This window comes from Bacteroides faecis, from assembly GCF_020091505.1.
Lineage (GTDB): Bacteria > Bacteroidota > Bacteroidia > Bacteroidales > Bacteroidaceae > Bacteroides > Bacteroides faecis.
This window is the reverse complement of sequence record NZ_CP081916.1, coordinates 5,593,041-5,823,726: the sequence shown is the minus strand read 5'-3', so window position 1 is coordinate 5,823,726 and position 230,686 is coordinate 5,593,041. Positions and strand designations below refer to the sequence as shown.

Annotated in this window: 176 protein-coding genes, 2 tRNA genes, 3 rRNA genes and 8 pseudogenes (2 of these 189 only partly in view); 91 read left to right on the top strand and 98 right to left on the bottom strand. The window is 44.2% G+C overall.

The window, feature by feature from the left end; genetic code table 11:
* From K6V30_RS23160 to K6V30_RS23120, 9 genes are all read left to right on the top strand, one after another.
* A protein-coding gene (locus K6V30_RS23160) for an RNA polymerase sigma-70 factor (RefSeq protein ID WP_010539084.1) crosses the window boundary here: on the top strand, window positions 1-590 show its 3' portion. 1 nt of this gene lie to the left of the window's left edge; only the last 590 of its 591 coding nucleotides appear in the window; only part of the start codon is in view: it crosses the left edge, with 2 bases visible at window positions 1-2; its stop codon occupies window positions 588-590.
* A gap of 70 nt (window positions 591-660) precedes the next feature.
* On the top strand, window positions 661-1,674 hold the full coding sequence (locus K6V30_RS23155) for a FecR family protein (RefSeq protein ID WP_022301857.1): 1,014 nt from the start codon (window positions 661-663) through the stop codon (window positions 1,672-1,674).
* A gap of 272 nt (window positions 1,675-1,946) precedes the next feature.
* Window positions 1,947-5,306, top strand: a complete 3,360-nt coding sequence (locus K6V30_RS23150) for a SusC/RagA family TonB-linked outer membrane protein (RefSeq protein ID WP_022301858.1) — start codon at window positions 1,947-1,949, stop codon at window positions 5,304-5,306.
* An 11-nt stretch (window positions 5,307-5,317) separates the two neighbouring features.
* Entirely contained in the window at window positions 5,318-7,276 is a 1,959-nt protein-coding gene (locus K6V30_RS23145; RefSeq protein ID WP_022301859.1) for a RagB/SusD family nutrient uptake outer membrane protein, read from the top strand.
* A gap of 152 nt (window positions 7,277-7,428) precedes the next feature.
* The gene (locus K6V30_RS23140) at window positions 7,429-8,412 is read left to right on the top strand and encodes a glycoside hydrolase family 43 protein (RefSeq protein WP_010539080.1); all 984 of its coding nucleotides are present in this window, start codon (window positions 7,429-7,431) and stop codon (window positions 8,410-8,412) included.
* A 191-nt stretch (window positions 8,413-8,603) separates the two neighbouring features.
* The gene (gene bglX, locus K6V30_RS23135; RefSeq protein WP_010539079.1) at window positions 8,604-10,883 is read left to right on the top strand and encodes a beta-glucosidase BglX; all 2,280 of its coding nucleotides are present in this window, start codon (window positions 8,604-8,606) and stop codon (window positions 10,881-10,883) included.
* Between the two features lie 31 nt (window positions 10,884-10,914).
* A complete protein-coding gene (locus tag K6V30_RS23130) occupies window positions 10,915-12,906 on the top strand; it encodes a glycoside hydrolase family 97 protein (protein WP_010539077.1) in 1,992 nt (663 codons plus the stop codon).
* A 230-nt stretch (window positions 12,907-13,136) separates the two neighbouring features.
* Entirely contained in the window at window positions 13,137-13,313 is a 177-nt protein-coding gene (locus K6V30_RS23125) for a hypothetical protein (protein WP_022301860.1), read from the top strand.
* Window positions 13,314-14,188: 875 nt separating this feature from the next.
* Entirely contained in the window at window positions 14,189-15,418 is a 1,230-nt protein-coding gene (locus tag K6V30_RS23120) for a site-specific integrase (RefSeq protein WP_083312299.1), read from the top strand.
* Window positions 15,419-15,493: 75 nt separating this feature from the next.
* On the opposite strand, the gene K6V30_RS23115 is transcribed toward K6V30_RS23120, so the two are convergent.
* From K6V30_RS23115 to K6V30_RS23010, 22 genes and pseudogenes are all read right to left on the bottom strand, one after another.
* Complete coding sequence (locus K6V30_RS23115; protein WP_070612763.1) at window positions 15,494-15,796, bottom strand: helix-turn-helix domain-containing protein; 303 nt, start codon at window positions 15,794-15,796, stop codon at window positions 15,494-15,496.
* A gap of 4 nt (window positions 15,797-15,800) precedes the next feature.
* Window positions 15,801-15,965 (bottom strand): helix-turn-helix domain-containing protein, encoded by a 165-nt coding sequence (locus K6V30_RS23110; RefSeq protein ID WP_070612765.1) that lies wholly within the window; start codon window positions 15,963-15,965, stop codon window positions 15,801-15,803.
* Window positions 15,966-16,172: a hypothetical protein gene (locus K6V30_RS23105; RefSeq protein WP_141758172.1), complete on the bottom strand. Its 207-nt coding sequence runs from the start codon at window positions 16,170-16,172 to the stop codon at window positions 15,966-15,968.
* Window positions 16,173-16,263: 91 nt separating this feature from the next.
* Window positions 16,264-16,974: pseudogene (locus K6V30_RS23100) on the bottom strand (DUF6047 family protein).
* Between the two features lie 57 nt (window positions 16,975-17,031).
* On the bottom strand, window positions 17,032-17,358 hold the full coding sequence (locus K6V30_RS23095) for a hypothetical protein (protein WP_070612769.1): 327 nt from the start codon (window positions 17,356-17,358) through the stop codon (window positions 17,032-17,034).
* Between the two features lie 11 nt (window positions 17,359-17,369).
* Window positions 17,370-18,086 carry a DUF6047 family protein gene (locus tag K6V30_RS23090; protein WP_070612771.1) on the bottom strand — a complete coding sequence of 239 codons (717 nt, stop codon included), beginning with the start codon at window positions 18,084-18,086 and terminating at the stop codon, window positions 17,370-17,372.
* The gene (locus tag K6V30_RS23085; protein ID WP_070612774.1) at window positions 18,087-18,266 is read right to left on the bottom strand and encodes a hypothetical protein; all 180 of its coding nucleotides are present in this window, start codon (window positions 18,264-18,266) and stop codon (window positions 18,087-18,089) included. It lies immediately after the preceding gene.
* A gap of 9 nt (window positions 18,267-18,275) precedes the next feature.
* A complete protein-coding gene (locus K6V30_RS23080) occupies window positions 18,276-19,214 on the bottom strand; it encodes a DUF6047 family protein (protein WP_224207211.1) in 939 nt (312 codons plus the stop codon).
* Window positions 19,215-19,324: 110 nt separating this feature from the next.
* A complete protein-coding gene (locus K6V30_RS23075) occupies window positions 19,325-19,963 on the bottom strand; it encodes an RteC domain-containing protein (protein ID WP_070612778.1) in 639 nt (212 codons plus the stop codon).
* Between the two features lie 185 nt (window positions 19,964-20,148).
* On the bottom strand, window positions 20,149-21,447 hold the full coding sequence (locus K6V30_RS23070; RefSeq protein WP_070612780.1) for a sigma-54-dependent transcriptional regulator: 1,299 nt from the start codon (window positions 21,445-21,447) through the stop codon (window positions 20,149-20,151).
* Window positions 21,419-23,878 carry an ATP-binding response regulator gene (locus K6V30_RS23065; protein ID WP_070612782.1) on the bottom strand — a complete coding sequence of 820 codons (2,460 nt, stop codon included), beginning with the start codon at window positions 23,876-23,878 and terminating at the stop codon, window positions 21,419-21,421. Before K6V30_RS23065 ends, K6V30_RS23070 begins: the two co-directional genes overlap by 29 nt.
* A gap of 134 nt (window positions 23,879-24,012) precedes the next feature.
* Window positions 24,013-24,555 (bottom strand): hypothetical protein, encoded by a 543-nt coding sequence (locus tag K6V30_RS23060; RefSeq protein WP_070612785.1) that lies wholly within the window; start codon window positions 24,553-24,555, stop codon window positions 24,013-24,015.
* Between the two features lie 104 nt (window positions 24,556-24,659).
* Window positions 24,660-25,814 (bottom strand): hypothetical protein, encoded by a 1,155-nt coding sequence (locus tag K6V30_RS23055; RefSeq protein WP_070612787.1) that lies wholly within the window; start codon window positions 25,812-25,814, stop codon window positions 24,660-24,662.
* A gap of 79 nt (window positions 25,815-25,893) precedes the next feature.
* Window positions 25,894-26,988 carry a phosphate ABC transporter substrate-binding protein PstS gene (gene pstS / locus K6V30_RS23050; protein WP_070612789.1) on the bottom strand — a complete coding sequence of 365 codons (1,095 nt, stop codon included), beginning with the start codon at window positions 26,986-26,988 and terminating at the stop codon, window positions 25,894-25,896.
* 24 nt (window positions 26,989-27,012) lie between these two features.
* Window positions 27,013-28,239, bottom strand: coding sequence for a hypothetical protein (locus tag K6V30_RS23045; RefSeq protein ID WP_070612791.1), 1,227 nt, complete (start codon window positions 28,237-28,239; stop codon window positions 27,013-27,015).
* Window positions 28,226-29,260, bottom strand: a complete 1,035-nt coding sequence (locus K6V30_RS23040; RefSeq protein WP_141758173.1) for a hypothetical protein — start codon at window positions 29,258-29,260, stop codon at window positions 28,226-28,228. Before K6V30_RS23040 ends, K6V30_RS23045 begins: the two co-directional genes overlap by 14 nt.
* Window positions 29,199-30,602, bottom strand: a complete 1,404-nt coding sequence (locus K6V30_RS23035) for a hypothetical protein (protein ID WP_070612796.1) — start codon at window positions 30,600-30,602, stop codon at window positions 29,199-29,201. Before K6V30_RS23035 ends, K6V30_RS23040 begins: the two co-directional genes overlap by 62 nt.
* A complete protein-coding gene (locus K6V30_RS23030) occupies window positions 30,599-31,324 on the bottom strand; it encodes a hypothetical protein (protein ID WP_141758174.1) in 726 nt (241 codons plus the stop codon). Before K6V30_RS23030 ends, K6V30_RS23035 begins: the two co-directional genes overlap by 4 nt.
* A gap of 721 nt (window positions 31,325-32,045) precedes the next feature.
* On the bottom strand, window positions 32,046-33,035 hold the full coding sequence (locus K6V30_RS23025) for a hypothetical protein (RefSeq protein WP_070612802.1): 990 nt from the start codon (window positions 33,033-33,035) through the stop codon (window positions 32,046-32,048).
* 75 nt (window positions 33,036-33,110) lie between these two features.
* Window positions 33,111-34,421 (bottom strand): hypothetical protein, encoded by a 1,311-nt coding sequence (locus K6V30_RS23020; protein WP_070612804.1) that lies wholly within the window; start codon window positions 34,419-34,421, stop codon window positions 33,111-33,113.
* Window positions 34,422-34,637: 216 nt separating this feature from the next.
* The gene (locus K6V30_RS23015; RefSeq protein ID WP_224207210.1) at window positions 34,638-37,856 is read right to left on the bottom strand and encodes a TonB-dependent receptor; all 3,219 of its coding nucleotides are present in this window, start codon (window positions 37,854-37,856) and stop codon (window positions 34,638-34,640) included.
* A gap of 243 nt (window positions 37,857-38,099) precedes the next feature.
* Entirely contained in the window at window positions 38,100-39,185 is a 1,086-nt protein-coding gene (locus tag K6V30_RS23010) for a FecR family protein (protein ID WP_070612808.1), read from the bottom strand.
* 630 nt (window positions 39,186-39,815) lie between these two features.
* Between K6V30_RS23010 and K6V30_RS23005 the strand changes: the two genes are divergently transcribed.
* The 3 genes from K6V30_RS23005 to K6V30_RS22995 all read left to right on the top strand — a co-directional run bounded on the left by K6V30_RS23005 (window position 39,816) and on the right by K6V30_RS22995 (window position 41,329).
* A complete protein-coding gene (locus tag K6V30_RS23005; protein ID WP_168166741.1) occupies window positions 39,816-40,502 on the top strand; it encodes an RNA polymerase sigma factor in 687 nt (228 codons plus the stop codon).
* 120 nt (window positions 40,503-40,622) lie between these two features.
* Window positions 40,623-40,781, top strand: coding sequence for a hypothetical protein (locus K6V30_RS23000; protein WP_168166742.1), 159 nt, complete (start codon window positions 40,623-40,625; stop codon window positions 40,779-40,781).
* Window positions 40,782-40,783: 2 nt separating this feature from the next.
* Window positions 40,784-41,329: a GNAT family N-acetyltransferase gene (locus K6V30_RS22995; protein ID WP_070612812.1), complete on the top strand. Its 546-nt coding sequence runs from the start codon at window positions 40,784-40,786 to the stop codon at window positions 41,327-41,329.
* Between the two features lie 10 nt (window positions 41,330-41,339).
* Here the strand turns inward: K6V30_RS22995 and K6V30_RS22990 are convergent, their stop codons facing one another.
* Window positions 41,340-42,419 carry a clostripain-related cysteine peptidase gene (locus K6V30_RS22990; protein ID WP_224207209.1) on the bottom strand — a complete coding sequence of 360 codons (1,080 nt, stop codon included), beginning with the start codon at window positions 42,417-42,419 and terminating at the stop codon, window positions 41,340-41,342.
* On the bottom strand, window positions 42,379-42,564 hold the full coding sequence (locus tag K6V30_RS22985; RefSeq protein ID WP_224207208.1) for a hypothetical protein: 186 nt from the start codon (window positions 42,562-42,564) through the stop codon (window positions 42,379-42,381). The genes K6V30_RS22990 and K6V30_RS22985 overlap by 41 nt, the downstream gene beginning before the upstream one ends.
* Window positions 42,565-43,361: 797 nt before the next feature.
* Between K6V30_RS22985 and K6V30_RS22980 the strand changes: the two genes are divergently transcribed.
* The 6 genes from K6V30_RS22980 to K6V30_RS22955 all read left to right on the top strand — a co-directional run bounded on the left by K6V30_RS22980 (window position 43,362) and on the right by K6V30_RS22955 (window position 48,482).
* Entirely contained in the window at window positions 43,362-43,655 is a 294-nt protein-coding gene (locus K6V30_RS22980; RefSeq protein ID WP_070612817.1) for a hypothetical protein, read from the top strand.
* A 34-nt stretch (window positions 43,656-43,689) separates the two neighbouring features.
* Entirely contained in the window at window positions 43,690-44,703 is a 1,014-nt protein-coding gene (locus tag K6V30_RS22975) for a fusion protein (RefSeq protein WP_070612820.1), read from the top strand.
* A 64-nt stretch (window positions 44,704-44,767) separates the two neighbouring features.
* Complete coding sequence (locus K6V30_RS22970) at window positions 44,768-45,358, top strand: hypothetical protein (RefSeq protein WP_070612822.1); 591 nt, start codon at window positions 44,768-44,770, stop codon at window positions 45,356-45,358.
* Between the two features lie 26 nt (window positions 45,359-45,384).
* Window positions 45,385-47,328: a ParB/RepB/Spo0J family partition protein gene (locus K6V30_RS22965; RefSeq protein WP_070612824.1), complete on the top strand. Its 1,944-nt coding sequence runs from the start codon at window positions 45,385-45,387 to the stop codon at window positions 47,326-47,328.
* A gap of 127 nt (window positions 47,329-47,455) precedes the next feature.
* Window positions 47,456-47,647, top strand: a complete 192-nt coding sequence (locus tag K6V30_RS22960) for a hypothetical protein (protein WP_070612826.1) — start codon at window positions 47,456-47,458, stop codon at window positions 47,645-47,647.
* Between the two features lie 370 nt (window positions 47,648-48,017).
* Window positions 48,018-48,482, top strand: a complete 465-nt coding sequence (locus K6V30_RS22955) for a hypothetical protein (protein WP_070612828.1) — start codon at window positions 48,018-48,020, stop codon at window positions 48,480-48,482.
* Between the two features lie 21 nt (window positions 48,483-48,503).
* Here the strand turns inward: K6V30_RS22955 and K6V30_RS22950 are convergent, their stop codons facing one another.
* The 25 genes and pseudogenes from K6V30_RS22950 to K6V30_RS25245 form a co-directional block, all read right to left on the bottom strand.
* Window positions 48,504-49,415 (bottom strand): M48 family metalloprotease, encoded by a 912-nt coding sequence (locus K6V30_RS22950; protein WP_070612830.1) that lies wholly within the window; start codon window positions 49,413-49,415, stop codon window positions 48,504-48,506.
* Window positions 49,416-49,572: 157 nt separating this feature from the next.
* Window positions 49,573-50,034 carry a TraQ conjugal transfer family protein gene (locus K6V30_RS22945; RefSeq protein WP_070612832.1) on the bottom strand — a complete coding sequence of 154 codons (462 nt, stop codon included), beginning with the start codon at window positions 50,032-50,034 and terminating at the stop codon, window positions 49,573-49,575.
* 26 nt (window positions 50,035-50,060) lie between these two features.
* Complete coding sequence (locus K6V30_RS22940) at window positions 50,061-50,654, bottom strand: conjugal transfer protein TraO (protein ID WP_083312301.1); 594 nt, start codon at window positions 50,652-50,654, stop codon at window positions 50,061-50,063.
* Between the two features lie 18 nt (window positions 50,655-50,672).
* Window positions 50,673-51,572 carry a conjugative transposon protein TraN gene (gene traN, locus K6V30_RS22935; protein WP_070612834.1) on the bottom strand — a complete coding sequence of 300 codons (900 nt, stop codon included), beginning with the start codon at window positions 51,570-51,572 and terminating at the stop codon, window positions 50,673-50,675.
* Between the two features lie 4 nt (window positions 51,573-51,576).
* Window positions 51,577-51,963 carry a conjugative transposon protein TraM gene (gene traM, locus K6V30_RS22930; protein ID WP_246840443.1) on the bottom strand — a complete coding sequence of 129 codons (387 nt, stop codon included), beginning with the start codon at window positions 51,961-51,963 and terminating at the stop codon, window positions 51,577-51,579.
* Window positions 51,964-51,993: 30 nt separating this feature from the next.
* Window positions 51,994-52,839 carry a conjugative transposon protein TraM gene (locus K6V30_RS22925; RefSeq protein ID WP_070612838.1) on the bottom strand — a complete coding sequence of 282 codons (846 nt, stop codon included), beginning with the start codon at window positions 52,837-52,839 and terminating at the stop codon, window positions 51,994-51,996.
* On the bottom strand, window positions 52,823-53,113 hold the full coding sequence (locus K6V30_RS22920) for a hypothetical protein (RefSeq protein WP_070612839.1): 291 nt from the start codon (window positions 53,111-53,113) through the stop codon (window positions 52,823-52,825). Before K6V30_RS22920 ends, K6V30_RS22925 begins: the two co-directional genes overlap by 17 nt.
* Window positions 53,103-53,726: pseudogene (gene traK / locus K6V30_RS22915) on the bottom strand (conjugative transposon protein TraK). The gene K6V30_RS22920 and the pseudogene traK overlap by 11 nt, the downstream one beginning before the upstream one ends.
* Window positions 53,727-53,753: 27 nt before the next feature.
* Window positions 53,754-54,767: a conjugative transposon protein TraJ gene (gene traJ, locus K6V30_RS22910; protein ID WP_070612843.1), complete on the bottom strand. Its 1,014-nt coding sequence runs from the start codon at window positions 54,765-54,767 to the stop codon at window positions 53,754-53,756.
* A 29-nt stretch (window positions 54,768-54,796) separates the two neighbouring features.
* Entirely contained in the window at window positions 54,797-55,426 is a 630-nt protein-coding gene (locus tag K6V30_RS22905; protein WP_070612845.1) for a DUF4141 domain-containing protein, read from the bottom strand.
* 4 nt (window positions 55,427-55,430) lie between these two features.
* Window positions 55,431-55,706: a hypothetical protein gene (locus tag K6V30_RS22900; RefSeq protein ID WP_070612847.1), complete on the bottom strand. Its 276-nt coding sequence runs from the start codon at window positions 55,704-55,706 to the stop codon at window positions 55,431-55,433.
* Window positions 55,707-55,838: a hypothetical protein gene (locus K6V30_RS25250; protein ID WP_256375775.1), complete on the bottom strand. Its 132-nt coding sequence runs from the start codon at window positions 55,836-55,838 to the stop codon at window positions 55,707-55,709. It abuts the gene before it with no gap.
* A gap of 244 nt (window positions 55,839-56,082) precedes the next feature.
* Window positions 56,083-57,906, bottom strand: a complete 1,824-nt coding sequence (locus K6V30_RS22895) for a reverse transcriptase domain-containing protein (protein WP_055270625.1) — start codon at window positions 57,904-57,906, stop codon at window positions 56,083-56,085.
* A 569-nt stretch (window positions 57,907-58,475) separates the two neighbouring features.
* Entirely contained in the window at window positions 58,476-58,829 is a 354-nt protein-coding gene (locus K6V30_RS22890; RefSeq protein ID WP_083312272.1) for a TraG/VirB4 family ATPase, read from the bottom strand.
* Window positions 58,830-58,906: 77 nt separating this feature from the next.
* Window positions 58,907-60,718, bottom strand: coding sequence for a reverse transcriptase/maturase family protein (locus K6V30_RS22885; RefSeq protein ID WP_070612347.1), 1,812 nt, complete (start codon window positions 60,716-60,718; stop codon window positions 58,907-58,909).
* A gap of 547 nt (window positions 60,719-61,265) precedes the next feature.
* A pseudogene (locus K6V30_RS22880) lies at window positions 61,266-63,362 on the bottom strand (TraG family conjugative transposon ATPase).
* A gap of 3 nt (window positions 63,363-63,365) precedes the next feature.
* Window positions 63,366-63,686, bottom strand: a pseudogene (locus K6V30_RS22870) (DUF4133 domain-containing protein).
* A gap of 23 nt (window positions 63,687-63,709) precedes the next feature.
* Window positions 63,710-64,009, bottom strand: coding sequence for a DUF4134 domain-containing protein (locus K6V30_RS22865; protein WP_070612342.1), 300 nt, complete (start codon window positions 64,007-64,009; stop codon window positions 63,710-63,712).
* A 265-nt stretch (window positions 64,010-64,274) separates the two neighbouring features.
* Window positions 64,275-64,655, bottom strand: coding sequence for a hypothetical protein (locus K6V30_RS22860; RefSeq protein ID WP_070612340.1), 381 nt, complete (start codon window positions 64,653-64,655; stop codon window positions 64,275-64,277).
* Window positions 64,656-64,724: 69 nt separating this feature from the next.
* Entirely contained in the window at window positions 64,725-65,003 is a 279-nt protein-coding gene (locus tag K6V30_RS22855) for a hypothetical protein (RefSeq protein WP_070612356.1), read from the bottom strand.
* Window positions 65,004-65,505: 502 nt separating this feature from the next.
* Window positions 65,506-66,462 carry a hypothetical protein gene (locus K6V30_RS22850; RefSeq protein ID WP_070612338.1) on the bottom strand — a complete coding sequence of 319 codons (957 nt, stop codon included), beginning with the start codon at window positions 66,460-66,462 and terminating at the stop codon, window positions 65,506-65,508.
* Between the two features lie 3 nt (window positions 66,463-66,465).
* A complete protein-coding gene (locus K6V30_RS22845) occupies window positions 66,466-66,960 on the bottom strand; it encodes a DUF3408 domain-containing protein (protein ID WP_070612336.1) in 495 nt (164 codons plus the stop codon).
* Window positions 66,961-66,962: 2 nt separating this feature from the next.
* Entirely contained in the window at window positions 66,963-67,373 is a 411-nt protein-coding gene (locus K6V30_RS22840; RefSeq protein WP_070612334.1) for a ParA family protein, read from the bottom strand.
* Window positions 67,374-67,436: 63 nt separating this feature from the next.
* Window positions 67,437-67,616, bottom strand: coding sequence for a conjugal transfer protein TraA (locus K6V30_RS22835; RefSeq protein WP_224207207.1), 180 nt, complete (start codon window positions 67,614-67,616; stop codon window positions 67,437-67,439).
* A 24-nt stretch (window positions 67,617-67,640) separates the two neighbouring features.
* The gene (locus tag K6V30_RS25245) at window positions 67,641-67,733 is read right to left on the bottom strand and encodes a ParA family protein (RefSeq protein ID WP_141758138.1); all 93 of its coding nucleotides are present in this window, start codon (window positions 67,731-67,733) and stop codon (window positions 67,641-67,643) included.
* 761 nt (window positions 67,734-68,494) lie between these two features.
* Here K6V30_RS25245 and mobA point away from each other — a divergent pair.
* The 5 genes and pseudogenes from mobA to K6V30_RS22810 all read left to right on the top strand — a co-directional run.
* Window positions 68,495-68,929: pseudogene (gene mobA, locus K6V30_RS22830) on the top strand (conjugal transfer protein MobA).
* Window positions 68,930-69,077: 148 nt separating this feature from the next.
* Window positions 69,078-70,259 (top strand): conjugal transfer protein MobB, encoded by a 1,182-nt coding sequence (mobB, locus tag K6V30_RS22825; RefSeq protein ID WP_070612353.1) that lies wholly within the window; start codon window positions 69,078-69,080, stop codon window positions 70,257-70,259.
* A 46-nt stretch (window positions 70,260-70,305) separates the two neighbouring features.
* Window positions 70,306-71,457 (top strand): annotated as a pseudogene (locus K6V30_RS22820) (YWFCY domain-containing protein); the annotation flags it as partial.
* 537 nt (window positions 71,458-71,994) lie between these two features.
* Entirely contained in the window at window positions 71,995-73,812 is a 1,818-nt protein-coding gene (locus K6V30_RS22815) for a reverse transcriptase domain-containing protein (RefSeq protein WP_070612349.1), read from the top strand.
* Window positions 73,813-73,919: 107 nt separating this feature from the next.
* A pseudogene (locus tag K6V30_RS22810) lies at window positions 73,920-74,774 on the top strand (TraM recognition domain-containing protein); the annotation flags it as partial.
* Between the two features lie 101 nt (window positions 74,775-74,875).
* On the opposite strand, the gene K6V30_RS22805 reads toward K6V30_RS22810, so the two are convergent.
* Genes K6V30_RS22805 through K6V30_RS22795 form a run of 3 tightly spaced genes read right to left on the bottom strand, consistent with a single transcriptional unit; the run spans window position 74,876 to window position 79,984 of the window.
* On the bottom strand, window positions 74,876-76,111 hold the full coding sequence (locus tag K6V30_RS22805; RefSeq protein WP_070612333.1) for a phosphorylase family protein: 1,236 nt from the start codon (window positions 76,109-76,111) through the stop codon (window positions 74,876-74,878).
* Window positions 76,108-76,557 carry a response regulator gene (locus K6V30_RS22800; RefSeq protein ID WP_070612331.1) on the bottom strand — a complete coding sequence of 150 codons (450 nt, stop codon included), beginning with the start codon at window positions 76,555-76,557 and terminating at the stop codon, window positions 76,108-76,110. Before K6V30_RS22800 ends, K6V30_RS22805 begins: the two co-directional genes overlap by 4 nt.
* Complete coding sequence (locus K6V30_RS22795; protein ID WP_070612329.1) at window positions 76,526-79,984, bottom strand: hypothetical protein; 3,459 nt, start codon at window positions 79,982-79,984, stop codon at window positions 76,526-76,528. The genes K6V30_RS22800 and K6V30_RS22795 overlap by 32 nt, the downstream gene beginning before the upstream one ends.
* Before the next feature lie 598 nt (window positions 79,985-80,582).
* Here K6V30_RS22795 and K6V30_RS22790 point away from each other — a divergent pair.
* From K6V30_RS22790 to K6V30_RS22780, 3 genes are all read left to right on the top strand, one after another.
* Complete coding sequence (locus tag K6V30_RS22790; RefSeq protein WP_083312268.1) at window positions 80,583-80,813, top strand: DUF1896 family protein; 231 nt, start codon at window positions 80,583-80,585, stop codon at window positions 80,811-80,813.
* A 221-nt stretch (window positions 80,814-81,034) separates the two neighbouring features.
* A complete protein-coding gene (locus K6V30_RS22785) occupies window positions 81,035-82,324 on the top strand; it encodes a DUF3945 domain-containing protein (RefSeq protein ID WP_070612325.1) in 1,290 nt (429 codons plus the stop codon).
* 323 nt (window positions 82,325-82,647) lie between these two features.
* Window positions 82,648-83,082, top strand: a complete 435-nt coding sequence (locus K6V30_RS22780; RefSeq protein ID WP_210401107.1) for a radical SAM family protein — start codon at window positions 82,648-82,650, stop codon at window positions 83,080-83,082.
* 389 nt (window positions 83,083-83,471) lie between these two features.
* Here K6V30_RS22780 and K6V30_RS22775 read toward each other — a convergent pair whose 3' ends face one another.
* Window positions 83,472-83,801, bottom strand: coding sequence for a hypothetical protein (locus K6V30_RS22775; RefSeq protein ID WP_070612323.1), 330 nt, complete (start codon window positions 83,799-83,801; stop codon window positions 83,472-83,474).
* A 5-nt stretch (window positions 83,802-83,806) separates the two neighbouring features.
* On the bottom strand, window positions 83,807-84,103 hold the full coding sequence (locus K6V30_RS22770; RefSeq protein ID WP_070612321.1) for a MerR family transcriptional regulator: 297 nt from the start codon (window positions 84,101-84,103) through the stop codon (window positions 83,807-83,809).
* 1,521 nt (window positions 84,104-85,624) lie between these two features.
* Between K6V30_RS22770 and K6V30_RS22765 the strand changes: the two genes are divergently transcribed.
* The 12 genes from K6V30_RS22765 to K6V30_RS22710 all read left to right on the top strand — a co-directional run bounded on the left by K6V30_RS22765 (window position 85,625) and on the right by K6V30_RS22710 (window position 99,344).
* A 16S ribosomal RNA gene (locus K6V30_RS22765) occupies window positions 85,625-87,153 on the top strand.
* A 163-nt stretch (window positions 87,154-87,316) separates the two neighbouring features.
* Window positions 87,317-87,390: transfer RNA gene (locus K6V30_RS22760), tRNA-Ile, on the top strand.
* A 78-nt stretch (window positions 87,391-87,468) separates the two neighbouring features.
* Window positions 87,469-87,545 (top strand) — tRNA-Ala (locus K6V30_RS22755).
* A 167-nt stretch (window positions 87,546-87,712) separates the two neighbouring features.
* Window positions 87,713-90,592 (top strand): 23S ribosomal RNA (locus K6V30_RS22750).
* A gap of 119 nt (window positions 90,593-90,711) precedes the next feature.
* Window positions 90,712-90,822, top strand: a 5S ribosomal RNA gene (rrf, locus tag K6V30_RS22745).
* The 16S, 23S and 5S rRNA genes sit together here with 2 tRNA genes alongside, the layout of an rRNA operon.
* Window positions 90,823-90,945: 123 nt before the next feature.
* The gene (locus tag K6V30_RS22740; protein ID WP_010539075.1) at window positions 90,946-91,188 is read left to right on the top strand and encodes a hypothetical protein; all 243 of its coding nucleotides are present in this window, start codon (window positions 90,946-90,948) and stop codon (window positions 91,186-91,188) included.
* A 396-nt stretch (window positions 91,189-91,584) separates the two neighbouring features.
* Entirely contained in the window at window positions 91,585-93,081 is a 1,497-nt protein-coding gene (locus tag K6V30_RS22735) for a 2-isopropylmalate synthase (RefSeq protein ID WP_010539074.1), read from the top strand.
* A 76-nt stretch (window positions 93,082-93,157) separates the two neighbouring features.
* Window positions 93,158-94,552 carry a 3-isopropylmalate dehydratase large subunit gene (gene leuC, locus K6V30_RS22730; RefSeq protein ID WP_010539073.1) on the top strand — a complete coding sequence of 465 codons (1,395 nt, stop codon included), beginning with the start codon at window positions 93,158-93,160 and terminating at the stop codon, window positions 94,550-94,552.
* Window positions 94,553-94,577: 25 nt separating this feature from the next.
* Window positions 94,578-95,177, top strand: coding sequence for a 3-isopropylmalate dehydratase small subunit (gene leuD / locus K6V30_RS22725; protein ID WP_010539072.1), 600 nt, complete (start codon window positions 94,578-94,580; stop codon window positions 95,175-95,177).
* A complete protein-coding gene (locus K6V30_RS22720; protein WP_010539071.1) occupies window positions 95,153-96,697 on the top strand; it encodes an alpha-isopropylmalate synthase regulatory domain-containing protein in 1,545 nt (514 codons plus the stop codon). Before leuD ends, K6V30_RS22720 begins: the two co-directional genes overlap by 25 nt.
* 61 nt (window positions 96,698-96,758) lie before the next feature.
* Window positions 96,759-97,820 carry a 3-isopropylmalate dehydrogenase gene (leuB, locus tag K6V30_RS22715; protein WP_010539070.1) on the top strand — a complete coding sequence of 354 codons (1,062 nt, stop codon included), beginning with the start codon at window positions 96,759-96,761 and terminating at the stop codon, window positions 97,818-97,820.
* Window positions 97,821-98,024: 204 nt separating this feature from the next.
* The gene (locus K6V30_RS22710) at window positions 98,025-99,344 is read left to right on the top strand and encodes a DUF4784 domain-containing protein (protein ID WP_010539069.1); all 1,320 of its coding nucleotides are present in this window, start codon (window positions 98,025-98,027) and stop codon (window positions 99,342-99,344) included.
* 5 nt (window positions 99,345-99,349) lie between these two features.
* Here K6V30_RS22710 and K6V30_RS22705 read toward each other — a convergent pair whose 3' ends face one another.
* Genes K6V30_RS22705 through K6V30_RS22695 form a run of 3 tightly spaced genes read right to left on the bottom strand, consistent with a single transcriptional unit; the run spans window position 99,350 to window position 102,545 of the window.
* Entirely contained in the window at window positions 99,350-99,979 is a 630-nt protein-coding gene (locus tag K6V30_RS22705) for a class I SAM-dependent methyltransferase (protein WP_010539068.1), read from the bottom strand.
* A gap of 8 nt (window positions 99,980-99,987) precedes the next feature.
* Complete coding sequence (gene lpxF, locus K6V30_RS22700) at window positions 99,988-100,671, bottom strand: lipid A 4'-phosphatase (RefSeq protein ID WP_010539067.1); 684 nt, start codon at window positions 100,669-100,671, stop codon at window positions 99,988-99,990.
* Window positions 100,672-100,709: 38 nt separating this feature from the next.
* The gene (locus tag K6V30_RS22695; RefSeq protein WP_029425673.1) at window positions 100,710-102,545 is read right to left on the bottom strand and encodes an LTA synthase family protein; all 1,836 of its coding nucleotides are present in this window, start codon (window positions 102,543-102,545) and stop codon (window positions 100,710-100,712) included.
* An 88-nt stretch (window positions 102,546-102,633) separates the two neighbouring features.
* Between K6V30_RS22695 and cysK the strand changes: the two genes are divergently transcribed.
* The 3 genes from cysK to K6V30_RS22680 all read left to right on the top strand — a co-directional run bounded on the left by cysK (window position 102,634) and on the right by K6V30_RS22680 (window position 105,616).
* Window positions 102,634-103,584, top strand: a complete 951-nt coding sequence (cysK, locus tag K6V30_RS22690; protein WP_010539065.1) for a cysteine synthase A — start codon at window positions 102,634-102,636, stop codon at window positions 103,582-103,584.
* A 10-nt stretch (window positions 103,585-103,594) separates the two neighbouring features.
* Entirely contained in the window at window positions 103,595-104,413 is an 819-nt protein-coding gene (locus K6V30_RS22685; protein ID WP_022302484.1) for a tetratricopeptide repeat protein, read from the top strand.
* A 114-nt stretch (window positions 104,414-104,527) separates the two neighbouring features.
* Window positions 104,528-105,616 (top strand): acyltransferase, encoded by a 1,089-nt coding sequence (locus K6V30_RS22680; protein ID WP_022302485.1) that lies wholly within the window; start codon window positions 104,528-104,530, stop codon window positions 105,614-105,616.
* Window positions 105,617-105,795: 179 nt separating this feature from the next.
* On the opposite strand, the gene recQ is transcribed toward K6V30_RS22680, so the two are convergent.
* Window positions 105,796-107,601 carry a DNA helicase RecQ gene (recQ, locus tag K6V30_RS22675; protein WP_022302486.1) on the bottom strand — a complete coding sequence of 602 codons (1,806 nt, stop codon included), beginning with the start codon at window positions 107,599-107,601 and terminating at the stop codon, window positions 105,796-105,798.
* Window positions 107,602-107,870: 269 nt separating this feature from the next.
* On the opposite strand from recQ, the gene K6V30_RS22670 reads away from it, so the two are divergent.
* The 8 genes from K6V30_RS22670 (at window position 107,871) to hisS (ending at window position 116,864) form a co-directional block, all read left to right on the top strand.
* The gene (locus K6V30_RS22670) at window positions 107,871-108,335 is read left to right on the top strand and encodes a helix-turn-helix domain-containing protein (protein WP_010539061.1); all 465 of its coding nucleotides are present in this window, start codon (window positions 107,871-107,873) and stop codon (window positions 108,333-108,335) included.
* A 94-nt stretch (window positions 108,336-108,429) separates the two neighbouring features.
* Window positions 108,430-110,478, top strand: a complete 2,049-nt coding sequence (locus tag K6V30_RS22665) for a dipeptidyl-peptidase 3 family protein (RefSeq protein WP_022302487.1) — start codon at window positions 108,430-108,432, stop codon at window positions 110,476-110,478.
* An 8-nt stretch (window positions 110,479-110,486) separates the two neighbouring features.
* Window positions 110,487-111,155: a DNA alkylation repair protein gene (locus K6V30_RS22660; protein WP_010539059.1), complete on the top strand. Its 669-nt coding sequence runs from the start codon at window positions 110,487-110,489 to the stop codon at window positions 111,153-111,155.
* Between the two features lie 170 nt (window positions 111,156-111,325).
* Complete coding sequence (locus K6V30_RS22655) at window positions 111,326-111,814, top strand: Fur family transcriptional regulator (RefSeq protein ID WP_008767710.1); 489 nt, start codon at window positions 111,326-111,328, stop codon at window positions 111,812-111,814.
* Window positions 111,811-113,082, top strand: a complete 1,272-nt coding sequence (locus K6V30_RS22650; protein ID WP_010539058.1) for an adenylosuccinate synthase — start codon at window positions 111,811-111,813, stop codon at window positions 113,080-113,082. The genes K6V30_RS22655 and K6V30_RS22650 overlap by 4 nt, the downstream gene beginning before the upstream one ends.
* Before the next feature lie 118 nt (window positions 113,083-113,200).
* On the top strand, window positions 113,201-114,517 hold the full coding sequence (locus K6V30_RS22645; protein ID WP_022302488.1) for an alpha-L-fucosidase: 1,317 nt from the start codon (window positions 113,201-113,203) through the stop codon (window positions 114,515-114,517).
* Window positions 114,518-114,636: 119 nt separating this feature from the next.
* The gene (locus K6V30_RS22640; protein ID WP_010539056.1) at window positions 114,637-115,317 is read left to right on the top strand and encodes a zinc metallopeptidase; all 681 of its coding nucleotides are present in this window, start codon (window positions 114,637-114,639) and stop codon (window positions 115,315-115,317) included.
* Window positions 115,318-115,502: 185 nt separating this feature from the next.
* Window positions 115,503-116,864 (top strand): histidine--tRNA ligase, encoded by a 1,362-nt coding sequence (hisS, locus tag K6V30_RS22635; RefSeq protein ID WP_055270679.1) that lies wholly within the window; start codon window positions 115,503-115,505, stop codon window positions 116,862-116,864.
* A gap of 135 nt (window positions 116,865-116,999) precedes the next feature.
* On the opposite strand, the gene K6V30_RS22630 is transcribed toward hisS, so the two are convergent.
* Window positions 117,000-117,572, bottom strand: a complete 573-nt coding sequence (locus tag K6V30_RS22630) for a DNA-3-methyladenine glycosylase I (RefSeq protein ID WP_055270677.1) — start codon at window positions 117,570-117,572, stop codon at window positions 117,000-117,002.
* 183 nt (window positions 117,573-117,755) lie between these two features.
* Here K6V30_RS22630 and K6V30_RS22625 point away from each other — a divergent pair, with 183 nt between their 5' ends.
* On the top strand, window positions 117,756-119,156 hold the full coding sequence (locus K6V30_RS22625; protein ID WP_055270675.1) for a carboxylesterase family protein: 1,401 nt from the start codon (window positions 117,756-117,758) through the stop codon (window positions 119,154-119,156).
* Window positions 119,157-119,220: 64 nt separating this feature from the next.
* Here K6V30_RS22625 and K6V30_RS22620 read toward each other — a convergent pair whose 3' ends face one another.
* The 5 genes from K6V30_RS22620 to K6V30_RS22600 all read right to left on the bottom strand — a co-directional run bounded on the left by K6V30_RS22620 (window position 119,221) and on the right by K6V30_RS22600 (window position 127,134).
* Window positions 119,221-121,758, bottom strand: a complete 2,538-nt coding sequence (locus K6V30_RS22620; protein WP_055270673.1) for a S9 family peptidase — start codon at window positions 121,756-121,758, stop codon at window positions 119,221-119,223.
* Window positions 121,759-121,846: 88 nt separating this feature from the next.
* Window positions 121,847-123,064 (bottom strand): [FeFe] hydrogenase H-cluster maturation GTPase HydF, encoded by a 1,218-nt coding sequence (hydF, locus tag K6V30_RS22615; protein WP_055270671.1) that lies wholly within the window; start codon window positions 123,062-123,064, stop codon window positions 121,847-121,849.
* Between the two features lie 159 nt (window positions 123,065-123,223).
* Entirely contained in the window at window positions 123,224-124,642 is a 1,419-nt protein-coding gene (gene hydG, locus K6V30_RS22610) for a [FeFe] hydrogenase H-cluster radical SAM maturase HydG (protein ID WP_055270669.1), read from the bottom strand.
* A gap of 4 nt (window positions 124,643-124,646) precedes the next feature.
* Window positions 124,647-125,684, bottom strand: coding sequence for a [FeFe] hydrogenase H-cluster radical SAM maturase HydE (hydE, locus tag K6V30_RS22605; RefSeq protein WP_055270667.1), 1,038 nt, complete (start codon window positions 125,682-125,684; stop codon window positions 124,647-124,649).
* On the bottom strand, window positions 125,665-127,134 hold the full coding sequence (locus tag K6V30_RS22600; RefSeq protein WP_022302495.1) for a 4Fe-4S dicluster domain-containing protein: 1,470 nt from the start codon (window positions 127,132-127,134) through the stop codon (window positions 125,665-125,667). The genes hydE and K6V30_RS22600 overlap by 20 nt, the downstream gene beginning before the upstream one ends.
* A 256-nt stretch (window positions 127,135-127,390) precedes the next feature.
* Here K6V30_RS22600 and K6V30_RS22595 point away from each other — a divergent pair, with 256 nt between their 5' ends.
* Entirely contained in the window at window positions 127,391-127,552 is a 162-nt protein-coding gene (locus tag K6V30_RS22595) for a hypothetical protein (protein WP_022302496.1), read from the top strand.
* A 154-nt stretch (window positions 127,553-127,706) separates the two neighbouring features.
* On the opposite strand, the gene K6V30_RS22590 is transcribed toward K6V30_RS22595, so the two are convergent.
* A complete protein-coding gene (locus tag K6V30_RS22590) occupies window positions 127,707-128,372 on the bottom strand; it encodes a hypothetical protein (protein WP_130061820.1) in 666 nt (221 codons plus the stop codon).
* Window positions 128,373-128,659: 287 nt separating this feature from the next.
* Here K6V30_RS22590 and K6V30_RS22585 point away from each other — a divergent pair, with 287 nt between their 5' ends.
* Entirely contained in the window at window positions 128,660-129,211 is a 552-nt protein-coding gene (locus K6V30_RS22585) for an NUDIX hydrolase (protein ID WP_055270663.1), read from the top strand.
* Window positions 129,212-129,710: 499 nt separating this feature from the next.
* Here K6V30_RS22585 and K6V30_RS22580 read toward each other — a convergent pair whose 3' ends face one another.
* Both K6V30_RS22580 and K6V30_RS22575 read right to left on the bottom strand, forming a co-directional pair.
* Window positions 129,711-130,406 carry a murein L,D-transpeptidase catalytic domain family protein gene (locus K6V30_RS22580; RefSeq protein WP_162533270.1) on the bottom strand — a complete coding sequence of 232 codons (696 nt, stop codon included), beginning with the start codon at window positions 130,404-130,406 and terminating at the stop codon, window positions 129,711-129,713.
* Between the two features lie 45 nt (window positions 130,407-130,451).
* Window positions 130,452-131,498 (bottom strand): L,D-transpeptidase, encoded by a 1,047-nt coding sequence (locus K6V30_RS22575; RefSeq protein WP_081030906.1) that lies wholly within the window; start codon window positions 131,496-131,498, stop codon window positions 130,452-130,454.
* A gap of 241 nt (window positions 131,499-131,739) precedes the next feature.
* Here K6V30_RS22575 and K6V30_RS22570 point away from each other — a divergent pair, with 241 nt between their 5' ends.
* The 5 genes from K6V30_RS22570 (at window position 131,740) to K6V30_RS22550 (ending at window position 139,348) form a co-directional block, all read left to right on the top strand.
* Complete coding sequence (locus K6V30_RS22570; RefSeq protein ID WP_010539043.1) at window positions 131,740-132,012, top strand: co-chaperone GroES; 273 nt, start codon at window positions 131,740-131,742, stop codon at window positions 132,010-132,012.
* Between the two features lie 51 nt (window positions 132,013-132,063).
* Window positions 132,064-133,701, top strand: coding sequence for a chaperonin GroEL (groL, locus tag K6V30_RS22565; protein ID WP_010539042.1), 1,638 nt, complete (start codon window positions 132,064-132,066; stop codon window positions 133,699-133,701).
* Between the two features lie 169 nt (window positions 133,702-133,870).
* Complete coding sequence (locus K6V30_RS22560) at window positions 133,871-134,809, top strand: tyrosine-type recombinase/integrase (RefSeq protein ID WP_022302501.1); 939 nt, start codon at window positions 133,871-133,873, stop codon at window positions 134,807-134,809.
* Window positions 134,810-135,182: 373 nt separating this feature from the next.
* Window positions 135,183-138,101, top strand: coding sequence for a PL29 family lyase N-terminal domain-containing protein (locus K6V30_RS22555; RefSeq protein WP_224207206.1), 2,919 nt, complete (start codon window positions 135,183-135,185; stop codon window positions 138,099-138,101).
* 125 nt (window positions 138,102-138,226) lie between these two features.
* Window positions 138,227-139,348, top strand: a complete 1,122-nt coding sequence (locus tag K6V30_RS22550) for an OmpA family protein (protein ID WP_022302503.1) — start codon at window positions 138,227-138,229, stop codon at window positions 139,346-139,348.
* A 260-nt stretch (window positions 139,349-139,608) separates the two neighbouring features.
* Here K6V30_RS22550 and K6V30_RS22545 read toward each other — a convergent pair whose 3' ends face one another.
* The 4 genes from K6V30_RS22545 to K6V30_RS22530 form a co-directional block, all read right to left on the bottom strand.
* Window positions 139,609-140,112 (bottom strand): GDYXXLXY domain-containing protein, encoded by a 504-nt coding sequence (locus K6V30_RS22545; RefSeq protein WP_010539037.1) that lies wholly within the window; start codon window positions 140,110-140,112, stop codon window positions 139,609-139,611.
* The gene (locus tag K6V30_RS22540; protein ID WP_010539036.1) at window positions 140,099-141,055 is read right to left on the bottom strand and encodes a DUF4401 domain-containing protein; all 957 of its coding nucleotides are present in this window, start codon (window positions 141,053-141,055) and stop codon (window positions 140,099-140,101) included. Before K6V30_RS22540 ends, K6V30_RS22545 begins: the two co-directional genes overlap by 14 nt.
* On the bottom strand, window positions 141,039-141,956 hold the full coding sequence (locus tag K6V30_RS22535; protein WP_029425666.1) for a DUF2157 domain-containing protein: 918 nt from the start codon (window positions 141,954-141,956) through the stop codon (window positions 141,039-141,041). The genes K6V30_RS22540 and K6V30_RS22535 overlap by 17 nt, the downstream gene beginning before the upstream one ends.
* A gap of 178 nt (window positions 141,957-142,134) precedes the next feature.
* Window positions 142,135-143,874 (bottom strand): thiamine pyrophosphate-dependent enzyme, encoded by a 1,740-nt coding sequence (locus tag K6V30_RS22530; RefSeq protein WP_010539034.1) that lies wholly within the window; start codon window positions 143,872-143,874, stop codon window positions 142,135-142,137.
* 236 nt (window positions 143,875-144,110) lie between these two features.
* Between K6V30_RS22530 and K6V30_RS22525 the strand changes: the two genes are divergently transcribed.
* Window positions 144,111-144,329: a winged helix-turn-helix domain-containing protein gene (locus K6V30_RS22525; RefSeq protein ID WP_010539033.1), complete on the top strand. Its 219-nt coding sequence runs from the start codon at window positions 144,111-144,113 to the stop codon at window positions 144,327-144,329.
* Window positions 144,330-144,412: 83 nt separating this feature from the next.
* Here K6V30_RS22525 and K6V30_RS22520 read toward each other — a convergent pair whose 3' ends face one another.
* Window positions 144,413-144,829, bottom strand: a complete 417-nt coding sequence (locus tag K6V30_RS22520; RefSeq protein WP_010539032.1) for a DUF6249 domain-containing protein — start codon at window positions 144,827-144,829, stop codon at window positions 144,413-144,415.
* A gap of 155 nt (window positions 144,830-144,984) precedes the next feature.
* On the opposite strand from K6V30_RS22520, the gene K6V30_RS22515 reads away from it, so the two are divergent.
* The 7 genes from K6V30_RS22515 to K6V30_RS22485 all read left to right on the top strand — a co-directional run bounded on the left by K6V30_RS22515 (window position 144,985) and on the right by K6V30_RS22485 (window position 151,411).
* Window positions 144,985-145,533 (top strand): RNA polymerase sigma factor, encoded by a 549-nt coding sequence (locus K6V30_RS22515; RefSeq protein WP_010539031.1) that lies wholly within the window; start codon window positions 144,985-144,987, stop codon window positions 145,531-145,533.
* Window positions 145,534-145,544: 11 nt separating this feature from the next.
* Window positions 145,545-145,919 carry a hypothetical protein gene (locus tag K6V30_RS22510; protein ID WP_010539030.1) on the top strand — a complete coding sequence of 125 codons (375 nt, stop codon included), beginning with the start codon at window positions 145,545-145,547 and terminating at the stop codon, window positions 145,917-145,919.
* A gap of 52 nt (window positions 145,920-145,971) precedes the next feature.
* Complete coding sequence (locus tag K6V30_RS22505) at window positions 145,972-146,985, top strand: threonine aldolase family protein (protein ID WP_010539029.1); 1,014 nt, start codon at window positions 145,972-145,974, stop codon at window positions 146,983-146,985.
* Between the two features lie 90 nt (window positions 146,986-147,075).
* On the top strand, window positions 147,076-148,269 hold the full coding sequence (locus K6V30_RS22500) for a BamA/TamA family outer membrane protein (RefSeq protein WP_055270687.1): 1,194 nt from the start codon (window positions 147,076-147,078) through the stop codon (window positions 148,267-148,269).
* A complete protein-coding gene (locus K6V30_RS22495; RefSeq protein ID WP_055270657.1) occupies window positions 148,256-149,959 on the top strand; it encodes a phosphoethanolamine transferase family protein in 1,704 nt (567 codons plus the stop codon). Before K6V30_RS22500 ends, K6V30_RS22495 begins: the two co-directional genes overlap by 14 nt.
* Before the next feature lie 157 nt (window positions 149,960-150,116).
* Entirely contained in the window at window positions 150,117-151,082 is a 966-nt protein-coding gene (locus K6V30_RS22490; RefSeq protein ID WP_055270655.1) for a DnaJ C-terminal domain-containing protein, read from the top strand.
* Between the two features lie 14 nt (window positions 151,083-151,096).
* Entirely contained in the window at window positions 151,097-151,411 is a 315-nt protein-coding gene (locus K6V30_RS22485; RefSeq protein WP_055270685.1) for a chaperone modulator CbpM, read from the top strand.
* 110 nt (window positions 151,412-151,521) lie between these two features.
* On the opposite strand, the gene K6V30_RS22480 is transcribed toward K6V30_RS22485, so the two are convergent.
* The 10 genes from K6V30_RS22480 to K6V30_RS22435 form a co-directional block, all read right to left on the bottom strand.
* Entirely contained in the window at window positions 151,522-151,992 is a 471-nt protein-coding gene (locus K6V30_RS22480; RefSeq protein ID WP_055270653.1) for a GAF domain-containing protein, read from the bottom strand.
* 7 nt (window positions 151,993-151,999) lie between these two features.
* Window positions 152,000-157,030 carry a DUF4132 domain-containing protein gene (locus tag K6V30_RS22475; protein WP_055270651.1) on the bottom strand — a complete coding sequence of 1,677 codons (5,031 nt, stop codon included), beginning with the start codon at window positions 157,028-157,030 and terminating at the stop codon, window positions 152,000-152,002.
* Window positions 157,031-157,060: 30 nt separating this feature from the next.
* Window positions 157,061-157,480, bottom strand: a complete 420-nt coding sequence (locus K6V30_RS22470; RefSeq protein WP_010539022.1) for a hypothetical protein — start codon at window positions 157,478-157,480, stop codon at window positions 157,061-157,063.
* An 8-nt stretch (window positions 157,481-157,488) separates the two neighbouring features.
* Window positions 157,489-157,665 (bottom strand): hypothetical protein, encoded by a 177-nt coding sequence (locus tag K6V30_RS22465; protein WP_010539021.1) that lies wholly within the window; start codon window positions 157,663-157,665, stop codon window positions 157,489-157,491.
* Between the two features lie 220 nt (window positions 157,666-157,885).
* On the bottom strand, window positions 157,886-159,592 hold the full coding sequence (locus tag K6V30_RS22460; protein WP_055270649.1) for an acyl-CoA dehydrogenase family protein: 1,707 nt from the start codon (window positions 159,590-159,592) through the stop codon (window positions 157,886-157,888).
* Between the two features lie 6 nt (window positions 159,593-159,598).
* Window positions 159,599-160,618 (bottom strand): electron transfer flavoprotein subunit alpha/FixB family protein, encoded by a 1,020-nt coding sequence (locus K6V30_RS22455; RefSeq protein ID WP_055270647.1) that lies wholly within the window; start codon window positions 160,616-160,618, stop codon window positions 159,599-159,601.
* A 2-nt stretch (window positions 160,619-160,620) separates the two neighbouring features.
* Window positions 160,621-161,493, bottom strand: a complete 873-nt coding sequence (locus tag K6V30_RS22450; protein WP_010539018.1) for an electron transfer flavoprotein subunit beta/FixA family protein — start codon at window positions 161,491-161,493, stop codon at window positions 160,621-160,623.
* 199 nt (window positions 161,494-161,692) lie between these two features.
* Window positions 161,693-162,373 carry a hypothetical protein gene (locus K6V30_RS22445; protein ID WP_029425662.1) on the bottom strand — a complete coding sequence of 227 codons (681 nt, stop codon included), beginning with the start codon at window positions 162,371-162,373 and terminating at the stop codon, window positions 161,693-161,695.
* A gap of 510 nt (window positions 162,374-162,883) precedes the next feature.
* Window positions 162,884-165,730: a TonB-dependent receptor gene (locus tag K6V30_RS22440; RefSeq protein WP_055270645.1), complete on the bottom strand. Its 2,847-nt coding sequence runs from the start codon at window positions 165,728-165,730 to the stop codon at window positions 162,884-162,886.
* A 45-nt stretch (window positions 165,731-165,775) separates the two neighbouring features.
* On the bottom strand, window positions 165,776-167,116 hold the full coding sequence (locus K6V30_RS22435) for a DUF4925 domain-containing protein (protein WP_055270642.1): 1,341 nt from the start codon (window positions 167,114-167,116) through the stop codon (window positions 165,776-165,778).
* 250 nt (window positions 167,117-167,366) lie between these two features.
* On the opposite strand from K6V30_RS22435, the gene K6V30_RS22430 reads away from it, so the two are divergent.
* The 3 genes from K6V30_RS22430 to K6V30_RS22420 all read left to right on the top strand — a co-directional run bounded on the left by K6V30_RS22430 (window position 167,367) and on the right by K6V30_RS22420 (window position 170,357).
* Window positions 167,367-168,218, top strand: coding sequence for a helix-turn-helix domain-containing protein (locus K6V30_RS22430; protein WP_022302511.1), 852 nt, complete (start codon window positions 167,367-167,369; stop codon window positions 168,216-168,218).
* Between the two features lie 196 nt (window positions 168,219-168,414).
* Window positions 168,415-169,629: a sensor histidine kinase gene (locus tag K6V30_RS22425; protein ID WP_055270640.1), complete on the top strand. Its 1,215-nt coding sequence runs from the start codon at window positions 168,415-168,417 to the stop codon at window positions 169,627-169,629.
* Window positions 169,629-170,357 carry a LytR/AlgR family response regulator transcription factor gene (locus tag K6V30_RS22420; protein WP_055270638.1) on the top strand — a complete coding sequence of 243 codons (729 nt, stop codon included), beginning with the start codon at window positions 169,629-169,631 and terminating at the stop codon, window positions 170,355-170,357. The genes K6V30_RS22425 and K6V30_RS22420 overlap by 1 nt, the downstream gene beginning before the upstream one ends.
* 110 nt (window positions 170,358-170,467) lie before the next feature.
* On the opposite strand, the gene K6V30_RS22415 is transcribed toward K6V30_RS22420, so the two are convergent.
* From K6V30_RS22415 to K6V30_RS22405, 3 genes are all read right to left on the bottom strand, one after another.
* A complete protein-coding gene (locus tag K6V30_RS22415; RefSeq protein WP_010539011.1) occupies window positions 170,468-171,652 on the bottom strand; it encodes a C1 family peptidase in 1,185 nt (394 codons plus the stop codon).
* Window positions 171,653-171,753: 101 nt separating this feature from the next.
* Window positions 171,754-172,959, bottom strand: a complete 1,206-nt coding sequence (bamG, locus tag K6V30_RS22410) for a BamG family beta-barrel-assembly machinery protein (RefSeq protein ID WP_055270636.1) — start codon at window positions 172,957-172,959, stop codon at window positions 171,754-171,756.
* Window positions 172,956-174,284, bottom strand: a complete 1,329-nt coding sequence (locus K6V30_RS22405) for a DUF4270 family protein (protein WP_055270634.1) — start codon at window positions 174,282-174,284, stop codon at window positions 172,956-172,958. Before K6V30_RS22405 ends, bamG begins: the two co-directional genes overlap by 4 nt.
* 193 nt (window positions 174,285-174,477) lie before the next feature.
* Between K6V30_RS22405 and K6V30_RS22400 the strand changes: the two genes are divergently transcribed.
* A complete protein-coding gene (locus K6V30_RS22400) occupies window positions 174,478-175,524 on the top strand; it encodes a Kelch repeat-containing protein (protein ID WP_029425661.1) in 1,047 nt (348 codons plus the stop codon).
* A complete protein-coding gene (locus K6V30_RS22395) occupies window positions 175,511-175,840 on the top strand; it encodes a DUF4907 domain-containing protein (RefSeq protein WP_224207205.1) in 330 nt (109 codons plus the stop codon). The genes K6V30_RS22400 and K6V30_RS22395 overlap by 14 nt, the downstream gene beginning before the upstream one ends.
* Window positions 175,841-175,969: 129 nt before the next feature.
* Here K6V30_RS22395 and K6V30_RS22390 read toward each other — a convergent pair whose 3' ends face one another.
* On the bottom strand, window positions 175,970-176,488 hold the full coding sequence (locus K6V30_RS22390) for a hypothetical protein (RefSeq protein ID WP_022302514.1): 519 nt from the start codon (window positions 176,486-176,488) through the stop codon (window positions 175,970-175,972).
* Between the two features lie 185 nt (window positions 176,489-176,673).
* Between K6V30_RS22390 and K6V30_RS22385 the strand changes: the two genes are divergently transcribed.
* The 11 genes and pseudogenes from K6V30_RS22385 (at window position 176,674) to K6V30_RS22340 (ending at window position 194,495) form a co-directional block, all read left to right on the top strand.
* Window positions 176,674-178,899 (top strand): cation:proton antiporter, encoded by a 2,226-nt coding sequence (locus K6V30_RS22385; protein WP_055270633.1) that lies wholly within the window; start codon window positions 176,674-176,676, stop codon window positions 178,897-178,899.
* Window positions 178,877-179,722, top strand: coding sequence for a patatin-like phospholipase family protein (locus K6V30_RS22380; RefSeq protein WP_055270631.1), 846 nt, complete (start codon window positions 178,877-178,879; stop codon window positions 179,720-179,722). Before K6V30_RS22385 ends, K6V30_RS22380 begins: the two co-directional genes overlap by 23 nt.
* Window positions 179,723-181,146: 1,424 nt before the next feature.
* Window positions 181,147-182,055, top strand: a complete 909-nt coding sequence (locus K6V30_RS25450) for a family 43 glycosylhydrolase (protein WP_371441477.1) — start codon at window positions 181,147-181,149, stop codon at window positions 182,053-182,055.
* A 50-nt stretch (window positions 182,056-182,105) separates the two neighbouring features.
* Window positions 182,106-182,636, top strand: a complete 531-nt coding sequence (locus K6V30_RS25445; protein WP_055270627.1) for a glycoside hydrolase family 3 N-terminal domain-containing protein — start codon at window positions 182,106-182,108, stop codon at window positions 182,634-182,636.
* A pseudogene (locus K6V30_RS22370) lies at window positions 182,575-184,404 on the top strand (SusC/RagA family TonB-linked outer membrane protein); the annotation flags it as partial. The gene K6V30_RS25445 and the pseudogene K6V30_RS22370, both read left to right, overlap by 62 nt.
* Before the next feature lie 19 nt (window positions 184,405-184,423).
* Window positions 184,424-186,160 carry a RagB/SusD family nutrient uptake outer membrane protein gene (locus K6V30_RS22365; protein ID WP_010538982.1) on the top strand — a complete coding sequence of 579 codons (1,737 nt, stop codon included), beginning with the start codon at window positions 184,424-184,426 and terminating at the stop codon, window positions 186,158-186,160.
* A gap of 173 nt (window positions 186,161-186,333) precedes the next feature.
* Window positions 186,334-188,166 (top strand): glycoside hydrolase family 32 protein, encoded by a 1,833-nt coding sequence (locus K6V30_RS22360; RefSeq protein WP_055270223.1) that lies wholly within the window; start codon window positions 186,334-186,336, stop codon window positions 188,164-188,166.
* A gap of 280 nt (window positions 188,167-188,446) precedes the next feature.
* Window positions 188,447-189,616 (top strand): MFS transporter, encoded by a 1,170-nt coding sequence (locus K6V30_RS22355; protein ID WP_010538980.1) that lies wholly within the window; start codon window positions 188,447-188,449, stop codon window positions 189,614-189,616.
* A 34-nt stretch (window positions 189,617-189,650) separates the two neighbouring features.
* Window positions 189,651-190,538 carry a carbohydrate kinase family protein gene (locus K6V30_RS22350; protein ID WP_010538979.1) on the top strand — a complete coding sequence of 296 codons (888 nt, stop codon included), beginning with the start codon at window positions 189,651-189,653 and terminating at the stop codon, window positions 190,536-190,538.
* Window positions 190,539-191,392: 854 nt separating this feature from the next.
* Entirely contained in the window at window positions 191,393-194,137 is a 2,745-nt protein-coding gene (locus K6V30_RS22345; protein WP_055270233.1) for a substrate-binding domain-containing protein, read from the top strand.
* Window positions 194,138-194,162: 25 nt separating this feature from the next.
* Window positions 194,163-194,495, top strand: coding sequence for an MGMT family protein (locus K6V30_RS22340; RefSeq protein ID WP_055270231.1), 333 nt, complete (start codon window positions 194,163-194,165; stop codon window positions 194,493-194,495).
* Here K6V30_RS22340 and K6V30_RS22335 read toward each other — a convergent pair.
* A complete protein-coding gene (locus K6V30_RS22335; RefSeq protein WP_055270221.1) occupies window positions 194,458-195,612 on the bottom strand; it encodes a glycosyltransferase family 87 protein in 1,155 nt (384 codons plus the stop codon). The genes K6V30_RS22340 and K6V30_RS22335 overlap by 38 nt on opposite strands.
* A 608-nt stretch (window positions 195,613-196,220) precedes the next feature.
* On the opposite strand from K6V30_RS22335, the gene K6V30_RS22330 reads away from it, so the two are divergent.
* Genes K6V30_RS22330 through K6V30_RS22320 form a run of 3 tightly spaced genes read left to right on the top strand, consistent with a single transcriptional unit; the run spans window position 196,221 to window position 199,174 of the window.
* Complete coding sequence (locus tag K6V30_RS22330) at window positions 196,221-197,447, top strand: quaternary amine ABC transporter ATP-binding protein (protein ID WP_010538975.1); 1,227 nt, start codon at window positions 196,221-196,223, stop codon at window positions 197,445-197,447.
* Window positions 197,444-198,274, top strand: a complete 831-nt coding sequence (locus K6V30_RS22325; RefSeq protein WP_010538974.1) for an ABC transporter permease — start codon at window positions 197,444-197,446, stop codon at window positions 198,272-198,274. Before K6V30_RS22330 ends, K6V30_RS22325 begins: the two co-directional genes overlap by 4 nt.
* Window positions 198,275-198,328: 54 nt before the next feature.
* Window positions 198,329-199,174 (top strand): glycine betaine ABC transporter substrate-binding protein, encoded by an 846-nt coding sequence (locus tag K6V30_RS22320; protein ID WP_074759489.1) that lies wholly within the window; start codon window positions 198,329-198,331, stop codon window positions 199,172-199,174.
* A 12-nt stretch (window positions 199,175-199,186) separates the two neighbouring features.
* Here the strand turns inward: K6V30_RS22320 and K6V30_RS22315 are convergent, their stop codons facing one another.
* The 4 genes from K6V30_RS22315 to K6V30_RS22300 all read right to left on the bottom strand — a co-directional run bounded on the left by K6V30_RS22315 (window position 199,187) and on the right by K6V30_RS22300 (window position 204,777).
* Window positions 199,187-199,375 (bottom strand): hypothetical protein, encoded by a 189-nt coding sequence (locus K6V30_RS22315; RefSeq protein ID WP_055270219.1) that lies wholly within the window; start codon window positions 199,373-199,375, stop codon window positions 199,187-199,189.
* Between the two features lie 124 nt (window positions 199,376-199,499).
* Window positions 199,500-203,048: a pyruvate:ferredoxin (flavodoxin) oxidoreductase gene (nifJ, locus tag K6V30_RS22310; protein WP_055270217.1), complete on the bottom strand. Its 3,549-nt coding sequence runs from the start codon at window positions 203,046-203,048 to the stop codon at window positions 199,500-199,502.
* Window positions 203,049-203,076: 28 nt separating this feature from the next.
* Window positions 203,077-203,586, bottom strand: a complete 510-nt coding sequence (locus K6V30_RS22305) for a magnetosome magnetite crystal formation protein family (protein WP_010538970.1) — start codon at window positions 203,584-203,586, stop codon at window positions 203,077-203,079.
* Window positions 203,587-203,598: 12 nt separating this feature from the next.
* A complete protein-coding gene (locus K6V30_RS22300) occupies window positions 203,599-204,777 on the bottom strand; it encodes an ATP-binding protein (RefSeq protein ID WP_010538969.1) in 1,179 nt (392 codons plus the stop codon).
* Window positions 204,778-204,941: 164 nt separating this feature from the next.
* On the opposite strand from K6V30_RS22300, the gene K6V30_RS22295 reads away from it, so the two are divergent.
* Window positions 204,942-206,129: a hypothetical protein gene (locus tag K6V30_RS22295; RefSeq protein WP_055270215.1), complete on the top strand. Its 1,188-nt coding sequence runs from the start codon at window positions 204,942-204,944 to the stop codon at window positions 206,127-206,129.
* Here K6V30_RS22295 and K6V30_RS22290 read toward each other — a convergent pair.
* Window positions 206,117-208,678, bottom strand: a complete 2,562-nt coding sequence (locus K6V30_RS22290) for a hypothetical protein (RefSeq protein WP_055270213.1) — start codon at window positions 208,676-208,678, stop codon at window positions 206,117-206,119. The genes K6V30_RS22295 and K6V30_RS22290 overlap by 13 nt on opposite strands.
* 936 nt (window positions 208,679-209,614) lie before the next feature.
* Window positions 209,615-211,069, bottom strand: coding sequence for a glycoside hydrolase family 10-like protein (locus tag K6V30_RS22285; protein ID WP_010538966.1), 1,455 nt, complete (start codon window positions 211,067-211,069; stop codon window positions 209,615-209,617).
* Window positions 211,070-211,256: 187 nt separating this feature from the next.
* Here K6V30_RS22285 and K6V30_RS22280 point away from each other — a divergent pair, with 187 nt between their 5' ends.
* From K6V30_RS22280 to K6V30_RS22265, 4 genes are all read left to right on the top strand, one after another.
* Window positions 211,257-212,780, top strand: coding sequence for a GDSL-type esterase/lipase family protein (locus K6V30_RS22280; protein ID WP_022301136.1), 1,524 nt, complete (start codon window positions 211,257-211,259; stop codon window positions 212,778-212,780).
* 176 nt (window positions 212,781-212,956) lie between these two features.
* Window positions 212,957-214,387 (top strand): carbon starvation CstA family protein, encoded by a 1,431-nt coding sequence (locus tag K6V30_RS22275; protein WP_010538964.1) that lies wholly within the window; start codon window positions 212,957-212,959, stop codon window positions 214,385-214,387.
* Window positions 214,384-214,641, top strand: a complete 258-nt coding sequence (locus tag K6V30_RS22270) for a hypothetical protein (protein ID WP_010538963.1) — start codon at window positions 214,384-214,386, stop codon at window positions 214,639-214,641. The genes K6V30_RS22275 and K6V30_RS22270 overlap by 4 nt, the downstream gene beginning before the upstream one ends.
* Before the next feature lie 4 nt (window positions 214,642-214,645).
* The gene (locus tag K6V30_RS22265; protein WP_010538962.1) at window positions 214,646-215,131 is read left to right on the top strand and encodes an outer membrane beta-barrel protein; all 486 of its coding nucleotides are present in this window, start codon (window positions 214,646-214,648) and stop codon (window positions 215,129-215,131) included.
* 83 nt (window positions 215,132-215,214) lie between these two features.
* Here the strand turns inward: K6V30_RS22265 and uvrA are convergent, their stop codons facing one another.
* A complete protein-coding gene (uvrA, locus tag K6V30_RS22260) occupies window positions 215,215-217,986 on the bottom strand; it encodes an excinuclease ABC subunit UvrA (RefSeq protein WP_055270211.1) in 2,772 nt (923 codons plus the stop codon).
* Between the two features lie 197 nt (window positions 217,987-218,183).
* Here uvrA and K6V30_RS22255 point away from each other — a divergent pair, with 197 nt between their 5' ends.
* Window positions 218,184-220,103, top strand: coding sequence for a sensor histidine kinase (locus K6V30_RS22255; protein WP_081030881.1), 1,920 nt, complete (start codon window positions 218,184-218,186; stop codon window positions 220,101-220,103).
* Between the two features lie 64 nt (window positions 220,104-220,167).
* The gene (locus tag K6V30_RS22250; protein ID WP_010538959.1) at window positions 220,168-221,676 is read left to right on the top strand and encodes a glycoside hydrolase family 10-like protein; all 1,509 of its coding nucleotides are present in this window, start codon (window positions 220,168-220,170) and stop codon (window positions 221,674-221,676) included.
* A gap of 80 nt (window positions 221,677-221,756) precedes the next feature.
* On the opposite strand, the gene K6V30_RS22245 is transcribed toward K6V30_RS22250, so the two are convergent.
* The 4 genes from K6V30_RS22245 to purL form a co-directional block, all read right to left on the bottom strand.
* Window positions 221,757-222,305 (bottom strand): chromate transporter, encoded by a 549-nt coding sequence (locus tag K6V30_RS22245; RefSeq protein ID WP_055270207.1) that lies wholly within the window; start codon window positions 222,303-222,305, stop codon window positions 221,757-221,759.
* Window positions 222,302-222,859 (bottom strand): chromate transporter, encoded by a 558-nt coding sequence (locus K6V30_RS22240; RefSeq protein ID WP_010538957.1) that lies wholly within the window; start codon window positions 222,857-222,859, stop codon window positions 222,302-222,304. Before K6V30_RS22240 ends, K6V30_RS22245 begins: the two co-directional genes overlap by 4 nt.
* Window positions 222,856-226,899: a hybrid sensor histidine kinase/response regulator transcription factor gene (locus tag K6V30_RS22235; RefSeq protein ID WP_224207204.1), complete on the bottom strand. Its 4,044-nt coding sequence runs from the start codon at window positions 226,897-226,899 to the stop codon at window positions 222,856-222,858. The genes K6V30_RS22240 and K6V30_RS22235 overlap by 4 nt, the downstream gene beginning before the upstream one ends.
* Before the next feature lie 271 nt (window positions 226,900-227,170).
* Window positions 227,171-230,686 carry the 3' portion of a phosphoribosylformylglycinamidine synthase gene (gene purL / locus K6V30_RS22230; protein WP_022301141.1) on the bottom strand. Its footprint extends 189 nt past the window's final position, so the window shows 3,516 of its 3,705 coding nt (coding positions 190-3,705); its start codon lies off the right edge, out of view; its stop codon occupies window positions 227,171-227,173.

The following is a 230,686-nucleotide window of genomic DNA, read 5'->3' as shown; positions in this document are numbered from 1 at the left end:
TGGAGAATACTGAAACTTTAATAGTAGAACAACTGAAGGCAGGCAATGAAAATGCTTATCGTTACCTCTATGATCATCATTATGCCCTGCTCTGTCATGTTGCCAATGGTTATCTAAAAGATCAGTTTCTTTCCGAAACCATTGTAGGGGATACTATCTTCCATTTATGGGAAATACGTGAAACGTTGGATATCTCAGTTTCTATCCGCAGTTACTTGTTGAGAGCTGTCCGCAATCGTTGTATTAACTATCTTAATTCGGAGCGTGAAAAACGGGAAATTGCATTTTCAGCTCTGATGCCTGATGAGATGACAGATGATAAAATCATATTATCCGATTCGTATCCGTTGGGCACTTTGCTGGAGCGTGAACTTGAAAACGAAATATATAAGGCGATCGATAAATTGCCGGATGAATGCCGTCGGGTTTTTGCCAAAAGTCGTTTTGAAGGAAAATCATACGAAGAAATTTCCCGTGAACTTGGAATATCTGTCAATACAGTTAAATATCATATAAAGAATGCTTTAGCTTCTTTACATGTTGATTTGAGCAAGTACCTGCTCTCTCTATTACTACTTTTTTTCAGGTAAAGCGAAAAAAAATCATTTTTTGACTACCCTCAATTAAAAAGCAACTGTCTCCTTTATAGAAAGCATAAATATGGAAGAAGAAAATAGACATATTGATGAACTGATTGCCAGTTATCTGACTGAAGGTTTGGATAAGAACGCTCTAGACGAACTGAAAACGTGGATTGTCGCATCGGCTGAGAATCGGCAATATTTTATTCAGCAGCGGGAAATCTGGTTTTCTGCTGTAAATCGTGAAGCTGCATCTGTCTATAATAAGGATAAAGCGTTTGAGAATTTTAGAAACCGCGTTGAAAGCCGGAAGAAAACTCAGAGCACTTCCCGTCAAGGTTTTAGCTTGTCGGCGATATGGCGTTACGCAGCAGTGGTTGCAATCATGATAGCTGTGGGATGTATTTCTTACTGGCAAGGAGAAGTCAATGTGAAAGATACCTTTGCGGATATTTCAGTAGAGGCCCCTTTGGGATCGAAAACCAAACTTTATTTGCCGGATGGTACACTGGTCTGGTTGAACGCCGGTTCACGAATGACTTATTCGCAAGGTTTCGGGGTTGACAACCGGAAAGTGGAATTGGAAGGTGAGGGGTATTTCGAGGTAAAGCGGAATGAAAAGGTTCCTTTTTTCGTAAAGACAAAAGATTTGCAGTTGCAGGTGCTGGGAACAAAATTCAATTTCCGTGATTATCCGGAAGATCATGAAGTAATCGTTTCCTTGTTAGAGGGTAAAGTCGAATTAAATAATTTGTTAAGGAAGGAAAAAGAAGCAGTTCTTGCTCCTGACGAGAGGGCGGTGCTGAATAAGGCGAACGGACTTTTGAAAGTAGAATCGGTTACTGCATCCAATGCTTCTCAGTGGACTGACGGTTACTTGTTTTTTGATGAAGAACTTTTGCCGGATATCGCAAAAAAACTGGAACGTAGCTATAATGTGAAGATTCACATAGCCAATGATTCTTTAAAGACATTCCGTTTTTATGGTAATTTCGTCCGCCGCGAACAAAGTATTCAGGAAGTGCTGGAGGCATTGGCGTCTACGGAAAAAATGCAATATAAGATTGAAGAACGCAATATAACTATCTATTAACCGGTTACCAGAGATTATGATGCTATGATTGTTTAACCTTAAAAAATGAGCAATATGAATAAAGAGAAAAATACAGAATGATCTTTAGCTGACTAATAAGGAGAGACAACTAAAAAACCGGAAGATTTCGGACATCTCCCGGCTCCTTTAAGTCTCTTCTTTCAACAAACATCTAGTGTGAATATGTTTTCAAAAGAGAATATGCAAAGTTAGCAAAATACATCTCTTTTAAAACGAGTTATTCAAGTTTTAATTAATAATTTGTTTATTTTATGAATTACAGGAAGAAGGCCATATTAATGGTCATGGCTCTGTTTTGCCTTAATGTAGCAATACTGGCCCAGGCTGTTTCATTGAAAATGGATAACGTTTCAGTGAAAGAAGCAATGACCCAATTGAAGAATAAGAGCGGATATTCTTTTGTTTATAAAGTCGGAGATCTGGATACAAAGAAGATTATAACCGTAAGGGCAAAAGAACTGAATGAGGCTATTGATCAGATTTTGTACGAACAGGACGTTGTTTATGAAGTAAAAGGGAAGAATATAATTGTTCAGAAAAGACAAGCTAAACAGAATACTTCAAAAGACGGTAAAAAACGTAAGATAACAGGGACAGTGAACGATGTGAACGGTGAGCCTATTATTGGTGTTACTATAAAAGAAAAAGGGACGAATAACGGAACTGTATCAGATGTGAATGCGAAGTTTACGTTGGAAGTATCGCCGGGAGCAGTATTGGAACTATCTTATATCGGCTATCAGCCTTTGGAGGTGAAGATTGGAAATCAAACCGATTTATCCATTGTTTTGTATGAAAAGCAGGAACTGCTGGATGAAGTGGTAGTAGTGGGATACGGTACTATGAAAAAGAGCGATCTGAATGCATCGATTGTTTCTGTAAAGTCGGAGAAACTCAATAAAACAGCTTCACCTAACTTCTCGGAAATGTTGATGGGGCGTGCGGCAGGACTTACTGTAAAACAAGGAAGTGCACAGCCTGGTGGTGGTCTGGAAGTATTAATTCGTGGTGCGGCTTCCACCGGTGCCGGCAACGATCCATTGTATGTTGTCGATGGCTTTCCCATAGTGAATGCAGGGGTCAATCCGGGAAGCGGCAATCAGTGGACAGCCGGAAATAACAGTCCTTTGAGCAGTATTAATCCTAACGATATCGAATCCATTGAAATCTTGAAGGATGCTTCGGCAACTGCCATTTATGGTGCGCGGGGTGCTAATGGAGTTGTATTGATTACGACAAAAAGAGGTACTCAGGATACGAAAGTTGAGTATAATATGAATATGTCTTTTCAGACAATAAATAAACGTCCCGAATTGTTGACAGCAGGAGAGTTGATGGCAACTCAGAACAGTTACTATAAAGAGCAGTATTTAATGCAGAACCTTGTGTATCCTTATGGAAATACTGATCCGAGTGCTGTCAGTCCTTATGTACCTGTGTACACAGATGAAGAAATAGCAAAAGCAGGTAAAGGGACGAACTGGTATGATATGATTACCCGTACCGGGCTTATCCAGCAACATAACCTGACAGTCACTTATGGTAATGAGAAAATGAAATCATTGATTTCCTTGAACTACTTCGACCAGAAAGGGGTTGTGAAGACATCCGGTTACAAGCGTTACAGTTTTCGCTATAACCTGGATCATAAAATAACTAAATGGTGGGATTATGGTATCTCTGCTACAGCCTCTTATGTAGTCGATCAAAATGCGACATTAGGGGGAGGATATGACAGTACGGCAGGTATTATTGAATCGGCTTTAAGTTATAGCCCGACAGTGAAGGCAGAAAGAGACCCTACAACCGGCAAATGGATTGAAGACCCTAAACAGGCATTACTCAATCATCCCTTGTCCTATCTGGACATTGAGGATGAGACAAAGACCAAGCGCTTTCTGGCAACAGCATTTACGAATTTTTATTTTATAAAAGATGTGTTCTGGCTGAAACTGTCTGCCGGGGCGGATATTCGCGACGGAGTGCGGCATAGTTATTATCCGATGACTACAAAATATGGAAGTAGTGTGAATGGAGACGCGAATATCAATTCCGCCAACCGCGAAGATTATGTGGCAGATATGGTTTTCAACTTTCAGAAGACTTTCAAAGAGAAGCATAAACTTCTTGCCTTGCTGGGATATTCCTATCAGGTGCAGAATGATGACGGAGCGTATGCACGTGCTATGGGATTTATGTCTGATGCACTGATGTATTACAAACTACAGGCAGGTGAAACGCGTCCGGTTGTCAGTTCTTACAAGAATAAACACGTGCTGGCTTCTTATTTCGGTCGTGCTCAATATTCTTTCAAGGACAAGTATTTGTTCACTTTTACAGCTCGCATTGATGGCAGCGACCGTTTCGGCAAGAACAATCGTTATGCCTTTTTTCCTTCGGGAGCATTTGCGTGGAGAATGAATCAGGAAGATTTTCTGAAAGATGTAAGCTGGCTTTCCGATGCTAAATTGCGTGTCAGCATGGGGCAGGTAGGTAACGAGAATCTACCTAACGATGCCGCTTCCGAGTATTTTTCCTTCGAAGGAAGAAATTACTATCTGGGCGATGTCGAAAAGCGCGGGGTAAACCTTGGAAAGTTCGGTAATCCTGACTTGAAATGGGAAACCACCACAGAAGTTAACTTCGGACTGGATTTCGGCTTTTTCCGGAATCGTATCAATGGTAGTGCCGATATTTTCTTTAAGGAAGTGAAAGACTTGCTGAGCTGGCGTTCATTGCCGCATACAGCTGTCACTACCGGTATATGGTCCAATATTGGAAAAACAAGAAGTACCGGTTTTGAGTTGACATTGAATACGGTGAATCTGGAAGGTCCGTTGCATTGGGAATCGACTTTGACGTACACTTCCTATCGAGACAGATGGAAAGAACGCGATCCGAAAGTAATTCTGGCTCCTTATGTGAAAGAAGACGATCCGGTGAGTGCTATCTATACATTGATTCCGGACGGTATAAAGCAGGCAGGTGAAGATACTTCTGCCATGCCGGACCTGTTACCGGGACAACGCAAATATAAAGATGTGAACGGACTCGACGAGGAAGGGAATCTGACGGGAAAGCCTGATGGTAAAATAGATCAGGCAGACGTGGTATATCTGGGTACACGGGCACCGAAGTTTACGATGGGTTTTTCGAATGATTTCCGATATAAGGGCTTTGATTTGAATATCTATCTTTATGCTTCAGTGGGCGGATATTCATATCCTTATACCCAGGTAGAACATGGGGTGTATGGTGGAAATGGCATTCAACGCCTGAAAGACAATAATAACTTTCTGGCGGATATAAAAAATCGCTGGACTTCCGATAACATGGGGTCTGCTATGCCTAGTGGAGAGGTGAACAGCTATGATAGTTACGGTGCTCCAAACTGGGAAAAGAATACATATTTGCGTCTGAAGAACGTGACGTTAGGGTATGATTTGAGCAGACTGTTTAAAGCAAATAAGTTGAAAGTAAGATTTTACTTTTCCGGTCAGAATCTGCTGACGTTTACCGGATATAAAGGACTTGATCCGGAAGTCGAAAACGATCGGGCGGCGTATCCTCAACAAAAAACTTTTTCATTTGGGCTTGATGTGAAATTTTAAACTGGAATGTCATGAAGAAATTTGTCAAAAAACTAATATTACTATTTATAAGCATTCAGTTTGCAGCCTGTGAGGGTAATTTGGAACCTCACTTGTACGGAGTAGTAGATACTGGAAATGCGTTTAGTACTCCTGCCGATCTTTCGGCTGCCACTGTTGCTCTTTATTATGAATTGCGCCAAAAAGGCTGGGGACCTTATTTATTCTGCGATGGAAGTTCTTTTGTGATGGACGAAGTTTCAACAGAAGAATGGACTACCAAATGGTCATGGGTTGCTTTTCTGAATGGCACGTGGACGGATGCCGATCAGATGGTGAAAGGATTCTATAATTGGACGGCACCTAATATCACCCGTTGCACTTATACAATAGCGAAGATGGAGGAGTCTCCGGTGACACAATCGGTGAAAGACTTGTATATTGCGGAAGTTCGGGCACTCAGAGCATTTTTTATGTTCGATTTATATAGGCTTTATGGTCCTATGCCGATGATTCTGGAAGCCGACCAGGCGATTAATCCGGACCCGGATTATAAACCTTATAGACCGACGGCAGAGGAAGTCGGGACTTTTATAACAACAGAACTACGGGCTGCCGCCGACGCGCTTCCGATAGAACAAGCTGAATACGGACGTATCACAAAAGGAGCTGCGCTTCATTATTTGCTGAAATATTACATGCACGAAAAACTGTGGCAGAATGCTTTGGAAACAGCCAATGAAATAATCGGTTTGAATTATTATGAACTGGAAAAGGATTATGCAAGCATATTTTCTGCCCAGAATGAAGGCAATAAGGAATTGATGTTTGTCGTGAGGGCGGAACCGCTTGCCGATTATGGTAATCATACTTATGCCAATATCTTGCCGGGAGACTATGCTTCACCTCATGGAAACATTGTGGAAGGATGGTCCGGACACCGGATGCCATGGGAGTTCTATGATACGTTTGATGAAAATGATCGCAGAAGAGCTCTGGCACAAGCCGAATATACTTCAAAATCCGGTGCTACCATTGATTTGAGGGCAAGCGGTGATGTAGGAGCTCTGCCTTTGAAATATGGGATTGATCCTGAAGCCACCGGTACTTGGGCAGGCAATGACAAAGTGCTCGATCGGTATGCGGAAGTGTTGTTGTTTAAGGCAGAAGCATTGAATGAACTGAATGGTCCTAATCAGGAGAGCGTTAACTTGATTAATGATATCCGGAAACGTGCATTTGGTTTCGGCACTTCTCTGCCTGCGACTCCCGTTTTCAAAGAGAGTTTTGACGGGGAATTTGCCGATGATGTAATAGGTATATTCTCAATGAATAATTATGATCAGGCCGGTGGATCTGCCTGGAAGTATAATGTGGATAAAAACAACACGTTGAACAATGGAAATTGCTTGCATGTGGAGGTGGAATCTTCTGGTACGGAATTCTGGACTTTGCAAATGCGGACAGAGCCTTTGGTGGCAAAAGGACGCAAGTATTCGATAAAGATGAAGCTGAAAGCCTCGAAAGACGTTCAGTTTGAAATTCGTATTGAAGGACCATTGAGCCATATGGAAACTATATCTTTGAAGGCTGGCGAAGTTAAGGAATTCTCAACGCAGACAGGCAAGGCTACGGAAGATAAAAACTGTGCCCTGTTCCTTGCCTTGGGAAATTCAGGCAGCGGCTATGATCTTTGGATTGATGAGATAGAGTTTACAGCGATGGAACAGGCTGCTGAAGGAGGAGAGGATGTAATGAAGCAATTGTCCGATTTTCCGGATAAGGAGTCATTGCGAGACTGGATCCTGAAAGAGAGAGGCTGGGAGTTCTGGTATGAAGGAAAACGGAGGGAAGATTTGATTCGAATGGGGAAATACGTAGAAATCGGTAAGCAATACAGCAGTAATTTCTCAGAGAAGAATCTCCTGTTCCCGATACCTACTTCGGTCATTATTGAAAATTCTCATATTGAGCAGAATCCTCATTATTGATTATGAATTTATTTATCAGTATTCAATAGGTAAGTAGATAGGGAGTTGTAGCAGGTAGCTTTTCTGCAAAGCGATGAAGCATACAGGCTTCAGCTCCCGGTTTATCCGGTATAGGATTGTAAATAAGAATTTTACTAACTAATCATTGAGATATGAAAAAATTAAAGCATTCTATTCTTTCGCTCTTGCTGTTGATGGGAGCATGTATTGTCAGTTGTAGTAATGATGATGGGGAGACTTCCTCTGCCGGTCCGGGTGAAGCGGAGGAAGAAAGTTTCACTATTCCTATATCGAGTCTGCGTTTGAGAGACCCGTTTATTCTGGTCGACAAGCAAACTTCGATGTATTACCTTCATTTTAATAATAACTTGAAAATCAGGGTTTATAAAAGTAAAGACTTGTCAACGTGGAAAGATGAGGGCTATTCTTTTATAGCGAAAAGTGACTTTTGGGGACAACAGGATTTCTGGGCACCGGATGTGTATGAATATGAAGGACGCTATTATTTATTTACCACTTTCAGCAATACAGGAGTGAAGCGGGGTACTTCTATTTTGGTTTCCGATAGCCCGAAGGGGCCATTTACCCCGCTTGTAAATAAGGCGATAACTCCTTCCGGCTGGATGTGTCTGGATGGCTCTTTGTATATCGATAAAGAAGGAAATCCCTGGTTGCTGTTCTGCCGTGAGTGGCTGGAGGCTGTAGATGGTGAGATTTATGCTCAACGGCTGGCGAAAGATCTGAAGACGACCGAAGGTGATCCGCATTTGTTGTTCAAAGCTTCAGAAGCTCCCTGGGCAGGTACTATTACAAGTTCCGGAGTGACGGGCTATGTTACGGATGCTCCTTTTATTCATCGCCTGGATGACGGCAAACTAATTATGTTGTGGTCCAGTTTCCGGAAGCAAGATGGAAAATATGCTATCGGACAAGCGATATCAGCGTCCGGTGACATTCTGGGACCTTGGGTACAGGAACCCGAAACATTAAATAGCGATGATGGCGGACACGCGATGGTGTTCAAAGACCTGAAAGGCAGGTTGATGATTTCTTACCATGCACCGAATTCACAAACGGAACATCCGGTGATAACACCAATTTATATTAAAGATGGAAAATTTGTAGCTCTGAATTAATGTGGCTTTTTCTTTCTGAACCGTCTATAGTATAGAATCAGTTGGCAGAGATAAATAATCTATTTTGTGAATATATGTCTCATTATTTAGAAGGAAGTGTTAACTTTGGCGAAATAGATGCTGCTGACAGGTACAGTCATTATTATACAGAAGGTTAAGTCAGAAAAGTAAATAAATAATTTGAAGAGCTTATGAAAATAAGAAATCTGGTGTTGGGTGCCCTTTGTGGCATAACATTCTTTTCCTGTTCGGCGTCCGGTGGAGGAAAAGATGCGGAAATGGATCGTTTTATAACGGATCTGATGGGTAAAATGACTATTCGTGAGAAGTTGGGACAGTTGAACCTTCCTTCCGGTGGCGATTTGGTGACAGGCTCTGTGATGAATACCGAGCTTGGCGATATGATTCGCAAAGAGGAAATAGGTGGCTTCTTCAATGTGAAAGGGGTTAAAAAGATTTATGACCTGCAACGGCTGGCTGTAGAAGAAACCCGGTTGAAGATTCCTTTGATAGTCGGAGCGGACGTCATACATGGTTATGAAACGATTTTTCCGATACCGTTGGCACTCTCATGCAGTTGGGACACGTTGGCTGTTCAGCAGATGGCGCGAATTTCTGCTATTGAAGCCAGTGCGGATGGCATTTGCTGGACATTCAGCCCGATGGTAGATATCTGCCGGGATGCTCGTTGGGGACGTATTGCCGAAGGAAGCGGTGAGGACCCTTATCTGGGATCACTGTTGGCAAAGGCTTATGTGCGTGGTTATCAAGGGAATAATATGCAGGGAAGAGATGAAATTCTTTCGTGTGTGAAACATTTCGCTCTTTATGGAGCTTCAGAAGCCGGTAAAGATTATAATACGGTCGATATGAGCCATCTGCGCATGTATAATGAATATTTTGCTCCTTACCGGGCTGCTGTTGAGGCAGGTGTCGGTAGTGTGATGAGTTCCTTTAATATAGTAGATGGTATTCCGGCTACGGCAAATAAATGGTTGCTGACAGATGTACTCCGTGACGAATGGGGATTTCAGGGACTTTTGGTTACAGACTACAATTCCATTGCTGAAATGGCCGTTCATGGGGTAGCTCCTTTGGAGGAAGCTTCTGTCCGCGCTTTGCAGGCGGGAACGGATATGGACATGGTTTCCTGCGGCTTTCTGAATACATTGGAAGAATCACTGAAAGAAGGAAAAGTCACTGAAGCACAAATTAATACAGCTTGCCGCCGTGTGTTGGAAGCCAAGTATAAGCTGGGCTTATTTGCCGATCCGTATAAATATTGCGATACACTGCGTGTAGAAAAAGAACTTTATACGGCTGATCATCGTGCTGCTGCACGTGAGATTGCAGCAAAGACGTTTGTCCTTCTGAAAAATGAAAAGAATCTTCTTCCACTGGAGGAAAAAGGAAAAATAGCTTTAATAGGTCCGATGGCAGATGCACGTAATAATATGTGTGGTATGTGGAGCATGACCTGCACTCCGTCCGGACATGGCACATTGCTGGAAGGAATCCGGTCGGCTGCAGGAGACAAGGCAGAAATTCTTTATGCCAAAGGCAGCAATGTGTATTATGATGAGGAAATGGAAAAAGGAGCTGTCGGCATCCGTCCGTTGGAACGTGGCAACGATCGGCAATTGTTGGCCGAAGCATTGCGTACGGCTGCCCGTGCAGATGTGATTGTGGCTGCTGTGGGCGAATGTGCCGAAATGAGCGGGGAGTCCCCTTCCCGCACTAATCTGGAGATTCCCGATGCTCAGCAGGACTTGTTGAAAGCACTGGTGAAAACAGGCAAGCCTGTGGTGCTGCTTCTGTTTACCGGTCGTCCTTTGGTGTTGAACTGGGAGAATGAACATGTTCCTGCTATTCTGAATGTATGGTTCGGAGGCAGTGAGACAGGAGATGCCGTTGCCGATGTTTTGTTTGGTAAAGTCGTTCCGAGTGGTAAGTTGACCACTACGTTCCCTCGTTCGGTGGGACAACTTCCTCTGTTTTACAATCATCTGAATACGGGACGCCCGGACCCGGACAATCGTGTTTTCAACCGATATGCCAGCAATTATCTGGATGAGAGTAACGAACCTCTTTATCCTTTCGGCTACGGTTTGAGCTATACCGATTTTGTATATGGTGACCTGCAACTCAGTTCGGAAACCTTGCCCAAAAACGGGACTCTGACAGCTTCTGTTACCGTAACCAACCGAGGAGATTGTGACGGCTATGAAACAGTACAAATCTATTTGCGTGACATTTATGCGGAGGTAGCGCGTCCGGTGAAGGAACTGAAAGGTTTCGAACGCATCTTCCTGAAGAAAGGAGAGAGCCGCGAAGTGAAATTTGTGATTACGGAGGATGATCTGAAATTCTATAACTCCGGATTGCAATATATCTACGAACCGGGTGAGTTTGACGTGATGATCGGTACGAATAGTCGTGATGTACAGACGAAGCGCTTTAGTGCGGAATAATTATTTTGAAATCTAATATATAGTTACAACCATGAAGAAACTTACAATTCTATTGTTATTATGCGTATTGTGTACGCTTTCACTGCAAGCTCAAAAGCAGTTTACCCTGGTCTCACCCGATGGAAATCTGAAAACGACGATTAGCATAGGTGACCGGCTGACTTATGATATCACTTGCAACAACAGGCAGATTCTTGCTCCTTCTCCCATATCCATGACATTGGATAACGGGAATGTCTGGGGAGAAAAAGCGAAATTATCCGGAACCTCCAGAAAGAGTGTGGACGAGATGATACCTTCTCCTTTCTACCGTGCCAACGAATTGAGAGATCATTATAACGAACTGACATTGCGTTTCAAAAAAGACTGGAATGTAGAGTTTCGTGCATACAATGATGGTATTGCCTACCGGTTTGTCAATCGGGGTAAAAAGCCTTTCCACGTTATAGATGAAGTATCCGATTATTGTTTCCCGTCGGATATGGTTGCCTCCGTGCCTTATGTAAGAAGCGGCAAAGATGGTGATTATAACTCACAGTTTTTTAATTCTTTCGAGAATACGTATACAACAGACAAACTGTCGAAACTGAATAAACAACGCCTGATGTTTTTGCCGTTGGTGGTGGATGCAGGCGAAGGTGTGAAGATTTGTATCACGGAGTCTGATCTGGAGAATTATCCGGGACTTTATCTTTCTGCCGAGAAAGGTGGAAACTGTTTGAGCAGTAAACACGCTCCTTATCCGAAACGTACAGTGCAGGGTGGACACAATCAGCTTCAGATGTTGGTAAAGGAGCATGAAGACTACATTGCAAAAGTGGACCAGCCAAGAAACTTCCCCTGGCGTATAGCTGTGGTTACGACAACCGATAAAGATCTTGCCGCAACCAATCTTAGTTACCTGCTGGGTGCCCCTTCCCGTCTGAGTGATCTTTCGTGGGTTAAACCGGGAAAGGTGGCATGGGACTGGTGGAATGACTGGAATCTGGATGGCGTTGATTTTGTTACCGGAGTAAATAATCCGACTTATAAAGCATATATAGACTTTGCTTCTGCAAACGGAATTGAGTATGTGATACTTGACGAGGGATGGGCAGTGAATTTGCAGGCGGATTTGATGCAGGTCGTAAAGGAGATCGATCTGAAAGAATTAGTGGATTACGCGGCGTCCAAAAATGTGGGTATTATTCTTTGGGCCGGTTATCATGCGTTCGAGCGGGATATGGAAAATGTTTGCCGTCATTATGCTGAAATGGGAGTAAAGGGCTTCAAAGTAGACTTTATGGACCGCGATGATCAGGAAATGACCGCATTCAATTATCGTGCTGCTGAAATGTGTGCTAAATATAAATTGATTCTCGATCTTCACGGCACTCATAAACCGGCTGGTTTGAATCGTACTTATCCGAATGTGCTCAATTTCGAAGGAGTAAATGGGCTGGAGCAGATGAAATGGAGTGCTCCTTCGGTAGATCAAGTAAAGTATGATGTGATGCTTCCTTTTATTCGTCAGGTTTCCGGACCGATGGATTATACACAGGGAGCGATGAGAAATGCTTCCAAAGGTAATTATTATCCTTGTTATTCGGAGCCGATGAGTCAGGGAACGCGTTGCCGTCAACTTGCTCTGTATATGATATTTGAATCTCCTTTTAATATGTTGTGTGATACTCCGAGCAACTACATGCGTGAACCGGAATCAACAGCGTTTATTGCTGAAATACCAACCGTGTGGGATGAAAGTATCGTTCTTGACGGTAAAATGGGAGAGTATGTTGTGACAGCACGACGGAAAGGAGATGTCTGGTATGTAGGTGGAATTACAGACTGGACTGCACGTGATATTGAAGTTGACTGCTCTTTCCTGGGCGATAAATCTTATAATGCTACTTTGTTTAAAGATGGTGTGAATGCCCATCGGAATGGTCGTGACTATAAGTGTGAGTCTTTCCCGGTAAAGAAGGGTGGTAAGTTGAAAGTCCATTTAGCTCCGGGAGGAGGCTTTGCCCTTAAGATAAAATAATATTGTTATTTCATATAGTTCTATTACTATCTGAAAGCTTGAGATAGATTCGATGCTGCTTCGGAATATTCTGGTGCAGCATCGTTTTTTTGTATTAAGTTTTGAGTGGTTTGTTTCTTTGTGTTCATAAGATACCAAGCAGCTTTAAAATATGATAGAATGTGCAAAACAGTGCGGCATTGCGTAAATCTTACATGCTTTATCTGCAATTATGTGTATAAAGTATTCTTATGAAGATACTGATATTCGGAAAAGCTGATTTTGATGTCGTTCAACTCAAAGAGAAACTCAAAGTGGAACTCAAAGAGAGCCGCTTTGCAGAACTTGAAGTAAAGTATCGGATTCTCCCTCTGGATTTCTTAGATAGTAACTTTTCTATAAACTTCTCTCTTTTATTTTCAAGTTAGCGATTCTATCTGACTGAGATGTTTTATTTATAACTAGAATTTAGCAGTTTTTTCTCTCCAAGTGAATTTAGTATATGTTTTGCTCCCATGCTCTCACTTTTTGCTTGTATCGTCTTATTCATCGTTGTTACAGCTGTGATAGCAAGTGTGGTAGCAGTGTGGTAGCAGGCATTTGCTCTCACTCTATATTCATGCTTTAATACACATTTTTCTTGATGTTATAGTTTTATATTCAGTATGTTAACCTCTTATCTGTCAACTATTAATAATTGACGTTCCATCTGTTAATAATTGATATATCAGGTATTAAGATCTGATACTCCCTCTATTATTGTGTGATAAATGCTTTTTTCGCTTATGTCCATACTCCTGTTCTTCCTAAGAGAACAGGTTAATCGGGACATTGTTATGGTCGGGTTGGTTGAATCGTGCGGTACTTTTACTCCACTCGTGCGTTCATTTCACTTCAATCATGCGTTCCTCCTTATCCACTCATGCGGTCCTCTGCTCCCGTCTCCGGTTGTTTCCTGAGGTTTCTTGCCTCTTGAAACTCCAGTTCCAGATGGTTTGAAACTTTAGTTTCCCCTGCTTGAAACAACAGTTTCCTCCGCTTGAAACAAAGTATTTTTAAAAGATGCGCAAAGATAACGCAACTATGCTAAAAATCAAATAGTTATAAAACATTATTTTTAGCAAGGTGGTAAAAGGAAAGCAAAGGAAAGCACATTTAGAGGTGAGTTACGTTACCAAATCGTAACTCACCCCCAATAGCAGCAATATATGGTTTAATAGTTTAATTTTCAACCTATTGCCTATTTCTGCATAACCTCAAATAACTCAAGAGTAATTAAATTTGTAACTAAAAAAATTGAGTTATGAGAAGTACATTCAAGGTGTTATTCTACACCAAAAACCAGTCAGTAAAAAATGGTAAGGCACCGATTATGGGCCGTATCACCATTAATGGAACCCAAGCAGGTTTCAGTTGTAAGAAAGAAGTGTCCCTTACTTTGTGGGATGTCAAAGCCAACCGGGTAAAAGGTAAATCCGAAGAAGCCCGCACGTTGAATCAGGAGCTTGATAATATCAAGGCACAAATTACCAAGCACTATCAGTATATTTGCGACCATGACAGTTTTGTTACCGCTAAGAAAGTCTATAACCGCTATGTCGGTTTCGGAGATGATTATCACACTCTGATGGGCCTGTTCAGAGAACAGCTTGAATCCTACAAGGAAAAGATAGGAAAAGGAAAGGCGGAAAGTACTTATCGCGGACTGGTTGCCGATTACAAAAGTCTGTTGTTGTTCATGAAGAGCATGAAGAATATAGAAGATATTGTCATAGACGAACTTGAAAAGTCGTTTATTGAAGATTATTACACTTGGATGATCGGCACATGCGGTTCGGCAAACGCTACGGCTTTCGGCCGTGTCAATACCCTGAAATGGCTGATGTACATCGCGCAGGAAAAGGGCTGGTTGAGAATCCATCCTTTCACATCTTTCGAGTGTAAGCCGGAATACAAGAAAAGGTCTTTTCTTACCGAAGAGGAGTTGCAGCGGCTCATTCATGTGGAACTGAAATACAAGCGCCAGCGTGCCATGCGCGATATGTTTCTCTTCATGTGCTTCACCGGACTTGCCTACGCAGACCTCAGGGCCATTACTTATGACAATATCCATACCGATTCCGACGGAGGCACATGGCTGATGGGCAACCGTATAAAAACCGGAGTAGCCTATGTCGTGAAGTTATTGCCCATAGCCATCGAACTGATTGAAAAGTACAGAGATGCGGACGAGAAGAAAGACTCCCCCGATTGTGTTTTTCCGGTAGGCGAATACAACACGATGTTTCTCAGCCTCAGAATTATCGGCAAAAAGTGCGATTGCCATACCGAAGTCACCCCGCATATCGGACGCCACACATTCGCCGTTCTGGCCATCCTCAAAGGGATGCCACTGGAAACCCTGCAAAAAGTGTTGGGGCACAAATCCATCCTTTCAACACAGGTATATGCCGAACTTATCAATCCGAAAGTAGGCGAAGATACAGACAAGATATGCGAGAAGATAGGCCATGTTTACAAACTTGCCATCTAACATGACATGAAAAGAAACGTCCTCTAAGCTAAGCCATAGCTCAGAGGACGTTTCTTTTCCTTTTCTTCTCTTTCTTTATTTCCTGAACCGCCTGAAATCCCTATAATTCTTTTTCAGCACTTCATACAGTCCGCTTTCCGGATAGAGCAGTTTTCCGCCGATGGTGGTATAGGGCACCGCCTTCTCATCCCTTAATGTTTGCAGCGTGCGCCGTGAAATGTGCAGCATGGCACATACGTCATCCCCGGTCAGGTAATGTTCGTCGGCAATCGTCGGACGTATCCGTGCCGTCGCATCCTCTACCACTTTTCCTGTTCTCCTGATCCATCCGGTCAGTTCTTTGAACTCTTCCGAATCCCTTGTGATAATCTCCGCCATATCCTTATTTTCTTCTGATTGATCCGTTTTCCAGAATCTCCTGAATATCCGTTTCCCGGTAAAAGAATTTTCCTCCGACATTCGAGTAAGGGATAATTCCATTGTCCCGATAGTTTTGCAGGCATCTTTTCGATATGCCCAGAGCGAGGCACACGTCCTGCGCATCCATTCATTTGTCCAATGCGGGCGGGGCAATCTTTTTCTGAAAATCACCCATTTGCACGGCCAGCGTACTGACCAGCCTTCTCAACTCCTGATACGCGCTTGTTTCAATAATCGTCAGTTCCATACTAAAATCATTTTTAAGTTTCTGAATATGCGCAAAGTAAAGCATATCTTCCGTCCCTTCCAAACCACTGAAATCAAAGTCACCCATTGGCGTGCATTGGCCTGATAAGACAAAGGCCCATCCCTGCATCCACGCAGCAACGGGCCTTCACCTCTTTTTACCAGTTTTTTTTGTTATCCTACATCTTTCTGCCTTTACTCTTTTTCGGTATTTCCTTTTCCACCTGCCGCATATTGGGGAAATGCTCCTTCAGCAAACTTTCCGCCAGTTTCTTCGCCTTCTCCTGCATCTCGTCATAAACGTCCCATCTATCCTTGCCCAGCAGCTTGTTTTCAATCCTCTCAAACTTCTCATGGAAACTGAAATTGTCCGGGTACTCATCTATCAACCCGTTTCCGGGATAACCCTTGTCCATAATATACAGCAATGTCATCCGGTCGTAATTATCCACACTCCGGGCCAATCCAAGTCCTTTTTCATTATCCGTCAGCCGGGCATAATTCTCTCATGTAGGCGAAAGATCATATACCTCTTTATCCGTAATACTCTTCAAAACCTCTTTATCCAGATAGGCATCTGCCGGAATCTTCTCCAATGGCAACAAACTGTCATAATCATCATAACAGCGGTTTATCTTCCCTGCCATCAGTGAAGGCCATCCCTGAAGCTCATATACCGTCAGCGACTTGCCTTCAAAATCCGGTTCAAAGAAACGCCTCTCGATATTTGCTTCCATAAAGGCCCCGTATTGGTGGTTCCCTTCATAGTTCCGGCTGAAAAGCAATACCCCCTTGTCCGTTTCAACACCCGTATAAAACTTATTCCCATGCTTCAAGTCATCCAGCATATCCGCCACTCCCACAGGTGATGCCTTTATTTCCGACCACATTTTCGGCGTAAGCCAGCGAGTATAAGTCTCATCCCTCGAAAACGGGTCTGTCTCATTTCACAGACAATACACCACTTCCGACAGTCGCTGGTATCTCTGCAACTTTATCCCATGCTCGTCCATCGCCTTTTCCAGCCTTTGCAGATAATCTTCATTGTCACCTTCCTGTAAGGGCGGCACAATGCCCATATCGGACACATTATAATACATCAGGCCCATAGTCGGCATTTCCTCGCATTTCAGAGCCTTTTCCACGTCTTCCTGCATAAACTCCTGAAAACCTTCCTCACCCGTACCTTTCATGCTGATATGTACCGGATTGAAAAATTTGTCCACCGTTATATATACGCTACCCTTTATCGTTCCACTCTGTTCCTTTTCCATCCATCCAAAAATTAAATGTTTATACTCTGTCCCTTCTTTTTAAACGGTACCCTCGTCTTCATTTCCACGTCCGGGAACCGTACATTATCCGGCCGTGTCACCAGCAGCGAAACAATCCGTTCCTGCTCCTTTGTCAATGGCGCACGCATCAGTTGCAGGTTTCTAAGTCGGTTGAAGTTTCTCAGTGTCGATGCCATGTCGCAGCGTTTCGTGCAAATCCCGTATCGCAATATATCCGGTGAGGCGGTTTTGCAGTCTCCGATTTCCATCCGGTACTTCGCATCCAATGGTGCCACCTCATGAAATCTCAGTTCCTCCGGTTTTCGTTTTCCATCGAAAAAGTGCCCGGTCAAATCGTTCAGAAACTCTTCCAGAACCTTGTCCCCTTTATCGCTTTTTCCAAAAAGTAATACTTTCTGTCCGTATTCCACCGCCGTACACGTAGGAAACGCTGCCAGTCCGTTCCTTATCACATCGCCATCCATTCCGAAACGGTGTCCCAGCCGTATGTAATCCTCATTCTCCGTCAGAGCCGTATGCGCTGCCGATGCAGACAGTTGAACGATGCCCCTTTCCTCGTAAAAAGCCGCGTCCCGCAGCCTCACCACTCCCGACGGGTGAATCTTCTCCCGTTCCAGTACCGGACACAGCCATTCAAGGTAATCCGCATTGTCTGTTCCAAGTATGGGGGGAATCATGGACTTGTCCCTAAAGTCGAAACGGAACATTCAATGGTCGGGAACAAACTCCCTGCCTGCGGCATGAAACCCCACATTGTTACCGATATAACGGGCGAACCCATCTTCGCCCTCTCCCCGCATACTCAGATACACGGGCCGGTAGAAAGCGTCCAGTGTCATGTACAGACTGCCGCTTTCCATTCCGTCTGCATTCATCTTCTTTTCCATAAATTATGTCTATATGATCAGTTGTTTCTTTTCTTTCTTCTGTGGAGTGACTGGGGGCACATGTTTGGCGGTCTGCCTTCCTTTGCGTTCCTCTTTTTCCGGCTTTCCGTCCGGCAAGTTGTCTTCCGAGTGGCGATGGGGTGTCAGCTCCGGTATCTCCACTTTTTCAGTGATCCGGTTTATCCGTCCGCCCAGCCTGAATTGTCCGTCCGTGATATGGAACTCCGATTGCAGGATGTCATGTGCCATCGCCTTCGCTTCCGTCTGCAAGGCCGCATAGCCGAAGTCGTGTGCCGAGAGCGGTGCTTCCCGTCTCACCTTGATGCAGTCTCCCAACTTTTCCGCCAGTTCCCTGAACTCATGCTGATAGCTGAACGGATGGAAATAGTCCGCTTCCATAAGGCCGGCATATCCGTTCTCCGAGATATACAGCAGTGCCGCCACGTCATAATTGCGGGGAGAGATGCCCAGATTGAAGTCCTTTGTCAGGCGATCAAAGTTATTGAAGTCGGGACGTAAGTCGTATTTGTCGGTGCATACGCCACCTACCAGCATCTCCTTTCCCGCCATCTTTTCGGGCGTGAAGCTGCATGCCGATTTTCTCAACTGCGCGTCATCCCTGCGCAGATCCGCTTTCGAGAGCTTGTCAATGCAGTTGTCCGCCAGTTCTGCCATTGGGCGCATGGGAATCTCTATCTCGTACAGTTTCAATGTTTCCGCTTTTTTGCTGAAGTTGAAGAAGCCATCCGCCAGATATTGCAGGTAGGTGTTGCGTGCTTTAATCCCCTTCGGGCTGTCCGAGAAGAACAGCACCCCTTCGTCCGTTGCCGCAGCATACATCCGCTTCTTTTCATCGTCCGCTGTGACGGACACGCCCGCCTGTTCTGTCGTCCCACGTCCCGGCAGGAGAGATAGCCAGCGATCCGCCCAATCTTTCAATAGTCCCATAACTTGATTTATTTACATGGATTCATGGTTGCAAAGAAAATGCTTTGTCCGCCAATCCGCAACATCGCATATATGCAAGTCGTCCGTTGGCGTACATTGGCGTGCAGCGTTTACGCCAATCTCTTGTCCAGCATCCGGTTATAACTCACACGCAGGGAGTCGATAAACGGGGTGGTATCCGTACAACGGTCAAACACCTTTCCCCGTTTGGTGTACAGCGCGTTTATTTTCAGATGGAACATTTCCTCGAACACCCGCACAACATCCGCCACCGTCAGTTTCCTGCCTTCCGCTGAAGTCACGGCACCGGCAGCCATCAATGCCGCCACCAGCTCTATCAGGTCGCTGTCCGTACCGTTCCACGTCAGCGTTACAGAGCCCTTCTTCCCGTTCCTGCATATCGCCTCTTCCTTCAATTCCGTTGCTGCCGTTCCGCCATGCCGGAGCATCTCTTTCATCATCTGTTCTTCCGCATCCAGCAATGCGAGTGTCTTACTGATGTAAACATCGAACAGAACGTATCTTTCCGTTTCATTCATAGAAACGGTGTCCTGAATCCCTTTCAATTCTATTTTCGTGTAGAACAGTCGGCGTAGCTGCGCGCAAATGTTTGTCCCATCTGTCGGGAGTGTAGCCAGCAACATGGCAAAATCATCATAGGCGGCAGACAGCTTCTCCGCACCGTTACGGACTCCGTCCGCATAAGAGGCGAACAATCCGAACAAGAGAGTATCTTTCAAGATTTTCATGGCAGTAATTGTATCTGTTTCATTTATATGCCATAGAAAGGCAAAAAAGATACCATCGTACGGAATTGGTTGGTAGTATTAGAAGTAAATCACTGTATTACAATCACTTGTGCGTTTTATAAAAGAACATGTATATCAATGTGTCGTGTAAAAGCCGGACACGTGTACGGAGGTCGGACACGCGGTTATTGAAGGCCGTACTTCCGCAATTTCTCGTAAAGCGTGCTCCTTGATATTCCCAGCAGCTTTGCCGCTTCCTTACGGTTGCTCCCGGTCTGTTCCAGTGCCCGCATGATGCATTCCTTCTCTTTTTGCGCATCATTCAGCGCAAGCATCCTTGCCGCACCCGTCCCGTCCGCTTCCCGGACGGAAAAAGCCAGACTTCCGGCGGCTACCCGTTTTCCATCAGGCGTAAGCAGTACGGCACACCTTACCGTATTCTTCATTTCCCTTATATTTCCCGGCCACTGATAGGCCTCCAGTCTGCTCCGGGCCTCCCTGTCGAAACCTTCCGCCCTTTTGCCCAGTTCGGCATTGGCCTCTTCAAGAAAGAAGTCCGCAAGCGGGAGTATGTCCTCCCTGCATTCCGCCAGCAACGGCAGGCGTATGGTAAATTCATTCAGGCGGTGGAATAAATCCTCCCTGAAACGTCCCTCCGCAATGGCCTTTTCAAGATTTTCATTCGTGGCGGCCACCAGTCGTATGTCAAACGGGTATTCCCTCGTATCCCCCAACGGCCTGTACCGTTTTTCCTGCAACGCCCTCAGCAATATGACTTGTGTCCGGTACGAGAGATTCCCTATCTCGTCCAGAAACAACGTACCCCCGTCAGCCGTGCGGAACAGTCCCGCCTTGTCGCTCTCCGCACCCGTAAACGCCCCCTTCAGATGTCCGAAGAACTCCGATGCCGCCAGGTCTTCCGGGACCGTCCCGCAATCGACGGGAACATACGGCTTATTCCGTCTGTGGCTCCGTTCATGTATTTCGTGTGCCACATGTTCCTTTCCCGTACCCGACGCGCCCCGCAGCAATACCGAAATGTCGGCGCACGCTATCAGTTCTATCTGTCTGTACATCTCCTGCGCCTTCGCGCTTTCACCACGGTAGAAAGATGTCTTGCCGCTGTCCCCTTCCTTTATTCCGATAATAAGTTCCAGCAGGATGTCGGGCTGCACGGGCTTGCGCAGATAGTCCGCGGCCCCCAGCTTGATAGCCCTCACCGCATTTTCCACTTCCCCGTAGTTGGTCATGATAATGACCGGGACCATGCACCGCTTTTCCCTCATCCATTCCAGCAGGGACAGGCTGTTGTCATCCGGCAGACGCATGTCGGCCAGTATCAGGCTGAACGCCCTACCGGCAATCGCCCTGCGTGCGTCCGTTATGGTCGTCACGCACTGTGTCTTCATGCCCTGCTTCACCAGCCAGTTGCTTATGGTACGGCTGAAAACGATGTCATCCTCTATAATCAGTATGGTCTTCATCTGTTTTCTCCCTGATTTTTCTTGCCGACTCCGTCAGTCTTTCCGCTGCATGGATTATTTCCCCGATTTCCAGATATTGCTCTTCCTCCCACACAGCCGCCGTGTGTGTCACCAGGTAGCGCAGGCGGGCCATCGGGAAGTCCATCCGCACCGTTTCCCATAACGGAAGGTTCTTATGCAGCACCTTCCGTATCGCATCCCTGTCACGCCTGCAAAGCGCATTCTCTAATGTATGGATGCTATCTTCCGTTTCCCGGATAAAAATATCCAGCATCCCTCCCTTGTTCTCTTCCCCCGAAAGGATGAACGAGAAATCGGGTTCTTTCTTCCCCGTTTTTACCGCCAGACGGCTTACGGCACTTATCAGTTCGTCCATCGGGAACGGCTTTCGCAGGCTACCCGCAAACCCGCAGGAAATATAATATTCTTCATCGTCGGCGCAGGCCGTGACCGCCAGTACGGGTATCATGCGCGCGTTCTCCATGTTGGAGGAACGCAGCAGGTCAAGAATCTTGTAACCGTCCATGTCCGGCATCTGTATGTCCGACAGAAGCAGGTCGTATTTTCTTTCCCTCAGTGCCGCCATCAGTTCCTGCACCGTCCTGCAACATCCGCACCGCACCTTGTACCTCATAAGCATCCTGCGGGTTACATCCAGCTGTATCCGGTCGTCATCTATAACCAGCACATGTATGCCTTCCAGTCCGTAGTCCTCCGTATGTCCGGTTTCTCCGTCATCCTCATGTTCCGCCACTTCCGGCAGGGGAAGGGCCACCCTGAACAGACTGCCCGTCCCGGAACGGCTCTCCACCGTGACGTGCCCGTCCAGCAGTTCCGTCAAACGGGAGACGACAGCGAGTCCGAGGCCGAAGCCGGGCAGATGCCTTGCATTGTCCAGACGCTCGAAGGCCCTGAATATCCTTTTCTGTTCATCCTCCGTCATGCCCGGTCCGGTGTCTTGCACGCTGAAGCACAATTCTCCCTGCCCGTATGCCGCCTGCAGGCTGATTTTCCCCTTCCGGGTGAATTTTATAGCGTTGGAAAGCAAGTTGTTGGCTATCTGCATGATGCGCGGACGGTCTCCTTCCACCACAGTGTCAAGTCCCTCGAAATCCGTACAGAGCGCAAGCCCTTCCTTTCTTACCGACGGCGTATGCAACTTCACTATCTCATCGAAAAGCGACAGCGGACGGAAAACCGTCACATTCATTTTCCCCTTGCCCGCATCCAGCAGATAAAATTCAACTAATGAGTTCACGAGTCCTATCATGTAGTCGGACGAACGGACGATATGCACCGCATACTCATCCGTCCGCTTTCCATCCGCTTCTCCGGGCAACAGCTCGGCATACCCTCTGATAGCTGCCAATGGTGCACGCAGGTCGTGCGCAATGGTCAACATCATGTTTTTTCTGGATTGCAGCAGTTCCTTGTTTTTCAGGTCGGAAGCTTCCAGTTCCCTGCGGTACCGGAGGCGTCTGTTTACGTCGCGGTGCAGGATGGCATACAATACGATGGCAAGCAGGAATACGAAAAGGGCAAGCATCTCCGCCACGTTGTAGGACGCTTCCCGATCTGTCACGATGGCATTATATCTCGTTTCTAACCGTTCACCGGCCGCCTTGTCGAAATCACCGACCAGCCCGTTCAGCCTCTTGTTCAGTGCCTGGCTGCTAAAATGCAGGCTGTCCATCTGGGCCGACAGTTTTTTCCGCTGTTCCTTCTGCTTTTCGCTCACCTCGCGGTTTAGCGAATGCAGTAGATGGACTGTGACGGCGTTCCCGCTGTTTTGAGTCGTGGGTAGCGGTATTTTTTTCTCTGCCGCCCGTTGCTGCTCCCGTTGTTGCCTATAAGCGGATTTTTTCTCTTTTCCGCTGAAAACCCTCTTCAGAAAACTTTTCTTCTTCTCCGGCGACTCTTCCCCGGTAACTTCTTTCCCTGCATGAACTTCCTTCACGGCAGCGGTGGGGATATTCCTTGCCGGTTGCCTGCGCACCTGCCTGACGATAGCCGGAACTTTTTCGCCCACCGTCTCGCCGATGCTCTCCTGTTCGTCAAACGTGCTCATGGCTGCCGACAGGAGCATCTCTTTCTGTTCAAGCAGCAGACACACCGAATCGATGCGCTCCTGCTGTTCCGGCATATGTACAAACTGCCGCAGTTCTTTCAGGACATCACACGTCTTTTCTCTTTTTTTACGGTATAGTTGTAAGTCGCTTTCACTCCAGATGCTTGCCACTTCGCCTTGCGACGACAGTTCCAGCAGGCAGCCGTAAGCCTTGCGTGTAAGCTCGCGCATCATGCCCAGTTCCTTCATTTCGCGTTTCAGCTCATCCCGCTTCACGCGTTCCCCCCGGAACAGATAAATAACAAACCCCAACAGAAGTATCAGCATGGCATATCCTATGAATATTTTAAACTTCAATCCCATTTTCCCAATTGCTTTGTTCTATTCCTCGTCCTCATTCGCTTTTCTGCCCTGCGCACTGCCTCCTATGCATACAAGGGTAACGAAAGCGCTCAAGAAAACACAGACGGAAAACACGACTATGACCACCTGCCAACTCATAAGTCCTCGTCGTTTTCACTTGTCCCGATAAGATGTCTCACCAGCACGTTCCCCTCATCATGGATAGTAAAGAAGATGCACCAGGTGATATGCTGCACGGATTGCATCTTGAACCGGGTCCAGAAGGTATCTTTTCCGCAATACCGTTCGAAAACCCTTGGGGTTGCCGCCTTTGCCCGCGGCACGGGGGTCAGGGCACGGGCTATACGATGCAGCAGCAAGTCCGGAAACTCTTTCTTGATCACACCCGCCGGTTGGGTATGCGGATTTGCGAACAGCCGGTCTATTTCGGTCTGTATCTGTTTTTTCACTTCCGGCAGATAGCGCACATGCGATTGCGCTTTTCCGCTCGCTCCATAGGTTGAAGAGATGTCTTCCCCCGTCACCGAACGAGCCATCTCGTTCTGTTCCAGCGAGGCAAGCCCGTGGGCACGCATGAACGAATCCATTTCCGTGCCGTGCACCCGCAGGTCGATGTTTACTTGCAGCGGGGTTCCGTTCTCGTCCCGCAGCAGGGTTATTCCGTTATATTGAATCATTTGGTATTAAATGTATATGATTTTGTTTCCTCCCGGGATTGCTACCACACTATATTTTACAATTCATGGTTTTCTTGTCGTGCCTCATCCAACCTTTTTTCTTTTTATTTTTTAATCCACTCCTTCATGGTCCAGTCCCCGTCCTTGCCTGTGTCCGGGGGCACCGAGCCGCAATAGCCCGTCCGTTCAAAGAAAACGTCCCATTGGTAGTCGTCCGGCTTCACGTCATGTTCCGGTCCTACTGTATTCACCTGCATGTAGTCCGTTCCCGGCATACCTCTCAGTTCACCGCGATAAAAGCGTACCGTCACTTCATCCGTTACTCCCGTTTCATTCGTATCGCTGTTGACAAGCGTCAGCAGACTGTAGGCCGAGACGGTCAGCGGATAACACTGTCCATGCACCTTCGTGCTGTGCGCTGTCGATAGGTTGGCTATCACCGGGTGTGTATAGGGCATCAGGTTCTCCGTCCGCTCCATCCCGTTGCAACTGACCACGCTCCACACGCTTCGCGGAGTGGGGGCCGTAGCTTTCACATATTGCAGTTTTCCCGTATATCCTTCGTTGAAGCACAACCCGTTTTCCTCCGCACCCGTGGCTATGAGATACCGTGCATTGGCTGTGCCGCCGTTGAACACGAAACCGTTGTACGCGCTCCGGTAACTCTGGCAATGGTCAATCACCGTCCCCCGGCCCGTGGCGTCGAAGGTGAATGCGCCTCCTCCGGCTCCCGCATATTCCACCCGGACATACCGCAGGATGCCCGAATTGTCGTTTTCTTCCGTTCCGCCGTAAGAGATGTCCGTCCCGGCATCATCACCGTACAGTGTCGCTCCCTGATAGCTCACGGGAGCCTTTCCCAACAGCGTAAGTCCGTCCCAGCTTCCGGCCTGCTTGACGGATGCCGTCATTACAATAGGGTTTTCTTCCGTCCCTTCGGCCATGATCCGGCATCCTTTGGTGATGACGAGTGCGGCTTTTCCGTAACCCACCGCCGGAAGAGCTTTCAGCAAGGCTCCCGGCTGTATGGTCAGCGTGGCCCCATTGGTCACGAATACGGGCTTACCCAGCAGATACTCCGTATCGGCATACAATGTCTTGTCCGCACTGATTACCGCAGGCAGTGTTTCCACCGATTCACGCTCAAACATCCCGTCCTCCTGCGAACACGAGGTAAAAATGCTCAGACACATGGCGGCCACCAAGAAAAGGAAGGCGGCAAGTGCCTTCCAGCAGAGAATTGTTTCTTCCTTTGTCATGACATGTCCTATTTTAATCCCAATCAGAATTTTACCGGCACAACATCCGGCTACTTGTCAAACGCCAATGGTCCCAGTCTTATTTCAGCTTCTTCCCGTTGTAGGTAATCTGCCCCAGCACCTGCCGGGCATACTCCACGGCCTTCTGCGGCAGCGGCGAATACAGCACCTGCGTGGTGATAGCCTGCGCCTGCGGGCCTACCAGCCAGTCCAGCAGCTTTACCGTTTCTTCCGATTCCTTCTGTGTGCGTCCCCCGTAGTTCTGTTCCTGATAAAGCACCACCCAAGTGAAGCAGCTGATAGGATAGGCGTCCGCTACCGGAGAATTGGTAATCATCCCCGTAGCGTCCCCGGCACTTGCGGCGGCGGTGATGCTCTGTCCCGACGGCTGCACGAAGTTTCCGGCTGCGTTCTTCACCCACGCGCTCTGCGTGCCGAAGCTGACGGCATATTCCGTTGCCACATAACCGATACCTCCGGGGATTTTACCCACCAGTCCGGCCACGCCCTGATTTCCGGCAGCAGCCACGCCACGCGGAAAGGTCAGCAGCTTGCTTGTTCCCATTGCCGCCTTCCAGTCCGCACTTGTCTTTGTCAGGTAGTCGCTGAAGACGTAAGTCGTTCCGCTGCCGTCCAGACGGAAAACCGGATAGATTTCCTTGTCGGGCAGCTGCTTGCCGGGGTTTACTGCGACAATCCTTGCATCGTTCCATTTCACGATTTTGCCCAGATAGATGTCCGCTATCAGTTCTCCCGTCAGGTGCAGGTTATCCACGCCTTCCAAGTTGTAGGCAATGGTGATGGCTCCCATGCAGGTGGGCACCAGCACCGTCTTGCCGGGCAGGCTGTCCAGTTCCTCCTTTGTGGGCGGCACGTCAATGCCCGCAAAGTCAATCTGTTCGTTTTTCAGGCTCTTGAAACCCTTTTCTGTGCCGATGCCCGCATAGGTGACTGGAATATCCTTCTGTTCCCAGTACTTCTTGAACGCCTCGTTATAAAAAGGCAGCGGCAATGTGGCACCTGCGGCGGTGATGACCGGCTTGCGCCCGGCAGCGGTATTCTCCGAAAGTTCTTCCACCAGCTTTCCGCTGGTAAACAAGGTAGCTATCGCCACCAGTCCCGTTACGAATGACAGGCCTATGATGCCTGCCTTGAAAAATCTCTTGTTCTTCATACTTGTTCTATTTTATATGATTGATTAATAGAATTTCCCCAGTTCAATGAAACCTTGTTCCGCAAGAAAACGCTCTCTTTCACGTGATATCGGTCCCGCACCTTTGGCCATTTCCTTGCGCTTTTCCGATTCGGCAATGGCATTTTCACACTCCGCTATCAAGCCATCCAGCCCTTTCGGAATATTATACGGATTATCTACATAGCGGTCAAGTTTGCAGAGCTTTTCCGCATAATCCATCCATTCCAGCAGTTCCCCGTGCAATGCGGCATAGTCCGTGCGCTCCAAGTCGGGTACCGAAGAGTAGGGCATCCGCTTCAAGCCCTCGATATGGCAGAACAGGTTGCTGTCGTCCGTCAGCAGAAACTGCACGAAATCGTCCAGCACTTCCAGCCTTTCACGGAACCGTTCCCTGACCTGCCCGATGCCAATCATTTTGTCAAAACTTTCACCACCCTCCGGATCATACAGTTCATGGCCTTCCACCCGGTATGCCACCGACTCTTCCACATAGTCCGCTATCCGGCGGAACTCTTGAGCCAGCAGTTTCAAGGTTCCGGCAGGTTTTTCATAAACCCACTCGTTCCATAGCTGTTCGCATCTCTTTTCCAGTTCCCGGCATATCTCTTTCTCGCCGTCCAGCCCGCCTTCAATGGCATTCTTCGGCACGAAACGGTCAAAAAGCGCGATGTCGCACCATTTCAGCAGCCGTCCGCAGGCTATTCCGTAAGGAGAAGGGATGTATATACGGTCTTCACAGATGCAAAGTCCTTGCGGAAAACACGCGTTCCCGAAATAATATTCGGCGCTCTCCATTCCGCCCGAAGGGTTATCGTCCAGTTTTTCCTCCACTATGTCCGTAAAATCCCGGAAGAAAGCCGGTCTGAAAATGGTCGCCTGCCGTTTCCCGTCCGGCAGCGTGAGCACCGTATATACCCGCACGTTTTCCGGAGTGATGATGCGAACTTCATCCGTCCCCGTCCCGAAGTCAAGATTTTCATTCACAATCAGGGGCAGGACAAATCCCTTTTTTTCATCCCATTCATTGCGGTTCTTGTATCGCACGGCCAGTGCCGCTATTCCTTCCTCGGCAGACGGTACGTATGTCCTTTCCATGAAAGCGAACGGAAAGCGTACGTCACCCACCCTCTCATATATGTTCCGGATGCTTTGCAGGCTCTCCTTGAACTCGTCTTTAATCTCATCGAAGATTTCCAGAATCTTCTTTCCGGTAATATCAGTCGTTTTCATCACCTTTCTGTGTTAACACTACTATATTCATTTTCATCCATTCGGGATAGCGTTCCTGATACAGTTTATCGTTATACCGTTCTTGCAGTATGGTAATGGGCGGCATCCCCGTTCCGGCATTCTCCGGGCGCGGCTGTGTGTACCAGCCCTTGCCTTCCATCGGTTCCTCCACCGTTCCCAAATCGTAAGACAGTCCGCGTATTTCTTCCGCATATTCCAGCCATCCTTCCGGTGTGGAAGGGATGCGGGCCTGCCAATCGGGGAAGTGGCGTGTCATTTCCGGATGTACCTTAAGGCATAACTCCAGACATTCCGTCATGTACTCCGTGCGGACCTTCACTTCCTCGTTCCAGACCGCTTCCTTGCGCAGCAGAAGAATCACGTCCGTGGCCAGTACGGCAAGCGGATTGGACGGAAGTCCCCAGCGATACCGTTCACTGATGCCCGTCATCACGATAAGGTATGCCTTCTTGTCCGTAAACATCTTGTAAGGCTGGTCATTGAACTTGAAATACCGGTCAAACACCACTATATTGCCTTTTTTCTCCCGGCCTATGGCAAACGACCATCTGTCGGCCATCACCTGATGCTTGCCGATGCCCAGCACCCTTTCGGACGAATGGCATAGAAACTCGTCGTCCGTCACGCCTTTTCCGTAAAAGATGCCCGCCGTTTTCTCGTTGTGGGGAATCGGCAAGGGCATCATTACTGCCTCGCAGGGTTCCCTCCCGTTTTCCGGACAGTATTGGCAGTGCATGTATATCCGTGTTTCACGGTCACTGCATCCGGACTCGAAATCACTGCGGCTCTTGATGCGCAGTATCACGATAAATCGCCCGTTGTTTTTCGTACTGACGTCAAAGCGCCTGAATACGGGAAATTCGGAACGAAGCTCATACAGCCCGTCTCTCATTTCTTCCTTCACGCGTTTCACGTGAGCGGCGATTTCGTCTGCCGCGTCAAGATAGCGTTCGAGCAGGGAAACGCCTTTTACCTCTGTCATTCCATGAATTTTTCCCATGATTCTTTTTTGGTTTATTTGTTTTAAACAGGACATAAGACTGATGCCGTCCGGCAGGGCCGCGTGCTTCCGTCTCACGTCTGATTCTTTCCAGTCTGCGCTGTTCCCGTTCCTCCGCCTGCAGGGCATACATCTTGTCGAAGTGTGCCAGCAGGAATTGCAGCATGTTTTCGCTGAACATCATTTTCCATTTGTCACTTGCCTGTGCTGTGGCCGTTTCCGGCAACCTCTTCAGCAGTCCCTCGGAAAACTCCTTCAGCTCGCTACCCGGAATTTGTCCGGCTCCGCCGGAGAGTTGGCTCAGCAGCGTTTTCCTCTCTTTCTCTATGCCTTGCATGGCCGCCCTCAGTAGGCCGTTCTCGCTGAAAGCCTTCCAAGCAGGTTTGGCATCCTCGTAGGTCACTTGGTGCGGAACCACCGCCTCCGGCTGGAACCGGTAAGGATGCATCCCTTGGGGCAGCGCGAGGTTGCACAGCAGATGGCAGGCGTCCAGATACGGTTGTATGTCCTTGCTCCGGTAGCTGCACATCCGGCATTTCGCAACGGGATGCTTTTCTTCATACAGTTTTCTGTAGGGGCATTGTTCGTACTCGTCCAGCACGTTGACGGCATATTCCAGACTGCGGTTCAGTTTGAGCGCCAGCTTGCACATCTCTCTCAGGATACGGTAGTCCCCTTTGGGCGAATACCCTCCCATAGAGAGCAGCAGCCGCTTGCACATCAGTTCGCCGTGCAGGAATTTCAGCTCTTGATCCTTGAACGCCTGTTCGTGCGAGACGAACGAGCGTATCAGCGCCACTTCGTCGCACTCCACCCACGCCAGTCCCACGCCGTCCACCGTTATCAGGTAGATGCGCTCCCCGGCATGGGCGATGCTCCCCGGTTCCGGCTTGTCCTGCGCGTCGATGAAGTAAGTATAATTGCGTGAGAAAAACGACTTTATCTGCTTGATGCCCCAGAACGGCATTTCCTCTACCACCCGTTCCTCTGATCTCCCCGTGAAATGGGGCTTGAACATGAACACTTTCTTTTCTCCCCATTCCAGCGGCATGAACAGTATCGGGTAAGTTCCCCCGTCATCCCCCTTGTGCAGACAGACGTAGAAGAAATGCTCCTTGTCGGCCTTCCGGTAATCCCGGTGCTGGTTGGCGCGGAAAATCACCAGCCATGTGTTTCCGCCTTCCACCGTGTGCTCCACACAGCGGATGAGGGGAAAAACCACGGCGTGCATGGCCTCCCGGCGGAACTCCTTTTCCTTGGTGGCGGCAAACGCTCGTACCTTGTCGTGCTGCCTGTTCACTTCGCTGAACAGTTCCTTGCCGTCCATCGTGTCCGTTGTCATTCCTTGCCTCCCTTCTTCTTTTCACCGAGTGGTATATATAATAGTGCCGAAGCTTTTCCGGTAGAGGTTTTCCATGTTTCAGCCAGCCATTCCTTCCGTTCCAGCAGTCTCTTGCAGACTTCTGCGGGAGCGTCAATGCCCGGTCTCATCGTTTCATAACGGATTTGTTGTTCAAAGCGGTAAACGGGCAGTCCGTATTTCTTGTTGTCCCCGTAGTATTCTCCTTTCAGGAAAATGTCCGACATCGGGACATACACTTCCTTGCCGTTTTCCATTACCCCGTTCATATCCATATCGGCAAGGACGCCCAGTGTCACTTTCATGGAGTCGTCCGTCCTTTCCAACATTTCCGCAAATCCGTTTATGCTTCCCAGATAGAACGCGAAAACGGCGTATTCATCCCGCACCGGCAGGTGATAAACATGAATCGCGAACGCTTTCCAGTTCTTCTTCGTGTCTATGCGCAGCACGAAGAGAAAAAACGTAGTGTCAGAATCATTCTTCTCCCATGCTTCTCGGTCACGGTATTCCATAATCATTCCCCATGTGCATCCGGGACGGGGGGTACATTTTATTCCCACCCGAATCGGGAAGGGATCATCGCTCATGACTATCTGCTGTTCTATCATCTTCCGCAATTGCGGAACCATTGACTCCAGCGCATCCAAGTCATCGTCAAAATACAAATAGTTGTTTGCAATCCACCAGTTTTTTTCTTCCATAATGTTTATTCGGTTTAATGATTTTACTTGTCCGGAGGCTCTTTGCGGCTCCCGGAAACGACATGTAACTTTCATGTTGATAAAAAATGGCAAGAATCTTTTGATGCCATTTCGGAGTTTTACATTTGTTCTCGTTCATAATATTTATATTATTATTCATAAAAAAACACGTCATCAAGTAACATTATACCTCTCAACTGTCCGGTGTGATACCGGATATGGAATAATGTTTTCTGAAAAAAGGAAGCAGTGTGTTTCGCAACATGGCTGCTTTCCTTGTTTTACGCTCTGCATGTGTCTGAAATTGTTTATCTTAATATCACAGTTTCACAGCCAGCGGTTGCTTTGCTTTTTTCAGTCACATGTTAAACGAGCGATGTTGCTTCATATAAATTTGCTACGTTCGGCAGGCTTGTCCTTGTCGAACGGGTGACAGCTTCTCGGTATGGCGTTTCTCGGAACAACCGGAGTTGCCGAGTTTTCATCCCGTTCTTTTCGGACTGATTTTCCAAACGTTTTAATGTCGGTTAGAGATAAACTTCACCCGTCCATGTTGTATTAGTAATAATAGAATCGTTTACAATAGTTACGATACACGTATTCGCCTCTATAGGTACAGTCGTTATACATCCCTCTCGTAAGAAGTCATAAACAGAGGTTCTGTTACATAGCACGTTAGATATGCATCGTAAGATTTTCATCTTATCACTGAACTATATTATTACCAAGGAATTTGACTTATTGGTTTGCATAAAACCATGTTGCCACCTTGATGATTCTCAGAAGAATCCTCAAGCCGAAATGTTAGAAATTTGTAGTCTGAGTTTCCAATAAAAATACCAGTATCTAGATCACTCATACTATCAACTATATAATTCCCATTTTCATCAATCAAATCATATACTCCATTTACCCCATCTTCACTAAAGGTTTTATTATCTATTTGGATAAATTCCGACATCTGCCCTGCTTTCAACTTGATTGTTATTGGGTCTGTAAATTGGTTAAAGCCTAAATCTGACAGATAAACTAACAATTCTAATTTGTTATGTCCGGGAAAAGCATCAGCAGTATAGATAAAACGAATTTTAGTATATTGACTTGATTCAGGATCAGATTCTCCACCACTGGTAGACAGATTTACAAAACTCTCTTCTCCCAACTCGGTTATATTAATGGTGCTTTCCGGCACAATGGTCATGTTTTCTTCATAAAGGATTGAGCCATCGGAATTGCGAATGATTTTTAATGTGCCTTCTAAAGCATCATTTGCAATCTTATTTTCATTACGCAAGTTTAACTTCTCATCGTTAAAAGTGACGGTATATTTGTCGAAACCATTAGAAAAAGTAATATAGGGAGTGAATGTTGTATATTCATCCTCACTAACAGAAGATGCAAATGCAATGCTCCGACCTAATATTTTTAACAGTTCAATCTTCTTTCCGTCTGTCAAGGTTATTTCTTCTGATATTTCAGGAGTATCTTTCCCTGTTTTATATACTTCCAACTTTCCGGTACTATTTTCCTTACCATATATAACAAGAGCGGTCTTTTTCCCGTTATATCTAACTTCATAACCATCTGATGATCCTATAAATACTACGGTCGCTTTTATATAGGTTGTATCTATGTATTCATCATCCGTGTCACAACTTGCAAAACCAAATAAAACAACAAAAGATATAAAATAATATAGAATTTTATTCATCTTATTTCCAATAAAATAGCCAAATAGAGAAGGGGATAAATCCCCCTCTCATTTGGCTATAGATTTAATACTATTTTATTGCTTTACCCATGACTGAGTAGCCCAATTAGAACGTCCACCAATAGCACCTCTATAAGTAGTAGTAGTGAACCAACTATCCAAACCACTGAAGGAAGCACCGGAAATGGCTATAGAACCACTTCCAGGCATCAAGCCGTTATTTCCTCCCCATACAGAACCTAAGCCAATATGTGTTGCGTTATCAACAAATGAATTATTTGCTTGAGTTCCGGCAGTACCATCAATAATTTCATTACCTGCGGGTACAGAACTAATAATATTGTTAGAAAGTACGCTCGCACCTAATTGCGGAGCATCAGTGAAATAAATCCCCTTCGGGAATCCACACATGATACTGTTCACTAAAGTAAATTCAGCACCTCTACGGAAATTGGCAGCAGACTTCAAAGCAGAAGCGGCAGAACCCGTAGAAGTTCCTACAATAGTCAAGTTGCTCAATACCGGATGAGTGTAAGGAGTATGACTTGCATTAAAAGGCTTCTCATTATCACATTCAATTCCGTTAGGATCGGAAGAGTAAGTCTTGGATGCATCGATTGTAGCTACAGCAAACTGAATCTTACCAGTATAGCCGAAGTCAAAATCAAAGGCATCGTCATCAGAAGCTGTCGATACCAAATATTTAGCATTTACACAACCACCGAAGAATTCAAAACCGTCATCTTCGCCATGATAAGCTTGGCAATATTCAACAGTTGTTCCACGACCTACACCGCCGAAAGTGAAAGCGTTCAATTCATTGGCATCACCAATCGTAGCACCGGCATATTCAATACGGACATATTTCAAAATACCCGAATTATCATTGTCATCCGTACCACCATAAGAGGTATCTACTCCGGGGAAACTTCCGACTGCAATTCCTTCGATATACTGAGTCGTCGGCTGATTGATTCTTGCCTTACCCAAAATAACCAAACCACCCCAACCCAATGAAGGGGTTTCTGCAGTCATTACAATAGGATTAGATGCTGTACCTTCGGCTTTAATTTTTGCACCTTTGGTAATAACGATAGCAGTGGCATCCAAGTTATCAGTCTCATTTTCAGGAACCGATTTACCTACAATCTTAGTTCCCGGCAGAATAGTAAGTGTAGCATTGTTTGTTACAGCTACTTTTTCTTCCAAGAAGATTTCACCTGACCATTGGGTATCAGTGGTAATAAGACCGGAAACTCTCGTAACAGCACGTGTTTCACCACCGGGAGCCACTACCTGATCTTCATTGCTACAAGAGGTCATTCCAATAATGGAACCGCCTAAAACTGCGCATACTAATGCGACTTTTTTCAAAAAATGTTTCATAATGTAATTCTTTTTGAAATTAAAAATCTAAAAACCTTGTTCTCTCCCTATTTTACTGATGATAGGGTTGACATCTTTTGTTTGGACCAATCTTCTTTTTAAATTTCTCGACTGTCATAAGAAGTTTTCTTCACGTACACAATTGTAATAAAAGGTAGTCCACCCCTCTTAAATACTTACTCCTCAGTCATTACTTCCAATACATTTCTATATCAATTAAAATCTATAGCTTACCGAAAATGAATAGCTCGTACCTCGCTTATATTTGTTCAGCACCCAATCTCCTTCATTATAATTCATATCATCAGTTAAGTCTTCAAACTTTCGATTAGTATTACGGTATCTAATGAAAGGTTGATTCAGTAAATCACTGGCATTGAACTTAACCTCCAATTTTTCTTTCAAGAAACGTGCGCTTACCTGTATATCAAGCATATCACGGGAATTTTCAAATTCATCGAGTTTTTCATACGTACCGGCCATGAATAGCTTTCGCCCGTTACGGCTATAATTAATATTAGCTCCCAAAACATCTCCTTGATACATTAAACCTACGTTCACTAAATAAGGTGCCAGACCTTGTAAAGGACGTTTCCGGTCGAATGAATTGTCGGCAGGTACATAATCATCCCCAAATGCGAGTTTATTAATTTCGTCTTCCGGATTATATTCTACATTTCCCTTGATAATGCTGGCATTTGCAGTCAGATAAATATCTTTGAGAATACTGCCCGGTGCAAGGAAATCGAAAGATTTACGCAGGTTGAATTCCATACCCATAATGGAAGCCTTTTCAAGATTCACAGAAAACATTTCGTATGCGCCACCTCCCGGTCTTAAGTTTGAAATCATTTCTACCGGATCATTAAATCTTTTATAAAATCCGCTGATGGAAACCACTTCTCCCGCTTGGGGATACCATTCGAAACGTAAATCGACATTGTGGGTATAAGATTGTCTCAATGCACCCAAAGAACGGACGAAGATACGGTCATCTACATTATAATAAGTACCTACACTTAACTCACGGAAATCAGGTCTTGCCATCGTTTTGCTATAAGCGGCACGAACATTCAAATTATCCGTAATATTGTATACCGCAGTTGTGGCAGGTAGCCAGTCCGTATATTTGCGTGTGATAGTGGAATCTACGGGAACAGTAAATTCACCCTCTTTTTTCTTTTCGGTAGAAGTAAATACGCTCATATCCGTTTTCTCCATACGTACACCTGCCGTCAGATGAAGTTTCTTGAAAAATGAAAATTCTCCCATAATATAAGCAGCGTGTATGTCCTGCTTTCCATTGTAATAATCCTTATTCCCATTCAGTCCTCCGATTCCATAGCGCAGTTCACCGTTGGCAAACCGGTCAGGTGAAAATCTATCATCCACGGCAAGGCCTTCTTCGGTAACTATACCGTCACTATCAAGCATAGTCAAATACAATTGTTTGAAGTCTGCCCGTCTGAAAGAGCCTAAGTAACCTACTTTCATCTTTTGTTTGTTTCCTTCAACAATAAACGGATATTCAAGATTGGTTCCGATATTTGTTTTCTTTTCTTCCAAACCTGAATAATAAATATGCCCGTCATTGATACTTTGTGCAGAACGAGGAATCAGCCAGTCCACTAAATAATTATCATTGGGAGAAGGAACTTCTGATTTAATCAGACCTACTGTATAACGGTCGTCCGGAGCGGTACGATTCATTTTACTGAAATCCCCCATCCATGTAAATACCATATCCAGCGGCAATCTATGTTCGCCTTCCAATTGGGTTTGCCACAGACGGTTAATGAGGGGCTTACTGTATTGTTCCAATTGATAACAGTTATAACTATCGGCATCGTATCTGATACGTTCCAAATTATTGTGCGTAAACCGATTATTGAACAAGTTTCTCCATGTCACTTTATGCCCCGGACGTTCCCAACCAATATTGGCTACAGCTCCGGTTGACGTAACAAATCGGTATTGCTTCCCAGTATATAATGTATCACTTCCTGAATAGTCTATAGCAGCTAATAAATCATCCGTATTTTCTTCATGCCGATAAGTCAAGGAAGCAATGATTCCCAATCTGTTGTCATTTCCTAAATCAAAAGGCATACCTACTGTAATGGCATAGTTCTGAGTAGGCGAAGCTTTCTTCTTACCTAATCCCCAGTGGTTAGGGATGCGGGCATTCAAATTATGAATTAACTTCTTGCCTTCGTCGGTTAAAAAATTGTAATCGGCATATTGGGTATTATTATTATTCATGATTTCAAAGAAACGATCAGGATTCCAATCATTGCCATACCAGTCACGGCTATTTCCAAACAAGTAGTCACTCTTAAATCGTGTATTGCTCTTAAATTCCTTCCCCGTACTGATAGAGTTGAATCCCGTACCGATACTTACAGATACCAAAGGCTTTTCCGGTACGGAAAGCGTGTTCACCTGCACCAGTCCCCCTGTAAACTCGCCCGGCATATCGGGCGTAAAGGTCTTGGCAATCGTTACGTTGTCTATCAATGCGGTGGGTATGATGTCGAAGGAGAAATTTCGTCGGTTGGGTTCGGTGCTCGGCAGGGTGCTTCCATTTAGCTGCACGTTGTTATATCGCTCGCTCATACCGCGTACGGTCACGTATTTGCCGTTGTCAATTGTCACGCCCGACACGCGTTTCAGCACTTGTGCCACGTTGTTGTCGGCAGTTCTCTTTATCAGGTCGGAACTCACACCGTCGCTCATTGCCACCATCGCTTTCTGTTTGGCATAAAGCCCGTTGGCACTGGCTCTGTTATAGGTGGCGGTTACCACCACTTCATTCAGCATTTCCGTTTCGTCCTGAAGGATGACATCCAGCGGGGTAGTCTTTCCACCGTAAACCTTTACATCCGAAATCAGCATTTTCCGGTAGGAGATGCAGCTTATTTCTACCTTCACGTCCCGTGCCGGTATGTCTTTCAGCGTGAATTGCCCCTTGATGTCCGTAGCCGTCCCTTTCTCTTTCATCCCTTCTACAAAAAGGGTGGCGCCGGGAATGGGGAAGCCGTTGCTGTCGAGCACCGTACCACTTATCGTACCTCTGCCGCTTCTGCCTTTCGACTTGTTGTTGTCCTGATAAACGGTATAGAATCCTTTCTCGGCGTTCTTTTTATAGGAGAACTGCGTATTTTTCAAGCTTTCCGACAAGTCGTGTTCCACAGATTTCTTTTCAACGGCAGGCACCTCTACCCGGGATGTCAGCGCATTGTCATAAACCACATCCACTTGATAGGCGGATATGATGCGCTGAATGCGCTGATCCAGCTTTTCTGCGCTGTACATGCCTTTGGGCGCATTACCCTGCTTTTCGTTATCTGTCAGTGGAGTTTCAGCATAAGCGACTGTTCCACAGACTAAAGCACCGACTATGGCCAAGAATACGGCCATTGTTCTGATATTCATTGTTTTCCTCCTTTGTTTCATTTTTTAATGTTCAAAAAATTAAGTTCTATTTATGCTGCAAAACTGTGATTCGAAAGCTCTAATTTCCCTTCCCTCGCGGACATGACTCTGGCTGTTCTCCCTTTTCAGGAGAATACATTCCTCGTGCATAGGGAGTTTTCTTACCGTCCCTGCGCCATCATACTTTGTCCGATTTTAAGGGGTGTACACGTAGTCTTTCTATGGTGTACTTCGTATATCAATTCACCGGCTTATGACAATCCGGTTACCTTCTTCCTTGTATTCCGTTCCTGGATATAGCGTGCAAATCCTTTCTACCACGTCGAGGGCGGTAATTCCGTCTCTTTCGCTCGTCAAAGGTGCAGTTATCCGGCATTCCTCTGGGAATATCCCGTCTTCCACCTCCAATATCGCCCCGTACTGCTTCCTCATTTCCATCTTCAACTCCAGAAGCGACATATTGCTGAGCCTGATAGGCAAATCCCTGCCTTTCGTCCAAGCGCTTGCCCGGTCCGTATCCACCCTTTTAAAGCTGCATTCATAAGTCTTTGTGTCGAAAGTAATCTGTTGACCCACGTGTAAGGTGGCCAATAGCGTGTCTTTTCTCTGCGCACCACTCTTATTAATCATGCTTCTTACCTCAACCACACCTTCCAGTACGGTCAGTTGTCGTACATCTACGTCGGGATAGGCGCACATATCGTAAACCGTTCCTTTCACATGGGCGCTGATGCCCACACCCTCACTGATGAACGGAACCGGCTGTCCCTTCTTTACATCGAAACGTGCGCGGCCCGTCAGTTCCACACGCCGCTCATCCTTGTTATAATTTTCCGCCTGCTTCAAACAGCTTCCTTTTTCAAGTAATCCTGTGCTGCCGTCCGGAAGGCTGAACCCTTCGTTCTGCACCATTGCCACCAGTTCGGTATGGATATTGCCGCCGTCCGTCTGTTCTTCCGGGCTGTTCTGGAAATAAGAAAAGGCAAAACCCACCATGGCAGATGCCAGCATGGCGGCAACACCGCCCTTCGCGACACGTTTCAGACTATTTTTCCTTTTTTCTACCGCCATACATTTATCGTATAGGGGCGAAAGCTTTTCCAGCTCCCTGACCTGCCACTCCTGCAACGGAGCCTCTTTGTCGGACTCCATGTCGGGATTATCCAATATAATCCGGGTTATGTCCTCTGCCATCCGTTTTTCTTTCTCCGAAACGGCATCTTCTTCCAGAGACCTTTTCAAAAGCTTGCTCATATTCCGCAATGCACTTTGGTACATTTTCGGAGTGAAATCGCTTTCTTTTTTCATATTCCATCTACAGAATCCCATACGACATCTATTTTTTTATATTATTCAATTCTAAATCCTATTTCAATCTCTCGTTTCCAATCTCGCTTTGTCAACCTCACTTTATCATGCCCCTCTACTAATATTATCGTAAAAAGCGGGAGGAATCTCACGTTAATTAACGTTAATCAAGAAGTAATCTTTCAATCAATAGTGTATTAACCTATTGTAATTCAATGAAATATTATCGAAAAACTTTTTTTCGGCATCTTTCGTATTTGAACTTTTGAGCATCAAAATAAAATGCTCCCGTTCCATTTTCCCTCATCTGCCGATTTTCCGACTTTATCATTTCTCCAGTACCGTTTCTTCAATGCCACTTCTTCAACCTCACTTTATCAATCCCCCTTTATTAGTATTATCGTAAAAAGCGGGAGAAATCTCACGTTAATTAACCTTAAACAGAAAGAAGGCGTTCAAGTGCACTTCAATCACAAAATCAGTGCGTATCTTTTACGGACATACTCACGCCATCTGTTATATATTTGTAACACAACTACATATAAATCAATAAAAATAAAGCTTTTTTCTGATATGGGCGATTATTTAATAGCAATGACATATCTGTTTATAAGAGGTCTGTTATTTTTGCCGACAACAATAAATATCGTCATGATGAGACAGAGCAAGAATAATGACAAATGTATAAGCCTGACAGAAAATATGTCTGATGAGGAGCTATTACAGCGGTGGGTTAATGATGACAAGCAGGCATTCAACCTATTCTATATGCGTCATTCAATGTGGATAAGAAAAATTGTCCTCAAAAAGATTTCATGGTTTCAAGAGGAGAAAACGGAAACGGAAACGGACGACTGGACACAGGACATCTGGTTGAAAATCTGTTTGGATAGAGCTAAAATCAAGGTTGATGAGCAGGGTTCTGCCCGTCCCTTTTTGGCTACCTATATTGCACGTAAAATAATAAATTGCTATCGGGATGTATTGGCGAAAAGCCTTGATTTCGTTCCTTTAGAAAATAATTACGAAGCGGACAGGGCAGAGTCAAAAGATGCAAAAGTGGAAAGCATCATCGCCAAGAAAGAAATATTGAAAGTGATTCATAATATACTCGACAAATATCCCGATTTGGTGCAGCAATCTTTTATTGAGAGAAAGTTCAAGGGATTGTCGGCAAAAGAGGTCGGAAGAATTTTAAATCTGTCGCCCCGCACCATCGACAACAATATATCAATGGTGCTTGCCGAACTCAGATTGCAGTTGGGGGATGCGGTGATAGGCGCATTGATTGGTCTGTATGGTAGCAACTGGCTGGAACATCTGATGAATGGCCTATGAACTGTCGAACTGTCGAATCTGCATGAAACATTTTTATGTTTATAATATCGGCTGATAATTGCCCGTTTTCAAATAAAAGAAGTATCTTTGCAGTGGAAACAACTTATAAAACCAACAGCCATGGCCCGACCTATTAAAGAAACCCCGGTTCTGACCGGAAAAGACGCAAAACGCTTTGCGGAAAAAATGGCTAACCCGCGTCCTGTGACGAAAGAGGAAGTGGAAGCCGCCAAGAAGGTTTACGAGAAGTTCAAAGCCATTGCCTCATTTACATTATAGGAATGGCTCTGCAAGATTTTGATTTGCTGCCTTTAAGGGCAGATACAGCGATAAAACCGTTTAAGTGCAAGGATAGCGACTTAAACGGTTTTCTTTTGGAAGATGCCCAAAAGTACCTCGAAAACTTAATGGCGGTGACGTATCTTTTGGAAGACAATGCAAATGGTAAAACAGTGGCATACTATAGTCTTTTGAATGACAAGATTACATTCGATCCGGAGCAACGCTCCATTTGGAACCGGCTAAGCCGCAAAATACCCAATGCCAAAAGACGCAAGCACTATCCGGCTGTCAAAATCGGACGTCTTGCCATTTCCGAAAGTTATTCGGGGCAGGGACTTGGCAGGGACATTTTACGCCTTATCAAATATACATTCACGCATGGAAACAGAACCGGTTGCCGCTTTATCACGGTAGATGCCTACCGTGACGCTGTAGGTTTCTATGAAAATTGCGGGTTTGAGTTTATATCCGAAAAAGACCGTGACGATGCCACCCGGTTGATGTATTTTGATTTAAAACCGTTTCTGGATGCAGGAAAGCAATGATTCAGTACCGTTATTCTCCGTATAGGCGCGACCATTCCAATGATTCAAAATAGTATCTGTATTCATTGTGCGTTTTCCACTTGTCCAGTGGAATATAAATGCTCAATCCGCTGTATTTGCTTTGGTCAATGGTTACATCCTTGAATTTGGCGGTAGCTGCCTTAAAGAGCACCGTCCTCTGCAACTGCATCTCAAGCTGCGCGTCTTCCGTTGATTTGAAGTGATTCACCATGTCCCGCAAATCGAAGAACACCTGCGGCACGTCTTTCGTATGGTACACCTGCAAGCCGCTTGTATCCATGCTTCCCACTTCTGCCAAGTGACCTCCCAATATTCCATGCACTACATCATACAGCCCGTCCAGCTCGCCTGCATCCACCAAAGCAATAGTCGCTGAACGCAGCACATCATATTTCATCCCGTTATAGTGGTTATAATATGTCCGGCAAGCCTGCTTCAACTCTTCCGCACCGCCGAACATATACGGTAGCACCTTTGCATACGGAATGCCCGATGCGTCATAGTCCCCTTCCGCCAGCACCTCCGTAGGCGAGGCTATCAGGTAATCGCACTTGTTCCGCACCGCATACAGCCCTTCCACGCACCCCATCAGACAGACATCGAACCAGATGTATTCGGCTGCATGATCAGACAGGCTCTCGGCCAGTTCATCCATATCTATCATGTTGTCGGAAGTAGGGACATCGCCCGGATGAAAATCCGGCCCGATATACCGTGTATGCGGAAATTCCTGCTCCGCCTTGCTACGTGTCATGCGCAAGTCGGAAGAATACCCGTTCGGAAGCCATCCCATCGAATGTGACCAGAGCACCAGCCCGAACCTTTCCGACGGAACCAGTTCCTTCGTTTCTCCAATCACCCGTACCAATGTCTCCACACTGGCGGAGTTTTCTTCCCCATAGCTTTTCAGTGGCACCTCTTCACCCACTTGTGTGATTTTAAAAAGACGCGGTGTTTCGTTCATCCGGTCCACATACACCACCGCTGTTCCTGCACTACGCTTTGCCCCGGCTTTAAGCTGGCTGATACTATAGTCCACGTCGGAATCCATCGAGTTGTCGGCCATCATATATCAGCGTGGTATAAGAAATGGGAGCAGGCGGTAGCTCATCCTCATCATCGTCCGAGCAACCGGTGAATATACACAGCAACAAACTCATACCGCTTAAAAAGAACATGAAATAACCGTGAATAAATTTTCTGAATGCAGTCATCTTTAATCTGAATTTTGAGTTTGCCAAATATACGCAAATCATGCTATGCATTTAACTGGTTGGCAAAGAAAGCTCGCCTTCACACAGCATTTTTCTTCATCCGGTCCATACTTTGTAACAGCAGTGTAGCATCAGCAGACTGAAACCGTTAAGGAACAATAAACAACAGAATACCATACGTTACCCGTTTCTTTATGTCAAATACGATTTCTACATTTGTTCCGGCTTAATTTTGTAATAGTTATATATTGCCTGTTCGTGAGAACGAATACATTTATTATTTAGAGTTTAGGCTGATTATACAGAACTTCTATAAATTCAATAGGTATAGATATAAAATCAGCAAATCCGTGAGGACTTATTATTTGAAGACACACAACTAAAGAAGTGCACTATCCCCAAAGATAGAGGCACTTTTTTTATGGATATAAATATCCGGCTCTTTTTCCCCGATATAGAATCCGATTATAATCATATAAATAATCCGGTTGGCACAGCCTTCCGAATCTTGCCGTATTTCCGTTCTCTTTTTCCCATATAGCCATTTCCCCATTTTTATCACCCTGTCAGTAGCTTCACCTTGCGTGGTTCAGGGTGCGAAGCTACGGACGGGACCCCTAAAAATCTGCAAGCCCGCTTCGCGCCCTACGGGTTTTGGCGAAAATTTTTCAATCCGTCCAGCGGGGCGGTTGAAAATTTTTCACCAAAAGCCTTGCATATTTTCTCCCCGTCCGTATCTGCCCCCTGAAACGAGCAAGGTGAAGCCACCGACAAGGCATAAAAAAAAAGTCAATGTTATGAAAAAGAGAACTGAAATACAGCAAGATTTGAAACGAGGCTTCGGCTCCGCTCCAACTGGCATAAAAATTTTGGCAAAGTGGTCGTTGGTCGGCTTCGTGGTGTACGTGACGGTGCGTTTCGTGTGTGCCTTTGTCTGTGGTGTGGCGGTTGGTTTGGGCGGTGTGCTGCCCATGTTGGCCGTTTTGGCGGTGGTGGTTTTCCTTATCCGTGCCGTGTGGCGCATTCTTTCCGCTTTCCTTTCTCTTTTCGTGCTTGCCCTTTTCATCATCCTTTTATGCGTGATACTCTGAAACGAAATATTAATCATCTAAAAAACAATCCATTATGAACAAGTTACATTTATTGGGAGCAAACAAGAGTTACGACAGAGACGAACAGACCGTTTCAGTCAATCAAGTGGTAGTGTTGGAAGGTTACAGCTACGACAGCTATGTAGTGTATGAAGTGAGCCGCAGCAAGTGGGGAATAACCTATCATCTTATCAACTTGCGGACATACGAATTTCATACATCCGACCTTATCCGACCCTTGTCGGAAAAATTCGGGATAGGCATCTATTACGATGATGCGAACCCCAAGCTTTTAGATCCGTTGGAAACAGCCGCCCTGCTCACAAAGGCAACGGAGAAGAAAACGGAGGATGACAGAAAAGCGGAGGAAGAACGGCAGAAAAACGAACGCACCGCAAAAATCGGAGCGGAACGCTTGCGTCCCCTTATCCCGTCGGATGCAAAAGCCGTTATTATCGGTGAACTACGGGTGAGCGAGTGCGAAAGTTATACGGACTACTACGACTACCGTATAGAAAGAACCGTGATTTTAGGCTTTTCCACCCATACACGCAACCTCTTTTCCGAGATGCGCAAGTATGCCGCCAATTTTGAGGGAACGGCTTATTTGGCAGAGAACAACAAGGAATACGAACACCGTGAAAATTACAGTATGGGGGACGGCATGTATTTGGGCAGGAACAAGTACAGCGGTTGGACGATTTCAAAAGAGCCGATTTACAGCCTTGAAAAGTTTATCGAACAATACGCCCACACCGCAGGAGACGAAGCCAACATTTGTCTGAAAGCACCGCAGAGGGAAGCCGGAGCGCAGCAGCCGACAACATCCGCAGACCTTTCCCCGCTCAATCTTGAAATCGTGGAGTACAGCGAAAAGGCGATAGCCGTATTCGGGGACACCAAGCCGATAAAGGACATTTTGAAAGGTCTGAACGGCCTGTTCCGTGTGAACCTCACCTACAACGGTGAAAGGCGTGCAGGATGGATATACAGCCGGAAGCAGGAGCAGAAAGTACGTGAGACACTCGCAACGTGCATCCACGCATGACTATATTCAAAGTGTGGTGGAGTAATCCGCCACACTATCAAAGGACTTTTAAGCATGTAATGATATGAGAACAGAAACAAGAACATATACCCTTTATCAGATAACCGAGTTATCCGGTGAAGCCAAAGAAAAGGCGTATGATGAATGGTTATACAGCCGATACTATTACGGCTGGACGGACGAGAACCGTCAAACGCTCAATACCTTTTGCGAACGCTTCGGCATTGTGTGCGGTAATTGGAGGTATGACGCATCCCATTATAGCTATGACTATCGGAGCAGACAGGAAGACTGCATAGACAAGTTAAGCGGTTGGAGGCTGGCAACCTATCTGACAAACAACCATTGGAGCGACCTATATACGCCCAGATTCTATTGGAACGGAAGGAAAGGCAGAAAAAGCAGAATACTTGTAGATACTTGTTGCCCCCTTACGGGCTATTACATAGATGACTGCATTCTCGATCCGATTTATAAGTTTTTGGAATCCCCCACCGAAACAGTCACGTTTGACAACCTTATGAACGATTGTCTCGACAGCTTTTTCCGTGCTTGTCGGGATGATATGGAGAGTACCCAAACTTTGAAATTCTTCACGGAAGAAAGTAACGCCAACGATTGGGAATACCTTTCAGACGGAAAACTATTCAATTAACTATCAACATTAAAAAAATTACAATTATGAAGACGAACAAAAAAGTACAGAAAATGAACAACGTACAGAAATCAGAGAAAGAAACAGCAGTGAAAGTAACCGCTTTGGCAATCATTCCCAAACCGATGATATTACTTTCACCGCAGAATGTGCCCACCACTGCCGGAGTAACGGAAGCACCCGAAACGGTAACCGTTCCCACCGTTGTGGAAGGAGCACCGCAGCAAGCCACGCTTAAAGCACCGCTTGCAACGGCCACAGCCGAAACAGACCTTGACATTACCACCATACACCCAAGCGCGGACAATCATCGCAAGACGTTCAATGACACATCTTTGCAGGAACTTGCCGACAGCATTCGGGAAGTGGGCGTTTTGCAGGCTATCGCAGTACGCCCACGCACAGAAGGCGGTTACGAAATCATCTACGGCGAACGCCGTTACCGTGCTTCCTTGCTTGCAGGAGCAAAGACGATAAAGGCAAACATATATAATAATGTAACAGACGATGAAGCGGAAGATATGTCATTAAGTGAAAATTTGCAGCGTGAGCAGGTACGCCCCACCGAAGAAGCGAAAGCCTTCAAACGCCTGCTTGAAAAGGGCAGGTATGATATGTATTCACTTGTCAGCCGTTTCGGACGGAGCGAGAAATATATCTATACCCGTTTGAAACTGAACGAACTGTATGCGCCTATCGGTGAACTGCTGGATAATGAGACAATCACCGTCAGCGTAGCCGAGGAGATAAGCACCTATGAACCCAACATCCAAAAGGACGTGTACGAGAAACACCTCAAGGAAGACAGCGGAGATAATTGGACGGGATACACATTGAACCTTTTTAGAAAGCATTTTGAAAAATGCTATACCACCGACCTTGAACAATACAAGTTCGACAAGACGGAATGCAAGGCGTGTGTACACAACGCAGCGAATTATAACCTTTTTGCCGAGCATAACGGGTGCGGACATTGCACCAACCGCAAGTGTTTGGAAACCAAGAACGCAGCGCATGTGGCAAAGGAGACGGAGAAACTGTTGAAATCCGACCCTAAATTAGTGATAGCCCGACCTTATTACGGAAGCCGTAACGATACGGCACTCCAAAAATTGGACAAGAAAGGGCACGAAATCAAAGACTTCGATTATAACGTATCGGCAAGGGAATTTCCGAAAGCACCCGAAGCACCGCAAAAGGAACAGTTCACCGAACCGACAGAGTATGAACAAGCGGTACAGACCTTTGAACAAAGAAACGAGGAATACGCCCGAAAAGTGGAAGAACTGAACCGCAAAAAGGAAGAAGGCAGGATAAAGACGTATGTTAAGGTGGGACAGACCGAACCCGAACTTTGCTACGTGGAGATAAACAAGAAGGAAACCGCCCCCGTCACTATCGAGACATTGCAGGAACGGGACAAGCGTTTCAAACAACTTTCCGTTGAAAAGATTGTAGCCGACACAAAAAAAGTAGTCCGTGAAAACGACTATCCCGAAAGCCCGTTTACGCAGTACGAGGACGGAATGCTTTATTTCATCATGCTTACCAAACTGCAAAGAAAGCATTATCCGCTTTGCGGCATCAAAGACCAGCCCATCCGATTGGATGAAAAACAGCGGATGAAGATTGTAGCCAAGCTGACGGACGCACAAAAGACGGTCATCAAACGGGACTTCATCAACCATTTTCTTTGTGAGGACGCTTACGGAGACAACAGCGCATCCAAACTGTTAAGGGACTTCGCAAACATGCACTTCCCCGACCAGTACGGACTTGCCAAAGCCACCCACGAGGAAGAATATCAGAAACGGCACGAACGCTTGGAAGAGCGGATAAACGAAATAAAGAAAACGGAAAAGGCGGCAGCGAAGAAAACCGAAGCTATGCCGACACCGACAGCCGGAAAGCAGGAAGAACCACTCACCGAAGCGAAAAAAGGAAAAGCCGGAAATGACAAGGCGGCCTAAAAATGAACATGAAGCCATGCCGGAAATAAAATCCGGTATGGCTTTTCTTTCCAAGACCGGCAAGGCGGGCAGGGCCGGATGACCCCACCCACACCGCCACCGTAATTATCATCCCAACCATCCATATATGAACTATATCAGAATCTCCCCGAATGTGGAATATTCCACCGATACGGACTTCTTCCTTAAAAACCAGATACTCTGTATCGTGGACAAGGAGGGCACGAAGTTTTACAGCCTGATTGAAAACCGACTGTTCATGCGTGAAATCCACGAGGACATCTGCCGCCTGTACTATGGCGGCGAACCCGTGGACTGACCTGCCACACCCCACACCTGAACAGCTTCCCTCAAAAAAGTCGGGCAATCCTTACGTGATTGCCCGGCTTTTTTCTACTTTTGCGTAGTTGAATATAAAATCAAGAAAGTTATAAGATTAGAAAAAAGTTGAATGATAACATATTAGAATAGCTTTTAGCTGTTTATTCTTACTCTCGAAACGACCAAATTCATTGCAGGAGGATAAACGGGCGAAGTCCTTGTCATACGCTTATGGCACGGTGCTTACTCGTTTCCTGCATGGGTGCTTGGTCGTACCTGAGAGTAAAACTTGTAAAGTACCGTGCTTTTTTCTTTCCGGCACATAGCAAGAAATTACGGACAAGGCATTAATTAAAAACTATAGCAAGATGTACAACAAGAGCGTTGCCATAACAGGCAGTACCATTGAAAAGACAACAAAATACGACCAATTCAGGGAAGACAAGATCCGAATGGAACTCTATCGTATCATCCTCTCACTTTATGATGAAGGTTGCCGCACATTCACCTGCAATCTCCATTCCTTTATCGGATTATTAGGCGCAGACACGATAGTCATGTTGCGTGAAGCGGACAAATGCCCGGAGATTATATTTTCGGCGGTCATACCCGCAACACCGTATCCGGCAGATGCCGATAAGCTGTATCACGCCCTATCTGATGATTTGATGAAGCAGGCGGACAATAAAGAAGTTCCTTCGGAAAAAGACAGCACCGGAAAGGCATTTGCCGACTATCATCACATCGTCTGTTTTTATGACGACTTTTCCGAAGAAATCGGGCAGGTGCGTACATCCGGCGTTTCCTATACCAATATCTGCAAAATGATATAAGTACATATTTCCGGCTATATGTTACAGCTGTTTTTCCAGCCGTGCAATCCGTTTTTCGGTTGACGGATGCGTACTCATGATATATTCGGTAAAAGTCGGACGTTCACAGTAAACGTCTTCCGTTCTTTTCAACCGGCGGAGGAAAGAAAGCAGTCCTTCACCGCAGCCATAACGCACGGCATACGTGTCGCAACGGTACTCGGCATATTTATTGATATTCACGTCAGCTATCCGGCTGATACCGTAAATAATCCGATGAAGCAATTTATAAACGGCCCACCATATCTTCGCTATAAGCTCACCCACAAAACCCAATGCCGGAACTAATGCAGACACCATGCTGCCGATTATCCCGAATATCAAAGCCGGAATAAGAAATATACCGTAAAGGCAGCGGTAACCGAACGACTCCATCGAGAATAAAAGCACCTGATAGACAAAGTCGTAATGGGAGATATGTCCCACTTCATGACTGATGATACCCTTCAGTTCCTCATCCGAAGCGGTGGCGAGTACTCCGCCCGTCAATCCTATCGTGTTGAAACCGAATGCGGCGGCATTTACCCGCGCGTCATTGTTACGATAAAGTTTCAGTTTCCGGTTCATGCCCATTTCCGAAAGCAACCGTTCCAGCCTCATGCGGTCGGAACTGTTCAAAGGACGGTATCCTTCTTTTCTGCGTAGCATCCACACGTTAAGCGGAGAAATGGAATAAAGGATGAATGACAGTAAAAGATAGTACGGCAACGTATTGACTAAATAGGGAATCAGCCCTTCATCAAACAGACCCGGCATGTACGCCGGCCATATATGACGTAAGATTGAAAGCAGCAATGCGTAAAACACCGTAATAAAGACAAAATTCACTATCGTGACATAGGCCAGCAGCAACAACTTGCTGATAATGCGGAATATTCTGAGTGTTGTTTTCATGCATATATGATTGATTTACTAACTTCCGGCTAAATATAGAAACAAATTTTGTGCAATCCGGAACAATTACTTATTCATTTGTTTTCATTAAGCAAATTTCATAAAATAGGAGACGGCGGGATGCCCCGCCGTCCTTCCTGACAGATACTGATAGCGACTATTCTTCTGCCGTACCGCTTTCCACGTCAAATGTCACCGTCAGCTCCTTTTCCCTGCCGAAATTATCCCGGACAAAGAATTTCAATTCCGAGCGTTTGGCACTTGTCGAGCGGTAAAAGAGAGTGAATACCTGCCTCACCGGATTTTCGGTATCCAGTTCCGGCACTTCCGCCAGCGGCCTTACTTCCCGGTTGACGAGTTTCACACCTTCGCAGTCCGTCACCTCTCCCTTGCCTTCCATCTGAATGTAGCCTATTTCATACTCCGCCTTTTCATAGTCCCCTTCACGGTCGAGATAAAAGCGTATCTCCACCGTTTCACCCGTTGCAATCTGCTTTTGCAGATACCATGACGAGAGACTGAAATCATAATCCTGCCGGATGTCTATCTCATCGTTGCATGAACCAAATGCCAGCACCGCAAAGAGTGCGGCTATACATATATAAATTACGTTTTTCATTTTTATATTTCTCCTTTCTCTTTTCGTTAGTTGATAATAATGCGAATGCCCAATCCTATCTGTGTATGGAAATTCCCTGTGTCCGTTCCGAACAACGCCCTTTCCTTGACTTGCAGCAGGAAGACGATCCGGTCTGTCAGATAGACATCAAAGGCCGCCGTGAGTCCTCCGCCATAAATAAAACAGTCTCCGTTGGTCACTGCCGCCCCGTCAGGGAGCAGGCAGGTTCCCCAATTGACTGTCTCGAAGCCGCCCAGAGCGGAAAGTCCGATACGGAAACAGACGTTCCGTCCCTTGTCCGACAATACGGGGATAAAGTAGCCGAGTTCTCCGGTGAACTGCGCTTTCGGTATCGCCTTGTTCTCATAAGTATATTCCTTTATCTGATAGTCCAGACCGTACAGCCAATAGCTGCGGTTGCGGTTGGTACGGGTAAAGGCCAGCGAGGTGAAGTAGTGACGCTCGCCGCCGCTCTTCCATGAAAGGAAATGATCCACTCCACCGCTGGTGAGCTGTATGCCGGTCTGCCCCGGCAGGTCACGCTGCGCGTATGCCTTGTCCACTCCTAAGAGCAACGTCACGGCAACCGTCAATATGAATAGTATTCTTTGCATATACATTATATTATATAGGGGTTACTATTTCAGATGCAGTTCACTGATCGGCTTTGCCGCCACAAGGTCGGTATTCTCTATACGGAAGGACTGGTGACGGGCACCGCTCTTTTCGTAAATCTCCACAACGAGCAGTTTGTCATCCGGCAGGGTGAGCTTGGGCAGCACGAATATATTGCGTACCGTGGCTTTCCCGTCTACCGTTGTCAGGCGGTTGTATGTCCTTACCGGTTCGATGAAGTTCTCCTGTATGGCGGTGCGTTTGGCTACTTTTTTATCCACCACCTTGAAACGGATATAGTCAATATCGAACGATATATCCGAACTGTTGCGTAGGGAAGTATGCAGGTACAGCAGGTCATTGTTGATATAAAGCCCTTTGAGCAGTGTTTGTATGCCGTACTTTTTGCAGCCTATATGCCTGATGTCCCTTTTGTTCTTCTTATACAGCGTGTACATGATGCGGCTCACCACCAGCGGTGTTTCCCCGCCCAGTTCCTTCAGTTTCACGAACATGCGGTCACCGGCAATGCCGCCTTCGGGATTGTCCCGGAGCCAGTCCTCCATTTCGATGGAGAGCTGTGCCGGTTCGTCCTTGTAAACCACATTAAAGGAATAGAAACAACCGTCGGCAGTGATGACGGAGAAGTTCGTTTCCCCTTCAAAGCCTTTTACCGCCGCCTTGATGCGTACCACGTTTTCCGCTCCCGTCGCCTTGTCGGCGATGATGTCAAACGAACCCAAATCCACATATTTCACTTCGGAAGGGAAAAGGATATGCACGGTCTTCTGGAAAGTCACCTCAATCTGATGCGGTGCGATAATCTGGTTGGTGGGAAATATCTTTGTTTCCACTGCCTCCTGCGCTTTTGCCCCCAGCAGGGAGAAAAGCATGACTATTGATAAAATAAATCTTGTCTTCATCTGATTACTGTTTTTGGGATATGAATAAAAGTTGATAATTCGCTTTCACGGCCACCTTCACCTCACGCATCTTTGTAGCGAGGTATTGTGATCCGCCACTAAGCACGCCCCTTGTCACGTCCATGACAAGCTGTTGCGAGGCGCTACGTGCAAACGAGATGCTTGTCCCGAAACTGCCCCCGATATTGGCGGCGGCTTCCTTCATGGCGGTACGCTCTGCGGTATTCGGGACGAAAAGCCCGGCCTGCCCGTCCATGTCGTATGCCGCCAATTCTACCGGCAGGATATTGCCGCCGCTCTCTATGGAGTTTACCGTGACCGCCATCCGCTGCCCCTCGATACGCACTATGCCGTATATCGGGGTATTGGACGGCACAAGCACGCCGCCCACTTGCAGCGGTTCCAGCAGCCTGAATTTCAGTCATGCCCCGGTAGTCACCGTCTGGTCTTCAGCCACGCAGGCACGTATCGTATTGGCTCCGGCAAGCTGTCCGCCACCTACGGCAGTGGCAAAACCGTAATTGCGGGGTATCGTGTCGGGGGCCGGAGGTGCGGCCAGTGACGAAACCACATTCTCTGTGGCACGTCCGGCGGCTATGGCGGCAGGATTGCCGGATGAACTGCCCGCAGGCTGTATATTCTTCACCTGTCCGCCCGTCTGTCCGGGGAAATAGCGTGCCGCCATCTCATACGACTTCTCCATCAGTTCCAGCGGGTCTTCTCCCTTGCGCTCGCGTTCCAGTTTTTCGTTAAGCTCTTTCACCTGCCGTTCCAGTTCGTCCACCCTCGGACTCTCCTTCGGTTCCTGATAGAACGAGGTGATCTGCCTTGAAATCTGCCGTTGCTTTTCCCTGGACTTCCGGATAGCATCCGCTTTCGGTGTGTCTTCTTCCGGCTTCAGCCCGTCCGGCGTGTCCGGTGTCAAATCGCCAGCCATGTCCTGCAAGGTTCTTACCTTCTCCTGCCTGCGTTTCTTCATCTCTTCCAGTTCGTAAGCCTTCTGTTTGTCGGCCATCGTTTCGGGCGCGATAGCGTCGGGTATCGTGGTGTTGATGCCCGCTGTCCCTTCCACCGTGGCGGCCGCATCCGGTTTGAAAAGGAACCAGATAAATCCGGCACACAGCAGGGAGAGGAATGCCACCACGCCATAAAATTTCAGTTTCCCGGCGGTCTTGCCGCTTAACTTTTTCTCCTTGGAGGATGCAGGCTCCGCTTTCTGCGTTGCCGTCCCCCTTTCTTGCTCTTCTTTCTTATCGGATTGTGTCATTGGATACATTGTTTTTGAATGGTTGGATACTGTCCGTCCGGGGAAGCGCCACCCTTTGGAGATGCCGCACCTCAATCGGAAATTTGTCTGTCCCACAGAAACCACCCACGATGTAGGCAAGGTCGATGGCGGCGAAGAGTCCGAGCAGGCAAAGGATGATAATCCTCTGCTGCCGGTAGTTCAACCGCTGCCAGCGTCTGCGGAGTTTTGCTAATTGGCGGTCTTTCCCCGTTCTGAACGAGTGGAAGACCTTTTTTATCCCGTTATCTTTCATACTGTCCGATGTCCCTGTTTTCGATGATGGTAAAACCCTCTATCAGGAAACCCTGCGGATTGTTGTCGCTCCGGGTCACATTCCTCAGGCGGCAGGTGGTGACAAGCGACCTTTCGGTAACGCTGCTCGAACGGATGATGTGCTGCCGGCAATAGGTCTTCATCTCGTATGGATAGCTGTTGAAGTCTCCCCGTATGCTGTCCACCGTCAGGGTCTGCGAGATATTACCCGCTATCATCCGGTTGAAATACCCTTTCTCCTGCAAGTTCCGGTAATAACCGATGGCGCTTTCATCCGAGAGGTAAAGGGCACGCTGCACATTACTTTCAATGGCGCTCTTGTCGGGGGACAAGGTGAAGAACAGTTCGTGGAAACGCCTGATATGCTCCCTCGCTTCGACGGGGCGGTTCTGCTGCACGTCCTGTGAGAGGGCCAGCATCAGCGATTTCCCGCTGTCCAGTACATAGATTTTCTGCCGCTGCGCTTCCGCAAAGTCGTATGCCTTTCAGGTGGCGAAGACCGTTACCAGTGCGCATACTCCCAGGAATACCATTCCGAACAGCCGCAGCTGCCGGAACGATGTCTCGATGTTTTTTAATGATTTAAATTCCATGTCTTTTTTCTGTCAATTAATTATCCGTTAAAACATTTTCTTGATGCGTCCGGCCACTGATCCGCCGACCGCGCCGCCGACTGCCGCCGCACCGTTTCCGGCCATCTTACCGGCGCCGTTGGCCTTCTGCCCGTAAGCTCCCGCACCGCCTGCCTGTATAATCCACGAGGACACTGTGGGCACACAGAAGTAACCGATGATACCTATAATCATGAATATACAATATACGCTGTTCGACGCGTCCGGTATGAATGTCGGATCTTGCATCTGCTTGATGTCCTGCTGCAACATCAGTATCTGTATGCGTGAGAGGATAGCCCCGAACAGGTCGCCCACGGGTAGCCATAAGTAAATACAGATGTAGCGTGAGAGCCATGTGGTGAGCGTACTCTGGAATCCGTCATAGACGGCCAGCGCAAAGGAGATAGGCCCCAAAATCGACAATACAATCAGGAAGAAAGTCCTCAGCGTGTCTATCAGCAGCGAGGCCGCCTGGAAGAACAGTTCCAGCAGTTCCCGGAACCATTGCCGCACTTTCTCTCCCATGTCATACACCGCTTTCTGCCCGTACATGTTTATCATCGTGTCCATGTCACCCAATGACCAGCCGAGTTCGTCTATCTTCTTGTCAAACTCCTCGTCACTTACCAAAAAGGCCTTTGCAGGGTCACGCAACATCGCCTCCCGTTCCAGTTCGTCCTTCTCTTCCTGATACCTCTTCATGTCGAAAGTCTGCTGTTCGACCAGCGAGGAAGTCGCACTGCATACGGGGGAAAGTATCCCGTTGATCGTACCCAATACAATGGTGGGGAAGAACATGATGCAGAGTCCCAGCACGAACGGTCTGAAAAGCGGGAACACGTCTATCTCCTCCGCCCTTGCAAGGGACTGCCACACCCGGTAGGCCACATAAAACAGGGCGCCGATACCCGCCACTCCCTTCGCCACGCTTGCCATGTCCTCGCACAGCGGCATCATTTCATCGTAAAGCGAACGCAGCAACTCATGCAGGTTCGTCCAGTCTATTGATAGTAATACCATAGTTTATCCGTTTCTTTAATGATGAATGATTACCAGTAACGCTGGTCGTGTGTCCCGTACAGGGCGAGTACCCTTTGGGAATCCCCCTTCTTCTTGCTGCGCAGGTACGATATTCCGATATTCTTTCGGGTATAGTACCATGTCAGGTTCTTGTATTCCAGCACTTCGCCGTATATCCGGTTGATGATGTCCAGCCGTTCCTTGTCGGTCATCGAGAGTCCGGTAGCCGTGGTCACTTCCTTCAAGTCCAGCAACAGGCTGCTGCTTTCCTCAAGTAGCCGGTTATACCCGAAAGCAATGGCCGAGAGTTCCTCCACGGTGAAGTTCGGGTCGCCCATCATCGTATTGAAATTGGTCACGTAAATATCGCTGATGTCACCAACCAGTAAGATGGTCTGTTGGACTTTACGGGCGCCTTTTACAAGGTCGTGTACGGATTTCAAAGCGTCGTAGTAGGCCTTTCCCTGCTGGTAAATCTTTACGGTTTCCTGAAAGTTACTCCACATGTTCTGTGCCGTTGTGGAAGTTTGCACAATTTCATTGGCCGAATTTACGATGCCTTGGGCAAGGTTTGTGGGGTCTATCACCGCCCATTGCGCTTTGCTTGTCACCGGAAGGGAGAGCAATGCCATGAACAGAATCATTATTCTCTTTTTCATACGTCTATCTCCTTTCTTTGGTAAGTAAATACCGGCTGTCGTCATCACGGGCAAACAGCCCGTAACTGCCGAACAACATTACCTCACTTCCGCTGAAATACCCGATACATCCGGCATCCCTGTTCCCGTGCAGGAAAAGGCCGTCACCACCACGAAGCGGGATATTGATTTCGGTATAACTCGTTTCTCCGGCGAACAGTGTGGCCTTGTATCCCTTGAATCCGTCCGTCACATGGTTGGATTTACGGATAGTCAGCGTAGAACCGCCTTCCTTGTTCATTCAGTGGCCGCAGATGCGGTCATGTCCCAGTTCCTTCTTCATTTCCCCAATCAGGTTCAACAAATCCAGATTGGTCAGGGTCGCGTCTCCGAGCGCTTCCCTGCATTGGCTTAATAAATCTTTCTTGCTCATTGTCTTTATGGATTAAAATGGTTACTTTTTTTCCTGCCGCTTGCTTTCGGCAAGTTGTTTGATAGCTAACTCTATGTTTCCCCCCAACTTTTCAGTAAGCCGGGTAAGTTCCAGTTTCTCAGTCTCTTCGGTGGTATAGCAGTAGGCTAAGCACCCAGCGCCTTGTCATATTTCTATGATAGGTTTCCGAGTACTCGCCTCCGAACCGGACTTACAAGTCTCCCTGTATCCGGCTCTCCACTAATTAATTCAGTCTGATTCTTCGGTCGGGGTCTATCTTTGCATGACACTTTGAGCAGACAGCCAAAGTTTTTCGTCTTCGGGCTATCATTCTCTTTTCCCAGTCGGATTTACCTTTCAGGTCTTTAAGTTTGCGAACGTGATGCATTTCGAGTTTATCGGTAGCACCGCATAATTCGCAGACTTGGAGTTTCAGCCTTTCCATAAGGCTGTTACGTCCACCTGTTATGGAAACTGTCCGTGGAATAGTGTCACAGTAAATATTACCTGCAACCTTTTTGCGTTTGAAACCATCATGATAAAATGATTGGTAAAGTGTCTTACCCTTGCTATTTTCATATGCCACTTGGAAAACCTTATTCTTTTTATATTTCAGAAGGATTTTCTTTACAGATGATTTGTATTTGTTCGCAAATACCTTATACATACTGTATGACATAATGTGATAGAAAGAATTGATGACATAGCTATTATTGGCTATTGAGTAGTAATTATAGAACCCTCGGATTTCGGCATTGAACTGACTGACTATTTCCAAGTCATCCAAGTTCAGCATGTACGTTCTGACGATAGATTTCCAAACCTCTTTACCATTGACAACCGCTATTCTTGCGACCTTGTAATCAAAGAGTTTCTTCCGCATCGTTTCAAAATTCAGATACAAGACAGGCTTGTGTCCGAATGCCCTAACCGTTCTACCGAACTTATCCTTGCGTAAATCATTACACCTGCGGATAAATACGTCATATCCGAGAAATTTTGCTGGCTTTTGCGCATTGGTTATCAGTGTCTTTTCGTCTGACAGTTCCAGTTTAAGAGCTTCATTCAAATAGTTCTTAATATCCTCTTTTACTGTTTTACAGTCTTCCAGACTACCGGTAATTCCAATCAGAAAATCATCTGCGTATCTCACATATTTTAACCGTTTGATACTGCTGTCCATTTCATTACGTGCCGGATAGTTGTTCCGTTCTTCTCGTAGCCGCTTAATTTCAGCGGTCATCTGTTCCCTTACCTTTACATCTTTCTCATTCTTTTGCTTCTTTGCCAGTCGGTATCTCCGCTGTTCGTAGAGCTTGTATCGAGCATCGCCTTTTCTCGTTACCCCTTTATTAAACCGATTGGTGTATTCCTTGATGTACTTGTCGAGCTTGTCAAGGTAGATATTAGCCAGTATTGGGCTGATAATCCCGCCTTGTGGAGTTCCACTGTACGTTCTATGAAATACCCAGTCTTCCACATATCCGGCATTCAGGAACTTTCGGATAAGCCGCAAAAATCTTTCGTCAGCGATACGTTCCCGAAGAATATTAATCAATACGTCATGATTGATATTGTCGAAGAATCCTTTAATATCGCCTTCAATAAACCATTTCACGGCAGTGAATGTCTTTTGTATATCTATAAGAGCAGTATGACAACTTCGTTTGGGACGAAACCCATGTGAAGTATGTTCAAAACTGCCTTCATAGATTGCTTCAAGTATCATTCTAACTACTTCCTGTACCAGCTTATCATCAAAAGAGGGTATGCCAAGCGGACGTTTTTTCCCGTTTTTCTTAGGTATGTACGTCCTTTTGGACGGATTAGGCTGATAAGTCTCATTTTTGAGACTATCAATCAATTGTTCAACTCGGTCAATGCTCATTCCGTCAATGGTTTTACCATCGGCTCCTGCCGTCATGTTGCCTGTCTTGCTGTAAATATTCTGATAGGCTACATAAAACATTTCCTCATTAAACAGCACTCTATACAGCCGCTCAAACTTATAGTTCAAGTTACCGCTGTGTTTACTCAGACTGTTCAACACATTTTCTGGATTTCTCATGTCTCTCACATCTTCCTTTAAATTGTTAAACTTAATTAGCTGCTCCCCTTCGCCATGTACAGGACCTTACCCTGCTCAGACTACTATGGAAGCTCCGTTGCCATGCCGGATATTCAGGGGCAGACCCCATAGCCCTACAACTGGCTTTCCGGTTTAGGCAATCCCCGTTTAGAAATTTGACGACTATTTGGCTCGATAGATTGTCGGATACGACTTTCGTCCTTTACTACTTATGGTAGTTGCCTTGCGGTAAGTTTATGCTACTCCTGCTACCTGTCATCAGTGTAGTACCGCAACATAACGGTATAATTCCGAAGAATTATTCAACTGTCTTCCGTCATTGCCCAAGGATACGACTGCTCGGACTATCGTTCAACCAATACAGGCTTTATCCTCATATCTATCATTTTAACTTGCCATTCGGTCGCAGCCTGACAGTTGGCTGACTTATGGCTTTACCAACGTGCTATGTTCCCTTGTGGGGTTTTCCCCTCCGGTTAGCGGTTGTTAATAGGCATTCTAAACACTTGCCCAGTCGCTTGCCAAAGCGACATTCGTCAAATTCCCTTTTACGGGCGCACAAGATACTCTTCGCCCGAAACTTCTGTCGCATATACCGCGCTCTGTGTGCCGCCCAGTCCTATCCAGACCTCTTTATAAAGTCGGTTCGCCGCATTGGCAAGGTTGATCGAGAGTATCTGGCTGCGTTCCTTGTCCGTCAGGCCGAGCAGGTTCTGTATCTGGTCGAATTTATTTTGATACTTCCGCTGGTCGAGCAGTATCTTGCAGTCCGAGTTGTTGATAATCGTCTCTTTCACAACGGGGGAAGAGATAATATCGTCCACTTCCTGCGTCACCACAACCGCCTCTCCGTAAAACTTTCTGACCGTCTTAAGTAGGCTAAGCACCCAGCGCCTTATCATATTTCTATGGTAGGTTTCCAAATGCTCGCCCCCGAACCGGACTTACACCTCTCAGCGTATCCGGCTCTCCACTAATTTCAGTCTATCTTTCCGTCATGTATCTTCTTGTGACAACTTCTGCATACGGCAATCGTCTTGCGTTTGCGTGCAATCATGTGTCGTTCCCAGCCTTCTTTACCCTGTAAGTTCTTTAACTTCCTTACATGGTGCATAACAAGGTCATCTGTTGCTCCACATAATTCACACACACAGGCTTTCAACCTTTCAACAAGACTTGTCCGCCCCGCTGTGTAAATTGTTCGTGGCATAATGTCACATTCTGATTTATAGGTAGGTTTCTTTCGTTTGAAACCACCATCGTAAAAGTATCTTTCCTTTACACCAGCTTTCGTCATGTGTTTTACGATAAACCTACCGTTCTTACGGTATTTCTTGTTTATCTTACGTGTGCAACTTTTATATTTGCCTGCAAACGTTTTGTACATGCTGTATTCCATGATGTACTTGAAATTATTCAAAGCATGGGCGCAGTTGTTGGCTATGGAGTAGTAATTGTAAAAACCTACAATTTCCCGATTATAACTGTCAAGGATTTCAAGGTCATCATTGAATATCAATCCCGGTTTACATTTCGGTTTCCATATTTCCTTTCCGTTGCGGTTCGTTATTTCCAATACTCCCCAATCGAAAAGTTTCTTACGGACAGTTTCCATATTGACATTCAGGCAAACCCTTTTACCATAGGTTCTTCTCAGTCTCCCTATTTTATCCCGTCTTTGTTCATTGGACTTTCTTACAGTGATTTCATATCCAAGAAATTTGGCAGGTCTTTCCGTGTGGGTGACAAGCGTTTTCTCATCGGATAACTCTAACGTCAGTCTGTCAGCGAGAAAGTTTTTAATATCTTCTTTTATCTGCTGTGCATCCTTTTTGCTTCCAATAATTCCCACAAGAAAATCATCCGCATATCTCGCATACTTTATTCTTCTGTAATTAGTGTCCATTTCTTCACCGTTAGGATATTTAGCCCGTCCTTGTTCTATTGCTTTTAGTTCAAGGATTAACTTTGCCCTTTGCTTTTCGTCTTTTACGGACTTCAATCTTCGCACAATACGTTTTTTCGCGTTGCTAAAGTCCATGCTTTCTCTACTGAATTTTCGCTTCTTCCCCTTATCGAACTTGACAGTGTATTCCTTTATATACTTATCCAGCTTGTCAAGATAGATATTAGCCAGTATTGGGCTAATGATACCTCCTTGCGGTGTGCCACTGTAAGTATTATGGAATTGCCATTCTTCAATATATCCCGCTTTCAAGAACTTGCGTACCAAACGTATAAAACGTTCATCCGTAATGCGCTCCTTGAGGATATTTATCAGTGTATCATGGTTTATGTTATCGAAAAAGCCTTTTATGTCTCCCTCTACAAACCATTTTGCACCGTTAAACTCCTTTTGGATATGGGCTAATGCAGTATGGCAGCTTCGATTGGGACGGAACCCATGCGAGGTGTATTCAAAATTCCCCTCGTATATGGCTTCCAATACCATTCTTACTACTTCTTGTATCAGCTTGTCATTAAAAGTCGGTACGCCAAGAGGACGTTTCTTACCGTTTTTCTTCGGTATGTACACTCTTCTTGACGGTTGGGGCTGGTACGTTTCATCTTTTAGCGTACCAATCAACCTTTCAATTCGTTTCAGGCTCATGTTGTCAATAGTTTGACCGTCCGAACCTTTAGTCATGTTACCCTCTTTGGCATAAATGCGCTGATAGGCAACGTAAAACATTTCCTCATTGAACAAAATCCTGTAAAGACGTTCAAACTTGTAGCTTGAATTCTTACTGTGTTCTGATAGACTGTTTAATACTCTTTCTGGACTTCTCATAATGTCTCTCACATTTTCCTTTAATTGTATTAATAATTAGCTGCTTCCCTTCGCCATGTGCAAGACGTTACCTTGCTCAAACTACTATGGAAGCTCCGTTACCACTCCGAATTTTCATAGGTCGAACCTAATAGCCTTTCGGCACTTCGTGATAGGTAATCCCCGTTTATCACATCGTAACTATTGGCATGATAGATTGTCGGATACGACTTCCGTCCTTTACTCGCTTACTGCGGTTGTGTCGTGATAAGTTCTTGCTACATTCATACCTGTACACTGAAGTAGTATCACGATATGGCGATTGATAGTTACCTTACGCCATAGCCTAAAGGGGAACCACTCGGACTATCGTTCAATCAATGCGGATTTTATCCTCCTATCTATCTTTTCATCTCGCCATTCAGTCGCAGTTCGGTAACTAACTGACTTATGACTTTTCCGACATGCTACACTCCCTGCTCGGTTAAGTTTTCCCGAAAACAGATAAGTCGGCTGATGATAGGTTGTTTTCAAAGAACACTTTCCTAATCTCCTGCCAAAGAGATGTTTACGATGCAACCTTTACGGGCGCACACAAATATTTTATATAAGAAGCCATACCTTCCTTGGCGATTGCCTTTCATGCTTCCTTAATCAATATCATCTTACGGATACCCTGCAAACGTCGCATTTTATTTATAAACGTCTCCATAATGATAATCGTGACCACCGGAAAAAGGATGGGATTATCTTTCACTACATCCAGCTCGAATACGATAAATCGTTTGTTGAGCAAATCAAGTTCCTTGTCCGAGTTCAGCAGATAGCCGTATTCACCGTTCTTGTAATAGGGTTCCAGTACGTTCAGAAAACCGTCCACATCGAAATCCTTCTCCCGCACATTTTTGTCAGCCAGCACCTTGCGGTAGTCCTTCTTCACAAAGTCATAGAACGAGTTGAAGTTCGGTTTTATCTTCCGGTTCTTCTTTATCTTCTCGATATACAGGCTGACCGCATTCGAGAGTGCCACCTCTTCCGAACGGCGGGGCGGTTCGTCCTCCCTTTTCCAAAGAGTGAGTATCAATGTCTTGATACTGTCCCGTTTCTCGATGTCATACTGGTAGTCCTCGGTGAAAAACGGATTGAAAGAAATCGGGTCATTTTCCTTGTATGTAAAATAAATTCCGTCGTCCCCTCCGGTCTTCTGATGTATCAGGTCGCAAAGTCCCTTGTACGAATTACCGGTATCCACCAATAGGATATGGGTTCCTTGTTCCCAGTACTGTCTTACAAGATGGTTGGTAAAGAAACTCTTTCCGCTGCCGCTGGGGCCGAGTATGAACTTATTCCGGTTAGTCACCACCCCTTTCTTCATGGGCAAGTCCGATATGTCAAGGAAGACGGGTTTTCCCGTCAGCCTGTCCACCATGCGGATACCGAAGGGAGAGAGCGAGTTCCGGTAACACGTCTCAGCCGTAAAGAAGCAGAGCGCCTGCCCGGTGAAGGTGTAGAATGTTTCTTCGGCCGGAAAGTCCGCCTCGTTTCCCGGTATGCCCGCCCAATAGAGAGCCGGAAGGTCGGTCGTGTTGTGGTGCGGAGTGCATTCCATCAATGCCAGTGCGCTGCCCACGTCGTTCTTCACCCGCCAGAGTTCATCCCCGTTTTCCGCCCATGCGATGATGTTGCAATGGCAACGCACGGACTGCAATCCATTGGTATACGCCTCATTCAGGTATTCGTCCAGCCACTCCTTGTTTATCTGGTTGCTGCGGCTGTACCGGGAAAGCGACTGCATGTTCTTGGCCGCCTTCTCAAAACGGAAAAGGTTCTCGTTGCTGTCGTCTATGAATATCCACTGGTTGTAGATATGGTCGCAGGGCAGCATCACGCCCACGGGGGCGGCATAACTCAGGCGGCAGTCCGAGCGGTCGGTCGATAGGCGTTCGTACCGCCCGTCCGTCCTCACTTTACCCGGAAGGTCGTCAAGGTCGGAAAGTGTATGCAGGCAGAGACGCTTGTCACCGATACGCATCCCGTCCGGGTTCAGCTGCATGTCCTGCAACATGGTGGTTCCATCTGCCGAGAGCGTGAGGTATCTTTCGATAATGCCCGGTTCGTTTTCCGTTCCCGTAATCTCTTCCGTGGTCAGCCGCTCCAGCCTGATAAGCCCGCTGTCATTAATGATACTTTCAAACTGTCCCACCGCTTCCATGAAACGCTCCACCGTTTCCTTGTCCCTGATTTCCTTCGGCACCAGAAAACCACGGCAGAGCGTGTTCCAGTTGCTTTGCTGCCGGGAGCGTTCTTTGGTGGTCTTGGTAAGGAACAGATAGCAGGTGTGGTGCAGGTAGGGCCGTTCGTTGAAATGCCGCTCGAAACTGCGGGAGAGGAAACTCAGTTCGTCCCGGCGGATGTCAGGCTCGTATTTCTCCGTGATAAAAATATCCTGCTTGTGCAGGATTGAATAGTTCGGCAATACCTTGATTGCCTTCGCTCATGTGGCGTGCATCGCCTCATATTCTGCGGAGGATACCGAAAACACTTCCGGCAGTGTGACCCGGAAAGCGATCGTGATGTCAGCGTCCTTGCTGACGATGCAGCCGTGTTCCACCGCCATAATGGGAAACTTGCTTTCAAGTGTGGATGCTTTTAATATACTTCTCATAATTTACGATTGTTGTTTGTTAATCAGACGTGTGATACGTTTTCGTGAGAGGATTCTCCGGGGATGCTGCCGGGCCGCGAACAGTTTCATTAGCCCGTGGCTGCCGTATTTGCGGTTCAGCGTGAAGGTCAGCCATACCAGTACGGTAGCCGCCGACACCCCGAAACCGATACAGATTCACTGCCTGACACCTGCCATATACAGGATGACGAACATCACGAATACGGCAAGCAGGCCGGCGGCGAAAACAAACAGGTATTGTGCCCGGAGTCCTTTAAACTCCACTTCACGCCCCACACCTTTATTTATTTCAAAATCAGCCATAAGTTACTACCTTTCCTACGTTTTTAGAGGAAGAATGACCTCAGGATGGTGGCGGCGACTATCAGAAAGATGCAGGCCCCGAACCAGCTACTGGCAGTTTTACTTGTATCGGGGTCGCCCGAACTGAACTTCTGATAGACCTTAACTCCGCCCACGAGGCCGATTACCGCACCGATTGCATAAATCAGTTTTGTGCCGGGATCAAAGTAGCTTGTCACCATCTGGGTGGCCTCTGTGATACCAGCAGAGCCATTTCCCTGTGCCATTGCCATACTTGCTGCCGCAACAACGGCCAGCATCATAATCAATCTTTTCTTTTTCATTTATTTCCGTGATTTTTAAGTGGATAAAAAGCCACGGACCGCCCTCTTTCACTATCCCCATAAGGCAGCCCGCAGCCGTTTATGTTTTTATTGATTCAGGGGGTAAGTTCCGGCCGGAAATCAGCCGGAGTCATAATATGCCATTTGCATCGTCACTTGATTTGATGGTGAAACATTCTTATTAATTCTCTCTTGAAAGCGGAATGCGAATCATCCCGAATCGTAATATCCCTTCGTTCTCATTGTCTTTAATTTAATTATCAGTTTATTTCAGATATTCCCCGCATTTGAATCCTTTGCGGGGTGTATAGTCCTCAAAGGAAGAGGACTTGAACAGCCACATCCGGTTCGCCCATCGGGCAAGGTCACGCTCGTACCGCGTAGGTGTCCGTTCATTCCCATAATCCCGGAAAGGAATCACAAAGGGAGTAATCCCCAGTTCCCTAAGTACGTTTAACCGGAACAAGTCCTGCTGTACAGTCGAATTGAATCCTATCAGCACGTAGCAGGTAATCTTGTAGGGCTTCACATACTTGACCATCTCCTTCAAACGGTCTGTCAAATCAAGATGCGGCAAATCCCACGCAATATGAATGTTCTGTTTCATTTTCAGTCTGTTCAGATGCCAGGCTTGTTCCTCATCCATTATTCTGACGTCCACACCGTGCAGTTTCACGGGTTGCCGGGCTTTTAGCAGATAATCCACCGCCGACCTTCACTGCGGGTTGGCAAAGAAATTGTTGTCCAATACCTCAATCCATTTCCCTTCAGGGTTCAGTTCCACCGGCTCTACCGCCTGAATATACCCTTCTTTCTCGCGGACGAGGCAGAAAGGGCATTTACGGATACAGCCTCTTGAAAAGAACTGGAGGGAAAAGGGGTATTCGGGGTAAATGGAGTAATCCATCATCCGGCTGTGTTCCACAGCTTCGGGAAGCCTGCCGGCAATATCATATCCGGTTCCGCCCCTGACCACTTCTTTTGTGTCCAGCATGTTGTAATCATAGTCCGGCGTGAAAGTGAACACCTTGCTTGCCAGTACCTTGTCATACCGCCCTGCCGTTGCCGCTCATTCCACTTGATGTCCTTTTGCCTTGTAATAAGCCGAAAGGCGCATCAGCGCAAAATTGGGGAAGTTATGTCCGTCCACATCTACCAGTCCTATATTCATACGGATAAGATTTAATGGTGAATAGTTCTTGTTGCCTTGCCGGGTGAATGCCGCAAGCGGTCTGTCATCCCGAATCGTAATAGCCTTTTGTCATAGCCATGCTGTTTTATAAGTAAGTTACTTCAGGAATTGTCTCTTCTTGGTGGAAATGTCCCCTTATCAGACGGGAACATCAATTTATCATCCCGAATCGAAATAAGTCATATACATGCTTTGTCGGTTTATTCAGTCATTCATGCCATAGCGAATCTCTCTTTACAATGATACGGGCAATCAACCCGTATCAAAATAACCTCTTGCCATCGTTACCTCCTTCTTTAATTGATTAGTCACTGTCCGGAACAGCCTCGCTCAAATGTTCGGCTTCATCCAGAAATTTACTGATACGGCTGTCACTGCCATTGATACTTTCCAGTATCGAGTGTTCAATCCGCGTATCCTTTATATGGTGGATAGCCCTCAGAAGAGCCAGCCGTTTGTTCGTGGGAATCTCCTTGCCGTTACATAAGTCAATAATCAGGTCAATCTCTTCCGGCCCTATGCCGGTTGCGCCACCCTGATAATCGTCACGGCCACAGTTCAAATCTTCCAGTTCCTCATTCAGTTCGTCCGTATCCACGTCGTCACTGTTTTCAGTCCGTTCCTCTTTATCCTCAAGCCTGCCGGAACTGTCGGCTCCGGAAGCCCGCCACTCTTCCACACGCTTGTCCCGGAACAGTTCCGGTATGCGTTCCGGCGGCACTTGTACTGCCTTTTGTGACGCTGTTTCCTCGTTTCCGTCAGCAAATGTAGAGGCATTTTCTTTACCCGCAATAGCCCCGGAACCGGTGGCGTTTGTTGGCGGCTGTTGGCGTGTCCCGTAGCTTTTAGTAACGACAAGGCTGTCCGTTTCAGGCTGTTTTTGAGATGGAATTTCCATATTCCTGCTTTCCGCCTTTTCCTTGACTTCCGCCTTTTCTTTACCCTTCACTTCTGGTTTTACCTTGTCCCTCACTTCTGATTTCACAGCCGGGATGTCCCTCTTTTCAGCTTCGCGCACTATCGGACTCTCTTTCTTTTCCGTTTTTCCTTTCGTGCGTTTGCGTCCTTTCTTCGGTTCCTCTTTCGTCGGGTCGAACCATCCGGCAACGCCCCGCAACGCTTTTGCCATGCGGCGGCGTGCCTTCCCGAAGCAAATCTCGCCAAGCTGTCCTCTAAAAAGAAACTTGTCCATGAACAGATAGGCGAACAGCAGCCAGAACAGAACGATTCCGGCTTCATAGTAACCTGATTGTATATCCATAACCTAAAATATTTTGTTATAACTTTTTTGGAGGTAGGTCTTCACCTCTTCCGAATGTTTCTCGAAATGTTCCTTCAACACATTGTCTATATAGTTGCCGACCGTCAGCTGCCGTTTTCCCGCAATTCCGACAATAACTGATATTTTCTGGTGCAGTTCCTTGTCGATATATACCCCCTGTCTGCCTTCGCATTTATAGGATGTGAGAAATTTACGGATGAAGTCGGTCAGTGCCGTGCGTATCGTTTTCGGTGACGGCTTTTCCGTCACCACTTCCGAAAAACCGGTATCATCCGTAGCGGAAACACCTTTCACTGTTTCGTTCACGCGGTCATCCGCTTTTCCTTTTTCATCGGATAAGGCGGTTTCTCTATTTTCACCACTCTCTCCAGTCAGAGAAGATGTCGGAGATAAGGAAAGCTCCGAAGGAACGCCGGCCATCAGGCTGCGCAGGTACGCTTCATCCACCGGATTTTGTCCGCTTGTTTTCTTCGCCATGACTATTCGGTTTTAAGTATAGATATGATCTCATCCATAAACGTATCGAAACCGCATTCTTTGGTGAATGCCGCATCGGGAGCGAAGAGCGTACTCCGGTAAACGGGGCCGCCCGTAGCGGACAAGTCCTTTGTGAAGTTGCTGCGCACGGGAATGCGTGTTTTCAGGCAGTCCAATCCCAACAGGGAGAAGCCTTGTTGATACACATCATACAACGTGGTACGTTCCCTGCGGTCAACCATGTTCCAGAACAGATGAAGACTTTTCAAAGCGGACACACCGGTTTTTATCAGCCGATCATTAATGGTGGTTGCAAAGTTCAGTGTGCTCTCCAATACAAGGCGGTCTGCCTTGATTGGCACGAACAGATGATCGAGCGCACTGATTGCTGCGATTACCCCGTCGCTGCCCATAGTTCCGGGCAGGTCGAACAGTACAATATCATAGGGTATATCCGCCTTTTCTTCAAATGCCCTTCAGTCCGTCATGCAATTGGCCGGAGTGCTTCCGATGACCGGATAAGCCTTTTTCTTCAACCGCCCGGCCTGCTCTACCAGGAGGTTCTGATAAACGGGTGTGGTCTTCACCACTTCCATATCCCGTTTTTTCTGTTTGATGATTGAGTGCTGCGGATAGTCACAATCCACCACGGCCACATTCAACCCTTTCACATAGTGCAGTCATGATGCCGCATAAATGGTAAATGTTGATTTACCTACGCCACCTTTCTGGGTAGCGAACGAAACGAATACTGTTTTCTTTCTCTTTTCCATTGTTACTAATTTAAGTAAGTGAATAATCTGATTTATTGATAGCTAAGCAGATAGAAATCTGTCCACTTGTCCGTTTTGTTTGATAGCCGGATAGCTATGTAGCTACAAAGCTATCTGTCTATTCAGCTATATACTTATATAGCTACCCAATTATATAGCTATGTATCTATTCAGCTATTTAGCTATCCGGCTGTTTATATAAGCATCCGGATAATAATCCGTTTGCCTGTTCATCTATCCGAATATCTGTTTATCTGAATATCCGTCTGTTTGTCTATCCATCTTTATATATGTATAAGCGGATAAGCAGCCTTATGAATGCTTGTCTGAAAACATACTTAATCAAATGGCTGTCCAGATAGAAAACTGCCCGGATAGCTATTCGGATAAGCGTCTTTTTATCTATCCGGATAAATAGCTGAATAACTATCCGGCTGCAAATAAACCTCAAAAAGAGCATCCGTGAAGTATCCGTGATTTCAAAGTCATTTATTGGCGGCTGTTGGCGTGATGCCTGATAATGCCATACCGAAAAAACTGTCTACCTTTGTCGCCGGGAGAGCGCAGCCCGTTCTCGAAAGAGAACGTCAGACAAATCCTTCAGACCTATAATCCGGCTCAGCCGGATTTTAATATGCGTCAGCATATAGCGAGGTGTACTTTGAGGCCCTCACTTAAAGTTCAGGCCCTCAAAGTCTCGCCCGAAAGGTCTTTCGGGGGCGGCGGTTCTCCCAAGTCGAACCTTCTAAAATATTCATGTTATGAAGAGAAAAATGCTTGTCAGCAATGAAGCGGGGCACAAAGTGCTTGCTGATCCACGGGTGTATCGCCACTCTGTGCGGTTGAACAGTGAGGAAAATGAAAAATTCCTCACGATGTTTGAACAATCCGGTATGAAGAACAAGGCCGAATTTATCTTCGCCCGTATCTTCGGTTGAGAGTTCAAGGTAGTGAAGATTGATAAGGAAGCGCAGGAATACTACGCCCAGCTCACCGCTTTCTATCAGCAGTTCCGACGCATAGGCAACAACTACAACCAATGTGTAAAGACTATCCATACCATTTACGGGGAGAAGAAATCGCTTGCGTTTCTCTACAAACTCGCCGAAGAAACCCGTAAACTGGAAGAAGTATGCAGGCAGGTTATCGAACTTACAAAGCGGTACGAAAAGGAGTATCTTACTAAAAAGGAATAACGTCATGGTACCGAATATCACATCGGGCAGTTCGTTCTACGGAGTGATTGCCTATAATAAAATAAAGGTGGACGACGGTACGGCAAAGGTATTGTGACATCCGAAAATAGCGGCGGACACTTCCGGCAATGTGCCGATTGAAAATTGCGTGCAGGCTTTCGAGCCTTATATCGCACTCAACTCGCACGTCAGGAAACCGGTTATCCACATCTCCCTGAATCCATCCCCGAAAGACATTCTTTCAAAAGAACAAATGACCGTATTGGCGCAGGAGTTCATGGAAAAGTTCGGTTACGGGAACCAGCCCTATATCGTATGGCTACACGAAGACATAGACCGCAAACACATGCACATCGTTTCGGTACGCATCAACGAGAAGGGAGAAAAGATAGACCACAACCGGGAGGCTATCCGGGCACAGAATATCTGTCGGGATATGGAAGTGAAGTATGGCCTTCATCCCACACTCGGAGAACACTGTGAAAGGGAATTACTATCCTTGCAAAAAGTGGATTATCCGAAAGGTGACGTGAAAGCGCAGGTGAAGCATACCGCCCGTACCTTGCTGGAATGTTACAACTGCCATTCGCTTGCCGAATACAACACCCTTCTGAATCTGTATAATGTCACTGTTTACGAAGTCAGGGGAAACGTGGACGGAAAGGAATATCACGGCATCATGTACGGAGCTTTGGACGATGACGGGCAGCAGGTGGGAACGCCTTTCAAGTCCAGCAAGTTCGGAAAGGTATTCGGTTATGAAGCCCTGCAAAAGAAGTTTGCCGCTTCTGCCGAAAAGGTGAAAAGGAACAACCTTACCGAAAGGGCACGGCAAGAAATAGTCAAAGCCATGCAGGACATAAGTACGAAAGAAGCGTTTGCCCGCAAGCTGAAAGATGCGGATATAGAGGTGGTTTACCGTATCAATCCCGAAGGACGCCTGTACGGTATCACTTTCATAGACCATACCAACCGGACAATGTTCAACGGCTCGCGTTTGGGCAAAGCCTTTTCAGCCAATGTATTCAACGAACTGTTCAACAATCCGGATGCGGACCGTACAAGGTTGATACCGTCACCGGAGCAGGATACGCCCCGGAAGGAACGGGAAACGGATGCGGAAAAAAGACAGGAAAGGGAGGAATACCGGCAGCAGGAAAATCGAGGCAACTATCAGAGTGAACCGTCCGGCAGTCTGATTGATACGTCCGCACTCGGTGCCATTGACATTTTCTCCGTACTCATGGAAGATGACCATACGCACGAGTACATCGATCCGGCCTTCCGCTTCGGGCGCAAGAAAAAGAAGAAGCGCAGGCGCAAGTTATAATATAATAATGTATAGAAAAAGAAGTCTAATTTTAATAGTTACAATTATGCAGAATGAAGATGATTTAAGAGGTCTTGCCAAAGTCACGGACTTTATGCGGGCCATCAGTTTTTTATTTTTGGCGATACACATCTATTGGTTTTGTTACGGCTGGCTCCACGAAATGGGCTGAACGCTCGATATAGTGAATAAGATACTGTCCAATTTCCAGCGTACCACCGGATTGTTCTCGTCCCTTCTTTACACCAAACTGTTTTGTGTCCTCTTCCTCGGTCTGTCCTGCATGGGCAACAAGGGAGTAAAGAAGCATGAAATCACATGAAGGCAGATAATTATTGCGCCCATAGCGGGGGCTACACTCTTTTTCCTGAACTGGTGGTTGCTGTCCATTGACGCATCATCCGGCGTATGCGCCATACTTTATACCGCGACATTGGTCGGCGGCTTTTTTAGTCTGTTGGCATCGGGACTGTGGACAAGCCGTCTGTTGAAGAACAATTTATTAGAGGACGTTTTCAACCGGGAGAATGAATCATTCATGCAGGAAACACGCCTTATGGAAAACGAATATTCAGTCAATCTGCCGACCAAATTTTGGTATAGAGGGAAGACTTACAACGGATTTATCAACCTTGTTAATATTTTTCGGGCAACAATGGTATTAGGAACACCGGGCAGCGGCAAGTCCTATGCCATTGTCAACCAGTTTATCAAGCAGACAATCGAGAAGGGTTATGCGTTGTATATATATGATTTTAAGTTTGACGACCTGTCGGTTATCGCTTATAACCATCTGATTAAGTATAGACACCGTTATAAAATACCACCTAAATTTTATGTAATCAACTTCGACAATCCAAGAAAAAGCCACCGCTGTAATCCGCTGGCTCCCGAACTGATGACTGATATTTCGGATGCGTATGAATCCAGTTATACCATCATGTTGAACCTGAATAAAAGTTGGGTGCAAAAGCAGGGAGACTTCTTTGTAGAATCTCCAATTGTATTGTTTACGGCAATAATTTGGTTTTTGAAAATCTATGAAGGCGGCAAGTACTGTACGTTCCCCCATGCCATAGAACTGCTTAATAAAAGGTATGAAGACGTTTTTACTATCTTGACAAGTTATCCCGATTTGGAGAACTATCTAAGTCCGTTTATTGACGCATGGAAAGGTGGAGCGAGCGAACAGCTTCAGGTGCGCCCATAAGGGCATATAATAAATATAGCTTTGGCAAGCTATTAGGTTCGTGTTCTTTGAAATAATAACCTATCACCAGCCGACTTATCCATTCAACGAAAGACGATGGGGAGTGTAGCATGTCGGTAAAGCCACAAGTGGACTAACTGTCAAGTCTTGACCGAGTGGCGAGATGAAACGATAGATATGAGGATAAAACCTATACTGGTTGAACGATAGTCCAAGCGGCTCGATGGTTAAGCCTTAACGGAAGACAGTTACAAACGTTATGCTGTGATACCCAACTTCTCCTTGTAGGTCGATTGGGCAAAAGAACTTATCACAGAGCAACTACATAAATAGTAAAGGACGAAAGTCGTATCCGACAATCTATCAAGCCAAAAAGTTATTATATGTCTAAATGGGGATTGCCTAAGTGGGGTAACCCATATGGCAACAGAGCTTCCGTAGTAGTCCGAGCAAGGGAAAGCCTTGTACATGGCGAAGGGAAGCAGCCATTATCGTTTAATGTTAATTTTGGAAAATGTGAGAGACATGAAAAGAAATCCAGAAAAGATATTAAACAGTCTAACACAACATAGTTCCGACTTGGAGTACAAGTTCGAACGTTTGTATCGGATACTGTTTAATGAACAGATGTACTACATAGCCTACCAGCGCATATATGCCAAACAAGGCAATATGACCAAAGGAGTTGACGGAAAAACCGTTGACGGCTTCAGTATATCCCATATTGAACAGTTGATTGATACGCTCAAAAACGAGACGTATCAGCCTAAACCCTCACAGCGAGTTTACATTCCGAAGAAAAACGGAAAGATGAGACCGCTGGGTATTCCGTCATTTATGGATAAACTTCTGCAAGAGGTTATCAGAATGATTTTGGAAGCTATATATGAGGGCAGTTTTGAAAACACCTCACATGGTTTCAGACCACAACGAAGTCCTCAAACTGCACTCTCAAGTATTCAAAAGTCGTTCAATGGCACTAAGTGGTTTATCGAGGGAGACATTAAAGGCTTCTTCGACAACATAGACCATGAAGTATTGATAGCCATTCTCTCAGAAAGGATTTCCGATAACAGGTTTATCCGACTTATCAGAAAATTCCTGAATGCGGGATATGTTGAAGACTGGGTATTCCACAAATCATACAGTGGAACTCCGCAAGGTGGTATTATAAGCCCTATATTGGCGAACATATACCTTGACAAATTCGATAAGTATATCAAGGAGTACATCACAAAATTCGACAAGGGAAAAAGACGCAAGGATAATCCGATTGCAAAACAACTCGGACATCGTAAAGCCAAGTTAGTTGAAAAACTACGAAACACTGTTGATGAAACGAAACGTAAACAATTGTTTGCAAAAATTAGAGAAATAGTCAAAGAACGACTGAAATATCCTGCCGGTGATGAAATGGATGACAGTATCAAACGACTGAAATACATAAGATATGCAGATGATTTTCTAATTGGAGTAATCGGTAGCAAGCAAGATTGTATCCAAATCAAAGAGGACATAAAGCAATTTATGGCTGATAAATTGAAGTTGGAACTATCTGACGAAAAAACTCTGATTACCAATACAAGAAAACACGCTAAATTTCTTGGTTATGATGTCTTTGTGCGAAAATCCAATGATACACGCAGAGATAAGAACGGTCATTTGACAAGGTCGTTAGACCACAAGATAGTATTATATGTGACTACCGAAACAATGCGAAAGAAACTTCTTGAATATGATGCTGTTAAAATTACCAAGCAGAACGGGAAAGAAGTTTGGAAGCCAAAAGGTCGTCCATATATGAGATGTCTTGATGATTTGGAGATTATAAGTCAATATAACTCTGAAATCATGGGGTTCTACAACTATTACTCGATAGCAAACAACAGCCCCGTTATTGACTCTTTCTACAACATTATGGAGTATAGTATGTACAAGACATACGCCGCAAAATACACTACTTCCAAAAAGAAGATTATTGCGAAGTACAAGAAAAACGGTGTATTCTCCATACCATACACAAACAAGAAAGGGTATGAGGTCAGACGTGAGTTTTATGACAAAGGTTTCAAACGCAAGGAACTACCGAACCGTAATTTAGATGACAGATTACCTAACACAGTCGCTATAACGGGTGGCAGAAATGGATTGATTACAAGACTAAATGCACGTGTATGTGAAAACTGCGGTGCAACCGACAATCTTGAAATGCATCATGTTCGCAAACTCAAAGACTTGAAAGGTAAAAGTGATTGGGAAATAAAAATGATTTCCCGTAACCGTAAAACATTAGCAGTATGTTCAGTATGTCATCACAAAATACATTCGGGAAAGTTAGACTGAATGATAAGGTGGAGAGCCGTGTACGGGGAGACCTGTATGCACGGTTCGGAGGCGAGTGCTTGGAAACCTACCATTGTAACAAATGGAAAGGCGCCGGGTGCTTAGCCTATGGACAAATAGCAAGTGCTAAAATCCCGTTATCCAGATTGATAAGTCCGCAACTCTATTGGGTTATGTCCGGCAGTGACTTTACACTGGATATTAATAATCCCAAAGAACCGAAAGTTCTTTGTGTAGGTAATAATCCTGATAGAATTTCTATTTATGGTGCGGCATTGGGACTTTATAACTCCCGTATCGTCAAGCTAATAAACAAGAAGAAACAGCTGAAAAGTTGTGTGATTATCGACGAGTTGCCAACCATTTTCTTTAAAGGTCTGGATAATCTGATTGCCACGGCACGAAGCAACAAGGTAGCAGTTATGTTAGGATTTCAGGATTTCAGTCAATTAAAGCGCGATTACGGAGATAAGGAGGCCGCCGTTATCATGTCAACTGTGGGCAATGTTTTCAGTGGTCAGGTAGTCGGTGAAACAGCTAAAACGTTATCGGAAAGATTCGGGAAAATTCTACAAAAACGGGAATCCATGAGCATCAATCGCAGTGATACATCAACTTCTATCAATACCCAATTGGATAGTCTTATACCTGCAAGTAAAATCAGCACACTGTCACAAGGTATGTTTGTTGGAGCCGTAGCTGACAATTTTGGTGAAACAATAGACCAGAAAATCTTTCATGCACAGATTGTAGTGGATAATGAAGCTGTACAAAAGGAAACGGCAGCCTATCAGCCTATTCCCGAAATCAGCAGCTTTTTGGATGAGAACGGTAATGATACAATGAAAGAACAGATACAAACGAACTACTGGCAAATTAAACAGGATATTGTGGAGTTGGTGGAAAGGGAGTTGATTCGAATTGAAAATGACCCGAAGCTTAAGCATTTATTAAATAATTAAGTGTTAATAGAGGCTGTCAATGCAGCCTCTATTTTCGTTTAATAAATATAACTAAATCATATAATTATATTGTTTGTAAACTTGTTGAATTATAAAAAACATCAAAGCATTTCTCTCATAAATTCATATAAAAAGCGGGCACTAGCATAAGCACATGTTGTATGATGGTTATCTCCTTTTTTAGAATCAGCAAAGTCTGAAACTCCTTTAATCCATAATGCTTTTTTATCAAGAGTGTGAGCTGTTAAATACAAAGCGAATCCTTCCATATCAAGAGCTTGTAATTTACGTTCATCTTGTTTCAAGGCATTTACAATTGTTTCAGATGTCATAACGAAGGGGCCACATACGGTCTTTGCTATTCTAAAAGAAATATTATCTCGCTCTGCTTTCAAATTCATATCATGAACATTGTCATTAATGCGAGTTACATATTCGCGATTTGCAATAAATTCAGATACTTTTGCTACTAAAGAATGATTCGTTGCTATTTGATTAATTTCTTTAAGTAATCGAATATTTCCATCTGCATCTTCTTTTATTTTTCCCGAAGCATAATCATGAATAGATTCAGCTATAACAATATCATCTAAACGCAAATCGTCATTTTCAATACCGGCAGTCAATCCTGTCATGAATAATGTATCAACATGAAATATATTGTACATTACAGTAGACAAAATACTAGTGGCACAAACACCAGGTTTATCAGCACAAGCCGTAATTATACGTAATTCATGAAATTTACGAGTAGATAGAGTTGCGGTTTTGAAACAATATGGAAGTCCTTCAATTGACAAATCATGCCACTCCAATTTAGAAAAAGCTTTTATCATTTGCTGATATTCCTTACTTAAAGCACATATTATAGCGACATCATACTTATTCTTGCTTTCTATAGCTTCTTTCATCGTTTTTTTAAACTGCCCCAATTGAAGTATTTTAGATTTCAACATCTTTCGCCAATAGGTTTCCGTTCGTGAGTAAAAAAGCAAATACCATAATTTGTCTTTAAAATCCTTTTGCTGTTGGGAAAATTCCTCTTCATATTCTGTAAGACCTATTATCTGAATAGGAACTTTTATACTTTGATTTTCATAAATTTCGTTCAAATACTCAGCTCCGGCAGTACGATTTGCATCCTCCCCGTCATGTTCAGGCATAACCATATCAAGGATTAATAAGTCATAAGTTTTTTTTTGCATCTTGGTTCGGCCTGCAACTAAAGAATGAGCTACTTCTACCACTATTTCTCCATTTTGGAATATAGGAAATATTTCACTTTTGAGAGACTCTATTTTATCACTAGAGTCATCCATAATCAGTATTTCTATCATAATAAAATTGTTTTTATTTGTCTTTTAAGATGTTCTTTCCAATCAGATTTTTGAGATGAATAAAACACATATGATTTGTAATTTTGAGGATATTTAGATTTTAACTCTTCATCAAAGGCAGAAAGTTCTTTTCTGCCAAATACATTATACATGGTTACAACTATAACAGGTGTAGGAATGTTTCTTAAAAACATGCCTTCTAAAATATATTGACCTGCTGAAGGCTCAGGTTGTCCTCCACTTGCATCTGCTGTCAAATCGTATGTAGACATAGACATATCTAACAATATAAGAGCATATTCTTCATAATTATCATAAATTTCTTCTTGTGCAGAATTATAAGAAGTACGCCATTCTACATCCATAAAAGGAAATTCTGTATTTAAAAATATCTTTATATTTTTGGCTTTTTCTTCATAATCCTCCACCAATAGTATCTTCAGCATATTTTATCATATTTTTTAAATTGAATAATATATCTATAAAACACTTTCCAGCTGTAGCTTCAATTTTGAATGAATTTTGAATGTTATTAAAATCATATTTAATAATATTCATTGCTTTAACTAAACCGCTTCCTCCTTCTTTTTGAAGAAGATTGATCGCTTGTTCTTTCTCCTCAAATAATTGATTCAACTCATCCTCGTTCGCATTTTCTGGTAATTCATTTTCAAAATGAAAATGCATAATATCATTATCTATGACAGCTGTGTGAAGTATAAATTGATGTAATGGTTCTTTTCTGCTATACTCAAGCATATTACTAAAGATAATACTAAGCAAATCAAACATTGATGCGCTAAATTCTGATCGAATTAATATTTGGGCAGAAGTTAAATCTCCTTGTAATTCCCAATCAATATCTGGTACGTATTTAGCAGTAGATTCAAGTACCATCTTTATATAATCAGATAAAACAAAGTCTTCAAATTTTGTCTCTTGTCTATAAAACCAATTTTCAACTTTTACGAGTTTGGCTGTTAATTCTTCACGGGCATTTTTAATGGCTTCACACAAGTCTCTATGTAAATGATTCTGTTCTGATAAAGACTCTATATTAGATTCTAAATGTTGTAGATGTTCAAAAAATTTAGGTTTCAAATCATTTTTTATTTTATCTCTAATTATTTCTAATTTTTTTTCTGTTATTTCCCAAAGATAAGCCATTACTTGTAATGAAAATTCATCCACACTCTGTGTCTTTGATTCTATATCTAATAGTCGACTACAAATTTCATCGGTTGATATAATATAATTAAACTCTCCTAAATCCTCTTCTTTTAATTTAATTTGAATAACAGATTCCTTAAAAGAACTAATCAATGTATCAACTTCCATTGAAAATTTAGATAAATGCTTCGCTAAAATTTCATTATATTTAAGATCAAGACTATACTCTTTGCGCCAATAATCTGTTACAACATAGCTATTATTTTCAGTATTTAGTATCAAATTCAATCTTTCCAAGCCAGAACGTAATTCTCCTTCAAATATTCCATGTCGAATACGCGTGCTAATATACGTTCCAAGTCCAAATCGACTTTTTAAAAATGCATATCTTATGATATCAAATAACTGAATTGCCACTTCAGCAATTGCATTGTCAGAATAGGATACCGCATGTTTAATTATGTCCGATGAAGATGAATCTTCTGTAGTAGTAAAATCACTAACTACTAAATAAACTCTATTAGATTTAACAAGGACTGCTTGTTTCTTAAAACGTTCATAAAGATCATCAATATTAAGTTCATATTTTAAAACAGCGTCCTCGTTGACATAAATTTTACTATCATCCATTTTCTTCATCCCACGATATGCTATTAACTCATGCATTAATTCGGTACAGATATCAGAATAGTTTCGATTTTGTGGAAACATAGTTCTTAAAAACGTCACTATTTTTAATTTTTCATCAAGAACTTCAATGGTGCTTTTTAGTTTATAATAATGAAATAATATGTCATCGGTTAATAGGGTTAGAAAAAATATTTCTACTTTTTCTGGTTGCTTGCGTTTAAATACAGTAGTCAATTCTGAGGGATATGTTACACCTTCGTATTTGCAGTAATTTTGAAGAACAAATTCTTTTTGTGGATAGTTTTCTGCATTCAAAAAAATAAAAATTAAGAAATCTATGTCATTACTTAATCCTTCATATCTTGACTGCTTAATTTCTTTCATAAATTTTCGTGTGTCAATCTTTGCCACAAAGGCTTTATTATCAATATACTGTTCTACATAAAAATGTACAGCTTTTTGCCTATAGTCGGGTCCTAATTGACTAAGGGATAGGAAACCATATTCTACTGCCGTTTGAGCAGTCGGAATATAACCTTTATTGCCGGCAAGTATATTTTTCCATTGTTCAAATGCGCCAACATAATCAGCATTATCATATGTGATTTTCGCATTATCGACATTACGTATATACGCAACAACATTAGACTCCTCAGTGATGACTTTTTGTATACGACGCCTTTGATATTCAACTACTTCCGATTTAGGTATTTTACTCTCACCATAATTCAAATATTCGATTTTCTGAAAATCATCATTATATATATTAGTAAAGTAAGGATCAAACTGAATTAGTGAAAAAAGTTTGAGTATATGACTTCTCTTCTCATTTTGTTCTTCTTTAATAAAATAATCTAATCCAGCAGCAATTCTTAACCCGTAAAGATTTTTATTTAATTGATAAAGTCTATCTAAGTATGAATCATTATCTTTTTCTGTCATTGAAAGAAATATATAAAGAGCCATTTGATTAATAGGCGCATCTGTATTAGAACAAATAGGGCTATATCCATTATGCAAGAAAAGAAGGGCACGACTATACAATTTGATAATATCAAAATTTGACGGATTATGCTGTATGTATATTTTGCATAAATCGACTACTTCTCTATATCTACCTGTATAATATTTATCTAAAATTTCGATAAAATCAAATTCAAAATACGAATCAGGTACAGACTCCAAGCTGTCCATTATTAAAAAAGGTGTTAGCTGTTTATCCGAAGATATCTTGTAAAGTCTTTTTGCAAATTTGATTATAGTATCTATCTTTTTAGGTTCTTTGATATAATATGATCGAAGTACATATAATAATAAAATATATCTATCTACAACTGAATTCAACCCTTCCATAATAAGAGTGACTGATAAATCATCAATATCAAAATGTTGATAATAGTTCAATCTGAATAAATAATAGTTATATCTATCATTTTGAAAATCAGTCCTGTTTTTTTTATATCTTGAATATAAAGCACTATCATATTCATATGCGGCAATTTTTCGCTGACTTCTATTAAAAAGACTGGATAATATAGCTGTAACAAAGCCTATTTTATCTTCTTTCTTGCTTTGGTTTACATCACTAACAATACTGATACATTTCTCTAAATTATCTTGATAACCGGATATTGTTAGTTTCATTTCATAATACCATACAGAATACCCTAATTGCTTTAAGGAACTATTAAGATATTTTTCAGCCGTAAGGTAATCACCAACAAGAATAGAACGTTCTACTTCATCCCTCATTTGTACGAAATATAACAATTGTTCTTTGTATGGCTTTAGCTCATGCAAAATCCAATTAATTTCATTATCTAACGACTCAGGTTTAAAGAAATAACAATTTCCTCCAACACCTAATTCTTCTATAGTCTTCGGAAGGACATTGCCCCATATTATTTTTTTCATGTATGGAACTGATTTAAAAAGACGCGGAAGAACTCTACAAATAGCAAGATTATTATTGCTATTTTTAAGCTTAGCTGCCATCCTAGCTATATCTCTTTTTTCTCCTTTTTGTGCAAGAAAATTTGATATTATCTGATAGTCTTGTATCTTATTTTTCATACTTTATATTTTTTGAGCAATAATGCCTTCTACTTAGTTAAAAACAAAGCTTTAGAGCCTTATAGTAGCTTCAAACATACAAAGATAAGAATTAATTGAATAATGAGCAAAGAATGTTTTAATTTATAGAGCTACAAATGAATGTGTTACATATTCTCCATCTTATTCAGTGATAATGTCTATTACATTGAAGTGTTTAATAAAAAAGATTAGAGTAATTAATAATAATATGTGCAATCCAAGACCCAAACAGTTATTCTCCGATGACGTCCGTTTAAACAACAAAAGCAGCAACCTGCTTATTGTTAAAGACGACCACAAGTGCAAACCACAACTTATCGAGAGGAAGGAGAAACAGCTCGCCACCTGGGCTCATGCAAAATGAGATTTAGCGAGAGCAAACTTTCCATTGACTAATCTGCAAACTGTTATCCATACAATATACCCGATTCGCATGAAGCCAATCAGATACATCTTTTTAATCATTCATTCCCAACTTATTAAACAAAGTGCACGTATGAGCAAGAAAAGAAACAATATAAGAGAACTGCCACATTTTGTGACAGTTCTCTTCCTTTTTTAAAATGATAACCACCCCATATTGGTGGGCGACAAGTTTTTGATAACGGTACGTGCTGACGATACGATTAATACTTACGAGTGTATGATACGGGGTGGTTTTCCCGTTGCACAAATATTGGAGCTGGCAAACGCCGTTCTTTATCAAGACATGCGTTTCTCCAAACCTGATACTGTCTTTGAAGTCGTCTCGGAATGGTTACCCAAAGTGGAGCTACGTCAGCGCACCTTTTTCTGCCTGAAAGTATAGATACCCATCAAGGTCGTTTTGGGGAAATATCCCATAGAGATAATTCGGACACAACCTCTTCTCATTTCCAACACACACGCCATTTCCCGCTAGATACCGCCAACCATTCCTGACCTTTACAAATATGCATCAATTTGTCTTTTAATATCATACATTCGCACCGACGGGCTAAAGTTTACCCGGTATTGATTAATTATTGTATCACTTAAATTATTGATTTTATGGCTAAGAAAAAGCAAGAACAACAAGAACAGAGTCAGGACGAGCATGTAATGGCCATCCTTGACAAGCGAACGAACAAAACCGCAGTCGTTTCCAAAATGAACGAGCAGGACGGCAGTCTCGAAATCGTGCCACCCGACAAGAAGAACAGCAGCAGCTTCCTCAAACTGGACCGTACCTCACCGCTGGAACTGTTCTTCACCAATTTCAAGAACCAGTACGAAAATCCCACAAGTTTCAGTTTCTTCCTGATACCTCTCGCCTTATTGGACAAGACGCTGAATGCCGTAGTTCAGATCCGAAAAGGGGAAGACCCCGGAGTGGAAGACAAAAAACTGGTGGAGAACAGCGAACTCAACGATGAAGGACGTATCGCCAAACTTGCCCGCCGGTATAAGTTCGATGAACACCAGCTCCCGTGGAAAGAACTTGCCGCATTGGGAGTTGACAAGCAACTCTTGTTTGATAACCACTGTATGGGTGAGATGCTAAAAGGAAGAATTACCTCTATGGCTTTCCCCATCAGTAAGGAAGTGAACGGTGAAAAGAAGGATATGGGGGAAGCCTGTTTCCTCTGCGTCAAAGGGGAGGACGGCAAGGTGCAACTGAAAACTTTAAGCAGGCTTGACAAACCGCAGTACGACCTGCCTGCCTATAAAGGAGTGTTCACGGACGAGGAAAAGCAGTCGCTTAAAGACACCGGAACTTTGGGGGCAATCAAGGAGATGAAGGATACCCATACAGGAACCGTCTGTAACTGTTATGTATCTTTCCATGAACCGAGCAACCGTATCATTACCATGCCCGTGGATGCCATCAAGATACCCGATTATATCTACGGGAAAAGGCTGGATGACAAACAGAAGCAAATCCTTGCGTCAGGAGGCCGGCTTTCCATCAACGACATACAGCGCAAAAACGATACGCTGCTTTCCGGGGTTGCTTTCGTCGATCCGAGAATAATGGACATCGCATTCAAGCAGTCTGGTGAACAACTGAAGGTCAACGACACTATCATGGGTGCCAAAATCACGCCTGAGCAAAAGAAGATGCTCCAGAACCATGAAATGGTGTTCGTTGAGAATATGCGCTACAAAGGCAGGGTATTTTCCGATGATGTACGTTTCAGCAACAAGAGCAACCAACTGCTGATAGGACGCAATGCCCGTGAATACAAACCGAAGTTGGATGAACCGAAAAAGGGCAAACAACAAGAGACCAGGCAGACACCCCGGCATGCTACTGCCTTCAAGCCTAAAGGCAAGAAAAATAGTTTTTCTGTCGCATAGCCGACAGGGAACCGGCTTACTCTATTATATACCCGATTGTCGTTATGGATGTCGGGTATATATTTAATGTATCATCTAATAACTTAATAATTATGGAATTGAAAAAACAAAAGAATACCCAACCTTCTCCGGGGTATTCCGAATATAAATCCTTTTATAAATCAGTCGGAGGAAATGAAGGAGAAAAATGTAATTATCCGACACGTTTAGACCTTTATGGGAAAGGCTGTTATCATGATTGTTCCTATTGCTATGCAAAATCCTTGTTGAATTTTCGCAAACTATGAGATGCGGAACATCCGGCAGTCTCAGATATTGACAAGGTGTTAAAAGTTATCCGTAAAATTCCATCCGATTCCATTGTCAGGCTTGGAGGTATGACCGATTGTTTCCAGCCCATTGAAAGCCGCTGTCATATAACCTATGAGGCTATAAAAGAACTGAACAAACAAGGTATCGGCTATCTGATAGTCACCAAGTCATCAATGGTGGCGGATGATAAATATATCAGATTAATGGATAAAAAACTTGCACATATCCAAATATCCATAACAACGATGGACGATGACCTGTCACGGACATATGAAAGGGCCTGCGTGCCGTCACAAAGAATAAATGCGCTTGAAAAATTACAGCAATGTAATTTTGACGTATCTTTAAGATTATCACCTTTTATTCCGCAATACATAGATTTCAAGAAATTGAATACAATCAAATGTGACAAAATATTAGTAGAATTTCTACGAGTGAATACCTGAATAAAACAATGGTTCAATATTGACTATTCAGAATATACTTTCAAACAAAGTGGTTATCAGCACCTGCCGCTTGAACTGAAGATTAAATACCTCGGACAAATCAGCGGATTTAAGCAGTTGACTGTTTGTGAAGATGTGACGGAACATTACGAATACTGGAAAAACAAAATAAATCCGAATCCCCTTGATTGTTGCAATCTCAGCAAAAGATAACCTTAATATAGGTATGTTTCCCACGGCACATTGCTGTAACCCCCGGAAGCTACGCAAGCTCCACTTCCGCAGGTTACAGCAAAGAGCCGCTTTTTAGGAACGGACAAAGGCACGGCCGGCGCCCGGATAAATCCGACCTTGCCGGCCGTACCCTTGTCTGTCAGCCGCAAATCACATCATTCCTCTTCCTCGAAGGAAAAGCTTTCCACCTGCCTGTTGATTACCTTCCTGTCAATCGAGTCTTTCAGGTTGATAATGTCCACAATCGAATAATGCTTTGTCCCGTTCTCTTCTTCTGCAAAACGTAGCCTTCCGCTCAAACGCTGTTTCTCAATCTCTGCCGGATCGAGATTTATCAGTTCGCAGACTTCATCGGGCAGCATGGAAAGCGCCACGTCATTTTCCTGGCAGATATGTTGCAGGACGGCAAACATGTTCAACGACTTCTTATAACTTCTCACGAGTGCAGCGAAAGAACCGCTTTCAATTTTAATCATCTTCTTCATAACGCTTATTTTTTAGAGTGTTCTTCTTTTTCCAGCAGCATGGCACGGAGTACATCTGAACGGCGGTAATATATCTTCCCCTTGTCTCTGTGAAAGGGGAGTGTCCCGTCATTGCGTCGTCTTAAAAGTGTCCTGTCCGACATCTTGGTGAGCAGGCGCACGCCTTTTGAATCCAGTATCTCACTGTCAGGCAAATTATGTACGGCAGGAGCCAATAACTTTTCAATGTTGGTTACTTTGGCGAGGATGGCACTAAGCATGTGGGTTGTATGTCCACCCGGTGCAGTTCTTCTGTTATTCATAATGACCTTATTTTTATTGTTTATGATGCAATATTACGGAGATATTATAAGGTCGTTGGTTACTCAACCGTTGAGCAACCGCCAAAAAAAGACAGAAAACGCCAATTTGGGACAAAAAATAGCCAGGAGATACTATTCCCGGCTATCCAATAATAAATAGGCATCAATAAATTACACCTTAAATTCTTAATATATTAATAATCAGATTTATACAAAAATAAATAGCAGTATATTTTGCTATATTCCAAATATTGCCTACATTTGTACATGAGTTATTTGAAACTATGCAAAGCAGTGTAACCCGAAGCAGGACTTCCATATCCAAATCGTTACCTGCATCTTTTAAACTCTCTATATTTAATTTATTTTCAGAGAGTTACATCAAAATATATTGTTTCCCTATATGAAACTTTTGGTTTCAAGGTATGAAACTATTGTTTCCAATGCTTGAAACTAGAGTTTCTCCTATATGAAACCTTTGTTTTCCCCGCATGAAACTAATCCCTTGCCTGCATCCCCGTATTTCTTTATCGCTATCAGTATACTTTCGGAGTTACTTCTTTTCCTTTCAGCCGCCACTTTCCCATGAACGTCCCTTGTCTGTCTGCGATAATCTGTTCCCCAAAAAGTGACAATACCCTCACATGCTTTTCCTATTGTCACCCTGTTATCACCTCTATTATCACCTTATTGTCACTCTTAACCCACTGATAAATAACAGTTTGACTTGAAAAGTGACAAGTGACAATAGAAAAACCCTTTTCCATGAGAGTTTCTTCTCCGCTTTTAGTCCATCCATACTGTCTTCATGAATGACTCACCGCTATCCTTCCCTTCCTTCCTGTTGAAATCTGTTCCCTTCGCGCCCGCATCCGCGTGTGTGAATATAATAAGGTGTATCCCTTTCCCCCCTTTCTGCCATCCCCGATAAATTTATGTTCTACAACATCCTTCTGAATCAGCCCCTTAGCATGGATATCCAAAAATAATTCAAAAAAACAGTCCGATAAGTTTGGAGCATAAACTGAAAGCTACTACTTTTGCACCCGCTTTCCAAGAGAAGAAAGCCTTGATAAGTTGACTTAGTGTAAAAGCGTACGGCAGCTTAAAATAAGAACAAAAAAACTTCCGGAAAGTTTTGGATGTTATTGAATAAAGTTCTTATCTTTGCAGTCCGATTCGCAAAGAAACGCGGTTTGTTTTTCTTCTTTACCTTCTTTCCCTTTCGCAAGAGAGCCTGAGAAACGATATAAAAAGAAAAATTAAAAAAAAACTTCCGAAAACGTTTGGCAATTAAAATAAAACCCCTTACCTTTGCACCCGCTTTTGAAACGAAAGCAACCAAGTTCTTTGAAATATTGATAAACAATACAAGTAGTACAAGAAAAAATAGAACCGTCAATGCTTGTTGGATACATAGCAGTATGTATCTGATGACAGGTATTAATGAAGTCAATAAATTGTACGGCATCCTGAACAGAGCAAATACCATTCTTTCATAGGAATGATAACAATACTTTTACAATGAAGAGTTTGATCCTGGCTCAGGATGAACGCTAGCTACAGGCTTAACACATGCAAGTCGAGGGGCAGCATTCCAGTTTGCTTGCAAACTGGAGATGGCGACCGGCGCACGGGTGAGTAACACGTATCCAACCTGCCGATAACTCGGGGATAGCCTTTCGAAAGAAAGATTAATACCCGATGGCATAATAGAACCGCATGGTTTGATTATTAAAGAATTTCGGTTATCGATGGGGATGCGTTCCATTAGGCAGTTGGTGGGGTAATGGCCCACCAAACCTTCGATGGATAGGGGTTCTGAGAGGAAGGTCCCCCACATTGGAACTGAGACACGGTCCAAACTCCTACGGGAGGCAGCAGTGAGGAATATTGGTCAATGGACGAGAGTCTGAACCAGCCAAGTAGCGTGAAGGATGACTGCCCTATGGGTTGTAAACTTCTTTTATATGGGAATAAAGTGGTCCACGTGTGGATTTTTGTATGTACCATATGAATAAGGATCGGCTAACTCCGTGCCAGCAGCCGCGGTAATACGGAGGATCCGAGCGTTATCCGGATTTATTGGGTTTAAAGGGAGCGTAGGTGGACAGTTAAGTCAGTTGTGAAAGTTTGCGGCTCAACCGTAAAATTGCAGTTGATACTGGCTGTCTTGAGTACAGTAGAGGTGGGCGGAATTCGTGGTGTAGCGGTGAAATGCTTAGATATCACGAAGAACTCCGATTGCGAAGGCAGCTCACTGGACTGCAACTGACACTGATGCTCGAAAGTGTGGGTATCAAACAGGATTAGATACCCTGGTAGTCCACACAGTAAACGATGAATACTCGCTGTTTGCGATATACAGTAAGCGGCCAAGCGAAAGCATTAAGTATTCCACCTGGGGAGTACGCCGGCAACGGTGAAACTCAAAGGAATTGACGGGGGCCCGCACAAGCGGAGGAACATGTGGTTTAATTCGATGATACGCGAGGAACCTTACCCGGGCTTAAATTGCATTTGAATAATCAAGAAATTGGTTAGTCGTAAGACAAATGTGAAGGTGCTGCATGGTTGTCGTCAGCTCGTGCCGTGAGGTGTCGGCTTAAGTGCCATAACGAGCGCAACCCTTATCTTCAGTTACTAACAGGTCATGCTGAGGACTCTGGAGAGACTGCCGTCGTAAGATGTGAGGAAGGTGGGGATGACGTCAAATCAGCACGGCCCTTACGTCCGGGGCTACACACGTGTTACAATGGGGGGTACAGAAGGCCGCTACCTGGTGACAGGATGCTAATCCCAAAAGCCTCTCTCAGTTCGGATCGAAGTCTGCAACCCGACTTCGTGAAGCTGGATTCGCTAGTAATCGCGCATCAGCCATGGCGCGGTGAATACGTTCCCGGGCCTTGTACACACCGCCCGTCAAGCCATGAAAGCCGGGGGTACCTGAAGTACGTAACCGCAAGGAGCGTCCTAGGGTAAAACTGGTAATTGGGGCTAAGTCGTAACAAGGTAGCCGTACCGGAAGGTGCGGCTGGAACACCTCCTTTCTGGAGTGATGCCGTTACAATGACTTTCATCGGTTCTATAATTGTACTACTGGTACTTGTTTATTTATAACATATAGATCAACCATCTATAGAAGTATAGATAGAGATAAACAAGAGAAATAAAGAAGCCGAGTCTAACATATCAGGTAGACAAGGTTGAACTAGTCCTATAGCTCAGTTGGTTAGAGCGCTACACTGATAATGTAGAGGTCGGCAGTTCAACTCTGCCTGGGACTACTTCGAGAAAGAAAATGAAAACTGCAGTGATCGGCATATATCCTTTTCCTGCGTCCTTGTTCATTCTTCTTTATCTTCGGGGGATTAGCTCAGCTGGCTAGAGCATCTGCCTTGCACGCAGAGGGTCAACGGTTCGAATCCGTTATTCTCCACCATCTCTGAACATAGAGAAACGATCTTTGACATGATGTACAAAAAGTAAAATTTAGTAAAGAGCTAAAAGTATATATCGAACCGTACGTAACAGATATGGTACATGGCTGTTGAGAATGCAGAAGCATTTTCGAAATTCCATTCTCCATCATCGGTTAAGTAAGTTTGAAAGAAAGTAAGCAAGGGCGCATGGCGGATGCCTTGGCTCTCGGAGGCGATGAAGGACGTGATAAGCTGCGATAAGCTCTGGGTAGGTGCAAATAACCTTTGATCCAGAGATTTCCGAATGGGACAACCCGGCATTCTGAAGGAATGTCATCCATCTTTGATGGAGGCTAACGCAGGGAACTGAAACATCTTAGTACCTGTAGGAAAAGAAAATAATAATGATTCCCCTAGTAGTGGCGAGCGAACGGGGAATAGCCCAAACCACCCATGTTACGGCATGTGTGGGGTTGTAGGACCACGATATCGCAAGACATCTGATGAATAGAATCCTCTGGAAAGTGGAACCATAGACGGTGATAGTCCTGTATATGAAGTCAGATTAAGCGTAGTGGTATCCTGAGTAGCGCGGGACACGAGAAATCTTGCGTGAATCTGCCGGGACCATCCGGTAAGGCTAAATACTCCCGAGAGACCGATAGCGAACCAGTACTGTGAAGGAAAGGTGAAAAGCACTTCGAACAGAAGAGTGAAATAGTCCCTGAAACCGTGCGCCTACAAGCGGTCGGAGCTGCGTAAGCAGTGACGGCGTGCCTTTTGCATAATGAACCTACGAGTTACTTTTTCCGGCAAGGTTAAGCATCTTGAGATGCGCAGCCGAAGCGAAAGCGAGTCTGAACAGGGCGTCGAGTCGGAAGGAGTAGACGCGAAACCAAGTGATCTACCCTTGGTCAGGTTGAAGGTTAGGTAACACTAACTGGAGGACCGAACCGATAAGCGTTGAAAAGCTTCCGGATGAACTGAGGGTGGGGGTGAAAGGCTAATCAAACTTGGAGATAGCTCGTACTCCCCGAAATGCATTTAGGTGCAGCCTTGTGAGTTACTAATGTGAGGTAGAGCGACTGATAAGATGCGAGGGCTTCACCGCCTATCAAGTCTTGATAAACTCCGAATGCGCATTAGTTCTATCACAGGAGTGAGGGCATGGGTGCTAAGGTCCATGTCCTAAAGGAGAAGAATCCAGACCATCAGCTAAGGTCCCGAAATAAACACTAAGTTGAACTAACGAAGTCAGATTGCTAAGACAGCTAGGATGTTGGCTTGGAAGCAGCCATTCATTTAAAGAGTGCGTAACAGCTCACTAGTCGAGGAGTTTGGCGTGGATAATAATCGGGCATCAAGTGTTTTACCGAAGCTATGGGATCCGTAAGGATCGGTAGGGGAGCATTCCACTCAGCGTCGAAGGTGAAGCGTGAGCTTTGCTGGAGCGTGTGGAAAAGCAAATGTAGGTATAAGTAACGATAAAGGGGGTGAGAAACCCCCTCGCCGAAAGACTAAGGTTTCCTGATCAACGCTAATCGGATCAGGGTTAGTCGGGTCCTAAGGCTCAGCCGAACGGTGAGGCCGATGGCAGAACAGGTTAATATTCCTGTACTACCTTAAGGAGTGACGTGGAGACGGAGGCGTGACAGCGCCGCGGACTGACGGAATAGTCCGTTGAAGGGTGTAGATGTTGATTATCCCAGGCAAATCCGGGATAAGAGTCGAACCTGATAGTATGGAGCGTTCTTCGGAACAATCCAATAGTGCGTGTAATCATACTCCCAAGAAAATCCGCTAAACTTAATCCTTAAGGTACCCGTACCGCAAACGGACACACGTAGTCGGGTTGAATATACTAAGGCGCTTGAGTGATTCACGGTTAAGGAACTAGGCAAATTGACCCTGTAACTTCGGGATAAAGGGTCCCAACGAGAGTTGGGCGCAGAGAATAGGTCCAGGCAACTGTTTAACAAAAACACAGGGCTGTGCGAAATTGAAAGATAATGTATACAGCCTGACACCTGCCCGGTGCTGGAAGGTTAAGAGGAGATGTCATCGCAAGAGAAGCATTGAATTGAAGCCCCAGTAAACGGCGGCCGTAACTATAACGGTCCTAAGGTAGCGAAATTCCTTGTCGGGTAAGTTCCGACCTGCACGAATGGTGTAATGATCTGGACACTGTCTCAACCGTGAGCTCAGTGAAATTGTAGTATCGGTGAAGATGCCGATTACCCGCGATGGGACGAAAAGACCCCGTGAACCTTTACTATAGCTTAACATTGAATTTGGGTAATTGATGTGTAGGATAGGCCGGAGACTTTGAAGCGCAGACGCCAGTTTGTGTGGAGTCGCTGTTGAAATACGGCCCTTTGATTATTTGAGTTCTAACTCGTTGATACGAGGACACTGTTTGGTGGGTAGTTTGACTGGGGTGGTCGCCTCCAAAATAGTAACGGAGGCTTCTAAAGGTGCCCTCAGGACGATTGGTAACCGTCCGCAGAGTGTAATGGCATAAGGGCGCTTGACTGGGAGACTTACAAGTCGATCAGGTAGGAAACTAGAGCATAGTGATCCGGTGTTTCCGTATGGAAGGGACATCGCTCAAAGGATAAAAGGTACTCCGGGGATAACAGGCTGATCCCTCCCAAGAGCTCATATCGACGGAGGGGTTTGGCACCTCGATGTCGGCTCGTCACATCCTGGGGCTGGAGAAGGTCCCAAGGGTTGGGCTGTTCGCCCATTAAAGTGGCACGCGAGCTGGGTTCAGAACGTCGTGAGACAGTTCGGTCTCTATCTATCGTGGGCGTATGAAATTTGCGTGGCTCTGACACTAGTACGAGAGGACCGTGTTGGACTGACCGCTGGTTTACCAGTTGTGCCGCCAGGTGCATTGCTGGGTATCTAAGTCGGGATTGGATAAGTGCTGAAAGCATCTAAGTACGAAGCCAGCCACAAGATTAGATTTCTTAGGGTCGTTAAAGACGATGACGTTGATAGGATGCAGGTGTAAAGGTGGTAACATCAAAGCCGAGCATTACTAATTGCCCGTCCACTTTCTTCCGGCTTTGTACGGATTGGATATATACGTTTAGCGATCGTATCAGCAAGTTCATTAAATTGGATTTTTGATATCTTACTTGAATTTTACTTTTCATCATGTCATAACCTTATTGAATTCATTCAGGTGGTTATAGCACGAGGGTTCCACCTCTTCCCATTCCGAACAGAGAAGTTAAGCCTCGTCACGCCGATGGTACTGCGTAACAGTGGGAGAGTAGGTAGCCGCCGTTTTAAAGAGTCCCCGCCAGTCTTTATTGACTGGCGGGGATTTCTGTGTTTTGGCGGTTTAGGAAAAAAGTGCTATATTTGCCGGCGACAATTATTTTATTAAACGTTTAAAGCAAATTAAAAGGTATGAAAACAAAACTTTTTTTGGCTGCTGTAGCAGTAACATTTTCTTTCGCTGTGATTTCTTGTTCTGGTAACAAAACTAATAATGCTGCCGCTTCTGAAGGTGAAGAAGCAACAGTTGAAACTGTAGAAGCTGTTGCTGTTGAAGCAACTGACTCTTGCTGCCAGGCTAAAGACTCTTGTGCTACTGCTTGCGATAAGAAAGCTGATTGCGCAGAAAAGAAAGAATGCTGTGATAAGAAGTAATCTATTGATTTAGAACGATAAATTAAAGGGGGTATGGTGTGTCTGCACTATACCCCCTTTTTCTGTTTGACGAAATGCAGTGCTTAATTAGTGATACTTTTTTGCTAATAACCGACTTTAACTTATGAAATGAAATTATTTTCGATAAAAAAGTAACGTATTATTTGGTAGTATAGAAATAATCCATACCTTTGCACCGTCAAACTATAAAAGAGACAAAAAATGAATCAGATGTTTATACATATTCTACTATGCGGTATTATTATTCTACTATCAAAGGTTAGTGGAAGTGAGTGCTGCGCGTAACTGTGTATACTGAAAATATACGAAAGCCTTTCTCACTTCCAAGTGCGAAAGGTTTTTTTTTGAGCTAATAATAACATAAAATGATAGAAGATGGACAATAGGTTATTTATTTTTGATACCACCCTTCGGGATGGTGAACAGGTTCCGGGATGTCAGTTGAACACAGTGGAGAAGATTCAGGTAGCGAAGGCGCTCGAATCTTTGGGAGTGGATGTAATTGAAGCCGGCTTCCCTATCTCCAGCCCGGGAGATTTTAATTCAGTGATTGAAATTTCAAAAGCGGTGACTTGGCCTACTATTTGTGCGTTGACCCGTGCGGTTCAGAAGGATATCGATGTAGCAGTAGATGCATTGAGATTTGCCAAGCATAAACGTATCCATACAGGTATCGGTACTTCTGATTCTCATATTAAATATAAATTCAATTCCAATCGGGAAGAGATTATTGAACGTGCGGTAGCAGCAGTGAAGTATGCACGTCGTTTTGTGGATGATGTGGAGTTTTATGCAGAGGATGCAGGGCGTACGGACAATGAATATCTGGCACGTGTGGTAGAAGCGGTTATTAAAGCAGGAGCTACGGTGGTGAATATACCGGATACGACAGGCTATTGTCTGCCTTCAGAATATGGTGCTAAGATTAAATATTTGATTGACCATGTAGATGGCATCGATAACGCAATCATTTCTACCCACTGTCATAACGATTTGGGAATGGCAACAGCTAATACAATAGCGGGTGTTTTGAATGGGGCACGTCAGGTAGAGGTGACAATCAATGGTATCGGCGAACGTGCGGGAAATACTGCTCTCGAAGAAATCGCGATGATTATCAAGAGTCATCACGAAATTGATATTCAGACAAATATCAATACACAGAAGATTTACCCGACCAGCCGTATGGTATCGAGCTTAATGAATATGCCTGTTCAGCCGAATAAAGCGATCGTAGGCCGTAATGCTTTTGCTCATTCTTCGGGTATTCACCAGGACGGCGTATTGAAGAATGTGCAGACTTATGAGATTATCGATCCGCATGATGTAGGTATTGATGATAACTCGATCGTACTGACTGCCCGTAGCGGACGTGCGGCATTGAAGAATCGCCTTTCGATCTTGGGAGTGAACCTGGATCAGGAGAAGTTGGACAAGGTATATGAAGAGTTCCTGAAGTTGGCTGATAAGAAAAAAGACATCAATGATGATGATGTGCTGGTATTGGCAGGAGCAGACCGTAGCCAGAATCACCGTATTAAGTTAGAATACTTGCAGGTGACAAGCGGTGTTGGCGTCCGTTCGGTTGCCAGTCTGGGACTGAATATTTCCGGTGAGAAGTTTGAAGCCTGTGCAAGTGGCAATGGTCCGGTGGATGCTGCTATTAAGGCACTGAAGAAGATTGTAGACCGTCACATGACATTGAAAGAGTTCACTATTCAGGCAATCAGCAAGGGAAGTGATGATGTAGGTAAGGTTCACATGCAGGTGGAATACGATAATCAGATATATTATGGCTTCGGAGCAAATACGGATATTATTGCTGCATCAGTAGAAGCTTATATCGACTGTATTAACAAATTCAAGGCGTAAGGAATAAAGAAAGTGGTACTGAAATACGTAACTCGCATTAATTATAAATCATACATAGTAAAAATATAGATAACAGATGAATACATTATTTGATAAGATATGGGATGCCCACGTGGTGACTACGGTGGAAGATGGCCCGACACAACTTTATATTGATCGTTTATATTGTCATGAAGTGACCAGCCCGCAGGCTTTTGCCGGATTGCGTGAGCGTGGAATCAAGGTATTGCGCCCGGAAAAGGTGTTCTGCATGCCCGACCATAATACTCCGACACATGATCAGGATAAACCGATTGAAGATCCGATCTCCAAAACTCAGGTGGATACGCTGACGAAGAATGCAAAAGACTTCGGTCTGACACATTTCGGTATGATGCATCCTAAAAATGGAATTATCCATGTGGTAGGTCCGGAACGTGCGTTGACATTACCGGGCATGACGATCGTTTGCGGCGACTCGCATACTTCCACTCATGGGGCAATGGGGGCAATCGCCTTCGGTATTGGTACCAGTGAAGTGGAAATGGTGCTGGCTTCACAATGTATCCTTCAGTCAAGACCGAAAACAATGCGCATTACTGTAGATGGTGAACTGGGTAAGGGCGTGACAGCGAAAGACATTGCCCTGTACATGATGTCTAAGATGACTACCAGCGGTGCTACCGGTTACTTTGTGGAATATGCAGGTTCGGCAATCCGCAATCTGACTATGGAAGGACGTCTTACTCTTTGTAACCTTTCTATTGAAATGGGAGCACGTGGTGGAATGGTTGCTCCGGATGAAGTGACTTTCGAATATATCAAAGGTCGTGAAAATGCTCCGAAAGGGGAGGCATGGGATCAGGCTATAGAATACTGGAAGACACTGAAGAGCGATGATGATGCCGTATTCGATAAGGAGGTTCGTTTTGATGCGACAGATATCGAACCGATGATTACCTATGGAACTAATCCGGGAATGGGAATGGGAATTACGCAAAACATTCCTACTACGGAAGGGATGGGAGAAGCTGCACAGGTTTCTTTCAATAAATCGATGGAATATATGGGATTCCAGCCGGGTGAATCATTGCTGGGCAAAAAGATTGATTATGTATTCTTAGGTGCTTGTACTAATGGTCGCATTGAGGATTTCCGTGCATTTGCTTCTCTCGTGAAGGGACGCAAAAAAGCGGATAATGTAATCGCATGGCTGGTTCCGGGATCATGGATGGTAGATGCGCAGATTCGTAAGGAAGGAATTGACAAGATATTGACTGAGGCAGGATTTGCAATCCGTCAGCCGGGATGTTCAGCTTGTCTGGCGATGAATGACGATAAGATTCCTGCCGGAAAGTACTCTGTATCGACTAGCAACCGTAACTTTGAAGGTCGTCAGGGTCCGGGAGCGCGCACATTGCTGGCCAGTCCGCTGGTTGCTGCTGCCGCTGCGGTGACAGGAGTGATAACCGATCCGCGGGAACTTATTTAATGGATAATTGATAATTGAAAATGAAATGAAGACAAAATTTAATATAATAACAAGTACTTGTGTACCCCTTCCTTTAGAAAATGTAGATACTGACCAGATTATTCCGGCACGTTTTCTGAAAGCGACCACTCGTGAAGAAAAGTTTTTTGGTGATAACCTGTTTCGTGACTGGCGTTATAATGCTGACGGTTCTTTGAACAAGGACTTTGTGTTGAATGATCCCACTTACAGCGGGCAAGTATTGGTGGCAGGAAAGAATTTCGGTTCGGGTTCCAGCCGCGAGCATGCAGCCTGGGCAATTGCCGGTTATGGTTTCCGTGTAGTGGTATCAAGTTTCTTTGCCGATATTCATAAGAATAATGAGTTGAACAACTTCGTTCTTCCGGTAGTTGTTACAGAAGAATTCTTGCAGGAGCTTTTTGACTCTATTGCTGCCAATCCGAAGATGGAGGTGGAAGTGAATCTTCCGGAACAGACCATCACTAACAAAGCAACAGGCAAGAGTGAACATTTTGAAATCAATGCTTATAAGAAACTTTGTCTGATGAACGGATTGGACGACATCGACTTTTTGCTAAGCAATAAAAATAAAATAGAAGAATGGGAAAACAAGGCGTCAAAATAGAGATCATGGACACAACGCTCCGTGACGGTGAACAGACCAGCGGAGTGTCTTTTGTGCCTCATGAGAAACTAATGATTGCCCGTTTACTGTTAGAAGACTTAAAAGTAGACCGGGTAGAGGTTGCGTCAGCGCGTGTGTCGGACGGTGAGTTTGAAGCCGTGAAGATGATTTGCGACTGGGCAGCCCGCCGCAATCTGCTTCACAAGGTGGAAGTGCTGGGGTTTGTTGACGGTCAGACTTCGGTGGACTGGATACAACATACCGGCTGCCGCGTAATCAATCTCCTTTGTAAAGGTTCGCTGAAGCATTGTACGCAGCAACTTAAAAAAACTCCGGAACAACACATCGCGGATATCGTCAACGTAGTACACTATGCTGACGAGCAGGATATCAACGTGAACGTATATCTGGAAGACTGGAGCAATGGAATGAAGGATTCTCCCGACTATGTGTTTCAGTTGATGGATGGCTTGAAGGAAACGAGTATCAAACGCTATATGCTGCCCGATACACTGGGAATCCTGAATCCGCTGCAAGTGATAGAGTATATGCGGAAGATGAAGAAACGGTATCCAGATACACATTTTGACTTCCATGCGCACAATGATTATGATCTGGCTGTGAGCAACGTGTTGGCTGCTGTGCTGAGTGGCGTTAAAGGACTTCACACTACTATAAACGGACTGGGCGAACGGGCGGGTAATGCACCTCTTGCGAGTGTTCAGGCTATTCTGAAAGATCATTTCAATGCTATAACCAATATTGATGAAAGTCGCTTGAACGATGTCAGCCGGGTAGTAGAATCGTATTCGGGTATTGTAATTCCTGCCAATAAGCCGATTGTCGGTGAGAATGTATTTACACAGGTAGCAGGAGTGCATGCCGATGGCGATAACAAGAATAATCTGTATTGCAATGACTTGCTTCCCGAACGTTTTGGACGTAAACGCGAATATGCGTTAGGGAAAACGAGTGGCAAAGCAAATATCCGCAAGAACCTTGAAGACCTCGGATTGGAGCTGGACGAAGATGCAATGCGTAAAGTAACGGAGCGCATTATCGAACTGGGAGACAAGAAAGAACTAGTCACTCAGGAAGATTTGCCATACATTGTTTCTGATGTGTTGAAGCATGGAGCAGTAGGTGAGAAGGTCAAGTTAAAGAGTTATTTTGTAAATCTGGCTCATGGACTGAAACCGATGGCTACTTTGAAAATAGAAATCAACGGCAAGGAGTACGAGGAAAGCTCGGGTGGCGATGGACAATATGACGCTTTTGTACGTGCATTGCGTAAGATATATAAGGTGACATTGGGACGCAAGTTCCCGATGTTGACGAATTACGCGGTAACGATCCCTCCCGGTGGACGTACGGATGCATTTGTGCAGACAGTCATCACTTGGAGTTATGACGAACAAGTGTTCCGTACCCGCGGACTGGATGCCGACCAGACTGAGGCAGCTATCAAAGCTACAATGAAGATGCTGAACCTCATTGAAGATGAATATGAGAAAGAGTAAGTGGAAGTTACTTGCCCGAAGAATGTTTTTATAAGTATATAAATAGATAGAATTGACGATTATGGATTTTAAGATTGCTGTATTAGCAGGCGACGGCATCGGACCCGAGATTTCGGTACAAGGTGTAGATGTAATGAGTGCCGTTTGCGAGAAATTTGGTCATAAAGTAAGTTACGAATATGCGATCTGCGGTGCAGATGCGATTGATAAAGTGGGTGATCCGTTCCCGGAAGAAACATATCAGGTTTGCAAGAATGCAGATGCTGTTTTGTTTTCAGCCGTAGGCGATCCGAAGTTTGACAATGATCCTACTGCAAAAGTGCGCCCTGAACAGGGATTGCTGGCAATGCGTAAGAAATTAGGATTGTTTGCCAATATTCGTCCGGTACAGACATTCAAATGTCTGATCCATAAATCTCCGTTGCGTGCAGAACTTGTTGAAAATGCAGATTTTATCTGTATCCGTGAGTTGACCGGAGGTATGTATTTCGGTGAGAAATATCAGGATAATGATAAGGCATACGATACTAACTACTACACTCGTCCGGAAATTGAACGTATTCTGAAAGTTGCTTTTGAATATGCAATGAAGCGCAGAAAACACTTGACTGTGGTGGATAAGGCAAACGTTTTGGCTTCTTCCCGTCTGTGGCGTCAGATTGCACAGGAAATGGCTCCGAACTATCCGGAAGTGACTACTGACTATATGTTTGTGGATAATGCTGCAATGAAGATGATCCAGGAACCTGCTTTCTTTGACGTGATGGTGACTGAAAATACATTCGGTGATATTCTGACTGACGAAGGTTCTGTTATCAGCGGCTCTATGGGATTGCTTCCTTCAGCTTCTACTGGTGAAAGTACTCCGGTATTCGAACCGATTCATGGTTCATGGCCACAGGCGAAGGGCTTGAATATTGCGAACCCGTTGGCACAGATTCTGTCTGTAGCTATGTTGTTTGAATATTTCGATTGCAAGGAAGAAGGTGCGCTGATTCGTAAGGCGGTTGATGCATCACTGGATGAAAACGTGCGTACACCGGAAATCCAAGTAGCTGATGGTGCCAAATACGGTACAAAGGAAGTAGGACAGTGGATTGTTGACTATATTAAGAAGGCTTAAACAGATCATTCTGAACAAGATATATGGAGGCTGGATTCTTAAAACGGAGTTCAGCCTCTTTTTTGTTCATTTCGTTTCTTTGTTTTTTTACTGAATAAAATGAGTCCGTTGGGAGAAAAAACTAGTCGGACTGTTAAAAAGTAAAAGAGTAAGATATTTGCTAATGAAAAACAGTATATTTGCACAGATTAATACACAAATGCTATGACAAAAAATTATCTATTCTTACTGTTGGGTTTGCTGCTTGCAGCGTGTAGCTCTGATGACAAGGATGAACAACCGATTTTAGTGACCAATGTTGTAATGCCTGCTTCGGGAACAGTATTCAAGCCTGGTGAAAAGGTAACGATAATGGCGAAAGGATTCCAGGACAATGATGAAATCATGTTCGATATCCGCTGGCCGCTTCAAGATGAAGTGCTGCATGAAGGATATGCTAAAGGGGGACGGGGTGTTATAACGGAAAAGACGGCTACGAGCATTACTTTTCTGGCTCCCGGACACTGGCCTGCTTCTACAACGGAAATCTTGTTATGCCGCTCCGGTCAAATGATGTCTTTAGGAAAGATTTCAGTGGCGGATGGACAGGCACCCAAAGATTTTCAGCTTTATGGTATCATTAATTCTCGTTCCAATACTGACCGTCCTTATGCTATCGAATACATCAATCTTGAAAAGCCACAGACAGTAGAGATAGTACGACTTGCAGACAATCAAGACTTCTCTTGTGTAGTCAACCTTCCCGGAAGCTGGAGTCTTAGTGGAGTATGGACGCAGGATAATCGTCGTACGACTGGGCTTTATGATCTTTCTATGAACTATTGGGAAAAAACGGGAGCTGATCAGCTTGTAACAATGGGGATAGCGACCGGTAACTCTGTATTTGGGGTATATCAAGGTGGAGACCGTTTATTTGTTAAAACAGTTAATGTGATGCCCTATACCAGAATGTATATACCGGAGAAACCTGATTATGGTTTTCTGCTGCCCGAAGGAATGAAGGCTGAAGTATTGTCACGTTATCCCTGTATACAAATGAGTGATGGAAATATACTCTGTTCGGCTGATAATGGCGATGGAACTTTTTCACCAGTAGTCTTGAACGGACAAAATATGGAAGAGAAAAGTATATATGTTGGCGAGCCGATACAGGCTGTGGCATTGATCCCTTTTTGGATAGTTAAGCCTGTAGAAGGTATGGGAACGGCTAAATATACACGTGTTGGCGGATATATCGTATCGAAGAGAAATGGTGCGACGGCAGAGGAGGGAGATGGAACAGAATTTAGGTTATGGAACCCGGCTACAAAGACGCTGGACGAACCTTTCACCACATTCTCTAATGCTGCGTGTTCAGTAGCCACACTTGTTTCGGAAGATTTTAAGAAACAAGAACTTTATGTATTGTTTGATGGTAGTCGGAATGGAAGGCTGATTTATGTATATGATTTACTAAAAGGTAGCTGGGAGTCATTATATCCAGGGGGCGGATTTCCTTATTCAGAAATCGTATTAGCCCGATAAGATTATTACTCAGTTATTCTCCGGGCTACTATGCACAAAGGCCCTTTTTCATGCTTATATGAAGCAATGGAGACAAAGCCGGACTGCAAGAGTATGGATTTCAATTCATCACAAGAACGAATAATCATCCCGTCAATCAGATTTGTCCAAGTTTTGACTGACGGGTTATTCAGTTCGCAGCAAATCAGGAAATGTCCGTTCCGCTTTAATACCCGTGTTACTTCGGTGAATGCTTTCGGAAGATCGTTCCAAAAGTAAACCGTCTCGAAGGCAGTGACCACGTCGAACATTTCATCGGTATAAGGCAGTGTGTCTACCGTGCCTTGTTCTATAAAACAGCGGGTGGAAAGATATTTCTTGTTTTTCTTCTGTGCGAAAAGGACACTTTCCGGTGAAATGTCAATGCCGTATGCTTTTCCTTGCGGACAGCGACGCATCAACTGTGTAAGATTGGCTCCGCCACCGCAACCAATGTCGAGCACATTCCATTCCTTATTCCATGCTATATTTGACATTCCCCATTCGGAAAGCAAAGTGTGCCGTTTGTTCATTTCCCGGAGAATGACTCTTCCCCAAAAGCCTTTCGGTTTTTTGAGATTGTTGAATAACTTATGGATGATATTTTTTTTACCCATGTTATAAACTAACTTTGCACGATGGAGTAGATGATAATGCCTGCTAAAGTCAGCAATCCGGTATAGATCATAACTTCCGTTTGTTTCATGCCGGTACCCTTTTCAAGAGCAGGAGTAGGAGTATCTGACTGAAGTCGTGCCGTTAACTTGTGGGCGATAAAGTAGAACAGCCAACCTCCGAATCCACCGATAATGGCTCCTGCTACTAAATCACCGGGATAATGCAATCCCAGATACAGGCGTGTGTAAGAGTTGGTAAATGCCCAAAGCACGATAAATATGCTTAACCAGCGTTTACGGAACAGGCAAATCAGAAATATGGCAAGTCCGAAAGAATTGGCAGCATGACAGGAAGGGAAACCGAATCCTCCTCCTTGTCTTCCATTCACGATATAGACCAAATCCGCTATTGGATTTTCCGGATTGGAGGGACGCAGGCGACCTACCAACGGACGAAGAAAACTATTGCACATCTGATCGGCAAACGTGATAGTGAGGGCGATTGCTATCACATAGCACAATGCCACTTTCCAATGAAAATTCTTGAGCAGTATATATAAAATACTGGCATACATCGGTACCCATATAACTTTACCTGTGAATGCACTCATGAAGTAATCCCAGAAAGGCGAATGTATTCCGTTGAAGAATAAAAGCAGTTGGGTGTCTATATCTGAAAGAAATTCTATCATAAAATAAATCGTATTATTGAAAAGGGATTTGTTTGATCTTATCGTTTAGCCAAGTCATCATATAGCTTCTGAAGGAAGGCTTTTCCTTTTTCCAGATTCGCTCCTTTCTCAGTTCCTTCGTCTATCTGAACGGTATTGGCATCCAGATTGTACACTAATTGATTTTCCGCAGTCACCATGCCGAACAGGGTCGGTTCTGTGAAATACCCGAAGTGGGGAGAAGCCGGATTGAAGATATTCTTACTGAAGGTAAAGTCATCATGCGGTAATCCCAGCTGAGAAAGTAGAGTAGCAGCGATGTCAATCTGTGAAGCATAGGTCTCTACGACTCGTGGTTCCTTCACAGCTCCTCCGATAAGTATGAGCGGAATTGTATGTCCCTCCAGCGGATTTTCTACCGGACGGGGGTAGGCACCCAAATGATCCGGTACAAGTACAATCAGCGTATTTTTCCACATAGGAGTCGCCTTATACTGTTTCACAAAATCTCCTACACAACTGTCTGCGTAGGCGAAAGCATTCAGGACTTTGTCATCCAACCGGTAGAAGGGAACTTCAAAGGGCTCATGACTGCTTGATGTCTGTATAATTTTGAAGAAGGGTTCCTGTTGTTTCTCTTCTTTCAGGTCTTTCATAAAACGTTGGAAGAGTGCGTGGTCCGGTGCTCCCCATTTGCCCGGGCGTTCGGACAAAGGAAAATCTGTCTCTGAAATAATCTTCTCAATGCCCGATGAAACCAGATAGGAACGCATGTTAGTGAAGTCTGCATCTCCTCCGTAGTAGTATTCCAGACTGTATCCGGCATCTTTCAGACTGCGTGGAATGGAAGGGAGCCCGTCTGTCTTTTCAGGATACTTCATAATACTGGTACTTGGCTGACCGGGATAACCACTGATAATAGAGGCCAGTCCGCGATCTGTGCGGAAACTGTTTGCATAGAAATTAGTGAATAACACTCCTTCTTTTCCGAATTTATCCATATTCACTGCCACATTTGGTTGTCCTCCCATCGTTTCCATCAGGTGTGTAGAAAAACTTTCGAGGATGATAAAGATAATATTCGGGCGCTGAGTATTCAGAATTTGTGGGATACTGTCTGTTGCAGTAACAGGTTTATCCAGCATTTCTGCAAACAGATCATCCGCAACTTTCGGGTCCATGAACCGATATTGCTTATCGAAATTGTTTTGATGGGTAGCGGAATACATAAAACTGAATGCCGGATTGATGGCAGCATGATTCATTCGCTGATTCTGACTATAATATACTTTACTCAGATTCATGGTTGACACGGAAAAACCACCGCGGATGGGAATGAAAAGCGCAGCTGTCAGCAACAAAAGAACGAGGGATACATATTGCCGTTGATAAGGTATTTTCAGTGGTGTTTTCTCCCGAATAAGTACGGTGTAGAAAATACCGTAGAGAATGGCTGCGTAAATCAGCATAGCCAGTACACCGAGTAATATAAACCAGAAACTGACGCTCGCCATCGCATCCTTCGGGGAGGAGAAGAAATAGAAGATCGGAGTAGCATCCAGCCGGAATCCCCAGAAGCCGTACAAGCCCAGATCGACAATGAAGATACAGGACATCACAAAAGAGATGATTCCGAAATAACCTTGCCGGATACGGCGTAATATGGAAGATTTCGTCCAGGCGGAAGCGATAAGCAGGAAGCCCGGAATAGCAGTCAGATATCCTGCCAGTGAGAAATCCAGAGGCAAGCCGTGCCACATAACGTTGAAATAATCGCCGATGGAGGCGTCTGTATAAAGTTCATGGTAGTAAACCATGAAAATAGGTTTTTGAAGGACAAACAGAAGAACGAACAAAAAATAAGTCGTGAGAAATTGCAGTATTCTCTTTTTCATATCTATAAACTTAAAAATAATGAACGGAGACAAAGGTACAATTCTTTTCTGTATCTTTGCGCATCAACCTGATAAAACGAGGTGAATGATGGCAAAAATTGCGAATAAATTAACAGATTTAGTGGGTAATACACCTCTAATGGAACTTTCCGGTTATAGTGGAAAGTATGGTCTTGAACAGAATATTATTGCTAAACTGGAGGCGTTTAATCCGGCGGGAAGCGTGAAAGACAGAGTCGCTCTTTCCATGATTGAAGATGCGGAAGCCCGTGGAGCACTGAAGCCCGGTGCTACAATCATTGAACCGACCAGTGGAAATACAGGAGTTGGACTGGCAATGGTAGCGACCATTAAAGGATATCATCTGATATTGACTATGCCCGAAACGATGAGTCTGGAACGGAGAAATCTGTTGAAAGCACTGGGTGCGCAGATTGTGTTGACGGATGGACTGGGAGGTATGGCAGCTTCTATTGCCAAGGCGCAGGAGTTGCGGGATAGTATTCCCGGTTCGGTCATTCTGCAACAGTTTGAAAATCCTTCGAATGCTGCTGTCCATGAGCGGACAACGGGAGAAGAAATCTGGCGGGACACAGATGGCGAAGTGGCAGTGTTCGTTGCCGGAGTAGGAACCGGAGGGACGATTTGCGGTGTAGCACGTGCTTTAAAAAAACATAATCCGAATGTATATATTGTTGCGGTAGAACCTGCGTCGTCTCCCATATTGGCGGGAGGGCAGGCTGCTCCCCATCGTATACAGGGAATCGGAGCGAATTTTATTCCCGGACTTTATGATGCTTCTGTAGTGGATGAAGTAATCGGTGTGCCCGATGATGAAGCTATTCGTGCCGGACGGGAGCTGGCTGCTATAGAAGGGTTGCTTGCCGGAATCTCTTCGGGAGCGGCTGTTTATGCAGCCCGTCAGTTGGCACAGCGTTCGGAATTCAAGAACAAAAGAATTGTTGCGTTGTTACCTGATACGGGAGAACGCTATCTGTCGACGGAATTGTTCGCTTTTGATGCCTATCCTTTGGATTAATACTTAAACCATGATAAGAATTATTTTAATTTTATTGTTTAGCTTTCCAGTTGCCTTATGTGCGCAAACCTATCAGCAATTATCAGAAAAGGCGATTGAATATATCGAGATGGACAGTCTCCACAAAGCGGAAGAGCTTTTGCTTCAGGCTTTGAAACTGGAACCGAAGAATGCGAAGAATGCCATGCTTTTCTCCAATCTGGGGTTGGTACAGCGCCGTATGGGGGAATATGATAAGGCACTCGAATCTTATTCCTTTGCATTGAACTTTGCTCCATTGGCAGTGCCTATCTTGCTGGATCGTGCTGCGATCAATCTGGAAATGGGAAATACGGATCGTGCCTATACCGATTATTGCCTGGTACTTGACGAAGACAAGCAAAATAAAGAAGCGCTGTTGATGCGGGCATATATCTATGTGCTCCGGAGGGATTATCCTGCGGCACGAATCGATTATAATCGCCTGTTGGAGCTTGATCCGCAGAATTATAGCGGGCGGCTGGGTCTGGCTACCCTGGAACAGAAAGAAGGGAAGTTCAAGGAAGCGCTCGAAATCCTTAATAAGATGATTGCGGCGACTCCCGAAGATGCGACTCTCTATATTGCCCGTGCTGATGTAGAACGTGAAATGAAGCATGAAGATTTGGCTCTCGTTGACCTGGAAGAAGCGATTCGCCTGAAGCCGTCTTCGGCGGATGCCTATCTGCTGCGTGGCAATATTTATCTGACACAGAAAAAGAAAGCATTGGCTAAAACGGATTTTGAAAAAGCTATTTCGCTGGGCATACCTCCTGCTGATTTGCACGAGCAGCTAAAACAATGTAAGTAGAACTTCAGACAGTATACGGAAACTAAGTGCAGTATTTCCGCTATGAATACATGTTCCGCATAGAAAAGACAAAACTAAAAACATTTTTACTACTAACTAATACTCAAACAGAAAATGAAACGTATCGTTTTTTTAGATTACGTGCGCGTGTTCGCATGTTTCCTTGTTATGGTGGTCCACGCCAGTGAAAACTTTTACGGTGCTGCCGGATCTACCGATATGGCAGGACCGCAGTCTTATTTAGCTAATGAGGCAGACCGTTTGTGGGTGGCCGTGTACGACGGCTTTTCACGTATGGCAGTACCACTGTTCATGATTGTCTCTGCCTATTTGCTGGTACCGATGAAAGAGGGGCAGACCTCATGGCAATTTTATCGCCGCCGCTTCACTCATATCCTGCCGCCGTTTTTCATATTTATGATATTATATTCTACCCTGCCAATGTTGTGGGGACAGCTAGATGGAGAAACATCATTAAAGGACTTGTCTCGGATACTCCTGAATTTTCCGACGCTTGCCGGACACTTTTGGTTCATGTATCCTCTGATCAGTCTTTACCTGTTTATACCTATTATATCTCCATGGCTGAGTAAAGCCACGGCGAAAGAAGAACGTTTCTTCATTGGACTGTTCCTGTTATCAACATGTATGCCGTACTTTAACCGCTGGTTTGGTGAAGTGTGGGGACAATGTTTCTGGAATGAATACCACATGTTATGGTACTTCTCAGGTTTCCTTGGATATCTTGTACTGGCACATTATATACGTGTACATCTAACTTGGGACCGCTCCAGACGTTTTATCGTAGGACTTGTTTTGATGGTTGTCGGAGCTGCATTGACAATTTACTCATTCTATATACAGGCTATACCCGGAGAAACTCTTTCTACACCTGTGATAGAGATAGGATGGGCCTTCTGTACAATCAACTGCGTACTTTTAACTGCCGGTACATTCTTGCTTTTCACATGCATAAACCGTGCGGAAGCTCCACGGCTTGTAACTGACATGTCGAAACTCAGCTATGGTATGTATCTTATGCACATATTCTGGCTCGGATTGTGGGCGACGGTGTTCAAGAGTACTCTGGAATTACCTACTGTTGCCGCGATACCATGCATTGCAGTAAGTACATTTATCTGCTGTTATGTGACTACGAAACTTATCTCGTTTATACCGGGAAGTAAATGGATAATAGGATAAATAACTGATTTTTTTAGGCACGGATTACACAGATTTCACGGTTTTAGGAGATTGGATAGACTACTAAAACCCTGTTCATCCGTGTAATTCTGTGCCTGATTTTATTTCATAACGACGTAATAATATGTCTTTTTTATATCGAGCGTTTTTTACGAAGTCGATAAATTAGCACCGGATTACTATACAAACTGTCGGATCAGGTTCACGAACTCTTTTCCGTATTTCTTCTTCTTAAACTCTCCGATACCATTGATTTCTCCGAATTCTTCGATGGTAGTCGGGCGAGAAATACTAAGCAGATGCAGCACTTTATCAGACAAGACGATGTATGCAGGAAGTCCGTCCTGATCTGCTATTTGTTTCCGCAATGCCCTTAATGCTTCGAATAAATCTTCGTTTTCTCCACCGGGGATGCCGAAAGGAAGTTCTTTGGCAATGACTACCTTCTTCTTTTTCCCTTTTCCTGTCGCGATTTCTTCCCGGTGAATCACAGCGAGTGTCGCTTTTGCTTTTCCAAAAAGAATGTCACTTCCGCTTTGAGTAATTTTGAGATGGTTGTTCTCATTGTAGGCTATTTCAAAATAGCCCAGTTGTAACATTTGGAGTAAATAATCCTGCCAGTCACGAGGTGGTATGTCTCTTCCTGCACCAAATGTTTTTAATTCCTGATATCCTTTTGCCGTCACTTCTGCCGAATAACTTCCACGAAGAATATCTATTAATGTACCCGTACTTATTTGTTGATTCGCCCGGGCAATGGCACTTAACGCTTTTTGTACAATCACCGTACCGTCAAACCGTTGTGGCGGATTTTTACAGACATCACAGTTTCCGCAATCTTCTGTTGAGGTTTCTCCAAAATAGCTTAGCAGAATTCTTCTGCGGCAGATATCTGCTTCAGCATATTGTTGCATACGTTGCAGTTTTTCCAGGTTGATGGTCTGCTGGCTGCTTTCTGTGGCGAATTTAGTTAACAGTATCAAGTCCCCCAATGAATAGAACAATACTGTATCACTTGACAAGCCATCACGCCCTGCACGCCCGATTTCCTGATAAAAACTTTCAATACTTTTAGGAAGGTTGTAATGGATGACCCAACGGACATTCGATTTATCGATTCCCATACCAAAGGCAATCGTAGCACATACTACCTGAATGCGGTCGTTGATGAAATCGTTCTGAGTTTCGTCCCGATGTTGAGAAGACAGTCCGGCATGATAAACACCGCATCGGATTCCTTGTTTTTGCAGCATCTGTGCTACGGTTTCCGTTTTATTGCGGCTCATGCAGTAGATGATTCCGCTTTCTTCTCTGTGGCGATGGATAAATTCCAGAATCGCTTTATTTTTCTCTTTTGCCTGAAAACCGCGTTTCACGTCCAGGCTGATGTTGGGACGGTCAAAAGAAGAAATAAACGTCCGGGGTTGAACCAGATGCAACTGTCGGATAATATCCTCGCGGGTTATTTTATCCGCTGTTGCCGTTAATGCGATAATCGGTATCTGAGGAAATTGCTGATGGAGCATTCCCATTTGTGTATATTCCGGTCGGAAGTCATGGCCCCATTGGGAAATACAGTGCGCTTCGTCAATGGCAAAGAGTGAAATGCTCATATCCCGCAACAGATAGTCTTTTTCCGCTATCAACTTTTCCGGTGAGATATAAAGCAGTTTCAGGCGGCCTTCAACGCAGGCACGACGGAGATTGGCGTTTTCGGTTTCGTCATTGCTGCTGTTGAGTGCTCCTGCCGCGATACCATTGGCTTGCAATGTTTCTACCTGATCTTTCATCAGGGAAATAAGCGGAGAAACTACTACAGTCGTTCCTTCGGAGAGCAATGCGGGCAGTTGGTAACAGATCGATTTGCCTCCGCCGGTGGGCATCAATACCAGTGCATCTTGCTTATTCAGTACGTGACGGATGATCTCTTCCTGCAACGGGCGGAAGCTGTCATAACCGAAATATGTTTTTAGAGTTTCTTTCATCAACATTTATTTAAACTTTGTGGCAAAGGTACGCTTTTCTTTAGCAATCTTTATCATGTCTCGATTTCTGTTTTGATTTTAATGCTTCAAGAGTTAAAGTTTCTTATTATTCACCCTTAATTCCTCTTTTTCAAGGTTTTTGATTGTTTTATTAGAAAAAAAATGCACAAAATAATTGTGTGTTTAAAAAAAAAGTAAGACATTTGTAACATGTAACGTTGCAAATGAGCAATTAATAACAAATAAACAAACCCTAACCAGTTAATTCAATGAGTGATTTAGAGAACAAAAAAGCGGAGGAAGCTCCAAAGAAACGTCCCTACAATTTGAGGGAAAAGAAAGAAAAGAAGGCTGCATATCGGTCATTAATCAGACCGGAACTGGCAGACGAGTTGTATGACAAGATTCTGAACATTGTAGTTGTTCAGAAGAAGTACAAAGATCCTGATTATTCAGCTAAGGATTTAGCTAAAGAATTGAAAACGAACACTCGTTACCTTTCTGCAGTAGTGAATTCTCGTTTTGGTATGAACTATTCTTGTTTGTTGAATGAATACAGAGTAAAAGACGCTCTGCATTTGTTGACAGATAAGCGTTATGCCGACAAGAATGTAGAAGAAATCAGCGCAATGGTTGGCTTTGCAAATCGTCAATCTTTTTACGCTGCATTTTACAAGAATGTAGGTGAAACTCCTAACGGATATCGCAAGAAACACGCTGATAGTAAGAAGTAATTGCGTTTTCCGATACTGACCAAAAGGAATTACCTCTGAATGAAAAGTTCGGAGATAATTCCTTTTCTTATTTAATTAATCAATATCAGTAATTATGAAAAAACATTTTATTTCGATGGCCGTAACCGCTACGATCCTTGTATCCTGTGGTGGAGCCAAAACAACAACTGCTGAAGCAGATAAATTTGATTATACAGTGGAACAATTTGCAGACTTACAAATATTGCGGTACAAGGTCCCCGAATTCGAGACTTTGACACTGAAACAGAAAGAATTGGTTTATTATCTGACTCAGGCTGCCCTGGAAGGACGTGACATCCTGTTTGATCAGAATGGAAAGTATAACTTGAGAATCCGTCGGATGCTCGAAGCTGTTTACACCCATTATCAGGGTGACAAATCGACTTCCGACTTTAAAAATATGGAAGTGTACCTCAAACGGGTATGGTTCTCCAATGGCATTCATCATCATTATGGTATGGAAAAGTTTGTGCCTGATTTCTCGCAGGACTTCCTGAAGAAGGCTGTACTCGGAATGGATGCCCAATTACTTCCGCTGGCGGAAGGACAGACTGCTGAACAACTCTGTGACGAGCTTTTCCCGGTAATGTTTGATCCGGCTATCATGTCGAAACGTGTAAATCAGGCGGATGGTGAAGACCTGGTGTTGACTTCGGCCTGCAATTATTATGACGGAGTTACTCAGCAGGAGGCGGAAAGCTTCTACGGAGCAATGAAAGATCCGAAAGATGAAACTCCGGTTTCATACGGACTGAACAGCCGTCTGGTCAAAGAGGATGGAAAAATACAGGAAAAAGTATGGAAAGTAGGCGGACTTTATACTCAGGCGATTGAAAAGATCGTATACTGGTTGAAGAAAGCGGAATCGGTAGCTGAAAATGATGCGCAGAAGGCAGTGATTGGCAAACTGATTCAATTTTATGAAACAGGCAGTCTGAAGGACTTCGATGAATATGCTATTCTTTGGGTGAAAGATCTTGATTCCAGAATCGATTTTGTGAATGGCTTTACAGAAAGTTATGGTGATCCGCTGGGAGTGAAAGCCAGTTGGGAATCATTGGTTAACTTCAAGGATTTGGAAGCTACCCACCGTACGGAGATCATCAGCAGCAATGCGCAATGGTTCGAAGATCATTCTCCGGTCGATAAATCTTTCAAAAAGGAGAAAGTAAAAGGAGTATCTGCTAAGGTGATCACCGCAGCTATTCTTGCCGGCGACTTATATCCTGCAACTGCCATCGGTATCAATCTTCCGAACGCTAACTGGATTCGCGCCCATCATGGTTCTAAGTCTGTAACGATTGGTAACATCACAGATGCTTATAATAAGGCGGCTCACGGAAATGGTTTTAATGAAGAATTCGTTTACAATGATGAAGAAAGACAGCGAATCGATCAATATGGTGATCTGACAGGTGAACTTCATACCGACTTACATGAATGTCTCGGACACGGTTCCGGCAAGCTTCTTCCAGGGGTAGATCCTGATGCATTGAAAGCTTATGGCTCTACAATCGAAGAAGCACGTGCTGACTTGTTCGGACTGTATTATGTAGCTGATCCGAAGCTGGTGGAATTGAAACTTGTTCCCGATGCTGAAGCATATAAAGCGGAGTATTATACATTCCTGATGAATGGTCTGATGACTCAACTCGTACGCATTGAGCCGGGAAACAATATAGAGGAGGCTCACATGCGCAATCGCCAGCTGATTGCCCGTTGGGTATTTGAAAAAGGTGCTCCCGACAAAGTGGTCGAAATGGTGAAGAAGGACGGAAAAACTTATGTAGTAGTCAATGATTACGAGAAAGTACGTGAACTGTTCGGTGAACTGCTGGCTGAAATTCAGCGAATCAAGTCAACAGGTGATTTTGAAGGAGCCCGTACATTGGTCGAAAATTATGCGGTGAAAGTTGATCCGACTTTGCATGCCGAAGTGTTGGAGCGTTATAAAAAGCTGAATCTGGCTCCTTATAAAGGGTTTATAAATCCGGTATATGAACTGGTGACTGACAAGGATGGAAATATCACTGATGTTACCGTGTCTTATGACGAAGACTACGTAGAGCAAATGTTGCGTTACAGCAAAGATTATTCTCCGTTGCCTTCCGTAAATAACTAATATTGAAAATGGATATAAAAGAACAACTGAAAGATATTAAAACACAGCTCCGTCTCTCTATGAACGGGGCTGTGTCCCAAAGTATGCGTGAAAAGGGGTTGGTATACAAACTCAATTTCGGAGTTGAACTTCCTCGCATAAAGATGATTGCCGAAGGTTACGAAAAGAATCACGGCCTGGCGCAGGCATTGTGGAAAGAGGACATTCGCGAGTGTAAAATCATGGCGGGAATGTTACAGCCTATCGATACATTTTATCCCGAGATTGCCGATATCTGGGTAGAAAGCATCCGTAACATAGAGATAGCGGAGCTGACCTGTATGAATCTTTTTCAGCATCTGCCGTATGCCCCTGCTAAATCTTTTCATTGGATGGCTGATGAACAGGAATATGTGCAAACCTGCGGTTTCCTGACGGCAGCCCGTCTTTTGATGAAAAAGGGGGATATGACGGAAAGAGCTTCCGGTGAGTTGCTTGACCAGGCATTCTGTGCCGTTCATTCTGAAAGTTATCATGTGCGGAATGCAGCTATGCTGGTTATCCGTAAGTATATGCAACATAACGAAGAGCATGCTTTCCGTGTATGCCGGCTGGTTGATGGGATGGCGGATTCTACAGTGGAAACGGAGCAGATGCTCTATAATATGGTGAGAGAAGAAGCTAATGATAAGTATTAAGTAATAAATATTAAGTATTAGGTATTGTCATGTGGGCATCATCTGCCGAATGGAATTTTAAGTAACTACGGTTCATACCTAATACTTATTACCTGTTACTTATTTCTCAGAAATTCTTTTGCTTTCCACAAAAAAGGCTTAACTTTGTTCGCGCTAATTTTGTGCTGATGATGGAAACTCAAAATGTGAAAGATACGGTAAGACAGATATTCACAGAATATCTCACAGCGAACGGGCATCGAAAGACTCCCGAACGTTACGCCATACTCGAAACTATCTATTCCATCGACGGCCATTTCGACATCGATATGCTCTATTCCAGAATGATGGATCAGGAGAATTTCCGGGTAAGTCGGGCAACTCTTTATAATACTATTATTCTGCTTATCAACGCACGGCTGATCATCAAGCATCAGTTCGGTACTTCCTCCCAATACGAAAAATCATACAATCGCGAGACACATCATCATCAGATATGTACTCAATGCGGCAAAGTGACCGAGTTTCAGAACGAGGAATTACAGCATGCCATCGAAAATACAAAATTAAGCCGCTTTCAACTTTCGCATTACTCCTTATATATATATGGATTGTGCAGCAAGTGTGACAGAGCTAATAAACGGAAAAAAGTCAGTAACAACAATAAAAAAGAAAAATGAAAGTAGATGTTCTATTAGGATTACAATGGGGCGACGAAGGTAAAGGAAAAGTAGTCGACGTATTAACACCTAAGTACGATGTGGTCGCTCGTTTCCAGGGCGGTCCGAATGCCGGTCATACACTTGAGTTCGAAGGACAGAAGTATGTACTTCGTTCTATTCCTTCCGGTATTTTTCAGGGAGATAAGGTAAATATTATCGGTAATGGTGTAGTGCTCGATCCGGCATTGTTCAAAGCGGAAGCTGAGGCACTCGAAGCATCGGGACACCCATTGAAAGAGCGTTTGCACATTTCTAAGAAAGCTCATCTCATTCTTCCGACGCACCGTATTCTGGATGCCGCTTACGAAGCAGCTAAAGGAGATGCGAAAGTAGGAACTACCGGTAAAGGTATCGGTCCTACTTATACGGATAAAGTAAGCCGTAATGGTGTTCGTGTAGGTGATATTCTTCATAACTTCGATCAGAAATATGGTGCGGCAAAAGCTCGTCACGAACAAATTCTGAAGAGTCTGAACTATGAATATGATCTCACTGAACTCGAAAAAGCATGGATGGAAGGTATCGAATATCTGAAGCAATTCCATTTTGTGGACAGTGAACATGAAGTAAACAACTATCTGAAAGATGGCAAGAGCGTTCTCTGCGAAGGTGCTCAGGGAACTATGCTTGATATTGATTTCGGTTCGTATCCGTTCGTAACTTCTTCCAATACGGTTTGTGCAGGCGCATGTACCGGCTTAGGAGTAGCTCCGAACCGTATCGGTGAAGTGTTTGGTATTTTCAAAGCATACTGTACTCGTGTAGGTGCCGGTCCGTTCCCGACAGAACTGTTCGACGAAACTGGTGACAATATGTGCACACTGGGACATGAATTTGGTTCAGTAACAGGACGTAAACGTCGTTGCGGATGGATTGATCTGGTAGCTTTGAAGTATTCTGTAATGATAAATGGTGTTACCAAGTTGATCATGATGAAAAGCGATGTACTCGATACATTCGATACGATCAAAGCTTGTGTAGCTTATAAAATAGATGGCGAAGAGATAGATTATTTCCCATACGACATCAATGAAGGTGTAGAGCCTGTATATGCAGAGCTGCCGGGCTGGAAGACAGATATGACAAAGATGCAGAGTGAAGACGAATTCCCCGAGGAATTCAACGCTTATCTGACTTTCCTTGAAGAACAACTTGGTGTGGAAATCAAGATTGTATCTGTTGGACCGGACAGAGCGCAGACTATCGAACGGTATACTGAAGAATAAGAAATGTTATTCTGTCGAATAGAAGAATAACTTTGTTCTATAACTTAATGAGAGAGGCGGAGAAATGGAAATTACTCCGCTTTTTTTTCTTTACCCCCAATATTAACTATAACGCATTATGAAAACACATTTCATCTCTTTCCTATTGTTAATAGGTATGAGTCTGGGAGTATCTTCTCAGCTCTATGCACAGCCTTCCTACCAACCTAGTGAAGAAAATCTCAAAGCCCGTGAAGAATTTCAGGATAATAAGTTCGGAATTTTTCTTCATTGGGGATTGTATGCCATGCTTGCCACCGGTGAGTGGACTATGACAAACAATAATCTGAATTATAAGGAATATGCCAAACTGGCAGGTGGCTTTTATCCATCCAAATTTGATGCAGATAAGTGGGTGGCTGCCATCAAGGCATCGGGAGCCAAATATATTTGTCTGACTTCCCGCCATCATGATGGTTTCTCCATGTTCGATACCAAGTATTCGGATTTCAACATTGTAAAGGCAACTCCTTTTAAACGGGATATTATAAAGGAATTGGCAGCTGCTTGCAGCAAACAGGGAATCAAACTTCATTTCTACTATTCTCACCTTGACTGGACGCGGGAAGATTATCCCTGGGGACGTACAGGACGGGGAACGGGACGTTCGAATCCGAAAGGAGACTGGAAAAGTTATTATCAATTCATGAATAATCAGCTGACGGAGTTGCTGACTAAGTATGGTCCGATAGGAGCAATTTGGTTTGACGGTTGGTGGGACCAGGATGGAAATCCCGACTTTAATTGGGAATTGCCGGAACAATATGCCCTGATACATAGATTACAGCCAGGTTGCCTGATAGGAAACAATCATCATCAGACTCCCTTTTCCGGTGAAGATATTCAGATATTTGAGCGTGATCTGCCTGGAGAAAATACAGCAGGACTTTCCGGACAAAGTGTTAGCCATCTGCCTTTGGAAACATGTGAAACGATGAATGGCATGTGGGGATATAAGATTACAGATCAGAATTATAAATCGACGAAGACACTGATTCATTATTTGGTGAAAGCGGCAGGAAAGAATGCGAACTTACTGATGAATATCGGTCCTCAACCCGACGGAGAACTTCCGGAGGTAGCCGTACAACGGTTGAAAGAAGTGGGAGAGTGGATGAAGCAATACGGTGAAACGATATATGGAACCCGTGGCGGTGTAGTCGCTCCACACGATTGGGGAGTGACGACGCAGAAGGGGAACAGACTATATGTACACATTTTGAATTTGCAGGATAAGGCGTTGTTCTTGCCTTTGGCAGACAAGAAAGTCAAGAAGGCAGTGCTATTTAAAAATGGTACTCCCGTCCGTTTTTCTAAAAATAAAGCAGGTGTGTTGCTGGAATTTGCAGAGATACCCAAAGATATTGATTACGTTGTAGAACTAACAATTGACTAATTTTTAGCTAATTCTTCATAAAAGCATAGGGAAACTATCGTTACATACGTAGTTTCCCTTTATTTTTGGCAAACAATTTGTTTATATAGATATAGAGTAATAATTAAAATGAAAAGTATATGATGTCTTACTGGGTATTATTTATTGGTATTGCCGTAGCAAGTTGGTTGGTACAGATGAATTTGCAGAACAAATTCAAGAAGTATTCCAAAATTCCGACAGGAAACGGTATGACAGGACGCGACGTAGCTCTGAAGATGCTGCACGACAATGGAATTTATGATGTACAAGTAACTCATACACCCGGTCAGTTGACCGATCACTACAATCCTGCTAACAAAACAGTGAATCTGAGTGAAGGTGTATATGAAAGTAATAGTATCATGGCGGCTGCCGTGGCAGCGCACGAATGTGGACACGCTGTTCAGCATGCTCGCATGTATGCTCCGTTGAAAATGCGTAGTGCCTTGGTTCCGGTAGTGAATTTTTCGTCCTCTATCATGACTTGGGTGTTGTTGGGTGGCATTTTACTGTTCAATACGTTTCCGCAATTGTTGTGGATTGGTATCATTCTGTTTGCTACCACCACTTTGTTCAGCTTTATCACCTTGCCGGTAGAAATCAATGCAAGTAAACGTGCATTGGTGTGGTTAAGTTCATCCGGCATTACAAATTCATACAATCATACACAAGCCGAAGATGCTCTTCGTTCTGCTGCATATACCTATGTAGTAGCTGCACTGGGTTCGTTGGCTACATTGATTTATTATATTATGATTGCAATGGGTAGAAGAGACTAAGAAGCCAATTTAATAATTGTTGGGGCGCCTCCATCGTTTTCAAAGACGGTGGAGGCGTCTTGTTTAGTCATAATACGTATATTCACGTTTTTTACAATATTGACGATTTTTTCGGATATATGCAAGCGTTGCTCGGAAATTTGCAGTAAATTTGCGCAATTAAAATACTAAACAGTAATTATATCATGGCAGCAAAACCAAGTATTCCTAAAGGAACTCGTGACTTTTCGCCGGTAGAAATGGCGAAGCGTAATTATATATTCAATACGATTCGTGACGTATATCATCTGTATGGTTTCCAGCAGATAGAGACTCCATCGATGGAGATGCTTTCTACACTGATGGGGAAATATGGCGATGAGGGTGATAAACTTCTATTTAAGATTCAGAATTCCGGAGATTACTTTTCAGGCATCACGGATGAAGAGTTATTGAGTCGTAATGCCGTTAAGCTGGCAAGCAAATTCTGTGAGAAAGGTTTGCGTTATGACTTGACGGTGCCTTTTGCCCGTTACGTGGTAATGCATCGTGATGAAATTACTTTTCCGTTCAAGCGTTATCAGATACAGCCGGTTTGGCGTGCAGACCGTCCGCAGAAAGGACGTTATCGTGAGTTCTATCAATGCGATGCCGATGTAGTCGGTAGTGATTCCTTGCTGAATGAGGTAGAATTAATGCAGATTGTCGATACAGTATTCAGCCGTTTCAATATCCGTGTGTGCATTAAGATTAATAATCGCAAGATTCTTTCCGGTATCGCTGAAATCATCGGGGAAGCTGATAAAATCGTAGATATCACAGTGGCTATTGATAAACTGGATAAGATTGGTTTGGAGAATGTCAATACGGAACTGAAAGAGAAAGGTATCAGTGATGAGGCGATTGCCAAATTGCAGCCAATTATTCTGTTGAGCGGAACAAATGCTGAAAAACTGGCTACTTTAAAGAGTGTATTGGCAGCCAGCGAAACAGGTATGAAAGGAGTGGAAGAAAGCGAATTTATTCTGGGTACGTTAGAAACAATGGGCTTACAGAATGAAATTGAACTTGATTTAACTTTGGCTCGCGGATTGAATTATTATACCGGTGCCATCTTTGAAGTGAAGGCTTTGGATGTACAGATCGGTAGTATCACCGGTGGTGGTCGTTATGACAACCTGACAGGAGTATTCGGTATGGCTGGAGTGTCGGGTGTCGGAATCTCTTTCGGTGCAGACCGGATTTTTGATGTCTTGAATCAATTGGATCTTTATCCGAAAGAAGCTGTAAACGGTACAGAATTGTTGTTCGTGAACTTTGGTGAGAAGGAAGCTGCTTTCTCTATGAATATGCTGGCAAAAGTACGTGCGGCAGGTATTCGTGCTGAGATTTTCCCGGATGCTGCAAAGATGAAGAAGCAAATGAGCTATGCCAATGCGAAGAATATTCCGTTCGTTGCTATTGTAGGAGAGAACGAGATGAATGAAGGCAAAGCAATGCTGAAAAATATGGAGACTGGCGAACAGAATCTTGTTTCGGTGGAAGAACTGATTGCAAAAATAAAATAGATTGGATGGAGAATCTCTAAGTGTGCGATTTTCTTATTTTATATAAGGACTGCCTCCATGGAATGTGAAGATTCTGTGGGGCAGTTCTTAAATATTGACTTTCGTGTTTACTCCGGATAAGAAACTTATCTGTATTTATCTTTTTCGACAAATACAGTCTGCCAGATGATCGTTGATAAATCCTGCAGCCTGCAAGTGAGCATAGCAAATCGTAGTTCCGAAGAATTTAAATCCTCGTTTTTTCATATCCTTGCTCATGGCATCGGATTCGGGAGATGATACAGGAATCTCATTCAATGAACGAACGGTACTGATAATTGGTTTTCTGTCGGGAAAGAATGAAAGTGTGTAGTCATAAAAACTACCGAATTCTTTTTGTATGGCGAGAAATTGCTTTGCATTGGTGATTGTAGATTTGATTTTCAGGCGGTTTCTCACAATACCGTCAAACTGCATCAGCCTTTCAACATCTTCGTCGGTCATTTGTGCTACAAGTTCAGCGTCGAAATCGCAAAAAGCTTTGCGATATCCCTCACGTTTTCTAAGAATGGTTATCCAACTCAATCCGGCTTGGGCACTCTCCAGCACAAGAAACTCAAACAGCGTCTTGTCGTCGGTTACCAGTTTTCCCCACTCCTGATCATGGTATTTCACATACAGCTCGTCAGTTCCGCACCAACCACAGCGTCCGTTTATTATATCTTGCATAAGCATAACATTTATAGTATATTACAAATATATGGAAAAATCATGAGTATACTATTCAAAAACAAAAGATATTCACTTTAGATTAAACAGAAAAAGCAGGGAGAGCTGGGCATTAATTTCTATCTTTGTATATAACATTGAATCATTGGCAAATATTTGAAAAACGACAAAATCCAGAGTTATATGAATACGATTAGAAACACGTTATTTTTAGGCATTATCTGTGCTGTCGCTACTGCCTCTTCGACAGCTCATGAATTCGAGTTTAATAAGATCTATCCAAAGAAATCAGTGAAGACACAAGTCAGAAAAGAGATTGTTACGTTCTTTTCTGACTATCTTTCTGGTAAAACAACCGCCTTTGATGCAGGAAAGTCATTGAAACTGTCAGAAGTGGAGCAGTATCGTGATGCCGTATGGCAGTTGTGGAAAGAGGCAAATGCTAGTTTTGAGGAAGAAAAATTAATAGCTTTGGATACACTTTTATCCAATTCTTCCGGTTGTTGGAAACTTCCTGAAAACTTGGAACCAAATGCTGTGATGCCCTATTATTGGGGAATGAAAGGAGCGGTTGAAACAGGAGCTGAACTTCCATTATTTCTCTATCTGCATGGCTCGGGCCCTAAGGAGCGGGAATGGAGTACTGGGTTGAAAATTTGCCGGAATTTTGATGATGCTCCTTCCGTTTACTTTATTCCACAGATTCCGAATGAAGGTGATTACTATCGTTGGTGGCAGAAAGCTAAACAGTTTGCCTGGGAGAAATTGCTGAGGCAAGCATTGCTCTTGGGAGAGATTGATCCGAATAGAGTTTATGTCTTTGGAATTTCGGAAGGCGGATATGGTAGTCAGCGTCTGGCTTCGTTTTATGCTGATTATTGGGCTGCAGCGGGACCGATGGCAGGCGGGGAACCTTTGAAGAATGCTCCGGCAGAGAATTGTAGTAACATCGCTTTTTCTTTGCGGACAGGAGATAAAGATACCGGATTTTATCGGAATACACTGACCGGATACGCGTTGGAAGCATTTGATAGTTTAGCACATCAACATCCTGGCCATTTTATTCATAAGATAGAACTGATTCCCGGAATGGGACACAGCATTGATTATCGTCCGACAACTCCTTGGCTAAAGCAATATGTCCGTAATCCTTATCCCAGATATGTAAGTTGGGAGAACTTTGAAATGGACGGAATTTACCGGACGGGCTTTTATAATTTGTATGTGAAGGAAAGATCCGATGAAGAAGGGAAGTCTCGTACTTATTATGAGATGAATATTTCAGGAAATGATATTTCTTTGAAGGTAAATGAGGTTGTTTATGAAGTCATAGAGAAAGATCCCCGATGGGGAATAGAGATGAAGTTTGCAAAGAAATATGTGCAGGCACACAAGGGGAAAGTTATCATTTATCTCTGTGATAAACTGGTTGATTTAAATGAAAAGGTGACTTTGACAGTGAATGGCAAAAAGGTGTTCGAAGGAAAAATGAAAGCCGATTTGAAGAACATAGTCAACAGCTGCGCTGCGTTCTTTGATCCCCAACGACTTTATCCAGCGTCCATAGAGGTAGAATTGGATTAGAATGCGTTTTAGGATAAAAAATAATTCGTGCAGCGAACGCAAAGGATGCTGCACGAATTTTCTATTATAAGTGGCGTTCCGGATACATTTCATTCCACCATTCCGGTTGATTCTGCAACCAGCGTGCAAACCATGCCATAATAGAATTATGCCATTTGATTCGCTTGTCGTAATCGGAAATAAAGTGATTCTCTCCGTCTACGGTTACAAGTTCTACCGTCTTGCCAAGTATTTTCAGCGCATTGAAAAGCTGGATACTTTCGCCGACAGGTACATTCGTATCTACCGTACCGTGAAGCAACAGCAATGGAGTGTTGATTTTGTCGGCGTTGAACAGAGAGCCTTGCTTGGTGAATAATTCCGGGTCCTTCCACGGATAACTGTCGGCGGCGGCGATAGCATTGTAGGAATATCCCCAATAACCTTCACCCCAGTAGCTGGTTACATCACTGATGCCCGCGTGTGATACGGCTGCGGCAAAAATATCGGTCTGTGTCTGCAAATACTGCGTCATGAAGCCTCCATAGGAAGCACCGAGACAACCGATTTTTTTATCGTCCACAAACGGATGCTCCTTGCAGAACTGCTTTGTGCCTTCGATGATATCATCTGCTGTACGTTTCCCCCAAGCATTGACATGGCGGGCGGAGAACTCCTGCCCGAAGCCGGTTGTCCCGCTAGGCTGGATGACATATACTACATAATCACGTGAAGCGAATAATTGCGCGCAATACGGATTACTGATTCCGCGGGTAGTCGGGGACGTGCCGCCATAGTAATATACAATCATCGGATATTTCTTGTTAGGATCGAAATTCGGAGGCAGACACATCTTACCTGTGATGACAGTTCCGTCGGAAGCGGTAAAGTTCCACGGTTCTATTTTTCCCAATTCTATTTTATCCAGAATCGGTTTCATCGGATCGGCCAGCAGGCGGGACGTTTTTTTCTTCATGTCATAGAGGTAGGCAGCTCCCGCATTGTAATCCGACTGACCGATATAAGCGGCTATGCCCGGATTATACTCGGACAGAGCGAAGTTAGTGGTGACATCTGTTTCTAGATTCAGCTTTTCAAAACGTCCGTCTTTCGGTGAATAACGATAGATGTTTTTGCAGTCTTCATCTTCCGTGTTAAAGTAGATGCAACCATCTCCACGGTTCCACTGCAAGGGGCTGACAGTGGGGGTGAAATCTCTGGTGATTGGTTGTATTTTACGGGTAGCGAGGTCCATGATGAAAGCCTGGGTATCGAAATCATTGGCAATAGGATGATTGCCACAGTTCTTTCCAATGCCGCCGAAGGCTTCGGGGCTGCCTGTCAGCAGTAACTGTTTTCCGTCCGGTGAATAGCCTGCACCACCCAGAAAACGGTCTTCGTAGAAGAGAGTATCGACTTTCAATGTTTCCAGATCTACTTGATAGAGTGAGGATAAAGAGAACGGACGTTGAGTGATATTTTCTTTAGAGGTACTATATAGCATGTATTTTCCGTCCGGCGAAATGTCCTGCAGGTAAGTGCTGTGGTTACCATAGGTCAGTCGTTCGGAAACTCCGTCGGACAGGTTATATTTAGCTAAGAAACTCCGTCCGCGAGTATTCGGAATACGGTCTGCCGGACTAACGATACGACGGAGAGGCCCATCCTCCTTTACTCCTTCCTCACGGGGATAGTAAATCAGGAAATCTTCGTTGGGCGACCAGGTGAAACTCTGCTCGGGGATACTCTGTAGGATAGTCTCTTCACGGAGTGTGACAGGATCGAGACTGATTACATCATTTCCGGTCAGGGCGGTTACTGTATAGTATAGTTTATCGCTTTTCGGCATCCAACTCATACCGTCTCTGAGATTGGTCAGGAGTACTTTACCGGATTTTAGCTCTGTCAGTTCGCAATAGGTACGTGAACGTTTGGCAGCGTGGTTGTCCCAGTAGCGGGTCAACAGATATTTTCCGCTGGGAGAGACAGAAACAGCGATGGCCCGGCTTCCATATACTGTATTGTCAAGGGAAAAACGTTTTCGTGCTTCCGGATCTAAGTTGCAGGGAATGTCTTTGAATTTCTCGTCTTTGATCAATTCACATTTCAGCGTTGGAGTGGCTTTGTCATCGGCAGCAGAAAGCAGTTTGATGATAATTTCGTAATCCCGTTCGGGTTCCAGGCTAAGGGCTATGTCGCGTGATGATCCGGAAGTGATACTGTCCTCTGCCGCATCCTTCACTTGTTTGGAGGCTCCGTCAATAAAGACTTCCCAGCGGACGGGAGAGGTGATTTTCAACTTCCCTTTCAAGAAGCGCTCTGCACGAATCTGCGTCTTGACCAGGTAAAGTTTGTTGTCTTTATCCGCTTTTTCAAAACTTAGATACCCTGCTGTGTCAGTAGTGAGTGACTGCATCGGTGTATCCGGCAAGTGCAGTACGACTGGGGTTTGGAGTAACATCTTTTTGGTGTGTTTTTCTCCTTTAGGATTGATGCTGTCGTTCATAATGGGGGTACGAACGCTGATGGCATTCCGGACTTTGTACTGTGTCAGTCTGTCTTGTGCTTGAATAGTAACACCGGTTGCCAGAAAGATGGCTAAAGCCATAGTTCTCTTTTTCATTTGTCTATGTCTAAAGTTAATAAATATTTGATTGCGTGACTAATATAAGACAAATGCTTGAAGCATGCAACCAAATGTCCTTTTTATTTTAATATTCTATTTGATTAAGTATCCCGTTGAGGAAAGCAATAGCCACTCCGTAATTTGTCATCGGTACGTTCTGTTGCCTGGCTCTTTCGATACGATTCAGTACATATTTGCGGTTGAACATACAGGCACCGCAATGGATAACCAAAGAATAGGGAGTGAGATCTTGTGGAAAATCGGTTCCTGCCACGATGTCTATTTGTAACTTTTCTCCAATCCGCTTTCGCAATAAGCGTGGGAGCTTTACTCTGCCGATATCTTCGGATAGAGGGGCATGTGTACAAGCTTCGGCTATCAGTATGCGGGAGGATTCTGTCAGACTTTCGATGGCTGAGGCGCTTTCTGCATAGTATCCGATATCTCCTTTATAACCAGCAAAAAGAACAGAAAAAGAGGTCAATCTGCTTTCTGTCGGTTTTTGCTCGTAGACTGTTTTGAATACTTGTGAGTCTGTAATAATTAGTTTAGGAGGGCGGGCGAGAGCTTGCAATGTTTCTGATAATTTATCTGTGGTACAGCTCATGATCAGGCATTTCTTGTCGAGCAGTTCCCGCATGGTTTGTACTTGTGGCAAAATCAGTCTCCCTTTAGGAGCCTGAATATCTTGTGGCATGACCAGTAAGACGAGGTCTCCTTCTGTTACCAATCTGCCTGTGATACTTTGCTGATCGTAATCTTCCGGCAGTTTTTCCAGAATCGCCTGGCGTATCAGTTCTATGCCTGTCCTCTCTTTGGCACTGACCAAGAGAGGATGATTCCCAAAAGTTTCTTTTATTCGGGTAGCGAGTGATGCGGGGGATTTTCGTATATCTGCCTTGTTGATAAGCAGAATAGTCGGGATGTTTTTTGCTTTGAGTTGTTCCAGCCAGTGAAGTTCTTCGGTGAAATCCGCATCTTCGGGTATTTCTATGGAGGCATCACCTGCACAAAGCAGAATGGCAATATCGGTTTTTTCTACGGCTCTCCATGTACGTTCGATGCGCATGTTTCCTAATTTGCCTTCATCGTCGAATCCCGGAGTGTCTATGAACAGGCAAGGACCGATACCGTGAATTTCCATTGCTTTCTGTACGGGGTCGGTCGTTGTTCCGGGAGTGTCGGAAACAAGAGCGGTATCCTGCCCGGTCAGCGCATTGATCAGGGAAGATTTCCCGCTATTGCGCTTTCCGAAGAGGGCGATATGGAGTCGGCTGGCATTGGGGGTAAAACTGCTATGCATATAAGTGGATATAAATAATGTTGTTTTCTACTTAAATTGAGAATCAGATATTTATAACTATTTAGGCACGGATGACGCGGATTACACGGTTTTGTTTTGCGTTAACACATTAATAAGAACTGTGTAATCCGCCGTCATCCGTGCCTAATTTATGATGAATTAAAATCTGAAATCTCTTTTCCCTTCCGCTATTTCTTTTAGATTTCGGATCGCTATTTCTCTGATTTTTGGGTTCGGAATCCGGTCGGTCTCTTTAGCTATCAACTTCATTCCTTTGATTCGGGTATCTTCCGATGCATAATCTTCGAGGTATTCTTTCAGAGTCATTAATGCGTTCGGTCCGCAGCAGTTGGCTATCTGGCCCGATTTGACTAAAGACATAAACCGGTCACCGGTCCGTCCTTCCCGATAACAGGCGGTGCAGAAACTGGGGATATGTCCGGATTCGAGCAACCAGTTGACCACTTCGTCCAGCGTCCGGGTATCGCTCACATCAAATTGTGAAGAGTTGTCTTCCGGAAGCTCTGTCTCTGCATATCCGCCTACACTTGTACGGGAACCGCCACTGATCTGTGAGATGCCGAGTTCAAGAACCTTTTCGCGGGACTCTTGTGACTCTCTGGTTGATATAATCATTCCGGTATAAGGAACTGCTATCCGGATGACGGCTACAATCTTGCTGAATATATCATCTGAAATTGCATTGGGAAAATCTCCCGCATCAATATCATCTGCTGAACAGATACGGGGTACACTGATAGTGTGGGGACCTACACCGAAACGGGCTTCCAGATGTTCTGCATGCATCAACAATCCTACGAAGTCATAACGGTAAGTGTTCAATCCGAAAAGTACTCCCATTCCTACGTCATCGATTCCTCCTTCCATGGCACGGTCCATTGCTTCCGTATGATAAGCGTAGTTGCTTTTGGGCCCGGTGGGATGGAGGGCTTCGTAGTTCTCTTTGTGATATGTTTCCTGAAATAATATATAGGTACCGATACCGGCATCTTTCAACCGGCGATAGTTTTCGACGGTAGTGGCTGCGATATTCACATTAACCCGGCGGATAGCCCCATTCTTGTGTTTGATGCTATAAATGGTCCGGATAGATTCCAGTATATATTCCAGTGAATTCAGTGTCGGATGTTCTCCGGCTTCGAGTGCCAGACGTTTATGCCCCATATCCTGCAAGGCGATTACTTCTTTGCGAATTTCTTCCTGTGTCAGTTTTTTGCGGGCGATTGTTTTGTTCTTTGCGTGATACGGGCAATACACACACCCGTTCACGCAATAATTTGACAAGTAGAGTGGCGCGAACATGACAATGCGGTTGCCGTAAAACTTCTGTTTGATTTCTTTGGCGAGATGGAAGATTCGTTCTATCAGGTCAGGCTGGTCACATTCCAGCAGGGTGGCTGCTTCGCGATGCGTCAATCCTTTGCAAAGAGCGGCTTTTTCGATCAGCTGTTCTATGAATGCGCGGTTGTCTTTGTGATTCCGTGCATATTCAAGAGTTTCCAGAATTTCTTCATGATGAATGAATTCTTCTGCTTGGGATGAATCTACTTTATACATTTCTTTATTGTTTGTAATCGCCTCTGTCGAAGGAGATTTGATAACCGATGTTTTCCAACTGTTGTTGTAATATTCTAAGTCCTTCCGCAGATTCCGCTCCGAGGGAGGCTTTGTTGTTATACAGATTGTATTTTTTGCGTTCTTCCTGTGGCGACAGATTGGGCATGACCACATTGGCACCAGCCAGTATTCCCCGTTCCCGTCCGTCGGGAGTGAGTGTAGCCAGTGCTGTGGTGGCCGGAATCAGTGCCGACGGATGCATCAGCCGGAAGATGGATAATAAAAGGATGGTCTGTTCCACGGTTCCGCAGGGGGACTGGGCAAAAGGGGTGTCACGATGAGGCAGGAAAGGACCGATACCAATCATTTCGGGACGAAGTTGTTCGATAAACAAAATGTCCTGGATCAGATGCTCCACTGTCTGCCCCGGACTGCCGACCATGATCCCGGTTCCCGTCTGATAACCGATTTCTTTTAAATCCTGCAAGCATTGCAGACGACGTCCGCACGACATACCCTCGGGGTGTAGTTGCCGATAATGCGATTTATCATAAGTCTCGTGACGCAGCAGATAGCGGTTGGCACCTGCTTGGAAAAAACGTTCGTATGCTTCACGCGGCTTTTCACCGAGTGACAGTGTAATGGCACAATCGGGATAATTCCGGTGAATCGCTGAGACTATACTTTCTATCCGTTCATCTGTCAGTACAGGATCTTCTCCTCCTTGCAGCACAAATGTGCGGAAACCGAGTTCATAGCCCTGCTTGCAGCAATCCAGTATGCTTTCTGCGGTTAGCCGATAACGTTCCAAATTCGGATTTCCTTTCCGGATACCGCAGTAATAGCAGTTATTCCGGCAACAGTTGCTGACTTCAATAAGCCCGCGAATAAAAATCCGGTTACCGAAATGACGGAGGCTGACTTCTTGCGCCTGTTCGTTGATATAGCGCAATAACTCTCCGTCACATTCAGTCAACAGTTGCCGAAATTCTTCCGGTCGGAGTGTCCTTTCTTTTCGTAGTTTATCTACCCATTGTCTCATAGCTTTCTTTTCGCTTGAGCAGCTCTTGTACCAGTTGACGACGTCCTGAAACAATGTCATTGTGTGTACTTGGTCCGGTGATGCAACCGCCTTCGCAAGCCATCACTTCGATAAATTGTCCCGCTGCTTTTCCTGTTTTGGCACAGGCACGCAGCAAGGCTATATTCTTTTTGTTGATATCTGATACCTGGATAGCATTGATCTTATCCGCTTCCTCTTTCAGATATGCCTTCACTGCTCCCATCACACCGCCGGCCTGCGCAAAGCCATGTGCTTCGCGTACGGAAGTATGCAGGATGGAGAAAGAATCCACCTGCTCCAGTTGAATGTCCATTCCATCAAGGATAGAACCGACTTCCTCGAAAGTCAGGATATAGTCTACCGCTTCGTCACGGCGTACCTCTTTCCGTTTGGCTACACATGGACCGACAAATACAATCTTCGCATCGGGATGCTTCTCTTTAGCGATTCTTGCTGCATAATACATCGGTGATCCTGTGGTAGAAACGTATGGTTTCATTTCTGTCAGATGTTTCTCTACCAGTTCGATGTAAGAGGGGCAACAGGAAGTAGTCATGAATTTCTGTCCTTCTTCCAGTTTTTCCAACAGCTCGTGTGCTTCGTTGCTGGTGGTCATCATGGCTCCTTCGGCTACTTCGATGATATCGGTGAAACCTATCTCTTTGAAAGCACCGTACACCTGTTCAATAGATGTTTTGAACTGTCCGAGGATAGACGGAGCGATGATGGCAACCATCTTTTCTCCTTTTTTGATTCGCTGCAATACGTCGAATGTCTGTGAGATTTCGAAGATAGCACCGAATGGACAGGCATTCATACACTTTCCGCAATAGATACATTTGCTCTCGTCAATGTACTCCACGCCATGTTCGTCTTTTTTTATAGCTTTCACCGGGCAGGACTCTTCGCAGGGCACAGGGATATATACAATCGCATGATAAGGGCAACTCTTATGACAAATACCACAACTGACACAAGTATCGTGATCAATCATTGCCTGACCGTTTTTCTTGAAACGTATCGCATCTTTGGGGCAGTTCATGTAGCAGCTGCGTGCCACGCATCCCCGGCAAAGATTGGTAATTTCGTAATTAATCTGTACGCAGGAAGAACAGGCTTCATCAATGACGCACATGATATTTTCCTTACTTGGCTCCGGACGGTCCAGTGCCATCCGTGCATATTCGGAGAGAGGAGTTACTTCGTCGTGTTCATCTGTCATATCCAGTCCCATCAGCGGAAAAGTTTTGTATCTCCACACAGCGCGTTCTTTATGTACGCAGCAACGTCCCAGCGGCTTTGATTTGCGCGGACTCAGCTCAATAGGGAGGCGGTCTATTTTTTCTACTAACTGGTCGTTTTTCCAGAGTCTGACAAGGTCAGCCAGCAATTTGTGCCGGACAATCATAATATTATTCGTAAAAGCCATATAGTAATTAAAAGGGTTGTTAGTGGGTGCAAAGATAGTAACTAGTTTGCGGATAAACTAATAATCGTTAAATTGAATGTAGCAGATTGTTACATTCATGTTTCCGGATGGATAAAACAATCCGAATATAAGAGGCTATGTCTTTCCGGTTGGTTAAATAAATTCAATATTTAAGTTTTTTGAAACATTCTTGTCAATTTTTTGTAGCATTCCGGTGTTATCTTTGTGAAGCATAAAATAGAGAGGAGAAAGAGATATGAGTAGTAGTATGTTGGAGCAAAGAAGTCGCTTTGCGATGATCGGTGCATTGATGATTATTGTCAGCCTGATGTTTTTGTATTATATGGGGAGTTCGCTGGTTGGTGCTACAAAAAAGTATTTGGAACAGGTGCAAACCATTGAAATCTCTTGCGAATAAAAGCTTTCCGTATAAACAAACCTTTTGGTTGTTCATACGGAAAGTATTTGTTATTATTTTGATCTAGATAAGAGTGATGCATTATTTATAATGGCACCATTTCTTCTTATTAGAGATTCATGGTACGTAAGTGATTATTAATGAATCCATATTTTTAATTAAAATCAAAATCATAAGAAGATACATCTTCAAATCTTCCTTCAAAATAAAACGAACCAGTTGTTTTGCGTTTACTTTCGTGTATGTCGAAGTCTCCAGGTTCGGCTGCTAATAAATTTAGGTTTCTAATTTCTATTTTATATAATCCTTCTGATGTCTTATTAATAATTAGATTTCCTGATTCATATCCACTGTTCCAGTCTGTTTCATAATATTGTTCGCAAGATTCATCTCCGTCACTGTTTATTGTACCATTAATACCAATTTCACATTCATAATAGGATTCCTTTTTATTACTAGAATATCGGGAATAAGGAAATTCTCCTTCTGGAAGAGAATTTATATCATATTTATTGGGAGAGGTAAAACCAATATAAAAAGATGAGATTTTTTTTCCGACAATTGATGCTGGATTTTTTAGAATAGAAAGATAATCGTAATTTGTGAACTCAAGTGTATAGTCATATAATCCTCCAGAGTGAGAAGGTTCATCAATGGAGAAATACGCATAACCGAAATCAATATTTCTACCATCAGCATCTACATGACATTTTTTCGTTGTTCCGTTTCCTTGTTCGTCGTCATCATCTCCACAAGAAACTAATGTGAAGCATGAAGTAGCCATCAATAGCATTAAAATCCAGTAATTTAAACTTTTCATAATAGTATCGCTTTTTTAATTGATAATGTTTTGTATTGAGTAATGTGTGTAATTAATCTACGACAAAGATATCTTTTTGAGATTATATTAAAAAATGTGTAATTCGCTATATGAGCCTATAATGCAGAATAGTATGATTAGGTGTTAAAAAATAGGGTTTAATTGGTGGATATTTTTTGTTACCATATTACTTGTTGCTGATTGTATGATTAAGCTTTCTGTCATTAGCATGCTTTTGGGGAATCCGAAGAAAAACATTACTTTTGTCAAAGACAAATGGAATCATTATGGATGAAAAAGAGAAAGCATGGAAAACGGTGAGCAGTAAATACCTGTTTCGCCGTCCTTGGTTGACTGTACGTTGCGAAGATATGCTGCTTCCCAATGGGAATCATATCCCTGAGTATTATATATTGGAGTATCCCGACTGGGTGAATACGATTGCCATTACGAAAGAAGGCAAGTTCGTGTTTGTGCGCCAATATCGTCCGGGAGTAGGAAAGACCTGTTATGAACTTTGTGCAGGCGTTTGTGAAAAGGAGGATGCTTCCCCTCTGATATCCGCCCAACGTGAATTGTGGGAAGAAACCGGATACGGCAAGGGAAACTGGCAGGAATATATGGTGATCTCTGCCAATCCAAGTACTCATACCAATCTGACCTATTGCTTTCTTGCCACTGATGTAGAACTGATAGATCATCAGCATCTGGAAGCAACAGAAGATTTATCTGTTCATCTGCTGACTCTGGAAGAAGTCAGAAGCCTGCTGGACAACAATCAGATAATGCAGGCATTGAATGCAGCTCCGCTTTGGAAGTATATGGCTGCTTTGAAATAACATTTCTCTCCTGAATAAAAAACTTCAAAAAGATCTTTCATCTTTCACTGATACTGCGGAATCCCTTTATTGATCAAGGGCCTGTGATGGTGAAAGATGCAGGAAAGATCTTTCACCTATCTTTCATCTTTCACCCTTTTTCCATCTTGGTCTCTGTTTCCTTATCCAATAACCTATTACTCTTCCCGTCATCTATTAATAGATAAGTTCTGCTTCATTAGAGATTAACTTCTTTTCCTCTAATGGCAAACTTCTTTTGTATTAGATCCAAACTTAAAACGCAACCTTTGTTTTTATAAATGCAAGCTTCATTTCTATAAACGCAAGCTTCGTTTATAAAAACAAAGGTTGCGTTTTGAGTTTGCTTTAGATAAAAGATAAGTTTATCCTTAGAACAAAGGAAGTTTGCTCCTGATACAACGGAATTTGTCTATTAATGAATTACAGCCAGTCTATTAGTATACTATAATCTGATGAATGTGAAAGATGAAAAGATTGATTAATTCTTATGTAGAATATTGCTTTGTGCCAGATAATGCGGATTATTGGCATAGATAAACATGACACTGCCGTCTTTGATCGTATTGATAATGGGGCGGGCGAGTTTAGTCGGAAGGGCGGGGCATCCGAGGCTTCTGCCTAATCGTCCCGAAGCAGCTACTGACGGATTGGCGTATGGAGCTCCGTGCACTACGATAGACCGTGCTTTTGCTTTATCGTTGATTCCTTTTTCCAGTCCGTTGAGAATAAGGGAATATCCGTTTCCTCCTTGGTAAGTATTTTCGGTAAGATAAAAGCCTAGCGAACTTTTATATGAACCATATTGGTTGGAAAATGATGTGGCGTAATTTTCTCCGCTATTTCTGCCGTGTGCAACGACTGATGAATACAGTAATTTCTTCTTTTCCATGTCAAACACAAAGAAGCGTTTCTCGGTAGAAGGTTTGGAGAAGTCTATCAGTGTCAGAATCGGTTTGTTTTTTTCTTTGATTCGATTATAACCTGCTACAGCCTGCCGGAAAGCAATGAAATTGACAGTTCCTCCTAATTCCATTTCTTCGAAAAGCTGCTCACCGACGGCTAGCTCTGAAACCGGGTCCGAAGAGGTAAAAGGAGAGTTGGCAACCGTATTGACAGCAGCACGGTTCAGAGGAATGAAAAGAAAGAACAAACAAAAGATAACTTTCTGAAACATAGTGTGTAAGCTAGGAATAAAAACGTGGCAAATATAAAAACTATTTTATTCCAAAACAAAAATAATCGTCTCGTTAACAGGTGCCCAGTCAAAAATAAACTTAGCGTGGGAGGTCGCATTTCGTACACACATATGCGATCGGGGAGTCGTTCCCAATGACCAGCTATATTCTATTTGCGTCTTTCGTGGCTCGTTGACAGGTACTCCATGAATGTATGCTCCATCCGTGAAACGGCTGGCATAAGGAGCGTAGCCGCCTGTCTCTTTGGAACCATCTTTCAGAAAGACCATCTTTACTTTTTTCTCTTGCAGTACGAACATCCCCAAAGGTGTCTCTTGTGCATATGGCGGACGGTGAAGTCCGGTCGTGGAAGGATTCATGCTGCGTACTACCCATTCGCCTTCGCCCGTTCGTTCCAGCGTGGCGATGTTCTGATTGTGGCGGTCTACAAAGATCGCTTTGTTGAAAATAACCGTGTCACCGATTACCTTGACATACTTTTTAGGAATCATCCATTCTCCTCCGGTAAATATAGGTTCTGTTTTCACGAATTTCTCCCCGTCTTCGAGGAATCGTGTCAGTTCCCCGTCTTGACCGTAACGTTCGGGTACTAAGGTATCTGTCAGCAGATAAAGCGGAACGGACTGGTAACGTTCTACGCCGAGAGTATCTGCTACACGTCCGTAAGCATTTCTTTTGAATGTTCTCACCAGAGGCGCTTCGCCGTTTCTGTTTTTGTAGTTCTGCAGTATCGCCCATTGAGAAGGCTGCTGCTGTATATTTTCGAGCAAAGCAAGTTGTTCCTTTATCTTATCCCACTGAAAATTGCGGGTAGTATCCTTATAAGGATAGGTGTCTTCCAGCGTATATTTGTCATATAGCAGTTCTTTGGTGATATGGATTTGTTCCGGAGTAATTGTTTTAACTACAGGTTCGGCTGCCGTCTCCGCAATCGTATCTTGCATGAGAGAGTCTGTTTGCAGTGTTTCGGTAGAAGGCATGTCTCCTGTACGCGATGTGCAGGAACACAGAATGCAGAACGTGACGGATATACCGAATCCTATTTTATTCATATTATTAATACAATGCATTTTGAGGTTCGTTTACGAATATACACTATTAAAAGGAATAATCCTCTTCTTTTGTTTAAAAAGTAAGGAACAAATATGCTTTTTTGCCAATAGGAGCAGGTTGTCAGTCATTTTGTCAGTCAAATTCTGCCAAACAATCATTCTTTTGCTTTGGCACGCTTTTCGCAATGAGTTTAGCGTCCTCTTCAAAAGAGGACAAAACATGAATATAATGTATAACAAATAAAATCAAAAAAGAACTATGAACATTAAACCGTTAGCAGACAGAGTGCTTATTCTCCCTGCACCTGCAGAAGAAAAAACAATTGGTGGTATCATTATTCCTGATACAGCAAAAGAAAAACCTTTGAAGGGTGAAGTTGTGGCAGTAGGTCACGGTACGAAAGACGAAGAAATGGTATTGAAAGTAGGCGATACAGTTCTTTATGGCAAATACGCCGGAACAGAACTTGAAGTCGAAGGTACTAAATACCTTATCATGCGTCAGAGCGACGTTCTCGCTATCTTGGGTTAATTTCGGGATCTTAAATAGAAAATTGTAAATCATTAAATAGTAAATAAGGAGATGGCAAAAGAAATATTATTCAATATCGATGCCCGTGACCAATTGAAAAAAGGTGTCGATGCATTGGCAAATGCAGTAAAAGTAACTCTCGGTCCAAAAGGACGTAACGTTATCATTGAGAAGAAGTTCGGTGCTCCGCACATCACAAAAGACGGTGTGACAGTAGCAAAGGAAATCGAATTGGCAGATGCTTACCAGAACACCGGTGCTCAACTGGTGAAAGAAGTTGCTTCAAAGACTGGTGACGATGCAGGTGACGGTACAACGACTGCAACTGTTCTTGCTCAGGCTATCGTAGCTGAAGGTTTGAAGAACGTGACTGCCGGTGCAAGCCCGATGGATATCAAACGTGGTATCGACAAGGCTGTTGCCAAAGTGGTGGAATCAATCAAGGCACAAGCAGAAACTGTAGGTGACAACTATGACAAGATCGAACAAGTTGCTACCGTATCTGCCAACAATGACCCGGTTATCGGTAAATTGATTGCTGATGCAATGCGCAAAGTATCTAAAGACGGTGTGATCACTATCGAAGAAGCTAAAGGTACTGACACTACAATCGGTGTAGTAGAAGGTATGCAGTTCGACCGTGGTTACTTGTCAGCTTACTTCGTAACCAACACTGAAAAGATGGAATGTGAGATGGAGAAACCTTACATCCTGATTTACGACAAGAAGATTTCTAACCTGAAAGATTTCTTGCCTATCCTTGAACCGGCTGTACAGACAGGTCGTCCTTTGTTGGTAATCGCAGAAGATGTAGATAGCGAAGCGTTGACTACCTTGGTAGTGAACCGTCTGCGTTCTCAGTTGAAGATTTGTGCTGTGAAGGCTCCGGGCTTCGGCGACCGTCGTAAAGAAATGCTGGAGGATATCGCTATCTTGACAGGTGGTATGGTAATCAGCGAAGAAAAAGGTCTGAAACTGGAGCAGGCTACAATCGAAATGTTGGGTACTGCTGACAAAGTAACAGTTTCTAAAGACTATACTACCATCGTAAACGGTGCCGGTGATAAAGAAAACATCAAAGAACGTTGCGATCAGATCAAGGCTCAGATCGTTGCTACTAAATCAGACTACGACCGTGAGAAATTGCAGGAACGTCTGGCTAAATTGTCAGGTGGTGTAGCAGTTCTCTACGTAGGTGCTGCTTCTGAAGTAGAAATGAAGGAGAAGAAAGACCGCGTAGACGATGCATTGCGTGCAACTCGTGCAGCTATCGAAGAAGGTATCATCCCGGGCGGTGGCGTAGCTTATATCCGCGCTATCGATTCTTTGGAAGGCATGAAGGGTGACAATGCTGATGAAACAACCGGTATTGGTATCATCAAACGTGCTATCGAAGAGCCGCTTCGCGAGATTGTAGCTAATGCAGGTAAAGAAGGCGCTGTAGTTGTTCAGAAAGTACGTGAAGGAAAAGGTGACTTCGGTTACAATGCCCGTACTGATGTTTACGAAAACTTGCATGCTGCCGGTGTAGTAGACCCAGCTAAAGTGGCTCGTGTAGCTCTTGAAAACGCAGCTTCTATCGCAGGTATGTTCCTGACTACTGAATGTGTGATCGTGGAAAAGAAAGAAGATAAACCTGAAATGCCGATGGGTGCTCCCGGAATGGGAGGCATGGGCGGAATGATGTAATCTCGTCTTTCTTAGATTAAAAAATAGTTTGGAACCGCTTCCCTACAGGGGGGGCGGTTCTTTTTTGCGTTAAACTCTTTGTTCCCCGATTTTGTTAATTCTGGACTCACTGTTACTGTTTATAGGAAAAGTGTGTATTTTTGGTTTTGTAATTAACAGTTTTAATACGATGGGGAATTTAATTTTATTTTTTAGAAAAGTAGCCGATGAGCTACGGGCAGAGGGAAATTTTGGGACTGCCCATGTATATCGAAGTACGTTGAATACCGTGATCACCTTTCATGGAAGTAAACATCTTGATTTTCGTCGGGTGACTCCCGAATGGTTGAAAGCCTTTGAAGTAAATCTTCGGAGTCGGGGGTGTAGTTGGAATACTGTTTCCACCTATCTTCGGGTTTTTCGTGCAGTTTACAATCGAGCCGTGGATCTTCGGAAAGCGGAGTATATCCCTCATTTGTTTCGTTCTGTTTATACAGGTACACGTGCTGATAGAAAGCGAGCGTTGGAGGATGAAGAAATGCGCAAGGTTTTCGGACGTCTGCCGGAATTGCCAGAAGTGACCCCGGATTTAAGGCATGCGCAGAATTTGTTTATTCTGATGTTCCTGCTTCGTGGTCTGCCTTTTGTAGATCTGGCTTATCTGCGGAAAAGTGATTTGCGAGACAATGTAATCACTTATCGTCGCCGCAAAACGGGACGTTCGTTGTCTGTCACTCTTGCACCGGAAGCAATGGTGTTGTTGCGACGATATATGGATCGTAATGAGAGTTCTCCTTATTTATTTCCAATTCTGAGTAGTGATGAAGGAACAGAAGAGGCTTACCGTGAATACCAACTGGCTTTGCGTAGCTTCAACCAAAAACTGATGCTATTGGGGAAATTGATGGGGATGGAAGGAAAATTGAGCTCATACACGGCTCGCCATACGTGGGCTACGACTGCGTATCATTGTGAAATCCATCCGGGAATTATTTCCGAAGCAATGGGACATTCATCTATCACTGTGACAGAAACCTATCTGAAGCCTTTTCATAATAAGAAAATTGATGAGGCTAATAAAAAGATCGTGGATTTTGTTCGGCGATCAACTGGATGGGCAATCGTCTGAAAATAAGGACGTTACTTTATAGGTAACAGAGCCGAATAGCGTTGCAAAGATGGATATATTTTGGAAAACATGCAAACAAAAAAGATATTATTTCTAGTAAACTACTAAAAAAAGAGAAATTACACGATAAAACAGCGGATTTCTTAGTATTGGACTTTTGTAATCCTTTCATCAGAATAAAAGATTTCCCTCCCCTCTGCCGCATTTCAGAAGCAGGGGTAAATATGTTTCGTAGCCAAATCATTTAGTTTTTCGTATAGAAGGCCCTCTAAAAGCCTGGACAAAGGTTTTCCTGTTACCTATAAAGTAACGGGCGTTTATTATTGAAACTTAGTGTTTAATAATATATTATTAATGTAATTTTTAAGTAGTTATGAAAAGAAAATTTGTAAGAGTGATGTTCTTCGGGGCGTTGGCACTTTCTACTGTCACCTATGTAGGCTGTAAAGACTACGATGATGACATTGACAATCTGCAACAACAGATTGATGCTGTAAAAGTGTCACTGGATGAATTGCAGGCTAAAGTAAATGGTGGAGCTGTCATCACGAACGTTACTAAGGGAGAAAATGGAATTACTGTAACGCTCAGCGATGGTAAAAGCTATGAGTTGACAAACGGTAAGGACGGTGCTGCTGGTAAAGATGCTGCTGTCTGGACAATCGGCGAAAGTGATGGCTATTGGTATAAAGATGGCGTGAAGACTCAATACAAAGCTGTCGGTGTAGATGGACAAGCAGGTGCTGATGGTAAGCCGGGAGCTGATGGCAAACCGGGTGAAGATGGCAAGCCGGGTGAAAATGGGCTGTACTATGTACCTAATCAGGAAACCGGATGCTTTGATATATGGAAAGATAACAAATTTGTTGAATCAACAGACATCAATTGGAAAGTTGCCTCTGAAGGAGGTATTAGCGCAGTACTTAATGGTAATGTGTTAACTCTTACCGGTGTTCAGGGAAAAGATGGTCAGTCTATCTCTGTTGACTTGGTTTCTGGTATCGCTTTGTCTTCTATAGCATTTATACCTGATGTTGTAAGCCAGGATGTTCCATATGCTACTACTAGTAATCCTTTCTATCATATTAAGAACTATTTGGATGAAACTAAGTATAATACTGCTAACAACGCTTTCAAAGAACAGTCTGACTGGGGAAAATCTAACGTTGTTGCAATGAACTATCGTTTGAATCCGGAAGATGCAAATGTAGATGCAAAAACTGTATATGGTTTCATTGACCGTAAAATTACGACTCGTGCTGCCGGTGACAGAACTGTTCTTTTGAACGTAGACAATAAAACTGTAAGTGATGGTGTTGCTGTCATCGATGCTACTGTCAATCCGAATGCATTGGTTGAAAATCAAGAATATAACATCGCTGCTTTGCAGGCATGGTATGGTCAGACACCTTTGACTTCTGATTATGTTCATGTGACTTCTGAAGAAATAGACCTCGTACTTGCCGATAGTGTAAAAACGGTGCAGGGTGAGGCTGCTGTAACATTCTACAAACGTACACAATCTATTGCTAAAGGTGAATCAGACGCTTTCATCAAACAGTTTGTTGCACTGGATGCTGAGGCAAATGCCGCATTTAAGTATACAGGCACTATTAATCTTAAAGATTACGTAGGATTGTATTCTGATATCAAGACTGACTGGTTGGCTGAATTGGGTTTCAAAGGTATGAGCTATGAATTCTCTATACCTGAAAAATATCTGGCTAATGATGATGAAAAGACTAATCAACAGTGGTTTATTACAAAAGAGGGAGAAAACACTCTTGCTAATGGTGTGATCAAAGTTAATCCGGAAGTCGTTAACGGAACTCCGGCTATCGGACGTACTCCGGTAGTGAGAGTAGATGCTTTCCTGACTAGCAATAATGGTGCGAAGAAACTGGTTGCTTCTTCTTACATTAAACTGTCTATTACAGAAGAAGATCCTACTCCGGGTACTAAACCTGATTATGGTACTATCAATATGTCTGATCCTAAGGCTGCTGATTATCATAAGTTAGAAAGCGATGATAATGCATTTACCAATGCTTATCCTCTTGATAATGTGAACATGGATTATCAGGCTATCAACAATAAGATTTATGGTACTGCTAAGTTGACTTCTACTACATTCTGGAATTATTATGGTGGTCAGGATCATAAATATAATGTATTGGTTACTGTAACAAATAAGAGTGGTCAGGAAGAAACAATCATCAGTGAAGAAGTTTCTCAGCAAACTGATGTTGTAATCTCTAATAAGGGTCTTCTGCTTAACATTAAGTTGAATGATGATGCTACTAAGACTTCAGCTATTAAAGTTGGTATCAACAACCTGATTAAGACTCAGAACACTTATAAGGATATTGACGGTAAGGGTGCTAAGTATTCAGTGAAGATTATCATTCCTTCTAATGATAATTCACATGGCGATATTAAACTTGAGCAAATATTCTATGTGAAGGAAGAATGTGTTCCTTATGTTTATAATCCTCTGTATTACAACGAAACTTATAAGTCTCTTGCTGATGGCAAAACTTATAATGACTGTATCGTGATAAAGGGACAGAATACTTCCGGTCACTGGGAAATGTCTTCTGTAGTAAGCGAGCACTTCGCTAATATGGAAGGAGAGAATATCTTCGAATATTATAATAAGGTGAATAATGTGAACGCTCTCCAGTTCCAGTGGGCTAGTGGTATTACTGGAGTTACTCCTGATCCTTTGACTTCATTCAATACGGATGAAACTGTGAAGTTGACTGAAGCGATGACTAAGCGTGACGATGTTAAGAACATGACTTACAAGGTTACTTTGGTGAACGATGAAACATGTAACTTCAACTATAACATTGTATTCGTTAATCCGTTTGTTGCCGGTACTACTAATGGCATAAGTATTTATGGTAATGGTATTGGTGAGAACACAGGTGCAACGATGCCGCAGGTTGTTGTTAAAGACAATGAAGGTAGCAATATCTATTCTTACAACAATACGTCAAAAACTTTGGTATTAAGCTCTAAGGCTACAGATACTTATAAGTTGACTAATGATATTGTCAGCGTAGAATATGCTTTCGTAGAGAATGCTGCTTGGACTGAACTGACTTCTAATATGTCTAAAGATTCTAAACTGGAAGTAAATGATGTAACAGGTGTTGTAACTTGGAAAAATCAAGGTTCTACTTTGGTGAAAGACTACAATCTTACTGTGACAGCGAAGGTTACATTCAAAGACTTGTCAGTCGTAACATGTAATATCCCTGTTAAATTGGCAAAAGACGCTCAATAACAGACTATTGTCTCCTCACAAAAAAAGTCTGACTTGAAAAAGTATGGCTTTTCATAATGACAGAGGACGTTCCAAGGAAATAAAGGGGCGTCCTCTGTTTTGAATTGAAATTATATAGTACAAACATGAAGAATAACTATCACATTCTTTTAGTTGCATTTTTGATGTGCTCTACTGTCGTTTTTGCTCAACAGTCGGGTGATATAAGCGGCCAACCTCGTGCTATAGAGGAAGGGAAGACGGTGTTCAATCCACATTGGTTTTTATCTGTTCAGGGTGGCGGTGCTTATACTGTGGGTGAATCTGCTTTTGGAGATTTACTTTCTCCGTCTGTAGCAATGGCTTTTGGTTATAAGTTTACTCCTTTGTTCGGGCTCCGGGCTGAGGTTAGCGGCTGGCAAGCTAAGGGAGGCTGGGTGAATCCGACTACTACTTATAAATATAAGTATTTGCAAGGCAGTGTAGATGCTATGCTCGATCTGAGTGATTTGTGTCGTGGCTTTAATTCCGAACGTATTTTCAATGCTTATCTCTTTCTGGGAGTGGGCTTGAATGGCGCTTTTAGTAATGATGAAGCTGTAGCATTAAACGCGGGCGGATATAAACTGCATCATCTTTGGACAGGTAAGAAAGTATATGTTGCAGGACGTGGTGGTGTGGGAGCAAACTTTCGTTTGAACGACCATGTAGCCATTAATCTGGAACTGAATGCCAATATGCTATCTGACAAGTTCAACTCAAAGAAGGGACGTAATGCTGACTGGCAATTCAATGCCTTGGCAGGTCTTACTTTTACGTTGGGTAAAAGCCATAGAAAGACAGCTCCTGTTTACCACGAAGTGGAACCACCGGTTACAATACCAGCGGCGGAAGAAGTTAAATCTGCTCCTGTAGTGGAGCAACCGAAAAAAGAAACAGTTATCAGGAAAGCTTTGAAACAGAATATCTTTTTCGCTTTAAATTCTGCACGTATTCAAGATGACCAGCAAGCTAAGATTGCTTCTTTGATTGAATATATGAAAAAGTACCCTACTGCAACAATGAATGTGACAGGTTATGCGGATGTCAATACAGGTAATCCTGGAATCAACAGAAGATTGTCTGAAGCTCGGGCTAACAATGTCGCTGAAGCATTGAAAGCTAAAGGTATTACAGCTGATCGGATTATCGTAGATTTTAAGGGGGATACTGTACAACCTTATTCCACTCCTGAAGAGAATCGTGTAAGTATTTGTATTGCAGAATGATATTTCCCACTCTCATGTGAGATTCTATTTTCCCCATTAACCTCGATATGAGGTGTTCTTGCATGAGAAATACATAGAAGTCTATGCTTGTGAAAGTCGGGACTTCTATATTCCCTTTTTCACTAGAATGTGAAAAGACTCAAAGGGGAATCCGAATATAGAGATTGTACTTGTGAAAGTACTCCTTTACTATTTGTCCCCTATGGAGGATGCCACCCTTTCTCACTGGCATCCTCTTTTTTATGCCGGACGGAATCAGCTTATTTGCTTCTATACGGTTTTATCTGCCGGAAATCCTCGTCATACAATCCCACGAGTAAACTTTCTCCTTTGCTATCTACCCTTAAGCCACCATAAGCGGCATCATTATAGACAGAATCCTGTCCTTCTTCAAAAAAGAAGGACTCGGCACCGAGGAATAACCTGCCATTTATTGTTTTATATTTCAGTACAATTTCGTTCTCATTTACAGGTTCGGGAGATTCCTGCAGCCGCATTATTTTTCCGACATGATTATGATCCAGTTTTAGTACGACATAACCGCGTTTGGCTTCCTGACCGTCTGTCAACTCAGAATTGGCTTCTTTATAGCTAAGTCTCATATAGTCTCCTTGCATCAGTGAACGGGGATCGACAGGAGCCAGTTGCAGCAATACGAGCTGTCCCTCTTTCAACGTCTGTTCTTTCTGATAGACAGACCAGTTGAAGTATACCAAAAGAAGGACTAAATTAGCGATGATCAGTATGGAACTATATTTTTTCATGTCTTGTCTTTTTTTGAGTGAGCACATACCAGGCTATAAGCAGCACGATTCCTGTGCAGAACAGGGTGATTGATTTCGTCAGCAAAGTTATATCCAGATCATAGTAATATTTGGATATAGCGTAAATGAAGAGAAGGAGTGCGGCTGCGCACTCAGCTTTATAGCCATAATGAAAACATATCAGTATCAACAGGATACTGCCGGATAAATAAGGGGCATGCAGGCTGGGAAGGCAGATAAGGATGCAAAGGAGATAAATGCACACTTGATGTATCAGGCTCTTGACCTGCATCACCTGCATGATTTTATAAACTGTTATAAGGATTCCCGCCAACATGAAAACTGATATGATCCAATCATTGCTGCTTTGGGTTAAGTAATTGATAGACAATCCTCCCAACGCAAGGACGCATGAGACAAACAGACCGGAATGAATCGGTTTGTATTTAGAAAGATCCCCATTTGTATGGCTGAGTATTTTCGTCTCCAATAGATTGACAAATAAAAAAACAGCCATGATAGGTACAATAGCCACATTCAGAGGATTCGGCGGAGAGAGTAAATTTGTTATTTCTCCGAATAAGGCTGTATAAAATGAAATCACCGAAAGGAAAGTCAGGATGAATCCTTTGGATAGTAACATTGTAACTATGCTGATTCCTATCAGTACGATAAAGAGGACATCTATGTTTGAACTCATGCCAAAACCGGCTAATATACATCCGGCTATATAGCAGGTGATATTCATCGCATCCAGAAAAGGCTTGGTCAGGCGGCGATTGATAATCAAAGTAGTAATGATTAAAATACTTCCTGTGATCAGACAGGAAATTTCGGAGCGGAGGATGGAGGCGAGTGCCAGAAATCCCAGGAAAAAGATAGCAGTCAGAATCCCTCCGATAATTGAAAGGACTTCGATTGTCAGGTTACTCTTCTGTGCCATACCATTGTTTTTTAAGATGGAGGATTGTATAAATCAATAAGGTGGTACCCGTGATGACGATAATTCCTGAAAAGAGGAATATGTTGACTTCCCTTAGTTTGCTGTGACAGATAAACAGGGACAGCAGAATCATCAGTATTGCAAAAGGAATAGCGGAAAGATAGAATAAATTCTTCTGTTTCCATCCGAACCATAATCCAGCCGAAAACAACAGGATAGTGTTTGCGAGCGGAACGGATACAATAACACCTTCTTCGCAAATTGCCGCAATCATAAGATAACTCACGTGTACAATGGTTGCCAGTGAAAGCAGGCTGACAAACCAGCGGTTCTGTCTGCTGAAAGTTCTTTTTATACTCATCCATTCTGTGATGACAGTTGTCAGGGCACAAATCCAGGTTACTGCGCTGGTCAGTAAAGTGACTGCCCATAGATTATCAGACACAATCTGCAGAACGTATAACCATATAGTCGTGCAGAGCAGTCCTATAAATGTGAGCCAGAGTGGAGTGAAGCGGATGGCGACTGCCCAAAGGATGGTGAACAGTGTCCAGCCCAGAAACAGGTCGTATGCATCAGCCCCCGTCTGGTAGATTTGCCCGAATACGGCAAAGAGTGTACCTACCAGGAAAGTGGCTCCGGTGAGGATAATCTGTTTGATAAGTACGTTCCATCGAGTGAATATTGTCAGCAGGACAGATGCAACGAGTAATGTTTGTACTATTCCCAGTTTTGCAAATTTGGGGAGATCTTCCCAGTTATAGGCGAAGAAAAAGATGATTCCTGCCACTGTAAAACCAACGCCTGCGGCCAACAGGAAGATAGAAAGAAATTGGTTCCATTGCTTTTTATCGGCATACATTGATTGTCTGAATAGGAGTGAAGAGTCCGGTTTTTCCATGTGCTTCTCTTTTTTAATGATTACAAACATAAGAAAATAAAATGATTATCTTTCGGTAAGATATAGAAAAAAGGCGGAACCTGGCTCATTGTTAGTCAGCAATGAGATCAGGTTATGCCTTTCTGAAGATAATCATCTTGTTTGTGTGCAAGAATAAATATCGTTGGAGAAGAAATCGTTAAAATACTTCCCGTATATGTTTATAATTAGAATTAATCGTATCAATCACTTCTTGTGAACGTCCGTTGATCAACAGTTTGTACATGGACTGGGCGAAACCTACCATCTGCCCGAATTCTATTTTAGGGGGCATGGCAAGAGCGTTCGGATCGGTCATGATATTTACCAGTACCGGACCATCCAGTTCGAATGCATTTAATAAAGTAGTCAGTACTTCTTCCGGATCGCTGACATTGAATCCTGTCATTCCCATTGCTTCGGCTACCTGTGCAAAGTCCGGGTTCAGCATGTTTGTCTGCCAGTCCGGAAGTCCGTCGACTTCCATTTCCAGTTTAACCATTCCCAGGGAGCGGTTATTGAATACGATGATCTTAATCGGTAGTTTGTATTGGATAACAGTCTCCAGATCACCTAAAGTCATAGACAAACCTCCGTCTCCACAGAGCGCTATTACCTGACGGTCGGAGTAAGCCAGCGCTGCTCCGATGGCCTGTGGCAGGGCGTTTGCCATAGAACCGTGATTGAAAGAGCCCAGCATGTGGCGTTTTCCTGTAGCTTGTAGATAACGTGCACCCCATACACAAGTCATTCCGGTGTCAACTGTGAATATCGCATCGTCCGATGCCAGTTTATCAATCTCGGACATGACATATTCCGGATGGGTTTTGTTGATATCTCCTTTGTCTTCTGTATAAGCTGCCAGATCTTTCTTTACTCCTTCATATCTTTTCAGTTGTTTCAGCAGAAAAGTGTCGTCTGTTTTGGGATTCAACATACGCAGTAATGCCTGAATACTCATTTTTACATCTCCGCAAAGGCCGATATCTACTTTAGCGCGTCGTCCCAGACGTTCGGGCTTGATGTCTATTTGTGCAATCTTGATGTCGTCCGGCAGGAAAGCAGCATAGGGAAAGTCCGTGCCGAGCATAAGAAGTACTTCGGCTTCGTGCATGCTGTAATATCCGGAGGGCATTCCCAGCAGTCCGGTCATTCCGACTTCATACGGATTCTCATATTGTACTTCCATTTTTCCTTTGAAAGTATATACCACAGGGGCATTCAGTTTCTCGGAAAGCGCGATTACTTCCTCGTGTGCTCCCCGACAGCCGATGCCGCAGAAAAGAGTAATGCGTTTATGATTGTTCAGCAAGTCTGCCAATTGTGCCAAGTCTTCTTCTGCCGGACAGACTTCAGGCGGGGCAGGATAATTTTTTACCGAAGAATCGGCAGAGACGGAAGATGCTTTGGCAAGATCTCCCGGCAGCCCGACGACGGCTACCCCTTTTCGGGTAATGGCTGTCTGAATGGCCGATTGAAGCATACGTGGAAATTGTCCGGGAGTCGTCGCTACTTCATTATAGTAGCTGCAATCGTTAAAGAGCTTTATGGTATTGGTTTCCTGAAAGTATTCAGTTCCGAATTCTCCGCTGGGGATGGTAGAAGCGATTGCAATGACCGGTGCTCCCGACCGTTGGGCATCGTATAGTCCATTGATGAGATGAACATGCCCCGGTCCGCTGCTGCCCGCACAGCATCCTATTCGTCCGGTCAGTTGTGCTTCGGCTGCTGCGGCATAGGCTCCGGTTTCTTCATGACGTACATGTATCCATTGTATTTTATGATTCTTTCTGACAGCTTCGTTTACTTCGTTTAAACTATCGCCCGTCACGGCATAGATACGTTCTACACCGGATTCAACTAAAGTGTCTATCAGTTGTTCTGCTATTTTTTTTGCCATATTTATAATAGGTTTAGGATTGATTCTTAATGTAATAACAGATGTATGCCAAGAAAAGTTCTGTTTTAACATATGCTAATAAGTCCGTTGTGTCGGTACACATCGCGGGTTTTGTGTTAAAAATAATTTTGTAACAACTTTTTAGTATCGGAAAGGAAACAATTGTGATATCCATTTGTTATCTTTATAGGCGAAATCTTAACCTAATGTTTTTAACCTCTTAATAGCAGTAGAAAATGGATAGAAAGCAAATCGGCGTGTATGCCGGTAAAGTCTGGCAATTGTTGAGTAACAATGAGAAATGGGGCTATGGTACCTTAAAGAGAAAGTCCGGGTTGAAGGATAAGGAATTGGGTGCCGCTCTGGGCTGGTTATCGAGAGAAAATAAGATAGAGTTCTACGAATGTGATGAAGAGCTTTATGTATATCTCTGCGTAAATGTTTATATTGGATAAAAGAATGTCTGATGTTTTGATGAGAACAAATTAAATCCCCGAAGGTACATCTTGGTAGATGAGGCTTCGGGGATTCTGTTTTTTTATTCTTTCTCTTTCTTGTGTATTTTCATTTCAATGAGGAAAGCTGTCAGTAGTCCCGCACCGCCGAAGAGAAGTACACATGCGCCATATACGATACTTGCCTGACGTTCCACATCCCAGTTTCTGGAGTTGGTATATCCCGGAAATGCGTTGATACAGATGAAGAAGGCAACCAGCAGACCCAGTCCTATTCCGAGCATCAGCAGACCACTTTTCAAAGATCCGAAAGTGAACCGGGAACGGGAGTAGTTAAGGTTGAGAGATAAGTTGCTGTTAATTTCTCCAGTGTTGAGCTTGTCAGCCAGTTTTTCAATCATGGCTATCCGCTCTTTCTTACATACAAAAAGTTCAAATAATTTGTAGATTCCTAATGTAATAGTACCTACTACCAAGGGAATGGTGATAAAATCCATCATAATTATACTGTTTTTAAGTGAATATTTTCGTTCTTTGTATCGTTTGACGCAGTGGATGGAAAAAGGTTACACAGAAAAGCAGATAATTTGGATTCCTGCATTTTTCCTTTCCCGAACTGTAACCTTTTGTAACGGTCGGCGTCTAAAGAGTCAAGATGGAACAGAAAGACGAATCATACTATATTAAACGCATACTGGAGGGAGAAACGGAACATTTTTCCGTATTTCTTGACCGCTATAGTCGTCCGTTGTATGCGCTGATAGTACAGATTGTCGGTTGCCACGAAGATGCGGAAGAATTGCTTCAGGATGTTTTTCTGAAAGCTTTTCGCCATTTGAATCGTTATAAAGGAGAGTGCCGGTTTTCTACGTGGATTTATCGCATTGCTTACAATGCCGCTATCTCGGCTACCCGGAAAAAGAAGCAGGAACTGCTTTATATAGAAGAGAACACTATTAATAATGTACCCGATGATGTAGCGGACAGTGTGCTTGCCCGGGCAGAGGACGAAGAACAGGTAGATCGTCTGAGCAGGGCAATAGATCAGTTGAACGGAGAAGAGAAAGCATTGATTACTTTGTTCTATTATGAAGAAAAGTCACTGGAAGAGATCGGTGAGGTACTGAAAATATCGATTAGTAATGTAAAGGTCAGACTTCATCGTACCCGGAAAAAGATCTGTGTATTGATGAATAATAAATAAGAAGAGGAGATATGGAAGAGGAAAGAAAGATAAAAGAGAATACGGGCAATATGCTGAAACAAGCATTGGAACGGAGGCAAACGGAACAACTGTCTTCCAATTTTTCGTATCGGATGATGGAGCGTATTCATCTGGAAGCCGAGAAGCAGACGAAACGGAAAACGAGCATAGGGTGGGTGGCTTTGCTGGTATCCGTTCTGGCGTTGGTGGGACTTGGTATCTACGTACTTACTTTTTATCTCGACTTCAGTTTTGCCGGTATTATGCCGAAAATGAATCTCCGGCAGGATTCTTCTTTGTTTGCATTCTATGTATATATTGCTTTGTTGGCGTTGGTCTTGCTCGCGTTAGATTATTGGCTGCATAAGAAGTATATCTGGAAATAATTCTGTTACTTTGCATAACAATTAAAGCATTGCGAAGAAACAAGAAGAAATAATGAGAAGTTTTGCCTCTGACAATAATTCCGGTGTGCATCCATTGGTGATGGAAGCATTGAGCCGGGCGAACGCGGATCATGCGTTAGGTTATGGTGATGATCAATGGACGGAAGAAGCCGTAGCTAAGATAAAAGAAACTTTTACCCCGGACTGTGTACCTCTGTTTGTATTCAATGGTACGGGCAGTAATGTGGTGGCGTTGCAAGTGATGACCCGTCCGTATCATTCTATTTTCTGTGCGGAAACTGCCCATATTTATGTAGACGAATGCGGTTCTCCCGTTAAGATGACCGGTTGCCAGATTCGTCCCATTGCCACAGCCGATGGTAAGCTGACTCCCGAATTAATGCAACCTTATCTGCATGGCTTTGGCGACCAGCACCATTCGCAACCCAGAGCGCTTTACCTTTCCCAATGTACCGAACTCGGAACGATTTATACTCCCGAAGAGCTGAAACGCCTGACTGACTTTGCCCATCTGAACGGTATGTATGTCCACATGGACGGAGCAAGAATAGCCAATGCCTGTGCCGCTCTCCGTCTTTCCCTTAAAGAGCTGACTGTAGACTGTGGTGTAGACATCCTAAGTTTCGGTGGAACTAAAAATGGGCTGATGATGGGAGAATGTGTGATTATATTTAATAAAGATCTGCAAAGAGAAGCCCGCTTTGTCCGAAAGCAATCTGCCCAGTTGGCTTCTAAGATGCGTTATCTTTCCTGTCAGTTTACTGCCTATCTGACCGATGATTTGTGGCTGAAGAATGCCGCTCATGCCAATAAGATGGCAGGCAAGCTTTATCAGGCACTGAAGGAACTGCCGGAAGTTACCTTCACTCAAAAGCCGGAGAGCAACCAGTTGTTTCTGACCATGCCCCGCCCGACTATCGACCGGATGCTGGAATCTTATTTTTTCTATTTCTGGAATGAAGCGAATAATGAGATCCGTCTGGTGACTTCTTTTGATACTACGGAAGAGGATGTAAATCAATTTATTCGACTTTTGAGACGTTAAAAGAGAAGAATGGAACAACAAAAGCGCCTATAATACTGTTGTAATAAGAAGTTTGGGACTAACTTTGTCCCCATATTTTTTCTTATTATGATGGATACTAGACGAAACGGACTAATATTATTGGCGCTATTGTTGTTGACACGAACTACTATACATGCGCAGACTGACTCTATGGGCAAAGATTTGCCGGTAGATTCTGTCTCTATAGTAACGTCGGACTCACTCCAGGCAAAGCGTAGCTTTTTCAAGAAGTTTCTCGACTACTTTAATGACGCCAATAAGGAAAAGAAAAATAAAAAATTCGATTTCAGTGTCATTGGTGGTCCTCATTATTCCAGTGACACAAAGTTTGGGCTTGGATTGGTGGCAGCAGGTCTGTATCGCACAGACCGCAATGATACGATTCTTCCTCCTTCGAATGTTTCTCTTTATGGAGATGTCTCTACTGTTGGATTCTACCTGTTGGGTGTAAGAGGCAATCACCTGTTCCCACAAGAAAAATACCGCTTGAATTATAACCTTTATTTTTATTCTTTCCCCAGCCTTTATTGGGGAAGGGGATATGATAATGGAGCGAACTCTGATAATGAAAGTGACTATAAACGCTTTCAGGCACAGGTGAAAGTAGACTTCATGTTCCGTGTAGCGAAGAGTTTCTATATCGGGCCAACGGCTGTGTTCGATTATATAGACGGACGTGACCTTGAGAAACCGGAGCTTTGGGAAGGCATGTCGGCACGGACTACCAATACGAGTCTCGGGCTTTCCCTCCTTTATGATTCCCGTGATTTTCTGACAAATGCCTATCGGGGATATTATCTGCGGATCGACCAACGATTTAGTCCGGCTTTTCTTGGCAATAAATATGCTTTCAGCAGTACGGAACTGACGACCAGCTATTACCATCCGGTATGGAAAGGCGGGGTATTGGCAGGGCAGTTTCACACTTTGCTGAATTATGGCAATCCTCCGTGGGGATTGATGGCAACACTCGGAAGTTCTTACTCGATGCGTGGTTATTATGAAGGGCGCTATCGCGACAAGTGTGCAATGGATGCACAGATAGAACTCCGTCAGCATGTCTGGAAGCGGAATGGAGTTGCCGTATGGGCAGGAGCGGGAACTGTATTTCCGCGCTTCTCCGATTTTACGCTGAAACATATTCTTCCCAATTACGGTTTCGGCTACCGCTGGGAATTTAAGAAGAGAGTAAATGTACGTTTGGATTTAGGGTTTGGCAAGCACCAGACCGGATTTATATTTAATATCAATGAAGCTTTTTAAGAACATAAAGAAATGGTTTGAAAATCAGGAACACTTGTTCTATTTGTTCCTGATTGTTCTGATAATGCCCAACATCGTTCTGTGTTTTACAGAACCTTTGCCGCTAATGGCGAAAGTATGCAATGTGTTGTTGCCTTTTGCCTGTTACTATCTGTTGATGACTTTGTCCTGCAACTGTGGTAAGATGCTTTGGATTCTGTTCGTGTTCCTGTTTTTCGGAGCCTTCCAGATCGTGCTGCTCTATCTGTTCGGACAGTCCATCATCGCTGTAGATATGTTTCTGAATTTGGTAACGACCAATTCGAGTGAAGCGATGGAATTGCTGGACAACTTATTGCCGGCTATCGTCACTGTAGTCCTGCTATATATCCCTGCTCTCATATTGGGTATGATTTCGATTCTCCGCAAGCGCCGGCTTTCTGTGGAATTTATCCGCAGAGAACGGAAAAGAGCTTTTATGCTGCTGGGAATCTCCCTTCTGACTCTTGCCGGTGCTTATTGGGAAGACTCCCGGTATGAACTGAAATCGGACCTGTACCCTTTCAATGTATGCTATAACGTGGGACTTGCTTTTCAACGGACAGCATTGACACAAAATTACCGCCACACCTCGAAAGAGTTCACTTTTCATGCTAAAGCCACTCATCCGGCGGATAAGCGCGAAGTGTACGTAATGGTAGTAGGAGAAACATCCCGCGCATTGAACTGGCAACTATACGGATATGAACGTGAGACAAATCCACTGTTGTCCCGTCAACCGGGAATCGTTGCTTTCCCGAAAGTTCTGACAGAATCCAATACCACCCACAAAAGCGTACCCATGCTGATGTCCGGTATTACCGCCTGTAACTTCGATTCCATTTACTATCAGAAAGGAATCATCACAGCCTTTAGCGAAGCTGGTTACCGGACGGCCTTTTTTTCCAATCAGCGTTATAATCATTCTTTCATCGATTTCTTCGGGATGGAAGCCGACACATTTGATTTTATAAAAGAAGACTCGCCGGATGCGGCATACAATCCTTCCGACGATGAACTGCTGAAACTGGTAGAAAAAGAATTGGCGAAAGGGAACCGGAAACAGTTTATCGTGCTTCATACATACGGTTCTCATTTCAATTACCGCGAACGTTATCCGTCGGAAGATGCCTTCTTCCTGCCTGACTATCCGGTAGAAGCAGAAGTAAAGTATCGTGATAATCTGGTGAATGCTTACGATAACACTATCCGTTATACGGATGGTTTCCTGGCACGTCTGATTCATATGCTTGAAGAGCAGCAGGTGGATGCTGCCATGCTCTACACCTCTGATCACGGAGAAGATATTTTTGATGATTCGCGTCATCTGTTTCTTCATGCTTCTCCGGTTCCTTCTTATTATCAACTCCATGTCCCTTTCCTGATATGGATGTCCGACATCTATCGGGAAACGTATCCGGAACATTGGAAAGCAATGGTGGAGAATAAGGATAAAAATATATCTTCCAGCTGTTCGTTCTTTCCTACCATGCTGGAACTGGGGGGAGTGGAAACCTCTTATCGCAACGACGCATACTCTGTGGTCAGCCCTCTTTACACCATGAAGCCGAGAGTATATCTGAATGACCATAATGAACCCCGTCCGTTAGATGATCTGGGAATGAGAAAGCCGGACTTCCAGATGCTGAAAGCAACAGGATTTAAGTATTAGGTATCAGGTATTGATCGTAGTGTCGTGTAGCTCTGCCTATACAGCTACGGTGTAATACCTAATACTTATTCATTAATCCTTGTTAATTCTTTTATCCAAAAGCAGGATTGGCGTGTTATTTGCGATATAGAAGTATGAACGATTAAATTCATAAAACATGGCCTATATAGATTATTATAAGATTCTTGGAGTTGACAAAAGTGCTTCTCAGGATGATATAAAAAAGGCTTTTCGTAAGTTGGCCCGTAAGTATCATCCTGACCTGAACCCTAATGACCCGAGTGCAAAGGACAAGTTTCAGGAGATAAATGAAGCCAATGAAGTATTGAGTGACCCCGAGAAACGTAAGAAGTATGACGAATACGGGGAGCACTGGAAACATGCTGATGAGTTCGAAGCTCAGAAAAGAGCACAGCAACAAGCAGGTGGCTATGGCGGTGCCGGCGGATTCGGAGGATTCGGTGGTGCAGGTCAGGGATTCTCTGATGGCAACGGAACGTATTGGTATTCGTCCGGCGGTGGTGAAGGGTTCTCCGGAGGCAATGCCGGTGGTTTCTCTGATTTCTTCGAATCGATGTTCGGACATCGGGGCAGGGGACAAGGCTCTGCCGGATTCCGTGGACAGGACTTTAATGCTGAACTTCATCTTTCCCTTCGTGATGCTGCTCAGACGCATAAACAGATACTGACCGTTAATGGTAAACAAGTACGTATTACCATTCCGGCAGGTGTGGCCGACGGACAGGTGATTAAACTGAAAGGCTACGGAGCCGAAGGGGTGAACGGAGGCCCGGCAGGTGACCTGTACATCACGTTCGTCATTGCCGAAGACCCTGTGTTCAAACGCTTGGGTGATGATTTGTACGTAGATGTGGAAGTAGACCTCTATACTGCTGTATTAGGTGGTGAAAAAGTGGTTGACACGCTGGACGGTAAAGTGAAGCTGAAGATTAAGCCGGAGACTCAGAACGGTACGAAAGTACGTCTGAAAGGTAAGGGATTCCCGGTTTATAAGAAGGAAGGACAATCCGGTGACTTGATAGTGACCTATTCCGTCAAGATTCCGACGAATCTGACAGAAGCGCAGAAGGAGTTGTTCCGTCAATTACAGAGTATGAACTAAAATGAATGAGCACTATGCAGACCGAATTAATTATTGTCAGTGAATACTGTCACAAATGTCATATTGAACCTTCATTCATTGAGATGCTGGAAGAAGGTGGTTTGATAACTGTACGTACCGAAGCCGGCGAGCATTATCTGCTTGTCTCCGAACTTCCGGATGTGGAACGTTATAGCCGGATGTACTATGACTTATCCATTAATATGGAAGGCATCGACGCCATTCATCATATGCTGGAAAGGATGGAAGGGATGAGGCGTGAAATTACTTCTCTCCGCAAACAACTCATGCTGTTTCGGGAAAAAGAAATAGAAGAAGCAGACTGGTAAAATGAAGCCTCTGTTTGGTGCAAACGGAGGCTCTATTTATAGTAAACAGAGGCTCTGATTCATATGAACGGAGCCTCTGTTTTATTAGGACGGTTACAGTACAAAGAAAGCTATCCGATGTACGTACAGATTTCTCTCAGATAGCGTGCATCCGTTTCATCAAAGCTATTCAGCGTATCGCTGTCGATGTCCAGCACTCCGATGACATTTCCCTCTTTTATAATAGGCACTACTATTTCCGACTTGGAGCTGGAACTGCAAGCTATATGGCCGGGAAACTGCTCTACATCAGGAACAATCAGTGTCTGCGCCTCCTTCCATGCCGTACCGCAAACTCCTCTGCCGAAACGAATGCGTGTGCAGGCGATAGGCCCTTGAAACGGTGCTAATACAAGTTCGTCGCCTTCCACCAGATAAAAGCCCACCCAGAAAAAGTGGAAAGTCTGCTTCAGTGCGGCAGCTATATTCGCCAGGTTAGCGATAAGATTCGTTTCTGAGCTTACCAATGTTTGTAGCTGTGGAAGCAGCTCACGATATTTCTCTTCCTTGCTGCCTGTGTGGATCAGTAAATTTTCTGCCATTTCTTTTCTATTTGATTTGGTTTAAGATACCAGGGTCTTTTATCTTGTCATCTTCTGCGAAGAAAATGATTTTCGTCAGTATCTCCGCAGTTTTCGGGTCTTCATCTACAAAAGGCAGGAACAGTCGTCCGCGACTTTGCGAGTGTACCGGAAGAACGGCTATTTGTGCGCCGCCTTCTTTATGAATAACACCGCTGCCCAGATGAATGTTGTATTTGCCCAACTTGCCTTCGATGTATGCAAAGTTTCCTTTTACCTTCACGTTGTTGAAATGGAACAAAGGCAGCGTGAGTTCCACCAATGCACGGCGCATCTCAATTGTAGAATGACTGGTTTCCGGATCTACACTTCCGGCATGTGCCACACTGACAGCAAGATCCACGTCTCTCATCACTTCGGAGAAGATCACGGGCGGAATCTCCGAAATCTTCATCGGCTTATAATCCTGACGGTTGTGGAAGCAGACAAATTCCAGTGTGGGAGCTTCGATGTCGGCAGGAGAGAACCAGTCCGCCATCGCATAGATGGTGGCGATAATGTTTTCTTTATAATATATCTTCTGAAGCCCGTCCTCGTAGTCGGCTACCCAGCGGCGTCCTTTCAGTACGGTAACCGTTTTCTGCGGCTGAATCTGATTTCCGGCATACCGGCGGGATTGCGTAGCATCTTCCTCTTCCGGGGTAGGAAGATACAATTCGCGGAATACCTGCTTGAAAGGCTGGCGGATGGATTTGTCGAACAGGAATTTCTGATAGGCATGCCAGTTGCCGCTTGCATGCAAGTCTGTGGGGTGGGCAATGCGCAACTCATCTTTCGGAGTCAGCGGAAGACACATGTTGTCGGCTGTAATCAATAATCCGTCAGTATAGAAACCAGTCCTGCCATTGCTGGTGAAGACCAGATTTCTCAGTAACGGCCAGATCACCGGGTTCTTCATCAGTTTACGCAATTCGCTTTCTTCAAAACGGGTACAGTCTTCCATTGCCTGTTCGAGCATGATACGCGAACGGGCGTGCTGGTCTTTCAGTTTTTTGTGTACCGCTTTCAGTTCTTCCACGTATGGATGCTTTTTCAGTTTGGGAGGCAGGCTGTTCAGTTCTTTTCCGGCTCTTAGTTGTTTGATTTCCGGTTTGCCCTCATTGTTGACCTGCACGTATACTTCCACGCCCTCTATTTCTTTAGGGGTCAGGTAAGGGATGATTTCTTTGACCAGTTCCGTCTCCATGCTCCATGTCAGGCGGGTGACATCTCCGTAACCGGAGTTGCGTGCCAGGTTTTGCAGGGCGATAGCGACTGCTTTCTTTTCGCTTTCCTGCCTTTGTGCGCCGAATTCCTTGCTTTCTTTCAGGAACTTTTGCAGGAACTGATAACGTTCGAGCAATTCTTTATCCGCTTTCCGTCCCAACGGGATCAGCCCGTAGCTCATCAGCAGGTCTTTATTTCGCTTCGCTATGATTTCTTTTTTTGCATCTGCCGCTTTCGTCTTACCGTTGACGGCATCGGCAAATTTACGGGCACGGGTATGAGTATTGCTTAACGAAATATACTTGGCAGCATTGTATACTACCTCAAAACGTTCCTTGCCGATGGTCTTATAAGCCTCCTTGAACCAGCTGATGTCAAAAGCACCTTCCTGAAGGTCTTCTATATCAATCGGGGTGTAGCGGGCGATGATCGCTTTCTTCTTATCGTCGAAACACTCGCTGGTATGGGCATGGAAGTAGTAGGCGGCACTTTCCAGCCCTTTCCATCCGGTCGCTTTTTCGGTGAGTTCCAGCCATTGCGGGGCGAACATGGCAGCTTCCACCAGTCGTATATGGCTGATGTCGGCTTGGCGGGCCAGCTCCTTCAGTGTATCACTGTCATCGTCCGGAGATGGATAACAGGCATGGAGCAGACTGCTCAATACTCCCCGCTTGGTGTTGCGCCAGTTGTAACTGTCGCGGATGAAAGTGTCTTTGCCGAATGCTTGCAGGATGCGGATCAGTGTTTCCGCTCCGTAGACACGGTGCAGTTCTTCAGCCAGGCGGGTGACTTGGGTTTCGGAGTCTCCCCGTTGCAGCTCTATTTCCAGAATCCGGTTCACTACCTTCTGTGTCAGCGAATGGAAGAGAGGATGACAACGGTCGTCCAATGCCGTAGTCACATCTTTGATGCGTGTGGGGGAATTGATGCGCCCCATCAGTTCTCTGTATATTTCTTCGGCAGGAATGAGCCCTAACATCCATGCGTGGGCAAAGTCCATACTTTGCAGGTAGACTTCGGTTTCTTCCAGTTCGGGAGTATGTTCCATGTAATTGGTGAGCTTGTAGAGCTGGTAGCGTACGGTGAAATAACGGGTGAAGAGCGCATCATTGATGGGATGCTGAGGCGCATCAAGCCAGAAGCGTACGAACTTGTTGTTATGTATCGGATAAACGATCTCCCTTGCTCCGTATTCTTGTTTGTCTCTGAGCCATGTATGCTTATTGGTGTATTGACGGAAGATATTCTTCGCATTGAGCAGGGGCAGCAACTGTAAAAGCATATTGACGGAGAACTGCTGATAGGTTGCTTCATTTCTGTACTCATGTGCCAGTCCGTCGATAATATCCTCTATCTGTGTGTAATAAGTCAGCTTGCGGAGTGACTTTTGTAACCCGCGGTAAGTGAAGCCTGCATACATCTTATTGATAAGCGGTTCGAACGTGTTGAGCGATTGGATAGCCGCTTCTTTGTCTTCCTGCTCTTCTTCGTCAAATTCATCGTCCTCGTCGTCTTCTATTTCATTAGGAGCGCCGGTAGATGCCAGCATGAATTTCATCATCAGCAACTTGTCGTAACTTCCGATTTCCTGTTGGTAGAAATCCTGCCAGAGTTCCGGGAGTCCGAGTTCGCTCAGTCCGTCGTAGTGCTTGTACCAGTTCAGTAACACACTGTTGCCCACCAGACGTACCTCGCCGTATTTATCAGTGAATTCGTCTTCTTTATGTTTTTCGATATATTTGTTCAGCTTGTCGAAGATTGCCTTGGCTTTTCCCAGACGGATAAACTCAAATGCTTTCTTAACGTTGAATCCGGCGTCGGGAGTAATAGCGGGCAGGTTGACCTCAAACGCGGGATCGTATAACCCGAAGCCATTCTCTCGGGTATAGTTACTTGTCGTACTCTGTTCCGTGCCGTCTCCGATGAGCGATTCGATCAGAATCTTCTCTTTGGTATTCGGCTTCTGAATCTCTCTGACTGTGGACAGCAGTTCCCGATAACTCTCCTTTAGGAAATCTACGTTACGGATGGTCTTCATCATATCCAGTCCTGCCAGGCGACGTTCGGCATTCTTGTTGCTCAGCAATCGGCGGATACTGCCGGTCAGTTGTTCTTTCGGCTGTTTCATCAGCAGGTTGATGGCATTGATGCGCATCTCACTATATTTGAAACGGAGCAGTTCTTCTATACTCTGATATTGTTCGGGGGACAGGGACATTTCGGACAATACCTTGTATGCCTCGTCCCGTATGTCTGTCGAGCGGTCACCGAGCGATTGCAGCACATATTCCTGTTCCACTTTGCTTTCGGTATGGGCCATAACGATTCCGATATAGCTGGCACGGCTGTAAGACTCTAGTGCGGGAAGATACTCGCAAAGTTCCTCCCTCAGCCGGGCATCGTTGGTCATCCATGCGATGTACGCCATTTTGAGAACTACGTCCGAACGGGTAAGTATGATGCTGTCCCAGGGAAATACGTAGGGTGAATAAGTCTCCTTGGCAGAAATGGACTGATAGACTTGTTTCAGGTATTCGTATTGGCGGACAGCCTCTTCCGGTGTTTCAAAATAATCGCTGAGTGCGGGAGTCTCTTTATTATCGCTATACCGGCTCAGATAAAGACCGTCCATATAAAGAGGAAGGATGGCCGCCACGACTTTTGGGTCGTCGTGCCACACTTCGAATGCGTCTTTGCTGATCAGATGATTCATTTGAGATGATTGCGTACAGCGCAGGAAGTACAATAACGTCTGTATCTGATGCTTGGCACCTTTTCTGATGATATCCGGCACGATGACTCTTATCTCATCAGTATCATAGAATCCGATGCTCCACAAAGCCAGATAAAGTTCGACTGTATCTTTGCTTTGCAGGGTGTTGCGGGCAGCTTCGGGATGATTCAGGAAATTCCAGATCAGATCTACATACTTGTTGGTGATCCGTTCGCTGCTGTCCTGTTCACCGATTCCGGTGCATACGGCGATGCTTCGTTTGACGGAGGCAAAACGTTGCAGCCCATTGTGATAGATAATGGAGAACAGGTAGAGGTAACTTTCGGGGCATCCTTCGTCCATCGTTTCTACGATGGCTTGGCGCAGTCCTTCCTGTAGTTTGGCAGCCAGCAGCAGTTTGCCTTCCAATTCCAGCAACGGACGGTGTCCGCTGATGGCGATGGCGTGGAGATACCAGCGTTGCAGGCGGTTAGCGTTGTTTTCGCTGGTCAGTACTTGATGCAGGTATTCGATAACAGTTTCGTTACCTTGTGCTATTTGGGCAGCCAGCCAGTAGGAAGAGTTCATATAGCCACTGAATTCTTCTATATCTTCCGGTGTATTTCCTCCTTTTAAGATGGCCTCTACCGAGAATCCGGTGGCACGCAACTTCAGAAACTGGAGCCATGCGTCTCTGGCGTGGTCCAGATGGTTGGACGGATGAGTGGAGCGCTGGGCGCGGCGGTCGTATCCGATGGTATGCGGGCAGCGTGCTTCGAGTTGCAGATAAGTACGGAACAAAGCGGCAAATTCGTCGCCCAGCATATAGTGGAACAGTTTGTGCAGCTTGCCGTCCATCAGGTTGGCAATGCTTTCGATGTTTTCTTCCCGGATGATTTCTTCCAGACGGGGTTCCAGTATCTCACTGAATATACCATATCGGCCTCCCATATCCAAATCTTCCATGAACATGTCGAACAGGGTAAGCGTTTCCGGCTCCAGACTTGTTTTTTCCTTTAGTAAACTCTCCAAATAGGGGTTTAGCAGCTTGTTCAATTTGTCGTTGTAAGTAATTCTCATGACTTTAAGCTTTTAGAGTTTTTATTTCAGTTACCAAAGTCTTCCTGACAGCATTGCCAGCCGGATAAAGGTAAGTGTAGATTCTTCTTTCAGTTGGATGGGGGAGGATAACTCTCCGAGTTCCGCATCATTCAGAAAGATGCGGAAGATTCCGTCTTCATAAGATTGCAGAGCATTGATGATGGCTTCGGCTTCTGCAGCCGGCTTGCCGTTATAGTTGGCTCCAAAGTCTACTTTGCCGGCGGCGGCCTTGTCCTCCATCTCTTCGCGGGTGAGGTATTTCAGCATTTCACTTTGTAGCAGGCGTTCGTTGTATTCGCTTACTTGCCAGCTGACAACCGCTTCAATCAGCTCCTGTACACTGGCAGGAGCAACGGGGAAATCGACCGGCATCTTTTCGATGCTGCATTTCCTTTTTCCTAATTGTTTCACTTGTATATATGCTTTCATACTTATTCTTATTTATCAAGTTGAGTTCCCATCGGAGCATAAAAACGGACTTCACGAAGAGTGATCTCTTCGATATTCCATTTAATTTTCTGAGACGCTTCGAGTGCCAGTATCAGAATTTGTGTATTTGATAAATCTGCAAAATGTAGCTTATCCTCGTGTAAAGGTCTGAGTCTAAACGTCATATTTCCCTCTTTTAATAAGTTGTAGATTGCTATTACTCTCTTTTTGTACAAAAGTACTGAATAATAATGAAAAAGGAGTGAAATGGGAGGGGGATATTTTTGAGGACAATGAGAATACTAATGTTGTGAGATTTAGTAAGTTCCCTTTGGAAAGAAGAGGACAAAAAAAGCATCCGCTTCGTTAGAAGGGATGCTTTTATCGTGAATCACCCTTTCCGGGTTATTTTTTGTAGAAAGCCAAGTCTTCTTTATCCATATTCTTGATAAAGTTAGTATGCTTCGTTACTTCCGCTTCTGCGAAGTTCAGATATACATGTGCAGACTTGGAAAACAGGTCGGCAGCTTTGCTTGCATCCTGAATCAGCAGGTGGCACATGATGATATCAGCAGCCATTTCCATCAGTCTGCGGGCTGTGAAGTCGAGCAGTTCCTGATCCTGAGCCTCTTTAACGGCATTGGTGCTGGCTTCGAACTGGTCAGCCATCTTTTTCAGGCGAGACATCAGCGGTTCCATTTCCGGTGAGCAGGGAACGGTTTCGAATTCGCGGATGGTAGCAAGGTAAGAACCGTTGGTTACGTAGCGGATAGCAGCTACAGTCTGCAACTGAGTCGTACCTTCGTAGATGCTGGTGATACGTGCGTCGCGGTAGATGCGCTGGCAGGCATATTCCATCATGAAGCCCGAACCTCCGTGAATCTGGATACAGTCGTAAGCATTCTGATTAGCGTATTCAGAGTTCATACCTTTGGCAAGCGGAGTGAAGCTGTCTGCCAGTTTGGCGTATTTCTTCTGTTCCAGACGTTCTTCCGGAGTCAGTTTGCGTTCGCGGGAGATGTCATCCAGTGCTTTGTAGATGTCTACGTAGCGGGCTGTCTGATAAAGCAGTGCACGTCCGGCATCCAGTTTTCCTTTCATAATGGCCAGCATGTCGTATACGGCAGGGAACTCGATAATTGCTTTTCCGAACTGCTTGCGGTCTTTGGCATACGCCAGTCCTTCGTTGTAAGCAGCCTGGCTCAATCCTACCGATTGTGCGGCGATACCCAGACGGGCACCGTTCATCAATGCCATTACGTATTTGATCAGACCGAGTTTGCGCTCACCGCAAAGTTCGGCTTTTGCATTCTTATAAACCAGTTCGCAGGTAGGAGAACCGTGAATACCTAACTTATGTTCGATACGGCGTACATCAACACCGCCCTGACGTTTGTCATAGATGAACATAGACAGACCACGACCATCTCTGGTTCCTTCTTCCGAACGGGCAAGTACCAGATGGATATCTGCGTCGCCGTTGGTGATGAAACGTTTCACACCGTTCAGCAGCCAGCATCCGTCTTTTTCGCTGTAAGTTGCTTTCAGCATCACTGCCTGAAGGTCGGAACCGGCATCCGGTTCGGTGAGGTCCATAGACATCGTTTCGCCCTGGCATACGCGAGGGATGAAACGGCTGTGCTGGTCGGCATTACCGAATTCATACAGTGTTTCGATACAGTCCTGCAGAGACCAGATGTTTCCGAAACCTGCATCGGCAGCGGCAACGATTTCAGCACACATGGTGTACGGAGTGATCGGGAAGTTCAGACCACCGAAACGGCGGGGCATTGTCATTCCGTTCAGTCCGGCTTTCACCATCGCGTCCAGATTTTCTTTCGTACCGGAAGCGTATTCCACCCGTCCGTTGGCACAGTGAGGACCTTCTTCGTCAACGCCTTCAGCGTTTGCATTGATAATTTCGCCTGTTATTTCTCCGGTGATCTCCAATACTTTATCGTAAGAGTCGAGTGCATCCTCAAAATCCAGAGGAGCGTAGTCGAATTCATCTTTATCTCTGTAGTTGCGTTCTTTGAGTTCGCAAATACGTTTCATCATCGGATTGTTCAAGTGATACTTGAGTTCCGGTATTTCTGTGTAAAAATTTGCCATCTTTCTTTACTTGCTATTCTGTTTATAATACTTAATCATCTTCGGCACAACTTCTTCGATGGTTCCGTTGATTACGTAGTCGGCAATCGTATTGATCGGAGCATCCGGATCGTTGTTGATAGAGATGATGATACCACTTTCCTGCATACCGGCGATATGCTGGATTTGTCCTGAGATACCACAAGCAATGTAGAGTTTCGGACGAACCGTTACACCTGTCTGACCAATCTGACGGTCATGTTCTGCAAAACCTGCGTCGACAGCGGCGCGGCTTGCACCTACTTCTGCGTGAAGTTCTTTGGCCAGGCTGAACAGCAAGTCGAAGTTTTCTTTGGAACCTACTCCGTAACCACCGGCGATGATGATCGGAGAGCCTTTCAGGTTGTTCTTCGCTTTTTCTACGTGGCGTTCGATTACTTTGACCACATAGTCTGTGTCGGCTACGTACTTCTTCACGTCGTGGCGGATCACTTCTCCCTGATAAGCCGGAGAAACGATTTCCTTCTTCATCACACCTTCGCGAACGGTTGCCATCTGTGGGCGGTGTTCGGGGTTCACGATCGTTGCAACGATGTTACCGCCGAATGCCGGACGGATCTGGTACAACAGGTTTTTATAAACTATTCCTGCTTTCTTGTCTTCGTGGTCGCCGATTTCCAGTGAGGTACAGTCGGCAGTCAAACCGCTGGTCAAAGCAGAGGAAACACGCGGACCGAGGTCACGACCGATAACGGTTGCACCCATCAGGCAGATTTGCGGTTTTTCTTCTTTGAAGAGATTGACCAGAATAGAAGTGTGGGGAAGTGAAGTATAGGGATAAAGTCCTTCGCCGTCGAAAACGTGGAGTTTGTCTACTCCGTAAGGAAGGATTTGCTTTTCAATTTCTTTGAGGCCGGTGCCGGCAACTACTGCTTCGAGTTGGCAGTTGAGTTCGTTAGCCAACGAACGACCTTTTGTCAGAAGTTCCAGGCTGACGTCTGCGACGATGCCTTCTTCTATTTCGCAATATACAAATAAGTTATTCATGATTATCCGATGGTATGGTTAGCTAACAGTTCAACAATCAGTTCTTCCACATCACGGTCGCTGCCGCTGATGGTTTTGCTCTCTTTAGCCTGGAACACGATGTTCTGAATGGCTTTTACTTTCGTAGGCGAACCGGAAAGACCACACTGGGCGAGGTCACCGTTTACATCCGCTACGCTCCATTCTGTCAGATTCAGATAGTCGCGCTTGTCATACAAGTCGGTATAGTCGAGGTTACCTTGTTGTTTTTCCGTCACGGTTTTAGCATGTTTGTACTTCTGCACCAGCTTCGCGTTGCGCGGGCGGCAGGGAGCAGCCGAGCCGTTGACTGTGATAACGATAGGCAGCGGACCTTCCACTGTTTCAACACCACCGTCGATGTGGCGTTTCACTTTGATTTTGCCGTCACCTACTTCGAGAATCTCTTCAGCGTATGTGATTTGCGTCAGTCCAAGTTTTTCTGCCACCTGCGGACCTACCTGTGCCGTATCACCGTCGATAGCCTGACGACCGCCGATAATAATGTCGCACTCACCGATTTTGCGGATAGCAGTTGCCAGAGCGTAGCTTGTAGCCAGCGTATCTGCACCGGCAAAAGCACGGTCAGTCAGCAAATAACCATTATCGGCACCACGGAAAAGTCCTTCACGAATAATATCAGCAGCGCGTCCCGGTCCCATTGTCAGAATGGTTACGGTAGAGCCTGGGTGAGCATCTTTCAGGCGAAGAGCTTGCTCAAGGGCATTCAGGTCTTCGGGGTTGAAGATGGCAGGGAGTGCCGCACGGTTAATAGTGCCGTCGGCTTTCATGGCATCTTTCCCAACGTTACGTGTGTCGGGAACTTGTTTTGCCAATACAACAATTTTCAAACTCATGCTATTAATTTTAGTATTAGTATTTCTACAAGTTAGCAGCCAGTAGTCAAGTAGTAAGTATCTTGCTATTCAAACTATCCGGTTAACTATCAGCGTGCAAAATTACTCAAACACTTGGTTCTGACAAGAAATACGAGTAAAAAATGCACAGTATTAAGTTTTTTGAGCAAATGAGGAGGAAAATAAACTTATATTTCAATCATAAACTGAAGCCGACTACAAAGTAGAGTTGCTCTTCGTAGGGGTTGGCTATCAGCTTTCCGAATACGGGCAGTGAGAATGTGGAGGTAATCTTCAATTCTTTGCTGGCGGAAAGCCCTGCGTTGACAACATTGAACTTGTCTGAATACATGCCTTCCCACGGAGTGAAGCCTGCTTCGAGGGCAAAATCCACTCCTTTTATGTGAAACGGATAGCTGAGTTCGCAGTAGCTGGACCAGGCGCGTTTTCCGTTTTCGCGATAGTCATTGCCGGCAAATGTGGTGTACCAACTCACCGAAAGCGGGAATTTCTCGCAAAGCATGTATCCGGCACCGGCTTCGAAAGTATGTCCGGTGGAGTGTGCTTTATAATTGAAATATTTGAAAGGTTCGTCTTCCGTTTGAGTAAAATAGTTGTTGGCATATAAGGTAAGGTTCTTATATTCGTACTCCAGTGAAAGGTCAATCTCGTTGTTCTTATGACGGAATTCTGTCGACCCCCAGGCGTAGACGGTCAGCCCTTTCCAGTTGAAGCCAAGTGAAGGCTGAACGCTGGCATTGCCGCTGTCCATACCTCTCCAGATATAGCTGCTGACAAAATCTGCATTAACAAAGACTTCCTGCGCCTGTGTATAAACGGCGCAAAATAAGATTGCAATAAGTAGGAGTTGTTTTTTCATTTTATGGTCTTGTTGCTTACGAGTTAGCGTCTTGTTGTTTACGGGCGGCAAAGATACGGCATTTTTTCTTTTCTTAAAAGATGCCTTCCTATTTTGTACAGTCTGCCGGAGTTAATGGTCAATGGTCTGTTTATTAGTATCTTTCCTACGTTAGATTAACATCTTCGGGTAGTAACAAGGCTTCGTTTCATGTACGTGATCCTGTCGGTTCACGTACATGAACCAACGGGATCACGTATGTAGACCGATGGGATCACATACGTGAAGCGAAGGCAGATGACGCTCGGAAGTGCTTGGGGAAGCCTTGTTCTCCTATTGGAGCTACGGAGTTTTACTCTAATATGCGGCATGTGGGGAACGGAAAAAAGGTGATAATAGAAAATGTCTCCATGTCTATTATCACCTTATTATCACCGCGTATTGTCACTTTTACTTTTCTGGTTGATAGGGTATTAACTGCGAAAAGTGACAAGTGACAATAGAAATTGCAATTTTAACTCCCTAGTAGTTCTAGAATGTGACGTCCATTTTCAGTACGAAAGTGCGGGGAGCAGCTACGGCCATCGGACGGTAGCTATATTCCTTATTCAGCAAATTGTTGACCATAAACTGGAAGGCGACTTCTTTCGTTGCTTTTACTCCGAAGCGTAAATCAACGGTTGCATAGTCCGTATTATGTTTTTTCCAATAGCTCGCCAGCGTTTCTCCTCTTGACTGCCCGAAGAGAATGGTACGTACATAATCCATCAGATCTTTCTGTTGTTTTTCTCGTTCATCCAGCATCAGATAATCCACAGCAAGAATTTTACTCTTCCAGGCCACATTTGCGCCGAGGTTGATACGCTTCCACTGGAAGTCTACCGTAGCTTTGAAACTATGTTTCGGACGATATTTCAGATACTTGCCCGTATTCGATTTTTCTTTCATCTGGAGGGCATCGGAGTAGGCATCTTCCAACTCGTTGCGCTCTTTGTAGTCGGCATCACGGGGTTCGGTATATACATATCCTAAGTTGTAGAACAATTTTGTATTCTTATTGAAGTTATAAACTCCGTTTGTTGATATTTCCATTCCATAGATTTGCGCTTTCGATACGTTGTGGAACTGTGCCCCGATGCCGAATCCCTTGCCGTCCATCAGCATCCGGATGGCATCACTGATACTGTTGATCATGCTATAATCCGCATTGTTGAACAGACCGAACTGGAATTCGACCATGTCTTTATATTCGGTATAGAATCCGGCTACATCGACAAATCCCTGGAAATTGCCGATTTTGTATCCTTGTTTGAATCCTAGTTCCGCATTGTATCCTTTCTCCGGTTTGATATCGAGGTTCGGATAAATGCCCACTCCTCCGATATCTTTGCGGAGATACTTCTCGTTGATGGACGGATTGCGGTAACCCTGACCTATACTGGCACGGATAAAACTATAGTCGGCTAACTGGTAATTCAGTCCGGCACGGAATACGGGACGGAACGGAACTTTGGTTCCGAGTATCTTTGTTTCCGCTTCGCGGTAATGGTTGTCCACGCGATAATATTCGGCACGTACTCCTGCCGATACGCTCAGACGGTCCCAGAAACGCTGGTCGTACTGGAAGAAGGCAGCCACGTTATCACTTTTGTATACCTCGTCCATAATGGAGGAATCATAACGGACGTGCTCGTAAGTCATTCCGGTAGTGATCTGTGCACCGCCGTCCCATTTCTTGTTGAACTGGTAGTCGAGATAATAATTGTAGCTTTTGTCCGTTTTAGTCTTTGAATCATTTCTGGACGGATTCATTACGTTTGATAGCCACGGGATAAGGTCGCTGGGCAGTTGTCCGTTCTGTATGCTGCCCAGATCGCCGGGGATCCCGTTGTCCATGACCCAGGAGATAAGGTCGCAGTAGTCTGCCGTTGTCGCGTTCGGGAAGATATTGCCCAGTGAAGTGAATACTCCGTTCATGGCATCTTCCAGGTTTCCGTTGATGAGGCCCGACCCGATACCTACCAGTGCCGGGTAGAGGGAGCTGTAGTCGCCTCCTGCAATGTTCTGGATGGTCTGTGCATTGGTGCCCATATTTCCCAGGATATCGGTGATCGATGCACCCGAACTCGGACGTACAATATTGTCGGCACTATGGTAGAAACGGCCTTTGATCTTGTGGGAAGTTCCGTTCTCCGGATTCACGTAGTTGATGAACGGGTCGATGTGGAAGTTGTTTTCTTCCCGTCCCATATTGGTGAAAGGAGAGGGCTTGTAAACTTCGGTCGGTGATCTCCAGATAAAGAAATCTCCGTACTGGTTGGTCAGGAAGTCCACATTCAGCCCGTAGTTGAGTATCTTCATTCCCATGTCCGGCTGGTGGTAAGTCAGGTTGCCGCCCATACGGAACCGTTTGTTGTATCCCTGCTGGCGGTATCCTTCGTCAGTGAACAGATTGATGCTTCCGCTGACATCAAAATGGCCGATACGACGGGAATGGGAAAGGTCGAAGCCTTCATAAATCGGATTTCTAATTCCGCTCAGCAGGCTGCCGCGCAGGATAGGTTTCACCGAATATTTTCCGTCTTTCCAGAAGCTTTTGTCACTCCATTGGTATTCGTCGTTCTCCGCATCGCCATATACACCGACGTATGCGCTGAAGCGGGTTTTCGGTGTCAGTCCCGGACGGGCGGTACGTATATTGATGATACCGTTCAAGGCTGACGAACCGTATAATACGGAAGAAGCGCCCTTGATCACTTCTACCTGCTCGATGTTTTCGAGGGGTACGTTATTCCAGTTGATTTCTCCCGTTTTAGGATTCAGCGTACTCATTCCGTCTACCAGAATTTGGCTGCGGGCACCTACACCGTAGGTCCATCCGCTGCCTCCACGCATGGAAGGCTGTTTGTCTACGATGTCCACACCGGGCAGTGTGCGGAGCGTGGAAGTGATGTCCGTTGGTGCCTGGCGGGCGATATCGCTTGCCTTTACCAAATCCATCGATACGGTGACGTTGCTCAGCTTCTGTTCGAAGCGTCCGGCACTGACTACTACTTCTTCCAGCAGCTTGGTGCTTTCTTTCATATAAACATCTTTGGTGATTACGTCCCGTCTGCCGATCACTATGGGCATGAGAACATCTTCATATCCCACATAGCTGAATACCAGGTCGACTCCTCCTTCGGGCAACTTGATTTCGTATGCTCCGTTGATGTCGGACACTACCCCTTGATTACCGTGTAGCTTGTATGTCACAGCCGCACCGACCAAAGGTTCGTTCGTGTTGGCATCATATATATGTCCTTTCAATGTCTGGGCAAAAGCAGTTCCGAATCCGGTCAGGAGAATCAGTATTGTCAGTATATATAGTTTCTTCATTGTTTCTATAATTTATGTTTTTTCTTAGGATGGAAAAACGGATGATTAATTGTCAACCAAGTCAAGTCCCAAGTCCAGCTTGGTAATGATAGACCAGTTATCGTACAACGGACCAAGATAAGAGTCGTACAACATCGGGCCGAAGTTAGGAATGCCTTCCATGACAGGCTGAAGATTCGGAATGAAAGCGATGATAGGGCTCAATGCTGCCCTGTCCAGATATATATGAGTGTGCCCGTTCACCTTTTCTATATGCATGGGAATACCTTCTTTTATCCACGAAAAGAACATCTGAAAACTTTGGTAGTCCATATTGGCAATCATGGACAACAAAGAATTATCCAACGATTCATTTACTGCTCCGAGCAGTGTTTTCAATAAGAAGGGGTTGGCTTTCAAGATGGCATCTGCGATGCCTGCAATCAGATTGCCGTCGACCGCCTTTCCCTGTCCTTGCATAGCTTGGCTGATGATGGCGGGGAGGCTCAGTTTGACATAAAGCAGGTCATTCTTTACATACCAGTGAGCCAGTCCACGGGGAGAGGGAGCATAAGCGCGTCCCTGAGTTGCGGCAGCGATGTCTTCGGCAGATAAAGTATTGAACATGAGTTTCATCATGATGAACATGCTGACTTGCTGCATCGATTCAGGGTCGTCCATATTGATTTCACTGAACTTCTGTTCTCCCAGTTGCATTTCGTCAGTCGTATATTCGGCAGTGATGTTTCCGTCGGATTCCAGATTGACATTCCGGAGCAATTGTGGCAGGAGATATCCTCCCATACCTTTTATTAAAGTAGAGACGGTGGCATATAAACTTCCGGCATCTTTGACCATTTCCAGATCCATGTCGGTATATAAGGCTGCTGTCAATAGCTGGTTGTCCGCTTCGCCCCATTCGTATTGTCCGGTCTCCTGATTACGTACGACGTCTTTTCCTCTGCCGCGTGTCAGTTCGCTGAGCAGATAACTGTTCATCCATTGGCTTTGCGGCATGGTTACGTTCAGATCCAGTTTCATCGTTTTCGGAGTGATGGCACCGGTGTATGTAACGGTTGCTCCTGCTGCCGAAACGGTCTCTCCGCTGAAGGTGTAGTTATCTTCCTTTTCTAATAAATCCACCCGGAAAGATGTCTCTTTTTCTCCCGGAATGACATCATTCAAAGTCAATGTTCCCTTTTTGCTGTCTTCTGTGATGAAGCTGACAGATTTTCCGATTAGTTTTTCTCCGCTGTAGGTCAGGTCCAGAGTCGATGGTTTGATATACGAGCCATATTCCTGGCTGAGTTCGCCCGGCCAGAACAGCTTGTCGTTATAGGTTTCTTCACAAGATGTAAAGAAGAATGCCGCACAAGCTACCAATAATAGTTTTCGTAATGTTTTCATTCTCTTTTTAGTTTTTATATCTAAGTATTTATTAAAACATTGCAAATGTCGTCTATTCTTGTTTCTACATCAAGCTCCATTTTTCGTATTCGATGTTCTATTCTAATTATTTTGTATATATGTGTCTTGGAATGAATATTCGTAATGTCCCTTCCTTTTGAATAAATGTTCTGTTTTTCATATTTTAATAAAAAGCTTGACTGGATATCAAAAGGAAAAAGATATCTTTGTGGAACTAAATTTCTTAATTATGATTATAGATGATGCGCTTCCCAAATTTGATCTTCCGGTTGATTTTGTTACGGATGACAGTATAACTGGTGACATCCTGAATCAGTACGGTCGTTTTCCCTGCCATATAAAGGCGGGAGTTTTTGTGCTTTGTACGCGGGGAACCGTACGCGCTACTATCAATCTGTCCGAGTATACAATCAGCCGGAATGATTTTGTGACTGTGCTTCCCGGATCATTTATCCAGATTCACGAAGTATCTTCGGATACCCGTGTCTGTTTTGCCGGTTTTTCTTCGGAGTTCATAGCGCGGGTAAGTTATGTGGAGACGTTTCTGGATTTTCTTCCTATGATTCTGAATAATCCCATTATGCCGCTGACGGAAGAAATAGCTCAATTGTACCGGAATGCTTTTAGCTTGCTTATTCGTGCCTATGCCTTGCCGAACACGCTGGACAATAAGGAGATACTGAAATCTATATTTACCATATTCTTTCAGGGAGTGGGCGAGCTGTATAAACGTTGCAAACCGACGACCAACGAGCCGATAAAGCGGGAGCATGAACTCTATCGTCAGTTTATCCAGTTGTTGATGGCAAACTATACGCAGGAGCATGAAGTCTCCTTTTATGCGAAAAAGTGCGGAGTGACTCCGGCGCATTTTTCCGGTGCTATCCGAAAAGCCAGCGGTCACAGTCCTTTGGCCATCATCACGGGAATTATTGTCATGAATGCGAAGGCGCAATTAAAATCTACCCGGTTGCCTGTGAAGGAAATAGCTTTTTCGTTGGGATTCAATAACCTTTCCTTTTTCAATAAATATTTTCGTAAGCATGTGCAGATGACGCCTCAGGAGTATAGGGAATGCTGAATGTGAACGGTGCACAGGCTGCTACATTTACAACGGGCTCGATGGTGACGCAAGTGGGAAATACGAGGGGTGGCGGAGGATGCCCCGGGGGATGGTAAACAGCAGTTTACCGTTGAAAAGAGTACTTTGGTCGATTCTTTTTGTGGAGTAGAAGTAACGGTTCTATCTTTGTATCAATCATTTGGAACAATGAAGCATGAAAAGACTGCGTAAACAACAATTGCTGGAACAGAGCATTTATGGGGCTATCTGGACTGTTATTTTTCTTCTCCCATTGATCGGCGGATACTTTGCCGTTAATGGTGGGCTCGAAAGAGAGGAAAGTCGTGCGGTGATCCATGACTCCTGGTTGACTATCCTCCCTTTTTTCGTGCTGTTTCTGTTGAACAATTACGTATTGGTTCCGTATTTTCTTTTCAGAAAAAGATATTGGCCCTATATTATTTCTGTGGTTTTTCTGATCGCTATTTCGTGCCTGATCGCTCCTGCTCCTTCTATGGAACGGTTTCCGGGGAAGTTCAGGCATGAGAAGATTCATGATAAGAATGGCGATAGTAAAGAGAACCGGAGAAATCAACTTATAGAAATGAGAGAGAGAGCTCGTAAAGAAGAGTCTATCCATTGGGATGAGCTTCGATCGATGGAGCCTGATGTGGAAAAGCCCCAACGACCAGGTGGCTTTCCTAAGCCGGCTCCTTATCCTTTTCCTCCTTTCACTATCCGCTATCTTATTCATTTTGTGGTAGCTTTTCTGATGGTCGGATTTAATATTGCAGTCAAGTTGTTTTTCAAGTCCTTCCGGGACGAAGAAATGCTGAAAGAACTGAAACACCAACATCTGCAGTCCGAACTGCAATACCTGAAATATCAGATAAACCCGCATTTCTTCATGAATACGCTTAATAATATTCATGCACTGGTGGATATCGATACGGGAAAAGCGAAAAGTACGATTGTGGAACTTTCCAAGTTAATGCGTTACGTACTTTACGAAGCCAGCAACAAAACCATTCTGCTGTCGCGTGAAATCCAGTTTCTGGAAAATTATGTCACATTAATGAGTTTGCGTTATCCTGACAGAGTATCCATTGAAAAGAATTTTCCTCTTGAAGTACCCGAGGTACAGATACCGCCTTTGCTCTTTGTCTCTTTTGTGGAAAACGCTTTCAAGCATGGAATCAGCTATCGGAAAGAATCGTTCGTTCATGTAGTGATGCAACTGGAAGACGGAAACAGGCTCTCTTTCAGATGTACCAACAGTACAGGCGGCTCGTCTGATGAGCAGCATCATGGTATCGGTCTGGAAAACGTTCGTAAACGCTTAAGGCTGTTGTTTGGCAATGATTATACCCTTTCCATTACGGAGGAAGATAATAAATTTGATGTTTTACTTATTGTACCTTTATTATAATGAAATGTATAGCGATTGATGATGAACCTTTGGCATTGAAGCAACTGACGGATTATATATCCCGTGTTCCTTTTCTGTCTTTAGTCAAGCCTTGCCAGGATGCTTTTGAGGCGATGAAGGTACTGGCTGATGAGGATATAGACCTGATCCTTGTGGATATCAATATGCCCGATTTGAACGGACTGGATTTTATCCGTTCGCTTATCAACCATCCGTTGGTTATCTTCACGACTGCTTATTCTGAATATGCGGTTGACGGTTTCAAACTGGATGCTGTCGATTACCTCTTGAAACCGTTTGAGTTCCAGGATTTACTGAAAGCGGCGGATAAGGCACGGAAACAATTTGAATACCGGTTGCTGGAGCAGCAGGGAGAACTGGGGAACAGTTCGCAGATAAAGGGAGATTCTTTGTTTGTAAAGAGTGATTATAGGGTGGTACGTATCGATGTGAAAAATATACGGTACATTGAAAGTATGAGTGAATATGTACGTATTTTCATAGAAGGTGAAGATAAACCGGTCATTACTCTTGCCAGCCTTCAGAAGATGGAGGAGCGGCTTCCCGCGTATTTCATGCGGGTACACCGTTCTTATATTGTCAATCTTCGCAAGATTACAGAAGTTTCCCGTCTCCGCATTATCTTTGATAAGACGACGTATATTCCTGTCGGGGATAATTATAAGGAGAAGTTTACGGAATATATCGGTAAGTTGAGTCTCTTTTAAAGCGCTGCTGTCTTTGATAAATCGTTGCAGGCGGAAGATGATGATAAGACAAAAGCCCCGGGAGCAGAAATCGCTTCCGGGGCTTTTGTTCTTATATAAGAGTCATCTCTTTATTTGATACCCAGTTTCTTTGCTATTTCTTTGGGAAGTGCATCCTTGTGTACCAGGATATTCATAGTCTTGTAAGCGACGAATGCTTTGGAAGCATACCAGATTCCGTCATATTTACCTGATTTGCCCCAGGAGTTCTTTACCATGAAGTATTCTTTACCATTCTGGTCTTTAGCGATACCGTAGATAACCATTCCGTGGTCGTCTGTAGTTTCCCAGTTGTCGAAAGCTGTCTGGCGCATTTCCTGAGTGATTTCCATTTCCGGAAGTGGTCTGGAAGTCAGTTCTTTGCGTTTGTCGGCAGCTGTCATACCTGTCCAGCGGGCCATATCCGAACCTGTCAGTTCTGCACCTTTGGCAGCGTCCGGCATTACAGCGATACCGTCACGGGTGAAACCTTGCTCGCTGACGTCACTGCCCCATGCGAATGTATATCCTTTTTTAACGGCATTGTCCATTACAGCCATGAACTCATCGATCGGAAGGTTGTATGACAGACCGTTACGCCAGTTATCCTGAATTTCGATGGCGAATTGAGAATAGAAAGGATGATGTGTGTAAGAAGTCAGTGATACATAGTCTTCAGCTTTCAGTCCGAGTGATTCAGCGAAAGTTTTCGGAGTATATTCCTTACCGTTGTAAGTGAAGTTTTCCGGGCATGCTCCCAGATAAGTATCGTAGATAGCGCTAAGACCTTTTTTCCATACCGGAGTCAGCTTAGTGAGTTTACCTTTGGCGATAGCGTTGATGTAACCTTCTGCTACGGCATCCAGTTCGTTGTGTACCGGCAGTGAATCACCGTACATGATACCCGGCATTGCTTCCTGCGGAACAAGGCCGTAGTTCTTCATACAGTAAATAATGTCATAGAAACTTCCACCGGGAGAGAAAGAACTGTCGCCATGATAGCGTACGTAGTTTGCTCCACGGTCTTCCATTGTTTTGTGTACAACAAACATTTCCGAAAGGTCATATTCGCCTTTACCTAAACGAAGTAGTTCTGATTCCAGAAATCCCAAAGCAGAGAAGCTCCAGCAGGTGCTCGAACGGTTCTGGTTTTTGATGGAGGTAATCGGATTTTCTTTCACTGTTGTGAAAACGAAGCCCTCTTCGGGTTTTGCGTCTTGTGCCATTGCGCTCAGGCTGAACAAGCCTAAGGCAGCGATAAGGATACTCTTTTTCATTCTGATGAAATTAATATTAAATTGTTTTGGCTACAAATATACGGATTCCTCTCTTGAAATCCGTCTTTTTGTACTCAAATTGCATAAAAAAAGAATGAATATTACTGTATCTTAGCGCGATAGGTCCGTTCGGAGAAGGTGATATTTAAGAACAAAGAGAAGCTGTTTTCTTTTTGCATACCGTTAGGGACCTTCATCTGACCTTTGTATTTCAGGCCGAAAGAGAGTACATTATTATTGCGTAATCCGAAATTTAGTCCGGTGCTGATGTAATAATCGGTCGCTTTCTTCTTTTGGATAACGATGTATGAATTGCTGATTCCTGTTCCCAGTAACAGGCTGACCGGGTTACGGTACACATTGCCCGGCGTATATTTTCCTCCCAGGGATAGCCGGTGCTGGTTTTGAAAACTGACGTTGGACTGCGAAGACTCCATCCGGCTCCAGTCAATGTATTTATAGTCGATGGTTGCCATCCAGCGCAGACAGTTGTAGGATGCTCCTACACCGAAAAATTGTGGAAGGCACTGACGGTACCGTTTCAGGCTGCTTTCAATATCTTCTCCTCCTGAACTGCTGCTGACGTAGAGGTTGTTCTCTTGCCTGAAGTTCTGTGAGTATCCGTATACGGCTCCGGCAACGAAGAAACGTTCGCGGTCGATTGCCCATTTGTACTGAATACCAAAATCGGCATAAAAGGTATGTTTGTAAGAACTGGTTTCTTCGGTGGCGTTGCCTTGTGTTTCAGTTTGAGTGATCGTTCCTGTGACATAAGAAAGGTTGGTGCCGACGGAAAGACCTTTGCCAAACAGGTACGCCGTGCTGACTCCCATCTTGGAAAGCCCTCCTTCTCCTTGAAAAAGAGAGGAAACGGTGCTTCCATTAGTGCCTGCTATTTCTTCATCCAGTGTGATGGCATATCCTACACTGCTCACGGGCGCCAAAAAAACGGCTCCATACCAGCGGGGGATAATCCGGCAACCAATACTTAGATTGTTCAGGTTTCCTGTGACGGAATGATTGCTGGCTCCCCGTTGTGTATAGTTCTGGTAAGATCCCATAATACCGGCATCTATCTGAAACCGCTGTTCGGTAAGTTCGGTGAGTGATGCGGGATTGGCGGTGTTCAGAAAATTGCTTCCACGCAGGGCGATGCCTGCGCCTCCCAAACCTGCATATTGTCCGCCTTCACCGGTAGAGATTTCTCCCAAGCCGAACATGGAGGTAGGTGAATTGGTGGTATTTTGAGCGATCAGTATGGAGACAGGGCTGTAAAGAGCCAAAATGCAAAACAAAATCTTTTTCATTTTTGATAGGTTTTGTAAAGTATGATAAGTTTGGTGGTTTCTCGGTTGGTCGTGTTATCTCCGTCACCGAAAATGACACCTTGCAGAGTCGTGAAAAACAGATTGTCCGGAAGGATTAGTTGCAGCTTTTGTCGGTTGTAACCGGTCGTTCCCAGATTTGTTTGCAGGAAAGAGGTGAGATCGAATGAGTAATAAGTCTTTTCGTAGGTCACTTCATCGACGACGAGATTTCCGGTTTGTACGGAGTTTCCTGTAAGGTCCGTGATAACTCCCTGCGTCACATTGTCTTTGTTGGCGGTATAAAGTGACAGTGTTTGGGGAAGCGGATACATTCCTCCATAAGTCCCTTTTACCGGATATAATTGTAAGGTGGCACTTTCGATGGTCACCAGGTCACCTTCCATACAAAGATTGTTGAGATGGGGAAAATCAATGGAGATGTACATGCCCGTCATTCCCTGCATATATGCCTGGTGGTTGCTCAGAGAGGTGGATAACGCGTTGTCGTCTCCGCTTTGCAGATCCTCTAGCGGCGTGCCGTTCCGGTCGTACTCTATTTTATTAAAGGTAAGCGTAGTGCTTGCATTGAATACCAGTTCCTTTTCAGTGATGACCTCCGTCAGCGAATGGTAATAAAGCGTGATGCAGAAGCTGGAATCATTCACCTGAAATCCATTGACGCATGCGGCGTTCATATCCGGAATGAAGGCGATACCTTTAAAATAATTCTGAAAAAAGGTTTGTGACTCCATTACCCGGTTGTCTTCCAGCAGCAGGTTGAACCATTCCTTGCCCCATTCGTCGGGCAGGCGGACTTCCAGTTCCTTGCTCCGTCGTCCGGGAGTGGGAGTGAAGCTGAAAGAACTCAGTGGGTTCTGGCTGTCATAAGCTATATTGCTGGTACTATATAAATAATTCGCATCGTCCAGTTGGATATTTTCTGTCAGGGGATACATCGAAATCCGCTGGGTGACCAATGTGTCTCCCAGATAGTCGCCCGAAGAATAAAGGCGGATCGTAATGGAATCGAACAGGTAATCGATACTTTCGTCAAAAGAGACGGAAGGTACTTCATACTCCGCATAAAAGGAAGCGGTGATTTCTCCCCACAACGCGTCCTTGCGGTGTCCTATCTGGCATACAGTATCTCCGGAAGTGGCAAGCGAATCGCTTAGGACTGTACTGAGCAATACCGTACACGTATCTGTCTGTACATTCCGAAACGAACTTTCCACCCATTTTCCTCCTACTAAAGACGCATCGTTCTGGCAGGCGAAAAAGGAGAAGAATATCAAAATAAAAAGAAGTGTTATCAATGATTTCATGAACAATAATTCAATTGGTTTTGTGGCGGCAAAAGAAGGACATTTAGGGAGGTTCCCCAAAAACTATCGACTAAGTCTGTCTATTTATCGACTTCAATTTTGTTGGTAGACAGAATGTTTCTGTTTGTCGATAGTTTTTTTATTCATAGCCGTTGCCCCCTACATTTGCGGCTGTATTTAACGACAAATTTTAATGAATAAAAAAATGAATAGATTACTTTGGATGCTGGTTGCACTATTGTCGCTGGCTGCATGTACGGAAGATACGGAGTATACAGCCGGAGTTTGGTATCGTCGTTCGGATTTTGACGGAGTGGCGCGTATGGATGCCGCCGGATTTACTATTGGCAATAAAGGCTATCTCTGCGGTGGGTACCGGGGGAGCAAGAAGGAACGCCTGAAGGACCTTTGGGAATACCATATTGACAATGACTGGTGGACACAGTGTGAAGATATGCCCGATGAGGCTATCGCACGGAATGCCGCTACAGGATTTGCTGTAGGTACCAAAGGATATATTGTCGGTGGATATGACAAAGATGCCAATGACTATCTGGATGATTGTTGGGAATACGACCCGGCGACGGGAAACTGGAAACAGATGGACCCCTTCGGGGGAGGTGCCCGTATGTATGCACTGGGATTTGGTATAGGAAATTATGGTTATGTCGGTACGGGGTATAACGATAATTACCTGAAAGATTTTTATCAGTTTGATCCTTCGGCTGCTTCCGGTTCGCAGTGGACAATCATTAATGGGTTCGGCGGACAGAAACGTCAGGGAGGGATGGTCTTTGTCATTGATGATATAGCCTACATCTGCGGAGGCGAAAATAATAATGCGGACGTTTATGATTTCTGGTGTTTCGACCCTTCACAAAGCACGCCCTGGAAACAGTTACGGGATATCAAAGATTCAAGCGACGATGATTACGATGATGATTATACCTCGATTGTACGCTGTTATGGCTGTGCTTTTGTGATTGATGGCAAAGGATATATCGCTTTGGGACAAACATCCTCATCGAGCCTTCGTTCTAATTACTGGATATATGATCCGGCAACGGACTTGTGGGATGGAGAAGACCTGACGGATTTTGAAGGCAGTTCGCGTGTGAAAGCGGTTTGTTTTTCGACAGGTAAACGGGGAATTGTCGCTACCGGTGGCACCGGAACTTCCTCCTCTTCATTCTATGATGATACTTGGGAATTGAAGCCTTATGAATATGAAGAGAAATAAAAAGTGGATAGGTATTGGTCTTATTGTTCTGCTGTTGGGCGGAGGAATTACTTGCTATAAGAAGGTGAACCTCTCTGACCCATATCATTTGGAAGTGATACAAGGTGAAGATAGTATCGGATATGGCTATCAGATTTATAAAGGAGAACGTGTGATTATTGCCCAGCCTTTTATTCCGGCTGTCACCGGGAGAAAGACTTTCCGGACAGAACAGGATGCCCGGCATGTAGGAGACTTAGTACTGGAACGGATCAGAACGGGACAGGATTTTACCGTGTCGAAAGAAGATTTGAAAGGTTTGGGCATTACACATTAGTGCCGCCTTATTGGCACAAGATTATATCTAAAGTGCGGATAATTAGAATTCTATGAAATGAAATTCACGTGATTCTTATTATCCGCACTGATATAATACCTTGGATTTATTCCCCCTTCCTTTGATTTATTATTCTGTCTTGGGTGTCACTACATAGTCCTCTTTTATAAACTCATCATATACCCGTTTCGGATGGTCGAATGCTGCGGTTCCGTTCCTCTGTTCATTGAAGTTCTCCCGGCGGAATTGTTTCAGCTTCAGATTATCTTCGGCATATTCTCTCAATTTTTTATGTTCACGACCATAGAGTGAACTCTCCGTAACATCAGAATCAAGCAGGCTTTCTTTAGGAGTAATGGTTGGTAAGAGCACTTGTTCCAGTAATCCACGATAGGCACCATTATATTCACACCAGACGAGATCGTTGGCTGTAAATATACGGTAGAAGTACTTTGACCAGGCGGTTTTGATTTCTATTGACTGAGCATAAATCTCAATGGTTGCTTCTGAACCATACGCTTGATCACGAATTACCACGGTCGTCCGACCGCTGATTTCTTCCTTCACGGAAGTTTGCCATTTGTCGGAATGTAGAATTTCCTGAATAATTTCCGGCAACTTTTCTTTAATTTCAAACTGTATTCTCATAGTGCTTGCCTGCGGGCAGGACTTTTTTTGAATTTTCCTACTTAAACAATTAAGCTAGCCTAAAGTTACATAGATTGAAGCAAAAAAACAAGATATTGTTTGAATATTTATTATTTTTGCCAAACTATCTGCCTTTTTCGTTTGTTTTTATTATAATTATGCAACAAATAGCAAAAAACAAGTTTATGCAGAATAAAGCCCGGAAGAATTACATCATCTATGTACTTATGCTCCTTCTGTTTGGAGGGCTGATTTATGTTGCTATTGAAGAAGGCGACAGGTTTTCACATCACGCGGCAAATACGTTAAACATGGTACAGGAGGGTCCTTTTGCCATGTTTCTTCAATTTATGCAAGATAATCTGCATCATCCGCTGACGACATTGCTTATCCAGATTATTGCCGTATTATTAATGGTACGTCTTTTCGGCTATTTGTTTAGTCTCATCGGACAGCCGGGGGTGATTGGGGAAATCGTAGCCGGCATTGTCTTGGGGCCTTCTGTCCTGGGATTTTTTTTCCCGGAAGCTTTTCACTTTCTGTTCCCTGTCCACTCGCTGACCAATCTTGAACTGCTGAGCCAGGTCGGATTGATCCTTTTTATGTTCGTTATCGGCATGGAACTGGATTTCAGTGTGCTGAAAAATAAGATTAATGAAACGCTGGTGATCAGTCATGCCGGGATTTTGGTACCTTTCTTTCTCGGTATCCTGTCCTCTTACTGGATTTATGAAACGTATGCCGCCGATCATACGCCCTTTTTACCTTTTGCCTTGTTTATAGGTATCTCCATGAGTATTACCGCTTTCCCTGTGCTGGCGCGTATCATTCAGGAACGAAATATGACCAAAACTCCCTTGGGGACTCTTGCGATTGCTTCTGCTGCCAATGATGATGTAACTGCCTGGTGTTTGCTGGCTGTGGTTATTGCTATCTCAAAGGCGGGTAGCTTTGCCAGTGCACTTTATTCCGTAGGGTTGGCCGTAGTCTATATTGCAGTAATGTTTCTGGTGGTCCGTCCGTTTCTGAAAAAGGTGGGGGAGGTATATGCCAATAAGGAGGCAATCAATAAAACGTTTGTGGCATTTATCCTGTTGATTCTTATCATTTCTTCCTGCCTGACCGAGATTATCGGTATTCATGCTTTGTTTGGAGCTTTTATGGCGGGGGTGGTGATGCCCTCGAATCTGGGTTTCCGCAAGGTGATGATGGAAAAGGTGGAAGATATTTCTTTGGTCTTTTTCCTGCCGTTGTTCTTTGCGTTTACGGGGTTGCGTACGGAGATAGGTCTGATCAACAGTCCGGAACTGTGGATGGTGTGTTTGCTGTTGGTGACAGTGGCTATCGTCGGCAAACTTGGAGGTTGTGCCATAGCTGCCCGTCTGGTGGGTGAGTCGTGGAAAGACAGTCTGACGGTCGGCACCTTGATGAATACACGCGGATTGATGGAATTGGTTGCATTGAATATCGGTTATGAAATGGGAGTACTACCTCCGTCTATTTTCGTAATTTTGGTCATTATGGCGCTAGTTACAACCTTTATGACTACTCCGCTGCTACATTTGGTCGGACGTTTCTTTGTACATCGGGAAGAAAAGTTATCTTTGAAGCGCAAACTTATATTTTGCTTTGGTCGTCCGGAATCCGGACGTAGTCTGCTTTCCATTTATGATTTATTGTTTGGGAAGCAGTTGAAGAAAGAACATGTGATTGCAGCGCATTATACGGTGGGTACGGATTTGAATCCGTTAGATGCCGAACATTATGAAAGCGAAAGTTTTGCTTTGCTCAATCAAAGAGCTGCCGAACTGAATATTCAGGTGGACAATCATTATCGGGTGACGGATAAACTGGTGCAGGAAATGATTCACTTTATCCGCAAAGAACATCCTGATATGTTGCTTTTGGGAGCCGGAAGCCATTACCGTCCCGAAATGCCGGGAACTCCGGGAGCTATTTTGTGGCTGACGCTTTTCCGTGATAAGATTGATGACATAATGGAACAGGTGAAGTGTCCTGTTGCCGTATTTGTGAATCGCGGTTATCGGGAGGGAGCGCTGGTTAGCTTTGTTTTGGGAGGAATGATCGATATATTCTTGCTTTCGTATATTAGTATAATGTTGCAAAACGGTCATTCGGTGCGTCTTTTTCTTTTTGATACGGACGATGAGGAGTTCTGTCGGTGCATGAATGACTTGCAGGCTCGTTATTCCGGTCAGATAACGATAGTACGGTTTGCAGGAGTAGAAGAGTTAGTAACCAGGGAGAAAGATGGATTGTTGGTAATGAGCCATCTTTCGTATACAAAATTATCCGAGGATGAGCTTGTGATGCGGGAATTGTCATCTTTGCTGGTCATCCGCAGGAATAAGAATAAGGGAGAAAAAAATGAAAGACTTGAAATTGGATGAGCATACAGGGTTAGTACTTGAAGGGGGAGGAATGCGGGGAGTATTCACCTGCGGTGTACTCGACTATTTAATGGATCATAATATTCGTTTTCCTTATGCGATCGGGGTGTCGGCAGGAGCTTGCAATGGTTTGTCGTATGCATCCCGCCAGCGTGGGCGTGCAAAGTTCAGCAATATCGACTTGTTGGAGAAGTACAATTATATCGGTTTGAAACATTTGTTCAGGAAACGTAACATCCTTGACTTCGATTTGCTTTTCAATGAATTTCCCGAACATATTCTTCCCTATGATTATGATACATACTTTGCTTCTCCCGAACGTTTCGTGATGGTAACAACGAATTGTGTGACGGGCGAAGCCAACTATTTCGAAGAGAAACGGGATAAAAGCCGCGTGATTGATATTGTACGGGCGTCCAGTAGCCTGCCTTTTGTTTGTCCTATTACTTATGTGGATGATGTTCCGATGCTCGATGGGGGGATTGTAGACTCTATTCCTTTGCAGCGGGCTATTGCTGACGGTTGCACCCGTAATGTGGTTGTACTTACCCGTAATCGCGGTTATCGGAAAGATACCAAAGATATCCGTATTCCATCCTTTGTTTACCGGAAATATCCGAAGTTGCGCGAAGCGTTGAGCCGTCGGTGTGCTGTTTACAATGAGCAGCTGGAAATGGTGGAACAAATGGAGGATGAAGGAAAGATTATCGTCATTCGTCCGCTGAAGCCGGTTATGGTGGACCGGATTGAACGGGATGTGCAGAAACTGACGGAATTTTATGAAGAAGGATACGACTGCGCAAGAAACCTGTTCGAAGTTTAAGTAAATAATAAATGACCTGATTTGTTTGTAGTCCGCATGAGAAATGCGGACTACAAACTGTGATATTTATATATTTCTGTATAATATTTCTACAAATACTCTTCTTTTGCCTCAATTAATTCGATTTTAAGTCATTATTAATTGGTTTTTGTGGTATTTATTAAGGGATGCCCCTTTACTTTGCTGAAAAATAATTTTTGGCAGACTTAATAACATAACATGAAAAATAAAAAAATAACATGGTAAAAAGGTTTGATTGGTTGTTGGTGTATTTATTGTTTTCAATAGGGGTGATGGCACAATCCGGTGGGAAACAGTATAATTCTTACAAAGGATTGGTCATGGCAGGTTATCAGGGGTGGTTCAACACCCCTGGTGACGGCTCGGGCCGTGGTTGGCATCATTATAATGGACGCAACGGGTTCCGTCCGGGCTCATGTTCGGTGGATCTTTGGCCGGAAGTGTCGGAGTATAAGAAACTCTATAAGACCGAATTTTCCTTTGCTGACGGCAAACCGGCTTATGTGTTTTCTTCTCATGATGAATCTACCGTAGATGTCCATTTCAGATGGATGAAGGAGTATGGACTGGATGGTGTCTTCATGCAGCGTTTTATCACAGAAATACGAAATGAAAGCGGATTGAAACACTTTAATAAGGTGTTGAACTCAGCGATGAAGTCTGCTAATAAATACGAACGGGCTATCTGTGTGATGTACGACCTGAGCGGCATGCAGCCGGGAGAAGAGCGGTTATTGCTGAAAGACATCGCAGAAATATCAGAACGCTATTCATTAAAAGACCATGCAAAGAATCCGTCTTATTTGTATCACAACGGTAAACCGCTGGTTACGGTTTGGGGAGTCGGATTTAATGATAATCGCCGTTACGGACTGAAAGAAGTTGCTCATATTATTGATGGCTTGAAATCACAAGGATTCAGTGTGATGCTTGGAGTACCTACTCAGTGGCGTGTGCTGGAAGGAGATACGGAGCCGGACCCCCGACTGCATGAACTCATCCGCAAATGCGATATTATGATGCCTTGGTTTGTAGGGCGTTATAATGAAACGACTTATCCCAAGTACCAGAAATTGGTGGAAGAAGATATTCAGTGGGCAAAGAAGAATCAGGTGGATTACGCTCCGTTGGTTTTCCCCGGTTTTTCATGGGGAAATCTGAAAGGAAAAGATCATAACTCGTTTATTCCCCGCAATAAAGGTTCTTTCCTTTGGACGCAATTGACGGGAGCCATTCGTGCAGGTGCCGAAATGATTTATGTAGCTATGTTTGATGAAATAGATGAAGGGACTGCCATCTTTAAATGCGCCCAAAAGGTCCCTGTAGGGAAAAGTACATTTGTACCTATTGAAGAAGGAGTAGAAAGCGATCATTATTTGAAATTGGTGGGGGAAGCTGCTAAGATTCTGAGAAAGGAAAAAGCGATAGCATATAATACTAAACTGAATCCGGCTGGTCCGAATCCTTTTATCCGGCACATGTACACTGCTGACCCGTCAGCACATGTCTGGAAAGATGGCAGATTGTATGTGTATGCTTCGCATGATATTGCTCCTCCGCGTGGATGCGACTTGATGGACCGGTATCATGTGTTCTCCACCGATGACATGATCAATTGGACGGATCATGGAGAAATCCTGAGTTCTGAGCAAGTGCCGTGGGGACGGAAAGAAGGAGGTTTCATGTGGGCCCCGGATTGTGCTTACAGAAATGGTACCTACTATTTTTATTTCCCTCATCCCAGTGAAACGGATTGGAATGACAGCTGGAAGATTGGTGTGGCTACCAGCAATAAACCCGCAGAAGGATTTAAAGTGCAGGGATATATTGAAGGAATGGACCCGATGATTGATCCTTGTGTATTTGTGGATGATGACGGACAAGCTTACATTTATAATGGCGGTGGTGGCATCTGCAAAGGAGGGAAGCTGAAAGATAATATGATAGAACTGGATGGTACCATGCGGACTATGGAAGGGCTGGTAGATTTCCATGAGGCTACTTGGATACATAAGCATAACGGAAAATATTATTTGTCTTATTCGGACAATCATGACGACGGGGAAAAACACAACCGGATGTGTTATGCAATCAGCGATTCGCCTTTGGGTCCCTGGGAATACAAGGGAATTTATATGGAACCTACCGACAGTTATACCAATCATGGTTCTATTGTCGAGTTCAAAGGACAATGGTATTCTTTCTATCACAACAGTGCACTGTCCGGTCAGGATTGGTTGCGTTCCATTTGTGTGGACAAGCTGTACTACAATCCGGATGGTACTATAAAAATGGTAAAGCAAACTAAATAACAGATACATCGGACCTTCTATTTTTGCTTGTGAATTAAAAAACTGATAGTATGAATATAAAAAGAGACTTGTTAACTATCCTTGCATGCAGTATGAGCCTGCATCTTTTGGCACAGGAAAAGTTTCCGTTCAGAGATCCGCAACTTCCTGTCGAACAACGTGTGGAAGATCTGGTTTCTCGCCTGACGCTGGAAGAAAAAGTAAAGCAAATGCTGAATAGCACACCTCCTGTTGAACGGCTGGGAATCCCTGCCTATAACTGGTGGAATGAATGTCTGCATGGCATCGGACGCACTAAATATCATGTAACCGTATTCCCACAGGCTATCGGAATGGCTGCGGCCTGGAATGACGCTTTGATTAAGGAAGTCGCTTCTTCCATAGCCGACGAAGGACGTGCCATCTATAACGACACACAACGAAAAGAAGACTACAGCCAATATCACGCATTAACTTACTGGACGCCTAATATAAATATATTCCGTGATCCCCCGTTGGGGACGCGGACAGGAAACCTAATTTGCAGGTCCTGTCGGTGGTATGAGCGACCGTCAGAATCCATTGCGCGAATCGTACGATAACCGTGATAATCATTTGGATTATTGGCGTTTGTTTGGTAATGGATATGTAGAACTGAAACCGATTAAAGGACTGTCACTTCGATCTAACTTTGGTATCGACCATTATTCTTCTTTCATTAATTCAATGACGAATACGTATCATTCGGATATTGTCAATAATGATATTGCAAAGACAACATTGTCTCATAATAATGAAACAAACTGGACATGGTCCAACACGCCCAACTACAATTTCCTGCTTGCAGATAAACATGATTTTACTGTATTACTGGGTACTGAAATGTCCAAGCAGTCAGTGATTGATTTCTCCGCTTATTCAGAAGAGTATGCATTGGAAGATAAAGACTATATGTGGCCGAATGCAGCAACAGGAACAACGAGAAATTCCGGTGCCAAAGTAGGATATAGACTGGTTTCTTTCTTTGGAAAGGTGGATTATAACTATGATGATTTTATTCTGGCATCGTTTACTATTCGCCGTGACGGCTCTTCACGTTTTGGCAAGGACAATCGTTGGGGAACTTTTCCTGCCGCCACGCTGGGACTACGTTTGTCGAAACTGCTCCGGAAGGATTGGATGGATGACTGGAAACTGCGTTTCTCATGGGGACAGACCGGTAATCAGGCTATTGATAACAATGCGCAGTTTGGTTTGTATGTAGCCGATTATGGACTGGACCGGGTAACTTCTACGGCTTATGACTTGTTTTTGCAATATTCAGGAACTTTCCCGTCAGGCTATCGTGCTACCCAACTTGCCAATCCTAATCTGAAATGGGAATCTGCAGAACAATTTAATATAGGTACGGACTTCACTCTTTTTAAGGGTAGTTTGTATGGATCTGTCGATGGTTTCGTCAAGGATGTAGACGATATGTTGATCAATCCTGCTTATCTGGGGGCTTTGGGCGAAGGTGGCGCTTCATGGGCTAATGGTCCTTCCTTACGCAACTGGGGTATGGAATTTGCACTGGGATATCGTAAAAACTTAGCTTGTGGACTTGGTCTTGATGTCACTGCTAATCTGGACTTCTTCCGTAATAAGGTCACTTACCTTCCGGAAACGTCAACAGGGTCTTATGCTCATACGACAACTGAAAATCTGGTTGAATCCGGTCGGCCTTATGGTTCCATCGTAGGGTATGTAGTAGAAGGAATTTTCCAGAATCAGGCAGAAGTCGATGCTTCCGGTCAGCCAAATGCGCGTGTCGGTGGTCTGAAGTATGCTGACCTCGATGGTAAAAATGGCATAACAGCTGATGACCAGACTTGGATTTACAATCCTGTTCCGGCTTTTTCTTACGGTTTGAATATTGCACTGAATTATAAAGGATTTGATTTAAGCATGTTCTGGCAAGGTGTATATGATAAAGATGTGTACAATAACCAGAAATTCCAGACAGACTTCTGGAGTATAACGGATGCTGGCTCAAACAAGGGAAATCGTTTGTTGGGTGCATGGAATACAAACAATACAGGTTCCACTATCCCTGCATTGACTACTAACAATACAGCTGATGAAGGACGTTCCTCAACCTATTTCGTAGAAAATGGTTCTTATTTGAAACTTCGTAATCTGCAATTAGGATATAATTTGCCTGCATCGTTCTTGTCTAAATTCAAAATGAGCAGTGCACGTGTTTATTTGTCAGGACAAAACTTGCTGACTATCAAGAGTAAAAGTCTGACTTGCTCTGATCCGGAGAATCCTGATTGGAATTATCCGTTGGCTACTTCTATTTCATTTGGTTTACAACTTGGTTTTTAATATTTAAAAAGGAAGAATTATGAAGAAGATATATATGTTAGTGACAGCTTGCCTGATGAGCTTGACCTTGACAAACTGTGATGATTTTCTAGACTATAGTCCAACAGCGGTTATTGATGAGGATAAAGCTTTTTCAGATCCTGAAAAGATGGTAAACGCTGCTTATGCCATGTTAGGAGACTGTTGGTATTCATATCCGTTCAACTTATTTCCTTACGGTGACATTACTTCTGATGACTGTCTGAAAGGAGGATCGGGAACGACGGATACAGGATATCACCCTCTGGAAATTTGGTCGACGTTGACAGCTACTACTCCAAATGAAATGGATGAACTTTGGTATCGTTTATATTGTGCTGTCTCCCGTTGCAATCGGGCATTGGTTGCTTTAGACAGAAACGGAGACAGGGTCTTGGGAGAAAATGTAAAAGAACAACGTGTTGCTGAGGTGAAATTCCTTCGTGCACATTTCTATTATAAGCTATTGGTATTATTCCGCCAGGTTCCTTGGATTGATGAAATAGCGTATACCAATAATAGTATAGAGCAAATCCGTAATGATGAGTTTTCTTATGAAGAACTGTTTGGTAAGGTGATTGCGGATTTTGAGACTGCTTATAATGTATTGCCTGCTGAACAGACTGACGGAGGACGGGTTAATAAGATTGCCGCCGCCTCTTATCTGGCCAAATGTTATTTGAACTTGGCATGGGGAGACGGTTATGAGGCTACGACAGGTGAGAGCCACATAAACGAAGACTATATGCAGAAGGTGGTAACTTATACGAATGAGGTGACAGCTTCAGGTTATGATTATCTGGAAGATTATGGAGATATCTTTTTGCCGGATTACAAGAACAGTAAAGAATCCATCTTTGCAGTACAATGTTCCGACTATCAGGATGATAATACAAGTTATGGACGGGCTAACTGGTCGAACACTTTGAATGGATGCTGGGGAATGTGGTCTTGTGGATGGGACTTTCATAAGCCGTCACAAAACCTGGTTAATGCATTCAAAACTAAAGATGGTTTACCCATGTTTGATGATTATAATGAGGAAATAGATTATCCGGTCAATGGTGAGGTGGATGAACAGAAGTGGGACCCACGTTTATTCCATACGGTAGGTATGCCGACATATCCGTATAAATATGAAGCTGAATATACGATGACCAAAAATAATTCCCGTACACCGAATACGTATGGATATTATACTTCTTTGAAAGAAGTTCCGCAGCGTTCTAAAGGAGAAACATACAATGGGTCTTGGCAAGCTTTTGCTATGAATGACTATGTATTCCGTTATACGGATGTGATGCTCATGCGTGCTGAAGCATTGGTAGAACTGGGTGAACTGGGTGAAGCACGTATTATTATTAATGATATTCGCGAGAGAGCCGCCAATTCAGTAAACAAACATATTGCTTATGCCAAAGACCAATGCGAGATCGCTCTTTATCCCGAGTCTTATTTTCAGGATAAAGAAACAGCACGTAAATGTCTGCGTTGGGAACGTCGTTTGGAAATGGCTATGGAAAATGGACGTTATTTTGACTTACGTCGTTGGGGAATTGCTTCCGAAACGTTGAATGCTTACTTTGCAAGTGAACAGAATAATGTATATGACGGACAAACTTATGCTCAATATTATAAAGACGCCCATTATGAGCCGAATAAGAATGAGTTTTTCCCGATACCTTATAATCAGCTGTATTATATTCCCGGATTATATACTCAAAATAAGAATTATTGATTCATAGGATGACTGTATCAGACGTTAAGTAAAGCACTTATTAATAAAAAGTATACTGAGAGGTAACATCTTTTACAGCGTTTGCAACAAAAGTGATAGGCGCTTCCTTCTGGAGCGCCTATCTTTGCACTGTAACAACTATCAAAAGTATAACAACCTTAATACCATAGAACATGAATTTATTTTTTTCTGTCAAACGACTTCAGACTGCTCTGATTTGTTTTATTCTCATGACTATTTCTGTTTCAACCCGAGCGGCAGGTTCTCCTTTGCAGATTAGAAATCTGGGAGAAGGTCATTGCCTTGTACGCGTCAATACTTCCCAGAAGTATCTGCTTCTGCCCGTAGAAGATGCTTCCCCCGATGTACGTATCAGTATGATCGTTAATAATAAAGAGGTAAAGAACTTCGATGTGCGCCTCGCTGTCAATAAGGTAGATTATTTTGTTCCGGTAGACCTTTCCGATTATTCCGGCAAGACAATCTCTTTTAAATTTAAAATGAACTCAAACGACCCTGTTCGTGTCAACCTTTCACCGGACAATACTGCTTGCTGCAAAGAAATGAGATTGTCCGATACTTTCGATACCGGTAACCGGGAGAAGTTCCGTCCCACCTACCATTTCTCTCCGCTTTACGGATGGATGAACGACCCGAACGGAATGGTATATAAAGATGGCGAATACCACCTCTTTTATCAGTATAATCCTTACGGCTCCAAATGGGGAAACATGAACTGGGGACATGCGATCAGCAAAGACCTGATTAACTGGGAACATCGCCCCGTCGCCATAACTCCCGATGCACTCGGCACTATTTTCAGCGGTTCGGCTGTAGTAGACCATCATAATACTGCCGGCTTCGGTGCAGGCGCCATCGTCGCTATCTATACTCAAAACAGTGACCGCCAAGTACAAAGCATCGCTTATAGCACTGATAACGGACGTACTTTTACCAAATATGAAAACAATCCTGTACTGGTGTCCGAAGCACGTGATTTCCGTGACCCGAAAGTCTTCTGGTACGAAGGAACACAGCGCTGGATCATGGTGCTGGCAGTAGGACAGGAGATGCAAATCTTCTCTTCACCTGATCTGAAAGACTGGACCTTTGAAAGCAGCTTCGGCGAAGGATACGGCGCTCATGGCAATGTGTGGGAATGTCCTGACCTGTTTGAACTTCCGGTAGAAGGAACCGGTGAAAAGAAATGGGTACTGCTCTGCAGTCTTGGTGACGGGCCTTTCGGAGATTCCGCAACTCAATATTTTGTCGGCAGTTTCGACGGTAAGAAGTTTATTTGTGACAATCAGCCAAATGTCACGAAATGGATGGACTGGGGAAAAGACCATTATGCTACTGTAACTTGGAGCGATGCTCCCGATAACCGCCGTATTGCTATCGCATGGATGAGCAACTGGCAATATGCCAATGATGTGCCGACCTCTCAATACCGTAGTCCGAACTCTGTTCCCCGTGACCTGAGTCTGTTTGCTGTAGGAGATGGCATCTATCTTCAATCTGCTCCTTCTCCCGAATTGCTGAAGTTGCGTGATATTTCTAAGAAGCGTTCATTCAGAGTGAACGGAACCCGTACGGTAAAAGAACTGGTTCCCGGTAACGAAGGTGCTTATGAAATAGAGCTGGCTATCAGAAATCAGCATGCAGATGTCATCGGCTTCCGTCTCTACAACGATAAAGGAGAAGAAGTAGACATGCAGTACGACATGAAAGAAAAGAAATTTTCGATGGATCGCCGCAAGAGTGGTGATGTAGGTTTCAATGAGAACTTTCCGATGTTGACCTGGACCGCGATTGAAGACGGCAAAGAGGAATTGAAACTTCGTCTGTATGTGGATAAGTCGAGTGTGGAAGCTTTCGGTGATGGCGGACGATTTGCTATGACGAATCAGGTATTTCCTTCGGAACCTTATAATCACATAGACTTTTATAGTAAAGGAGGAGCTTACAAAGTAGACTCTTTCGTAACCTATAAACTGAAGAAATAAAACAGCCCTTTCTTGCCGCGTTCTTTAATGGTTTACCTTTTAGGAAGGCATCATCTATGAGCTAACATGCCTTTATCTTTCCTTTATGTATGGGAGATGGCTATCGTCTCACCCGGGTGAAACGAGCACATCATTGTAGTGAAACGGTCTGCTCACCCCTGTGATACGTTCTTATCACGACTGTGGAACATAAGGGATATAAGGAGAAAAAATAAGAAGAGCCTGTTGAGAAAGAAACAGAATAACTGTGCTAATATACGAAATTATAATAGATAAAACAATGGAAAATACTAAAAACGCTTCTCTTTCTAAGCTTATCCCTGTGATGCTTTGTTTCTTCGCGATGGGATTTGTTGACTTGGTGGGCATTGCCTCCAACTATGTAAAGGCAGACTTAGGTCTGACGGATTCACAGGCAAACATCTTCCCCTCACTGGTGTTCTTCTGGTTCCTTATTTTCTCTGTACCTACCGGCATGCTGATGAGTCGTGTCGGTCAGAAGAAAACAGTATTGCTCAGCCTGATTGTGACATTTGCTTCTTTGCTGTTGCCTGTTTTCGGAGACAGTTATGCACTGATGCTCATCTCTTTCTCTCTGCTGGGAATAGGAAATGCTTTGATGCAGACTTCACTGAACCCGCTTCTTTCCAACATTGTCCGTGGCGACCGCTTGGCAAGCAGCCTCACTTTCGGACAATTTGTGAAAGCAATAGCCTCTTTCCTCGCTCCATATATCGCTATGTGGGGAGCTACGCAGGCTATTCCTTCTTTCGGCCTCGGCTGGCGTGTACTTTTCCCGATTTACATGATAGTGGCCATCATTGCTATATTCCTGCTCAACGCCACGCAGATTGAGGAAGAGAAAGAAGAAGGCAGACCTTCCACTTTCGGTCAGTGTCTGGCATTGCTTGGCAAACCGTTTATCCTGCTTTGCTTTATCGGAATCATGTGTCATGTGGGTATCGATGTCGGTACAAATACCACTGCTCCAAAGATTCTGATGGAACGTATTGGCATGACGCTTGATGAGGCCGCTTTTGCTACGAGTCTTTATTTTATCTTCCGTACGGCAGGTTGCTTCCTGGGTTCTTTCATTCTGCGCAAGATGTCCCCGAAATCTTTCTTCGGTATCAGCGTGGTTATGATGCTGGTTGCGATGGCCGGTTTGTTTATCTTCCACGAACAGGCTGTTATTTATGCTTGCATTGCTCTGATCGGTTTTGGAAATTCAAATGTATTCTCTGTTATCTTCTCACAGGCGTTGCTTTATCTTCCGGGCAAGAAAAATGAAGTATCCGGTTTGATGATTATGGGACTTTTCGGCGGAACGGTATTCCCGTTGGCTATGGGCGTTGCATCAGATACCTCGATGGGACAGAACGGTGCGATAGCTGTCATGACAGTCGGCGTACTTTATCTGCTGTATTATACGTTCCGTATTAAAAAATAACTTTATATTTGGAAAACAATTAAATCCGTAGATCATGAATAATATAATCGTAGGAATGGGCGAAGCATTATGGGATGTATTGCCCGAGGGAAAGAAAATAGGCGGAGCTCCGGCAAACTTCGCTTATCATGTATCACAGTTCGGTTTCGACAGCCGCGTGGTTAGTGCGGTAGGCAGAGATGAACTGGGCGACGAAATTCTGAAAGTATTCAAAGAAAAGAATCTGAAGACACAGATCGAACAGGTTGATTATCCTACCGGTACGGTACAGGTGACACTGGATGGTGAAGGCGTTCCCTGTTATGAGATTAAAGAAGGTGTGGCATGGGACAATATTCCTTTCACGGACGAATTGAAACGCCTTGCTTTGAATACACGTGCTGTTTGTTTCGGTTCGCTGGCGCAGCGCAATGAAGTAAGCCGTGCTACGATCAACCGTTTCCTCGATACGATGCCTGATATAGACGGGCAGTTGAAGATATTCGATATCAATCTTCGTCAGGACTTTTATACGAAAGAAGTATTGCGTGAATCTTTTAAACGCTGCAACATCCTGAAAATAAATGATGAAGAACTGATAACTATCAGCCGTATGTTCGGTTATCCCGGTATCGACTTACAGGACAAGTGCTGGATTCTGCTGGCAAAATACAATCTGAAAATGCTGATTCTGACTTGTGGTATCAATGGCAGCTATGTATTTACTCCGGGAGTTGTCTCTTTCCAGGAAACTCCGAAAGTTCCAGTAGCTGATACGGTAGGGGCGGGTGACTCCTTTACCGCTGCTTTCTGTGCTTCCATCCTGAATGGCAAGTCGGTTCCCGAAGCGCACAAACTGGCTGTTGAAGTTTCCGCTTACGTTTGTACGCAGAGCGGGGCGATGCCTGAACTTCCTGCAGTCTTGAAAGAACGGTTGAGGTAATCTTTCTTTTGAATATAAGGGCAAAGGCAGATCTTTTAAACAGAGACCTGCCCTTGTCTTTTGAGGTAATTATCCCCCTCCCCGAAATTTGCCGGAAGTGGTGAATACAAGAACGGATATCGGACAGGGTGTTGGAAATGTTACACTATTGATGGGAAGCCGGAGAAGGAGTGGGAAAAAACAGATCAGTCCGAAAATCCGGTTTAAGCTCCATACTGTACCGAAATGATGAATTGGCTGCACTATCATGCTGCAAAGTAATTCTTCATTCTTCATTCAAAACCGATTCGAAATGAACTAAATTATAAATTGAGGATTAGGCACGGATTACACGGATTAACACGGTTTTAGTGCTATGATTACGTAAAACAACCGTGTTAATCCGTGTAATCCGTGCCTAAATATATTCTTTTCCGATTCGAAAGAAACAAACAGAAAACAACCGGGGGCGGATTGATCCAGGAAAACGTATGATCTAGGTGAGGTACGGACATAAAAAAAGGAGCAACGCCTTGCTCCAACCTTTGTTAACCTTAAATCTAATACTATGAAAAACACATTGCAAAGATACGGGCTTCTGTGAAATTAGCAAATAATCCAAATAAATAAGCCTGTTTTATAACATAGATTAAGTGTTTGGTTTACCCTTTATACTTTTCTTAATAAATGCTGAAGGAGTAAATCTCGTTTTTCTTCACTTTTATAAGTGAATAATTTAGTGATAGTTAGTGGACTTCACAGTTTTATTTTTTATTTTTGTTCTCCATCAGCTTGTTTGGTTTTCAGAGGTGAGGTAGTAAATCTCTGTATACTGATGGAAAGAATAGTTGGATGACAGAAAAGAATACGAAAAGATGAAATACAGTAAATGGATACCTCTATTATTTTGTTTGGTTTGGTTGACAGCGTGTCGACAAGATGCTCCTCATTTCCGTATTGGTGTAGCACAATGCAGCGACGATTCCTGGCGACATAAAATGAATGATGAGATTCTTCGGGAAGCGATGTTTTATGAAGGTGTTTCGGTAGAGATCCGTTCGGCGGGAGACGATAACAGTAAGCAGGCGGAAGATGTCCATTATTTTATGGATGAGGGAGTCGATCTGCTGATTATTTCCGCTAACGAAGCAGCTCCTATGACTCCGATTGTAGAAGAAGCCTATCAGAGAGGTATCCCCGTTATCCTTGTGGACCGTAAGATTCTTTCGGATAAATATACTGCTTATATTGGTGCCGATAATTATGAAATCGGTCGTTCGGTAGGAAACTATATTGCCTCCCGCCTCGAAGGGAAAGGAAATGTGGTGGAACTTACCGGATTGAGCGGTTCGACTCCCGCGATGGAACGGCATCAGGGATTTATGGCTGCTATCAGTAAATTTCCGGATATCAAACTGATTGATAAAGCCGATGCTGCATGGGAACGTGGTCCGGCAGAAATAGAAATGGACAGCATGCTCCGGCACCATCCCAAGATTGATGCCGTGTATGCTCATAATGACCGTATTGCTCCGGGAGCCTATCAGGCAGCCAAGAAAGCGGGCCGGGAAAAAGAAATGATTTTTGTGGGTATAGACGCCTTGCCGGGCAAAGGAAATGGGCTGGAACTGGTACTCGACAGTGTGCTGGATGCTACTTTTATCTATCCTACCAATGGCGATAAGGTGATGCAACTGGCCATGAATATTCTTGAAAAGAGACCCTATCCCAAAGAAACGGTGATGAATACCGCCGTTGTCGACCGTACCAACGCACATGTCATGCAGTTGCAGACTACACATATCTCTGAACTCGACAATAAAATTGAAACACTCAACGGACGTATCGGCGGTTATCTTTCCCGCGTAGCTACGCAACAAGTCGTCATGTATGGCAGTTTGGTTATTCTGTTGCTGGTGGCAGGGCTATTGTTGGTCGTTTATAAATCACTTCGCTCCAAGAACCGTCTGAATAAGGAACTCTTCCAACAGAAGCAGCAGTTGGAAGAGCAGCGTGACAAACTGGAAGAGCAGCGTGACCAATTGATACAGCTTTCTCACCAGCTGGAAGAAGCGACCCATGCCAAACTGGTGTTTTTTACAAATATATCTCATGATTTTCGTACTCCGCTGACATTGGTTGCCGATCCGGTAGAGCATTTATTGGCGGATAAGACTTTGAGTGGCGACCAGCACCGGATGCTCATGCTGATTCAGCGGAATGTGAATATCCTGCTGCGTCTGGTTAATCAGATTCTGGATTTCCGTAAATATGAGAACGGGAAGATGGAATTTACTCCGGTTTCTGTGGATATCCTTTCTTCTTTCGAAGGGTGGAATGAATCTTTTCAGGCGGCAGCCCGTAAGAAGCATATTCATTTCTCTTTTGATTCTATGCCGGAGACAGATTATCATACATTGGCAGATATGGAAAAGCTGGAACGTATTTATTTCAATCTCCTGTCCAATGCCTTTAAGTTTACACCGGAAAACGGAAAGATCGCTGTCCGCCTCTCCTCACTTAATAAAGAAGACAAGCGATGGATACGTTTTACAGTGGCAAATACCGGTTCTATGATTTCCGCTGAACATATCCGCAATGTTTTCGACCGTTTCTATAAGATCGATATGCACCATGCCGGTTCTGGAATCGGATTGGCATTGGTGAAAGCTTTCGTAGAAATGCATGGAGGAACAATCGCTGTGGAGAGTGATGAAAAGCTGGGCACGATTTTTACAGTTGAATTACCTGTACAGTCTTGTGAGACGGTTGCCACCGAACCGGATGATATCCTTGTTTCTCCGGACTCCCGCACAACGGATATTTTGTTGACCGAAGAGGAAGAACTGGTAAAAGGATATGATTCTTCCAAACCGTCCGTGCTGGTCATTGACGATAATGAGGATATCCGTTCGTATGTTCATACGCTGTTACACACAGATTATACGGTGATTGAAGCGGCAGACGGTTCCGAAGGTATCCGCAAGGCTATGAAGTATGTTCCCGACCTGATCATTTCCGATGTGATGATGCCGGGTATTGATGGTATTGAATGTTGCCGCCGACTGAAAAGTGAGTTACAGACTTGTCATATTCCGGTTATTCTGCTGACTGCCTGTTCGCTGGACGAACAACGTATTCAGGGATATGACGGTGGTGCGGATTCTTATATATCCAAACCGTTCAGTTCGCAGTTACTGATGGCACGTGTCCGCAATCTGATCGATTCTCATCGTCGTCTGAAGCAGTTCTTTGGTGACGGGCAGACGTTGGCGAAGGAAGATGTCTGTGACATGGACAAGGATTTTGTAGAGAGATTCAAGTCGTTGATTGAGGAGAAGATGGGAGATTCCGGTCTGAATGTGGAGGATTTGGGTAAAGAGATGGGGCTCAGCCGTGTACAGCTTTACCGCAAGATTAAATCGTTGACTAATTATTCTCCGAACGAATTGCTCCGAATTGCCCGTTTAAAGAAAGCGGCTTCTTTACTCGCCTCTTCGGACATGACTGTGGCGGAGATTGGTTATGAAGTAGGTTTCAGTTCACCTTCTTATTTTACCAAATGCTATAAAGAGCAGTTCGGAGAGAGTCCGACGGATTTCCTGAAAAGGAAAGGATAGTTTGATGAACAGGATACAAAGAAATATGAAAGATTATAAAGTAGATAAAGAGAGCTTTTCCGACTCTTTTCGGAAGGAAGTGTACGAAGTTATCTCCCAGATACCTGTGGGAAAAGTATCTACTTATGGAGGTATTGCCTTGCTTTTGGGGGTACCTCAATGTTCGCGGATGGTAGGACGCGCTCTAAAAGAAGTACCGGATGGGTTGCTGGTTCCCTGCCATAGAGTTGTCAATTCCGCCGGAAGGCTGGTGCCCGGATGGGTGGAACAAAAACAACTCTTGCTGGCAGAAGGAACTGCTTTCAAGGCTAACGGATGTGTTAATCTGAAAGAGCATCTGTGGCAGGCGGATGAATGAGAGATACCATGAAGGTGAGCCATATCATCCGTATCCATACTATAAAGAATACCCATACATGAAGCCATAAGGTTCTGGTGATGAATGTTCTGACGGGAACAGGAACAAACAGGTCGATAGGTACGACACATAGCAGTGCAAAGCATGACCAGAACAGAATCTTGTCTGTCATTGTGCGTGTTGTCCTGCTCCAATACCACAGCATGAAACCTGCCAATGCTATGATGTAGGTATGCTTTTCGGCAGAGTCACTCAGCAATACCACCCATCCCATGAGGATACCCAAAGCCTGGGCGCGGAATGTAAAGGATGGCCATTTGCGGAAATTCCCCAAAAAGAGAAGAGTCAGCAGACCGAGCATTCCTAGCTGAAGAGTACGGAAATGGGGTAATGTCCACGCTGCAATGGGGCGGGCATAGAAAAATGAATCATACGCTCCGGTGGACTGATGGACAGCAAGACTATGACACCATTCTTCATAATAAGGAAACAAATCTATAGGAGCTATTTTGATTAAAGGTAACGCAAGCAATACGATGCCTGTTCCGACGGCATAACCTAAGTTACGCCAAAAGTGAGGATAACATAGCAGCAGTGCCAGTTCGAAAATACCATATACTTTGGTACATCCTGAAATCATGATTAAAAGAACAGCCAGAAATCCCCGGTCTTTCTCCAGCAATGTATAGGCAAATAAGAACATGCAGGCTACCGTTATATTATACTGGAATGAAAGCAGGCTTTGTCCCAGAATCAGCAACAGAAAAAGGAACATACGGCATTTTTGCTGATGGGTAAATTGTCTGGGAAGAGTGAAGATCGCCAGAAAGAACAGTGAATAATTGAATAGATTCCATGCGAAAGGTCCCAGCCATGCAGGCAGGTACGCAAACGGAGCGAACAGTACCGTGAAAACAGGAGAATAAAGAAAGAAGCGTCCGTGAAATTCTACAAAATCGGTAGTGTAAGGACTGATTCCTTGCCAGAAGAACTGAGTCGCATCGGAAAAGACCATAAAGTTTTGATGCCTTCCTCGCATAAATTCGAGCAGAGTCACTATAAAAGCGAGCAGGAAACCTATCAGATAGAGATTCCGCCGATGATAGAAAAACGGCATTTTTGGGGGTGTTTTACTAAAGTACTGAACTTGGCTTTTGCCGTCTAGTGTAGCAGAACCTGTTTGTTTTTCTTTTGTTGTGTAATGACAATTATCCTTCCCCAGGAAAATTGTAGTAAACCTGTTGAACATATAGAATCTAGTTTAGTTATCGGTGTCAAATATACGGTGTTTAAGTGAAATATTCAAACTTATTTTATATTAATCTGCCTGTTTGCTTTATTGTGTTGAGTGATAGGGAGATAGGGATCGGATGTCTTTTCGTATCATTACAAATAAAGCTTTCGATACGACCTTGCTCCTGAATAAAATTTGCATGTTTAATCCGTTTTTCGTATCTTTGTGCCAGCAAGATACTAGAACAGACTGTTTTTGTACTTACGAAATGCTATTTTTTTGCTATTCATTGAAAGGATTATCTTATCAAATTCTATTCCTTTTTTAATTACTCAGTCTGTCAATAATCATTTTATTAATTATTTCGGGAGTCATTGTAATTTGCCCCGTATTCAAATCAGAACTTTATACGATATAAAGAAAGATTTCTGTTATCGTTTGTTCTTATTTTGCTGTGTATATTATTTTAATAACCTAAACCATTTTATTGTATGAGTAAAATAGAAATTAAAGATCTTTATCTGGTTTTTGGCAATGAGAAGCAGAAAGCTTTGAAGATGCTGAAAGAAGGTAAAACTAAAAGTGAAATATTGAAAGCGACCGGGTGTACGGTTGCGGTGAAAGATGCGAATCTTTCCATTAATGAAGGCGAAATATTCGTCATTATGGGGCTTTCCGGTAGTGGAAAGTCCACGTTGCTTCGCTGCATCAACCGCTTGATTCGTCCCACCTCCGGTGAAGTGATTATCAATGGAACAGACATAGCCAAGGTGTCGGATAAAGAACTGTTGCAGATTCGTCGAAAAGAGTTGGCGATGGTCTTCCAGAACTTCGGTCTGCTTCCTCATCGCTCCGTTTTGCACAATATTGCTTTCGGGCTCGAGTTGCAGGGAGTGAAAAAAGGAGAGCGGGAAAAGAAGGCGATGGAGAGCATGCAGTTGGTGGGACTGAAAGGTTACGAAAATCAGATGGTAAGCGAACTGTCGGGAGGGATGCAGCAACGTGTGGGTTTGGCACGTGCTTTAGCCAATAACCCCGAAGTGCTGTTGATGGATGAGGCTTTCTCCGCGCTCGATCCTTTGATTCGTGTGCAGATGCAGGATGAATTGCTGACTTTACAATCGAAGATGAAGAAAACAATTGTCTTTATCACTCATGACCTGAGCGAAGCGATTAAATTGGGTGACCGGATTGCCATCATGAAGGATGGGGAAATTGTACAAATCGGTACGTCGGAAGAAATCCTGACCGAACCGGCTGACGCTTATGTGGAACGATTTGTAGAAAACGTAGATCGAAGCAAGATTATTACGGCTTCCTCCATTATGGTAGATAAACCCATAGTGGCACGTTTGAAGAAAGAAGGTCCGGAGGTACTGATCCGTAAGATGCGTGAACGTAACCTGACTGTTCTTCCGGTTGTCGATTCCAATGATATACTGGTAGGAGAAGTGCGGTTGAATGACTTGCTGAAACTGCGAAAGGAGCAAGTCCGCTCCATCGATTCCGTAGTAAGGCATGAAGTGCATTCGGTATTGGGTGACACGGTTCTGGAAGATATTTTGCCATTGATGACAAAAACAAATTCGCCTATTTGGGTGGTGAATGAGAACCGGGAATTTGAAGGCGTTGTGCCTCTTTCGTCACTGATCATCGAAGTAACGGGAAAAGATAAAGAAGAAATTAATGAAATCATTCAAAACGCAATAGAATTATGATAAATATCGGACAATATATAGAGATGGCCATTAATTGGCTGACAGAACATTTTGCTTCATTCTTTGATGCTCTCAGTATGGGGATCGGAGGATTTATAGATGGATTCCAGCATGTGCTGTTCGGAATACCTTTTTATATTACAATCGCAGTATTGGCTGCGCTTGCCTGGTTCAAGTCGGGCAAAGGAACGGCCCTCTTTACTCTTTTGGGCTTATTATTAATCTATGGTATGGGCTTTTGGGAAGAAACGATGCAGACACTGGCATTAGTGCTTTCTTCCACCTGTCTGGCATTGCTTTTAGGGGTGCCGTTGGGGATCTGGACTGCCAACAGTGACCGTTGTAACAAGATAATGCGCCCTATCCTCGACTTTATGCAGACAATGCCTGCTTTTGTCTATCTGATTCCTGCTGTCCTGTTTTTCGGATTGGGTACTGTGCCGGGAGCTTTCGCTACCATCATCTTTGCGATGCCTCCTGTGGTTCGTCTCACCGGTCTGGGTATCCGTCAGGTGCCTAAAAATGTGGTAGAGGCTTCCCGTTCTTTTGGTGCCACCCCTTGGCAGTTGCTTTATAAAGTACAGTTGCCCTTGGCGTTGCCTACCATCCTGACAGGAATAAATCAGACGATCATGATGTCACTCTCAATGGTAGTGATTGCTGCCATGATTTCTGCCGGAGGATTGGGAGAAATCGTACTGAAAGGTATCACTCAAATGAAAATCGGGCTCGGATTTGAAGGAGGTATTGCAGTCGTAATATTAGCGATTGTACTGGACCGGATTACTCAGGGAATGGCAGACAACAGAAAGAATAAAAAGAAATAAGAACGCATAAAAGAAAGGAATATATCAATGAATAAGATAAAAACGATAGCGGCTATGTTTATTGCCGCTCTGCTGTTCACCGTAGTTTCCTGCGGCGATAGTGGAAAGAATAAGAAGATAAGTATCGCCTATGCCAACTGGGCGGAAGGTATCGCTATAACAAACCTTGCTAAAGCAATTTTTGAGGATCAGGGATATGATGTGAAGTTATTGAATGCAGACCTTGCACCTATATTTACTTCTATCTCCCGTAAGAAAGCCGACATATTCATGGACGTCTGGATGCCTGTCACCATGGAAGATTATATGAAACAATATGGAGACAAACTCGAAACGATCGGTGATATTTATGATAGCGCCCGTATCGGACTTGTTGTTCCGGATTACGTTACTATCAACTCGATAGAAGAACTGAATGCAGAAAAAGAACGTTTCTCCGGTCAGATTGTCGGCATCGATGCAGGAGCCGGTATTATGAAAGCTACTGATCAGGCCATCAAAGATTATGGACTGGACTATAAACTGCTGACTTCGAGCGGACCTGCCATGACTGCCTCACTAAAGAAGGCGATTGATAGAAACGACTGGATTGTTGTAACAGGATGGACGCCTCACTGGATGTTCGACCGTTTTAAACTGAAGGTGCTCCAAGACCCTAAACATATATATGGCAATGCGGAGTCCATTCATACTGTAGCATGGAAAGGTTTTAGCGAGAAAGACCCTTTTGCTGCCAGACTTCTGAGAAATATCCGCCTGACAGACGCGGAGATCAGTTCTTTAATGACTGCTCTGGAAGAAGCCCGGACAACGGAAAGACAGGCTGCCCGTAAATGGATGGAGGAACATAAAGAATTAGTTGACAGTTGGATTCCTGAGAAGAATCCGGCTATGAACTAAATGGATGAAGTTTTACTTCAACCATCCCCCCATTCTTTCTTTTCCGTAGAAGTAGTAGAAAAGTAATCCCACCCAACTGGTCAGGACGATTAACACGATAGCTATGAGTCTTTTCTCTATAGCTGCATTGATGTTCCAAATTTCTATAGCGGCTCTGAAAGTCAGTATCAAACCGACAATCCAAATAATAAATCCAATCATATCTTTTGAGTTTTAGTGATTATCTTCGTGAGAAGTAGTCGTTACTTCTAAGATATAAACAAAAAAGGCAGGAATCTGTTTTCAAGATTCCTGCCTTTTATATAGATTGGAGTATTTCTACTTATTATTCAGCACCCCAGTTTTCTCTGGCAAGACGTTTGTAGCTGTTGTAACGCCATTTAGCATTTTCTTCAGCAGCTTTGAACAATTCTTCAGCTTCAGCAGGATATTGTTTCATTACAGAAGCATAACGAACTTCACCCTTCAAGAAACCTTGGAAGTCTTCCCAATTCGGTTCTTTGCTGTCCAATTGGAACGGATTCTTTCCTTCTTCTTCCAAAGCAGGATTGTAACGCCACAAGTGCCAGTAACCGCACTTAACAGCCTTTTCTTCCTCTTCCTGGCTCTTACCCATACCGGCTTTCAAACCGTGGTTGATACATGGAGCGTAAGCGATGATCAATGATGGTCCCGGATATGCTTCAGCTTCACGGATAGCTTTCAGAGTCTGAGCTTGGTCAGCACCCATAGCGATCTGAGCAACATATACATAACCGTAAGTAGTAGCCATCAGACCGAGGTCTTTCTTACGTACACGCTTACCTGCAGCAGCAAACTTAGCGATAGCACCCACCGGAGTAGCTTTAGAAGACTGACCACCAGTGTTAGAGTAAACCTCAGTATCGAGTACAAGGATGTTAACGTCCTTACCTGAAGCGATTACATGGTCAAGACCACCATAACCGATATCGTAAGAAGCACCGTCACCACCGATGATCCACTGGCTGCGTTTAACAAGATATTGTTGCAGTTCAGCGATTTGCTTGCAGTGGTTGCATTTATCCTTGGCAGCTTCAACCATCGGAATGATCTTTTCAGCCAGTTCCTTAGTCTTTTCTGCATCCAGCATATTGTTGATCCATTCAGCGAATACCTCTTTGTACTCGGCAGGACAGCAGTCAGAAGCGATGGCTTCGTTCATAACTTTCACCAGACGGGCACGCATCTTTTCGTTAGCCAATTCCATACCCAGACCGAATTCGCAGAAGTCTTCGAACAGTGAGTTAGCCCAAGCAGGACCATGACCCTTTTCGTTCGTAGTATACGGAGTAGAAGGTACTGAACCGGAATAGATAGAAGAACATCCTGTAGCGTTAGCAACCATTTCGCGGTCACCGAACAACTGAGAAATCAGTTTCACGTACGGAGTTTCACCACAACCGGAGCAAGCGCCGGAGAACTCAAACAACGGAGTTGCGAACTGAGAGTTCTTCACGTTAGCCTTGATGTCAACCAGATGTTGTTTGCTCTTCACATTTTCAGCGCAGTAAGTCCAGTTTTCAGCTTCAGCCAACTGGCTTTCGAGGTGTTTCATGGTCAATGCCTTGCCACCCTTCTTCGGATTACCCGGACAGATGTCGGCACAGTTACCGCAACCCAGACAGTCGAGAACGTCTACCTGAATACGGAATGTCATACCATCGAATGCTTTACCTACAGCTTTCAGTTGTTCGAACTTAGCACCCTTCTGCTCTTCAGCATCGAGTACGAACGGACGGATAGAAGCGTGAGGACAAACATATGCACACTTGTTACACTGGATACAGTTTTCAGCATTCCATTCGGGAACAAATGCGGCAACACCACGTTTTTCGTATTTAGAAGTACCTTGATGCCAAGTACCGTCTTCGATACCCTTGAATGCAGATACCGGCAGCAAGTCACCGTCTTGTGCATTGATCGGGCGAACTACTTCGTTGATGAATGCAGGATCGTTGTTTTCTGTTTTTGCATCATCCGGCAGGTTAGCCCAAGCTGGATCGACAGTCAGAGTCTTGTATTCACCACCGCGGTCTACAGCAGCGTAGTTCTTGTTAACAACGTCTTCACCCTTCTTGCCGTAAGACTTAACGATGAATTTCTTCATCTGCTCAACAGCTTGATCTACAGGAATAACGCCTGTGATACGGAAGAATGCAGACTGAAGGATTGTATTGGTACGGTTACCCAAACCGATTTCCATTGCAATCTGAGTTGCATTGATATAGTATACAGAGATATTGTTCTGTGCAAAGTACTTCTTCACCTTGTTAGGCAGGTTCTTAGCCAGTTCTTCACCTTCCCAGATTGTGTTCAGCAAGAAAGAACCGTTTTTACGCAAACCGCGTGTTACGTCGTACATGTGCAGGTAAGCCTGAACGTGACAAGCAACGAAGTTCGGCGTATTTACCAAGTAAGTAGAGCGGATCGGAGTATCACCGAAACGCAGGTGAGAACAAGTGAAACCACCTGACTTCTTAGAGTCGTAAGAGAAGTAAGCCTGACAGTGTTTGTCGGTGTTGTCACCGATAATCTTAACAGAGTTCTTGTTGGCACCTACCGTACCGTCAGCACCCAGACCGTAGAATTTAGCTTCGAACATACCTTCGCCGCCCAGAGCGATTTCTTCTTTTTGAGGAAGGGAAGTGAACGTAACGTCGTCTACGATACCGATAGTGAAATGGTTCTTCGGCATTGGCATAGCCAAGTTTTCGAATACAGAGATGATCTGTGCCGGAGTTGTATCTTTTGAACCCAGACCGTAGCGACCGCCAACGATAACAGGAGCATTTTCTGCGCCATAGAAGCAGTCTTTAACGTCAAGGTAAAGAGGTTCACCGTTAGCACCCGGTTCTTTGGTACGGTCAAGCACTGCGATGCTCTTTGCAGTCTTGGGTACAGCAGCCAGGAAGTGTTTAGCAGAGAACGGACGATACAAGTGTACGGCAACCATACCTACTTTTTCGCCGTTTGCTACCAAGTGGTCGATAGCTTCGCGGGCAGCTTCAGTTACAGAACCCATTGCGATAATTACGCGTTCTGCATCTTCTGCGCCGTAATAGTCGAACAAACCGTATTTGCGGCCTGTGATCTTGGAAATTTCGTTCATGTATTCTTCTACGATAGCAGGAACTGCTTCATAGTAGTTATTGCATGATTCACGATGTTGGAAGAAGTGGTCGGGGTTTTCAGCCATACCACGGGCAACCGGCTTCATCGGATTCAGTGCACGGGCACGGAATTCAGCCAAAGCTTCCTGGTCGATCAGCGGAGCGAGATCGTCGTTTTCCAACATTTCGATCTTCTGGATTTCGTGAGAAGTACGGAAGCCATCGAAGAAGTTCATGAACGGAACGCGTGATTTGATAGTAGCCAGATGAGCAACACCTGCCAAATCCATAACTTCCTGTACAGAACCTTCTGCCAACATGGCGAAGCCGGTTTGACGAGCTGACATTACGTCCTGATGGTCACCGAAGATACACAATGCGTGAGAAGCCAGTGTACGGGCAGATACATGGAATACGCAAGGCAAGAATTCACCGGCAATTTTGTACATGTTAGGGATCATCAAAAGAAGACCCTGAGAAGCAGTGTAAGTAGTAGTCAGCGCACCAGCCTGAAGAGAACCGTGAACTGCACCGGCAGCACCACCTTCAGATTGCATTTCCTGTACCAATACTGTTTCGCCGAAGATGTTCTTACGTCCTGCGGCAGCCCATTCGTCTACGTACTCAGCCATAGTCGAAGAAGGAGTGATGGGGTAGATAGCTGCTACTTCAGAGAACATATACGAGATATGTGCTGCAGCTTGGTTACCATCACATGTGATGAATTTCTTCTGTTTAGTCATAACTAAATTAAATATTTAAGTAAATAAATCATTTCAAAAAAGGTATGGAAAGCGGGTATTTCCACAGCTTTCCGTCCAGCCCTTTGACGCCTCCGATAATTGGAAACACAAAGTATAAGATGAATAAAAGGACGAAAGGCAATGTTCCTATGTTGAACAAAGAACCGCTTAACAATGATAATGGAGAGGCTATCGCCCCGATGATTCCACCGATAAACTGTCCTGCAAATATAAGTCCTATTATTAATGTATAAATACTCCAACTGATTAACCAGTTGAATATATATTTTCCTTGTGTACTGACAGCTTCCGATTTATCTTTTCCGACTATCCACGCGATAATGGAAATAATCCATCCCCATGTCGGTATCAGAAGTACAAAATTCATTATTCCCATATAGCTGTTTTCAGAAAGACCCAATATTCCTTTGGGAGTTTCTTTATTCAGTATTTTCTGTTTTTCTTGTTCAAACTCTTCATCTGTCAGTGCACCTGATATGCGCAATTTGTTCAATTCATCTAACTTCCTGTAATCCATAATCGTGTTTTTTTAGTATAAGAATCCAAACATCCAGAGAGGTATTTGGTTGCCGCGGCCTATTTCGGCCTTTTGCAACGCATACGTCACGTCCGGGTTATTCTTTATTTTTGCACCTTCCGCGCAAATTTTGAACGGCATCACTTCGTCTACCATAAAAGAGACGTTTTTATCTCCTTTATGTACTTTATGGTCTTTCCATAATGTGTTAACGAAGAAAGTGTCGAGTACATCCTGTTCTTCCACTTTCACCGGATAAATGGAGTACATCAGGTTCGAGTTGTGCATCATAATCTTTGACGGCTTTTTAGGGAATTCTTCTCCCTTCGGGTAAACCAGATTAATGAGACGCGCGTCTGCCAGATACTTGATATAGTTCATTATCGTAGCGCGGGATGTCTGTATATCACTTGCCAGTTGGCTCACGTTAGGAGCTTTCGGGCCGTCCACAGCCAACAAATATAGTAATTTTTTTATCTTTGAAAGATATTTCAGCTCAATTTGTTTGATCAGCAGGATGTCTACTTCTACCATCATGTTCATTGTTTTCAGCAGATTCTCCGAGAAATTGCGTTTTTCAAGGAAGAAAGGATAGAAGCCATGATGCAGGTAATCCTGAAAATAGTCCAGCGGACGCACTTTGGAAAGTACTCCTTTGGCTATCTGTTCGTGTGTGCTGAGGATTTCTTCGAGGCTATACGCCCGGAATTTCATTCCTGTCTGTAAGTTCAGAAACTCGCGGAATGAAAAACCACGCAGGTTATAACTTTTTGCGATGTCGCGCAATTCAAGATTTTCTTCTTTCAGCCTCATAACGGAAGAACCGGTGAAGACAATCTTCAGGCTGGGGAAACGGTCATAGCACATTCGTAACTCTCTGCTCCATTCCGGGTGCTTGAACACTTGGTCGATCAGCAGCACTTTTCCGCCACGTTTCTGAAACTCGTTGGCGAAGTCAACGAGGCTGTGTCCGGAGAAATAGAAGTTGTTCATGTTAATGAACAGGCAGGAACGGTCCGTTCCGAATTTCTCTTTGGCGTACTGTAGGAGGAAAGTGGTTTTTCCTACGCCACGTGTCCCTTTGATACCAATCAGGCGGTCGCTCCAGTCGATCTCATCCATAAGATCACGGCGAACGGGGGCATTGGTGTGCTCAACGAGGTAGGCGTGTGTGCGATAGAATGATTCCATTTCTTTTCTTTGTTTTTCGGCTGGCAAATATAGTGCTTTTTTTAGGATTTGCAAAGTAGAGATAGCAAAAATGTGCTTTAATTTATAAGTTTCTCTTTATTGTGTAAGTTCCTGATTATTTCCTGTATATATTTGCAGAATAATGTGTTGAATCCATCTTTGACATGACGAAAAGACCTGTTTATATATTCAATCCGGAGCATGATATGGCGTTGGCAAGCGGTGAGACGAACTATATGGCGCCGGCTTCCGCCCGCCAGATGGCGAGTGATCTGGCGTTGCTTCCTATGTGGTATGCCGATGCGGGAAGTGCGGTGTTGGCACCGTCTGCTTATAATGCGGACTTCCTGAAAACAAAGAGTGAACTATTGAGCATGGATGTGGCATTGTTGACAGAACCGGAAGTGGCTGACGGGAAGGACCGGAAGTTCTCTCCGTGGGGTTGGGACCCTGCTTTGCGGAAGCGTTTGATGACATTGGGAGCAGATCAGGCGGAGCTACCTTCTGCGGATTATATGAATATTCTGAGAGAACACTCACATCGTCTGCAGGCGGTAAAGTTGTTGCCGGGGTTGCGGTTGAATGAATACTTCTGTGGAGAATCTTTTTATTTGAATACTTTGGCGGAGTGCAGTGCGTTCGTCGAAGGTCGGGAAGTGTGTTTGTTAAAAGCTCCGCTTTCCGGAAGCGGGAAAGGATTGAATTGGTGTAAAGGCATATTTACAACTTTTATTTCCGGTTGGTGTGCCCGTGTCGCTGCTTCTCAGGGTGGGGTGGTAGGCGAACCTATATATAACAAGGTGGAAGATTTCGCTATGGAGTTTTATGCCGATGGGAGAGGACGGGTTGTTTTTGCCGGATATTCGGTCTTCCACACGGGTGGGAGTGGGATGTATGCGGGAAATGACTTGCTGTCTGACGAGAAGATTCTGCAGAAACTATCGGCTTATGTGCCACAAGAAGAATTTATCAGGCTGCGGACTCGTCTGGAAGAAGAATTATCAGCTTTGTTCGGTGGCTTTTATCATGGATACTTGGGAGTGGATATGATGATTTGTCATTTTCCGGGTGAAGCGCCTGTTTACCGGATTCATCCTTGTGTCGAAATTAATCTGCGAATGAATATGGGGGTGGTGGCACGGTTCTTGACGGATCGTTATTTGGCTGCGGATGCGGAAGGAGTCTTTCGGATTGATTATTATCCTTTAGCCGGTCAGGCTTTGGAGGAACATCGGCAGATGTCGGCTTCGTTCCCTTTGTCCGTAGAGAATAATCGGGTGTGTGCCGGGTATTTGCCGTTAGTGCCGGTGACGTCTCAAAGCCGGTATTGTGCGTTTCTTTATTGTAAATGATCTGTTTTTGGTTCATCTAATCCTATAGAATGTATATTCAAGCTAGCCGGTTGCCCATCGTGTATCGTTTCAGCACTGATAGTGAGAAAGGTGGATTTGCTTGCATTAAAGCAGTGAATTGTAGCCTCTCCGTTTTCATCTGTTTCTATATTTGGATTCCAGTAGAGGGTGCGTCGTCTGTCATTTGAGGGAAGTGGCTGGCTGGGTAAATATTGGGGGGAATAAAATTCTAGCGGATGTGTGTACCCTTTTATGGTGGTGTAGCGTATACCTCGTGTATAGTCATACCTTAGATGTGGATTCCAACCATCTTTGGTGATGATGTTGCAGATAACTCCCCAACGACCATATTCACTGTGTGGTTGCTCTGTCCAATCCCGATCATTATATTTGTAATTGTCAAGCATGTGGCTATATCCCGTTTCAAAATTCTTGTCTTGCAACATGTTGTGTACACCGACTCCTTTGCAAAAGATGATGTATTTTACGGCGTTGATACTTTCATCTTTCCATGTGATGTCGTGTTTGCCGTTCACAAATTCCTCTATGCCTCCATATTTCTTGATAATACCGGAATTGATATCTTTTAAAAAGTCACTTATGGTAATGTAATCTTTTCCCTTATCCCGTTCTTCTTCGAGCAGTTGCTCTACATCGTAGAAGGCAAACACACTCTGTTCAAAGCGGATTGTGTTAAGGTCTTGTTGACGTTTTTTGGCTTTAATGGTCACTTCGCTGATCCAATGACTGTCTGATCCGAATACAGAATCTTGGTAGACAGAGTCATTAAATCTTGCCAGCCACTCCAGTTTGTTTGAGTTGTTCCATAACGGATTCAGTTCGTTGTAGGTTAAAATCCTCAAGCTTGGCTGGAAATTGCGGAAAAGCTTGACAAGGCACATACGGTTTCGAGGCTTTCCCGGTTTATGTGTCTGGAAAATAGCTTCCATCGTTTCTTCGAAAGGCATTACGGGGAGGTTAAAATAACCTGTTGAATCGGTATAAGTGATTCCCGCTGCAAACAAACTATCTGTACGTGTCAGAATGCTGACTTCCATATCTGGCTGAGCTTTTTTCAATATGATAGAGAGTACTTGGCCATGCAGAGTTAATTCCTTCTCCGGTTGATAGCGTGGCGTAAATTCTTTAATGCCCATTGCTGTGGGCATGTCATATTTTCGCCAGCCGTGTATGAGTAGCAATAAGTCAAGTTTTCTGAGCCGTTGGGGTGAAGTGTCTGCAAAGTAATAGCCGGGCTGGTGGATATACCCTTTCAAATCTGATGTGAGCAGTAGATCTGTGAAGAGGGTGTTGTCATATTCCATATAATCGGAAGCTTCCCAGTCACGGATAGCGACTGATATTTTTCCTTTTACGGGATTTCCCGTTGAGTCTTTCAGTGAGAGATGGCAAGCGATGGGAGCGTAGGGAGTGTACAAAATAGTATTACTGCGAACTTTCAGTTGTAATGGATTCTTTTGAGGCATTACATAGCAGAATCGTTCGCATAATGTTTCGCACCGACTGTTGATGAGCGAAACTTGCATAATTCCCGTTGGAAGTGTTTCTGTCGGTAGCAGAAAACGGTTGGTATTCTTATTTTCCCATTTTACTATGTGATAAGTAATTGGGCGACCTTGGTGGCTGAAGAACACGGCAACTGTATCTTCCCTGCTTGTTTGTTCGTTGCGCATGACGCATATTTCGTATTGATTGCCCCGCTTTTCTACACGGAGAACATATCCTGCCGGCAGTGCTTTCGGTAGTTTGAAACTATATTTTTTATCATTCCAAATGACGTGTGCGGTGGAAGGCTCGGCTGCAGGCGTATACATAAAATAGCCCATGCCTTCGTGAAGTGTTTCGAAAGAGGTGACATTCGTGTTTTGCTGAATTTCTCCAGACAGGCAGACATTGATTGTATCTTTGCTTTCTGCTTTGAAAGCCACTACAGACGTGATCCCCTGTACTAATTGTCCCCCTTCAGGAAAAAAATGGAGAGAAAGTTTATTCTTTTTCTCTCTGGGACGTAGCCGGAAAGAAGGGTCCCAGTTGTACATGGCTATGCTTCGGTCTTTTTGGTGATTATCGCTGAGCCAGCGATAGATGGGGAAAGTTCGTGAGAAATATTGTGTTTCGTTAAAGGCAAGCATCCACTTGGTATATGCCCGCACTTCGTAGTATCCTGACAGCACGTATTCTGTTAGTGGAATTTGTCCGTATCCTTCTCCATTCTCCAGTTTTATGATTTGCTTATTTGTAGTGTATCCCATCTGGTCTATTAATTCTACGTAAAGTGGGGTGCTGATGGTACTTGGCTGGTTGTTCTCTGCCGTCACTACATACGCTTTAAACCAAATGGTGTCGCCTGCATAATAGCTTGTGTTGTCAAAATGCAGGTGTACTTTCTCGCGAGGGTAGGCGTCGGCAAAGGTTTGCGCATGGTTGAAGTAATGCGCAAATAGGCTGTCGATTCCTGCTGCTTTTGTAGCGAACGGATGCATGGTCAGGTAGCCTAGGAGAAAGAGAATAAAGTGGATGTGGCTCATATATATTCTTAATTGTATACAGTTACATCAATGTTGATAATTTTTATAGATGTAAATTTTGTAGCATCTTCTTGTATGTAAAAACTTTCGGATGCTGAGCGGAGCTACAATTGTTAATGTTATTATTTTGTATATTAAGTTTCTTTTGTTTCAGTAGCATACCTCAAATGTAAGTAATATAAATGATTTAGAGGTATCTTTTACTGCCAATTTTAAAGTTTGTCACAGTTCCTTACTCTTTTAGGCAGAGAGATTTACAATTATACTTCTTTTGACATGATTCTGTTCTATTTTGCTCGTTTTTGTTTATTGTTTTAGCTTACTGATTAATAGCCATAACTTCTCTAGCCATCCGTTTTCTCTCTCAGTGAATTTAATATGAGTTTTGCTCTCATGCTCTAACTGTTCGTCTGTATCCCTTTATTCATCGATGTTTTAGCAGTTAGAGATCCAATGGTAGCAGAGTGAGAGCAAGTCCTTGCTCTCACTCTGCATCTTCCCGATAAACAAGACTTTTATGTTGTTAAGTATTGATTTATAGGATGTTAATATCTGATTTCTCAACTGTTAACGTTTGATTTCTCAGACATTAATAATTGAGAAATCAAGTATTAAGGACTGAGAATTTATGTATTATTGACTGATATATGATTTAATGTTTTCTGAGAGAGCAGAATTGTTGAAGTAGCTGATGCGTTCAATGTGATTGGAACATACGGTTAAGTCAATCAAATCAACAGTAGTTTCAGATAGTTTCGAGCGTTTGGAACTAAAGTTTCAAGCGTATGAAACTCTAGTTTCTCACTGATGGAACTGCAGTTTCACGCTGATGGAACTCTAGTTTCAAGCAATGGGAACTCTTTGAAGATACTGCTAAATTGGAATTGGTGAATATCGGAAAAGTCGCATTGTGGTAATTGCTGTCTGAAATTCCTACTAATCTCCATATACGGGTGCACTTTCATTTCCGCAACGGTCGATTGCTGTTACTGCAAAATACTTTTTAGCATTCCAAGGCTGGATGGGTGCATAAATATAACTTGTTTCACGAATACTTTGTGCGACAATATTTTCCGCTTTCTTTGTATCTACCGGATATTCATTGGAAGCATAAATCACGTACATCGGTTTATTCCGTTGATCATTATCCGTCGCTGCCTGCCAGTTCAGTTCGGTATATCCGTTGTCGATGGACGTAACTTTGAGTGTTGAGGGGGCAGATGGCGGAACGTTGTCCAGCCATGTCATCGGAGGCTGTAATGCCGGGTAGGCATAGAAATTCTCGATCAATTCGTCATAAATTCCCTGTGTGTTGTCCATCAGATACTTGACACGGTAATGCCCTTCCCCTGCCATTTTCTGATTGCGTATGAAGTTAATCTGACGATCCACTTCATCGCGTGTCCATTTTCCTTCATCGGGATGGAGGAAATAGATGCCGAGTCCCGGGATAACCTGTCGTCCGTTGCTCTGTTCCTGCCAGTCGAGCGCAAAAGGATAGAAACTGTTTCCCTGAAAATACATCATAGGATATATCTGATCCTGAATGCCTTCGCCGAGCCACCCTTGCGGATCTTGATAAACCGTATAAAACGCGTTCCAACCACGGGAAGAATAGCGGGAAGTATCCCTGTATTTGCCTACGGGACAAGTACTTACCTTTACCCATGGCTTCATGGCTTTTACACCTTTATATATGTACCGGACGATTTCGGAAATATTGTCCCGGCGCCATTGATCCAAAGTACGTCCTTTGCCGTAACGGCGAAAATCGTATTTGTCGGGGAATAAAGGCGCATTCTCCGGATAGCGCAGGTAGTCGAAATGTACTCCGTCTATATCATAACGGTCTACCACTTCCCGAACGAGTCTCATGAGATATTCTTTCGTAGCCGGATGTCCCGGATTAAGAAAATATTCGTTTTTATAAGGCACACAGATATCTTTCACCCGCTTGGTGACAGATTGACTACCGAGAGAAGCGACATGTTTTTTATTGCCTAACGGAATCGTCACCATCCATGCATGACACTCCATTCCCCGCTTGTGGCATTCCTCAATTGCAAAAGCCAACGGATCGTATCCCGGATTACCTCCGACCTTTCCGGTCAGAATCGAATTGAACGGTTCGATAGAAGAAGGATACAACACATCCCCCCGCGTGCGTGTCTGAAACAGAACGGTATTGAAATTGGCAGCTTTCAATTTGTCGAGGATATCCACCAGTTCTTCCTTCTGCTTACGAATGGTCTGAGGGGTAGTAGCACGTGTGCGAGGCCAGTCCAGCCCATATACAGCTGTGATCCATGCTGCACGAACCTCGTACTTGGGCTGCGCTTTTACCGGAAGGATAAGAAGTAAAAGTGAAAGAATGAGAATCGTTCGGCACATATTCTTTGTTTTTTGTTTTAAACCTTGCAAAGCTAGCAAAAATGTCTGTAAATTGATTATTCCTCTTTTATTTAATACTCTTTAGAAGAAATTTACCGGTTCTGTATTAGTGGTATCTGCATTCTTGGACGTCTTTAAATAAGGTGCGAAAATGAAAATAATATGAATATAACAAGATAATAAAAGAATGAAAAAGCTACTATCTGTGTCGCTCTGTCTTTTGTTTGCAGCAAGTATGGCTGCCCAGACAGGAAAGATTAGAGTTGCCACTGTTGGAAACAGTATCACCGGAGGAACGAATGATTATGGTTATTACGCGATGCCTCTGGCTGAAATGCTCGGTGATGATTACGAAGTCACCAAATTTGGTAAAGGCTCTTCCGGGGTATTTATAAAACTAAGAGAAGACGCGACTACCCCTGAAAATCCTAATGAATATCAATTCGCTTACATTAATTCTGAGCAATGCGCGGCAGCACTGGAGTATAAGCCTAATATTGTCATTATTAAGTTTGGTGCAAACGATGCCAACAAGAAGAACTTCGAAAAATATGGTAAGGAAACATTTAAGGCAGACTATAAAAAACTGATAGCTAAATTCCAAGCCTTGTCTACCAAACCGGATATTTATATTTGTACGCCTCCTCCGATGTATTACGGTGATGGGGGATTTCTTGGTTCATTTGATGACAATGTAGCAAAGAATTATATTCAGCCTGCCGTAAGAGAGATTGCGGAGGAACTTAATCTGGTCTGTGTAGACCTGTATAATCCTTTGAAGGGACATCCGGAATTTATGCCGGGCGGCAACGATTGGGTGCATCCCGATCATAGAGGACATTATATTATAGCGAAGGAAGTGTATAAAGCGATAACGGGTGAATTCGTTATGAACCCCGGTGGGATAACGGTGGCTGCTTCGGATATTTCTCTTTCGGGTTCGAAGGCGAAGATAAAGAATGGTGCTATTGAAAAAGCGAAGAATGGTACGAGATTGTCATTCGATGTACATTTCGGCTCGCTGCCTACGTATGAGAAAGTAGAGGCTGAAGTGCAATTGAATAAAACTAAGTCGGGATACTTGGACTTCTATCTGGATACCGAAACGATTCCTTTTGCTTCAATTGATGTTTCGGGTGCCGACTCTAAGAACTTCACTACGCAGTCCGCTCTTTTCGACCGTCGGATAAAAGGCAAACATAAAGTGACTGTACAATGGAGAGGACAGGATGCCAAACTGAAATCGGTAACTATCAAGGAAAAATACATGCCTTATGTAACCGATAATGTATCTCAGGTCTATTTGGTCAATAAAGCGACCGGTATGGTACTGGATTGTAATCCGGATTCGAAAGTGATTTCTGCCGCAAAATATGATTCGGAGAAGAAGTCACAGTTGTTTTGCATCGAAAATTTGACGTATCATATCCTCCGTGTCAGAAATATAGCGACCAACCTTCATGTAATGAATAATGGAGATAAAGTGATTGTGGGCAAGCCCGGAGACGACTGGAGAGTGCATGATCCTAAATATGCATTGTTCCTGACCCCTACGGATGATGAAGGTTATTATTCATTGGAACTGTCCCCTGAAGCAAGAATAGGTTTGTCTTCTGCCAACAGCACGGAGGTGGTAGGCAATAAAGGCGGCCAGATTAAAGACTTGGATAAATGGAAAATCGTAACTGTTGATGAGATGAAGGAACCGTAATTCAGTCTTTCCTTATTTGTAATAACGTCTAATAGCAGGATCATTTGCTTTATCAGCAGATGAAAATCCTGCTATTTTTTGTTTTAAATACCTGTAAAGTTAGCAAAAGTGTCGGTATTGTTGTGTTGTTTCGTGGGATTATGCTACATTTGCGTCAGTTAAAAAAACAACACGCCATGATTACATTTACCCTGTGCCTGCTGGCGTTGATAGCAGGCTATTTCACGTATGGGCGCTTGATGGAGCGCGTCTTTGGTCCGGACGACCGTAAAACCCCGGCTCTTACCAAAGCCGATGGAGTAGACTATATCCCGCTGCCTACCTGGAAAATATTCATGATTCAATTCCTTAATATTGCCGGACTGGGTCCGATATTCGGTGCTATTATGGGAGCAAAGTTTGGCAGTTCCTCTTATCTGTGGATTGTATTGGGAAGTATTTTTGCAGGCGCTGTTCACGATTATTTTGCCGGAATGCTTTCTTTGCGTCATGGAGGGGAGAGTCTTCCCGAAATCATAGGTCGTTATCTGGGACTGACTACCAAGCAGATCATGCGTGGATTTACCGTCCTTCTGATGATTCTGGTCGGCTCTGTTTTCGTAGCCGGACCTGCCGGGCTGCTGGCAAAGCTGACTCCGGAAAGTCTGGATGCTACCTTTTGGATTGTTGTTGTCTTCCTTTATTATATTCTGGCTACACTACTTCCGGTTGATAAGATAATCGGCAAAATATATCCGTTATTTGCAGTTGCCTTGCTGTTTATGGCAGTCGGTATTCTGGTGATGTTATATGTTAATCATCCTGCTCTGCCCGAACTTTGGGACGGATTGCAGAATACCAATCCGGATGCGAGTGAACTGCCTATTTTCCCGATTATGTTTGTGAGTATCGCTTGTGGTGCCATATCCGGTTTCCATGCTACGCAAAGTCCTTTAATGGCCCGATGTATGACTTCGGAACGTCATGGACGTCCTGTTTTTTATGGAGCAATGATCACCGAGGGCATCGTAGCCTTGATCTGGGCAGCAGCAGCCACTTATTTCTTCCATGAAAATGGAATGGAAGAGAACAATGCTTCTGTAATAGTAGATGCCATCACAAAAGACTGGCTGGGTGCTGTGGGTGGAGTGCTTGCCATCTTAGGAGTAATTGCAGCTCCGATTACTTCGGGAGATACCGCTTTCCGTTCTGCCCGCTTGATTGTTGCGGACTTTCTGGGACTGGAACAAAAGAGCATGCGTCGCCGTTTATACATCTGTATCCCGATGTTTGCGGTAGCTATCGGCTTGCTTCTTTATAGCTTGCGTGATGCAGACGGATTTAATATGATCTGGCGTTATTTTGCCTGGGCCAATCAGACATTGGCGGTGTTCACCCTGTGGGCTATAACAGTCTACCTTGTGGTAGCTAAAAAGCCTTACTGGATCACTCTGATACCCGCCTTATTTATGACAAGTGTTTGTTCTACTTATATATGTATTGCTCCCGAAGGTCTGGGACTTTCGCATATAGTTTCCTACTGTATCGGTATAGGATGCGTAGTGGTAGCTATTGCTTGGTTCTTTATCTGGTTGGGAAAACAAAAAATTAGAAAACTATCAGAATGAAGAAAATAAAGAAATCGACAGGAGTTGCTATTGCATTCCTTATTTATGTATCAGTAACGGCGGCCTATTTGTTACCTCGTAACACGGAAGTCAGTCAGACAGAGAAGATTCTTACAGTGGTAGGCTCTTATGCTATCGTTCTCTTGCTTTGGCTGGTGCTTCGGAAGAAGGAACAAATGCGTGAACGCCGTAAAGAGGAGCAAATGAACGAAAGTCGTAAAAAAGACGAACAATCTATTCACTTAAAAAAGTAAATTTATGAAGAAATTAGCTTTAGCTATTTGTCTGCTGGTGGTATCGATAGCTGCCCAAGCTCAGTTTGAGAAAGGAAAAATGATTCTTAATCCTTCTGTAACAGGATTAGATTTCTCGTATAATAAGAATGATAAAGCAACGTTTGGTATTGGTGCGCAAGCCGGTACATTTCTTGCCGATGGTATTGCCTTGATGGTAAATCTCGGTGCCGACTGGTCCAAACCTGTAGACGAATACACATTAGGTACAGGCATGCGTTTTTACTTTAACTCCACAGGTGTTTATCTGGGTGGTGGTCTCGACTGGAACCGCTTCCGTTACGACGGTGGATCTCATCGTACCGATTGGGGACTGGGTATCGAAGCCGGATACGCCTATTTCCTCTCTCGCACCGTAACCATCGAACCTGCCGTATATTACAAATGGCGCTTTAACGATAGCGATATGTCACGCTTCGGCATTAAGATCGGATTCGGATTCTACTTTTGAATGAAGAACTAAGAATGAAGAATTCTGCTGCGCAATTTCACTGCATAGTAATTCTTCATTCTTCATTATTTTAGTTTTTCATTTTATGAAAGTTTCTCTTTCAAGAACTGCCCGGTATAGCTTGCCCCGCAAGCGGCTACTTCTTCTGGTGTACCTACTGCAACGATATTTCCGCCTTTGTCTCCGCCTTCCGGCCCGAGGTCGATCACGTAATCGGCACATTTGATAACATCCATGTTATGCTCGATGATGACGATGCTGTGTCCTCGTCGGATGAGTGAGTCGAAAGCATCCAGCAGTTTGCGGATGTCATGGAAATGTAACCCCGTAGTCGGTTCGTCAAAGATGAATAAGGTTGGATCGGCTTTCTCCTGACTCAGATAAAACGCGAGTTTCACACGCTGATTTTCACCACCGGACAGGGTAGAGGAGGACTGGCCTAGTTTGATATACCCCAACCCGACATCCTGCAGTGGAAGCAGTCTTTTTACAATCTTCTTCTGACCATGTTCGGTGAAGAATTCAACAGCTTGGTTTACTGTCATTTCCAGTACATCATAGATGTTCTTATCATGAAATTTCACTTCCAGTGTATCCGCTTTAAAACGTTTACCGTGACAGGATTCGCATTCCAGTACCAAGTCTGCCATAAACTGCATTTCTACCGTGATGGTTCCTTCACCTTTACATTCTTCGCAACGTCCGCCTTCACTGTTGAAACTGAAATGTCCGGCTGTGTATCCCATCTGTTTTGCCAGTGGTTGCTCCGACCATAACTTACGGATTTCGTCATAAGCCTTGATGTAAGTCACCGGATTGGAGCGGGATGATTTGCCGATCGGGTTCTGATCGACAAACTCAATATTTCTCAAGTCACGAAGACTTCCCCCGATAGAAGAAAATTCTCCCGGTCGGTCACTGCATTCATCCAGTTCACGCTTTAGCGCCCGATAGAAAATATCCCGCACCAGCGTACTCTTGCCCGAACCGGAAACACCTGTGACCACTGTCATCACATTGAGAGGGAAGCGTACATTCACCCCTTTCAGATTGTTTTCGCGGGCACCTGTCAGTTCGATATAATTATTCCACGGACGGCGATGTTCGGGAACGGGAATTTCCTCTTCTCCCAACAGATAACGTACCGTATAGCTATTGCTGCCTTTCCGGAGATCTTTCATGTCACCTTGATAAACGACTTCTCCTCCCAGACGACCGGCATTGGGGCCGATATCTATGATATAATCGGCAGCACGGATTATTTCTTCATCGTGCTCTACCACTACTACTGTATTTCCGAGCTCCTGCAATTGGCGCAGTACACGGATTAAACGGTCGGTATCACGACTGTGCAAACCGATACTCGGTTCATCCAGAATGTAGAGACTGCCGACAAGACTGCTTCCGAGTGAAGTCGCGAGGTTGATACGCTGGCTTTCTCCACCCGACAGTGAGTTACTGAGGCGGTTTAGAGTCAGATACCCCAATCCTACATCAATCAGGAAGCGGATACGGCTGTTGATTTCAGTCAGGATCCTTCGGGCTACCTGTGTGTCATGCTCGTTTAAGTCCAAATGATCGAAAAACTGTTTCAATTCCGTGATGGGTAAATCCACCAGTTCAGAAATACTTTTTCCGTTCACCCGTACATATCCTGCTTCCGGTTTTAGGCGTGTGCCGTGACATTTCGGGCAGATCGTTTTACCCCGGTAACGTGCTAACATCACCCTATACTGTATCTTATATTGGTTCTCTTCCAGCATCTTGAAGAAATCGTTGATGCCGTGGAAGTATTGGTTTCCTTCCCACAGTGTGCGGCGCTGCTCGTCTGTCAGTTCGTAGTAAGGAGTGAAAATCGGAAAATCGAATTTATCCGCATTGTGAATCAACTCTTCCTTCCATTCTCCCATCTTTTCACCACGCCAGCAGACGATGGCCCCTTCGTATACGGATAACGAACGGTTGGGCACTACCAGGTGCTCGTCAATACCGATCACTTTGCCGAACCCTTCGCATACGGGGCAGGCACCGATCGGAGAGTTGAACGAGAACATCTGATCATTCGGTTCTTCGAAAGTGATGCCGTCCGCTTCGAATTTCGTGCTGAAACTATATAGTTTGGTTGTTCCGTCCGGCAGATAAAAGCGTAGCATACACATGCCGTCCCCTTCATACATAGCGGTTTCGGCAGAGTCCGTCAGTCGGCTGATGGCATCTTTGCTGTTTGCCACTGCCATGCGGTCTACCAACAGATAAACCTCGTCACCCGGAACCGGCTTGTATTCATCGATACGTTTCATTTCACCGTTCACTTCCACCCGGTTGAAACCTTGTTTCAGGTCTATTTCCAGTTGCTGTTGCAGTGTACGGTCTTCACGCAGGCGGATAGAGGTCAATACCGTATATCTTGTCCCTTCCGGATACGAAAGCATACAGTTGACGATATCCTCTGTCGAATGTTTCTTGACTTCTTCTCCGCTGACAGGGCTGTATGTACGTCCTACCCGCGCATAAAGCAAGCGCAGATATTCGTAAATCTCAGTTGAAGTTCCTACGGTAGATCTCGGATTGCGGCTGTTCACTTTCTGTTCGATGGCAATTGCCGGAGGGATTCCTTTGATAAAATCACATTCAGGTTTGCTCATTCGTCCCAAAAACTGGCGTGCATAGCTGCTGAGGCTTTCTACATAACGACGTTGTCCTTCTGCATAGAGAGTATCAAAAGCGAGCGACGATTTCCCCGATCCGGATAATCCGGTGATAACAACAAGCTTGTTGCGTGGAATATCTACATCGATGTTTTTCAGGTTGTTAACCCGCGCTCCTTTGATTGAAATATGTTTGTTTTCTGACATAAAATACTCCTTTTTTATGATAGTCGGCAAAGTTAGCGATTTTATTGGTAGAAGAAAGGTTTTTGACCGGGTTAAGATATGTTATAATTAGTAATAAAAAGAAATTGCTTCCGGATAAATGGCGTATCTTAGTCCGGATTTTACAACAAACATTTCAAAATAATAACAAATTGACTTGAATCGTGAGAAACATCCGGATGGTTATTAGCTTATTCATTCTGTGTTTTGCATCTACTTTCGCCTTTAGTAGCACAAACAAAGAAAAACGGTTGGAAGCCCTTTCCGACAGTATCTCGAATAAAATAGGTCAGAAGGATTTTATGCCTTTCTATCAGGAATATATGAGTCTGGCAAGGCAGCAGAACGATACGGTCAATATTGATAATGCCTATTCTCAGATTGCTTCCCATTATTATCGGTTGAGGAATACAGATAGCCTGAAAGTAGTCGCTTATGAATATATGGACTGGTGTTTGAAATGCGGTCATGTCAACAATCGTTATACGCAGTGGCGCCAATATATTCAGTTGCTGACTGAAAAGGGGTTGCAAGATGAGGCTATGCGTGAAACGGAACTTCTCCAGAAGGATGCGGATGCGGCTAAAAGTGCTTTCGGAATGGCTTGCGGTGAAATGTGTATCGGATATAACCATCGGATGTTCAGCAATAATGTCAAGCTTTGTCTCGAATATTATTCTTCCGCATTAAAGCATTTTGTTGAGGCCGGCTTTTATGAAGACGCTTACGTGGTATCGTTGAATATCATTCAGACTAATCTGGCAAGAGGAGAGTATGCCAATGCGATAGAATATCTGGACCGTATGCCGGGGCTGATTGAAAAAATGAAGCGTAAGAATATGCCTGTCCGACCGGAACTTACCATGCGTTATTATCAGTTTCAGGTGATTGCCACGCTGGCATTGAAAGGGAAAAAAGCAGCGGAACCGTTTATTGCCCAAGCGGATAAGTTTTATCACGAAAATATGAATACTTTTCCCCGCGAGGGATGGTTGGGATATAAGATACTTTGTGCCCGGACATTGAATGACCACAAAATGGCACTGACTTATCTCGATTCATTGATGGACTATCATCATTCGGTGGGTAGTTGTTATCCTGCCAATCATTTGCTGAAGGCTCAGTTCATGGAACAGATGGGGCGCTTTGAAGATGCCTGCGAAGTATATAAATCCTATGCCCATATTAATGATTCCATTCGTTCGGCAGAGCTGGATGAACAGCTGAGCAAGTATACCGTGCAGTTTGAAGTAGACAAACTGGAACATGATAAACTCGAATTGCGGGCGGAAGTAAATCGCAATCTTTTCATAACTTCCCTGATTGTGGGGGGATTGATACTGGCCTTACTGCTCGTTATCACTTTCTACTATATGCGTTCTTTATCGCTGAACCGGAAGCTGGACGCGGCCAATAAGGCAGTCGTCAAAGCCAGCCACATGAAAAGCTCCTTTATCCAGCATATTACACATGAAATCCGGACTCCGCTCAATTCGATTATCGGTTTTTCATCATTGATGGCTGCCGGCGGGTTGACACAGGAAGAAATAGAAGAATACGCCCGTCAGATGGAAAGCAGCAACGCGTATTTGCTGGATTTGGTGAACAATGTGATTGATATAGCCGATATGGACTCCCAGACGGATGATATGCCGAAGAAACAGGTCAATGTGGATGCATGTTGCCGGGAATGTATGGAGGCGGTTCGTCAGAATCTGAAAGATGGAATAGAGCTGCAATATGTGCCTTCTTCCGCTTCGGTGACATTGTGTACGGTAGAGGTTTGGATAAAACGGGTACTTCTCGGCTTGCTGAACAACGCCAATAAATTTACAGAATCCGGATTTATACGTCTCAGCTATTCGGAAGACAAACCGAATCATCTGGTACGTTTTATCATTGAAGATTCCGGTCCCGGAATTGATGAGAACTATCAGGATGCCATCTTCGAACGCTTTGCGAAGATTGACGCTTTCACTCAGGGCACCGGACTGGGATTGTCTATCATCCGTCAGATCATGGAATTAGTGGATGGAAATGTCCGTCTGGACACCAGCTACGCGGGTGGTGCAAGATTTGTAGTCGAATGGCCTCAATAATAGTTGGAGATAGTGTCTGCTTCTATTATCTTTGCACCACATTATTTTATGACTCAAGAACATTATGAATCTGAAAAACTATCTTTTCTTATTGGTTTTGCTTCTGGCGGCAGGAGCAAGAGCGCAAGTGCCATCGGGCAATGCATATCCCAAACGTGAGTTTCGTGCTGCATGGATACAAGCTGTCAACGGACAGTTCCGCGGTGTACCGACAGAGAAGCTGAAACAGACATTGGTCGGTCAGCTGAACTCTCTTCAGGGAGCGGGCATCAATGCGATTATCTTTCAGGTGCGTCCCGAAGCGGATGCTTTGTATGCTTCACAATATGAACCGTGGAGCCGTTTCCTGACAGGAACACAAGGACAGATACCTTCTCCGATGTGGGACCCGATGCAATTCATGATCGAAGAATGCCATAAACGGAATATGGAATTCCATGCATGGATTAATCCTTACCGTGTAAAGACTTCATTGAAAAATCAACTCGCTCCGACACATATTTATCATGAACATCCGGAATGGTTTGTCACTTATGGCGATCAGATTTATTTCGATCCGGCGCTTCCCGAAAGCCGTGAGCATATCTGCAAGATTGTTTCCGATATTGTATCCCGCTACGATGTAGATGCTATCCACATGGACGACTATTTTTATCCTTATCCTATCAAGGGAGTCGATTTTCCGGATAATGCGAGCTTTGCCCGTTACGGAGGCGGTTTCAACAACAAGGCAGACTGGCGTCGTGGCAATGTAAACATTCTGATAAAGAAACTTCATGAAACCATTCGGGGCATAAAGCCGTGGGTGAAGTTCGGTATCAGTCCTTTCGGTATTTACCGTAATCAGAAAACAGATCCGTTGGGCAGCAATACAAACGGATTGCAGAACTATGATGATCTCTATGCCGACGTACTGCTTTGGGCACGTGAAGGATGGATTGATTATAATATTCCTCAGATTTATTGGGAAATAGGCCATAAGGCTGCCGATTATGCCACATTGGTTGACTGGTGGGCAAAGCATTCGGAAAACCGTCCGTTATTTATCGGCCAGGCAGTCATGAATACTGTTCAGCATGCCGATCCGAAGAATCCTTCTATCAACCAGCTTCCACGTAAAATGGCTTTGCAACGTTCTTATCAGACAATCGGCGGAAGTTGCCAATGGTATGCGGCAGCCGTAGTTGAGAACGCGGGAAAATATCGTGATGCCTTAGTACAGGAATACCATAAATATCCGGCTTTGATTCCGGTATTCGATTTTATGGACGATAAGGCTCCGGACAAAGTGCGCAAGATGAAAAAAGTATGGACAGAAGATGGCTATATACTTTTCTGGACTGCTCCAAAAGCGGATACTGAAATGGACAAAGCCGTCCAGTATGTAGTATACCGTTTCGGTTCCAAAGAAAAAGTGAATCTTGATGATCCGTCACGTATCGTGGCTATCACCCGAAATCCTTTCTACAAACTTCCGTATGAAACCGGTAAAACAAAATACCGTTATGTGGTAACAGCTCTCGACCGTATTCATAATGAGTCAAAATCGGTAAGTAAGAAGGTTAAACTATAAAAACTAAATGATGAATGAAGAATGAAGAATTACTATGCAGCGAAACAGCGCAGCAAAATTCTTCATTCTTCATTCATCATTTAATAAAATAATAGGCCTGCAATTCCGCAGGCAATTATCATTAATATCGGATTGGTCTTGTATTTTCTGGTGCCGATAAAGGCTACCAGGAAGATGATGATGCTGATGATAAAAGAGTAGGTGTCTTCTTTGGGTGAACTGAAATTTTCCGTATTCATCAATACCAGTGCGGCGGAAGCCAATAATCCGACAACTGCCGGACGCAGTCCTGCAAAAATAGATTCTACTACGGGATGTTTCTGATATTTCAGAAAGAATTTGCTGATTGTCAGCATCAGTATGAAAGAAGGAAAAACAACTGCAAATGTAGCTACAATCGATCCCCATACACTGCCTGTAGATGTGAAACCTACATAAGTGGCCGCATTGATGCCGATAGGTCCCGGGGTCATCTGGCTGATGGCGACAATGTCTGTAAACTCTTGCGAAGTTACCCACCCATACCGGGTTACTACTTCGCCCTGTATCATCGAAAGCATGGCGTATCCTCCGCCAAAGCCGAAAAGTCCGATTTTAAAGAATGTATAAAATAACTGAAGATAAATCATTGCTTTTTAGTTTTGAGTGGTGAATTTTTAAGTTTTCCCCATAAGAAGCCTCCTACGCCGGCGGCAATGATAATCCAGATCGGGGAGAATCCCAACAACCAGATTAATGAGGCCGATACAACAGGAATCCATAAATTGTATCGGTTGATTTTAGCCGATCGGCCCATAGTGAAAGTCGGTGCGGCAATCAGTGCGACTACTGCGGGACGTATTCCTTTGAATATACGTTCTACGATCGGGTTGTCTTTGAAAGTATGGAAAAAGAGGGCGATGGCTAAAATGATAATAAACGAGGGCAGTATAGTCCCCAGTGCCGTGACAATACTTCCACGAATACCGCGCAACTTATATCCTATAAAGATTGAAATATTCACCGCCAGGATACCCGGAGCGGACTGAGAGATAGCAAGCAGGTCGATAAAATCCTCCTGTGCTATCCACTTCCGTTTGGTTACGATTTCATTCTCAATAAGTGGCACCATTGCATAACCTCCACCAATGGTGAAAGCACCTATTTTAAAAAAGATTCCAAATGATTCGAGATAAATGTTCATTCTTCTTTTTCTCCTCCTTCCTTATCGGACTTGTTTTCTTTTCCAGCCTTGCTGCCTTCCTTGTGGGGCTTCCCTTCTTTTCCGTATTGGCTGGGACTTACATTGAAGTGCTTCTTGAATACTTCACGGAAGTACTTTGCATCACTAAATCCTGTCATTTCTGCAATTTCTGTTATACTGTGTGTACCTTCTTTCAGTAATTTCACTGAACGTTTCAGACGGATCAGGCGAATGTAATCACCCGGAGCCTGATCGGTCAATGCTCTGAGTTTATTGTAGAAACTGGTACGACTCATTCCCATCAGGTTGCAAAGCACGTCTACAGTGAGAGCCGGATTATCTATATTATCTTCTATATTTTTCCGGACATTGGCGATAAACTTCCAGTCGATATCCTGTGAGCAGTTGATGCATTCGTCTTCGTGATCATCCTCATCATCCATATCCAGACTGCCGTATTTGCTTCGCAGAAGGGCACGGTTCGTCAACAGATTGGAGATGTTAGCCTTCAGGATACCAATATTGAATGGCTTCACAATGTATTCGTCGGCACCAATTTCAAGGCCGGACAGAATATCCTTGTCATTATTCAGGGCTGTCAGCAAGATAACAGGAATATGCGATGTCTCAATATTGTTTTTGAGGGCCTTGCACAATTCGTCTCCTCTCATTTCCGGCATCATGATGTCCGAGATAACCAGTTCCGGTTTGTATTCCGGTATGATGGTCATAGCTTCCTTTCCGTTGCAGCAGTTCTGCACCGTATATTCTTCCGCCAGTGTTTGCGACAGATAGTTGCGCAGCTCATCGTTATCTTCTACGATCAGAATTCGCTGATGATTGGGATTCTGTTCTTTATGAACATTCTCGTAGATGCTGGCAGGCACGTTGGTGGTACTTGTTATCTCTTGCCGGCGCTTGCTTGGTGCTGCGAGATGTGCTTTATGGAAACGTTTGCTGTCTTTAGGGAACGATATCTTAATCACCGATCCCTGATTTTCCACACTCGACAGATTAATCTTGCCTTTATGCAACCGGACAAGTTTCCATACCAGCATCAGTCCGATACCACTTCCCGTCACTTTGGAGTTGATGGCATTGCTGCCACGGAAATGAAGTTTGAACAACTTCTTTTGTTCGCTGGCAGGAATACCAATTCCCGTATCCTTCACTTCTACACTCCACGAATCATTGCTTTCGGAAACGAAAATCTGTACGTTACCGTTTTCCGGTGTGTATTTTAATGCGTTCGAAATTATATTTTTCAGGATAGATTCCATCTTTTCCTTATCAAACCACACATTCATATACCGGAAATTGCTTTCATATGTAAAGTTGATATGCTTGATATTGGCGTAAGGCTGGAATGCGTTGAATATCTCAGTCATGAAGGTATTCAGTTCGTGTTCCGAAATATACAACTCCGAAGAGTATACATCCGCTCTTTCGAAATTGATCAGATTCGTCGTCAGGCGTAACAAGGCATTGACATTTCGTAGAGCGGTATTCATGTTGGCTATGCCTTCCTTGCTCAAAGCCTCTTTTTCACGCAAGTCTTCCAGAGGAGCTTTGATCAGTGTCAACGGAGTACGGATGTCATGTGCCGTATTGATGAAGAAGTGAATCTTCTCATCGGAAACTTTCCGTTGCTTTTTCATAATAAGAACGCGCAGTATGATGACAGCAATAAGAGAAATCAGAATGGCATACAGTACCATTGCCCAGGCGGTCAGCCAGAAAGGTTGGGCGATGATAATATCAATACTCCTTTCTTCGAGCATGATTCGCTGGTCTTCATTCGAGATGGCCCGTACCCGCAAAACATATTTTCCCGGAGCAAGGTTGGTATAGCGAATCGTATTTTCATTGCCGGGCTTGCTCCATTCCTCGTAGAATCCTTCCAGTTTCCAGGAATAAAGGATGTTTGAAGGATAGTCGTAGTTGATAGAAGAAACCAGCAGTGAAAAGATATTCTGGTTATATTTTAATCTGAGCTCTTTGGTTTCGTTGATGTCCTTCTCTAGCGGTGAATTCTCGTCTCCCGGATATACCGTCTGATAGAACAGTTTGAAGTCACTGAAAATCATCTTAGAGGAGTAGGTTCTGGGCAGTTTCATGTCTTTGTTGAACTCTATGGCCCCGTCCGAACTACCGAAGATAAAGTTGTTGTTTTTGCGTAAAGTGCCGGACAGCGCATTGAAGTGCGTAGTCATCAGTCCCATTTCCTTAGTCCAGTTATAGAAGGTCTTTTGCTTGGGGTAGTAACTGGTCAGTCCGCTTTCCGTACTTAGCAGGATTTCGTTGTCTTCATCCGATAATATGGTGTAGATATTGTTGGATATCATGGCGCAGTTTCCTGTATAGTAATGGGTAAACAGTTTTGTCTGCGGATCATAAATCAAAACTCCCGATCCACTGGTGCCTATATACAGTGATCCCTTCTTTGTCTGATATAAGGAATAGATATAGGTCGATTCTACAGGTAGCTGGATACGTTCGAACTTTCCGGATTCTTTATCCAGAAGATGCAGTCCTGTTGCCGTACCTATCCACATGCTTTTGTCATCCTTTTCGATGATGGCAGTCACGGAGTGCAGTCCGTGATAGAGCCGGATGTCTTTGGTTTGTACATTGATGCGCTTCAGGTTATAATATCTCCCGGTCCATATGTAGCCATGAGAGTCTTTCCGGATATCGCGTATGTATTTATCCGGACGTATATCCTCACGGGCATACAAAGCCGGTGTAAAATAAGTTGTCTTTGATGTACGTTTGTCTATCTGATAAATCCCCGAGAAATATCCGCCTGCCCAGATGATGCCGGGAGATACTTCGCATAAGGTCGTAAATATATGGTTTTTACTATTCTGTACATTCTCAAACGTGCTGAGGTATGAATGCCATTTACCGGTTTTTGACTTCTGCAAGCTTATTCCGTTGTTGGTGCCGTACCATAAATCCCCTTCACTGTCTTCTATGATGGAGTTTACTTGGTCATTGATCAGGGATTGCTTGTTGCCGACAGAATGTTTGATCCATTTGTAGCTTGGATAACGATTGTTCTGCACGGTAATTCCAATCGGATAGTTTGCCATCCATATCCGGCCCTCTTCGTCTATATAGATATCATTGATACTGTTTCCGTTCATGCCATTGTAGCTGTTGTAGTCTGCTACAATAAATGGCTCGGTCTGATAAGTCTCAACGTTCATTTTATAGATACCTCCGCCATCGGTGGCGATCAGTAGTTCTTTGGCATTCAAGGGCTTAATTCGTGATATGCTGACGTCTTTCAGGCTGACTTCCGGTTGTGTGACCATTTTCGTTTTCATGTCGTAAACCATGATCCCCCGTTGAAAGGCACCGATGAACAACTTACGTATCTTGGGATCGAAGTGCAAGTCGTTGACTTGGATATTCACATTGTCCAGTTTGTCACAAGGAAGAAGTTGCAGTGTGTTGTCTTTCAGTTGCGCATGGTGAATTCCCACCTCCGTCCCAATGAAAAAATGGGATTCGTCGATTTGCTCAATGTCATTGATTGCTTCGCTGAGACTATTTTTAACTTGAGTGACCTGTCCCGTACAGGTATTGTAGAGAAAGATCGTTTCTTCGTTACACAGCCAGATATGATTGTTCCGGTCAATCCAACTGAAGCTGATCGGAGCCGGCAAATCCCGGAAATCCTCTATCGGCAATCTGTAAACGAGTTCGAAAGTGTCATGAATATGGTCATATCGGAAAATCTTGCCTTTCTTCCCGATTTCCCACAACGTTCCTTCCGGATCGATATATAACCAATTCAGATTTAACAGCGAATTCAGTTCTTTATCGCCGTCCATTAATTTATACCGTTTAAACTCTTTGCCGTTGTACCGGTCGATTCCTTCGTGTGTGAGGAACCACATATACCCAGCATTATCTTTCTGAATGTAATACACTCTCCGGTTGCTTAACCCGTCTTCTACTCCAAGATACTGATAGGTCTGGGCAATACAGGTCAGAGGAAACAATAATAATAGAAAAAGCCATTTTTTCATACAAATAGGACTTTTATAGGTTATTGAATCTTTAGTGAGGGGGAAAGTTTGACAAAATTAAGAAGATTTTTCGACACTACAAAATTTTGGGAGAAGATAACAACTCTCTCAAAGTGAAGTAAACAGGAGCTTTGGAGACTATTTGTATATCTTGTTTATTTCGGGAAATTAAGTTGTAAGATAAGGACTTTAGGTATGGAGAAGAAGGCAAAAATAAGAGGCTGTTACTTTATAATAATAACAGCCTCCGTTTTAATTATAGAAAGATTTTTTATTTAGTCTTTTCTTCTACCCATCTGCGTGCATTAACGAATGCTTCTATCCATGGAGTAATCTGATCGCTGTTCTTACGGTCAGCAGGATAGCAACCATTCTGCCACGGGAAGATAGCACGTTCGAGGTGAGGCATCATTGCCAGATGGCGACCGTCTGCGCTGGCAAGACCTGCGATAGAATAATCGGAGCCGTTCGGGTTGCCGGGGTATTCATCGTAGCTGTATTTTGCCACTACGTTATATTGGTCTTCATCGTAAGGCAGAGAGAACTTACCTTCTCCGTGAGCCACCCAGATACCCAGCTTGCTACCGCTCAATGAGCCGAACATTACACTGCGGTTGGTCGGGATTGTCAGGCCTACATAAGTCGATTCGAATTTATGTGAGTCGTTGTGCAGCATCTTACCTTTCTTTTCGTGTTCCGGATTGATGAGTCCCAGTTCCATCATCAACTGGCAACCGTTGCAGATACCCAGTGAAAGCGTATCTTCGCGTGCGTAGAATTTATCAAGTGCCTCTTTTGCTTTAGGATTGAACAAGAAACCTCCTGCCCATCCTTTGGCTGAACCGAGTACATCGGAGTTGGAGAATCCACCGCAGTAAACAATCATGTTTACATCTTCCAGTGTTTCGCGTCCGCTGATCAGGTCGGTCATTGTCACGTCTTTCACGTCAAAACCGGCAAGATAGAGTGAGTAAGCCATTTCACGTTCGCCGTTCGTGCCTTTTTCACGGATGATAGCGGCACGGATACCACTTGGAGTACGGCGATCCGGAGTAATGCCATATTGAGAGAGTTTACCTTTGAAGCCGGGCATGAAAGCGAATTCAACCGGTTGCATCTTATAGTTTTCGAAACGTTTCTTGGCGCAGCCGTTCATAGACTGTTTGCGGTCGAGCAGGTAAGAAGAAGAATACCATACATCACGCATATAGTCAACACCGAACTGATAAGTGGCGTCGCCCTTGGAAACCAGAATATGACGTTCGTCGGTCGGTTTACCCAATTTCACGAAGCCTACGCCGGCGTCTTCCAGAATCTTCTTCACTTCCTCTTTATGTTTGTCGCTGATCTGGATAACGATACCCGGATTTTCAGCAAACAGGATCTTGATGATATCCTGTTCCTTCATCTTGTCGAGGCTGATTTCCATACCGCCTTCAACGTTGGCGAAACACATTTCCAATAATGTGGTGATCAATCCACCTGCCGAGATATCATGTCCTGCCAGAATCAGTCCTTTGTTCACCAGTTCCTGTACGGCAAGGAAAGCATCGCGGAAGTATTCGGCATCCTGTACGCAAGGTACGTCGTCGCCTACTTTACCCAGAGATTGTGCAAAAGCGGAACCTCCGAGTTTCAGTTCGTCGAAGCTGAAATCGATGTGATAAAGAGTGGTCTTTTCGTTGTTCACCAATACCGGAGATACAACTTTCTTTACGTCGGATACTTCACCGCCGGCAGAAACAATCACTGTTCCCGGAGAAATCACTTTCTCGCCGTTCGGATATTTCTGTGTCATCGACAAAGAATCTTTCCCGGTAGGAACATTGATTTGCAGTGCGCAACAGAAGTCGCTCAATGCTTTTACGGCAGTGTAAAGACGGGCGTCTTCACCTTCCTGTGAGCGGCATGGCCACATCCAGTTGGCAGATAAAGAAATGCTGTCCATACCTTCTGCCATCGGAGCCCAGACAAGGTTGGTCAAAGCTTCGGATACGGAAAGGATAGAACCGGCAGCCGGATCAGCCAATGCAGCTTGCGGAGCATGACCGATAGAAGTAGCGATACCTTTTTCGCCACGATAGTCGAGTGCTACGACACCGCAGTCACTCAATGGCAGTTGAAGTTCGCCCTGGCATTGCTGGCGGGCCACTTTACCTGTTACCGAACGGTCTACCTTATTGGTCAGCCAGTCCTTACAAGCTACTGCTTCGAGTTGCAGCACATTGGTCAGGTATTCATGTAATTTCGACAATTCGTATTCCGGCATTTCATAATGGCGTTCTACGGTTTTGTCGATCATATAAGTCTTGGGAGATGAACCGAACATCTGCTCAACGGCAAGGTCGAACGGACGTACGCCGTCTGCCTGCTGGAAAGCAAAGCGATGGTCGCCGGTTGTCTCACCTACTACGTACATCGGAGCGCGTTCACGTTCGGCAATTTTGCGTACATGTTCGATGGCTTCTTCTTTGATCAGAAGTCCCATACGTTCCTGGCTCTCGTTGGCGATGATTTCTTTGGCGGACAATGTCTTGTCGCCGATCGGAAGTTTGTTCATGTCGATCAGACCACCACATTCTTCCACCAGTTCCGACAGACAGTTGACGTGACCTGCCGAACCGTGGTCGTGGATAGAAACAACCGGATTCACATCTTCTTCGCAGAGTGCACGCACTACGTTGTTGGCACGTTTCTGCATTTCCGCGTTGGCACGTTGTACGGCATTCAATTCGATACCGCTGCTGTAACGACCGGTATCTACAGAAGATACGGAACCGCCACCCAGTCCGATACGATAGTTGTCACCACCGATTACCACTACTTTATTTCCTGCTTCCGGAGTACCTTTGAGGCAGTCGCGTTGTGTGCCGTAACCTACACCGCCCGCAAGCATAATTACTTTGTCATAACCGTATACTTCCTTGTTTTCCGTATGCTCGAAAGTCAGCACTGAGCCGCAGATCAGCGGTTGGCCAAACTTGTTACCGAAGTCGGAAGCACCGTTGGATGCTTTGATCAGAATCTGTTCCGGAGTCTGGTACAGCCATTTGCGTACCGGAAGAATTTCCTCCCATTCGCGGCCTTCTTCTGTACGGGGATATGAGGTCATGTAGACAGCAGTACCTGCGATCGGCCATGAACCTTTACCACCACCCATACGGTCGCGGATTTCTCCACCTGTACCGGTAGATGCGCCGTTGAACGGTTCTACGGTGGTCGGGAAGTTATGAGTTTCCGCTTTCAGTGAGATAACGCTCTTGATATCTTTCACCTGGAAGAAGTCAGGTTTGGAATGATCTGCCGGGGCAAACTGTTCCACTACCGGACCTTCGGCGAAGGCTACGTTGTCTTTGTAAGCAGAGATGATTTTATTCGGGTTCTCCTGTGTGGTCTTTTTGATCATCTGGAACAGGGACGATTCCTGTTCTACGCCGTCGATGATGAAAGTTCCACCGAAGATTTTGTGGCGACAGTGTTCGGAGTTGATCTGTGCGAAACCGAAGACTTCAGAGTCAGTCAGTTTGCGTCCCAGGTCACTTTCTACCTTTTTCAGGTAGTCCATTTCTTCTTTCGAGAGAGCCAGACCTTCTTTTTCATTGTAGGCTTCGAGGTCTTCGATATAGATGATGGGTTCCGGTTGGCGGTTGGTGGTGAATACGTTTTGGTCGAGTCCTTTGTACATGCGTTGCAGCATCGGGTCGTAGTCGGCATTTTCATCTTTTACCGGGAAATATTCCTCGATGCGGAGAATGTCTTCAAGTCCCATGTTCTGGGTGATTTCTAC

What these genes read in the sequence shown, in the direction of transcription:
- K6V30_RS22785 (WP_070612325.1), top strand. Translation starts at nt 81,035, where the DNA reads ATGGCTAAGAAAAAGCAAGAACAACAAGAACAGAGTCAGGACGAGCAT.
- K6V30_RS23065 (WP_070612782.1), bottom strand. Translation starts at nt 23,878, where the DNA reads ATGGGATTGAAGTTTAAAATATTCATAGGATATGCCATGCTGATACTT.
- K6V30_RS23090 (WP_070612771.1), bottom strand. Translation starts at nt 18,086, where the DNA reads ATGTTCCGTTTCGACTTTAGGGACAAGTCCATGATTCCCCCCATACTT.
- K6V30_RS22645 (WP_022302488.1), top strand. Translation starts at nt 113,201, where the DNA reads ATGAAAACACATTTCATCTCTTTCCTATTGTTAATAGGTATGAGTCTG.
- traN (WP_070612834.1), bottom strand. Translation starts at nt 51,572, where the DNA reads ATGAAGACAAGATTTATTTTATCAATAGTCATGCTTTTCTCCCTGCTG.
- K6V30_RS22320 (WP_074759489.1), top strand. Translation starts at nt 198,329, where the DNA reads ATGTTTATTGCCGCTCTGCTGTTCACCGTAGTTTCCTGCGGCGATAGT.
- K6V30_RS22485 (WP_055270685.1), top strand. Translation starts at nt 151,097, where the DNA reads ATGCAGACCGAATTAATTATTGTCAGTGAATACTGTCACAAATGTCAT.
- K6V30_RS23030 (WP_141758174.1), bottom strand. Translation starts at nt 31,324, where the DNA reads ATGGAAGAAAAAAACTGGTGGATTGCAAACAACTATTTGTATTTTGAC.
- K6V30_RS22650 (WP_010539058.1), top strand. Translation starts at nt 111,811, where the DNA reads ATGAAAGTAGATGTTCTATTAGGATTACAATGGGGCGACGAAGGTAAA.
- K6V30_RS22405 (WP_055270634.1), bottom strand. Translation starts at nt 174,284, where the DNA reads ATGAAATCATTGATAACACTTCTTTTTATTTTGATATTCTTCTCCTTT.
- K6V30_RS22495 (WP_055270657.1), top strand. Translation starts at nt 148,256, where the DNA reads ATGAAGCTTTTTAAGAACATAAAGAAATGGTTTGAAAATCAGGAACAC.
- K6V30_RS22505 (WP_010539029.1), top strand. Translation starts at nt 145,972, where the DNA reads ATGAGAAGTTTTGCCTCTGACAATAATTCCGGTGTGCATCCATTGGTG.
- K6V30_RS22510 (WP_010539030.1), top strand. Translation starts at nt 145,545, where the DNA reads ATGGAAGAGGAAAGAAAGATAAAAGAGAATACGGGCAATATGCTGAAA.
- K6V30_RS22435 (WP_055270642.1), bottom strand. Translation starts at nt 167,116, where the DNA reads ATGAAAACATTACGAAAACTATTATTGGTAGCTTGTGCGGCATTCTTC.
- leuD (WP_010539072.1), top strand. Translation starts at nt 94,578, where the DNA reads ATGAAGACAAAATTTAATATAATAACAAGTACTTGTGTACCCCTTCCT.
- K6V30_RS22265 (WP_010538962.1), top strand. Translation starts at nt 214,646, where the DNA reads ATGAAGAAATTAGCTTTAGCTATTTGTCTGCTGGTGGTATCGATAGCT.
- K6V30_RS22360 (WP_055270223.1), top strand. Translation starts at nt 186,334, where the DNA reads ATGAATTTATTTTTTTCTGTCAAACGACTTCAGACTGCTCTGATTTGT.
- K6V30_RS22280 (WP_022301136.1), top strand. Translation starts at nt 211,257, where the DNA reads ATGAAAAAGCTACTATCTGTGTCGCTCTGTCTTTTGTTTGCAGCAAGT.
- K6V30_RS23105 (WP_141758172.1), bottom strand. Translation starts at nt 16,172, where the DNA reads ATGGGTGACTTTGATTTCAGTGGTTTGGAAGGGACGGAAGATATGCTT.
- K6V30_RS22365 (WP_010538982.1), top strand. Translation starts at nt 184,424, where the DNA reads ATGAAGAAGATATATATGTTAGTGACAGCTTGCCTGATGAGCTTGACC.
- K6V30_RS22905 (WP_070612845.1), bottom strand. Translation starts at nt 55,426, where the DNA reads ATGAAAAAGAGAATAATGATTCTGTTCATGGCATTGCTCTCCCTTCCG.
- K6V30_RS22440 (WP_055270645.1), bottom strand. Translation starts at nt 165,730, where the DNA reads ATGAAGAAACTATATATACTGACAATACTGATTCTCCTGACCGGATTC.
- K6V30_RS22740 (WP_010539075.1), top strand. Translation starts at nt 90,946, where the DNA reads ATGAAAACAAAACTTTTTTTGGCTGCTGTAGCAGTAACATTTTCTTTC.
- K6V30_RS22585 (WP_055270663.1), top strand. Translation starts at nt 128,660, where the DNA reads ATGGATGAAAAAGAGAAAGCATGGAAAACGGTGAGCAGTAAATACCTG.
- K6V30_RS22520 (WP_010539032.1), bottom strand. Translation starts at nt 144,829, where the DNA reads ATGATGGATTTTATCACCATTCCCTTGGTAGTAGGTACTATTACATTA.
- K6V30_RS22525 (WP_010539033.1), top strand. Translation starts at nt 144,111, where the DNA reads ATGGATAGAAAGCAAATCGGCGTGTATGCCGGTAAAGTCTGGCAATTG.
- cysK (WP_010539065.1), top strand. Translation starts at nt 102,634, where the DNA reads ATGGCAAAAATTGCGAATAAATTAACAGATTTAGTGGGTAATACACCT.
- K6V30_RS23125 (WP_022301860.1), top strand. Translation starts at nt 13,137, where the DNA reads ATGAAGATACTGATATTCGGAAAAGCTGATTTTGATGTCGTTCAACTC.
- leuC (WP_010539073.1), top strand. Translation starts at nt 93,158, where the DNA reads ATGAATACATTATTTGATAAGATATGGGATGCCCACGTGGTGACTACG.
- K6V30_RS22490 (WP_055270655.1), top strand. Translation starts at nt 150,117, where the DNA reads ATGGCCTATATAGATTATTATAAGATTCTTGGAGTTGACAAAAGTGCT.
- K6V30_RS22460 (WP_055270649.1), bottom strand. Translation starts at nt 159,592, where the DNA reads ATGGCAAATTTTTACACAGAAATACCGGAACTCAAGTATCACTTGAAC.
- K6V30_RS22560 (WP_022302501.1), top strand. Translation starts at nt 133,871, where the DNA reads ATGGGGAATTTAATTTTATTTTTTAGAAAAGTAGCCGATGAGCTACGG.
- K6V30_RS22980 (WP_070612817.1), top strand. Translation starts at nt 43,362, where the DNA reads ATGAAAAAGAGAACTGAAATACAGCAAGATTTGAAACGAGGCTTCGGC.
- K6V30_RS23005 (WP_168166741.1), top strand. Translation starts at nt 39,816, where the DNA reads ATGATGAGACAGAGCAAGAATAATGACAAATGTATAAGCCTGACAGAA.
- nifJ (WP_055270217.1), bottom strand. Translation starts at nt 203,048, where the DNA reads ATGACTAAACAGAAGAAATTCATCACATGTGATGGTAACCAAGCTGCA.
- K6V30_RS22245 (WP_055270207.1), bottom strand. Translation starts at nt 222,305, where the DNA reads ATGATTTATCTTCAGTTATTTTATACATTCTTTAAAATCGGACTTTTC.
- K6V30_RS22290 (WP_055270213.1), bottom strand. Translation starts at nt 208,678, where the DNA reads ATGAGCCACATCCACTTTATTCTCTTTCTCCTAGGCTACCTGACCATG.
- K6V30_RS23080 (WP_224207211.1), bottom strand. Translation starts at nt 19,214, where the DNA reads ATGGGACTATTGAAAGATTGGGCGGATCGCTGGCTATCTCTCCTGCCG.
- K6V30_RS22315 (WP_055270219.1), bottom strand. Translation starts at nt 199,375, where the DNA reads ATGATTGGATTTATTATTTGGATTGTCGGTTTGATACTGACTTTCAGA.
- K6V30_RS22555 (WP_224207206.1), top strand. Translation starts at nt 135,183, where the DNA reads ATGAAAAGAAAATTTGTAAGAGTGATGTTCTTCGGGGCGTTGGCACTT.
- K6V30_RS22950 (WP_070612830.1), bottom strand. Translation starts at nt 49,415, where the DNA reads ATGAAAACAACACTCAGAATATTCCGCATTATCAGCAAGTTGTTGCTG.
- K6V30_RS22255 (WP_081030881.1), top strand. Translation starts at nt 218,184, where the DNA reads ATGGTTATTAGCTTATTCATTCTGTGTTTTGCATCTACTTTCGCCTTT.
- K6V30_RS22540 (WP_010539036.1), bottom strand. Translation starts at nt 141,055, where the DNA reads ATGGCACAGAAGAGTAACCTGACAATCGAAGTCCTTTCAATTATCGGA.
- K6V30_RS22480 (WP_055270653.1), bottom strand. Translation starts at nt 151,992, where the DNA reads ATGGCAGAAAATTTACTGATCCACACAGGCAGCAAGGAAGAGAAATAT.
- K6V30_RS23010 (WP_070612808.1), bottom strand. Translation starts at nt 39,185, where the DNA reads ATGGGATTCTGTAGATGGAATATGAAAAAAGAAAGCGATTTCACTCCG.
- K6V30_RS23130 (WP_010539077.1), top strand. Translation starts at nt 10,915, where the DNA reads ATGAAGAAACTTACAATTCTATTGTTATTATGCGTATTGTGTACGCTT.
- K6V30_RS23055 (WP_070612787.1), bottom strand. Translation starts at nt 25,814, where the DNA reads ATGACAAAGGAAGAAACAATTCTCTGCTGGAAGGCACTTGCCGCCTTC.
- K6V30_RS23070 (WP_070612780.1), bottom strand. Translation starts at nt 21,447, where the DNA reads ATGAAGACCATACTGATTATAGAGGATGACATCGTTTTCAGCCGTACC.
- K6V30_RS22420 (WP_055270638.1), top strand. Translation starts at nt 169,629, where the DNA reads ATGAAATGTATAGCGATTGATGATGAACCTTTGGCATTGAAGCAACTG.
- hydG (WP_055270669.1), bottom strand. Translation starts at nt 124,642, where the DNA reads ATGTATAAAGTAGATTCATCCCAAGCAGAAGAATTCATTCATCATGAA.
- K6V30_RS22900 (WP_070612847.1), bottom strand. Translation starts at nt 55,706, where the DNA reads ATGAACAAGGAAGGCGGTTCTACGCTGACTATCCGTAAATCCAACCAT.
- K6V30_RS22305 (WP_010538970.1), bottom strand. Translation starts at nt 203,586, where the DNA reads ATGGATTACAGGAAGTTAGATGAATTGAACAAATTGCGCATATCAGGT.
- K6V30_RS22430 (WP_022302511.1), top strand. Translation starts at nt 167,367, where the DNA reads ATGATTATAGATGATGCGCTTCCCAAATTTGATCTTCCGGTTGATTTT.
- K6V30_RS22680 (WP_022302485.1), top strand. Translation starts at nt 104,528, where the DNA reads ATGAAACGTATCGTTTTTTTAGATTACGTGCGCGTGTTCGCATGTTTC.
- K6V30_RS22390 (WP_022302514.1), bottom strand. Translation starts at nt 176,488, where the DNA reads ATGAGAATACAGTTTGAAATTAAAGAAAAGTTGCCGGAAATTATTCAG.
- K6V30_RS22795 (WP_070612329.1), bottom strand. Translation starts at nt 79,984, where the DNA reads ATGAAAAATAAGATACAAGACTATCAGATAATATCAAATTTTCTTGCA.
- K6V30_RS22620 (WP_055270673.1), bottom strand. Translation starts at nt 121,758, where the DNA reads ATGAAAAAGAGAACTATGGCTTTAGCCATCTTTCTGGCAACCGGTGTT.
- K6V30_RS23120 (WP_083312299.1), top strand. Translation starts at nt 14,189, where the DNA reads ATGAGAAGTACATTCAAGGTGTTATTCTACACCAAAAACCAGTCAGTA.
- K6V30_RS22350 (WP_010538979.1), top strand. Translation starts at nt 189,651, where the DNA reads ATGAATAATATAATCGTAGGAATGGGCGAAGCATTATGGGATGTATTG.
- K6V30_RS22975 (WP_070612820.1), top strand. Translation starts at nt 43,690, where the DNA reads ATGAACAAGTTACATTTATTGGGAGCAAACAAGAGTTACGACAGAGAC.
- K6V30_RS23150 (WP_022301858.1), top strand. Translation starts at nt 1,947, where the DNA reads ATGAATTACAGGAAGAAGGCCATATTAATGGTCATGGCTCTGTTTTGC.
- K6V30_RS22400 (WP_029425661.1), top strand. Translation starts at nt 174,478, where the DNA reads ATGAATAAAAAAATGAATAGATTACTTTGGATGCTGGTTGCACTATTG.
- K6V30_RS22240 (WP_010538957.1), bottom strand. Translation starts at nt 222,859, where the DNA reads ATGAACATTTATCTCGAATCATTTGGAATCTTTTTTAAAATAGGTGCT.
- hisS (WP_055270679.1), top strand. Translation starts at nt 115,503, where the DNA reads ATGGCAGCAAAACCAAGTATTCCTAAAGGAACTCGTGACTTTTCGCCG.
- K6V30_RS22840 (WP_070612334.1), bottom strand. Translation starts at nt 67,373, where the DNA reads ATGGGCAGCGACGGGGTAATCGCAGCAATCAGTGCGCTCGATCATCTG.
- K6V30_RS22945 (WP_070612832.1), bottom strand. Translation starts at nt 50,034, where the DNA reads ATGAAAAACGTAATTTATATATGTATAGCCGCACTCTTTGCGGTGCTG.
- K6V30_RS22845 (WP_070612336.1), bottom strand. Translation starts at nt 66,960, where the DNA reads ATGGCGAAGAAAACAAGCGGACAAAATCCGGTGGATGAAGCGTACCTG.
- K6V30_RS23040 (WP_141758173.1), bottom strand. Translation starts at nt 29,260, where the DNA reads ATGGGAAAAATTCATGGAATGACAGAGGTAAAAGGCGTTTCCCTGCTC.
- K6V30_RS22445 (WP_029425662.1), bottom strand. Translation starts at nt 162,373, where the DNA reads ATGAAAAAACAACTCCTACTTATTGCAATCTTATTTTGCGCCGTTTAT.
- K6V30_RS22580 (WP_162533270.1), bottom strand. Translation starts at nt 130,406, where the DNA reads ATGTTTCAGAAAGTTATCTTTTGTTTGTTCTTTCTTTTCATTCCTCTG.
- K6V30_RS22500 (WP_055270687.1), top strand. Translation starts at nt 147,076, where the DNA reads ATGGATACTAGACGAAACGGACTAATATTATTGGCGCTATTGTTGTTG.
- K6V30_RS22515 (WP_010539031.1), top strand. Translation starts at nt 144,985, where the DNA reads ATGGAACAGAAAGACGAATCATACTATATTAAACGCATACTGGAGGGA.
- K6V30_RS22415 (WP_010539011.1), bottom strand. Translation starts at nt 171,652, where the DNA reads ATGAAAAAGAGTATCCTTATCGCTGCCTTAGGCTTGTTCAGCCTGAGC.
- leuB (WP_010539070.1), top strand. Translation starts at nt 96,759, where the DNA reads ATGGATTTTAAGATTGCTGTATTAGCAGGCGACGGCATCGGACCCGAG.
- K6V30_RS22550 (WP_022302503.1), top strand. Translation starts at nt 138,227, where the DNA reads ATGAAGAATAACTATCACATTCTTTTAGTTGCATTTTTGATGTGCTCT.
- K6V30_RS22860 (WP_070612340.1), bottom strand. Translation starts at nt 64,655, where the DNA reads ATGGATGAGGAACAAGCCTGGCATCTGAACAGACTGAAAATGAAACAG.
- K6V30_RS22625 (WP_055270675.1), top strand. Translation starts at nt 117,756, where the DNA reads ATGAATACGATTAGAAACACGTTATTTTTAGGCATTATCTGTGCTGTC.
- K6V30_RS22695 (WP_029425673.1), bottom strand. Translation starts at nt 102,545, where the DNA reads ATGAAAAAGAGAATACTGCAATTTCTCACGACTTATTTTTTGTTCGTT.
- bglX (WP_010539079.1), top strand. Translation starts at nt 8,604, where the DNA reads ATGAAAATAAGAAATCTGGTGTTGGGTGCCCTTTGTGGCATAACATTC.
- K6V30_RS22665 (WP_022302487.1), top strand. Translation starts at nt 108,430, where the DNA reads ATGAAAAAACATTTTATTTCGATGGCCGTAACCGCTACGATCCTTGTA.
- K6V30_RS22335 (WP_055270221.1), bottom strand. Translation starts at nt 195,612, where the DNA reads ATGCCGTTTTTCTATCATCGGCGGAATCTCTATCTGATAGGTTTCCTG.
- K6V30_RS23035 (WP_070612796.1), bottom strand. Translation starts at nt 30,602, where the DNA reads ATGACAACGGACACGATGGACGGCAAGGAACTGTTCAGCGAAGTGAAC.
- K6V30_RS23045 (WP_070612791.1), bottom strand. Translation starts at nt 28,239, where the DNA reads ATGAAAACGACTGATATTACCGGAAAGAAGATTCTGGAAATCTTCGAT.
- K6V30_RS22895 (WP_055270625.1), bottom strand. Translation starts at nt 57,906, where the DNA reads ATGAGAAATCCAGAAAATGTGTTGAACAGTCTGAGTAAACACAGCGGT.
- K6V30_RS23115 (WP_070612763.1), bottom strand. Translation starts at nt 15,796, where the DNA reads ATGGCGGAGATTATCACAAGGGATTCGGAAGAGTTCAAAGAACTGACC.
- K6V30_RS22385 (WP_055270633.1), top strand. Translation starts at nt 176,674, where the DNA reads ATGCAGAATAAAGCCCGGAAGAATTACATCATCTATGTACTTATGCTC.
- K6V30_RS22855 (WP_070612356.1), bottom strand. Translation starts at nt 65,003, where the DNA reads ATGCTGGACACAAAAGAAGTGGTCAGGGGCGGAACCGGATATGATATT.
- K6V30_RS22270 (WP_010538963.1), top strand. Translation starts at nt 214,384, where the DNA reads ATGAAGAAAATAAAGAAATCGACAGGAGTTGCTATTGCATTCCTTATT.
- K6V30_RS22735 (WP_010539074.1), top strand. Translation starts at nt 91,585, where the DNA reads ATGGACAATAGGTTATTTATTTTTGATACCACCCTTCGGGATGGTGAA.
- K6V30_RS22595 (WP_022302496.1), top strand. Translation starts at nt 127,391, where the DNA reads ATGAGTAGTAGTATGTTGGAGCAAAGAAGTCGCTTTGCGATGATCGGT.
- K6V30_RS22295 (WP_055270215.1), top strand. Translation starts at nt 204,942, where the DNA reads ATGACGAAAAGACCTGTTTATATATTCAATCCGGAGCATGATATGGCG.
- K6V30_RS22925 (WP_070612838.1), bottom strand. Translation starts at nt 52,839, where the DNA reads ATGACACAATCCGATAAGAAAGAAGAGCAAGAAAGGGGGACGGCAACG.
- K6V30_RS22380 (WP_055270631.1), top strand. Translation starts at nt 178,877, where the DNA reads ATGAAAGACTTGAAATTGGATGAGCATACAGGGTTAGTACTTGAAGGG.
- K6V30_RS23155 (WP_022301857.1), top strand. Translation starts at nt 661, where the DNA reads ATGGAAGAAGAAAATAGACATATTGATGAACTGATTGCCAGTTATCTG.
- K6V30_RS22770 (WP_070612321.1), bottom strand. Translation starts at nt 84,103, where the DNA reads ATGAATAACAGAAGAACTGCACCGGGTGGACATACAACCCACATGCTT.
- K6V30_RS22990 (WP_224207209.1), bottom strand. Translation starts at nt 42,419, where the DNA reads ATGATGGCCGACAACTCGATGGATTCCGACGTGGACTATAGTATCAGC.
- K6V30_RS22300 (WP_010538969.1), bottom strand. Translation starts at nt 204,777, where the DNA reads ATGGAATCATTCTATCGCACACACGCCTACCTCGTTGAGCACACCAAT.
- K6V30_RS22970 (WP_070612822.1), top strand. Translation starts at nt 44,768, where the DNA reads ATGAGAACAGAAACAAGAACATATACCCTTTATCAGATAACCGAGTTA.
- K6V30_RS23140 (WP_010539080.1), top strand. Translation starts at nt 7,429, where the DNA reads ATGAAAAAATTAAAGCATTCTATTCTTTCGCTCTTGCTGTTGATGGGA.
- bamG (WP_055270636.1), bottom strand. Translation starts at nt 172,959, where the DNA reads ATGAAAAAGATTTTGTTTTGCATTTTGGCTCTTTACAGCCCTGTCTCC.
- traJ (WP_070612843.1), bottom strand. Translation starts at nt 54,767, where the DNA reads ATGGTATTACTATCAATAGACTGGACGAACCTGCATGAGTTGCTGCGT.
- K6V30_RS22805 (WP_070612333.1), bottom strand. Translation starts at nt 76,111, where the DNA reads ATGATAGAAATACTGATTATGGATGACTCTAGTGATAAAATAGAGTCT.
- K6V30_RS23110 (WP_070612765.1), bottom strand. Translation starts at nt 15,965, where the DNA reads ATGGATGCGCAGGACGTGTGCCTCGCTCTGGGCATATCGAAAAGATGC.
- K6V30_RS22955 (WP_070612828.1), top strand. Translation starts at nt 48,018, where the DNA reads ATGTACAACAAGAGCGTTGCCATAACAGGCAGTACCATTGAAAAGACA.
- K6V30_RS22570 (WP_010539043.1), top strand. Translation starts at nt 131,740, where the DNA reads ATGAACATTAAACCGTTAGCAGACAGAGTGCTTATTCTCCCTGCACCT.
- K6V30_RS22575 (WP_081030906.1), bottom strand. Translation starts at nt 131,498, where the DNA reads ATGCATTGTATTAATAATATGAATAAAATAGGATTCGGTATATCCGTC.
- lpxF (WP_010539067.1), bottom strand. Translation starts at nt 100,671, where the DNA reads ATGATAGAATTTCTTTCAGATATAGACACCCAACTGCTTTTATTCTTC.
- K6V30_RS22600 (WP_022302495.1), bottom strand. Translation starts at nt 127,134, where the DNA reads ATGGCTTTTACGAATAATATTATGATTGTCCGGCACAAATTGCTGGCT.
- K6V30_RS22395 (WP_224207205.1), top strand. Translation starts at nt 175,511, where the DNA reads ATGAAGAGAAATAAAAAGTGGATAGGTATTGGTCTTATTGTTCTGCTG.
- K6V30_RS22590 (WP_130061820.1), bottom strand. Translation starts at nt 128,372, where the DNA reads ATGAAAAGTTTAAATTACTGGATTTTAATGCTATTGATGGCTACTTCA.
- K6V30_RS22960 (WP_070612826.1), top strand. Translation starts at nt 47,456, where the DNA reads ATGAACTATATCAGAATCTCCCCGAATGTGGAATATTCCACCGATACG.
- K6V30_RS22660 (WP_010539059.1), top strand. Translation starts at nt 110,487, where the DNA reads ATGGATATAAAAGAACAACTGAAAGATATTAAAACACAGCTCCGTCTC.
- K6V30_RS23000 (WP_168166742.1), top strand. Translation starts at nt 40,623, where the DNA reads ATGGCCCGACCTATTAAAGAAACCCCGGTTCTGACCGGAAAAGACGCA.
- K6V30_RS22455 (WP_055270647.1), bottom strand. Translation starts at nt 160,618, where the DNA reads ATGAATAACTTATTTGTATATTGCGAAATAGAAGAAGGCATCGTCGCA.
- K6V30_RS23025 (WP_070612802.1), bottom strand. Translation starts at nt 33,035, where the DNA reads ATGAATAAAATTCTATATTATTTTATATCTTTTGTTGTTTTATTTGGT.
- K6V30_RS22275 (WP_010538964.1), top strand. Translation starts at nt 212,957, where the DNA reads ATGATTACATTTACCCTGTGCCTGCTGGCGTTGATAGCAGGCTATTTC.
- K6V30_RS22235 (WP_224207204.1), bottom strand. Translation starts at nt 226,899, where the DNA reads ATGAAAAAATGGCTTTTTCTATTATTATTGTTTCCTCTGACCTGTATT.
- K6V30_RS22985 (WP_224207208.1), bottom strand. Translation starts at nt 42,564, where the DNA reads ATGACTGCATTCAGAAAATTTATTCACGGTTATTTCATGTTCTTTTTA.
- K6V30_RS22355 (WP_010538980.1), top strand. Translation starts at nt 188,447, where the DNA reads ATGGAAAATACTAAAAACGCTTCTCTTTCTAAGCTTATCCCTGTGATG.
- K6V30_RS22885 (WP_070612347.1), bottom strand. Translation starts at nt 60,718, where the DNA reads ATGAGAAGTCCAGAAAGAGTATTAAACAGTCTATCAGAACACAGTAAG.
- K6V30_RS22670 (WP_010539061.1), top strand. Translation starts at nt 107,871, where the DNA reads ATGAGTGATTTAGAGAACAAAAAAGCGGAGGAAGCTCCAAAGAAACGT.
- K6V30_RS22940 (WP_083312301.1), bottom strand. Translation starts at nt 50,654, where the DNA reads ATGTATATGCAAAGAATACTATTCATATTGACGGTTGCCGTGACGTTG.
- K6V30_RS25445 (WP_055270627.1), top strand. Translation starts at nt 182,106, where the DNA reads ATGAATATAAAAAGAGACTTGTTAACTATCCTTGCATGCAGTATGAGC.
- K6V30_RS22655 (WP_008767710.1), top strand. Translation starts at nt 111,326, where the DNA reads ATGGAAACTCAAAATGTGAAAGATACGGTAAGACAGATATTCACAGAA.
- K6V30_RS22890 (WP_083312272.1), bottom strand. Translation starts at nt 58,829, where the DNA reads ATGATAAGGCGCTGGGTGCTTAGCCTACTTAAGACGGTCAGAAAGTTT.
- K6V30_RS22450 (WP_010539018.1), bottom strand. Translation starts at nt 161,493, where the DNA reads ATGAGTTTGAAAATTGTTGTATTGGCAAAACAAGTTCCCGACACACGT.
- hydE (WP_055270667.1), bottom strand. Translation starts at nt 125,684, where the DNA reads ATGAGACAATGGGTAGATAAACTACGAAAAGAAAGGACACTCCGACCG.
- uvrA (WP_055270211.1), bottom strand. Translation starts at nt 217,986, where the DNA reads ATGTCAGAAAACAAACATATTTCAATCAAAGGAGCGCGGGTTAACAAC.
- K6V30_RS22710 (WP_010539069.1), top strand. Translation starts at nt 98,025, where the DNA reads ATGACAAAAAATTATCTATTCTTACTGTTGGGTTTGCTGCTTGCAGCG.
- K6V30_RS22965 (WP_070612824.1), top strand. Translation starts at nt 45,385, where the DNA reads ATGAAGACGAACAAAAAAGTACAGAAAATGAACAACGTACAGAAATCA.
- K6V30_RS22685 (WP_022302484.1), top strand. Translation starts at nt 103,595, where the DNA reads ATGATAAGAATTATTTTAATTTTATTGTTTAGCTTTCCAGTTGCCTTA.
- K6V30_RS22325 (WP_010538974.1), top strand. Translation starts at nt 197,444, where the DNA reads ATGATAAATATCGGACAATATATAGAGATGGCCATTAATTGGCTGACA.
- K6V30_RS22425 (WP_055270640.1), top strand. Translation starts at nt 168,415, where the DNA reads ATGAAAAGACTGCGTAAACAACAATTGCTGGAACAGAGCATTTATGGG.
- K6V30_RS22850 (WP_070612338.1), bottom strand. Translation starts at nt 66,462, where the DNA reads ATGGATATACAATCAGGTTACTATGAAGCCGGAATCGTTCTGTTCTGG.
- K6V30_RS22775 (WP_070612323.1), bottom strand. Translation starts at nt 83,801, where the DNA reads ATGAAGAAGATGATTAAAATTGAAAGCGGTTCTTTCGCTGCACTCGTG.
- K6V30_RS22470 (WP_010539022.1), bottom strand. Translation starts at nt 157,480, where the DNA reads ATGAAAGCATATATACAAGTGAAACAATTAGGAAAAAGGAAATGCAGC.
- K6V30_RS22720 (WP_010539071.1), top strand. Translation starts at nt 95,153, where the DNA reads ATGGGAAAACAAGGCGTCAAAATAGAGATCATGGACACAACGCTCCGT.
- K6V30_RS22800 (WP_070612331.1), bottom strand. Translation starts at nt 76,557, where the DNA reads ATGCTGAAGATACTATTGGTGGAGGATTATGAAGAAAAAGCCAAAAAT.
- K6V30_RS22465 (WP_010539021.1), bottom strand. Translation starts at nt 157,665, where the DNA reads ATGACGTTTAGACTCAGACCTTTACACGAGGATAAGCTACATTTTGCA.
- K6V30_RS23020 (WP_070612804.1), bottom strand. Translation starts at nt 34,421, where the DNA reads ATGAAACATTTTTTGAAAAAAGTCGCATTAGTATGCGCAGTTTTAGGC.
- K6V30_RS22705 (WP_010539068.1), bottom strand. Translation starts at nt 99,979, where the DNA reads ATGGGTAAAAAAAATATCATCCATAAGTTATTCAACAATCTCAAAAAA.
- K6V30_RS22995 (WP_070612812.1), top strand. Translation starts at nt 40,784, where the DNA reads ATGGCTCTGCAAGATTTTGATTTGCTGCCTTTAAGGGCAGATACAGCG.
- K6V30_RS23085 (WP_070612774.1), bottom strand. Translation starts at nt 18,266, where the DNA reads ATGGAAAAGAAGATGAATGCAGACGGAATGGAAAGCGGCAGTCTGTAC.
- K6V30_RS23075 (WP_070612778.1), bottom strand. Translation starts at nt 19,963, where the DNA reads ATGAAAATCTTGAAAGATACTCTCTTGTTCGGATTGTTCGCCTCTTAT.
- K6V30_RS22545 (WP_010539037.1), bottom strand. Translation starts at nt 140,112, where the DNA reads ATGAAAAAATATAGTTCCATACTGATCATCGCTAATTTAGTCCTTCTT.
- K6V30_RS22330 (WP_010538975.1), top strand. Translation starts at nt 196,221, where the DNA reads ATGAGTAAAATAGAAATTAAAGATCTTTATCTGGTTTTTGGCAATGAG.
- K6V30_RS25245 (WP_141758138.1), bottom strand. Translation starts at nt 67,733, where the DNA reads ATGGAAAAGAGAAAGAAAACAGTATTCGTTTCGTTCGCTACCCAGAAA.
- K6V30_RS22475 (WP_055270651.1), bottom strand. Translation starts at nt 157,030, where the DNA reads ATGAGAATTACTTACAACGACAAATTGAACAAGCTGCTAAACCCCTAT.
- K6V30_RS22250 (WP_010538959.1), top strand. Translation starts at nt 220,168, where the DNA reads ATGAATCTGAAAAACTATCTTTTCTTATTGGTTTTGCTTCTGGCGGCA.
- K6V30_RS22865 (WP_070612342.1), bottom strand. Translation starts at nt 64,009, where the DNA reads ATGAAAAAGAAAAGATTGATTATGATGCTGGCCGTTGTTGCGGCAGCA.
- pstS (WP_070612789.1), bottom strand. Translation starts at nt 26,988, where the DNA reads ATGAAGAACAAGAGATTTTTCAAGGCAGGCATCATAGGCCTGTCATTC.
- K6V30_RS25250 (WP_256375775.1), bottom strand. Translation starts at nt 55,838, where the DNA reads ATGAGCAAGAAAGATTTATTAAGCCAATGCAGGGAAGCGCTCGGAGAC.
- K6V30_RS23015 (WP_224207210.1), bottom strand. Translation starts at nt 37,856, where the DNA reads ATGAATATCAGAACAATGGCCGTATTCTTGGCCATAGTCGGTGCTTTA.
- K6V30_RS22285 (WP_010538966.1), bottom strand. Translation starts at nt 211,069, where the DNA reads ATGTGCCGAACGATTCTCATTCTTTCACTTTTACTTCTTATCCTTCCG.
- K6V30_RS22535 (WP_029425666.1), bottom strand. Translation starts at nt 141,956, where the DNA reads ATGGAAAAACCGGACTCTTCACTCCTATTCAGACAATCAATGTATGCC.
- K6V30_RS23060 (WP_070612785.1), bottom strand. Translation starts at nt 24,555, where the DNA reads ATGATTCAATATAACGGAATAACCCTGCTGCGGGACGAGAACGGAACC.
- groL (WP_010539042.1), top strand. Translation starts at nt 132,064, where the DNA reads ATGGCAAAAGAAATATTATTCAATATCGATGCCCGTGACCAATTGAAA.
- recQ (WP_022302486.1), bottom strand. Translation starts at nt 107,601, where the DNA reads ATGAAAGAAACTCTAAAAACATATTTCGGTTATGACAGCTTCCGCCCG.
- K6V30_RS22640 (WP_010539056.1), top strand. Translation starts at nt 114,637, where the DNA reads ATGATGTCTTACTGGGTATTATTTATTGGTATTGCCGTAGCAAGTTGG.
- K6V30_RS22630 (WP_055270677.1), bottom strand. Translation starts at nt 117,572, where the DNA reads ATGCAAGATATAATAAACGGACGCTGTGGTTGGTGCGGAACTGACGAG.
- K6V30_RS23145 (WP_022301859.1), top strand. Translation starts at nt 5,318, where the DNA reads ATGAAGAAATTTGTCAAAAAACTAATATTACTATTTATAAGCATTCAG.
- K6V30_RS22815 (WP_070612349.1), top strand. Translation starts at nt 71,995, where the DNA reads ATGAAAAGAAATCCAGAAAAGATATTAAACAGTCTAACACAACATAGT.
- hydF (WP_055270671.1), bottom strand. Translation starts at nt 123,064, where the DNA reads ATGCATAGCAGTTTTACCCCCAATGCCAGCCGACTCCATATCGCCCTC.
- K6V30_RS23095 (WP_070612769.1), bottom strand. Translation starts at nt 17,358, where the DNA reads ATGGAAAAGGAACAGAGTGGAACGATAAAGGGTAGCGTATATATAACG.
- K6V30_RS22345 (WP_055270233.1), top strand. Translation starts at nt 191,393, where the DNA reads ATGAAATACAGTAAATGGATACCTCTATTATTTTGTTTGGTTTGGTTG.
- K6V30_RS22920 (WP_070612839.1), bottom strand. Translation starts at nt 53,113, where the DNA reads ATGAAAGATAACGGGATAAAAAAGGTCTTCCACTCGTTCAGAACGGGG.
- K6V30_RS22340 (WP_055270231.1), top strand. Translation starts at nt 194,163, where the DNA reads ATGAAAGATTATAAAGTAGATAAAGAGAGCTTTTCCGACTCTTTTCGG.
- K6V30_RS22530 (WP_010539034.1), bottom strand. Translation starts at nt 143,874, where the DNA reads ATGGCAAAAAAAATAGCAGAACAACTGATAGACACTTTAGTTGAATCC.